The sequence below is a fragment of the Aromatoleum evansii genome, assembly GCF_045689615.1.
In the GTDB taxonomy this organism is placed as follows: Bacteria; Pseudomonadota; Gammaproteobacteria; order Burkholderiales; family Rhodocyclaceae; genus Aromatoleum; species Aromatoleum evansii.
Genome location: NZ_CP141259.1, coordinates 2,609,135 through 2,836,270, shown reverse-complemented (window position 1 = coordinate 2,836,270; position 227,136 = coordinate 2,609,135). Strand labels below are relative to the sequence as shown.

Below are 227,136 nucleotides of genomic sequence, written 5' to 3'. Positions count from 1 at the left end.
TCCATCGAGAACCGACATGTTGTCGGCAACACCGAGCATGTGGCCGCCATCCGACGGGAAGAAGCCGAGCATCGTGCTCAGACCGCCGTCCTGGCGCGAGTACTTGATGCCCATTGCGTAGGTGTCTTCGAACCCCGCGTAGTACGCCATCGACTCGAAGAAATTGTGCGATGCGTATTTCAAGGCGCCGAACGGCACAATGTCTTGGCCGACGTGGACCTCGCTCTTGTCTGCGAACCGGAATCCGGCCCATAGATACTCGTTCATCAGCATGCTGGTGCCTTCGCTGGCACCGGTCTGGCGAGTCGAGTAATGATAGTAGCGCTCGCGTCCGGAGGAGAGAAATTTGCCGTCGTCGTAGGTGTAGCCGAGGCGGATGGTGTCGAACTCGAACGTGCCCTTGCGGTCCGGGTTCCAGCTGAGGTGCTCGAGTCGGATTCGGGCTGCGCCGTCGAACTTGAGAGGAGAGTCAGCAACCTGTGCCAGTGCCCCAGCGGCGGATAACGAAAGACAGACGCCGGCGACGGTGGGCGTGACGGATGAAACGAGTTTCGAGAAATTCATTGACCTTCCTCCTTGGTTGACTGCCATAACTGGTCTGGTAATGGGCAAGCACGGGCAATGCACAGAGTCCAAACGAACCCTCGCACCTTCTTGTTGGGGTAGGGGGTGCCGGGTCGCATGACTCTGAGCCCTGCGGAGGTAGGCGACGTTTTCTATTTATTCCACTGATGAATTGCGTTAGAAAAACTGATCAAGTGGGTAATTTGCACTGAGATGACGGAAATGCGCAGTGGCGTACGATTAGCCGATAATGCTCAGGATCCGATCAAAGCCAGCTTCTTCCATGGCATCACCCACGATGCCGACCAAAAGGTGCTCGCGCGTAATCGGGTTGTATTGCAGTGCCGGTAGCAGGCGGAAGCTCTTGATCAGGCTGGTGGATTTGACGTGGGTTCGCACCCCGGTGCACGGGATGACGTCCTCGCCGATCCGGATGTGATCTTCATCGGCTGGCGAGATAGGAAGGTCTTGTGTGATGGTGTCACTAATCGCCTGCTCCAGGCGGGCGAGATCGATGTCTGGTGGATCGACAAAGCCGATGACGAAGCCGTGCTTGACGTCGGAGTGTCGTGTCGGAATCGGGCGGCCGTACTGTCGCGAGAGGATCAGGCTGGTGATGTCTTCCGCCGAGTGCGCCATCTTCCGGTAATGGACAGTGCGGTAGACGATGTCGCGAATGGATTTCGGGTCCGGGCCGAAGACGTTGGGGCGGGCGACCACCACCTCCTCGCCGATTCCGAGCAGGATCTGGGCGTTGAACTTGAGGTGCGGGAAGAGCAGATCAAAATGTTCTACAACGACGCGCCGCCCATGCTCGATGGCCGCGTTGACGACGTCCGCGATCTCCCACAGTTGATGGAAGGCCTGCTCGTAGCGGACGTCGATGTGGTACGTGTGCGGCCCGAATTTGTCGGCCTCGGCGAAGTCGAAAATCGGCGCGGTGCGAAGGTTGATCCCTTCGTCGTCGTTGGTGAGTTCGAGCCCGGGGAAGATCCCACGGATCAATGTCGACTTGCCCGCGCCTTCGGCCCCGATGATGCCCACCAGCAGGTCGGTGGGCAGCAGGTGGCGTTCGGCGATCTCGCGCCCGAGCCGGTACAGTCGCAGGCGACCGCGCGGCGCGTAATAGACCGCGTAGATCAGGGTCTCGTGCATGACGATCACGATGCATCCTCCCCGTGCTTGCTGCGGACTGCTACAGGTCGAATTCCAGGTCGAGCAGGGGAGCATGCTGCTGCGCCCCATAGACGTCCGAATCCCCCGGGGCGCCCGACACGATCTGGCGCGGCATGACGACCTTGACGGCGTTCGCCGGCTGGAACCAGACAATGCGCCGGATGTCTGCGAGCGGGACACCATAGGCGGCAGCGATGCGCTGGGGCGAAAACTGCCCGCTTTCGCGCAAGGCTTCGAAACAAGCGCGGTCCTTCAGCATCACGTCGAGCACGAGTTCAAAGGGCCCAGAGTTCTTCGAGCGGACGACGCGGGCGATCTCCAGCATCTTCTTCATTGCATGCCCTCCTGGCCGATCGACTCCATGTGGAAGGGAAAGAGCGTCGCCTCGTCGACCGCCATCAGGTGATAAAGCGAGAACTCGTAGACCGTGCCGGCGTGGACATCCGATGGCGAAAACGGGAAGGCGAGGTTGCCGGCCGTGGCGACGCGCCCCGGATAGCCGTAGTGCAGCAGCGTCGAGCGGGTGAGCGAGCAGACCGTATCGGCCTGCTCCTGCGTGTCCGCGACGACCTCGATGACGATGCCGAGTTCGTGGGCACGCGCGCCCTTCGCGGGTTCGAGATGCCTCATGACGCCATTCTTGCCGTAGAGATGGAAGAAGACCCGCGCCGGGCTGCCTTCGCCAAGGATCTTCGCGACACGCGCCTGTACCGCTTCGATGATCGAATCGATCGATCCGATCATGATCGGGTCACGTGTCCCTGCGATCGCGAGCGTCCGATACCCCACCGGGCGCGCGCCTTCGAGCTTGACCTGATAAGGCCGATCGACGTGCTTCGAGCCACGCACTTCGACCGTGCCGTCCGGGTGCTCGATGAATTCGCAGCCGGTGAGGTCGAGCGTGCCGCCGGGGCCGGGCAGGAAGTAGGGGTCGGACTTTTCGTAGAGCGTATGGGCCGCGGCCGATTCTGCGGTGAACTTGCGCTCGTCGGAGAGTGCCTTCAGGACGAACGAGTCCTCGCGGAGTATCCCGAGTGCGCAGTCGGAGCCCGAGCCGGGGCTCGCGGCGATCGCCGCGCATTCGAGGATCTTGCCGCAGTGCAGGGCGAGGCCCGCATCGTAGCCGCGCAGGATCGGCAAGGCGGCGAAGCAGGCCGGGTCGTAGGCGCGGCCGGCGAGCACCACCTGAGCGCCGGCCTCGAGGGCGCGCATGAAGGGCTCGACCCCGATTTGCGCGACGATGTGCGGGCTGGCATCGATCGCGTCATGGGTGAGCGGGGGGACGAGATCGAGCGCCTCGATGCGCCCGCCGTCGAGCGCCTCGTGGACGATGTCCCGGTCGACGTCCGTCGGGATCACGGCCATCCTGAAGCGGAGGCCTTCCTCACGCGCGATCTCGAGGACGATCTGCCGGCACCATTCGAGGTGCGGTGCCGCGCCCGAGCCGCCCGCCGTGCCGATCACCACCGGGATGCCGGCCTCGACGCCCGCGGTGAGCATGTAGCGCAGATCGCGCTTGACCCCGGCGCGGTCTGTAAAGGACTTGCCCGCGCCGAGGTAGTACGGCCCGGGATCGGTCGAGCCGCCGTCGACCGCGATGAGATCGGGCTTCTCGGCCATGCCGCGCCGGAAGCTCTCCTCGGGGAAGCCGTAGCCGAGGATCGCCGTCGGCGAGAGGATCTTGAATTCGGGTTTCATTTTCCGCCCTTCCTGGTGGCCAGAATGGCCAGGGTGCGCCGCATCTCGTTATTCACGATGTTCATGCCCTCGTCGAAGCCCATGCCCGGTTTCACGAGCATGCGCATCGGGCGGGCAGCCAGCGCCAGATGGACGCAGGTGCGCGCCGAGATGTCGGTCTCGTTGCAGGTGCCGCCCTGGTAGGCCTCCATGCCGTGCTCCCGGCAATGCAGCACCGATTCGACGATGTTGTGGATGCCGCCCAGGTCGGGCGTCTTGATCTGCACCATGTCGCAGCATTTGGCCGCAGTGAATTCGACGATGTCTTCAAGGGTGTTGCACCACTCGTCGGCGACCAGTTTGACGCGCGATCCGATCTGGCGCAGGCGGTCGGTGATGGCGCCGAGTTCGGCGATCTGCGCGTCTTTGCTGCCAGCGTCGACCGGTCCTTCGATATAGAGCTCCAGGCCACCGGTGAATTTCTCGAGGCCGGCGATGTAGTCCGCGACCTTGGTGGCGTCGTGATCGAAGATCAGCCCGATCGTCCCATACACGTCGATATGCAGCGTCGGGCGATAGGCGGGATCGGGGCGCAACTGCTCGACGCGACCGGAGAGCCAGCTGATGTAACTTTCGAGCTTCTCGCCCTTGTAGCCGAGTTTCTCCGGCACGTTGTTGATCAGCCCGTGCGGCAGGGCGTCGACGCGCTTGAGGAGCATCTTGTCGACCGCGCTGTAGCGGTCGTCGCCACTCTGACCGAAGAGCGGCACCGGCTCGCACACGAGCGGCAGGTTGTATTCATCGAGGATGACCTCGGCCTTGGTGATGCGGCGAGCGAGCGCCGTCGCGTCGAGCAGGGCCTGCGTCACGCCGTAGCGGATCGCGGTATGCAGCCGCTGTCCTTCGATCGCCAGCGTGTCGAAGAAGCGTGCATTGTCGAGGAAGCGCTCGACGGGGCGCCCCTCCAGCAAGGGCTTCAGGTGCTGTTCGAGGAAGGGAACGAAGGCGCCCGCCAGGAACAGCGGATCGCGGCCGCCGGCACCCGAATACTGGACCGCCGCACAGTCACCGACCGCGACCGCGCCATTGTCGAGCACCAGCACGACAGAGACGACCTCGCCGGCCTGACGGACGGCGCGGAAGCCGTTCGTCACGGGTTGTCCGAGATAGACGAAACCGTCCAGGCCGGCGCCATCCTTGATCGCCTTCTGGTCATCGAAGTAGAAGGAGGAATAGCCCGGTACAAAGTGAACTTGCTGGATATGGGCCTGGCCCTGGGTCTGCTTTTGGTTCATCGCGGTCTCCCGATCAGTCTGCTTTTGGAAATTGCATAAATGTCGTCCACTACCATCTGGGACGAGGCTTCTCGTTTCTCCGCCTTCGCGCGCTCGGCGACGCGATCGCGGTGGAAAGTCAGGACGTCGTCGGGTAGCGGCACCCGTCCGGCGTCAAAGATGCGCACGGCGCCGACGTTGTCGCGCACGGGCAGGAGCTTTCCTGCGTTGCACGTAGCCGGTGCGAAGGGCACGTCAAGCACGCCGGCAGCCACCGCGCGCACCGTGCCGATGGCGACGTCGCCTTCGCCGAGCTCGAAAACCTTGGCGAGGACGCAGCGGACTTCACGTTTGATCAGCTCGATTTCCTGGTCCAGCGTGGGGCTCATCGGGAAGATCTGCTCGCGCACCATGTTGAGCGTCTGGGTCGTCGCTTCGAGGCCCTGCTTATTGGCTTCCTTGGTCGGAACGCCGCTCGCCTCGTGCGGGGTCTTGACGATCACCTTCGTCGCCCCCGCCAGCGCCGCCGCGGCGGCGCCCGAGCAGATCACCGAGAAGGCCATCGCTTCGTTCTCGGGGAAGCCCCCCATCCATTGGTGGAAGACCGTGCTCAGCTGGTAGTCGGTGAACCCGGCGGCCTGGAAATACTCGTTGGCAAGTTCGCGCAGCGAGCGGATGGCGGCGATGTCCTGCACGAGGTTGCCGGCCTGTCCGTAGCCCAGCGTGATGCACTTGCAGCCTTGCTCCAGGGCCAGCAGTCCCTCGATGATCGCAACACAGTGAGAAACGAAAGGCGGCACCAGCGTTCCGGAGAGCGGTCCGAAGGGCTCGCGGTTGATGCGCACGCCGCGCTCCTCGTAAAAGCCCACCAGGCGATCGCAGTACTGCCAATGGCGCAGCGAGCGTTCGAGCGGCACCTTCTTCGCGTACGGGATGTTGTACGAGATGCCGCCGCCCTCGTAAGCGGTGAAGCCGGCAGCCAGCGTGATTTCGGCGAGCAGACGCGCGTCGGGCGTACCGTGGCGCACCTGCACGGGCTTCGTCAGCGATTCGACGACGCGACGGCACTCCTTGAGACCGTGGTTGACCGCCGGGAAGCCGTTGAGCAGTGAGGTGCCGGCAGCGGTGGAGCGCGCGATCCCTTCCGCGGCCTTCTCGTAGTGATTGAGTCGCGTGTAGGCGTCGATCGTCGAGGGCAGCAGATCGCACGCATCCTCAAGGAACTGCAGTAGCTTGATGTGCTCGTCGACCAGCGCGACACCCGCGCGCGGCTGGCGCAGCGTGCGCCCCTCGCGGTCGGCTGCAGCCAGTACGCTCGAGAAGCGCTTGCTCTCTGGCAATGAGTGCTGGTAGCGCACACCCTCCTCGAAGTCGACATCCTTCCCCGTCACCCAGGAGGCCACCACCTCAGTGCGCTCACTGAGGAAGGTGTCCATGTCCAGTTTCTTGTTACGCAATTGCATGTTCGTTCCTTGTTTCTTGGGCGATCAGGAAGTCAATGCCGGCGCGCGCTGCGGCGGCGGGAATATCGCGTGCCAGATTGGCCAGCAGGGGAAACAGGTAGTCCGCGTCGCGGTAGTAGGCAAAGTTCCGTGGTGCCAGCACCGTGCGGCCGCGCTGGTCGAAGCGGTGGCCGGCAAACCAGGCGGCGGGCGAAAAATCCTCGGCCTTGGCGAGCCATCCGCCGGAGCCGACGACCTTGGGCAGCGATGAAAGATCGCGCCCGGTCTGCACCATGACTTCGCCGTCTGGCGTATAGACGGGAGACGTGCGGCCCACATGACGTGCCACCGCGTGACCGACGCACAGCCCGGCGAGCAGCGTGTCCAGGTGGCGGTCCTCGGCGGCCGTGGGGATCGAATCGGGGCGTGCCGTGACACGGGCGGCATACCCGGCAAGCTCCGCCTTGCTGACGCCGCTCACGTCGAGGGCGGCGGCAAGCGCCGTGCCCCCGATCTCGCACACCGCTTGGGCCGACACGCGCATGCCGAGGTCGCCTTCGACGGTGCGCTTGACGTCCGGCTCAGGGAATCCGCGCCGGATGGTACCCGAGATGGGGGTTTCGCGATGCGCCGAATAGACGTCGGTCGTGGCTCCCCCCATGTCGAGCAGGAGAAACTCGCTCCAGCCAGGCACCAGGTCACGGATCGCCCGGGCGTATTCGAGGACGGCAAACGGCGTCGGGACGGGTTCGCTGCCGGTCGCGTCCATGATCGCGTCGAGACCCTTGCCCTTGACGATGGCGTCGAGAAAGATGGTCCGGATCGCGTCGCGCGCCGGGTCGGGGTTCGGCTCGTTGAAGTCGGGAAGCAGGTTGGGCACGACCTTGAGCCGCTTGCCGGCGAGAAGCGCGGCGACTTCGTCCGCAACCTCCCGATTGCCCGCGTAGATGATGTCGCAATCGAGACGCGAGTTGGCCAGCGTCGCAGCGTTGGCGAGCACGTAGTCGCTGTTCCCCCCGTCGGTGCCGCCGGCGAGGAGCACGATGTCCGGCTGCCGCTCTTCGAGTTGCGCGAGGTCGCGAGCGGTCAGGCGGTAGGCGAACACCTGCGACAGACGCGCGCCGGCCGATTGGGCCGCGAGCTTCCCGATTTCGAGCGTGACGTCGGGCACCAGACCGATCGCCGCGACGGCCAAGCCGCCCTTCGCCGAGGAGGAATAACGCAGTCGCAATTCGCCGCGGCGCAATTGGTCGAGCGGATCACCGGCGACAATCTCGCCCAGCACAGCGAAGAAGGCCTCGGAGAGGTTCACGACGGTGGTGGGGCGCGCCGCACGGCGTTCGAGTTGAACCCGGTCACCGACGAGGCGAAAGCTTGCACCCTTGGTCCACGTCGAACCGATGTCGATAGTCGCGTAGATCATTGGCGTGCCACGATATCTTGCCGCAGGGACTGGGCAACCGACTTGATATCGACGGTCGGGGGAAAGACACGGTCGTAGCCCATGTCCTTGAACATGGATTCGACTTCCGAAAATTCGCGCTTGCCGATGACCAGGTTGCCGCCGACGTACAGGACGATGTCCTCCAGGCCGCGCTCGATGCAACGGCCGCGGAACCCTGCACAGTCGATTTCCCCGTGGCCGTAAATCGACGAAACGAGGATCGCGCCCGCGCCGACTTCGATCGCCGCATCGATGAATTCGTCTTGGCTGACCATGACGCCGAGATTGGTGACGCGAAATCCCTCGCCGGTCAGGACAGTGTCGATGATCTTGTTGCCGACTGCGTGGCAGTCGGAGCCGATCACCCCCAGAATCACATTTGTCTCGCTCATGTCCTCGTTCGCTCCTTGGGTCCTTCGATTTTTGGTCAGATAGTTCACGGCAGCGTCTTGTTAGTGCGACATTTGCAACAAGTCGTCGCCTTGTGGCTGCTTCCTGATCTTGGATGGCAATTTATCCAAGGGTGCGAGGGGGTAACAAGCAATATATACTCAGCATGTTGTGCTGAAACGGAACCAACTCCATGCGCAGAAAGATTCCTCCGACCGAACTCCTGGTCGCCTTTGAAACGGCCGCTAGGCATCAGAGTTTCACGCGGGCGGCCGAGGAACTCTCGCTCACGCAGAGCGCCGTTTGCCGGCAGATCGGTGCGCTGGAGGATTTTCTCGGCGTGCAGTTGTTCAATCGGGTCAAGAAGCGGGTGTTGTTGTCCGAGGCCGGAACCACGTACGCGCTTAAGGTGCGCGACCTGCTCAAACTGCTGGAGGGGGAGACGCTATCCCTGATGGCACATCAAGGGGCGGGAGGGGTGCTGGAGCTCGCGGTGATCCCGACTTTCGCGACACGCTGGCTGATTCCGCGTTTGGCGGACTTTCATGCGAAACATCCCAGCATCATCCTGAACCTGACGACCCGCGCCGAGCCGTTCATGTTCACCGATACGCCGTTCGACGCCGCGATCCACTTCGGCGACCCGATCTGGCCGGGGGCGATGACGGAATACCTGTTTGGCGAGGAGATGGTCCCGGTTTGCACGCCGGCGTTGTTGGAGGGGGCGGCGGCGATTTCAGTCGACGACCTCGCGAAGAAGCCGCTTCTCCACCATGCCGGGCGCCCGGAGGCCTGGCGCGAGTGGTTCGACGTCGCGGGGCTGCCGAATGTGAGTGCGCTGCGGGGTCCTCGCTACGAGCTTTTCTCAATGCTGGTCGAGGCGGCGCGGGCAGGCCTCGGCGTAGCACTCGTTCCACACTTCTTCGTTCTTTCAGAGGTCGCTTCGGGAGAGCTGATCATCCCGCACCCCTGCTTGTTTCGCAGTAAGCGCGCGTATTACCTGGTCTATCCGGAGAACAAGGCGCAGTCGGCTTCACTGGAAGTGTTTCGCGCTTGGCTGCACGGACAGGCTGCTGCATACATTCGAGACATCTCAGGGGGCAGCTCGGCGTCGAAATAGACTGCATCGCGGCTATTTCGACGCCAGTCTCACGTCTTTCCGGAGGAACTGGCGTTGTTGTTGAGTTCGTGATCGAGACGGGCTGCTCCCCTATTGCCCGCACCGTCGAAGGCAAGATCGCTGCCGCGCCCGACGTTCCTTACTGACACTCTTGTCGTCGTACGACTCCCTCACGGTCGCACGGCGCGCACCAGTTTATGCCGCGGCGGTCACCATCATGGTGCCAATTAATCAGAATTGCTGATGCAATCCATAAGCTATCACCCCTGACAAAGGCAGCTCGCGATCCCGGGACTAGACTCCGAATCAAGGTATGGATTTCCCTTCGGGCTTCCGATACCGCTTGTGGCAAGAGTATGGGTTCCAGGTTGCGAATGCCTCGGCCCCGCTTGCGATCTGTGAAGGAGTGGCGACCGCGCATCGCAAAGAACGTCGCCTACTAGACAAAGTGAGGAGTCACCGTGAATTCAGTCCCGAAGTTTCCGTTCCCTTCCAACGAACCCGAGATGGATTTTGGCGCCGGTACGCAGGCGGCGCAACAACTCGCGGCTACTTTGTCGCAGCGCGAGATCGTCGATATCCCTGCGGTCATCGGCGGGAAGCGGATCTATTCGGACGTTGTGGACGAGGTCTGTGCTCCTCACGACCATCAGCGGGTCATCGCCCGCATCCACCGTCCGAGCGAGGCGCAGGTCGGCGAAGCCATCGCCAACTCGCTGAGCGTTGCGCGCGATTGGGCGAATCTTCCGTTTGCCAGTCGTGCCACTATCCTGCACCGGGCGGCCGACATCGTGGCCAGCCGTCTGCGCATCAAGATCAATGCAGCAACGATGCTCGGACAGAGCAAGACGATCGACCAGGCTGAGCCCGATAGCGCCTGCGAGCTGATCGACTTCCTGCGTTTCAACGCCTACAACGCGCAGCGCATCTACGCCGAGCAGCCCTTGTCCGTCCCGACCGCGGCGAACCGCGCCGACTGGCGTCCGCTGGAAGGGTTCGTCTACGCCGTGTCCCCCTTCAACTTCACGGCGATCGGTGCGAACCTGACGACGGCTCCGGCGCTGATGGGCAACGTCGTGCTGTGGAAGCCCTCCGAGAAGTCGGCGCTCGCCAATTTCATCTTCTACGAAGCGCTCGAGGAAGCCGGGCTTCCGGCTGGCGTGATCAATTTCGTTCCGGGCAACCCGGAAATCACCACGCGTGCCGCGCTCTCGTCGCCGCACATGGCGGGCATCCATTTCACCGGATCCTCGGCCGTGTTCCAGTCCCTGTGGAGACATGTCGGCACCCATATCGAGTCCTATCGTTCGATGCCGCGACTGGTCGGCGAGACCGGTGGCAAGGACTTCGTTCTGGCGCATCCCTCCGCGGATGTGGATGCCCTCTCTATCGCACTGATTCGTGGCGCCTTCGAATACCAGGGGCAGAAATGCAGCGCCGCTTCGCGCGCCTACATTCCGGCTAGCCTGTGGCCGCGCGTGAGGGCCCAGTTGCAGGAGCGGCTTAGCGTCCTCACGGTGGGTGATGTCGCCGACCCGAAGACCTTCATGGGCGCGGTCATCAGCAAGGCCTCCTTCGACAAGCTCGACCGTCGTCTGGCCGAGGCCCGTGAGGACAGCCAGGTGACCATCATCGCCGGCGGGAAGACGTGGAGCGAGCCCGGCTATTTCGTCGCGCCCACCGTCCTCGAAGTGTCCAATCCGCGTCACGCACTGATGCAGGACGAGCTGTTCGGCCCGGTGCTGACGATCTTCGTGTACGACGACAACGCCTGGACCGACACGCTGCGACTCATTGACGAGACCAGCCCGTACGCACTGACGGGTTCGATCTTCTGCAACGACCGCTTCGCCCTTCACGCAGCAGAAGACGCGCTGGCCAATGCCGCCGGCAATCTCTACATCAACGACAAACCGACGGGCGCAATGATCGGACAGCAACCGTTCGGCGGAATGCGCGGCAGCGGCACGAACGACAAGGCGGGTTCGTGGATGAACCTGATGCGTTGGACTTCGCCGCGAGTGATCAAGGAAACCTATCTGCCGACGCGCGACTGGCGATTTGGCGGCTGAAAGCGCGGGTAGTGAGGAGACTAATTCACCGGAGCGATATGCAAATGTCGACGATTGTTTCATTCAAGAATGTTCAAAAGACCTACGACGGCGAAACGCTGGTCGTCAAGAACCTGAACCTCGACATCAGGACGGGCGAATTCCTCACGATGCTCGGGCCATCGGGATCGGGGAAGACGACATGTCTCATGATGCTAGCGGGATTCGAGACGGCGACGCACGGTGAAATCCTGCTCAAGGACAAACCGATCAACCGCATCCCGCCCGAGCGTCGCAATATCGGCATGGTGTTCCAGAGCTATGCGCTATTCCCGCATATGTCGGTGAGCGAGAACCTTGCATTCCCCCTGAAGGTGCGCAAGGTTCCAAGCCCCGAGGCGGCGGAGCGGGTCAAGAAAGCGCTGGCGATGGTCAACATGCAGGCGTTTGCCAACCGCATGCCCGCGCAGCTTTCCGGCGGACAGCAGCAACGCATCGCGGTGGCCCGGGCGCTGGTCTTCGAGCCCGCCCTGGTGCTGATGGACGAGCCGCTCGGGGCGCTTGATAAGCAATTGCGCGAGCAGATGCAATACGAGATCAAGCGTATTCACGAGGAGAGCGGGCTCACCGTCGTGTACGTCACCCACGACCAGGGGGAAGCCATGACGATGTCCGATCGCATCGCCGTATTCAACAACGGGATCATCCAGCAGCTGGCGCCGCCCTCGGAGTTGTACGAACAGCCCGAGAACTCGTTCGTCGCCCGATTCATCGGCGAGAACAACGAACTCAAGGGCACCGTCTCGGAAATGAACGGCCGCGGGTGCGTCGTCGAGTTGCCGCACGGCGGCAGCATTCGCGCCTCCGCCGGTTCCGGCATTTCGGTCGGTTCGACCGCCGGCATATCGCTGCGCCCCGAACGCATCACGATCGGCGACAGCGCACGTCAATGCGACAACGTGTTCCATGGCGGCGTGAAGGACCTGATTTATTACGGCGATCACCTTCGCATCGTGATGGTGGTGTGTGGCCACGATGACTTCATCGTCAAAGTGCCGAACGACGGCGTGAACCGCAAGGTCCGCGTCGGCGATGGAATTGATGTTGGCTGGATGGCTGACGGGTGTCGCGCACTGCGTTAGTCCGCTTCTTCTGGAGTTGTTGTTCGTTTCATCAATTGGAGGAGAAACACAATGAAAAAAGCACAAATTTTCGGTCTCGCCGTTCTCGCAGGTTCTGCAATGGCGGCCAACGCCAATGAATTGACCTTCGTCTCGTGGGGCGGGTCGTATCAGGCGGCGCAGGAGCCGACCATCATCAAGCCGTTTGCCTCCAAGTCCGGGGTCAAGGTCAAGTCAGACAGCTACAACGGCGGTGTGGCGCAGGTCCGCAGCCAGGTACAGACCAACAACGTGACCTGGGACGTCATCGATATGCAGTTGTCGGATGCGATGCGCGCATGCGATGAAGGTCTGCTCGAAAAGATCGCTCCCACAGACATTGCTGCGGCAAAGGATGGCCGGTCAGCCAAGGACGACTACATTCCGGGCGCGCTCAACGAGTGCATGGCGGGCAACAACATGTGGGCAGACGTCATTGTCTACAACAAGGACAAGTTCAAAGGCGCGGCCCCGGCTAAGGTCGCCGACTTCTTCGACCTGAAGAAATTCCCCGGCAAGCGCGGCCTGCACAAGTCGCCGGAAGGTGCCCTCGAGTGGGCACTGATGGCTGACGGCGTGGCTCCCGCGCAGGTCTACCAGACGCTGGCGACCCCGGCGGGCGTCGAGCGCGCGTTCAAGAAGCTCGACACCATCAAGTCCTCGATCGTCTGGTGGGAAACCGGCGCACAAGCACCGCAACTGCTGGCTGACGGCGAAGTGTCGATGACCAGTGCCTACAACGGCCGGATTTTCGCTGCGATCTCGGCAGACAAGAAGCCGTTTGGTTACGTGTGGGATGGCCAACTGCGGCACATCGAGGGCTTCGTGATCGTCAAGGGAACCAAGAACCTGAAGGCGGCCAAGGAACTCGTGCGCCATGCGACGCAGCCGGAGGTTCTGGCTTCGATCGCCAACGTTACCTCCTACGGTCCTCTGCGCCAATCGTCGCTCGCTCACGTTGAACCCGCGGTGGTGAAGTTCCTGCCGACCGCACCCGACAACGCAAAGGGTGCGCTCGATTCCGACTCCGCTTTCTGGGCCGATCATGCGGACGATCTGAACCAGAAGTTCGCGGTCTGGCTGGCGCGCTAAGTAGCACGCTACTTGTCTGACATTCAGAGGGTGGGCTACACCACATGAACGCCATGAGTTCTGTATCTGAGGGCATTCCGATGGGCGACGCATACGTGACCGGAGGCCGGAGTCTCAAGTCGAAGCTTCGCCGGGCGGAGCGAATGGAACAGGTGAAGGCCTACCTTCTGATCTTGCCGCTGTTTGCTTTCTTGCTGATCTGTTTCCTGCTGCCGATCGGCGCGCTGCTGGTCAAGGGTTTCACCGATCCAACGCTGAATGACGAGCTGCCGCATGCGGCCAGTTTGCTGCGCGAGTGGGATCCGGCGAAAGGAGCCGTCCCGGACGAGGAAACCTTCGCGACCTTCGCCAAGGATCTGGCTGCCAGCCGGCCGAATGACGGTGCCAGCCGCGTCGCCAAGCGCCTGAACATCGATCAGCCGGGCATGCGCAGTCTGATCCTGAAGACGGCCAACAAGCTCGATACTGCCGAAGGTGCCACATGGCAGGAAAAGCTCGTCGCGATCGACAAGCGCTGGGGCGCGGTGGCTACCTGGTCGACGTTGAAATATGCGTCGAGCCCATGGACGATCGGCTACTACATCAAGGCACTCGACCTCACCCGCGATGAAAGCGGAGAGATCGTGCAGCAGCCGGAGGGCCAGCGCCTGTACAGGGATGTCTTCGTGCGCACCGCAGTCGTCAGTCTGTCAGTCAGCGTGATCTGCCTGTTGCTGGGCTACCCCGTTGCGTACTTCCTCGCGTCGCTGCCGGCACGCTACAGCAACCTGTTCATGATCATGGTGCTGCTGCCTTTCTGGACGTCGATTCTGGTCAGGACGACCGCCTGGGTGGTGGCCTTGCAAAGCAACGGCGTCGTCAACGCCCTGCTGATCAAGCTGGGCGTGACGGAAGACGGCTTTGCACTGATCTACAACCGGTTCGGCGTGCTGGTGGCGATGACGCACATTCTGCTGCCTTACGCGATCCTGTCCCTGTACAGCGTCATGAAGGGCGTGCCGGGCATCTATGTGAGAGCGGCGAGATCGTTGGGCGCCGGACCGATCCGGGCGTTCTTCCAGGCGTACTTCCCGCAGACCCTGCCGGGAGTTGCCGCCGCCGGGATGCTGACCTTCATCCTTGCTGTCGGCTACTACATCACCCCGGCTATCGTCGGCGGGCCCAACGATCAATTGGCCAGTTATTACATTGCCAACCACGTCAACACGACTTTGAACTGGGGGCTCGCCAGCGCCCTGGCTTCGATGCTGCTCGTGGGCGTTCTTCTGCTCTACGCAGTGTTTGTTCGACTGACCGGCGGCCGCGGCGCCAAATTGGGGTAATGCCATGTTCGAATTTCCTGCATATGTGTCGATCTGGGGCAAAGCGGGCCGTATTTCCTTCGTGGCCCTTTCGCTGGCGATCCTGCTATTCCTGCTGCTTCCGATTCTTGTCGTGATGCCGCTTTCGTTCAATGCCGAGCCTTACTTCACCTATCCGATGTCCGCCTGGAGTACTCGCTGGTACGAAGAGTTCTTCGGCAGCGAGGAATGGCGACTGGCGTTGGAGAACACGCTCATCGTCGGCTTCGCCTCGACCACCGTGGCGACCATCCTGGGCGTGCTGGCGTCCTTGGGGCTCATGAATCCGAAGCTTAAGGGGGGCGTATGGATCACTGGGGTGCTTGTGTCCCCAATGATCGTGCCGGTGATCATCACCGCCGTGGGCGTCTACTTCGCGTTCAGTCCCTTGGGTCTGACGAGCAGCCTGCTGGGCCTGACCCTGGCGCATGCCGCCCTCGGCGTTCCCTTCGTCGTGGTGACGGTGACGGCGACGCTGGCCGGATTCAACGAAACCCTAAGCCGGGCCGGCCGCAGCCTGGGTGCCTCGCCGATGCGGGTCTTCTGGCGCATCAAGCTCCCGATTATTTTCCCGGGGGTGGTGTCGGGTGCGCTCTTCGCGTTCGCGACCTCGTTCGACGAAGTGGTGGTGGCGCTCTTCCTGACCTCTGCCGATCAGCGCACCGTGCCGAGGCAGATGTGGTCGGGTGTGCGCGAGCAGCTGAGCCCGACGATCCTGGCGGTAGCCACGGTGTTGGTGGCGCTGTCGACCGTGCTGTTGGTGACCTTGGAGTTGCTGCGCCGCAGGACTGAGCGCCTGCGCGGCCACGCGTCCTAGTCCCCAGCCGTCGATAGAAACTAAAGAAATCGCCCCCGAGCGTTCACGAATTGGAGGAGCATCAAATGGCAGCCGAACTTTTCGAACGAGATGAGCAAATGACAAGAGCCGAGACCCGGAGCGATCTTCAGACGCTTCGTCAGCGGATCAGGGATGTATCCGAGCTCGCGGAAGAAGTCGTAGTCAATGGGCTGATGAAAGAGGCTCAGTTGAGCCCGGAGCAGCTGAAGAAGGCGCAGGCATTGGCAGGACAGCTCGCCGAAGGCGTGCGCAAGGCCCGCATCAATGCGGGGAGCATCGACTTGCTGACGCAGGAGTTTTCCCTGGACAGCCGGGAAGGGATCGCCTTGATGTGCCTCGCGGAGGCAATGCTGCGCATCCCCGACGTCGAAACGCGAAACAGGCTGATTCGCGACAAGATCGTCGACGGCGACTGGCGCTCGCATGTTGGAAAGTCGCCGTCCATGTTCGTGAACGCTACCGCATGGGGACTCTTGTTTACCGGCAAGGTGTTGAAACAGCCGGACGACTCGGTACTCCTGGAAGCCCTGTCGAGCGTACTGCGCAAGGGCGGCGAGGCCGTTGTCCGCGGTGGCGTGTCGTTCGCGATGCTGATGCTCGGCAAGCAGTTCGTGACGGGCGAAACAATCGAGGAAGCCATTCGCGTGGCGAAGGAGCGCGAAGCGCGCGGATATTGCTACTCGTACGACATGCTTGGAGAGGCAGCGCTAACGCAGGAGGATGCGCAGGCGTACTTCGACGCCTACTGGCACGCGATTGAAGAGATCGGAAAAAGCGCGAAGCACCAAGGCCCGATCATGGGACACGGCGTTTCGGTCAAGCTGACCGGGCTGCACCCCCGCTACGAAGTGGTGCAACGAGAGCGAGTGATTGCGGAGATGTACCCGAAATTGCTGCAACTCGCTTGTGCGGCAAAGAAATGGAATATCGGCTTCCATCTCGACCAGGAAGACGCCGCCCGATTCGATCTCACCATCGAAATGCTGGAGCGCCTGGCTTCCGCTCCGGAACTCAAGGGATGGGACGGGCTGGGTATTTCAGTGCAGGCCTACCAGAAATGTGGCACCGCCGTGGTGGACTGGGTGATCGGGCTGGCGCGTGCGAATCGGTGCAAGATCTTGGTCCGGTTGGTGAAGGGCGCGTATTGGGATACTGAAATCAAACGCTGCCAGACCGAAGGAACCGACGAGTTCCCGGTCTTCACCCGTAAAGTTCATTCCGACGTCAGTTATATCGCCTGCGCGAAGCATTTGCTGGATGCGCAGGACGCGGTTTTCCCGCAGTTCGCGACCCACAATGCCTTCTCGATCGCCGCGATTCATACGCTCGGCGGCAACAAGGAATACGAGTTCCAATGCCTGCACGGCATGGGGGAAACCGTCTACGATCAGGTCGTCGGCGACAATAATTTGGGCCGCCGCTGCAGGATCTATGCCCCGGTGGGGCCGCACGAAACACTGCTGGCCTATCTGGTGCGCCGGCTGCTGGAGAATGGGGCCAATAGTTCATTCGTGAGCCAGATCGTCAAGCCGGAAATCAGCATCTCCGAGATCGTCGAAGACCCGATTGCCCGTGCGGCCCGGACCGGGGGAAAGCCTCACCCGAAGATCATGCTGCCTCCTGCGCTGCTGCCAGGACGCAAGAATGCGGCTGCGTTGCAGCTTGCCGGGTCTGCCGATTTCGAAAAGGCTTTGGCCGAGTTGTCCGCGCATCGGATCAATGCGGAGCCCTTGCTTGGCGAGCCAACCGAGAGGAGGGGCGTTAGCCGCTGCATCTGCAGCCCGAGCGATGAGACCGTAGTCGTCGGCAGCGTTTCCGATAGCTCCTTGGAAACCGTGGATGCCGCTCTCGCGATTGCCGCTACCTCCGGTGCTTCCTGGGGGAAGAGTTCACTCGAAGAGCGCACCGAAAAGCTGCGCGCCGTCGGTGATGTGCTTGAGCGCGACGCCAATCGCCTGTGCGCGATCCTGGTCCGGGAGAGCGGGATGACATTGCAGGAAGCGGCGCAGGAAGTGCGGCAAGCCGTCGCGTTGTGCCGCCTCTACGCTCATCAGGCCGATGCGGATCGCAACCTGCGGCAGGCCCAGCCGCTCGGCGCGGTGGTCTCGATATCGCCGGCGAGCGCGCCCTTGTCCGCGCTTGTCGGCCAGGTGGCCGCCGCATTGATCACCGGAAATGCGGTGCTGGCAAAACCTTCCTCATCCGCGCCGCTGATCGCCTTCGAGGCGGTCCGATCGTTCCACAGGGCGGGAGTCCCGGCGGCGGCATTGCAATTGGTTCCCGGGGCAGGGAGCACGGTCGGGCATGCTTTGACCCGGGATGCCCGAGTGGCGGCGATCTTGTTCTCCGGATCACAGGATGTTGCCAGGGAAATCGGTGCCACGCTGGCAGCCGCCTCGCATGAACCCGTCTTTGTCGCGACGACCGGCGGCTTCAACTCGATGATCGTGGATAGCTCGGCACTGCCGGAACAGGTGATTTCCGATGCAATCAACTCGGCATTCGACTGCGCCGGCCAGCGCTCTTCGTCGCTGCGCCTTCTCTGCCTGCAGGACTCGACGGCGGAAAAGGTGTTGAAAATGCTGCGCAGCATGCTGCGCGAACGCGTCGTCGGACAGCCGTCTCACGCATCGACGGACATCGGTCCCGTTGCGACGAAAGAGCTCCAGAACGCTTTCGGCGAATACGTCCGAAGGATGGCCGACAAGGGCTTCGAGGTGGCGCGGGCGCCCGTCGGCGATGAATGTGCGAAGGGCCGTTTCGTTGCGCCAGCAATCATCGATCTGGGCGATTTGGATGCCATCGAGCAGATCGACCAGACCATCAGCGGGCCCGTATTGCATGTCGTGCGGTGGAAGTCGGGACAGCTGGAGCGCCTGCTGACGGTCCTGAACGAGCGCACGCGCGCCACGGCTCTGGGTTTGCATACGCGGATCAACGAAACCGCCGGAAAGGTGCTTTCCATGGCGCACGCTGACAACGTTTACATCAACCGTGCCGTCCATGCCGCTGCGGCAGGAATGCATCCCACCGGGGGCATGTGCGCCGGAGGGACCGGGCCGAAGGTGGATGGACCGATCACCCTGTATCGGCTGGTGAAGTCGCTGCCTGTCGCGTGGAGCGGCGACAAGGGCCCCTTTGCCCGCACTGCACAGTGGGCGAGCGACAAGTTCTACGAGATACCGGTCATCGAGGAAGGCAAGAAGCTGGTCGCTCGCAAAGTGTTCGAGCGCAATGCCATCGACGAACGAATGAGCTTGCTGAAAGCCGTTCGCGATGCCGCCCAGGGCTTTGGTGTGGGCGAGGAGGGCAAGAAACGGATTGCTCGGCATGTCGAAAAGCTCAGCAGCGTCCTCGTAGCGAATACGCCGTTCGGGCTGCCGGCTCCTGCGGGAGAGGAGAACACGCTGGAACTTCTTGCCGCCGGCCGTCTTCTTTGCGTTGCCCAATCCGACGAGAGCCTCGTAAAGCAGACGCTTGCCGCAATTGCCTTCGGCAATACCGCGTTGCTGCCCCGGTCGAAGCTTGCAGAGACATTGCAGGGAATCGTTGGTAACGGTCGATGCATCATCGTCGACAACGATATCGCCCGCAGCGCCGACAAGATCGCTGCCGCGCAGCCCCGGCTCGTCCTGACGGATCTGAGTGGTGAGAACCTCGCGTCCTTGCGCAAACGAGCCCAGTCGGCTTCTCGAAACGGGGTGTCCGTCGTCACTTCCGACAGCGATGGGAGCTATGACTGGTCGTACCTCGTACGGGAACGCACGACATCCATCAACGTGAGCGCGGCGGGTGGCAATACGCAACTCATGATGCTGACCGAAGAAGCTGCGTAGCCCCTCGGCTTTCTTCAGGCCGTGCTTCAGCAACTGTTCGCGACCCGCGTCCTGATGGATGCGGGTCGCGTGTTGTCATCGAGATGTCAGGTCTCGTTCTCAGCGCGTCGAATCGAAGCTATATTCGGACATTAAACATGCTCCCTTTACGAATTCGGACGCAAGCGATGACAACCTGTCCTCCACTCGACCTGATGCAGAGCTGGGTCGCCGTCGTTGAATTTGAGTCGGTATCGCGCGCGGCGGTGCACCTCGGTGTGTCTCAGGCCGCCGTCTCGCAACACGTCCAGGCGCTCGAAGAGTTCATTGGCATTTCGCTGCTGGACCGCACGTTTCGGCCGGCGCGTCCCACTCCTGCCGGCCTGCGCCTCTACGATGACGCCTGCCGTCTGCTGGAACAGGCCAATCAGATCGTCGTCAATGCACGTAACGTGGCACGGGCGAAAGGGACGACAGTCCGTATCGGATGCGTCGATTCATTTGCCGCGACGATTTGTCCGCAACTCGTGAAAGGTCTGTCAAGTTCGTCCTCGAAAATCACCCTGTGGTCAGGCATCACTCCGGTGCTGGACGAGCAGATGAACACCCGCCAGATCGACGTGGCGATTACGACGATGGGGGCGACGAAGCGCACCGGCATCAGCCGTCAGCGACTCTTTTCCGAAAACTACTTCGTCGTCTTGCCGCGCCGCTTTCCGAGGCAGGAGACCGAGGACGTCGGTCAGCTGGCCAAGCGGCTGCAGTTCATTCGCTATAGCCTGCGCTCCAAGATCGGAGAACAGATCCAGTCCTACTTCGACGGATTAGGTGTCGAACTCGAGCGCAGCTTCGAATTCGACGCGACCGACCCCCTGCTGAGCCTGGTCGCCGCGGGGCTCGGGTGGGCGTTGATCACGCCGCTTTGCCTTTGGCAGTCGCGCCACCATCTGCCCGATGTCACGGTGCTCCCGTTGAATACCTTGCATTACGGCAGGAAGATTTTTCCGCCATTGGAACGGACCTTCTACATGCTGTGGCGACGCGACGAATTGGGATCGATTCCCAATGACATTCGAAACATCGTCTCGGAAGTCGCGCAGCGTCAACTCGCGCCTGATATTGCGCGCATCATTGGAATTCCGGAGGAGGCCCTGTTCACGTTTCCCGCGACAGGGCCCGGGGCCTCGTCTCAATAGCCCTGGAGCTTCCGGACCAGTTCTTCATCGACCTCCATCCCGTTTGCGTTCGACGCACTCAACGCCTCTGCTTTTTCGTACCCCGGTACGAAGACCTTGTATTTGCCATGAAGGCGATCGAGCTGTGTGGACAGGCGCGATGTGAAATGGGCATCGAGGACGGTCGGATTGATGGCCACGACCAACATGCCGACACGGGGGCTTTGATTGCCTTCGAGGAACGACGGGGCGTCGAGGGACCAGTTGCCGCCGGACATCGTCGCGAGTATTTCCACCATCAGCGCGATGTTGCCGCCGCGGTTGCCTCCGAACGCGAGCAATGCGCCTGTCAGCGCGGCAGTCGCATCGGTGGTCGGTTCCCCCGTCTGATCCAGCGCCCATCCCTCGGGCAAAGGCTTCCCGGCCTCGGCCGCGGCGCGGATATTGACGAACGCGGTAGCGCTGGAAGCCTGGTCGACGAGTAGCGACGGGCCGTTTTCTTGCGGCGCTGCAAACGCCAGCGGATTGGTTCCGTAGATCGGTCGGTGAGCGCCGCCGGCAGCGAGGAGCGCGTTTGCATTTCCGGCGGCCAGTGCAACCAGCCCCCGCTGCGCCAGGCGCTCGGCGAAGTACCCGAGGGCGCCGCAGGTGTAGGCATTACGCTGGGTGAACAGCGAAAGCCCCAGGGTCTTCGCCGTCGTTACCAGATCTTCGAAGGCAAGGTCGAATCCGAGATGTGCAATGCCGCGATGCGCGTCGGACGCGATGATGGCCGGTGCCGGCCGGGTCAGGCTCGGGCGCGCCGCTCCGTCGAGACGCCCCTCCGCCATCGCATCGAGGTAGTCGAAGAAATGGCGAATGCCGACGGAGGCCTGGCCCCGCGCCTCGGCCGCAACGGTCGCCGTTGCAAGCGACGTGGCGACGTATTCGGACGCACCATGCGCCAGTGCCGCCCGCTTGCACAGGTCGAGTGCAGTTTCGATACTGATGTTAACCGTGGTGGGCATGTCGGCTCCGATATGAGAGATGCTTCATGTATCCCCAGGCAAGGCAAGAGGAAGGAATTACGCCCAGATATCGCCGATCGTGTAGCCGTTGGGAAAGGGATCGGTGGGGTCGAGAACATAGGTGTTGTAGCCGTAGATCCACGCCTGACCGCCGATGGTCGGGACAACGCCGCGGTACTTGCCGATTTGTACCTCTTCGACCAGATGGCCGGTGAAGGTCGTTCCCAGTATGCCTTCATGGCGGAACGCCTCGTTCAGCTTCAATTTTCCCTTGGCATGCAGAGTGGCCATCTTCGCGCAGGTTCCCGTTCCGCACGGGCAGCGGTCGAGCGCGCCGGTCCAGGTCGCCGGATTGTCGAACTCCACCGGGCCGCTCGCCACGGTCACGACGTTCTTCCAGTCGGCGTTGGGGCTATCGGTCGGACCGGAAAGCTGGGAGATGGTGATTCCCACGCCGGGGTAATCCGGATGCTCGACCGGCAGCTGGTCCTGGGCGGCTTTCAGGATCAGGGAAGAGATACGTGAAATCTCCCGACCGTGGTCGGGTTGCAGCTTGATCCAGTCGAATTGCCGCACGTCCGCAATGACATAGAACATGCCGCCCCAGCCCACATCGACGGTCACCTTTCCCAGTTCGGGAACGTCGATCACCGCATCGAGGTGCACCGCGAATGCCGGCACATTCTTGAACGTGACTTGAACGACCTTGCCGTCGCGGCACTCGGCCTTGATGCCGATGAGGCCCGCAGGCGCTTCCAGTTGAAACTCCGTGAACGGTTCCTGCATCGGGATCATGCCGGTTTCGAGCAGCACCGTCGCGACGGCGATGGTGTTTCCGCCGCTCATGACGGGATATTCCGTCTGTTCCATGATGATGTAGCCGGCGACCGCATCGGGGTGCTTAGGCGGAACGATGAGATTGCAGCACAGCGGGGGATAGCCGCGGGGTTCGCGCAGCATGAGCATGCGGACTTGGTCGTCGTTCTTTTCGAGCCATTTCATCTGCTCGTACACGCTGTTTCCGGGGATATGCGGCACTCCGCCGGTGATGACCCGCATGGGTTCCCCAGAATGCACTTCAACTGCGTGAAAGGTTCTCTTGAATCCCATCGCATGCTCCTTCTCTGCCGGTGTAGGCGGGCTTGTTCGAACATCAAGTTAGCGGGAGGAACTATTGCAAACTCCGCGCGCGCTTTACTTTAGATCAGCATTTCTAGGACTATTCATAAGAAGCACTGATAAACAAGGTGGCGTCTCTATTCTCACCTAGATTCCAAACAATCCCGACGGCAAGGAGGTGAGATGGCTGACGAATACCCGCATTTGTTCCAACCCCTGACCTTACGCCACAAGACGCTCCGCAACCGTATCGTGTTCGGTGCGCACACGGCCAACATGGCCGAGCAGGGTCTGCCTGGAGCCCGCCACCTGGGCTACTACCTCGAGCGAGCCAAGGGCGGGGCCGCGATGATCGTCGTCGAGCCGGTCCCCGTGCATGCAACGACCGTCCTCACCCGCGGCAACTTCCGCCACGCCGACGACGTCCTTGTTCCGGCCTTCCGGCCCATCACCGAAGCCTGCAAGTCCGAAGGGGCGGTGATGATCCAGCAGCTTTACCACGTCGGCGCGCACGGGGATTTCGACAACTCCTATCGGCCCGCCTGGTCGCCCTCCGGCATGCCCTCGTATCACGATGCGGACGGCAGTCATGCCATGAGCGAGGCCGAGATCGAGGAGATCATCGAAGGCTTTGCCGAGGCGGCACGCCGAGCGCAGGAAGCGGGCTTCGACGGCGTTGAGATCTTCGCTGCGTACAACGCCCTCATCGAGCAGTTCTGGCTCCCCTGGTCCAATCGCCGCGACGACCGCTGGGGAGGCAGCTTCGAGAACCGCATGCGGTTTTCGACCGAGCTGCTGTCACGGATTCGTGACCGGGTGGGGAATGATTTCATCATCGGCCTGGCTGTCAGCGTCGATGCCAGCGTCGAGGTGGCCATGCACATCGAGTCCCTGGCCAAAATCGTTGCCTGGCACGATGAGCGTCGGCTGATGGACTACGTCACCTGCGGCACGGGCAGCTATTTCAATTTCGGCGAACTGATTCCGACCTTCCAGTACCCAGACAAGCTGGGTGCCCCGCTGGCCGAGGCGCTCAAGCGGGTCGTGGGCCACGCACGCGTGCAGGCCGAGAGCCACATTCGCACCCCGGAGAGCGCGAACTACACCGTCGCCTCGGGGCAGGCCGACATGATCAGCATCGTGCGCGGACAGATCGCCGATCCGCATCTCGCCAACAAGACTCGCGCGGGCCGTGCCGAGGACGTTCGCGGCTGCATTTCGTGCAACCAGATGTGCTGGGGGCGGCGCTCCCGCGACTATTGGATCTCCTGCCTGATCAATCCTTCCGCCGGGCGCGAGTTCGAGTGGGGCGGCGACCGCTTCACGCGGACCGCTGCGGCGCGCCAAGTCTTGGTCGTGGGCGGCGGGCCGGCCGGGCTGGAAGCCGCGCGGGTCGCCGCCGAGCGCGGTCATCGCGTGATCCTTGCCGAGGCCGGCCCATACTTGGGTGGCGCCTTTCGGCTGGCCGGCATGCAGCCGCGTCGTTCACAGATCATTGAACTGATCGACTGGTACGACCGTCAGCTCGCGAAGCTTGGCGTGGAGGTGCGTCTCAACTGCCTGCTGGACGCCGACGAGGTTAGCGCCATTGGGGTTGACGCAATCGTGCTGGCCACCGGCTCGCAGCCGACGGGCACTGGGTTCCAGCGTCAACGTCCCGCCGCCGACCGGCTGGAAGGGGTAGAGCGTTCAAATGTCTGGTCGATCGAGGATGTGATGTCGCGAACGGCGCGGCTCGGCAAGCGCGTGCTGCTGCTCGACGACACGGGAGACTGGCGCGGCGGAGGTACTGCGTGGCATCTGGCCGAACGTGGACACGAAGTCGTGATCGTGACCGCCCAGCCGATGATCGGCTACTGGATCCAGCGCACCGCCGGAGATGGGACGCTGCGCGCGCGGCTGGCACAACTCGGCGCGTCCTGGCATACAGAGTCGGTGCTCACGGCCTGGCACGGCAACGGGGCGACGCTACGCAGTCTCCTCGACGGGCGAGAAAGCCGGATCGACGCCGACGCCTTGGTATTGGCGACGACCAACGTGTCCGACGCCTCACTCGCAGAGGAGCTGGCCGACTCGGGACTGGAATTGCATGTCGTCGGCGATGCGGTGGCGGCGCGACTTGCAGTTCACGCCATCTACGAGGGCCGGGTGGTCGGCATGCAGCTCTGAAACCTCGACATCATTAATCACGAGAGAACCCCAATGCGTCTTGGATTTATCGGTACTGGCGTCATCACAAAAGCCATTGTCACCGGCCTCGTTCGTTCCAGCTTGTCGTTCGACCGGATATTCTTGTCGCCGCGCAACGCTGCGACGGCAGCAGAACTTGCTGCGCTGGACGCGCGCATTCAGGTGTGTGTGAGCAATCAGGAAGTGCTCGACTCGTCGGACATCGTAAGTATTGCCGTCGTGCCGCAAATCGTGGCGGATGTATTGCGAGAGCTTCATTTCGACGAGCGGCACCGCATCATTTCTTTTGTTCCCGGGACGCCGATCGAGGAACTGGATCGGCTGCTTCGCCCTGCGCGCAACTTTGCTCGCGCGGTGCCCTTGCCGGCCGTCGCGGATGGCAAGGGCTGTACCGCGATCTATCCGCCTGACGAGGTCGCCAAATCTCTGTTCTCTGCGCTGGGCGAGGCGGTCGAGGTCGAGAGCGAACATCAGTTCGACGCGCTACATGCCGTAACGGCGACCATGGCCAGCTTCTACGCGGCGCTGGAAGCCCAGGCATCCTGGTTGACGCAGCAGGGGCTCCCGTACAAGTCGGCACGCGCTTTTCTGTCCGGTTACAGCGTGGGGCTGGCACACGAAACGACTCAAACCGAGCAGTCGTTCCCGGAGATGATCGACTATCTCATGACGCCTGGCGGTCTGAATGAACAGCTGCATTCGGAGCTTTCCTCCCGCGGCGCGTACGCTCACTATGGAATTGCGCTCGATCGTGTGCTCGCTCGCATTCAAGGTCGGCCATGGCAGCGCTAAGAGACTCCGGATCGCAGGATCATAGATGACGGCACGAGTGCATGATCAGCGCAACGGAGCGCTGCTGGTTTTGGGTTCGGCGGCAGTGTGGAGCTTCGGAGGCGTCATTGCGCGCTTCCTGAGTGCGACCGACAGCTGGGTCGTGGTGTTCTGGCGCTCGCTGTTTGCAACCATCTTTCTGCTTTGCTTCATGCTCGGGCGCGAAGGCCTGCACCGCACAAGAGACCGGTTCATTTCAATGGGCTGGGCGGGTGTCGGTGTCGGGATGTGCTTCGCCGTCTGCTCGTCGGCCTTTGTGGTGGCACTGGCCCACACCACGGTGGCAAACGTCATGCTGATTCAGGCGGGGGTCCCCCTCATCGCCGCGCTGATGACATTCCTACTATTCGGTGAACGGGTGGGGGCTTCCACCTGGGCGGCTATCGCTGCCGTGTTGGCCGGCGTCGGCATCATGGTCTCTGCGTCCCTGGGCGGTCAGGTGTCGCCCCTGGGTGACGGGCTCGCCCTGGTAATCGCCATTGCCATCGCCACTGCCCTTGTCATCACGCGCAGGCATTCCGAGGTGCAGATGATGCCTGCTGTCTGTTTGGGAACCCTGATTGCGGGCATCCTCGCCGCGGTCATGGCACCGGGCTACGAAGTGAATGTGCGCGATGGCCTGCTGCTCTTCATGTTCGGCGCGCTCAATCTGGGACTGGGGATGGTTCTCTTCGTGAGCGGAGCGCGACTCATCCCCTCCGCGCTGGCCGCCTTGATCGGGGTGGCCGAGCCGATCCTGGGGCCGATGTGGGTCTGGCTGATCCATAGCGAAGTGCCGGGGAGCCGAACGCTTGTCGGCGGCAGCGTGGTGTTCTTCGCACTGCTTGCGCACCTTGGCTGGCAGTTCAGGCAGAGGGGGCAGGGCGCGTATTGAAGACGCCGGGCTTGGCCCCGGCTCGCTCCAGCACTTGTTGATCGATGCCGCCGAGGCGCACGTACTCGAGCTCGCGGTAGTACCAACGGCAGCGTGGGAGGATGCGGTCGATGGATTCATCAGCCGTATTTCACATCCCGGGGTAGCAAGGCCCGCCGCTGCCTTCGGGCGTCACCCAGACGATATTCTGGGTCGGATCCTTGATGTCGCAGGTCTTGCAGTGCAGGCAGTTCTGCGCGTTGATCTGGAGTTGCTCGCGACCGTCATCGGCCCTGACGAACTCATAGACGCCGGCGGGGCAGTAGCGTTGCTCCGGACCGGCATACTTCGCCAGATTGACATCGACCGGCACGGTCCAGCTCTTCAAGGCCAGATGGACCGGCTGGTTCTCTTCGTGATTCGTGTTCGAGATGAACACCGACGACAGACGATCGAAAGTAAGCTTGCCGTCCGGTTTCGGATAGACGATCGGCGTACATGTGTTGGCGGGTTTCAGGCATTCATGGTCAGCGTGGCGGTGACGCAACGTCCACGGTGCCTTTCCGCGCAGGACGAGCTGGTCGATGCCGACCATCAGCGTCCCGATGCCGAGTCCCTTCGCCATCCAGGGCTTGAAGTTTCGTGCCCGGTGGAGCTCTTCGTGAAGCCACGATGCCTTGAAAGCCGCGGCATAAGCGGCGAGCTCGTCGCCTTGACGGTTCACGCGCAGGGCATCGAAGACGGCTTCGGCAGCCAGCATGCCGCTCTTGATCGCGGCATGGCTGCCTTTGATGCGCGAAGCGTTGAGGAAGCCCGCATCACAGCCGATCAGCGCGCCACCCGGGAAGACCAGCTTCGGCAGCGACTGCAGCCCTCCGGCCGCGATGGCTCGGGCACCGTAGGATAGGCGCCTGCCGCCTACGAAGAACTTGCGGATCTCCGGATGCGTCTTGTAGCGCTGGAATTCTTCGAACGGCGACAGATAGGGATTCTGATAGGCGAGCCCCACGACGTAGCCGACCGCCACCTGATTGTTGTCCAGGTGATAAAGAAAGGAGCCGCCGTAGGTATCGGAGTCAAGCGGCCAGCCGGCGGTATGGATCACCAGGCCGGGCTGATGCATCTTCGGATCGATTTCCCACAGTTCCTTGATGCCGATGGCGTAGGTCTGCGCATCACGATCCTTGGCCAGCTCGAACCGGTCGATGAGCTGCTTGCCCAGGTGGCCGCGGGCGCCTTCGGCGAAGAGCGTGTATTTCGCGTGCAGCTCCATCCCGGGCTGGAAATTGGCCGTGGCCTCGCCCTGCTTGTTGACACCCATGTTTCCGGTGGCGACGCCTTTGACCGAGCCGTCATCGTTGTACAGCACTTCGGCAGCAGGAAAGCCTGCGAAGATCTCGACGCCGAGCTCCTCGGCCTGCGTACCGAGCCAGCGCGCGACCTTGCCGAGCGACACGACATAATTGCCGTGATTCTGGAAGCACTCGGGCAATAGCCGATTGGGCGCCCTGTAGGCCTTCTTCTCGGTGAGAAAGAGGAAGCGATCTTCCGTCACGTCCACATTAAGTGGCGCCCCGCGGCTCTTCCAGTCCGGAAAAAGTTCAGTCATGGCGATCGGGTCCATGACTGCGCCGGACAGGATGTGCGCCCCAATTTCGCTTCCCTTTTCCAGCACGCAGACGGAAATCTCGGTCCCTTCCGACGCGGCCATCTGCTTCAGGCGAATGGCCGCCGATAAGCCGGCCGGGCCGCCGCCGACGATTACCACGTCGTACTCCATGGAGTCACGAAGGCCGAATTGCGGAAGGGTCTTGTCCATCATTGTCGATCAGAAATGCAGGGAAGAGGGGCGCACATCCGTGCGGAAGTGCCTGGAACTTAGAGTGCTGCCGTGAGCTGAGGCACGAGCTCGTTCAAGTCGCCAACAAGCCCATAGTCGGCGATCGAGAAAATCGGCGCGTCCGGATCCTTGTTGATCGCAACAATGACCTTGGAGTCCTTCATCCCGGCCAGATGCTGGATTGCGCCGGAAATGCCGATTGCGAAGTAGAGCTGCGGGGCGACGACCTTTCCGGTTTGGCCCACCTGGCAGTCGTTGGCGGCGTAACCGGCATCGACTGCCGCACGCGACGCTCCGACCGCGGCATGAAGCTTCGTCGCGAGCGGCGCAAGCTGCTGCTCGAAATTCTCCCGCGATGCCAGCCCGCGGCCGCCCGCCACGACAACTTTCGCGGCGGTCAGGTCGGGTCGATCGGTGGCGAGGCTTTCCTTCGACACGACGCGGGCACGCGTGCTGCTAACGGTGACCGGCGCGGTCGCCTCAATCGGTGCAGCAGCGGCGCCCTTGCTTTGTGCCGCGAAGGACGTTGCGCGAACGGTGATGACCTTGACCGGATCCTTGGAGCGCACGGTAGCGATCGCGCTGCCGGCGTAGATCGGACGTTCGAACGTGTCAGCCGAAACGACCTTCGTGATTTCGGAAACTTGCGACACATCGAGTTTGGCGGCGATGCGCGGCAGGATGTTTTTTCCGAAAGGCGTGGCCGGTGCGAGGATATGCGTATATCCGCCGCTGATCGCGAGGACTTGAGCTGCTATGCTTTCAGCGAGTCCGCCGGCGAACTGAGCTCCGTCGGCGAGCAGGACCTTACTGACGCCCTCGACCGTCGCCGCGTCCTGCGCGGCCGCTGCGCAGCCTTCTCCCACTACCAGGACGTGGACTTCGTTACTGCACGCGACGGCTGCCGCGATGACGTTGAGCATCGTCGGGCGCAGGGCCGAATCATTGTGTTCCGCAATTACAAGTGCAACCATGACATTCCCCTGGAGTCAGATGACGTTGACTTCGGATTTCAGCTTTTGAATCAGTGCATTCACGTCGGAGACCTTGACGCCGGGCTTGCGCGCGGGCGGTTCGCTGACCTTGAGGACTTCGAGATTGGTGGCGATATCGACGTCGAGCGAATTCGCCGCGATGACGTCGATCGGCTTCTTCTTCGCCTTGACGATGCTCGGGAGGGTGACGTAACGCGGTTCATTCAGACGGAGGTCTGTCGTGACGATCGCGGGCGGAACAAGCTCGAGCGTTTCGGAGCCGCCATCCACTTCCCGCGTCACGGTGAGCAGGTCGTTCTGGTACTCGATCTTCGAGGCGAACGTCGCTTGCGGCATATCGCACAGCGCAGCGAGTATCTGACCCGTTTGGCCACAGTCATCGTCGATCGCCTGCTTGCCTGCGATGATGAGCTGAGGCTGCTCCTTCTCGACGATCGCCTTGAGCAGCTTGGCGACGGCCAGCGGCTGCAACTCAGTCTCGCATTCGACCAGGACGCCGCGATCCGCGCCGATGGCGAGGGCCGTGCGAAGCGTTTCCTGGCTTTGCGAAGGTCCGCAGGAAACCGCGATGACCTCGCTTGCAATGCCTGCTTCCTTCAGGCGAACGGCTGCTTCGACGGCAATTTCGTCGAAGGGATTGATGCTCATCTTGACGTTGGCAGTCTCGACGCCGGACCCGTCCGCTTTGACACGGACCGTCACGTTGTGGTCGACAACGCGTTTTACGCTGACTAGGACTTTCATCAATGATTTTCCTTCTGATAATCCGGGCATCCGGCGGGGAGCTTTATTGGTGCAGTGAGGCCATCACACGGGTTGGGGTGGGGGTGCTAGGTTTTGAGTTGCGAGATGGTGGCGAGGACCGCGGCGTGGGCGGCGCCCGGTTTCGCAGGGATTACTACGCTCGCGACATCCCGCAGCAGGATTCCTTCGTATTTATTCAGTTTCTGGGGCGCCGACGATTCGGCCGTCTTGACTTCACAGCCGTCGTGCAGCGAAAGGAGCATGACGAGATCGGCGGCGGGTACGGCGTTCATGCCATCCAGTACCTTGAGCATTCCTGAGGCAATTCCCTTGCGGGTCATGACGTTGAGGCAACGTGTGGGGCTGCTGCCAATGACTGCATTCAAGGGCCATTCGCCGTTGTACCGAATGACCTCCATCGGGCCGGCCCTCAGCTGACGTTCTTCGCCATCTGTCAGTAACAGGCTGCTGCCTTCCAGAAGCAGCGATGATCGTTCAATACCCTTGAACGTCGAGAAGGGGCCGCTGGCCGAGATGTCGGCGAGACTCAAGCGGTAATCCCACTGTTCAAGGTTCCGGCTGAACGAACCCGATGCGAGGACCCGCGTGATGCCCCGGCCGTTGCGCCAGGGCTCGGTCGAGACTGCAGATAATTCGAACCGAAGAACGTTTGCGAGATCCACGATGCACCTGTTCTTCAGTTCCTTGCTCAGGAAACGGCGCCCATGCCGTACTTTCCGACCAGCAGCGCGCCGCTGGCGAATCGCTCGAAGGAGTAGGGCAGCAGCGAGACGTCGGTGGGCTTCCCGAGCGCGGCTTGCGCGAGAATTTTCCCGACTGCGGGCGACAACTTGAAGCCGTGTCCGGAGAAGCCGAAGCCGACGAACAGGCCCTCGACGCCGGGCAGAGGTCCGATGACCGGATTCCAATCGGGGGTCACGTCATACACCCCAGTCCAAGACGAGGCCAATCCGGCGGTTTCAAAGCTCGGGAAGCGCTCCGCGACCTGGGCGCCCACGTCCAGGATGTAGTCGAGGGGGATGTCGCCCTGTGTCGTGTCAGGGACGTTCAGCGCATCACCGACGACGCCTTCGCTGACCAGCATCTGGTTGCCGCCGTAACTGCGGCAGTACAGCATTCCCGGGGAACCGAGATCCTTGAAAACCGGCATCGAATAGGTGTAGGGCTTGGGGCCTTCAAGAGAAAGAACCGCATGGCGTTCGGGTTTCAGGGGAATGCTTACGCCGGTCCACCCTTGAATTTCGGACGCCCAAATGTTTTGAGTGGAGATGACTGTATTGCTCAAAAAGATGCCGGCGTCCGTTTCCACTCCCGTGACCTTGCCGCCCTCAATCAGCAAGCGGATCACATTCGTGTTTTCGCGCACGGTGACGCCGCGCCGCCTCGCAGCTTTGATAAAGCTCGTCGTCGTCATGTAGGCATCGGCGAAACCCGCTTCCGGCTCGAAGCCGGTCAGCGCGGCATCGTTGAATTGGGCGATCGGCAGGATTTCTTGAGCTTCCTTCTGATCTACCAATCGCACCTCGATTCCGAGCGACCGCTGGTGTTCGATGGATTCTCGCAATGGAGAGAGCCGGTCACCTTCGGGCGCGGTGATCATGTAGCCGCATTTCACCAGGCCACACGATGCTTCCTCGTCGCCAAGGTATTCGGCGAAATTGGTGAACACTGACCAGGACTTCAGAGCGAGATCAATATTCTCCGGCACCGAATAGTGCGTGCGCAAAATTCCCGACGACTGGGAAGTTGTTCCGTTTCCGATCATGCCACGGTCCAGCACGAGCACACTTGATGCCCCGAGAGCCGCCAGGTGATAGGCGGTGGACGCTCCGATAACACCTGCACCGATTACGATCGCATCAAATGATTGCATCATGATTCCTCCAAAGACGTGATTCGAGTATATGGAGGGGGGAGGGGAGCCTCATTTCCATAAGGAAACGTGATTGTTAGCAAAAGAGGCAGTTCAGGACCAACCTACGTTGTCGCTCGTTCTGGCGTACAGTGGAATCCGTGCAGGGGCAACAACGATGAAAGATGCTGTGGGCGTCCTTGCCTCAAACGTGGGCCCACAGACGCGTTTTGGAGAATCAAGGTGAAAGGGTATTGGATCATTCTCGGTTCGGACGTCACCGACCAGGCTGCACAGCAAGAATATGGTCGGCTCTGGGCGCCAATAGGGGAAAGATATGGTGCCAGGGTCAGGAGCCTGGACGCGGGGGTCTTAGTGGAGTCCCGCTCCAGCCGCCGAGTCCTTGCTGTCGAGTTTCCAAGCTATGAACAAGCGCAAGCCTGTTACAAGGATCCGGCCTATACGCAAGCGAAGGAATTTGCTCTTCGCGCTTCGCAGCGCGAGCTGATCATTATCGAAGGCGACTTGACCTAGGGGACGTCAGCGTGCCCCGTAGCGCTGCTTTCACCGCAGCGAAGAACGGCATGCTGACGTGGGTGTGCTGGTCGGCGGCGGAATGAATGAGGTGGTCACCGGAGCGCGGCACGGCTCAGTCACAGGGCTTGGAGGCGAGGGACCGGGCAACGGCAAAGTGCCCGGGAACCTGAGTCAGGTTGTGGGTCCGGCGCAGTCGGTCTGACCCTTTCCTGGCGTTGGTGAGTTTCGACACCGCGGTGCCGGACGGATCAGTCGGCGACTGCGGCAATCACACAGACTTCGATAAGCTTTCCTGGGGATGCTAGGCGGGCTTCCACCGTCGCCCGGGCGGGCGCGTGACCGGGGGCGACCCATTGGTCCCAGATTTCATTCATGGTCTGGAAGTGCCGCATGTCGGTGATGAAGATCTGGCAAGAGAGGATGTTCTCCTTGCTGCTGCCGTTCGCGTTCAGAACATTCTCGACCTTGCCCAGCACTTCCCGAGTTTGCTCGGAAAAGCTGGCATCTGCCTTGTCGGGCACTTGGCCTGCCAGATACAGCACGTTCTGGAAGCGTACGATGTTGGACATGCGATGGTTGCCACCGACGCGGGTGATTTCGGACATGGTGCAGGGCTCCTGGTTGAAGGGTGGGCGGGTAGGCCGTCTCGAATCAGCGTTCGATCCCGGCGCGGTACTTTTGGTAGTTAATGGCCGTGACTACGGCGAGCCGTCGGATGGGCTCGGGGGGGAGCCACGTCGGGCGCTCGAAGCCCAGGGCGTCGGCGAGCTGGGGTGACTGGGCGTCGCAGGCCATCTCCCCTAACAACTTGCCGAACATGGTCCCTTTGACCATCCCGGCGCCATTGCAGCCGAGGGAGATATAGAGGCCATCCTCGACCCGGCCGAAGTAGACTGCCCCGTTACGCGTGAGCGCCGTCACGCCGCCCCATACGTGCTCGAATTCAAAGGAACGCATGTTCGGATAGCGCCTGCGATAGCAGTCTTCGAGCAGGGAACGCACTCGGTCGTTGCTCTGTTCGGACTCGTAAGAGTAGGCGCTACGCACCATGAAGCGTCCGGAACCGGTTCGGCGCAAGGTGGAGCCGAGACGATTGGCCGGGATGACTCCCCATTCGGGGCCGACGCCGAGCTTGGCCAGTTCCTCGTCCGGAAGTTCGGGTGTCAGTGCAGCGTAAGTGTAGATCGTGAATACGCGATCGCGTGCGAAGCCCAGCTTGCTGGCGAAGCCGTTGTTGGCGATGACCACCCGGTCGGCCGAAAGCGTCCTCGAGCGTGTCCGGATGCGAAAGGGTTTGCGCCTCGAGAGCGACTGGACCGGCTCGTTCTCCCACAGCGTGACATTCGAGGGGAGGTTGTCGGCCAGGCCGCGGACGAGGGCGGCAGGCTGGACAAAAATGTTGTTGTCGGAATGGTAGCCGTAGCGGTAATAGCGCGTACCGAGGGCGGACTCCAGCTCGTGCTGGTCGAGCTCCCTGTAAGGTACGCCCCATTCCCGGTAATGACTCAGGGCCTCATGAAGTCGCCTTTCGCCGTCTGCCGTTGCGGCGGCGTGGTACTTGCCGGCCGGATTCCAGCCGCACTCGATGGCATATCTGTCGACGAGCGACTTGAGCCAGTCGGCGCCCTCGTTGTAGAGCCCGATCTGCTTGCGCGCGATTTCGACGGGGCTGCCGTGGCCGGACATGCCCGTGTTGTGGGGCAGGTTGATCAGAAAACCCGAGTTACGCCCGGACGATCCTTCGCCGATGGTGCTGGAGTCGATGACCAGAACTCGTGCCCTGGGCTCGAGTTCGGCGATACGCCGAGCGGCCGCGAGACCGGTCACTCCGGCGCCGATCACGACGGCCTCGAAATGCCTCTCGTGGGGCGCTTGGGTGCGGGGCTGCCTTGGCGGCAACAGCGCGTTCCACCCGGACGAAGCCTGATAGCTGGGGTATGTGGCACGTTCCGTCATCTTTTCGATCTCTCAGTTCGCAGTCGCCTGGCTGTGCATCAGCGGAAGGACTGCGGCTGATTCTATGGAGCGGACGCGCTGGAGCGACTACGTTAAGTAGCGCTGATAGAAACGATAAGACCGATTGCAGCGGGTCCGTTGAGGGACGAAGGTTTCGTTCGCGGGCTTAGGTGCAATGCGGGGAAGTGGGGACGGACGATGCAAACGCTACACGAACGCCGGCGGCGCCAGCGGGTAGCGGGCCGGCGTTCTTGGACTTCGCCACGCCGGCCTGATGGCGGATGTGCCGATATGTGCCAGCGATGTGCAACACCTCGGGCTCTTGGATCGGTGCCAGCTTGATCGAGACTTCGTGCAATGCCCGAAGCCGTTTCCTATCCTTGTAACGCGGGGAGCGAAGAGGTCGGTTGCCGAAGGACCATTCGGGAGGGGACACAATGAAAAGGCCGAACATCAAGATGTATCGCCTGGCGGCGCTGTTCATCCTGGGGGTGCTGCTGTTCAACCATCCGCTGCTAGGCCTGTTCAATCGCCCGGTGCTGATCGGCGATGTCCCAATTCTTTACGTATATACCTTTGTGGCCTGGGCATTGCTGATTGCCCTCCTGGTGCTGGTGATCGAGCGGACGTAGCGGCTAACGGCGAGCGCGGTCCCGCTCGGCCGCCGCTCGGAGCCTGCATCTTGTCGACATGGATCATCGCGGCGGCGGTTGCCGGATATCTCGGCCTGCTCTTCGTCATCGCCTACCTGGGCGAGCGCGCCGCCGACGCCGGACGCAGCCTGATCGCCAATCCCTACGTCTACGCGCTTTCGCTCTGCGTCTGGCAGACCGCGTGGGGTTTCTATGGCGACGTCGGGCTCGCCGCCACCGCAGGCATCGGCTTTGTGCCGCCGAACGTCGGATCGTGCGTGATAGCGGCCCTGTGGTGGATGGTGCTGCGAAAGATCATCCGTATCGCCAAGGACAATCGGCTCACCTCGCTGGCCGACTTCATCTCCTCGCGCTACGGCAAGAGCCCGCTGCTGGCGGGGCTGGTGACGGTGATCGCGCTGGTCGGCGTCACGCCCTACGTCTCGCTGCAGCTCAAGGCCATCTCGATGAGCTTCGACGTCCTGCGTGACGAGGCGGACGTCCTGGCGGTCTCGTCGCAGACCGAAAGCATGTGGCACGACACGGAGTTCTACGTGACCGTGCTGCTGGCGGCCTTCACGGTGGTGTTCGGCACCCGCAAGCTCGACCTGGCCGAGCGGCACGAAGGCATGGTCGCGGCGATCGCCTTCGACTCGGTGGTCAAGCTCCTCGCCTTTATCGCCGTCGGCACGTTCGTCACATGGGGTATGTACGACGGCCCCGGCGACATCTTCAGGCGCGCGGCCGAGGTACCGCAGATGGCCGCGCTGTTCACGGTGGGCAGTGTCGAAGGCGGCGCCCACTACAGCTGGGGCTCACTTTTCTCGATCGGCTTCGTCGCCATGCTCGCAGTGATGTTCCTGCCCCGGCAGTTCCAGGTGGCGGTGATCGAGAACGTCGACGAGACGCACGTCAACCGCGCGATCTGGCTGTTTCCGCTCTACTTCTTCCTGTTCGACCTCTTCGTCCTGCCCATCGCCTTCGCTGGCCTGCTGCAGTTCGGCGTCGACAGCGCGGTGAGTCCCGACACCTTTGTCCTCCGCCTCCCCATATCCGGCGGGCAGCAGGCGCTCACCCTGCTCGTCTTCCTCGGCGGCTTCGCCGCGGGCACCGGCATGGTCATCGTCGAAACCATTGCGCTGTCGACGATGGTGTGTAACGACCTTGTGATGCCCGTCCTGCTGCGCATCAAGGCGCTACGATTGACGGAGCGAACCGATCTCTCGGGCTTGGTCCTCGCGATTCGCCGCGCCACGATCGTGGTCGGCATGCTGCTCGCCTATGTGTATTACCGGGTGGCCGCCGAAGCCTCTGCGTTGGCCTCGATTGGACTGATTTCGCTTGCCGCAGTGGCGCAGTTCGGGCCCGCGCTGCTCGGTGGCCTGTACTGGAAGGGCGGCACAAAGGCCGGTGCCATGGCGGGCCTCGCCGGCGGTTTCCTGGTCTGGGGCTACACGCTGGTGGTGCCCGCGTTCGCTCGCGGGGGTTTCCTGCCCGCGTCGCTGCTCGAACAGGGTCCGTTTGGTGTCGCGCTGCTGCACCCGCTCGCGCTGTTCGGCCTCAACGGCCTCAACGAGATGAGCCACGCGGTTTTTTGGAGCATGTTCGCCAACATCGGCGCCTACGTGGCTGTGTCGGTCCTCAGCGATCAGAGCAGCGTGGAACGGACCCAGGCAGCCTTGTTCGTCGACGCATCGACGCACGATCGCGACACCAAACGCGTTTGGGGCGCACGGGGCTCGCTGCTTGACCTGTACGCGCTCATGCAGCGCTTCCTGGGTCCCGAGAATGCCCGTCAATCCTTGACCTCCTATGCGATGCGACGCGGCCTCGACTGGCCCCGGGAGGTGGATGCCGACCTGGCGCGCTACTGCGAGGCGCAATTGTCCGGCATCATCGGCGCCGCTTCCGCGCGTCTCGTGCTCGGCTCAGTGGTCGAGGAAGAATTGTTGCGTGACGGCCTGACCGGTCTGCCGAACCGCGCATTACTGCTGACGCGTCTCGGCGACGCCCTCGACCGCCACCGGCTTGGCAAAGCGCACGGGTTTGCCCTGCTTTTCATCAGCCTGGACCGCCTCCGCCTGATCGGCGACAGCCTGGGCGCGACCGTCGCCGACGAGTTCCTGATCGCGGTCGCGCACTACCTCGGCTCCAGGCTTCGCCCCGGTGACACGGCGGCGAGGCTAGGCGGCAAAAATTTCGCGATCCTGCTCGACGAGACCAGCGATGCGGCAGAGGCGATACGCTTTGCGGAGCGGCTGCAGAACGAGCTGGCAGCCGGCTTCAACGTGGACGGGCACCCGCTCTTCTCGTCGGCGAGCGTGGGGGTTGCCTTGAGCCGGCCGGACTACGCCGATCCGGCCGACATTCTTCGTGATGCCGAGACAGCCGCGCACAACGCTGCGCGGCGGGGAGGCGCGTGCCAGGAAGTCTTTGCCGCAGACATGCGCGAGCGCGTGGTCGCCCTGCTCGACATGGAGACACAGTTGCGTCAGGCGGTGACTCGCGGCGACGAGTTCCGCGTCTACTACCAGCCCATCGTCGCCCTACCCACCGGCGAACTGGCCGGCTTCGAAGCGCTGGTGCGAATGCTCCGGACCGACGGCACGCTGGTGCCCCCGGGCGAGTTCATTCCGCTCACCGAGGAGACGGGTCTCATCGTGTCGATCGGCCGCTGGGTGCTGTCCGAGGCCTGCCGGCAAATGCAGGACTGGCATCAGCGCTTTCCGGAGTGTGCGGCGGGGAAGATCAGCGTAAACCTCGCCGGTCGCCAGTTCGCGCAGCCGGACCTGCTTGAGCAGATCCGGGCGGTGCTGGCCGAAACCGGTCTCGACGCCGGAAGCCTCAAGCTGGAGGTGACCGAGACGGTGCTGATGGAGCACGCCGAAGCAGCGGCCGCCGTGCTGGCGAAGCTGCGCGCGCTTGGAATCGAGCTCCTGATGGACGACTTCGGCACCGGTTATTCGTCGCTGTCATACCTTCACCGCTTCCCGCTCGACACCTTGAAGGTCGACGCCTCCTTCGTGCGCCGTATGGACGCGGACCGCACGGCCGACGACATCGTGCAGACCATCGTCACGCTGGCCCGCACGCTCGACATGAGCGTGATCGCCGAAGGTGTCGAGAACGCGGCCCAGCTGGCGCGGCTGCGGGCCCTGGGGGTCGACTATGGCCAAGGCTACTACTTCGGTCAGCCGCTCGACGCCGAGTCAGCCGAGCAGATGATCCGCAGTGCCCCCAGGTGGTAATCCGCGGCCCAAGGGGGATCCGAATGGAGCTGCGTGGATCTGTCCTGCGGCGGCACGGGGCCCTGGGCGGCAGATCCACGCTGCGATGCTGCCGGTCGTTCGTAAGCGTCCGCCGCCCCCACCTGTAATTTCCTGCCTGGTTTGCTGACACTCCTGGTTTTCACCAGGAGATCGTAATGAGTGAGCAATCCGAGCGCGCTGCGCGCTGGCGCGAGCACGTAGAGCGGTGGCGCCGCAGCGGTCAGACCCAATCAGCGTATTGTGCCGAGCACGGCGTGAGCAAAAAGTCGCTGGGTTACTGGATTCGCCAGTGGCGGCAGGGGGCAGCGCAGCGCTCGGATCGGGCGCTGACCTTCGTGCTGGTCTTCCTGGTGAAGGACATGGAGCAATACACGATTCTGACCCGGGAGCTGTTCTTCGAGAACAATAACGTCAAGCGCTTCAGAACTCTGGTGTCGATGAGTAACGTCAAGCTTGGGTTCGAGGTGCCCTCGGAAGGAGGTACCCGTAGAGGGCGCAGTTGCTGACATAGCAGGGAGTGCAACTCAGGCCCAACTGCTCGCACAGGCCATGCAGCAGCTTTGCCTCAGAGCTGAAGTTCGAGACAGCAGCGAATCTTGCCCAGACGTTGCTCGGAGTGATTCAAGTCACGCTGGGGCACGGATACTGCGGTTCGCCCCTGAACGTGCGAGTGTGAGAGTTGCCAGCGCGAGAGGAACGAACGACAGCCAAAGCACGGTGTTCCATCCGTATGCGGTCAGCACGCTGCCGGACAGCAGCGAGCCGAAGGCCACCGTCCCGAATACGACGAAGTCATTGAACGACTGGACGCGGGTCTTTTCCTCCGGGCGATGACACTCCAGCACGAGCGCCGATGCGCCCACGAAGCCAAAATTCCAACCCATGCCGAGCAGGATAAGCGTGAGCCAGAAATGCGCGACATCGGCGCCCAACAGGCCCACGGCGGCCGAGAGCGCGGTCAGCGCCAGGCCCGCTGCGACCACCCGGTGCGCGCCGAAGTGTGTGATCAGCCGGCCGGTGAAGAAGCTCGGGGCGTACATCGCGATCACGTGCCACTGCACACCGAGGTTCGCCGATTCCTGTGACAGGCCGCACAGCCGCATGGCGAGCGGCGCGGCAGTCATGAGGAAGTTCATCAGGAGATACGAGACGACCCCGCAGGTTACGGCCGTGATGAATTCGGGCTGGCGGGCGATGACGCCGATCGGACGGCCGCCGGCAAGCTCTTCCGCCGTCGGCGCGGGCAGACGGACGCCAAGCAGGACGATTGCCGACAAGGCAGCTACGGCTGCCTGAGCCAGAAAGGTCCCCGCGAAGGTGTATGGCGTCCATAGATCCATGGTGTAGGTCACGAGTTGCGGCCCGATCACCCCGGCAACGACCCCGCCCGCCATGACGAAGGACAGCGCCCGAGGGCGCCGCGTCGGCGGCACGCAGTCTGCGGCCGCGAAGCGGAACGAAAGGACCACGGCGGCATAGGCGCCGCCGAACAACGTTGCCGCACAGAATAGCCAGAAGAGGCCCAGCACCACCGCCAAAGCAGCGAGCAAGCCGACCAGCACGCCGCAGCCCGTGCCGACCAGGAAGGCGGCGCGGCGACCGTGGCGTCGGGCGATGACGCCGGCCGGTAAGGAGCAGGCCGCCATCCCCAGCACGAAGATCGTGATCGGCAGCGTTGCCAGCGCCGGACTGGGCGCCAGCATGTTTCCGACGATGGCACCAGTTGCATAGACGACCACAGCGTTCGCTCCCGAGAGCGCCTGCGCGACCGTCAGCCTTACGATATTGCTCCTGCCGCAAGCGTAGTGGGCCGGTGAAGCCTGCTCAGTTTCGCCGTTATTGTCCATCGCGCGTCTTCTTCATCGTCAACACCATTCGAAATTTCACGTCGCCAGACTTCATCCTTTGATAGGCTTCGAACGCCCTTTCCAGCGGCATGGTCTCAACCCGGGGGCGCACGCCGGCCAGGACGCTGAAGTCGAGCGCCTTCTCGTTCTCGTAGGGCGTGCCCGTGATTGATCCGAGTACGCTGCGCTCACCGACCACAAGAGGGCCCACTGACACGGGCAACGGGTCCTTACCCGCGCCGAGCAGTACCAGCCTGCCGCGTGGTGCCAGGCCGGGCATCAGGGAGGAAACCGCTTCCACGTTGCCAATGGTCGTGACGATTGCGGTTGCCCCGCCCAGTGACTTGAGCCGGGTTGCGGCATCCTCGGTTCGGGTATCGATATAGACGTGTGCGCCGAGCGCCAGGGCCGTCTCGGCAATCTCCCGCCCGCGTCCGATGGCGGCGACCTTGTAGCCCATCCTGCGGGCATACTGCAGCGCCATGTGTCCGAGGCCGCCGATACCCTGGATCGCGACGAGATCGCCCGCTTCTGCGCCCGATTTCTTGAGCGCGTTGAAGGTGGCGATCCCGGCGCAGAGGATCGGCGCGGCCTCTTCGGCGGCGAGTTCACCGGGAATCGACACCAGCCCGGAACTCCGCGCCAGCATCATCTCAGCATAGCCGCCGTCGCAGGATGCGCCAACGAAGGGCTGGTTCTCGCAAAGTTGGAACTGGCCCTGACGGCACTGGGCGCATTCATGGCAATGGCCGCCGAGGCGGCCGACGCCGACGCGTTGCCCGAGCTTCCAGATCGACGGGACGTACTCGCCGATGGCGAGGATGCGGCCGACGACCTCATGGCCCGGTACGCGTGGCGGCTGTAACGCCGGATCCGCTCCCTCAATGTCGGATGCATCGGCGCCGCAGATACCGCAGGCTTCGACTTCAATCAGCACCTCGCCTTTTCCAGGCGTGGGCGTATAGCGTTCGACGAGTTCCAGCGAACCAGGCTTCGTCACCTGCATGGCGCGATAGGTCGCCTTCATGAGGCCGCCTCCAATTCGTTCATGATCTGCATGACTGCGTACTCGGCCGCTTCGATGGCCCCGGCGAGATAGCCCGCGTCCCGGCGCCCGGCTTCGCTACCGGCCAGCAAGATGCGGTTCTGCCATTCCCCCGGCACGGATGCGAGGCCAACTGAAATCGGATGACGATCCGTGCGCCTGTCGTCATCGGTCGCAGTCAGCGGATCAACGGCCCAATCCTTGAACAAGGTGGCGCGGGGGGTGCCGGCCTCCGGCCCGAACAATTGGGCGAGTTGTCGGATGGACGCCTGGACGATTACATCGCGCCCAAGCTTTGCACGCTGTTGGGCAGAAACACCGACAAAGCCAAACAAGGCCGCCTTCCCCGAAGCGGTCGTCGCATCGTGGATCTCCACCAGCGGGCCGACTGTGCTTTGCGCCGTGCCGGAGAGACCCGCCTCTCGCCAAAATGGCCGGTCGTAGAGTGCGAAAAACTTTGCGTGTGGCGCCATCCAGGTTGGCGTGTCACGCCAGTTCCGGGCTGTTACCGCATCGAGGGCGGGCGAGAACGCGACCGTGGCCTCGAGCAGGCGCGGGGGCAACGCGAAAAGGACGTGCATCGCCCGCATGGTCTGGGTGGTGCCCTTCGCATCGACAAGACGAACCTCGACTTCCGGTTCATTGAGCGTGACATGCGTCACCCGCGCACCCAGCCGGATTTCGGTCTTCGGCAGCCCCTCGGCGAGAGCGGCGACGATGGCTCCGGTGCCCCCGATCAGCCGCATCGACTCCGGCTCCTGACGCATGCCTTGAAAGCGTCGCGGAGCTTCACCGTGCATCCGCTGAAAGAGCATGTCGCCCTCGCTGTTCTGCGGAAAGGCGGACAATCCAAGGTCAGCCACGAGGTAACTCATCGCCGACTGCATGCCGGGCCAGAACCATGAGGGGCCGAGATCGAAGCCGTCATCCGACGCCAGGCCCGCGGCGTCAGTCGACAGAATCCGCCCTCCCAACCGGTCTCGGGCCTCGAGAAGCTGAAAGCCGATACCGGCTCGATGGAGGTGACGGGCTGCGGTCAGACCGGCGAGACCACCTCCGACGACGAGGACGGGAGTCTTCATGGCGATGACTGTCGGGATGACGATGCGAGGGGCTGCGGACTTGCCACATTAGGGGATCAGGCGACCTGGTAGATGCGCACCTCGGGCACGGCATCCAGCAGCGGTTTGAGAGCGCCGACCACGTCAGCGCTGAACAGCGCGCTTTGCAGGTAGGCGCTCGCATTTTCCATGTTGTCGAAGCCATGCAGCACCTGCACGTCTTCCTTGCGCACGAGCAGTGTCTTCGATTTTGCACCGGTGATGGTGTCGAGGAACGGCGCCTTGTACTTCTGGTAGATCTCGGAGGCGGCGGCCCGGTTGGCGTTGGCGATGTTGAGGGTGATTTGCAGATAGACCATTTCGTTTCTCCCGGTTAAGAGCGTTGTTGAGCTGAGGGGGGCGGTCAAAAGGGCTGCTTTTTGCCCGAGCCACATCAGTTGCGACCGGCCATCACGCCACCATCGACGTCCCAGACCGCGCCGGTGACCCAACTCGCCTTGTCCGACAGCAGGAAGGTGATCGCTTCGGCGACATCCTGCGGCGTGCCGACACGGCCGATCGGGTGGAAGCCGTTGAAGCCCTGCAGGGCGCTGTGCACCTCGGCCTTCGGGATGAAGCCTTCGTAGATCGGGGTCTCCACCACCGCCGGCGACACCGCGTTGACGCGGATATTCTTCGGTGCCAGCTCCATGGCCAGATGCTGGGTCAGCGCATGCAGACCAGCCTTGGCCATGGAGTAGGCCGACGACGGTGTCGCCGCGATGGCCTGCTTGGCCCACATCGAACCGATATTGACGATTGCGCCCGGGTGGCCCTTTGCGACCAGGTTGGCGGCGACCTGCTGGGTGATGAAGAAGAACGCCTTGTTCAGCTTCATGTACTGATCGTAGTCGGCGTCACTGTGTTCCAGGAAGGGCTTGGGGAAGAACACGCCGGCCGCATTCACGAGCAGCTCGATATCCGAATGCTGCTCTTCGATCGCCTTGCGCAAGGCGGTCAGACCTTCGTTGCTCGACAGATCGGCCGTCAGTGCCGCGACTTGGCCCAGGGTGGCCAGTTCCTTGCGGGCCGCCTCGGTCTTCTCCGGGCGATGGCCGACGATCACTGCGCTGCCGCCTTCGGTCAGCACCATTCGCGCAGTCTCGAACCCCATCCCGCTGCTGCCGCCGACAACCAGCAGCTTCTTGCCCTTAAATTGACCGCTCATCCCGATGCCTCTGTTTCGTGGTAGAAAAACTATTTGCCCTTGCCGGCATGTGTAGTGCTGCACCCGATTGCGTACTTGCCGCTGACGTCTTGGTGGATTGGGTTGAATTCTTCGCCGATTTGCCTCCCCGGACAAATCAGATAAAGTATTCCTACCGCAAAGAAAAAATTTCTCATCGTGAAGCTGCCTGTCCATCTGCATGCATTGCGTGCATTCGAGGTCAGCGCCCGCCATCGGAGCTTTTCCGCGGCAGCGACTGAACTCCATGTCACCCCGGCTGCCGTCGGGCAACTCGTGCGCGCGCTGGAGGACTGGCTGGGGACGCCGCTGTTCCTTCGCAGTGCCAGCGGACGGGCGCGACTCGTCGCAACCGAGGCGGCCGAACGTGCCTTGCCGGACATCCGGGCAGGTTTCGACAGACTGGCGATCGGCCTGGAACGGCTCAAGGAGGGCTCCGCCGGGGGAGTGCTCACCGTAACCGTCAGCCCGGCCTTTGCCGCCAAGTGGCTGCTGCCACGCATCGACCGCTTCCAGTCCGCTTGGCCCGACACGGACGTGCGCCTGGAAACAAGCCTCAAGGCGGTGGATTTCGTTGCCCAGCGTGTCGATATCGGGGTGCGTTATGGCTTGGGAAACTGGCCCGGACTTACGGCAGACAAGCTCATGGACGAGGAGGTTTTTCCGGTATGCTCACCCAAGCTGCTACACGCGCCCGGACGCTTGCAGAATCCGAATGAGTTGGCGCGGGAGACCCTGATCCACGACTTGTCGATGGACAGCCATGCTGCCTTTCCCTCATGGGACGCATGGCTACAGAGAGCGGGGGTGACCGATGTTGCTACTGCACGCGGCATGAAAATCAACAACTCAGCGGCTGTCTTGCAAGCCGCGGCCGAAGGGCAGGGGATCGCACTCGCCCGCAGCGTTATGGTGCATGACGATCTGGCCGCCGGACGCTTGGTTCGGCTTTTTCCGGAAATAACGTTCCCTTCGCGTCTCGCCTATTACGTTGTTTATCGTGCCGAGCTTTCCGATAAGCCGGACCTCGTTGCCTTCCGGGATTGGTTGATCAAGGAAGCAACGGCTTAGTTAGCAGGTCCAATTTAATTGTTGTACGGTTCTGCACTGGATTTGCAGCGCTGCAATTGGCCGAGGCTGTAAAGACGGCTGCGGATGCGCAACAGTGAGTCTCTTCGGCGCGCTTCGTGGCAGTCAGCGTTATTCAATGGCAACGAGGTGGCTTTGTTGAGGGCGTAAAAAGGCCTCCTTCAGGCCCGCATCGCCGCCATCAGCGCCTCGTTTCCCATCAGATTCATCACTCGCTTCAGGTTGTACGCACAGAACGTGCAGACTCATCTCCGTTCGGACGCGTTCGAGGCCTTTGGTCAGTAAGTGAGTCGCGCCCATCCACGCCTTGAGGGTACCGAAGGGGTGTTCGACCGTCCGACGTCGAATACGCTGCTGTCGGGCGCTTCATCGAGCCGCGCCTGCATGACCTTCAGCTCTTCCTCATGGACCCAGCGACTGACACGCCAATAGGCACAGTGCGTGCACTGGTCCTTGATGGCACATCGCGGGCAGGATGAGCTCCAGTAGCGATTCATCGTCAGCCCCGCCTCGACTCGCGCCAAGCGCCAGATCAGGCGCTCGCCCGCCGGACATACGTACTCGTAGTTGTCACGGTCGTACACGAAGTCTGCCCGGTCGAACCGTCCCTCTGCTTTCGCGTTGGAAGTCGTGCCTTTCGGAACGAGCGGCACGATGCCGGCTTTGTGGCAGGCGAGGATCTCTTCGCTCTTGAAATAGCCCCGATCGGCGATTGCCGTGAGGTACTCCACCCGCATCGCCTTGCGGGCCTCCCGACTTCGCCGAGCGCGAGATCTTCTGCTGCGGACCGGAGCCTTACATGGCAGCCGTCCGGGCCTTGCTGGCCGGGGGTGGCTTTGACATGAAGCACTATCACGAGGAAAGCTTCAGCTTCGCCGACACGCCAAACGATCAGGAATGCGAGGACGCCGGTGAGGCAAACGATACAAGCGCTGCCGACGCAGTCGGTTTCACCGTCGAGTTCGCGAAAAGCGGCCGTACAGTGGTTTGCGCGCCTGGACAGAAGCTGCTCGACGCGGCGCGCGTGGCGGGCCTGGGGCTGCCATCGTCCTGCGCCAAGGGCGTGTGCGGCACCTGCAAGTCGCGCCTCGTTTCCGGCGAGGTGGACATGGTCCATGGCGAGGGCATCCGCCAACGCGAGTCGATCAGGGCTTGATCCTTCCCTGCTGCAGCACGCCGCGGAGCGACCTCGTCATCGAGCGATGACGTCGGCGCGGGAAAGCCGGCACCGGTAGCGATCAGCCGCGACGGTGCCTCGCGCTGACCTGGGACGGCGGCACGCCGAAGAACTCGCGATAGCAGCGGCTGAAGTGGGGCGTGCTGCTGAAGCCGCAAGCGATTGCGATGCTGGTGATCGGTTCATTGGTCTGCTGGAGCAGGCGGCGCGCGCGGGTGAGACGGGCTTCCAGGTAATAGCGTGATGGGGTCGTACTGAGGTGGCGCTGGAAAAGGCGATCGAGCTGGCGCTGGGAAACCCGCGCCCGCAGGGCGAGCTCCTCTATGCTCAACGGTTCCTCGATATTGTTCTTCATCAGTTGCAGGACGGCCTGGAGCACTTCAGGGAAGGTGGGATCGTCCACCAGTGTCGGCATCGGACTGTCGGGCAGGTCGTCCAGAGTCCGGTCGCAGGCGAGGATCTCCTCGATGCCGCGAACCGTCTCGTCACCATGGTGATGGCGGATCACCGCGAGCATCATGCCCAACGCACTGTTGGCCCCCGCCGACGAAATGCGGTCCCGGTCAATGACAAAGGAATTGGGCAGGAGCCGGACCTGGGGGCGCAACTCCTCGAGTCCGGCGCGGCTGTCCGGATGCACGGTGCAGCTGTAACCATCCAGCAGGCCGGCGTGCGCGAGCAGGTAGCTGCCGTTCCACAGGCTGCCCAAAATCACCCGGCGCCGCGCTGCCTCGCGCAGCTTTTCGACAACCGGACGCCGCGGTTCGAGATTCGAGCGGAAGCCGCCGCAGATGATCAGGAGGTCGAGATCCTTCGTGTCCAGCCCGACCAACTCGCCGTCGACCGAAATGTTGATGCCCAGGTCGCTGCGCACCGTCGCCCCTTCGAGGCTGTATATCTCGAAGCGGTAGAGCGGCTTGCGACTGATCAGGTTGGCGGTGACGATCGCGTCGACGGCGCCGGTAAAGGCCATCATCGAGAAGTGTTCGAGCAGCACGAAACCGATCCGGCGGCAGATCGGAGGATGTACGTCGCGGGACGGCTGGCCCTGCAGATAGGCCTTGTTGCTGTGCCGCATGCGGCTGTCGAAGCTGCGCGGCGGTTGCCGCAGTTTGTCCCCCATTCATTGCCTCCACGTGTCCGGAACCGCCGTGAGCCGAGCCGAATATACAGCAGATTCCGTCACGGGCCGCGGCAGCAGGCCCGGCGCGACGGGGCGCGACAATCCGGTGTGACGCGCAGCCCGCGTGTCGCTCCGGGGCGCGACCGCTTCGCAGCCGTGCGCGCAATGCGGATAGGAACCTCCCCTTCGGCGGCATGCATTCGATCGTCGTGCCGATGACCGGCGCCCCATTCCTGGCAAATTCACACGCCGCAAGCGGGGCGCAGATGAAATTGCCCGGATCCCTGCGGGGCCCGGGGCAATTTCGAGGGTCGAACCGGCGCGCGTGTCGCCCGACAGACCCCAAGATCAGAAGTAGTAGCCGATGTTCGCGTAGAAGGCCTTCTTCCACTTGTCCTCGCCGCCGGCGGCGGCGCCGCTCACGTAGTCACCGGTGTACGGGTCGTTCCTGCCCCAGCGCATCTCGGTGTAGATGAACAGGGGGCCGGCGCTGAAGTGGGCGCCCGCGATGATGCGCTGTGAGTCCTTGTAGCCAGACTTGTCCTTGGTGACGACGCTGTAGTTGAGGTAGGGCGTGATGCCGCTGACCGGGCCGTAAGTGCCGGGGAGGGCGTAGCTCACTTCGGCCGAGTAGAACTTCGATTTCGACGCCACGTTGAAGGAGCCGTCGTAGGCGCCGAAGGTCACCGTGTCGTTGCCCGTGACCGCAGGGTTCTTCGGCGACATGTTCTGGCGGCCGACCTCGGCGAGCACGCCCAGTGCGCCGAACTTGCCGCCGTAGTGCAGCGCATAGGCCTTGCGGCTGCCGTCGTCGTCGGTGTCCTCGTTGCGCAGGGTGGATCGCAGCGCGGAGACGCCCAGCTCCGAGCTCGCCTCCTTGCCATGCTCGAACTTGTAAGCCACTCGACCGACGAACAGGTCGCGCTCCTTGTTGTCGCTGCCGCCCGTCACATAGCTGTCGGCTTTCACGACGTTGACCGAGTAGCGGTTGCCGTCACGCGAAGTGCCGGTCCAGTCGCCGCCGTCCTTCGGGTAGTAACCGACCTGCACGTCGAGCGGGCCGAATTTGTGTTGGACCTTGGCGCCGAGGTTGTGGACGTCTTCCAGACCGACGACGTTGACGAGGCTTTGGTAGAAGGTGCTGCTGACATAAGGCAGCAGGCCGAAGGGCACCTGGTTGATACCCGCCACGACGCGGGTGTCCTGGCCGAATTTGTAACCCAGCCACGCCCAGGACGGGAAGTTGATACGGCCGATCTCCCTCGTATAGTCGTACGGGTAGGCGCTGCCATAGAAGCGGTATTGAGCCGAGCCGAAGACGGTCGAGGAGTCGTAATTGACGTCGATACGGAAGGTGTCGAAGCTCAGCTTGCTGACTTTGTCGCCGTAATCGCGGTAGTCGTAGCGCGCGCGCAGCGCACCGCCGATCTTGAGTTCGCCGTCTTCGGCGGCGTGGGCGGGAAGGCCGCCCAACGCGACCATGATTCCGGCAAGGACGGCGGGCAGGGCCGAAATGCGGGCGGGTGAGCGCTTCATCGTTATCTCCTCGTTCATTGTGGTCTCCCTTGGGAGTGGCGGTGGCGGCGCGGACGTTGCGTGTCGCGCTTGATCCGCTCTTCAGGCGGATTGCCCAGATCGCATGTTAGGGAAGGGGGTGGCGAAGGGCTGCTCTGGGTTGGACGCAAAATCTTCCATCCCGGACGTGTTGCACATCACGCGCCGTCCGCGGTCAGCGACTGCTTTCTCGATCGGCGCGGGAGTGCTCGGGACGTTGGGGCGCGTGACCACTTTTCGCCCGGTGGGCTGGTCGAGGCGCCGGACTCGAAGGGCATTCAAGAGAACGAACGTGCTCAGTTCCAGGCACGGCATCCGGGTGCCCTCGCGCGGGCGCGCGAAATATGATGCCTGCGAGACCGGCGGGTAGATGCGTGCCGAGGGTGCAGGCAGCGCCGGTGTTGATCAGTTCCGCCGTGCGCCGCCGACTTGCGAGGGCAAAACGCAGAAGAATTCGCGATAGCAGCGGCTGAAATGGGAGGCATTGCTGAAGCCGCAGGCGACGGCAATGCTCGTGATCGACTCGTTCGTTTGTTGCAACAGACGGCGTGCTCGGGTGAGGCGTGTCTCGAGGTAGTACCGCGAAGGCGAGGCGTTCATGTAGCGCTTGAACAGACGATCCATCTGACGGCGCGAGATGCTCGCGTGCTGCGCGAGATCGCCGATCTCCAGCGGTTCCTCGATGTTGTTTTCCATCAACTGAAGAACGGTCCGGAGCGCTGAAGGCAGGCAAGGATCCTCGCCTACACCGCGCAGCCGGTACTCCGCCTGGTCCTCGATGGGGCGGTCACAGGCGAGGATGTCCTCCACCCCGCGCACGACCTCTTCCCCATGATGGTGGCGTAGTACGGCCAGCATCATGCTGAGAGCACTGCTTGCGCCCGCAGACGAGATGCGGTCGCGGTCGATTACGACAGGATGGGGTTGCAGTCTGACCCGAGGGTAGGTTTCTTCGAGTCCCGCGCGGCTGTCGGGATGCACCGTGCATGCGTAGCCGTCGAGGAGCCCCGCGTGCGCGAGCAGGTAGCTGCCGTTCCAGAGGCTGCCAAGGGTCGCCCGGTGATGAGCCACTTCGCGAAGTTTCGCGACCACGGGCGGCCGAGGTTGCAGGCCGGCCCGGTAGCCGCCACACACGATGAGAATGTCTATGTTCTTCGCATCGAGCGCGGTCAGTTGGCCGTCGACGGAGATTCCGATCCCGAGGTCGCTATGTACCGTCGATTCGCCGAGGCTATAGGTTTCGAAGCGGTACAGCGTCTCGCGCGCGACGAGGTTCGCGGTGACGATCGCGTCGACGGCGCCGGTGAATGCCATGACTGAAAAGCGTTCGAGGAGCACGAACACGACACGCCGGCAGGTCGCCGGCGCCTCGATCTCCGGGGAGCGTCTCTCCACGTATGCGAGATTGCCGTGGCGCAAGCGGCTCTCGAAGCAACGCTGGCTTTGATGGATATTTCCGTCCATGTCTGTCCCCATGTTTCAACCCCATGGCGTGGCGGATCTCATGGGGAAGGTCTCGGGCCTTTTGTTCATGCCTTTCTATTCGAGACATCGGGGAGCGTACGGTCGCCCCGACCATGGCGGCAATCGAGGATTTTCAGGGCTCGCGCAAAAGGCGCGGCTTATGCCGCGAGGGGTGCCGCCGGCCGCGCGGACAGGCCGTCAGTTCTCGTGCGCGCCGTCAGGGACGCGGCAAGTGACCCTGTTCCACTTGGGCGAGATCCGAAAGGATGAACTCGATGAATTCCTGCACGGCCGGCTTGTCGCGCGAGGACTTGTTCACTTTGAGGTAGCTGCCCCGATCGACACGCAGCGGAGCGTCGAAGAGCGCGCAGAGTCTGCCCTGCGCGACCAAGGGGCGGACGAAATGGTGCCAGCCGAGGACGAAACCGTGGCCTGCTAGCGCGGCGTCGACGAGGATCGGATAGTTGTTGCTGACGATGGGCGGATGGCGGCTCGGCGCTTCGATGCCGTGGGCGGAGAACCAGTCGTTCCAGGTAATCGGGAACCAACCTATCGCCTCCGACGACCAGTGCTTCGGGTGCAGGGTGAGCAATTCGGCACCGGCGAGGCTGGCAGGATCGGGAAACGGTCCGCAGCGGCGCAGGTACTCGGGACTGCACACCGGCTCGACGATCTCGGGAAAAAGGTAATGCAGGGTCTCGCCGACATCACAGCGTTCATTTCCGCAGATTAGCGAGATGTCGACTTCGTCGAAATTCCGGAGCGTGTCGTCTTCGTCCGATGCGAGCAGGACGAACTGGACTTCGGGGTGCATGCAACGGAACCGGTCCATGTAGGGCTTGAACCAGTACGTAACCGCCGCGTTGGTGCCCGAACATGTGATGACCGGCGTTTCTTCCGGATGATGGAGGCTCTCGATCGCTTCGCAGAGCCGGTCAAGGCCGCTGCTCACCGCGGCGAGGATGGTCTGGCCGGCAGTCGTCAGTTCGAGACTGTTGTGCTTGCGGACAAACAGTACCGTCCCGAGCGCCTTTTCCAATCCGCGGATCTGCTGGCTGATGGCGGCCTGCGTGACGTTCAGTTCGTTACCGGCAAGCGTAAAGCTCAGATGCTTCGCGGCGACCTCGAAGGTTGCGAAAGCCCCGAGAGAGGGAAGGTAGCGCCGTTTGTAGACCATGGGCCGATTTAACCAGCGCCCTATTCCCAGCACAATAGGCGCTGTTTGCGGCGGCGTATCCATCGTCCTTTACTCCTTCCGCGCCAGCCACTCCTTCCAGCGAATTACAGCGTTTGCTCCGATGGCGGCAATGGGCTCGGGCGGCAAGCGCGTGGGTTCGGGCTCCCTGGCGAAGAAGGTCGTGACGGGGGAAGATACGCCGCTGGCGAGTTCGGCCGCGCAGATCCCCGTCAGCGTGCCGCGCATGGCGCCCAGGCCGTTCTGGCAGCAGGCGGCGAAGATGCCGTCGTCGATCTCGCCGGTTACCGAAACGCTGTTCTTCGACAGGCACAGGTGGCCGGACCACACATAGGCCATCTTCACCTCGGAGAGATTCGGAAAGCGCGCGTCGAATTTGCCGCGCATGACCTCGGTCGCGCGGCGCATGCCATGTTCGGTGGATTCCATGTCCGGACGGAACTCCGCGCAGGTCCGCGTGATGATGCGGTTGCCGCCCTGGCCGGTGTCGATCCGGCGCATCGTCGTGCCCATAGGGTCTGAAGGCGTGACGCCCCAACGGCTGCGTCCGCCGAGTTTGGCGAGTGCCTTCGGGCCAAGCTCTTCGGTCATGCACGCGAAGAGCATGATGTGCATCAGGCGGCCGCGCTTGAAGCCGAAACTTTCGATATGTCCGTTGTTGGCCAGGATGATCTTGCTGGCGGAGATCCTGCCGCGCGGGGTGCTGATGTGCCATGCGGACCCTTCGCGCCGGAAACCCGTCACCGGCGTGTTCTCGTAGATGTCCACCAGCGGCGCGAGGCCGCGCGCGAGCCCGCGAACGTATCCTGCCGGTTGCAGCATGACCGTACCCGGCGTGTACAGGCCCGAGCGATAGTAGTGGCTGCCCGTGAGCTCGAACATGCCCTTCTCGTCAAGTAACTCGTAGGGCTCGCCCAGGCTCTCGAGGTGCTTCGCATAGCTCAGGTTCTGCGCGTGGCTGGCCTCGGCGGCCGCGCCGTTGACCTTGCCGACGGGGTCGAAATAGTTCGGGTCTATCCCGTACTCCACGACCGCTTCGCGGGCGTATCCGATCCCCCAGCGGTTGAGTGCGATCAGGCTGCTGTCCGAGCCTTCGTCGGTCCCGGCGTAATTGGACGAGGTCAGCTCGTGGGGCAGGTCGATCATGAAGCCCGAGTTGCGTCCGGCCGAACCCTTGCCGATGCAGCCGGCGTCGAGCAGGACGATGCGCGCGCCGGGGTTGAGCTGTGCGAGGCGGCGTGCCGCGTAAAGGCCGGCAAAACCGGCACCGACGATGGCGAAATCGCAGCTCCGGTCCCCGTCGAGCGCGGGATTCGGCGTGCGGGGTCCGAGGATCTCATCCCATGCCGCCGGTCCTGCAAGTTTGGGCAGGCGTTTTGCAGAATACTCTTTGGTCATTTCCGTGCTCATCCGAGGGTGGAGGACAGTCCGGGAAGGGCAGGGGCGACATGCGCCGCCCCGGTTTCCCGATTGCCGCCGGGTCCGGTGGGTGATCAGTTCTTCCCGGCGTCCGAGGCGACGTTCAGGTCGAGCCAGATCGTCTTGAGCTGGGTGTACTGGTCGTGGGCGTGGATCGAGTTGTCGCGCCCGCCGAATCCGGACTGCTTGTAGCCGCCGAAGGGCGTCGCGATGTCGCCTTCGCCGAAACTGTTGACCGTCACGGTGCCTGCGCGGATGGCGCGGGCGCCGCGGATCGCACGCTTGGTGTTGGCGGTGAAGAGGGAGGCGGCCAGGCCGTATTCGGTATCGTTCGCGACCGCGATCGCCTCATCGAAGTTCGATACCGTGATGACGGACAGCACGGGCCCGAAGATCTCCTCGCGCGCGAGGAGCGAATCGTTGCTGCCGACATCGACGATCGTGGGCTCAACGAATACGCCGTCGATCGCCCGGCCACCCATCAGGATCTCGCCCTGCTTCGTCGCGGCGAGGTAGGTGCAGACCTTGTCGAAATGCGCCTTCGATACCAGCGCGCCGACGCGCACGGTCGGGTCGAGCGGATCGCCGACCTTCCATTCGGCGGCGAGCGTCATGACCTTCTCCAGCAATGCGTCCTTGATGTCCTTGTGCACAATCAGCCGGGAGGCGGCCGAGCAGTTCTCGCCCATGTTCCAGAAAGCCCCGTTCACCACATGCGCGGCGACGACGTCGAGCTCCTCGGCATCGTCCATGACGACGCAGGGGTTCTTGCCGCCCATCTCCAGCACGACTTCCTTGAGGTTGGAGTCGGCCGAGTAGTGCAGGAAACGCCGCCCCGTGACCGTGGAGCCGGTGAAGGAGACCATGTCCACATCCGGATGCCGGCCGAGCGGTTCGCCCACCGCGCTGCCGCTGCCGGGAACGACGTTGAGGACACCCGCGGGTACGCCGGCTTCGTGCGCGAGCTGCGCGACGCGCAGCGCCGTGAGGGAGGTCTCCGCAGCGGGCTTGAGGACCACGGAGCATCCGGCCGCCAGCGCGGGGCCGATTTTCCACGCCAGCATCAGCAGCGGGAAGTTCCACGGCAGGACCAGGCCCACTACGCCGACGGGCTCGCGCACCACCATCGCGATGTGATTGTCCGACGCGGGTGCGACCTGATCGTAGATCTTGTCGATCAGCTCCGCATGCCAGCGCAGGCAATGGATCGTCTCGGGCACGTCGATCGTCGTGCAGTCGAAGATGGTCTTGCCGCTGTCGAGGCTCTCCATCACGGCAAGCTCGGTGGCGTCGCGCGCCATCAGCTCGCACAGCCGCAACAGGACTTCCTTGCGCTCGCCCGGGCGGAGCCTGGACCAGCGGCCGTCATCGAAGGCGGTGCGGGCGCTCGCCACGGCGAGATCGACGTCCTCGGCGGCGCACGCGGCGATCTCGGTCAGCACGGCACCCGTTGCAGGGTTGGTCGTGCGGAAGGTCTTGCCCGAGATCGCGGGACGGAAGGCGCCGTCGATGAAGGCCTCGTTCGGCAGCGCCAGGTTGCGGGCGATGTTCTCGTATTCTTCGCGGGTCAGCAGCGTGCTCATGGTTCAGCCCTCCGCCTTGATGGCTGCGATGGTGGGCTTGAGGGTGGCGAGGACGGCCTCGAGCGCGGCCCTCTCCTCGTCGTTCAGACCCTGCAGGGGTGGGCGCACGGGGCCTGCGCGCAGGCCCGCGACCTCGGTGCCGTGCTTGACGCACTGGATGAACTTGCCGCCCTGCTCGAGCACGCGCATCAGCGGCATCATTGCCGCCATGATGCGGCGGCCCTTGGCGAAGTCGCCCTTGAGCACGCAGGTCTCGTAGAGGAACACATGCTCCTCGGGCAGGAAGTTCGAGCCCGCGCAGATCCAGCTGCGCGCGCCCCACGCGAAGAACTCCAGCGCCTGGTCGTCCATGCCGCAGGACATCTGGATTTGCGGGTAATCGAGCGCGAGCAGGTGCAGGCGGTTGATGTCGCCCGAGCTTTCCTTGATGCCGACGATGTTGCCCGAAACGCACACCTGGTCGAGGAAGGTCGTGCCCATCTCGACGCCCATGCGCGCCGGGTAGTTGTAGAGGATGACCGGGAGGCCCGCGGCGCGGTCGATCGCCAGCGCGTTGATCGCGTTTTCCGCTTCGGTCGGCACGGAATAGGGCGGCGTGCCGAGCAGGATCGCATCCGCGCCCATGTCGCGGGCGCCGGTGGCAAGGGCGATGCTGTCGGGCGTGCGCATCGCGCCGGTGCCGACGATCAGCGGCAGGCGGCCCTTGAGGCGCTCCTTGATGAAGCGCGCGAGTTCGAGGCGCTCCTCGACCGTCTCGGCGTAGTTCTCGGCGGTCGAGCCGCCCGAGATGATGCCATGCACGCCTTCATCGACGAGGTGCTCGACCAGATTGGCCAAGGCGTCGAGATCGAACGAGCCGTCCGCCTGCATCGGCGTGACGACCGGCGTGTAGATGCCTTCGAGCTTGAAGCTGGAATTCATGTCGGTTCCATCCTGTTTAGGACGCACGGGGGGCCTCAATGGGCCCGCGGCGTCATGGTTGTGGAAGTTGCTGGGGGTGGGGGACTACAGGCGGCTACTGGACGAAGCCGAACATTCGCGGCAGGTAGAGCGCGAGCGGTGACCAGTAGGTGGTGACCAGCATCACCGGAAACGCGCCGAAGGCCATCAAGTAGAGGGCAGGGCGCGTCACACCGGCCATCCCCACGTTGCCGACGCGGCACGACATGAAGAGGATGGGCGCCATCGGCGGGCTGTTCGCGCCGATCACCACGCTCGTGCCGATGATCGCGGCGAAGTGCACCGGGTCGACCCCGATCTCGGCCATTACCGGCACCATCAGCGGGCTCACGATCGCGATCACGCTGACGTCATCCATGATCATGCCGATCAGGATCAGGAAGATGTTGACCATCAGCAGGATGATGACGGGATCGGAGAAGTTCTCCAGCAGCAGATCGGTGAGCTGCTGGGGCACGCCTTCGAGCGTGAAGATGCGGCTCGCGACGAAGGAGAAGACCAGGATGATCATGATCACGCCGGTGGTCTTGGCGGCCTCGACGACCGCCTGGGCGACCTTGCGCAGGTCGAGCTCGCGATACACGAACAGGCCCACGGGGATCGCATAGACCACGGCGACGGCGGCGGCTTCGGTCGGCGTGAACACCCCGCCGTAGATGCCGCCGAGGATGATCACCGGCAGCATCAGCGCGGGGATCGCCTTCCAGCCGGTGCTGGCTGTCTCGGAGAGGCGCTGGCGCCACGGCGTCTTGGCGTCGTTGCCGCCGAGATGCCGCTTCACATGGATGGCATTGAGGATCGACAGCAGGATCATCAGCAGGATGCCGGGACCGACGGTCGCGAGGAAGCAGGCGGCGACCGACTGGCGGGTGACGACCGCGTACAGGATCATCGTGATCGACGGCGGAATCAGCAGTCCGAGCAGCGACGAAAGCGCGAGGAGGGCGCTGGCGTAACCGCGGGAATAGCGATGGCGCTCCATGGGGTCGATCATGATCGAGCCGATGGAGGCGACGGCCGCCGAGGCCGTGCCCGAGATCGCGCCGAAGATGCCGCAGGCGACGACCATCGAGGTGCCCATGCCGGTGCGCGAGCGACCGACCATGGCTTCGACGAAATCGACAAGGCGCTTGGCGATGCCGCCCGTCTGCATCAGGTAGCCGGTCATCACGAACAGCGGCAGCGCCACGAGGATGACGGAGTTGATCGACCAGAATCCGGTCGTCATCAGGGAGGAAATGTCGACGTCGTACAGCAGCGACAGAATCAGCGTCATCCCCGCGAAGGAGAAGACGACGGGCACGCCGATCATCATCATCACGACGACGGCAACAATGGCAATGAGAGCTTCCATGTCAGATCACTCCATCGGGGACGACGGATCGCCCGGCGAAATGTTGGCGCCCGACAACTCGAGGATCAGGTCGCGAATCAGGTAAATCACGAATGCGATGGATGCAACAAAGAGGCTGACTTGCGCGGTCCACCAGGGGATGCCGAACACGGCCGTGGTCTGTCCGCGCTCGAGACCAAAGGCGAACAGATTCCATGCCCAGGTCGCGAACATGACGGCCACCCCGAGCGAGATCACCGTTGAGACCAGCGACGCGGCGCGGTGAATCTTGGGGTTGCTGGTCAGCACCTGAACGAAATCGGCGGACAGGTGCGAGCGCTCCCGCGAGGCCAGTGCGGCGCCGAGCATGTAGAACCACATCGCCGAGAGCAGCATGAGTTCTTCCAGACCGAAAACCGGCTTGCCGAGAACAGCGCGGCTGAAAATGCCGATGGCCAGCAACAGGGCCACGGCGAGCCCGATAAGGACGAGGATCGGGTTGACGATGCGCACAACGAGCGCATCGAGGCATCTAAGGATATTCATGACGCATTCCTTCCCCGAAGGGACGTGAGGCACGGCAGGCGGGGCTGCGGAGGGCGCAGCCCCGCCGTCAGGAGGGATGCCTTATTTAGGCGTCGAGGCGTTGGCGCGGACCTGGGTCATGATCTCGGGGCTCAGTTCCTTCTCGATCTGCGGCCACACGGTCTTGCGCACGCGCTCGACCCAGGCCCCCTTTTCCTGAGCGTTCGGCACGATGTACTTGATGCCGGCCTTCTGCGCCGCCGCGACCCACTTGTCGTCTTCGGCCTTGGCGTTTTTGAATTGCTGCTCGATCACCGCCTGTGCCGCCGATTCGATGATGCCGCGGTCTTCGGCGTCCATCTTTTCCCAGGTTGCGCCGTTCATGAGCAGCGAGTAGGACGCGAAGTTGTGCGAGGACTGCACGAAGTAGTTGAGCTGGTCGCGGAAATACTCGTAATCCCAATAGATCACGTTGGACGAATCGCCATCCACGACGCCCGTCTGGATCGACGTGTAGACTTCGGCCCAGTCGATCGGCACTGCCTCGAATCCCATGGCTTGCACGGTCTGCGGCAGCGGGAAGATCGGCTGCGAGCGCACCTTGATGCCCTTTGCCTTCTCGAAGCTGGTCGCGTAACGCCCCTTGGTGCCGATCCCGCCGAACCCTTCGGGGAAGGGCCCGAAATACTTCAGGCCGATATCCTTGTAGACCGGATCCATGAGCTTGCGCAGCCATCCGTCCTGGCCGTAGGACTTGATGGCGTCATCCCAGTCCAGGACCAGGTAGGGGATGTAGTTGACGACGATGCGCTTGTCGTAGGAGGTCTGCGGCCAGGTCAGCATCATGTGGATGTTGCCCTTGACCAGTTGATCGAACATCTCCTGCTGGCCGCCGAGTTCGCCCTGGTAGAAGACGTTGACCTTCATGCGGCCTTTCGATTTCTCCTTGATCATCGAGGCCCAGCTCGCGACGGCCTTGCCGTTCACGGAGTTGCGGTCGCCCGATTCGGCGGCCAGCACTAGCTTGTAGCTCTTGTCGCTTGCCTGCGCCGAAATGGGAAGCAGCATTGCAATTGCGGTCGCGACGGCGGCGATGCCTTTCAGCTTGAACATGAGTCTCCTCCTGGATGGATTCGTATTGAGAGGGTCGGGCCGCTCTCTTGTTGGTGCTGCATGGGCTGCAGATTACGTTTCGCCCATCCGGGGCGGCAAGCGAGGTCTTTCAGGAGTTGGGGATAAGGTAAACCTTATGACCCCATGCAAAAGATCAGTGCGAAGAAATCTGGCAGTCGAGGGCGGCTGAGCGCAACGCCCGCAGCGTCATGGTCCTGTACGGGGCGGTATTGAAGCATCGGACGAAAGCCCGACGTGATGGAATGCCGGGGGGGCGCGAAAGTGATTGATCGGCCAACAGAAACGGGATGCCCCTGGGCCGCGAATCGGCGACACGAGCAAGGGTAATCCCCCGGAGCTCACTGAACGTCCTGGGGGAATGTCGCAATGGCCGGCACCGCCTTCAGGAGAGTTGGTCGAGTGCGCGCAGTGGGGAGAAAGTCGAGGACCAGCCTGCAAGCCGACCGCAGCGCGGCGCCCGGCTCGGGTGCAGGCCCGCTCCTTACGGTGTCAGGGATACGGGGGCCACCTTGGCCTTGTCCGAGGCATACTGCCGGGTCTGGTACGGCATCAACTCGCCCAGGCGGCTGGTGAGATCCATGGAGGCGCCCCATGCCACAGCCAGCGGATCCTTGCGACCGGTTACGTCGGCCGCGGGCGTCGGGGAGGCTGGCTGGTACTGACGGACAGCCGAGAGTACCTGCAGCTTCCGCTCCTTTGGCAGAACGTTGAAGCGGGCCAACCTGTCGACCAAGTAGCCGGCGTCGGGTCGGAGATTGGCGGGCACCTTCGCCAGGTTGGGGACTTCGCCCGCGTACCAGAGACGTTCAGCGACTTCGCGCAGCAGCTCGGGCGCGACATGCGCGACCCCTTGGCGAGCCACGTCGCCGAGCATCCGCTCTAGTGCCATCCGTCGAACCTGTCGCTTCACGAAGACCTCCTCTCCTCTAATTTTCTTCTAACATGGGCCAAATTTGGGGTCAAGTCAGGCCCCACGTAATATTGATTCGCTTCCAGCGCCAATTGTTCAAACTTCTGCCAGGAGGCTCCCGGTAAGGAGAGGAGGGTCAGGATGTCCTCCAAGTCCACGTCTCCCAGTCGGCCGAGCTTGGAAAGGGCGATGTCTTCGATGCTCGGCAGCATGACGATGACGGTTGACTTACCGGTGCCCTCAAGGGGCACTGCGCGGTCCTGGTAGTCCATATGGAGCGGACCCAGGGTCGAGTTGAAGGTCGGGTCATAGACCAGCTGCGAAGGACCTTCCTCGGGATCGTCGTAATCCACGGGGGGCAGCTCAGCCAGGATGAGCATCAGCTCCTGCTTCAGTGGCGGCGGATATGCGAACTCGGCATCGACGTCAGTGCTGGCCCGGGACTGGGCGTGGAGATGCACCGCGCAGCCCCCGAAAATGTATGCGTGGACCGCACCGGGCGGCACTTGGCGCCGAGCGAGTTCCTCGCCCAGGTTGCCGAAGAGCCGCAGGATCGCGTCGGTCATTGGAGTGTTCATGGTGACTCCAGAAGCATTGCGTGAAATTGTATAGGGTTAGCAGGGAACGGAAGCGAAGTGAGGGAAGGGCAGGGCAGGGCAGCGTACGCTGGACTGGCGATCGCCGCCTGTGCATCGAGAACTGGCGAGGGGCGAGTGCAACCCGAAATGCTGTCGCTGACCAGCAATCCTCGCGTGACTGTTACGCGTCTGCGTCGAGCCCAACACGGCATTGGGAAGCAGCTTGCGCAATGAGCGTCAAGATAAGTATTGCCCCGTGCCGGTCATTGATGTGGGCTCGTGCATGGAGTGCAGGATCGCTTCGGGGGAATGAATGTGTCATAGAAGCCTGCGTGAGATTTGCGTGACTTCATGGAGCCTCATGCTGCCGACACCATGCATCTGCAACGGGCGCGTGGTGTGGACGACCAATAAAAACAGTCACTTGGAAGTGACGACCGAGTTGTGGCTCCAGTTGTCACCTTAGTTCGCCAAGGTTTTCCGTTCCGCGCGGCATCCAGTGGAGCTCGATTCGGGCTTTCTGTAATCAGGAATCGCAACGACAGTGCCGGCGAGCCGCCTTCTTACCCTTGGGGGGGTAATGTCAGGTTGTTGACGCGTGACCGCCACGACGAGCAAAGTAGGGGACGCCACTCAAGCGACAACCCAAGGATACCCGATCCGCGGCCGGTGATCGCACTGCTCTTCTTACACTGACCTTGTACTATCCGCGGCGATGAAAACACCCCAGCGCCCGCCCGGCCAGAAAGCCGACCACGAGCGGCGCGCAAGGCAACAGCAACGGATGCAGGGTCACCGGCAGCACGAAACCGATGACCGTCGCGCAGAGCGACACGATCCCCAGGCTCGCATACAGCGCGAACATCTCTGGATCGTGCAGCAGGAATTCCTTGGCCTTGACGAGCCGCACGAACCCTCCGTCAGCGAGTGAGGCCAGAACGAACACCGCCAACTCGGGCAGCCATTCGAGCAGCGTGGCGAGACGGTAGCTGGCGAGCAGGAGCAGGGCGTCGACGGCGCGGAAGTAGGTGTTATTGAAGAGGCGCTGATTGACTGACCACATTTCCCGGGACACGGCGCCATTCACGCCCGCTGGCGAAGGCGCATCCGTAGCAGCCGGAATCGGGGTGAGCTCGGCCGTCGTCTCCTGCATCCGCAGCGCGCGATTCAGCATCTGGGTAGCCGGCCCGCTGCCCCAGTACGCAGTCGCCGCCTCATGCTCGGTGCGCAGTTGGGCCAGAATGCGCTCCGGCGGATGCGCTGCCGGCACATACAAGACCAGCACCAGCAGGATGAGCAGCGATACCACGGCGACGGCGCGGATCACGGCGCGTTCCCCGGCGTGCGGCGCGGCGTCGCATCGGGATCGAGGATCGGAAAGCGGCCCTTGACGATCCGGCCGCCCGACACCGAGGCGAAGTACTGCAGGTTGGGCAGCTTCCCCAGCACGTCGGCCGGCACCATCTCCTCAAAGCTCTCGGTGAGCTGGGTGGAATAGCTCGACGAGAAGTCGCCGAGGTGGGCGTCCGAGCCGTGGCTCAAGCCCACGCGCACGGTGTGGATCGCCGTCTTGCCGAAGGTCTCGACGACAAAGTCCTGGGTCGGCCGGTCCTTGGTGCGCAGGGCGATCAGGTTGTTGAGGTTGCCCAGCGCCATGCGCGCGGCGTCCTCACTGCCCAAACGCTTTGCGAGATCGGCCAAGGTCTGCATCGCGCAGGTGGTGAAGATGCCGCCCTCGGCGCCCTTGTTGAGGATCTCGATCAGTGGCTGGTTGATGACGTTCGAGACCTCATCGACGAAGAGCGCGATGCGACGGTAACTGCCCAGGTTGTAGCGCATGCCGGCGCGCGCCGCCTGGTCGGCCAGCGCCAGAGCGCCGATGGCCGAGGCAACGGACGGGTCGGGCAGCGAGTCCAGGCACATGTAGAGCACGTGGCCGGCCCGCTCGATCTTCTCGAAATTCATGATGGGCCGCCGGTCGTCCGCATCGAAGGGGTCGGGCGAGAGGCTCTTTCCCAGATCGCCCGAGGTCAGCATCGACAGGATGGGCAGCAGGTTGGCGGTGATCTTCTGGTAGTGCTCCCGGTTGTGGCGGAAGGTGCGCACCTGGGCGTCGATCACCTTGTTGCGCTGGTTCTGCGCGATGTGGTGCTCGTAGTAGGCGACGAAGGCCATCAGGTCAGCGCTGGCCGCCTCCGACGGGCGCTTCAGGTTGCCGCGGTGGGCGTCGTGCAGCAGCTTCTTCATCTCGGGCAGTTCCCGCCAACCGGCGCCCAGGGTCTGGTCGTAGTAGCGGCGCAGCGAGCTTTCCAGGACCGGCTCGATGCCGCCCTCGATGTACTTGGTGAGCTTCACCAGATTCGGCCGCTCCTCGATCTCGACCAGGCCCTGCACCACGACGTTGACCGCATCCCAGCCGAAGGCCGAGAACGCGCCGGCGGTGTCCGGCGGCATGATGGCCTGGATACGCGAGGCGATTTCGGTGGGCTTCTGCCAGTTGAAGGTGAAGTCCAGGCGCACGCCCCGTTCCGGAAAGGCTGGGTGGAACTCCAGGAATGTGTCCGGCTCGCGGTAGTCGGCGCAGGCGCGCTCCACGACGCGTTTGAGCCGCCGGCTGTTCTTCGGGTCGATGACGATCACCACGTCGCCGCGCCGGATCGCCTGGGTGATCAGGTTGGCGAGCGCTACACCCTTGCCGGATTGGGTGGTGCCGACCAGCAGCGTGCCGCCCTCGAAGTTCTGCAGCGGCCGGTGCAGGGGGCCTTCCTTCGGTTCGACGCCGTGGATGTAGGGCAGACCGATCTCGGCGTCCGGCTGGGGCTTGGCCTTGTAGCCGAGCAGCCGCAGCAGGCGCGGTGACACCGCGAATTCCCGGTAGTCGATCTTGGCGAGCTCGTAGAGCCTTTGCGAATGCACCGGCCGCCATTCGAAGCCGAAGCCTAGGAACACCGAGGCCGGATCCTTGCACCAGCGGGCCAGGTCGTCGGTGCCGATGACCTCGATACCGCGCCCACCCAGTGACGCCCGCAGGACCAGCATACGCAGCGCCTGGGCCACCCGCAGCAAGCCCATGGCGAAGCAGACGAGCGCCAGCGGCAGGGCCAATTGCCGGGGGAGGGCGCCGGACACGCCGATGCCGACGAAATAGACCAGCGCCAGCCACCAGGTGATGCCGGCATAGACCTCGTAGGCCCGGCGCCAGGGCATCTCGTAGCGGCGGACCAGCATCTCAGCCTGCCTCCGCCGGTGGCGCGGCAAAGCCCGCCAGATCGAGGCCGCGCACGCAGCGCGGGTCGAGCACGATGCCGACGGCGGGATGGCCGTTGAAATCGCGCGACTGGGTCGGCGGGCCGTCCCGATTTGGCCTGACCAACAGCTTGGTTTCGGCGAGCGCTCGCATTGCGTGCGACGGCTGGATGCCGCGCCGCTCGAATTCGGCCAGGGGTACGAACACCCCTTGGGCGATCGTGCACACGGCGGGCGGCCCCATGCCATCGTTGAGCGTGCGAATGGCCTCGGCCAGGGCGTCGCGCACGACCGGATTCAGACGCATCGGGGCTTGCAGTGCGAAGGTGGCGGGGGGCGGCTCCGAGACCGGCTCCGTCGGGGATGGGTCGGGGGCCTTTTCCTCCGCGGCAGCGGCTTTGCTGCTGGCGGGCGCCTCGGGCGGCGGTATCAGCGATAGCTGGGTGCCGGTCTTGACGGGGATCACCGACGCGGGCTTGGGCCCGGGCGCTTGCGGCGCAGGTGGGGCGGGCGCACGCTCCGGTTTGAATTCCAGCGCCTGAGGTAGGGCTACCGGTGGCGGATCGATTCCCGCGAGCAGAATCGCCGGGGCCGAGAGCTTGACGGCTTCGAGGGGGGCCTTGGCACCGGGCGGCTGGATCGACCAGGTCGAGCGGCCTGCCGTCGCCGCCTCGAACACACCCGCGGCCAGCAGCAGTTCCAGCACGGTCTCGGGCGCCTTGGGAATGCCGGCCAGTTGGTCGGCCTCGAGCAACTGGTGGATATCCTCGGCGCCGCTGGGCCAAATCAGGAAGAGGCCATCCTGCCCGAACCACAGACGCGATTTATCGTGGTTGGGCAGCCAGGCGGAGTTGCCGCGGGTGAGCCGCCGCAGGGCATCGACCAGGTAGCGTTCGAGGTGGGAGCCATATTGCGGCGAACCGTAGCGGTCGGCGCTGGCGATCAGATTGCGGTCGATGACGAGCGCCAGCGAGCGGCGCACGAGCTCGTCGAGGATGTTGTGGTCGCGATAGACCGGGATGCCGCCGATGCTGGCCAGCAGATGGGGCACGATGACCGCATTGCCCTCAGCGAGGTCGGCCATCACCGCGGGCGGTACCACGTGGGGCAGGGCGAAGAGTCCCAGGCCGCGCGCTTCGACGGCCTGGGGCCGCCAGCGCAGGAAATAGCGTTCGCTGCCGCGCGAGGCCAACCAGTCCGTCAGCGGTTGCAGGAAGGCCGGCCAGGTCTCGCCGCCGGCATCGGTGACGATGACATGGCTCATCAGGCGGTGCAGTTCGCTGCACAGGCCGGCGATAAAGGTTGCGTGGCGCCAGCGCGGCTCGAGTTGCCGGCGTGCCGAGATGCTCATCCGCCCCGAGAAGATGTGCGCGTCGGTGCCTTGCAGGCTGAAGAAGGCCGTCTCCAGGCCAAGTCGGAAGAGCCCGCCGGGGGTGCTGAAGTAGTTGTCGGCGGTCGCCGGGAGTAGGTGCACGCAGGCGGCGTAGCTGCGCACCAGCGCCAAGATGTCGCGCTCGAAGCCGTCCCGGTCGGCGCCATAGCAGAGCTTGATGCGCGCGATCAGGTCCGCTTCGCCGGCCAGCAACTCGTCGACGGGCACGGCAGCAAAACCGGGGTCGGAGGCGGGGTACGCAGTGGCGGGCGTTGGTGTGGCAGGCATGGCGGCACCGCGATGCCGGAAGGAGTTGGGATGTGACCATTCTCGTGGCATCTACGCGGCCTGTCGCGGCGAAACGGGGCCTATTCGGCGGGGGTATCGCTCCCGGGAGTCAGCAGGTGAAAGAGCGCCAGCATGCCCAGTTGGCGCTCCGTCATGTCGCGGGTGGCGCGGGCCGGGTAGGAGGCCTGGATGCGAGGGTCCAGGTGAAAGCGCTCCAGGAGCTTGCAGAAGGGGCAAGCGTCGTCGGGCTGTGCCACGGTGCCAACCGCGGCAATGAACTCGCAGCCGCAGCTCGGGCAGGGGAGCACGGACAGCGTGGGGGCGGTGGCGAGCCAGATCCCGTCAATGTAGGAGACGAGGTTGAAGGCGCGATCCAGGCTGATGCGGTGAGGCGGCTGCGTGGTGGCCTGGTAGGCGCGGTAGGCGAGGACCAGGGCGTCGCCGGCGGTGAGCCCTTGGACGCGCAACTGACGATACTTGGCGCCGATAAGGCAGGCGTCTGTGCGCAGAATGAGGTTGGCGCCGTGGTACCACTCGGCCGAATTGGGGGCGCGTCCACGTGGGATGCTTCGGGGATCGGGGAAGAAGAGAGCCTGCACCTGACGCGGCGGGATGCCGGTGATGAGGTGGATAGTCTTCAGCCGTGCGCCGAGCGCCGCCAACTGCTTCGCCAGTTGGATGGCGCGCAGGTGCCGGTCGCCGCGCGTCGGCATGGGTCTCGGTTCCTACCGCCGGCCTTCGATGGGCTTGGGTGGGTGGACGAGTGCCATGGGGCCTGCCAGCGGCCGGGGAGCACTCAATAGCGTTACCAGGTCGGCGCGCGGCGGGAACAGGGTCGTGTCGCCAACGTGAATCACCAGAGACCACAGATCATCAAGGCTCAAGCTCCGAAGGTAGTTGGCTTGTTCGATGTCGAGCCCGTACCGGCAGCAGGTTGAAGCCATGTCATGCTGGAGACCGGCGCGTATGACAACGAGCACGTTCAGGTTGATCCATTCGGCATCGGTAAGGGTCACGTGACTCATGGGCCTGGTCTCCGGTTCGCCCTGGTGCGACAGATGCCCACGACGTCGACGTTGGAAACCTTCGTGAGCGATTGGGCGCGATGGGGTGTAGTGAGGGCAGATCTGGATCAGAATAGATACCGCGAACGCTGTATGGCAATAGCATTGTCCGGGTGGCGAGGGGCTCCGCTATCCTTGCCACACGCAAGGTCCGATCGATGCCGTCGCTTGGGGAAATCGCGCCGTCGTAAACCGGCTGCGAACGACCACGCCGAACGGAATGCCTATGTCTGTGGCATGGACATGGCGGGGGAGGGCAGAAGGCCGGGCCGGGGCGTATACCCCGGCCGGCTTTCAGCGGTCTTCAGGATTAGGCAGCTTCCGCCAGCCCTTTCCACTCATGGGCCGGCAGGTCGATGAGGCGGCCGCCCAGCGCTTCGAACTCCGTCGAGCGGTCGTAGTCCTCGACCTCTTGGCTGTAATGCGTGACCGCATTGACCAACCCATAGCCCGAGAGCTGACCTTCGGCGATCAGGTGTCGCAGCACGCCGGCGCGCTCGGTGTCGTTCAAGGTGTAGCGCTGCGCCAGTACCTCGACCGTCTTCACCGGATCGCCCACCAGCGGGATGGCGAGCGTCTTCTGCAGCTTCTGCGCCGTGTGGCGGAAGGTCGCTTCCGACACTGCCGCCTGCACGACATCGCGCACCTTCAGGAAGAAGGCCTTGTCGTCGGCGCGCAAGGTGTCGTCCTGATACACCGTGATGCCCTCATCCTCGGCGCTGAGCGCGCGGCCCACGTGGGTCTTGCGCAGCGAGCGGTCGGCGGCGATGAGGCCGTTGCTGCACACGAGCCGGAACAGTAGGGGCTGCACCGATAACGTTCCGTGGCCGACCTCCGAGTTCGAGATCACCACCCCGGCCTGCACCACGTCGCCGGGCGCCATCTCGTACTTCAGGCGCGGCGTGATGCACTTCAGGTACATGCGCGTCTCGGTCAACTCGACCGACTCGAAGCGTACCTCCGGCAATTGCTGCAGGATGGGCAGCACGCTCTCGGCCAGGTCAAAGTTGTCCAGGCGCCGGTAGCGATCCGAGAGCACAGCACGCACCTGGCCATCGAGGGTACGCAGCATGCGCCGCTCTTCCTCGCTTTGCAGCCACGTGTTCACGTTGCGGTCCAGCAGGGCTGGCTGGTCTTCACGCATGCGCTCGAAGTAGGCATACGGAATCTTCAGCTTGTCCGCCAGCTGCCGGCGCGCGAGCGGGGTGACACCGTAACGCACCGGGCCGCCGCTCTCCTCGACGACGAGGCGGGTCTCGCCCCGGTCGTCGGTGGCATGGCGCACCAGCGTCGAGGGCACGATCAAGTCCTTCTTCGAATGCAGCTGGCGCTCCAGTTCCTGTGCCAGGCTCACGAGAGAACGTCCGCTTTTCATGGCAATCTCCTTGTCGGAAAAGAAAAGCGGGGACGGCATCACCCACTGGCGGGGATGCGCATCCCCGCGAGGGTCGATGGCGGATCGGCGATAGGCCGGTCCGAAAAAAGGCGCGACGTGAATCGCGCGAGAACTCCAGGGCTGTCTTCGCGACGCCGCGGGGCGCCGCCTGGTGTGACAACTACCAGTGGGGCAAACGAAAGAACCTTTTCACTGGAACCGCCGGATACAGTCCCGTTGAAAAGGCGGGTGCGGCGCCATCACAAGATGGACCGCACCCTCATCAAACGCTCATGCCGCGCGGGGCGCCTGGGCTTCCAGGCGCTGGCGCCAGACGTCGGCCCAGTCGGTACCGGCATGCCTGGGCAGAAATACCCGCACTTCCCGCCGACCGGTGGTTTTCTCCTCGCGCTTCAACCGGCGCGCCAGTGCAAAGGCGAAGGCTTGGCCGGCGAAGTCGCCATCGGCATCGTTGTCCGCATAGATGCAGACTTTGCGCACCGTGTCGGGCAGCCACAGCTTCTCCAGGTTGCCGGCGTTGAGCCCGGCCCAGACCGGCTTGCCGGTCGCCAGATGCAGGGCGAGGCCGGTTTCGATGCCTTCGCTGATCGCCAGTTCCTCGGTCGGCTCGAAGAGACGCACCGCGGCGCCGTTGATCCCGGCCGAGAGCACCTTCTTCGCATCCAGGGCCGCGAGCTTGCCGCCGTTCTGCAGGTAGGTCCGATGCAGCGTCACGGCATGGTCATCCGCCCCCTGGATGCAGGCCAGCATCGCCGGGTACTCGGCGATCTTGCGCGACTTTCCGGCGGCATCCTTCTGGTAGTAGCCGAGGGCCGGATGAAAGCGCAGCACCTTCGGGTACACCGGCAGCGCCAGGCCCCGGCTGCTCAGGTAGCGATCCACCTCGTCGCCCACCGTCACCGGCCGGGCTTCGCTCCAGATGCGCTGAGCCAGCTTCTTCATGCGCTCGGCCGAGGGTTCGCCCGCCCGAGACTGCGCTGCCGCCGGCAGCATCCCGAGGCAGCGCTCGACGTCGCGCAGGGCCGTGTTGAAATCCACCCCCAGCACCGCCTGCAGCAGCTTGAAGCCGCCGCCCGCGCCGCACTGGCGGCAGTGGTAGTTCCCCTCGCCGAACTTGTCGGTGTACTGGAAGCGGTCGGTGCCGCCGCACAGCGGGCAGGGCAGGTTGCGGCGCTTCAAGATGCGCTCGTCCACGCCCAGACTGGCCAGAATCTCGGTCCAGTGGCCATGTGCACGCTGCTTGACCGCTTCGATGCGGGCCGCGTATTCACGATCCCGCATGGCGGCCTCCCATTCCGGGCGCTTCGGCGAGCAAGGCCACCGAATGGCCGGGCGCCGAGCCCACCCCCACGGAGACCTGGAAGGCTTTGCCGTGGAGCAGGGGATACTTCCCCAGCCGCAGTTCCTGCAACAGCGAGTCGAGCGTCTGTACCGGATCGACCGAACGCAGACGACGGATGAGGTCCGCCAATGCGTCGCGGTCGGCGTCCAGGTCCGACCCCTGAAACTGGTCGTTTTCGTCCATGAAGGACGAGACCTGACGCACCGGCTCTCCAGACGTTTCGCCGGCTGGGATGTACAAGACATCGTCGTGGCAGACGCCATGGTCGGCGATCTCGACGACGTCGTGGCCGACGCGGATGCGCACGGCCTCGCACAGGATCACGGTGGGCCACACCCACCGCCCTTCCAACTGCACGCGCAGCTGTTCGGCCACCGGCTCGACCCGTACCGCTTCTTCCTCCAGAAAGCGCACATGGCGCTGGGCCCAGTGGTCGAGATGCAGGCCGATCCAGTCGAAGACCAGATAGCCCTTGGCCCGGGCCAGCATCCACCGCGCCGCGTTGTCGTCGCCCGTCCAGTTGAGCGAAACCAGTTGCACCGCACCGCTTTCGATGGCTTGGCGGGTGGGGGCCACGGCCACTTGCCGGACATAGTCGCGGTTGTCGTCCTGGATCGGGTAGCCGACGATGTCGTCAAACAACTCGGCCGGCAGCACGTCGAGGTCGTTCAACAGATCCACTTGCCCCGAGCCCCGCATCGCTGCGTAGTAGATCTCGACGAAGCGGTCGGGCGGCAACTGCATCTTGGCCACCTCCAGGGTCCGGCGCCAGCAGGCTTTCAACTCGGCATCGATGCGTTTGCGCTGCACGTCCTCGTCGATCAGCTTGTCGCGATCCGGCAGGCGCGCGGTGAACTGGCGCGAATCCAGGTGCACGACATTGACCTTGTCGAGCAGGCAGTAGGTCGGCTTCATGACGCAGAAACCCTGCAGGAACACCATCGTTTCGTAGCTGTGCTTGCCGTCGCGCGTCCCGGCGAGGTGGACTGCGCCCATCGGGCTCGGCATCGTCGCGAGATTCGCCAGCGCAAAACGGCGTACGAGCGGCTTGCCGTTGAACAGCACCGGCACCGGAAAACCCAGGCACAAGGTTTCGATGCGGTTGCCCAGGTCAGGCAGGTCGACGCCGTGCAACTCGAGCCGCGTGCCGGCTACCGTCTCCGCGATGGTTTCCACCTCGATCGACGCCTTGGCCAGTGCCGCAGCGGTGTCGATATCGACCCGCTGGTGGTTCGAGGCGACGATGCAGCGCGTGGCGGCATAGAGGCACTTCGAGAATCCGACCCCGAACGGGCGCTCCTCGGCGGCGGTGACCGCATCCCAGCCCGACTCGTGGAAGCTCAGGAGCTTCTGGAAGTCGTCCAGGCCGCAGCCATCGTCCTGCACCCGCAGCACCTGGGCAGCGGCGTCGTAATCGATCTCGATACGTGTCGCACCGGCGCGGCGGGCGTTCTGCAACAGCTCTGAGACGAGCGTGAAGCGGTCGGTGAAAGCGTAGCGCTGGTTGCGCAGCGCGCCATCCTCATTGATTCGAACCTGTATCTGCATGATGTGCTCCATGAGTGCAGGCGAAACCCGCCCTCGGCGGGACGGGCCCGCCAAGGGGGAAGAACACCTGGTCAGCCGACGTGGCCAACCGGTGGGGTGAATAACTGGCCGGCGGCCAGGGCCTCGATCAGGCTGTGCCCGAGGAACTCCCAGGGCAGCAGGTGCTGGGTGCTGAGAACCCGGCCCTCGACATCGAGCCGCTCGACCTTCAGGCCGATCGGATGCCAGTGCACCTGGTAGGCCAGCCAGTCGGCACCGGCGATGACGAAGGTGCGGCCGGCCTGGCCGGTGAGGACTTCGCTTTCCTTGACCAGGAACTCGATGTCTTCCGCCGCCTGAACGGTCAGCAAGCTCGGGCTGCCGGAGGTGATGCGTGCTTGGTCTTGCATGGGGACCTCCTCACATCGAGCGCGGCCAGCAACGGCTGCCGCCCGGCCGGTTGCGGTTCTCACCTTCGTTTGGTGGATCGGAGGACGGATTGCTGATCGGTTTCGCAGGTTCGCGGACCGGCGGCATCGCTGTTAGGCATTCGGCATGCTGTCGTTCCTGCGTAATCTGTTCCAGCCGTACCGCATCCTCATAGTCCAGGCGTCCCACGATGCCGTAGGCGATGAAGATCGCCAGCAGGCAGAGGACATCCTTGAAAGCGGTCATGACGACTCCTTGAACGGGGCGGGCCTTTCGCATTGGCGAAGCAGGCCTGCAAGGGGAAAACGGGTCAGGCGAACAGGTCGCCCTGCACGGACATCCGCTTGACCTGCTCGTTGATCCATTGGGGATTCCTGGCCAGCCGCGCCTCGACCCATTCGGGATTACGTACGACGGCATCGCGCACCCAAACGGGATAGCGCGCCAGGGTGGCTTCGAGCCAGGCCTTCAGCTCATGACGGATGCGGTCGCGTACTTCCTCCGCGTCGATCCGACCGCAATAGGCGATCGGCGACAGCGGGCTGCAGCCGACGACGCGCAGGCAACTCACGAACGAGAACGGCAGGCCGTCCTTCTCGCGCTCGGCGAAAACCCAGCGCAGGGTGTCGAACTTCTCTTCCAGCGGTGTCGCGGGATCGGCCAGTTGGCTGACCTCCTGCAGCAGGCGCCAATGGAGGAAGACGATGTCCTCTTCGCTCCATTCGACGGGTGCATCCTCGTCCTCGAGCAGGCTGTCCAGGGCTGCGCGATCGGGGATCGCCGCCGGACGGTGGCTCGACGCGGCCGGGCAGGGTGGTAACGCAGGTCCCACGGGTGCGGGGCGGGCGGCTCGGGAAGAGAACGCGGATCGGTTCGGGTTCAGCATCGTTGTCTCCAAGGAAGAGCAGGAGGCAACGCGCACCACGGCTGGAGGCGTAAGCCCCCAGGGGGTGATGAACGGCCGGCCCAGAAGGGGCCGGGTCGGTGCTACGGGAAAAGACTCCAGGGCTGGCGGGAACGGACGGGATGAGCCGCCGGGATCGGTGTGCCAGCTACCGATCGAGGAAGGCTTTCGGGGGAAGGGCGTCCGGGAAACGCACGAAACGACGCCTCGCCCCTGCCTCGAAAGCTCGCCTCGATGGCATGGACGCGACTGGCACCGCAAGCAGTGCCGACAAGATCGGCGCACGCGGCACCGGACAAGACCGGTGGCCTACGCGAAAGACGGGAAACTCCAGGGCTTGCCTTGTTTGAATGCAGGGCCAGCTGCTGCATGACGTAAAGGTAGTGGCGCCGGAGGGCCGGGTCAATACCGAAATGCCGCCCGAAAGGGGGCCGATGCCGAAAGCCCCCTCAGGCGACGGCCATTCCCGGTGGCGAATGCAGATACCGGCGTGGATGATTGCCCGAACGCTGTACTTGGAGGAGCACGGCATGTCGGAGATCCAGATCGTCAAGGTGGACCAGGGGGGCGTCAATGCCCGCATCCTCGCGAAAGAGGCCAAGGCCGACTTCCGGCGCGTCGAGGCGGCCAGCCTGAAGATCGCGACCCGCTTCACCAGTGCCGAGGGCAAGCGCTTCTTCGCGCGGCTCTTCAACACGCTGCAGCTCAACACCCACTTCATCTCGGTGATTGCCCGCACGCGCCTCGACCACGCGGACGTCGCCAAGGTCGAGGACACCATCCGCGCCCAGATGGATGCGGTGACCGCCAATCTCAACCAGGCTATCGACGGCGCCGAGGCACTATTCAAGACGCATGGCATCACGAGCTCCGCGACCTACGACACCGTGCCGCTGGATGTGGACGTCCATGTGCTGTCGTCGATCGGTCGACGCTTCCTGGAGGTGCTGGGCAAGCTCGACCAGCTGATGCCCTTGCTGCAGACGCTGGAGATCCACGAGGTGATCACCACCCAGGCGGTGGATATCCAGCGCGCCAGTCTCAAGCGCCAGGTGCGCGACGTGGCCAATGGCGCGCGCAACTTCGCGATGGGGCTGCGGCGACGGATGAATGCCATGGACGCGCGCAGCGGCGAGGGCCGTAGCGAGGGAAGCCGACCAGAGGCCGTGACCGTGGGCGTTGCGGATGGCACGGACGACTCGGGCGCGGAGCGCAAGGCGACGCTCGATTCGATCGATGCGAGCGCCGATGCACCGCCGGAAGCCCCGGAAAGCATCTCGCCTTCGGCGGGCCACTGAACTCCGGTTACCGCAGCCCGACCCGCGCCGATTTGTCACTTCCCAGCTCGGGGATCAACAAAGATGACGATAAGAAAAACCACATAAGAACCCCTGTTTCGATAGTCCAGTGACCGTCATTCTTGTTGAGTGAAAGGACAACATGATGGCGGTGAAGAAGAAAGAGTCCGCCCGTCTGGCGAAGCGACTTGGGGGCAACCTCTCCGAGCGGCGCAAACAGCTGGGATGGACACAGGAGATGGTTGCGGAGCGGGTCGGCGTCGACGCCGAAACCATCTCGCGCATCGAGCGCGGCGCCCATCTGCCGTCCCTGCCGACGCTGGACCGGCTTGCGGGGGCGCTCCAATGTTCGGCTGGCGACCTGTTATCGACGGAAGGGCCCGAAGAGGTCAGCGAAGCGGCGACCTTTGGCGCATGGATTTCCGAACTTGCGGCTGACGACCGGGCATTCGTCATGTCGGTCGTGCGGAGCTGCTGTGAATACCTGGGCAGCCGCTCGAGATAGGAAATTGTCCCTCTCGCGGACGGGGAAACGGGCCGCCAGGCCAAGTTTCGCGCGCGAAACCCTTACGGCGCTCTCCCCGCGGTGCGGCTTCCAATCGGACTTCAAGACGCCGTACGAGAGCAGGAGGGAATCATGGCCCTATCCACCACGGCGGGCTTGAGTCGGATCGGCTTCGCCCGCGATCCTATGTCTGGGCCACAACCTTGATTCCGGCGTGCCGGTATGGCTTCGGCATCGGTGCCAGCTCCAATCCCCGGCGTGTGCGGTCCCTTTCGGCTGGCACATCCCGGCGAGTCTTGTGTCGGCCCACGGACCCCAATATCGTACCAACAGGCTCCACCTCGGGCTGACCCGACGCCGTGGGAGCTCGCACCGCTCTCGTGGCGGCGTCGCAGTCGTTACCTGCCTGTTGCCCGACGATCCGCTGTCGCGCGTGCTGCGCGGTACAGATGCGGCTCGCTTGATCTTCCCCGACCCGTACGCCCTTGGCCGTCCGGCGGCGGGATTCCCCTTCTGGCTCATTCTTCCATGCCGCGCGACCGGGGCGCCCGTGGCATGCCGTCGAGTTCTGCGTTCCCTATCGGCCCGCGCCATTCTGACCTAGCGGGGTCGCAACCGAGCAGGTCATACCCCTTACCGGCACCCGCCGTGACGAGGTCCGATCATGCCCTCCATCCGTTCCCGCATCGCCGCGATGGCTGCGACTCCCATTGCTCCTCCGGCCACGCCCGCCGCTCGGGTTCCGACCCTGGCGCTGCCCGAGACCGGCTTCCTGCGGCAGCCGCAGGTGCTGGCCTTCGTGCCCATCTCCAAATCGACCCTGTGGCGGCGCATCCAGGCGCGCACCTTCCCCGCGCCGGTCAAGCTCTCGGAGCGGGTGACCGTCTGGCGCGCCGAAGACATCCGCCGCTGGATCGCGCAACAAGGCTAGCCCGGCTGACGGGCAAGGTCCGCTGCGGGGATCCGTCCGGTGTGGACTGGCGGCACTGCTTGCGGATCGATCAGGCCGGCACCGGCCCGCCGCACGCATGGCGCGTGCTGTTTTCCAGGTCCGGCCGGCTCGTGCTTCAGCGAAGGCGCTGCCGTTGGCCTGATGACGAAATCCCGCGCCCTTCCCGGCGATTTCGCCTGGCGAAAGACGGTGTCGGCGCCCGAACATTCGGGCTATGACGGTCGAGCAATGATGGGAGAGGCAAGTCATGCAAGACAATCAGGAGGTCAGCAAACACCACGAGAACGCGTTGCCATCGGTCGAGATGCTCCGCGCCGTCGTCGGCGGTGAAACCTACGAGGCGGTGGCCGCGCGCTTCGGCGTCTCACGCACGGCGGTCGAGCGACGCATCAAGTCTGTCGCGGTCCAGCTCACCCAGGTCGTGGGCGTTGACGGCCTCAAGGAAGAAGGGGCCGCCTTCGTGCGGCGACTGCGCCTGCACCGGGAGGCAATCCTGGTCGCGCTGGAAGGGTTCGAGCCCCAGCCACCGGCCGGCGCCCGTCCGGCGCGGGTATTGTCGGCGGCGGAAGTGACCCAGGGGGCCGTGCGCATCAAGGGCCGAACCAACCGTACCTGGCACGACCTGGCCCTGTACTACATGCTGTTCGCTACCGGCTTGCGCCCCCTCGAGATCGCCCGGCTCGAAGTACGGGACTATCTGCTCATCGACGGCAGTGTGTGCTGGGAATCCGAGTTGCGCGCGGAAGTCGCTATCAACGGCAAACCGAGGCCGCTTTACTTCGGCAGCACTCGACTCGACGACGCACTGGCCGCCTACTTCCGCGAACGGCTCCACAGCGGCCATGGGTTGGGCGAGCCCGACTGCTACCGCGGCCTCGATCCCGAAAGCCGGCTGTTCCTTTCCCCGGGCGGCGAGCCCTACAGGATCGCGCCCAACAATGGCGCACCGGGGCAGAACCGCTATGTCTGCCGGGCACTGCTCGAGATCTACCGCAAGTTGTTCCGCTACGCCGAGCTCAAGGGTCTGAGCGCCCAGTCGGCGCGTCTCACCGTGATTTCCCGGATGTATGAGCGCGGGGCCGACGAGGATCAGGTGGGCACCATCCTGGGGATCGGCGAGCGCAGTGCAGTGCGGGAGCTGCTGCCGCGGCCCAAGCCGACGCTGGCGGAACTGCTCGACGAGCTGGTCTGAGCCGGCAATGGAAAACCAGCGCTTTACCATCAAGGGACGGGTCATCGCCGCCGACGATCCGCAACTGCAGGACGCGCTCTCCCAGGTCTACGACACGCCCGAGCGGCCGCGCTGCCTATGCGTGCCTGGTGGCGTGGAGATGTACGTCGCATTGCACCGCCAGTTCGTGGTCAAGCGCATGCCGGATAGCGGCAGCACCCACCATCCGGGGTGTCCCTCCTACGAGCCTGAGCTCCAGCAATCAGGGCTCGGCGAGCTGGTCGGGGAGGCTGTGCTGGAATCGGAACCGGGCCGCGTCGAGCTGCGCGTGGATTTCCCCTGGACGCGCGTGATCGGGCGCGGCGTGCCGCGCGGCGAACTGCAAGACGTGTCGGAGGTCGGCGTGCCGGGGCGGCGCATGACCTTGCGGGCGCTGATGCACTTCCTTTTCGAGCGTGCCGGCTTCAACCGATGGAGCCCGGCGATGGCGGGCAAACGCAACCAGGGCGTGGTGCGCAAGTACCTGCTGGAGGCGGCCGAGGAGATCATGGTCAAGGGCGTGCCGCTGGCCGAACGCCTGTACGTGCCCGAACCCTTCAACGAGAGCGCCAAGGCCGAGGCCGCCCAGCGCCGACGCGAGAAACTGGCGGTGCTGCGCCCCAAGGATGGGCAAACGCCCCTGGCCATCGTGATCGGCGAGTTCAAGGCGAGCGAGGCGACGAGCCAGGGGCGCCGGGTCTGGATCCGACACATGCCGGATGCGCCGCTGCTGATCGTCGGCAAGAGCTGGGAGCGCATCGAGCGGGTCTTCGCTCCGCTGTTCGAGGCTCGTGACGCCGACACCGGCCGCCCGGTCCGCCTGATCCTGGCGGCACTCATCCGCGCTCGCCGCGAATACACCTATGAGATCGACGCGGCCAGCCTGATGCTGGCGAGCGAGCACTGGATTCCGATCGAGGGCGTGCATGAATTGCCGCTGATCGATGCCCTGGTGGCCCAGCACCGCCGCTTCGTCAAGCCGCTGCGCTACGACGCTTGGAGCGGGGCTGCCTTTCCGAATGCCTTGCTGCTGGATACTGGAGCGCGACCCGTTCCCTTACACGTGTCCAGCGCTTTCATGGACCCCAAGGAGCGGGCGGCAAAGGAAAAAGCTATCGCATCGGGGAAATCGGACGTCTGGGTATGGTGGACCGATCAGCCGATGCCCGCTTTCCCTGCAGGGGCTCGGGAGACCTGACGGGGTATCGCCCGGCAAGGCGATACCCTTCGCACCTTAGCGGTCTCGCATGGTTTCGAACCGACGAGCGGCTTCTCGCCGCGCGACGGTGTGCTGCTCCGCGCTGATGTCCGGAACATCGATGCCGCCGACCGCGAAGATGTTGCCCGGAATGTCGTCGTCCGCAGGCGACCCGTCTTCGTAAACCGCTTCCATCCTGGTTAGGTCGGTGCCGCACAGTTCTGCCAGGTGGACCCAGGTCCATGCCTCGACGGGGTCCGGTTCGAAGTCTTCGGCCAGGCGGCGCATGGCTTCGACATCGCCCACGAGGGCGGCCTGTCTCAGCAGTGGAAGGACGGTGGCACTGGTTCCCAATTGGTCAGCCAGGTCGAGCAGGCGGGTCGCGTCTTCCGGCGCCGCCAAGGATTGGGCGTGTCGGAAGTCCGCTTCTTCGCCGGTGAGCTCTGCCCACGCCAGCGCGGCATCCGATCGCCCGAGCCGGGCCGCGGCGGCCAGGTGCTGGCGGTATTGGTCGAACTGCGCGAGGGCGGCGGCGTAATCGTCAGCCCATTCCTTCTCGGGGCCGTCGAGTCCGCGACCAGCGAGTTGCTGCCGGTACCAGTGGCCGTCCCGCTCTTCCGGCGGTTCGCATTGCAGCAGCAGGGCTAGGGCATAGTGCGCATCGGCATGGTCCTTGGCCGCCAACTGTTTCAGCGTGTCGATCAGCAGGGGCGAGTCGAGATCGAGGTCTGGCGCGTCTTGCCAAGGGAAGGCTTGGTCGATGCCAACGTCGCCAGACATCTCTTCGTCGTCGACATCCCACCCGTCTGCATCGCCGGCGACCAGCTTCACCAGATATTTGACGTCGACAGCGACCAAGCGGTAGGTCTCGGCCAGCGCGGTGATGGCCTCGACGATGCGTTGGCTCTCCGCGGAGGGATAGCCCAAGGCTAGGCAGCGCTTGGACAGTCGGGTCAGGTCATCGTTGTGGAACCTCCTCGCCTGTCGTACCTGACCGATGACGGCGTCGGTCGCGAGCGCCGCATGGGAGTTGAAGCCCAGCAGTGCGGCGAGTAGTTCGTAGAGGTGGGCGCGACGGACAGCGATTCCGTGCTGGTCGCGAAGCTGGCTATGTGCGTCGAAGCACAGTTGTTTGATGCTCATGACAGTTGCTCCTCAAGTGAACCGAGGCTGGTCGGACTATGCGCACACGTTTAATGCCGACGCACCCGGTGTCGAGGTGTCGCTGAACATGAGGATCGGTAAGGAAGGCCTTCTTTTGCTCGTGTGCAAGCAAGGCGGGCGCCGGTCCCCATTGTATCTATCAAGCATGGTGCGCGTAAACGCCTGCGATTCGCCTGCGATTCGGCGCGGGGTTGAAGCGAGAGAAAGTCGCGAGAGCATGAATCATCGGAATGTCCCGATATTCATGGAGGAGCCCAGTCATGGCCCATCCCAACGCACACCCCGTCATCGCCGTGCAGGGCGGCGGTGCTCCGGCTGCGCCGACCCTGCTGGGGCAAGGCCCCGCCCGCATCCCCACCGGCGGCAAGATTCGCGCCGGCATCAAGGTGCTCACGAAGAAGGCTGCCGGCGAGCCCAAGGCCCAGGCGATCTACGAGCAGGGCGTGGCCGCGGGCCACTCCTTCGAGCAGATCGAGCGCGCCATCACCGAGGCCCTACCCGATCTCAAGACGCCGCTGGTGCCGCGCAATGTGCCGTGGTTCACCGTGCGGGCGCAGGATTTCCCCAATCCCGAGATTGCCCGGGAGATTCTGGACGCCTATGGGGAGGATCGGGGCGATGGCCGGCGCCTGTACCGCTTCCCGGTGGTGTTCCCCTCCGACTACTGGCAGGCCGTGATGCCGCACGAACTGGCGGCCTGGGGGGCACACGAAAAGCACTACTGGTCGCAATACTCGGCCGATGGCCGAGTGCGCCATTGCATGTGCCATGCCCCGGTGCCGGTAGACGAGACGGGCCGGCGCACGATCCGCCTCTTCGGTGGGCGCAAGACCATGGTCCGAGAGGACAACGGCGGCGGCCTGTGCGAGCCCGAGAGCTGCCGCGAGTACCAGCAACGCCAGTGCAACCTGACGGGACGCTTCCTGTTCTTCATCCCCGGCATCCGTTCGATCAGCGCCTTCGAACTGCATACCAACAGTTTCTATGCAATGAACGCGGCGATCCAGAAATTCGAGACGGTGGGCTTCCTGCGCGGTGGGCGCATCTCGGGCTTCCTCGACCGGCAGCGCACGCCGTTCTACCTCACCAAGAAACTGATGGAGGTGGCCCACATCGACGAGCAGGGGAGGGCGTTGCGCGTGCCGCAGTGGATCATCGACCTGGAGGCGCCGGTGGATGTGACGGCCTTGCTGCGCGAGAACGAAGACACCGAGACGGCCCTGATCCAGGCCCAACTGGCGACGCAGGTGCTTCAGGGGAGCTCGGTGGCGGCGAGCGCCGAGCCGCTACAGCCGGAGGCGGCCGAGAGCCAGGCGGTGATGGCGACCGAGGTTGCATCCGTCGAGGCGCCACCGCTACGTGAGGGGCGTCCCAGCCTTGAGCAACTGATGGCGCGCGCGCAGGCCTACGGGATCGCGCCGGAACGCTACCAGGCGTATGCCGATCGGCGGTGGGGACGGGGCTGGAAGATCAACCCGCATGGCCGTGCCCGGGCCTGGGACGAACTGGAGCGCTACGGCAACGACCCACAGGGTTATCTCGACAAGATCGAGAGCGAACTGCACCTGGCCTCCCGCGGGAGGGCATCATGATCCGCATCGCCCATTTCTCCGATCTGCACTACGGTACCAAGAACCTGATCGAAGCCGATCGTTGCTTCGGCGCCGCCGTCGATCGAGCCATCACGCTGGGCGTGGAGGCCGTGGTGCTCTCGGGCGATGCCACCGACCATGGCCTCGACTTGCACGCGCCGGCCGCCGAACGGCTGTTTGCCCAGGTCCGGCGGCTCGCCGACCATTGCCCGGTGCTGATGCTGCAAGGGACTTTCTCGCACGAGCCGCCGGGCACCTTGGCGATCTTCCGGCTGCTGGGCGGGCGGCATCCGGTGCATGTGGCCGACCGGATCGAGCAGGTCGCCCTCACGGCCCAGGGCAAATGGCTCGCTTCAACGGACTGGTGCTTCGACCGGCTGCCGGCCGGTGCTCGCGCGCTGTTTTCCTGCGCACCCACGGTGAACAAGGCCGCGGTCGCGGCGGCGGTCGGTGCGGCGGACGCCGCCCAGGCCGTCGCTGAAAACCTCGCCGACTTGCTGCGTGGTTACGCGCCGACCCATCGCGCGGCCCGCCGGCAGGGGGTGCCCGCCATCGGTGTTTCCCACGGCACGGTGTTCGGCTGCGTGAGCGAGCACGGCGTGCCGATGGCCGGCTTCGATCACGAGTTCACCACCGGCGCGCTGTTCGCCGCCGAGGCACAGGCTTTCATGCTGGGGCACATCCACCGCCATCAGTCGTGGACTGCGGAAGGCGCGGCCGGCGGGCAGTGCATCGCCTATGCCGGCTCCATTGGCCGCTTCCACTACGGCGAGGCGGGCGAGAAGGGGTTCCTGCTGTGGGAGGTCGACGTCGACCAGGCGCGCTTCACCCTGGAGCCCACGCCCGCGCGCCGGACTATCGATATCGTGTTCGACGGCAAGCCCGACCTCGAGGCCCTGCGGGCCACCGTCGCGCAGCAGGACGTCGCCGGCGCGTTCGTGCGCGTCCGCTGGACCGTCGCCGACGAAGATCGCCACGAAGTCGACCGCGTGGCGATCGAGCGGCTGCTGGCCGGGGCGGCACAGACCAAGCTGGAAGGGCGGATCGTCCCCGTGGTGCGCACGCGGGCGGCCGGGATTTCGCAACTGGCGAATCTGGCGGACAAGGTTCGGGTCTGGGCGCAGGTGACCGAGGCGCGGGCCGAGCCGTTGCTCACGTGCCTTGAGGCGCTCGCAACGCAGACCCCAGAGCAGATTGCGGACGGCTTGCTTCGTAGGGCCGGAGATACGATGCCAAGGCTAGCATGCGATGGAGATGCAAATCTGCAGAGTCTTCGGCCTCTGGAACGGAATGGCCAAGGACGAGCGCGAGCCGGCACCCCTGGATTGTTCTGAACCAGCGGTAGAGTGCTGCGTGCGTCTAGGCTTATGTTGTCGACGTCGCGTAGCCCAGAAACTCCTCGACGGGCGATCGGGCTGCATCCCAGCGACGCACGGCCGCCCGTGGTCTTTCGCGGTATCCAGCAACGGTCAAATATAGCCGTCGCTTTGCGCGGGAGATTCCCACGAAGAACGCTGACCGCTCATCGGTGCGCTTGCCAAAGAACGCTTGTTCCTCAATACCCAGCAGGATGACGCTATCGAATTCTAGGCCTTTGCTCTTGTGGATTGTCATGATCCGCACGGCGCGGTCCTCGGAGAACCGTGACAAAGCACCCACCGCATCCGAATGGAGGGCAAGGAGTTCGGTGATACGGTCCAGAGTCTGCGCGATGATTTCGTTCAGCCGGCCGCCGCGTTCGTAGTCAGCTGAGAGCGCTGCGATAGCTTCCCGGCCCAGCAGGCCGAGGAACTCCTTTGCGAGCTTGCTCAGGGCGGCGGAGTCGTACATGGCGGAGCCCCCTCGGCGCACCTGAGCGCGGGTGCAATCGATATGGCGGTTCCACCTGGAGCGCTGCTCGTAGGCAGCATCGTCGTCCAGCCCCGTCGCCAAAAGCGCATCCATCAGCCGACCATAGGCATCCGGCTCCCGTTCGCTCACTACCACGGCAAGAAAATCGACGATGAGACGTGCCGCCGGTTCGACAGACAGATCCTGCAGGTTCTGCTCGTCGCGGAACGGGACATTGCGGCGGCTCAGCTCCGCCATCAAGCGATCAGCATAGAGGTTCGGTTGCTTGGATACCAACACGGCGATCTCCGAGGGCGGCAGGCCCTCGTCATCGATCCATCCCTGAATCATCTCGGCCAGAGCTTCCGCTTCTTCTTGACTGTCCTGGAATTCGAGGATGTCAACGAAACCGCCTGGCCCTGCCAGTTCTGCGTCGGCTACTGCGGCATTAAGGTCCATGACTTTGACCATGGCGTTCTGCATGCGGCGCAGGCGTGGCAGCGAACGAAAGTTCTGGTAAAGGTTGAGGGGAAGGGCATTGAAATCTTCGGCAAAGGTCTGGAATACCCCCTCCAGCGCGCCGGCCCAGCCCATGATTCGTTGCTTGGTGTCGCCGACTGCGGTCAGCGGAATGCCGGTGCCAAAGAATGCAGTCCGGATGAGCTGGTATTGCGTATCGGTACAGTCCTGGAATTCGTCGAGGAAAACGTGGCTGTAAGTCTGTCGTACAGCGTTGCGTGCCACGGCACTAGTCTGCAGGATCTGGACGGCTAGGGGCACCATGTCTTCGAACTCGATCTGGCGTCGCTGGACCCTCGGCGAGCCGACCGAGTAGTCGGCATCGAGTGCGTCCCTACCGGCCAGTACCGGACGAAAGCGGTCGATCAGACGCTTAGCGAAGGCGTGAAAAGTGTGGCTGTCCAGCCGTGCCGCGAGTGCCGAGCCACAACGCCGGCGCACTCGATCCTTGAGGTTGCGGGCAGCGTCGACTTTGAAGGAGATCGCGAGGATGCGCTGCGGGTAGCGGCAAGTTCCGGTGCGCAGCAGGAAATCAGCGCGCTGTGCGAGCATCTCGGTTTTGCCGGCACCGGGCCCGGCCGTCAACGCCAGACTGCGCTCGGTTTCACGGGCGGCGGCGAGCGCGTTGGGTTCCAACTTCAGGCCGTCGGACGGATGCCAGCGGTCGGGCTTGATCATTCCGGCAGTTCCGCCAGTTTGGCCGTGACCATATCCAACAGGCGATCGATCGATTCCGGCATGTCGACGTTCAATACTGCATCATCCAGTGCTGCCAGTGCTTCAAGATGAGCGGCCGGTTTGCTGCTCAGTTTGAAGCGGTGATGGTAGGCGTCGAAGTAACGCTGCTCTTCTTCGCTGTATTGGCCGGCGTCCCCGTGGCTCTTGCCGAGCACTGCAACAATGGTCTCGTCATCCGGATTGTCCAGGTCTTGCTCGTCAACTTCGTATGCGGTTGAGAATTGCCGCAGCATTGCGAAGTCGAGGTCGAGCGGCGAGGAGAAGAAGACACCGCGGCCTTCGAGCCACTCCAGCCATTCCTTTCCAAATTTCGATGTCATTACGTGATCCTCGCCATTCCATTTGGGCAAGGCCTTAATCGTTGTGTCCGTGAGTCCCTTTATGGGCTTACCGAGGGCCAGAATCTGCTTGGCGGCATACCGCACACGTCCCCATCCGCCCTGGGAACGTCCCAGGTCGAGATCCAGCAGAGTCACATAGGGAATGCCCAGGCCATCAAGGAGTCGCCAGAAATGGTTGACGTGGCGTCCCCCCAGCGGGGCCACGGAGATCGAAGCGTCGTCTTCGGCGAGCCCTTTGGCCTGCAGCAGACGCGGCAGGACGATCTCTTCGCTGTCCCCTTCCCCGAGGATGACCAACCGGGAAAAGTACAGCTCTGGGAAAGCCTGGACCGCTTCGCGCACGAACTTGTGAGCATCATCGGTGGCGTCCGGCAGGATGATCGACTTGACTACGGTCTGCCGGTCCCCATTGAGGCGCAGGTAGCGGATGTTCTCCGGCGGCACGCGTTTTAGCAGCGACGGCGCGTGGGTGGCGACGAGGGCCTGCGCGTCGTGGTGGCCCGCGAAGGCGGTCAATGCCTTGATCACGCGGCCGAGGTAATGGGGCGACAGACTGTTCTCGGGCTCTTCCATCGCCACCAGGGTGAAGACGGCGGGCCTGAGCTTATCGACGTCGAATGCATCGAGCTTGCCGTCCAGTACTTGGCGGCCGATTTCCTGGATGGACAGCACCAGCGAGACATAGAGCAAGGATTGCTGACCGTCGCTCAGGCGCGAAAAGTCGACCATCGGCTCGCCATGTCCCGGCGTGAATCCGACCGTCAGATGGCGCAGCAGGTTGTCGATCTCGTTGCGCTCGAACGAAACGCACGGGCTCGCGTAATAGCTTCCCTTGTGCAGGACTTGCCATTGGGCGGACAGCTGCTCTCCGAGGCCGCCGACCGCCGCATTTCCGGCCAATGCCTCGCTGATGTCCTGCGTGAGACCGGCGATTTCATCTCGTTCGGCCTGCCAGTTGGCAGCGCGCAAAGCACGGCCCAATAGCGAGTTGGCCGCGTAGGAGATATGGTCGGTTGGATCTCGTCGGGCGGGAAGGTAATGCACCTGGATTGCATTGCGGTCATGCTTCTGCACCGCTACCGTTTTGGTCGGAACGCCGTCGTCGTCGACCTGAAGCACATAGTGCATGGTCTCTTCGATATCTCCTTCCTCGTCCATCTCGGCGGCTAGGCGGAACCTTATCCGGGGAACCCCATCGGCGGACTCCAGTTGCATGTGCGCGAAATGGCCGGGTATGGTGGCATGTTTGCCCTTTGGCGCCATGAGTTCGGGAAACTCGAATTGCGCTTCGATCCACAGCGTCAGTAATCCGAGGTTGCCATCAGCAAGGTCGGCCGAGGTGACGTGAAAATCGCTTCGCCGTATCCGCCGCAACGCTGGATCTAAACCGAAGAGACGGGCGAGTGCCTGCAGTACAGCCGTCTTGCCGGCCCCATTGGGACCGAGCAGAAAGCTCATGGCTGCCAAGTCGATAACGGTTGGCGTCGGGCCGAAGGATTGGAAATTGCAGATCCGCAGTTGTGTGAGCTTCACGCTGTCCCCGAGCTGATCAAATATTTTGATTGCATTGTAATCAGCGATTTCACCAGGACCAAAGTAGTCCTTGCGGGGGCAGGGGCCGCCGGAGCCGGTTGAAGCGGGGCAGGGCGGGAGGAGACTAGGTTGTCGTCATCTCCCCGTGGAGTAACACCATGCAACCTCTTTCGCTCACCCTTAAAGGCTTTCGCGGCATCCGCGATGGCCTGGGACGCGATGTCCTGACCCTGGATTTCGAGCGACTGGCCGACGGCGCCGACCTGGTCGCCATCGTCGGCGCCAACGGGCGCGGCAAGACCACCGTGATGGACAACATGCACCCGTATCTCACGATGCCCTCACGGGCCGGCGCGGCGGGTCCGGGCGGGTTCTCCTATTACGACCACGTCTGTCTGCCCGAGAACGAGAAAGACCTGATCTGGGCGCACGACGGCCGTAGTTACCGCTCGCAGGTCGTGGTCCGCCTCAACGGCCGGCGCAAGACCGAAGCCTTCCTGTTCGTGCTCGCCTGCAATGGTGCGTGGAAACCCATGGCGCTCGACGACGGCACCGTGTCCGACGGCAAGGTGGAGACCTACACCCGCTGCGTCGAGAGCATTTGCGGCAGCGCCGACACCTTCTTCACCTCGGTGTTCTCGGCACAGGGCAAGCGGCAGTTGAGTACCTACCGCAATGCCGAGATCAAGACCCTGCTGGCCGATCTGCTCGGGCAGGAGGAGATCCGGGCCCTCGGCCAGAAAGCGGCCGAGACGGCGCGTCTGCTCAAAACGGGTCTCGCGGCGATCCGGCAGGAACAGGCCTCGCTGGACGAGGAAGCGCAGCGGATCGAGGGCGAACGGCGCCGCCTCGACGGCGCCCAGGCTTGCGTCGCGCAAAGCCTGTCGACCCGACAGGCGGCCCACGCCGAGCAGGAGTCGGCGCGAACCCAGCATGCCCAGTTGATCGCCGAGCGAGAGCAGGCGCAAGGCGTGGAAGCGCGCCGGCGACAACTTCAGGGCGAATGCCAGGCGGTGATCCAGGCCGGCAAAGAAGCCATCGAAGCCCTGCTGGCACAGGATCGGGGCGAGCAACAGCGACTGGAACGGCTGGAGCAGCGTATCGCCCAGCGTGTCGGTCAGGAGCGCAACCGCCGGCATGTCTTGCAGAACCAGCGCCGGCAGTGCCTCACCTTGCTGGCAGGTGCGCAAGCCGTGCGGCGTGGGGAGCGCCGTCTGCCTCTGGCAGAGCGAGTCTTGTCGCTACGATCGGCACAGGTCGGAACGTGGCGGGAGCACGTTCAACGCCTGACCCAGTGCCAGGCTGCGGAGCGGATGGCCCAGCAGAAATTGTCCGGGATCGAGCGCGAGGCCGGGCAGGTGGCGCTCAAGGCCGAGGAGTTGGGGCGGCGCTTCGGGCTGACCGGCGAGGTGCCGTGCGCGGGTACCGATCTGCAGGGGCAATGCAAGCTCCTGAACGATGCGCGGGAAGCGCAGGCCCTGATTCCCAGTGCTGAGGGGACGATTCAGCGCCTGGGGCGCCAGAAGTCGACGGTACAGAAGGAACTGGACGCCTTGCGCGAACAGCATGAAGCTCTCTCTGCCGCGCCGCAGGCATTGGCTCGGGCCGAGCACCGGGCCGAGTGTGCCCGGGCGCGTGCCTCGCAGTTTGCGCTGCTGGCCGCCCAGGCCGGGGAAATGGCGCGGGCCGGGACTACGCTGGCCGAGATCGACCAGGAGTTGACGGAACTGGGGACGGGGCTCGGCGCCGATGTCGCGGCTGATCAGCCGGTGGAGATGCCGGAGGAGGCGGCCGAGCGGCAGCAGATCGGCGCGACACGGCAGGCGATCGCCTACCAGCACGAACAGCAGGCCAAACACTATCGCGCTACGCTGGACCGGCTCAAGCAGGCACTGGTGGCCTTGCCTGCACCTTATGACGAGCAGCGCCTGATCGATGCACAGACGAGGATGGAACAGGCGGCACAGTCCGTCACCGCCGCCGAGCAGGCGCACCTGAACGCGGTGCGGGATGCCGAAACCCTGGGTGTCCTGATGCAGCAGGCAACGGCCCTGGTCGGCCGCCAGGCACGGGTGGCCAGTCGCATTGCTCATGTCGAAACCGAGTTGGGCAACTGGAACCTGTTCGCCAAGTGCATGAGCAACGATGGGCTGATCGCGCTCGCCATCGATGATGCCGGTCCGGCCTTGTCGGCGCTCGCGAATGACCTCCTGCTCGCCTGCTACGGTCCCCGCTTCACGGTGTCGATCGAGACGCTGGTGGAGACGGGAAAGGGCGAGCAGAAGGAGGGCTTCGACATCCTGGTGCATGACGGCGAGTCGGGCGAGAGCAAGAGCGTCGGCCTCATGAGCGGCGGCGAACGGGTCTGGATCAACGAGTGCCTGATCCGGGCGGTGGCGCTATACCTCGCCCAGCATACCGGGCGACGCTATGGTGCGCTGTTCTCGGACGAGGCCGATGGGCCGCTGGACCCCGAGCGCAAGCGTATGTTCATGGCAATGAAGCGGGAGGTGCTGCGGCTGGGCGGTTATCAGCGGGAATTCTTCGTGTCCCAGACGCCGGAACTGACCGCCATGGCGGATGCGGTGATCGATATGGATCTACACAGGGAGCCGCACGAAGTCTCGACCGGAGCGTAGTTGGATACTGAATGCCGGCGGTCGCTGGTGCTGCCGCTTGCCACATGCGAGCGGCCCCGAAGGCGGCCGAGCAGCTATGGTGGCGGGCTTCGCTTGAGCGACCTTCGACATGAGGGAGCTATCCGCCGTTTGGCCGCCGTCGATTGCCGTGGCTTGTCGGGCACACCGCCGCTAAAATCCCTGCATGTCGAAAATTCCCGAATCCACGCCTGCATTGAACAGGCTGCGCGCGGCAGCCGGCTTGATCCCCCTTATTGAGGATGGCCTTCGCCAGTCGAAAATCACCGGCGAAAAGGCTTCTTTGATGGCGGAGTTTTGCAGCTGGGCGGCCCAGCAAGCAACGGAAGGCGGCCCCCCGGAGGCCTTACGCCTTGCCGATGACATCAAGTCGGGCTTGGAACGGCTTAAAGCGCTGCTGGCATAGCGGTGGCCGGACTTGTCCGGCCACCGCCACTATCGTGTGGCCCGATTGTGAGCGCTGGATTGCCGACTCATGCCTCGGGCTCCTGCAAGTCAAAGACCGGCAGACCGTCGATCACGGCCGCTTCGCTGTCGAACTTCAGCCAGGCAATGCCGGCTTGCTCGGCGACCGTGAAGATCGCGGCCAAATCGGCTTCCGCCGGGATCCGGTAACAGGGGGCACCGACGTAAATGACGCCACCGCAGTCGGTCGGGTAAGCGTTGACCGACAGCTCGTCATCGGCCAGTTTCAGGCGGGTGCTTGGACTCAGGTGCGAGATCGATAACGAGGCCAGCGATTCAGCCTGCGCTCGCAAGCTTGCCACGGCGGGCGTTTCCATGCGGTTCTCCTTCCTCTTGATGAGACGTCGACTTGGTCTTGGGACGCGTGCCAGTCTGACGACTGAAGTTCATGCCGCAGTCGCGACAACGGAACCAGCGCAGGCGCCCCAGCGTACCCAACAGCACGCCGTCGCCTGCGCAGAGGGGGCAATGTGAAAGGGTTTTCACGGGCATGATGGCCCCTTCACGTGGCAGAGGAAGCAGCCCGCCACTGTGGAGGCGAGCGTGCTGCTCAGGGTCGGACACGGAGCGGTATGCGGGCGGCGCATGGCGCTATATCAACCCACGTTCCGCGAACGAGATCACGCGGTCCCCGGCCACGACAAAATGGTCGATGACCCGCACATCCACCAGGTTCAGTGCCGACTTCAACGTCTGGGTCAGCATTTCATCGGCCCGTGACGGCTCAGCTTCCCCCGAGGGGTGATTGTGGGCGACGGCGAGTGCCGCGGCGTTACGGGCGAGCGCTCCCTTGACCACTTCCCTGGGATAAACGGTGGTCTGGGTCAGGGTACCGCGGAACAGCTCCTCGGCCTCGATCAGGCGATGTTGGGCGTCCAGGTAGAGGACCAGGAACACTTCGTTTTCCAGCTTCGCGCAGTACAGGCGCAGCCAGTCGCGCAGGATTTGCGGCGAGGTCATCAGCGGGCCGCTGCGCATCTGCTCACGCAACTCGCGCAGCAGCAGTTCTCGGGCGACGTTCAGGCGATGGGCCAAGACGGTGTCGGCAGTGCCGAGCATGCCCATTGGGGCCACGGCATCGCTGACATGCAAGGGGGGGGCGCCCGATGCGCATACCAGGGGCGAGAGCAATTCGCTGACCAGATCGGCGCGGGACAAAGCAGAGAGTTTCATGGCGTTCTCCACGAAAGAAAAGCGGAAACGCCGATCCCGAGGGGGACGAGGTCCCCGCTTGGGATGAATGTGCGGACGAATGGATGACATTGGCCGGCACGATGAATGAGGCAGGTATCGACTGCGACGCCGGCCAGGGGCCGGATTCCATCCGACGATGGAATGCATGATTGCCCGATCAGTTTCCGGCATCGGGCGGATGGGCTCAAGGGAGAGGCGGGGATGCCATGTTCAACCGGCTGGAATCCGGTGGGCTTGCGCATGGCGCTTGGGTGGTGGACTGCGACCGCTCACCGAGAGCGTGCGGCGAGACGGGACGCGAAAAAGCGCCGGATCGCACTCCAGTGCGACTGGAATGTCAGCCCACTGGCGCCAGACAAATTTCTTGCGTCCCTGGCGCAAAACCCGCGACAAGCATGGACGATTTGGTCAAGATGAGGACTCAAGCCTTCTTGCAGAACGACCATGATCCGCCTCGGCTCGCAGATTCGACTGACTCGCCGGGAGATCGAGCGCTTCCGGAAGATCACCGACATCGAGCCGGTGGACATCCGCACGCTCGACGACCTGGATGCCTACATTGCCCGGTGCAAGGCGCACTACTGGGGCGTCTCCCAGGAAACCCGGTTCCTGCACTGGCTCATCGACCGCGAATACGCGCAGTGCCGCCAGGCGGCGTAGGGTGCTTTCGGCGGGCCATCGTCTCCCCGATTGTGCAGCAGGGGAGACGGTGCCCAGTCGACAAGCGTCGTCGACATCACTGGAAGAGACGCGGCTCGATCGTGCCACCGCGCATAAAAGCGAGGTAGGCGCCGGCCTTGCCGATGTCGCCGAAACTCGCGACGACCTCATCGCGCCGCAGCACATCCCAGGGCCGTTCAGCATCGTCCGAAGGCCGGATGCTCAAATCGGCTTCCCGGTACGCGGCGTGACGGTAGAGGAAATCGCCCGATCCCCAGTCGATGATGGCGAGGAGGCAGGCGCACAGGATGGCGGTGCCGCCGCATTCGCCGGCCTCAATCAGCAAGGGGACCTTCAGGCTCCCGGTTGAGCGGCCGATCTGGCCGACGACATCATGCTCTTCGAGCCAGGGTTCGCCGGTGCGGGTGTCGCCGAGGATCAGGCGCACCTTGCGCTCACGGGTGCGGCAGGACTCCAGGACCCGGGCGGCCATCGCATCGGTGCCGGGATCGAAGTAGGTCGTGCGCGTCAGTGGAGATTGGCTCCAGGCCTGGACGGCATTGCAGTACTTTTCGTAGCCGGCGAGGGTGGCATAGTCGCCCTCTGCGAACGCCAGGTCGGACCGGCCCAGCTTGTGGGCGATCTGGTTGGCGTGATCGCGGGCATTGGCGAAGCCGAAGCAGCTGTAGCCGTCGCCGCATTCGATCACGTAGCGCTGCTGCTCGGCATCGATGCGCGCCTTGTTCATGTCGGGTTCCTTTCGATATGGCGTGGAACCCGGCACCCGCGGGGTGTGGGCCCCACGGGATTGGGTGGTTCGCCGCGGTGAAGGGCGGCTGGAGTAACGCGGCGCGGTGATTCAGGCCGCCTGCATTGCCGGCTGGAAGCCTGGCTCAACGACTACGTCATCTGGGACGACGATCTGGTCGGAGATCAGGCGGTCCAATTTCAGCTGCAAGGCGTCCGCGTGCTCTTGGTCATCCGGGCACAGGGACGGGCGCAGTTGCATGACCTCCTTCTTGATGCAGCGCAGCTCTGGGACGATGGCGCACTCGGCGTGCGCTTCGATGGCGTTCAGGATGGCGGTGACGGTAATCATCAATGGCTTCCTTTCATTGCGGAGAATGAGTTGGCATGCCGGTGCCGATCGGCGGGTGCCGATCGACCGGGCGGATGTCTGGGTCGCGCGACGTCGCCTTGCGAAGGCTCGTCGGCATGGACGGGTGGGGGGGGCGGGGGCGAACACCGCACGCACCGCTGGGTGAACAGCGGGCGTGGTCGTTCGTCGATCTGGATGCGGCGAAGGGGCCGCATCACCGGTCAGGCCGGCGACGGCCCAGCGCTTCTCAAGTCAGGCGGCGCGTGCGGCCTTGGTTTCGGCAAGCGCCGTTGCCTGGTCGGGCGCCGGCCCGGTGGCCTGATGCTCGAATGTCGCGTGTGCCGTCGCGAACTCGCCGTCTTCGGCCAGGCGGTGCACCTGGGCCACGGCCGGCTCCTTGGTCACTTCGGGCAAGCATTCGACAGCGACGTCACGACCGTGCCGCAGACCCGTCTGCAGACTGCGCCAGGGCTGCACGAATAAGCCGCGGCACAGTCGACGGACGAACTGACCGATCCGCTGGTGGCGTCCCTGGCGGGCCTTGTGCCGGCGCAGGGATTCCTTGCAGCACAGGTACAACGCCAGGTGGGTGCGCTTCATTTCGGGATCGGACTCGAGCTGGGCCATGACTTCGGTCGCGATGGCCGGATCACGGCCGACGCGCCGGTAGAAGCCGACCCAGGCACGTTCTTCCTCGGTTTCGATGCTGGAGCGCCGGGAGCGAGGACGGGGCTTCTCAAGGGACATGGTGTTTTCTCCAACGACGAGTAGAGGGAACACCTGTCCCCGTTCGGGGAGGCGGTGGACTCCCCGATGGTTGCAAGGACATGCGGCGCTGCTAAGCTGAACGCTCACATCCCATGAGGGCCCACACAGATGCTTCGTGCAGGCGACGCGCTACGGTTCACGCCCGACGAAATCGATGCCTACCGGAAACTCGGTCTCGACTTCGACGGGGCGCGAACACGGGATGACATCGAACAGGCATTGACCCGGTGGACCGATACGCTGAACGATGAACGTCCCGATCTATTGGAGAAGATCGCCGTGGCTATGGCGAAAGCCAGGGGCATCAAGCTACCCGCGCGCTTGACGCGGATGCGCTGACGCGGCCTTGCAGCCATTTACCTCGGCAATTCTCATCCAACGGTCGGCGATCCGATCCAGGTAGACCAGATCATCGGCTTCGATCTCACCCGACTCTCGCAAGCGGGCGATCACCTCCTTGACCAGGGACGGATCGTCCTTGGCCAGTTGGATCACGGTGGCGGCAATGCGCCGACGGTAGAGGCTGATCGACATGATCAGCCGCCTGCCGCGCGCGATTCGGAAGCCCGGCCGGACCGCCCGGGGGCGGCGGGCCGCGGCCTCAGCAACGCCGGCAGGACCGATGGGCGCGGGGCAGGGCGGGCATGGCCCGAACCGCCCAGCAACGCGGCGACCGGGCGCGACTCTCTGGTGATGGGGATTGCGAACATGGTGTTCTCCTTCGGAAATGAAAGGGAACACCCTTCCCTGGCGGGGAACTCGGAGTTCCCCGTTCGGGATGCTCGGCCGTGGACGGCAGAGCGGCTCGGCGACGTGCCAGGCGGCACGCACAGGATGAAGGCCCACGGTTCTTGCGAACGGGGCCTTCGCTCGATGCCGGGCGGCCCGAAGGTCGCGCGGCGGGACACAGCGTTCAGCCAGACGGCTGAACCGGACACTCGGCCAAAGACATGGCCGGACCCGACCGAAGCCGGGGATCCACTAGGCAGGTAACGACTGCGACGCCAGCAAAGCTGGACTTCAGGGTGGCCGAAGCCACCGATGAAGGCTGTGCAGACGCGATGTCCACAGAAAGCTCCTGCAGTATCGCGGCAGGATCAATGAGACTCAAGTCCGCGACACGGGTTGCCACCCGCAAGCGCCGGGACTTCAGAGACGTTGCGTTGCCGAGGTGGCGTGCCTTCTATGTCTGCTCGGTCAGGCGGCCGTAACCCCGGCCAATACCCTCGGCCATCTTGGGGAAGAGGGCGCTGAGCAGTGCGTCGAAAGTGGCTGGGCGCAGGTAGGCCTCGTCGCCAGCGTCGATGCGGTCGATGAGCGTCTGACGCCACGCCTTGTATTTGCTGGCTTGCTCTCCGGTGAAGTGTGTTTCGAGTTCATAGGCCTTCACGGCGATGGCGTATAGCGAGTCCCAGCGCTTGTTGTGTTTCCCGCTTTGCATGATGGCATTGAGCACCTGGTAGCCGGTGCGTACGTCGTACCCGACGCCTTTATTGTGCTGAATCGACAGAAGGCGAGCGATCAGGCCGGACTCGTCCAGCAGGACGGGATCGTCGGCTCCCGGCAGGCCATGAGCCGACAACGCCGATGCGGCTTCCATGATCTGCGCCCATTCATCGCTGTGCACGCCAAGGAGCGTCGGTTGCGGACCGTCGCCATGGTGTCGCCGTCGGGCATTCCTGATCCGCACGTTGGCATCGTGGAATGTGGTCACGGCCTCCAGGTAGCTGACCGTCCAGTCGGACACGGGCAGGGCGAGCCAACGGGGACACATCAATTCAAACAGGCGTTCCCTATAGCGGAGCGTCACGGGATGCGCATCGAGCGCTGCGTCGAGTCGCTGTCGCTTGATCGAAAAGATCGGGTGATGCACCCAACGTTTGCCGAGCGTCTGATTGACTACGAGATCGCTCAATGCTTCCCGGTTCAGCCGCCCGCCGAGTTTGCCCAAGTCGATTTCCAGCGTGGCGATGTTGAGTTGGCGAATGCGCTGCAACTTCTCGTCGTCGATGCCATGGGTGACCGTGACCTCCACAAGCACGGTGGATGGCCAGGGCGAGCTGAACGTGTCCTCGATCTCTTCCTCGAAATCATCGTTCACCCAAGTGTCGGTGATGCCTACCGTGGAGATCTTGCTTCCGTCCAACGTGGCGATGACATCCGGAACGATTCGGCCCCGACGTTGCTCGAGTTGCACATCGGTGAGTTCCAGCTTTTTCGGCGGGGAAAACCAGGTCATGCGAAGCGTGTCGGTCTCCCATTCGCCGAGGAACTCGTCGGGAGGTTCGCGCCGGGCGGAAACCTCGAGTCCGGGTGTCGCGATCCGGCGCGCGCGCTCCAGGATGGCCTTGACCTCCCGATGCAGCAGCGTTTCGCGTCGCCAGCGCTGTGCCGTCGCGTCGTCGATGTCGGATGTCAGGCGGAACCGGAAATCGGCCTCGTCGGTCGCATCCCAGTCATCCAGGGCGTCGTGCGCTGCCCGGGCCGCTTCTTCATCGCCCCGGGCGGCCAGTGTTCGATCCTGCCAATGGGAGCACCAACGGATGTCGGGCAGGATTCGCAAGCGGGCACGGATGTCCTCGGGACTGAGCATGGCAAGATCCGGGTCCGAAAGCGAAATCGTGACCATGGCCCGCCCGTCGGGTCCGTCGGCGGCATCCCGTCTGCCGGTGAGGTCGATGAGCAGGGTACGGCCGTCGTCCAATGTGAGTTCCGCCGTTGCGTGGTCTAGCAGCCGCGCACTCCCGATCATTCCACGTTCGGCCGGCGCTTCGACCCAAACTTCGTAACCCCGGCCGCTGAATCCCGTCGCGGTCCGCGACATGGTTCGCCGTGGGAGATCGATGAATCCCTGTTCGTGGAGAAGATGGGTCGCGGCCAAGCGCGCAGCGACGATGGTGCAGGCATCCTTCTGGGCTCCTGGCGGGTGTCGGAAATGCGCCGTGGGGCGGACGCGCATTGGTTGCCCGGGCATGACCGGCGTCAAGTTCAACTGGCAGGCAGGACAGACGCAGGTGCATCTGTGCTCGACGACCTCGTCGTCGTGGATATAGCGCGGCTCGCCGGTCCGGGCATCGTGCGCCCACTTCAGCGGTACCTCGGAAGCGTCGGGCCCCGCCTGTTCAGGCGAGGCACCGAGCCTGTCGATCTGCCAAGCAGTCACCTGATTCTCCTGCATCACCTGAAGCAATGGCCAATCTCGCATATTCCCACACAGGTAAGCGTCATAGGTACATCGCCGCCTGCACCAAACAAAAAACCCCACAGCCGTTCGGCCATGGGGGTGAGTTCGACTTACGCCGCTTGCCGCACCTCTTCGGCATCGACGCTGGCGCTGCCCGCTTCGTCCTTGTCCAGGTCGAGTTGCCTGAGCAACTCGCGCTGCCGGACCAGCAGGTCGGTCAGGCGGCCTTCGTGCTCGAAGGGCCGGGCCAGTTCCAGCCGCAGGTCCTCCAGCCGTTTGCGGCGGGTCGCCAGCTGCGCTATGGCATCGGTGTGATGCTTGCCCACCGATTCCAGCCCGGCCAACAGGGCGGCCACCAGCGCCGGACCCGTTTGATAGGGCTCGGCGTTGTACAGGCAGTGCCCTGCCAGATAGAGGTTGGGCGTCTCCTCGCCGCGGGCCGCGAGGATGCCGAGGTCGAAGCCGCCAAACCGGCCGACGATCCGTTCGATCATCCGGCTGGCCGTGCGCACTTCCTCCTTGGCGGCCTTCACCAACCCGCGTAGCGCTTCGCCCACCGCATCGGGGCCCACGATCCTGCGTCCCGCCAGCTCCATGGCGATGCCTTGCATGGTCTGCGGCTCGATCCGGGCCGCATCCTGCGCGTACAGCGCGATCTTCTTCTCCAGCGCTTCGATCGTCATCGGCAGCCGGCCCACTTCGCTTTCGTTGGCGTAGCGCTGGTTGCGCCACACCGAGAACAGCGTCGAGAGCTTGGCCACCTCCGCGTCCACGCCGGCCTTCTCGATCACCAGCGGATTGCCCGACGCCAACGCCTTCACCTCGGCATAGGACAGCGCCGCCAGTTCCACATCCTCCAGCGACCGGATGCCTTGGTCGCCCTTCATCACCTGGGCGATGAAGCGCGCCTTGGTCTCCAGCGTTTGCCACATGTAGCTGTCGAAACTGCCTTCCGTCACATACCGGAAAATCTCCACCTCCTCGCACTCGTTGCCCTGGCGCAGGATGCGCCCCTCGCGCTGTTCGACGTCGCACGGACGCCACGGCGCATCGAGGTGATGCAGGGCCACCAGGCGCGTCTGCACGTTGGTGCCGACGCCCATCTTGGCGGTGGAGCCCAGCAGGATCCGCACCCGGCCCTCGCGCACTGCCTTGAACAGCGCCGCCTTCTGGGCATCCGTCTCGGCGTCATGGACGAAGGCGATCTCCTTGTCGGGGATTCCGGCCGCGATGAGCCGCGCCCGCAGGTCGTCATAGACGCTGAACCCCTTGACGCCCTTGGGGGACGACAGGTCGCAGAACACCAGCTGGCTGCCGCGGAAGTCCGCCGTGCGTTGCCAGATGGCGTAAACCTCCCGCACGCAGGCGGCCACCTTGCCGTTTTCGTCGAAGCGCGCCAGCGGCGCCACCAACCGGAAATCCAGCGCGGCCTTGCGGCCGTCCGTGGTGATCGCCAGCATGTTGTCGTCCTTCGGGTCGACCTCGCCGTTGCGGATGGCTTCCGCCCGCAACACCAGAGTCTGCACGAAGGCCTTCAGCGCGGGGCTCGCGGGACAGGCGACGGTGCGCGGCTTGCCGCCACGCAGCTTTGGCACCGGCAGGCCCAACATCTCTGCTGTGCGGATGTCGGCCACTTCGCCGAACACCGCCATCAGCTCGGGCACGTTGATGAAGCGCGCGAAGCGGGTGTGCATGCGGTAGCCACTGCCGTCCGGCGCGATCTCCAGCGCCGTGACGCTCTCGCCGAAGGTGGCGGCCCAGGCGTCGAACTGCTGCAGCCCGAGCGCCTCCAGCCGATTGGGCTGCAGGTACCGCATCATGGTGTGGATCTCGGCCATCGTATTGGCCACCGGCGTCGCCGTCGCGAACACCACCCCGCGCTGCGCGTGCCCATGGAGCTGCATCGTGTAGCGCGTCTTCAGGAACAAATCGAAGGCGCGCTCCGAACTCGTCAGCGGCAGACCCGCCACCCGCGTCATCTTGGTGAACCGGTAGAGGTTCTTGTGCAGGTGGGCTTCGTCCACGAACAGGGCGTCGATGCCCAGCTGTTCCCAACTGAGCAGCTCGTCCTTCTTCTGGTCGGCCAGCAGCTTCTCCAGCCGCGCCGCCCAGCTCTTCTTCATCGCCTCGAGTTGCTTGACGATCCGGTTGGACCGGTCGTTGCTCTTCTCGGCGCGTACCGCCATCTCTATTTCATGGATGATCTCCTTGATGAATCGCTCGCTGAATTGCGGTGACATCCGGATGCGCTCGAAGCTCGAGTGCGTGATGACTACCGCGTCCCAACCGCCCGTGGCGATGCGCGACACCAGCTCGCGCCGGCGGTCGCCTTCCAGGTCTTCCTTGCTCGCCATCAGCACCGACGCGTTCGGATAGAGCCGGACGAACTCCGCCGTGTACTGGGCCAGCATGTGGTTGGGGACCACATGGCAGGGCTTGTTGACGAAACCCAGCCGGCGCAGCTCCATGCCGGCGATGACGCACACCGCCGTCTTGCCGGCGCCGACCACGTGGAAAAGCCCGGTGTTGCCGGACTGCACGATGCGCCACACGGAATCCAACTGGTGCGGATGCAGCTCGAAGCAGCGGGAGAATCCTGGCAGCTTCAGGTGCGAGCCGTCGAAGCGGCGCGGCCGCGTGGCATTGAACAGGTCGTTGTAGATGCGGCACAGCTTCTCGCGGCGCCCGGTGTCCTCGAAGGCCCAGACGGCGAACCGCTCCTTGATCAGGCCCAGCTTCTCCCTGGCCGCCAGCGTCTCGTCGGGATTGACGAAGTACTTGTCGGTCAGGGGATCGCGGTCCCGGACGGTGGGCACCTGGACGTTGAGCGCGCACTGAACCAGTTCGATCGCGTTCATGCGTGAGGTGCCGAATTCCTGCGTTACCTTCACGTTCTGCCGCGCTTCCCACTCGCCGTACTTCACCGACCAGGCGCCGGCCTCGGCCGAATACGCCACATGGCAGTCCTTGAGTTCCAGGACCTGCTGGATGAATGCCTCGACATCGAGGGCCGGAATCCACACCGCGCCCAGACGCGGCTCGATGGCTGCCGGTTCCAGGTCCGCGGGCTGCACCTGTTCCAGCGCGGCGCTGTTGCGCCGGTAGGCTTCTCCTGAGAGTACCGCCTGCTTGAGCTTCGCTTTCACGTTGCCTGACAGGTAGTCGTCGGCGGTCTTCCAGTGCCCGTCGGCGGGGTCGAGGAAAATGTGGCCGGCCTCGGCCAAGGCCGCCAGCACCGCCGCTTCGGGGGCGGCCAGCAGCCCGGCCATATAGGCCGGATCGACCCGGCCGCGCCACTGGACGGACGCGGCCAGCGCTTCGGCCGGTTCGCCCGCCGTACTGGGCTCCACCACCCGGGTGAGCGTGCGCCGCGAAAACAGCGCCGCCTTGCGGGCCGTCTCGGACTCCTCGTCGTAATGCTCCAGCGACAGGAGCAGCGGATAGTCGGGGTCGCGCCGGAATGCCAGCGCGTTGGCGCGGGTGGACAGGCAACCGTATTTCGCGACGTAGCGGTCGTAGGACCCGTTGAGCATAGCCCGCAGGTGGCCCAGCCGGCCGTCGCTCTCGTCCGCCAGTTGCGCGTCGAGCAGCGCCCGGGCGTGGTCGCGAATGGCGCACATCCCGGTGATGCGGGCGCGCTGCGTGGCGTTGAGCCGGTCATGGATATCGACCATCTCGCCGGCTTCGACCTGATGCACCCGCCCCTGGTGGAGACGGTAGCTGCCGGGCCGGGCGCCGGCTTCGGCCGAGACCACCACCCGCAAGGGCGCAGCCTGATGGACGATCGGGTGGTAGACGCCGGCCGGCAGCAAGGCGATGCGCTCTTGCAGAGCCGCTTCCAGGTTCCCCTCGAACACGGCGACCGGCACTTCCTCATAGCCGTTGCTCTCGCGACGGATACGGCCGATGCAAAACTGCGGACGCTCGGCGTACCAGGCGTTGATCGGCAGGTAGCGCTCGTAGCACTGAGGATGCCGGAGACTATCGGGCACCGCCCCCAGCTTCAGCCAGTCCGCATCGACAGCCTCGGCCCGCTGCCGCTTGCGCAGGAACAGGATGTCGGTCTGCACATCGGTGGCGGCGATCCCGGCGAAGGTGCCCTTGGGGAGCCGGATGGCGCCCAGCAGGTGAGCCTGGGCAGCAATGTACTCGCGCACCGCGTCGTACTGGGCATCCAGCGTGTGGCTGCTGGTGATGAAGCACACCAGCCCGCCGGGGCGCACCAGGTCGAGGGCGCGGCCGAAGAAATAGTTGTGGATGCTGAAACGGGCATAGGCCCGGTTGCTCACGTCGGCGACTTTGTACTTGCCGAAGGGGACGTTGCCGATCACCAGGTCGAACCAGTGGTCGGGGAGGGCGGTTTTCTCGAAAGGGGCAATCCGCACGTCCACGCCGCCGGGCGCGTAGAGCGCCTGGAGGATGCGGCCGGAAACCCGGTCGATCTCAACGGCCGTGACGCTGCTGCGCGCGGCCATATCCCGCGGCATGGCGCCGATGAAATGGCCGATGCCGGCGGCGGGCTCCAGAATGCGTCCGCCGGTGAAGCCGAAGCGTGCCACCGCCTGCCAGATGGCCTCGATCACGTGGATCTCGGTGTAGTGGCTGTTGTTGACGGAGGCGCGCGCCGATTCGTAGTCCTCGGCACCGACCATCGCCTGCAGGCGACGGGCGCGTCCGGCCCAGGCGAGATCCTCGGTTTCGAGGTTGAAGCTGGCAGGCAGGCCGCCCCAGCCGGTGTAGCGCAGCAGGACTTGGCGCTCCTCTGCGCTGGCTGGGCGGTTCTCGGCTTCGATCTGCCGCAACTGGTCGATTGCCGCCAGATTGGCTTCGAATTTCGCTACGGCGCCGCCCAGATCATCGAGGTCGGCACGACCCAGGGTGGGCCAGACCACACGCGATGCCGTCGCTACGCTGCCGACGACGCGCCAGCTTGCCCTGGGGGCGATGGGCGCCGGCGACGTTTCGCTCGTCCCTGGATCGGACGGAGCAACGTCCTCATCGGCGGAGCAAGAGAGCCGGCCTATGGGAAAGGAAAAGGTCGGCCTTGCCACGGGAGGCAGGCCGGGAAGCACAGGACCGTCCGGGTCGAAGCCGGGCAGCCACAGGGAAGGCGCGGTAGGACGTGCCATCGGTGTGTTCTCCATGGAATGCGGGAACACACCCCCCACCCGGGGAGACATGCTCCCCAGGTGGGAATGACAAGCGGATCGCGATGGATCCGCTACGGCGACGCGAGGCGGTTCAGCCTGATGCTGGACTCGCGGCGGCAAGTCGTTGCTGCCGGTACTCTGAAGGCGGGTGACGACCGCAACGCCGAATGGATCGGAGCGCTCGAAGGCGCGCGTTGGCCGAAGCCAGATGCACGGTCAGTGTGCCGCGCGGCGCGCCGTTTTGCGCACGGGACCGCCATTTGCCTGCGAAAAGCCGAGCGGAGCGGGGAGCTTGTGGATGGCGATGGATGGGCCAGCGCTGCGCGAACGCCGAGGGCGAGCCCTGATGCACCTCCAACTATCAGGCTGGCCCCGACCATGGCTACGAGGGGGCGCCGACTACATCAGCATCTGGTGGGTCGCGCGGCCGAAGACCCCAATCTCAATCGCCTTCCCGGGTATCGGCGTTGGTTGGAGTGCATGCTGAAGTGATTTGTTGACCGCACGCATTCGCAGTTGCCCTGTCCACCGACCGAGCGGGCCGAACGCCCAGAATGACCGTCGCCTTGCCCTGCCGCTTCGCATCGAGCAAGGCGGCGTCGGCGCGCTCCAAGGCCTGCGCCAGCGATTCGTCGGCATGGCGCTCGGCAATGCCCGCGGAGAACCGCAGGAAGACGGTGCTGCCAGAGGCCGGGAGCGGCGTAACGGCGAGCGCATCCCGCAGACGTTCCAGCATCTTTCGTGCGTCGCTCCCACTGCAGTTCGAGAGGATCAAGGCGAACTCGTCGCCGCCCAACCGGGCGATGGTGTCGGTCGGGCGCATATGGCGGCGCAGCGTGGCGGCGAAATGAATCAGCGCGGCATCGCCCACCGGATGGCCATGCCGGTCGTTGATTGCCTTGAAGCCGTCCAAATCGACCATCACGCAGCAGGCCGACGCGTCCTTCACACCGCCGCCGGCCCATTGGTCGCAGGCGCGCCGGAATCCGCGACGGTTCAAAAGTGGGGTGAGGTCGTCCTGGTGGAGCAGGTGCTGTGCTTGTTGCAGCGCCTGTTCCAGGGCAACGATCTGTTGCCTAGCGGCCAACCGGCGATGTCGTCGCTGGGAACTGGAGCGCATGAAGGACCTGTGCCGCGTTAAAGGGAGGACCACAGCATAGGGAGCGGCGTCGGAGATACCCAGCGGGAACGGGCGGATTGTCGGCGCCATTTCGAGATCACGCGCGACGGGCCCTTCGATTCAAGACGCGAGGACGGAAGGCTTGAAGGGCAGGGGGCGGGTGAGATTCTGAACCTATGGACATGCCCATCGGCGTGCCCCTTTCAACCGTTCAGGAGCCCTCGTGAAACTCTCCAAAGCCGAAGTCGACGCGATCATCGCGGCGTCGCCCCGTACCTTCGTTCCCTTCAACAAGCTGGTCCTCTCGGAGGACTATCAGGCGCGCACCGGCGGCAGCACGCCGAAGCTGAGCATCGCCGAACTCGCGTCCTCGATCAAGGAAAGCGGAGTACTGCAAAACCTCGTGGTCGTGGAAGGCGCACGCGGCCGCTACGAAGTCTGCGCCGGTGGCCGTCGCCTCGAAGCGCTGGCCCTACTCGTGAGCAGGAACGACATCGCGGACAACTACCCCGTCCCGGTGCTGATCGTCCCCGCCGACAAGGCGCTGATCGCCAGTCTCGCCGAGAACTGGACATGACGAAGTGGTGGAGAGCCACTGGGCCGACCTACTTCAACCATGTCTGGAAGGCGCGCATCCTGGAGGTCGTGACCGAAGCGGCAGGGGCCAATGCGGCCAGCCCGCTGCAAGCGCTCAAGAAGGAAGCGGCCGTGTCCGGAGCCGAACAGGCGCTGGCTGGCGTGGCGTGGTTACCGGGAGTGTTGCGGAATCGGGAGCCGGCTCATGCCGACGCGGCATCGGATGAGACAGGACCCGGCGCCATACCTATGGCTGGTGATGATGTACCGGCCGCGGCAGAAGCCGTCGAGGTGGCATAGACGAGCTGCCTATTCCAGAGATATTGACCGAGCAGCCCGCCGACGTGACCACGCGGGACGGATGATCGTGATCACTGGTTGCCGGGCCAGTAGCGGCCATCGAGTTGCCACCCGGCATGACAGCTCCAGACTGATTGCGGACATTCTGCCGTTGTACCCTGCTTGGTGCAGTGATCACTGATCAGACATTGCGTACGCCCACACACGACATCAAACACGCGCAACCGCACTCCACCACCACTATTCGATGACTACATAGAACGGCTCGCTTTTTCCAAGAAGGACGTCGTCGGTTTTGCGAATCAGGAAGGCCTCCACCATGTGAACCCCGCGGTATGACAACTGCTCCCAGCGTACCCCCGGACCATCCGATCGGTAGTAGTCGCCTCGAAGGGCATTGGCACGACGTGCGACTTCGTCCGTGTTCGTCACACGCCATTCGACCTTGTAGGTATCCGGGAACGGAAGCCCCTGATTGTTGATGGCGTTGAAACGCACCCAATACCCAGGCGTCGAAGGATCCAGGCTGCGAAGCGTATGGAGGTGCTGTCCGTAGCGCGCCGTCCACAACTGCGCGCCGACATTCACGGTCAGGCGAGTACCAGGTACGTTGCGCCATCGGGGGCGGCGCATGTGCGGCAGCCGATCAAAGCCGCTGGGCAACGCCGCCCGGCCGATCTTTTTCACCAGCGCGACTAGGTCGCCAACGCCCTCCAACAACGGCGTTCCCCTGACCACTGCCAGCGCCGCTTCGCTGACCTTGCTCGCCCTTTCCTCAGCTTCTCGAACCGCAAAGTCGTCACCAAAGACACGCTGCCACTTGCCGATGCTCTCCTCCTTGTTCGGCTCGTCATATGCGTCATCGATCCAGCCGCGGTACAGGTTGACCTTCGCTCGGAAGTTGCTGTATTTCGTGTCGTCCCAGGCGTTGCTCTGAATTTCTTCGAAGAGTACGGGGTTGCGTACCGTCGGCTTGCCTGGGTTCGCCTGCAGCCAGTCGTCAAGACGGTCGATCAGCGTTTTCAGTGTCGTGGGGACATCGGCAAAACCAGGAGTCCCCTTGTCCGATGCATAGACCTGCATTCCTAACAGCGTCGTCAGCAGAAAGGACGGGCAAGTGAAGTTCGTCTTGATGTCCCGCAGATATTTCAGCAGGCGGGTCGCCTTGCGAAAATTGTTGCTCCCGCTGATGGCATTGCGTTCGATCAGCCAGTCCGTGTAATCCAGCGGGTTGGACTTCTCGAAAGAGTTGGTGTTGCGGTTACACACCTCCCAGACGCCCGTCTGAAGACGCTCCTTCACGCAGGGCGCCACGTCGATCTTGCGCTCGCCGGCGTACTCGATGGTGATGCAGTGCGAGTACCGACGGATCTTGTCCTTGTACAAACCGAGCTTTCCCATCTCGGCATACAGTTCGTTGATGTAGTCTTTCGCTTCCCAGCCTGTGACGGGCTTCACGTATACCAGTAGGTCTGCATCGAACGGATCCCCGGACAGAGGTTTGATGATGGTCTTGTGCGCCCACGACCCTTGTGCCGCGAATCCGACGATCGTGGGCTTCCAGTCCAGCCCTCTCACCGCGGTCTTGATGGCCTCAATGCTGTTTTCGAGCTGGCCAAACCGTGTGCTGTTGAGGTTGACCGTGTCGACCAAGAAGGTGTTGAAGTCCTGGATCAGCTTCATTTTTCATCCCCTTTTGCAGCCATGGCCATTGGCGCCGGTGCCATTCGCAGTTGGTCGGCGAGTTCCTGAGCGCCAGCATTCATGCGCTCCTCCATCCGGCTGCGCAGTCGGTTGTAGATCCAGTCGAAGATCAGCGGGCTGGAAACGCGATGGTTGTAGATGGCATCCTGCAACTCACGCGACCGCATGCTGATTTCTTGCTCCGTTGCCCCTGCGCGTGACTTGTCGAAGAGCTTTTTCACATCCTCGTTCAAGCGGTCCAGCAATTCGCAAGTCGCCGCGTGCCGATTGCGCTCTCGCAGTGCCCAGATCATCACGGGTGTCATCGGGGCCAACGTCGACAGGACGAACGAGGTCATGGTGGTGTCGATCCACAGGGAGCCCACTCCGACAAAAAACATGAGCGCAACGGCACCGAACAGCAAAACCATTCGGTAGCGCTTTCTCAACGCGCTGTCGTACCAGATATTGGTGCGCTGGCACACGAGTCTGGCCAGGTGAAGCGGCAGGGCATTGACGGTCAGTGGGTACCAATCCAGCAGACGTTTCTCGTCTTTCGCGCTGAGTGTTCTACAGGCATCCTCGAACACTTGTTCAGGGTCGACCCGACTGCCGGCCAGAAATGCGTTCCAGTCCATTCCCAGCAACGTGCAATCGAAGTCCTCCTGCAGCTTGGCAGCAGTCTTGAGTTGCGTTCTGAGCCAGGGGTCGAAGAACAGCACTTCCGAGTAGCTGAAGGTCAAGGCAAAGAGCGCGATGAACGGCTTCGACGCTGGAAACAGCGCCGCTGCTGCGAGCCCCACGAACGGCAGCCCCAGCGAGATCACCAGCCCGATAGCCTGGTAGTTCTTGGCGCGCCGGTAGATCAGCGTCCGGGCGCGCAACAGGTTCAGCATTCTCGGCTGAACCTGCTTCTTGTCGATTTCATTCATCTCATTTCCCTGTTATGTTGTCGCGGTCTCCTTAGCCACCGACATTCCTCATGCCCAGCGCTTCACGCGCATGCGAGGATGTTCACCCCCGCCAGACCAGGCGCCTGTTGCGAGCCAGTCCTCGAAGTACCCCAGCCATTCCGAAGTCCAGGGTATGTAGGTCTCCGACAGCTTCATCTGCGGCAGCCATTCGCGCTGCTTGGGCCACCACAGACACAGCTTGGTGCCTGACCCCTTGCTGGGATAGATATGAGGCAGTGCTTCTTCGTCCGCCAGGGTCTTCAAGTCGGGATCCAGCACGAACATCTCCGGTGGCCGGGCGTCTGGCGTCAAACGAAGTTCGCACGTATAGATCCGGCCGAACTCGCTGGGCGCCAGGCGAAACCGGTAGTGCAAGGCGCGGCCCGAGAAAAACACAAGTCGCGCACCGTCGAGAGGCAACGCGCGTAGCTCCCATGCCCGCTGGGCCAAGGTAGGGGTCGGAGTAGTGGGATAGCGCGTCATCAACGCCCGAAATAGGTGTGCGAACGCGCCGGGACGCTGATCGGCGCAGCGGCCACCGAAGAAATCAACGTCACCCGGCCGGCAGCGCGGCTGACGCTTTGGCGCTCTGCTTGGGCCTGCTGAATGGCTCCGGCGCTGCGGGGCCCGAAAGCGGCTTCCAGGGCCTTGAGCAGCACGTCCATACCTTCATGGTGTTCGATCGCATGCAAGATGCGCTTCAGGTCGCTGATCAGCCGTCGGTGCCAGAAAAAGAATGCCTCCTGCCGCGCTGGCGAATTCATGCTCGCTGCGAGGTTGTCCTTCGGCGCCGACGGGTTGGGCAAGACCCATTGTTCGGAGCCATCGGGCCGCGAGATGCGCTCGAAATGCAGCGGCATGCGCTCGACGATATCGAGCAGCAGTTCCAGGGGACTTTCATGCGGTTGTGGCGCCTCCACCGCGTAGGCCATGGCAGCCAGCGTTGTCAGGAAGACTGACGTCGGCGCCATGTCCTGGCCGACCTGCACGACGCCAAATCCCACATTGCGATGCAGCTTCAACAGCTGAACCAAGCGGCACAGGAGCCGGTCGAACACCTCCTGTGCGTCCGGCAAAGGGGTGACGTCCGCACGCGTCACGGAGTCCATCGCCTCCGAGAACCTCAGAGCAGCCGTGAAATTCGGAGAGATGGCGGCCGCCAGATCGAAGTGCTTCGCGTAGCCACGCGGGTTCGTCGAGTCGAAACGCCGAAGTTCGCGATCGGGGATGAGCCCATGCGTGTCTCCGAACGGCGCCGCGAGCAGCGGCGCATCGATAACAGGCGCGATGTCGGCGCACATGCCTTCTGCATACTCAAGCGTCGCGCAACGTTCCCAGCGATGCAACTGCAGCCCGTGCGCCTCGGCGTAGCGAGACAGCGCCCCGTGTAAACGATCGAGCAGCAAGGCCGGACCGCGGTCGCCTTCGTATTTGCGGCGAGCCTCTGGCGTGAGCCGGGCGATCAAGTCGATGTCGAAGCCCTCCCGTGAGCCATCCCGTGGCCGCACGATGGTGCCCAGCTGGCGAGAGCCGTGCGCATGGATCTGGATCAGATCGCCATGGAACTCGGAGCAGGCCGAAAGAAATTCGCCGGTGCTGTTATATGAGCGTTCCAGCGCCGCCAACTGGGTCGGCGTTGGCTCGTGGGCCCGGGCGATGGCATCCACCAAGTGGAAGAAACGGGCGGACGACCGCGTCGAGATGCGGGGTCGTTGGGGAAGAGTCACAGGTTCGCGGATCACGGGGTTCCTTAAGGTTGTTGTCCTTCTTTGTTGCCGCTACACCTGGACTCGTCACAGCTCAGCGCTTGTGCTTGGTGGGATCCACCAGCGTGTAGCCTTGACCCGGCCTCGGCGTGGGGGGCAAGGGCTTGCCCTTCACCCCGGTCACTTCATTCCCCGTACCCGGGTTCTTGTACTGACCGGACCTCGGTGCCGGCGTGCCGGGCTTCAATATCTTGCTCATGGTCATCCCCTTTCAGGATTGGTTGGTTGCGACATTCCGCCCAGTGGCCTCTCCCCGGCAGGCTGTGTTACCAAATCGAGGTTGCGCATTAAGTTCGGAAGAACCACAATAAAAAGTGTGGACTCCCGAACTTCCGGAGTCAAGTACTTTTTTTATCGGAAATCCGAACTAGATGCCAACATTGGGTGAAAAGGTCCGCGCACTGCGGAAGAAGGCAGGCCTGACTCTGGAGCAGTTCGCCGAGCAGATCGGCGCGTCCAAGTCATCGGTGTGGGAACTGGAAAACAAGGAAAAGGCCCGCCCCTCCGCAGACCGGATCCACGAGGTGGCGAAGGTCCTAGGCGTGACGCCCGAGTTCCTGATGAACGATGACGTCGCCGAACCCTCGATCGACGTGGCCGACGAGGCCTTTTTCCGCAAATACCAGTCGCTGGACAACGGGGTGAAGCAGCAACTGCAGGAGATCCTCAACGTCCTCGACAAGAAGGCCGGATCTTGATCGAGCCTCTCTCTCCCGCGCGCGAGGCGATCAAGCTGGCGCAGCTATGGCGCGCCGTCCATGGCCTCACGTTTCCGATCAATGCCGGAGCGCTGGCACAGGAGTGGTCCAGAAACGTAGCGCCGGAGGCTCCCATCGGGGAGTTGCACGCCGAAGAGCTGAAAGGCTTCGAGGGCGGACTGTTCTGGCTGAAGGAGAGAAAAGTCTGGGCGCTGCTGTACCACCCGCACCCGGACGTGCCTGGCCGCTCCAATTTCACGGTGGCGCATGAGTTCGGGCACTACGTTCTGCACCGCAAGTTGAAGGAAGCGTTCCAGTGCTCCCAAAACGCCACCCTGGGAATTACGGGCGCGAGGATCGAACGCGAAGCGGATCAGTTCGCCTCGTATCTGCTCATGCCCATCGACGACTACACCCATCAGGTGCGGGGGCGTCGAATCACTCTCGATCTTCTGGGCGAGTGCGCTGACCGCTACGGAGTCTCGCTCACCGCTGCGATCCTCAAGTGGTTGGAGTTTACCGACCAAGCAGCGGTCGCGGTCATGGGGCGCGAGGGAATGCTGCACTGGTGGAAGGCCAGTGGCAGCGCGAAGAAATACGCGTTCGGCATGCTCCAAGAGGGCATGGAGCTTCCTTCCGACTCTCTTGCCGTGAATCCCGGCATAGCGGTTTCAATGGCCGACTACCGCTCGGGTGTCGAACAGCCCGAAGGCGTCTGGCCCATGAAGCTGCCAGTGCGCGAGATGGCGGTCCTCTCCGATCGATATGACATGTCTATCTCCCTGCTGATCCTCGATACGCCAGGAGCGGAGCATCCAGACGCGCCGGACGAAGACATGACGACTACGCCGCCCACGTTCTGAGATCCGACCCAAGCGGAAGCCAAGAGCCTCTGCTGTAGCAGGTATTCGTCGCTACGCCTGATCTTCGCATTTCGCGGTTGACACCAGGCGGTCAATAGAGGAAAGGGCTGCTTTCCCCGCTAAGCTCTCATCGGAATGAATCAGCCGAACTTCCGCTTCGGTCTAGAGTTGTTCGACGCCTGCCCCTCCCGCGCAACGATCGATGGCCTGCCCCGGGCCGGACGGGCAGGCGTTGGACAAAGCTTCAGGGAGGAAACCGCGAAACGAGGCGAGACCGCTCAGGCGGGGCGAGGCGCTATGGGCTTGAGCACCGCCCGTCGCGCAGGTACGCCATATGCATTGCGCTCCATGGTCTTGTGGCGGGTGCGCCCTTTGGCGCGGTAGTCCTTCCGGCGGAAGGAGACGCTGCCGGCGTCGAGCGACACCAGGCGACTGTTCGAGATCGCTACCCGATGGGGGTAGCGCGACAGATAGGTGAGCAGCACCTCGGGGCCGGTGAAGGGCCGCTTGGCATGCACGACCTACTCGCAGGTGCGCAGCGGTGCGAGCCAGCGGAGGAACGCGGCGGGCAAGGGAGGCGAACTCGCCGAAGAAGCACAGTGATGCGCCTTCGCCAGCTCTTCCAGGAGGCGCCGCCGGAACAGGCGCGAGAGCACTCTGACCGGCAAGAAGAAGCCCCGCCGGCAGGCATCCAGCGCTGACCGTCGGCCGCCAGGTAGCGCCCGGGAACGATGTTGTGCACGCGCGGGTGGTGCAAAATTGCCGAGCCCCACGTGTGCAGCACGAGCGTGGCGCCAACCGTCGCGCCGAGGTGTTTCGGATCGGCCGCGATCGTGAGCAGCGTCTCGGCGGCAACCTCGAACAGAAGCCGATGGACGAGCGCCTTGCTACTGTAGGCCAGTGCGACCCCCAGTGCGGGGCGTACCACGATGCGCCTACACTGGCTGCAGCGTCTCCAGCGGACTGACGACTTCGTGCAGCAGGTCGGTGGCGACCTGGGTGTAGATCACCGTGGTGTCGAGCTTCTTGTAACCGAGCAGTGCCTGGATGATGCGGATGTCAACCTTCTGTTCGAGCAGGTGTGTCGCTACACCAAGAGCAGGCACTTGCTGCAAAGTCGCGTCTCTCTGGAGATCATCCGCGACTTCCTCGGGCACGTGGACGTGAAGATCACGCAGATCTACGCCCGGGCCAACCTTGAGATGAAGCGCAGGGCCCTCGAGAAGGTGGCCGACGACACCCCGTTGCCCAGCTTGCCGTCGTGGCAGCAGAACAGACGCTGCTGGACTGCCTGCACTCCCTGTAGCCCCTTGAAGAGGCTGAGGCCGAATCGTGGCCTGGGGCCACTCGAAAATCATGCCGAGCCTGAGCCGCCAGACTCCACTCCGGGTGGCCTCTTCTGCGGTTTGCTGCGCATAACTGCTGACGAACCTAAATATGCGCCAGAGGCCCTGATCCTCCCGTGGCCTGCCATTTCGGCGACGGCCTGACGCGCAGCGTGGTCCAGGTCGGTGGGGAGGGGGCCTCCGCCGCGCACCGGCGGAGCCTCGCCATCGGTTTCATCGCCAAAGCGCCGGATCAGCGCTTCGTGGCGCAGCCCATGGGCGGTGATTCCGCGCTCGCTCGACGTGATGCCGAATTTTTCCATCACATAGTCGAAACGGCGCAGGTTGCGCTTCAAGTCATGCCGAGGGTCGCCAAGGTGCGCGTCCTCGCCTTCCGCCACGGCACGGGCGTAGTCAAGGGCGGCCATGCCGGCTGCGCTGTCCAGCGCCACAAACCGTAGCCGTCCGCCCTTACTGCCCTCCTTGATCCGCAGGTAGTGGTCCGCCCGCCGCTCGTCAGGCGACAGGCCGGTGGCCTCAAAGGGCACGACACACCGGTGCGGCCGGATCATCACCGATTCCTTGCGCCGCAGCCCGAAGGCCTGGATCAGGCGCAGCGAGGCGCCGACATAGCGGTCGTAGGCGCAAACCTGCTCGATTAGCGCGTCGATATCGACACCCTGGCCCGACCAGCTCTTGTCGCGCTGCGCATATTCGTGCCGCTGGTACTCCTCGGTACTCAGCCCGTAATCGGCCGGTTTGCGGATGAAGCCGGGCTTGCCCAACCACATCGCCAGGCCGCGCAGGAAGCTGAGGTAGGTCTGGATGGTGGCCGGCGCGAGCTTCTCCTCCTGCCAGATCTTCACCATTGCCTGGATGTGCCGTTCGCCAAGGTTGCGTGGGTCGGGCAGGGTCTTGAAGCCGGCCTTCGTTTTGAGGTCGCGGAAGAAGCGGCGCAGGAAGTCGGCGCGCTCCTGCCGGGTCTTGTGCGAGACCGTCTTGTCGAGCGAGGTGTGCAGGCTATTGAAGAGTCCGAGCAGCACCTCGAGCACCTTCATGGGGTCGGCCTTGCCGGGTTTGTAGCGGACGAGGATGGCCGCAGGCGGCAGATTGGCCTGGGCATGATCGCGGGTGGGCTGCAGCGGGGCGGCACGGCCCAGCCCGGCAGTGCCTTGAACGCGGCGGCGGGTGGATGACGTGGGATTGGCAGTGGACATGGCTTTCCTTCGAATGAACGCCGTGCGGCCGTCCCGGCGGCGCACAGCACAGCAATGGATGGAATCCCCGCATGGCGGGCGAGACGGATTCCGGAGTCTGGCCCGACCGTGGTTGCGGCAGTTCAGCGCAGCACGTAACCACGGACGTTGCTGCACCTACCCAAGGATTTGCCGATGGCCTACGTGCAAGCGCAGGTATCGGCTCGGTCGGTCGTAAAAATGAAACGGTGATCCGTCCCACTCACGCATTTCTGCGCTCGCGAGCTTGGGGATGCCGCCGCGCCTCTGGGGCATGGCACGACATCGGCACGCCGGTCGAGCCGGGTGCTACCGGTGGATCAGTCCTCGATTCGTATCGTCAGCCACCTGCATGGGTCCGCCCCTGACCGAAAGTCCAGGGCGGTGCCAGGTTGACGAGCGAAGACACACGGGGAGCCCATCAGGGGCAAGCACGACCGTGTGCGGCGCAGGATGCGCATGCTCGAAGGATGACGGGAACAGCGGGACGGCATCGGGTGCCGTCCGGACCATTTGCTCAAGGCATCGGCGCGTCCTCGAGGGAACGCCCAGCGGACAACGCTGGCAAGCCGGTGCAGGCATTACGAAATGAAAGTCCTCGGGGGCGAGGCCTTGAAGGCCACACCCGCCCCGACTCGACAGGTCGGGGCGCTTGAAGGGCGGGTAACGACCGCAACGCCTTTTGCTCCGCGATGGAGCTGGCCAGGAGGCCACGGGAGCCCACAGTTGACTCCTCCCCATCGATGGCGTCAACGGCCGACGACCGCACGCCCATGGAATTCCGTGGGCTTGCGGGTGGCACTTGAAATCGGGGTCTGAGGCTCGCTTATTTTTCGGCGGAAGACGACAACCAAGCGCGGCCTGCCCTTGACGAGCAAATCTTTGGCCTCTGGGGCCGACCGGGACCTGTCCGGTGCTGGCGTGCACCCGCCGCCAGTTCGGCATACGGGGTTGATACCAGCGGTTTGAATGAGAGCGTAGTGACACACACGCAGTCCCCTTGAGGGATGACGTTTTTAGGTGTCACTGGATTGTCTGTACGGCGCTGGTTTGCTGACAGCGAGTCGGACCAGATCCCGAAATCGGGCGCAAAGAGTGGGGATTCCGTGTGGCGGGATCAGATCGTCCTGTCAATGCTGATCGATCTCAACTCTACCTCGGAGCCTTGCTATGGAATTGATCGTCAGAGCGGTGGATGTCGGATCCGGCAACACCAAGTTCGTCACCGCCTCAGCCGGTACCGACATCCGCTGCGCCAGCTTCCCCTCCGTCGCCTATCCGTCGAGCGACGACTCGCCGTCGTGGCCGTCCAGCGAGCGCAAGAAGACGGTGTGCATCCCCATTGGCCCGCTGTTCTACGAGGTCGGGCCGGACGTGAGCCTCGCGGCCGATACCTTCCGTGCCAAGCAGTTGCACGACGAATACACCGAGACGCCCGAGTACCTGGCGCTGCTGCGGGGGGCGCTCTCCATGATGAAGGTGAGCCGCATCGACTTGTTAGTGGTCGGCCTGCCGGTGGCGCTCTTCGCGGTCAAGAAGGCGGCGCTGGAGAAGGCCATGACCGGTCGCCACGACATTGGTGGCGGCAAGGCGGTGACGGTCGGCAAGGCCCTGGCCGTGGCCCAGCCGCAGGGCGCACTGGTGCACTACGCCTCCGAGCACCAGAAGATGGCGGAGATCGGCCACGAGCAGAGCCTGATCATCGATCCGGGCTCGCGTACGTTCGACTGGCTGGTGGCGCGGGGCATGCGGCTCGTGCAGAAGCAGAGCTATTCGTTCAACCGCGGCATGTCCGACGTGCTGCGGCTGCTGGCGGCCGAGATCACGAAAGACATCGGCTCGCCGTACCGGGACTACGACGCCATCGACCTGGCGCTTCGCACCGGCAAGCAGCCGGTGATCTTCCAGAAGCCCTACGACATGAAGCGCCTGCTGCCTCTGGCCGAGACGGTCGCCGAGCAGGCGGTCTCGACTATGAAGCAGTGGATCGAGGCACCACACAGCTTGCAAAACATCATCCTGGTCGGCGGCGGGGCCTTCCTGTTCCGCAAGGCGGTGAAGGCAGCGTTCCCGAAGCACCGCATCCATGAAGTGAAGGAGCCGATGTTCGCCAATGTGCGGGGCTTCCAGCTGGCGGGGCAGAACCACGCGCGCAGCGTGATGGCCGCCACCGGGAAGGAGCGGGGCCACGACGCCTCGGGAGAAATCGAATGAGCGCCGAGACCACGCAGGATCCCAAGCCCATACGTCTCGTCTTCGAACTGGCGCGCGCCGATCATCCGCGCCTGTACGACGACCTGATCCGCTTCCACAAGGGCACCAAGCGGGTCAACCGCCTGCGCGTGCTGGCCTACGACGGCTTGCTGGCGCAGAGCGGCGTGATCGCCGGGATGGGGCGGGGCTTGCCCCATCAACCTTCCGGAAGTGGGGCGCAGGAGGGCAGTGGCGATGTCACCAACGACATCTTCGCGCCAGCGATCGACGGGTGAGGCGGCCATGGGAAAGCGGTCGCGCCAGTCGGCGAACGATCGGATGGTCAGTGCTTCGGAACTGGCCCAGATGGGCCGCTGCGAACGGCTGGTCATGTTCGAACATCGGCATGGCAGCCGCCGCACCGCCGGGCAGGAGCGAGCCCGGGAGCGCGGGCTGGTCGAGCATGAGCGCTTCTATCGAGAAGGCCTGGCAGCTTCTGCACAGGCCACGCGGAAGGGGCGCTGCTTCATCGCCACCTGCGTGTTCGGCGAGTCTTGGCAGACCCAGGTGCTGCGCCAATTCCGGGACATTGCGCTACGTCGGAACGTTTGGGGACGCCGCGTCATCTGGTCCTACTACCGGTTGGCGCCCGGCATCTGCAAATGCCTGCGCCGATGGCCTGCCTTGCAGGCTCCGGTACGCGTGGTCTTGGGTGCGATAGCGGCGTGTCTTCGATGGTGGCCAGGTTTGCGCGGAGGCAGGCAATGTCGGCGCTAGGATGTAGCGTCCTTGGCGCTATTGTCGTCGTATGCCTCGCGCTGGCCATAGCGCGTCGGCAGTCGGCAGAGACCAATGCCGCACTCGCCGAGCGAGCCTCACGGCCGGACGCGCTGCGGGATGCCGAACTGGTCGATATGGAGAGACTGTTCTGGGCTTCCAACCCCGTTGGGGTGGTGGGGAAGATTGACCGCGCATACCGCCTGCCTTCTGGCCTGCTCGTGTTGGTGGAGCTCAAGACCCGCTGGATCAACCGGCCCTTCCTTTCGGACGTGATCCAGTTGTCGGCGCAGCGGATGGCAGTGATAGGTCAGACGGGGCAGTCGGTGGCGTCGTACGGGTATGTACTGGTGAAGGCACCGACGGGGCGCGCCTTGCCGATCCCGCATCGTGTCCAATTGATGACTGACGAGCACGTGGTGGCCCTAGTCAGGAGGCGGGAAGATATTCTCGCAGGTCGTGTCCTGCCGCGCCGGCCCCAGTCTCTGAGGACGTGTCTTTCGTGCGCATTCCGCGGGCAATGCGACCGTCTGTTTCCCTGAGCGAAATCGGTGCATCGCTCGATCAGTTTCGCCGGAATCCTGCGGCCACTTTGCGCTACAAGGGGACGAGGGCAAGATGCTTGGCCGGCACATGACGCTGCGCCAACTCAACCATATGACGTAACAAGTTACCCATTGTAAAATGATATAGGAATCAGTCGAGGACGAACTGAATGGCGACATCGAAGGGCGGCGGATCCTCCCGCTCCAAGAATCGAAGAACCGAGGTGCCGGGCCAGGCATTGGGCTATGGTCTCCAGTACACGCGGATGACGCAACTCCTCCTGGAGGCGCCCGCCGGGAGCTTTTGCAGTATGGAGTACCTCGACGATGTGGCGCAGCAGCACGCAGACAAGGGTACGCGCCTGATCCAGAGCAAGAGTGCGCTGACGGCCAATCCAGTCGCCGATCGCGCCAAGTCGCTGTGGAAGACGCTGTCCAATTGGACGACGTTAGGGGCAGATTCCGATTACGACCTGGAGAAGACGGTCTTCGAGATCTATGTCTCCCGTCCGGTCGGCGGCCAACTCGTCGAGGCATTCGCCAATGCCCGTACGCTGGAGGAGGCGCGGGCGGCCATTGCGCTAGCGCGCGACGCCTTGTGGGGAAAGTCGCCGGACTTCGCGTTGAAAAGCACCGTGGCTGACGAGATCGCCCCCTACTTGGAACGCGTATTCAATGCAGATCAGACCTGCCTGGAGCGGATCATCTGCAATTTTCAGCTGACCCTTGGCAGCGGAAGTCCCCAGGCTGACATCGAGGCTGTGATCCGCACCCATCCGGTTTCCGCGACCAAGGTGGCCGATATCGCCGACCACATGTGCGGCGTCGTGAAGCGTCGGGTGGACGAACTGCTGGAGGCCGGGCGGCCGGCCGTCATCGCACGTGACACGTTCTATGGCTGGTACGCTGCCTACCTGCGCAAGGTCGATCGGGACACCGTATTACCGAGCCGCGCCAAGGCGCCGAGCGAGGAGGAGTCGCGCGGTCAATTGCCGAAGATATTTGTTCAGCAATTGGACCTCATCGGGATGCCCTTCGAGGACAAGCTGGAGGCCGCGAGCGACTATCTGATGGCCGCCGCCGACCGCACGGCTTGGGCCGTCAGCGGCGAAGTTGATGAGTCGTCGTTCGATGACCTGGACGCCGCGCTGAAGCGCAGTTGGAAAAACAAGCGACGTACTTGTGGCATCGAGCATGGCAGCAAGCCTGGTGAGATCCAGGGACAGGCGCTTTACTCCGATTGCATGGACTTCACCACCCCCCTCCAGGCCATGCAGCCGCCGGACCACTTCATTCCGGGGTGTTTTCACCGGCTGGCCGATGACTTGTCGATCGGATGGCACCCGGACTACGAGCAGCAGCTCAAGGTCAAGAAGGCTGCGTGACGATGCTGGCACGTGAAGCACAGAACATCCAGAACCCAGCGCTCGGCGCCGCCGCTCTTTGGCGCTTTTGCTGCGGCTATGTCGAAGCCCATCCCGTCGGTGACCCTCCGCGCCTGCCGATGCTGTTCCTGGTGCTGCCCATCGTGCTGCACCAGGCGACCACCGAACTGCTACGGCGTACCCGGCCCAGTTCTGGGCTACGGGCCTTCGCCGCGAAATTCGGGGACTCCCAAATCTCCAAACAGGACCTGCTTCTCCAGGTTCACGAGCGCGCAGTCCGCTGGCGCACGCTCAGCCTCCAGTCGATCGAGCTGGCCGCGGCCGGGCACCTGATCCAGTTGCTCGAGGGTGGAGAGGTAATCCCCTTGTCGCGCACCAAGGCTCGCGGTCTACCCGACGAGGTGAAGCAACTGTTGGCCGATGCAGAAAAGCTCGGCGCGTGGTGCGGCCAATTGACGCTGCACGAGGTGACGACAACGCTGAAGGTAAAGATCTGATGTATCTGCAGATTCGCGAAATTGTGCTCTGGCCGCGCAACCCGAACTTCGAGCCGCGTCGGCTCCAGTTTCAACTGGGGGAGGTGAACGTCATCAGCGGTGCGTCGAGAACCGGCAAGTCCGCCGTCATTCCCATCATCGACTACTGCCTGGGCGCGGGGACATGCTCGATCCCGGTCAAGACCATCCGTAAGTACTGCGAGTGGTTCGGTATCGTGGTGGCGACCGCGCAGGGCGACAAGCTGCTGGCCCGGCGGGAGCCCGGTGCGCAGCGCAGTACCGATGACATGTACCTGCTGGAAGCGGAGCGGATCACGGATATCCCCCATCGCATTGCCAAGAACATCAATGCGGACGCAGTGAAGCGGTTGCTCGACGAACTCGCGGGTCTGTCCAAGCTCGACTTCTCGGGCGGCGGCGAATCGATGGGCTTCGACGGTCGCCCCAGCTTCCGCGATCTGGCGGCGTTCACGTTCCAGCCGCAGAACGTCGTCGCCAATCCGGATGTGCTGTTCTTCAAGGCCAATACTTACGAACACCGGGAGAAGCTTCGGAAGATCTTCCCATATGTGCTCGGGGCCGTGACGCCGACGCTGATGGCGAAGCAGTTCGAGCTCGGGCGTGCCCGGCAGGAACTGCGTCGCAAGGAGCGGGAGCTCAAGGACGCCCAGGAGGTGTCTGCGCGCTGGCTGGCCGACTTGAGGGCGAAGTTCAGCGAGGCCCAAGAGCTGGGGCTGGCCGCCAAGCCGGAGCAGGAGCTCTCGCGTGGCCAGATGATCGAGCGACTGGAAGAAGTCGTCGCGCGCACGGACCTCACGCTGTCGGTGAGCACGTCGACCATCTCGGATGCATTGCGCGAACTCAGCGGCCTCGAGGTCGAGGAGCGCGAGGTGTCGCGTGAGCTGACAACCTTGCGCCATCGGCTCAGTGAGATGAACCGCATGCGCGTCGGCGTCGACCAATACCAGGATGCCCTCGCGCTGCAGCAGGGACGCCTGCAGCTATCGAACTGGTTGGTGTCTCACACCGACGACGAGGCGGACTGCCCGATGTGCGGCAGCCATACGGACTCGGCTAAGCGCAAGTTGGCCGTGCTGTCGGAGCGCCTGCGGGAAGTCGAGGCAGAAGCCGGCGTCGACAAGGAGGTGCCGGCCGCCTTTGACCGCGAGTTGCAGCGCGTGACCGAGGAGGTCGGACAGGCGACGGAGCGGCTGCGCTCGGTCCAGATCCGCAAGCGGGCCTTGTCGGGGCGTTCGGACGAAGCGCGCCAACGGCAGTTTGCCGCGCAACGGGCCGAGCGGTTCGTTGGCAACCTTGAATCCGCCCTCGACCTGCATCGCCGGCTGGGCAGTGACAGCGAACTCGTCAACGAGGTTGTGCGCCTGAAGGAACTGGTGCGGCAGTTGGAGGCCGAGTTGCGCGAGCAGGATGTCGAAGCACGCAAGCGTCGGGCCCTCCATGCCATCAGCAACAACGCTGGCCGGCTCCTGCCGCACCTCGATGTCGAGAGCCCGAACGATCCAATCTCCCTGGAGATCAACGATCTGACGATCAAGGTGCGTGGCCCGGAACGTGACGACTACCTGTCCGAGATTGGCAGTGGCTCCAACTGGCTCTCTTATCACCTGGCAGTGCTGCTGGCGCTCCATCAGTTCTTCCTGTCGCAGCGCAGGGGGCCCGTCCCTGCATTCCTCGTGCTTGACCAGCCGAGCCAAGTGTACTTTCCGAAGCGCATCGTGGCGCGGCCGGAGGACGAGGAAGACGAGGAGGCCGAGGAGCCCCAACTGCGGGACGAAGACGTGGACGCCGTTCGACAGGCGTTCGAGGTGATGGGGCGTGTGGCTCTGGATACCAAAGGCGGTTTGCAGCTCATCGTACTTGACCATGCCTCGCGCGACGTGTGGGGCGACATCGACGGGGTTGTCGGCTTGCCCGAGTGGCGCAACGGCGTCAAGCTCGTGCCTATGGCGTGGTTGGATGACGCCTGACCTCCGAAGTCCGCGGTGATCGGGCCAAGGCGGGCCCCGCCAACACGGTGAGGACTTCTCACGCTGCTTCGGGAGCCAGTGCCGAGGCTTGGGCAGCACGGTGGGCGGCCGATCCGTGAAGTGTTCGATCACTCGATTGCTCGCGTGAAGTACAGGTCGAGGAAGATGCCCTCGAACAGGCTGTCGGGCGCGTCGATGTCGAGGTAAGCGAACTGTTCGGTTCGCGAAGCGTGTTCGGGTTGGCGTCCTTCGTGCCGCGTAAGTGGGCTTTCGTGGTGCTCTATGGCACGACTTGACACTGACTTGACGGTATCAGACACGGGTGTCCGGGATGCTTCAGCCGCTGATACCGTCAAAGTACGGGGGTGATTCGGCTCTGATACCGTTAGCCCCGCAGAAGACGCTGTCGCTGATACCGTCAGACGAGGGGCGAAAGCCGCATCTGATACCATTAGCCCTCAGCATTCGAGTGGGGCTCCCCGTTGGAAAGGGCTCGACCACCCCTCAGTAGGGCAGTTTTGAGGGAGCCGAGGGCGATGCCGGTACGATGGGACAACATGAACTGGATGGAGCTAGCCAGGTGACCCCGCTGAGACGCGGCAATTTGTCGGTATCGCTGTCGGTATCAAGCCACCCGCATCAGGCCGAAAGCCTTGCTACACAATGGTTTCCACGATGCTATTGACAATCGAGTGGGAGTGAAGAGCCCCGGCGTTTGCAAAGCGCCAACAACTCTCAACGGTGGTCCGCGAAAACCCTCTGCAAGTGCAGGGGGTTTTTCTTTTCAGATCCACGTTCCATGCCGCCTGATGCGAACCGAATTGTGAGTGGTTGATTCATCGCGACGAAATTGCCGATCGGGCATTGCGCGCGATCACTGACATCCCTGACCAGATTCCGACGAACGGCTGCAAAACCTTGCAACGCCCGACGGCCGGGGCTCCTTTCCTTTTCTGTTAGGTTCGGAACGAGGAAGGGCGTGAAGCGGTTGAATCCGGCGTGGTCCGGATCGCGAGTTCGCGCCCGCAGGCTGGAGCCAAGGGATGAAAAGACTGGAACTGCTCGACTATGGGCGCTTCGGCGGCGGACTGGCCGTCGTTGCCTACCACTACTTCTTCAACGGAATCAGTAACGGCAAGGTCACGTCGATCAGCCACATACCCGAACTGGTCGCCTTCGCGAAGTATGGATTTCTCGGTGTCGAGTTCTTCTTCATGATCAGCGGTTTCGTGATCTTCTTTTCGGCGAAGAACAAGACAGCCGGGCAATTCCTGAGCGTCCGGGCGGTACGCCTGTTCCCGGCCTTCTGGGTTGCTGTGCTCTTCACGACCGCTTTCGCGGCGTACTGGGGCGGCGAGAAGATGTCGGTGACGTGGCCGCAAGTCCTGGTAAATCTGACCATGCTTCCGAAGCTGTTCGGGCAGCCTTTCGTCGACGGCGTGTATTGGACCTTGCAGTACGAATGGGGCTTCTATTTTGCCGTGTTCCTGATGCTGGCCGCGGGCGTTCAGTCGAAGCTCCACCATGCTCTGGTGCTGTGGCCCTTCTATATCCTGCTCATGCGTGCCATTGGCATGGAGAGCTTGCCGTATGCGTCGGCCTATTACGCCTATTTTGCCGCCGGGGCTTTGTTCGCACTGCGGATGGAGGAGAAGGGCCGATTTTCGCTCGCAGCCTTGCTGGTCAGTCTGGTGCTGTGTGTCTCCTTTTCGGCTGGCAAGGCAGCAGGGTTGACCGCTAACAAAGGCATCGAATTCTCGGCGCTGACGATCGCTGCGGTCGTGCTCGGCCAGTTTCTCTTCTTCGTGTTCCTGACCTCGAGGAAGGGGCTCGCGCTCAGGCTTCCCGCGTCGAGGCTCGCAGGTGGCCTCACCTACCCGATATACCTGATTCACGCGCATTTCGGCTACATGCTGCTATCGCGCTTCGCGAACGACGGGAACCGTGCGATCGCGTATTCACTGATCGCAATGGCGGTGTTGCTTGTGGCGTATGCGATCCACGTGCTGGTCGAGCGCCGGCTGGCGAGTTTCTGGAATGCGTTCTTCGCGCGCTCGGTCGGGAGCTGCGGCGATGCGGTGCAGTACTGGTTGTCCGCCCGGCTGCGATCCGTGTACGCGGCGTCGGTCGGGCGCAGCCAGTGAAAGGTGACCGGGTCGGGCGGTGAGGGTGCTTCGTCAGTTACGCACGTAGTGAATGTAAAGCGCGGTATCACGGCGCGAGGGGACGACTCCGTGTCCCGCGCCGCGCTGGACGGCAAAGTCTTGTCCCGTGAGCGACTTCACCAGGCGCGCCAGTTGGCGGGCCACCTGCTGTGAGGACGCCGCTTAGATCACCGCTGGCACCGCGCAAGGCGGCTGGCGTTGTTTCAGTTCTGCGTCGCCGCGAGTTTGGCCCCGAATCCCAGGAGGAGCATCCCGGTGACGCCATCCATGATCCGGCTTACGCGAGGGCGCTCGAGGAGGCTGCGGGCACGGTTTACCGTCAGGGCCAGCAGTCCCTGCCAGAGCATTGCGATCGTGAAGTGGATCGCGGCCATCGCGAGCGACTGGATGAGCGCCGAGTGGGCGGGATCGATGAACTGCGGCAGGAAGGCCATGTAAAAGATGATCGGTTTCGGGTTCAGCACATTCGACAAAAGCCCCTCGCGCAGGGAGGTTGTCGCCGGAACGACCCTCGCACCTTGCACCGTGATCCGCATGCCCTGCGCGTGCCACGCGGAGCGCAGGCTCTGGATTCCCAACCAGACAAGGTAGGCCGCGCCGGCGATCTTCATTGTCGCAAACAGCGTCGCCGAGCCGAGCAGAATGACGGACAGTCCGAGGGCGGAGACGGTGGCGTGGGCGAACAGTCCGAGGCAGATGCCGAAGCTGGTGAGCAGTCCGTCGCGCATTCCGCCGCGGGCCGCATTACGCATGACCAGCAGTGAATCGAGCCCCGGTGACATGGTCAGAGCGGTGATGGCGAAGAGAAACGGCAGCCAGTGGAAATGTTCGAACATGATCGGTGCGCTAGGGTATCAAGGTCGTCGATGCGGCAAGTCTTGGCGATGTACCAAGATTTCTCCTGACGGTCGCCTGCTGCCGACGGTCATCGGTGCAGCCGGCGACCCGGTCCGAACAGTAAAGAATATCCCAGAATCTACGCGAGCGCGCGTGTCAGCACACCGATGGTCGGCGCCCAGTCCTCGCCCGGTTTCTTCTTGCGCGTGACCAGCGTCAGCTGGGCCGGGGCGAAGACGTTGGCATTGTGGGTGACCGGCGTGGTGATCAGGTATTGGGCGCGCGTGGCGCGGAGGAAGGTGCCGACGCGGTCGATGTTGGCGACGTCGAGGTGGGCGAAAGGCTCGTCGATGAAGACGAAGCCGCCGGGGCGGGCGTCGTCCATCAGCAGCGCGATCAACAGGATCAGGGACTTCATGACCTGCTGGCCGCCCGAGGCTTCGCCGTCGTTGAGGCCGACCGCGCCCTTGCGGTCGAAGTCAAAGCGAACTTCAAGCCCGGCCTGCCCGAGCGAGAGGTCGTCGTCGCCCAGGGCTGGCGTGGGGCAGTCCACCCCGACGCCAGCAAGTTCGCCGAGCGCCTTGAGGTTCTTGCCGTACTGGCGCACGGTGGCACGCAGCTTGGCGATGTACGCGGAGCGTGCCTCTTCGGTGAGCCGGCGCGCAGTCGCGCAGTAGCCCTGGCGTTCGAGGTAGTCGCGTTCGCGCTGGGCGACGTCCGCCTTGAGCCGATCCGACAGGGTGATGACGGTCGGGTCCTTGACCCAGTCCCCCTCGTCGAGGCGCGCACGCAGGCGATCCCGCTCGCGCCTCGCGGCGGCGGCGTTTTCGTAGCGCTCGGCCAGCAGCGCGATCTCGGCGGGGTCGCGCCAGTGTGCCGGCATGCCGCGTCGCACGGATCGCAGGCGCTGGATGCGCTGCGCCTGGGTGTGGCGGCGCGGTGCAGCACCGGTTTCGAGTTCGGTGATGCGGCCGTCGATGGCGCGCAGTTCGCGGTTGCGGCGGTCGATTTCGATCACGACGCCGTTGATGCGACCGGCGAGTTCGTCCAGCGCCCCCTGCGTGTCGGTGCATCGCGCAATGGCGGCCGTTAACGCCGCGCGGGCGGACGGGAGCGCGGCTTCGGCCTCGGCGTAGCTTTCGGCCTTGGCGGCGAGCAGTTGTGCGGATTGCAGGCCGAGCAGGCGCTGGCGCAGGGTGGTGAGTTCGTCGGCGGCGCTGGCAACCCGGGGGCGCAGGTGCTGGAGTTGGCGATCGAGTCCGGCGATGTCGTCCGCGAGTTGTGCGATGCGCGCCTGGCGGGCGAGTTCGCCGAAATGGAACTCGGCGGGGCGGCCCAGGTGGCGGGCGCCGCGGCGTTCGCGGTGGTAGCCGTCGCGGGTAATCCATTCGATTTCGCGCGGCAGGTCGCGGGCGGCTTCGACGCTGTCGACGCGTCGAATGCGGTTGAGCAGATCCGCAAGCCAGCGCGGGACAGGGGCCGAGAAGCGCACGACCTCGGCGAGGCTGCGGGAAACCGCTGGCGGGGCCTCCTCGCGCTCCGGGACGACGAAATGGCGGAAGCGCTCGCGTTCGCCGAGCGCCCAGGCGGCATGGCGGTCGGACTCGCGCTCGAGCAGGATCACGTGGCGGTAGGGACGCAACACGGCTTCGAGCGCGGCCTGCCATGCGGCGTCGGTGACTTCGACGATCTCGGCCAGCCCGCTGTGGCGGATCCCTTCGGCGTCGAGCAGCGTGCGGAAACGGGCAACCTCGGGATCGGACGGCGGCCCCGAGCGGCTCCTGGCGTTACGCAGTGAAGTGGTCTTGTCCTCGAACTCCGCGACGAGGGTGCGTTCCCGTGCTTTCAGCTCGCGCAGCGCGGCTTCGGCTGCCTCGTGCTGCGCCTCGAGCGCGACGGCGTCCGCGCCGTGCTCCGCGGCGAGCTGGGCGCGCAGGTTGTCGCGCTCGGTGACGAGCTTCTCGAAGTCGCGCACCGTGTCGTGCGCCAGCAGGTGTGCCGCTGCCGCCGCGTCATGCTCGGCGCGAAGGCTGCTGCGGCGGCCCTCCGCCTCGGTCTTTTCGGCCTGGACCTCGTCCAGGCGCTGGCGCGCGGCGCGGCGCTCGGCTTGCTTGAGCGCGTATTCGCCACGCTGGCGACCGAGTTCATTACGTTCCGCGGCAACCTCGCGCGCAAGCTCGGCCGCTTCCAGGCGCGGGACGATCTCCGCTTCGAGCGCGTGTGTCTCGTCCGCGAGCTGCTTCCACTGCAGGTAGTTGTCTGCCTCGAGGCGCCGTCCCTCGGCCTGGGCGCGCAGACGGTCGAGGTCCAGGCCGAGGTCAGCGAGCTCGCGCTCGGCGCTCTTCTGTTCCTCGCGTGCGGCCTGGTAGTTGTCGAGCACTTCCTTGTCGCCGAAGACGTCGAACACGAGTTCGAGCAGCGCGCGCGGGGAGTACTCGCACAGCTTGTCGGTGTCACCCTGCTCGAGGGCGAGGACTTTGGCGATTGCAGGCGTGAGCCCGCCCCAGGCGAGGCGATTCTGGTAGTCGCGCAGTCCGACCCAGTCTTCGGTCTGCTCCAGGACCTCGATCGGCTGGTCGCCGTCGATGATGGCGTAATCGCGTGTCCATTCGCCGCCGGCGCGACGGATGCGGCAGGCGAGGGTGACTTCGTCGTGCAGGCAGGGGAAGAACGGCCGGCGGCCGGTCGCGCCCGGCTTGTTGGCGACGACGGCGCGGATCCATGCGAAGCTGCGTTCGGCACGGCGCACGTAGCGGCGGAAGTCCCGCTTGCCGGAACAGCGCAGCGCGAACAGGGTGCGCAGGGCGTCGAGCAGCGTCGTCTTGCCCGAGCCGTTGGGGCCGACGATGGTGATGATCTGTGCGTCCAGCGGCAGCGTGAATCGGCGCCAGTAGTCCCAGTGGACAACTTCCAGTTGCTTGATGTGGAACATCAGGCGTTTTCCTCTTCTTCGTCGTCCTCGTCGATGTCGGGCAGGACTTCGGCCGCTTCGAAGGCGTTGGCTTCGGGGACCGGGTGTCCAGCGTTCTTGAGCACATCGGCGAGCGTGCCGTGGATGATGCGGTCGGCAAGCACGCGGTAGTCGAGCGCGACGTCGAGCAGTGGGCCTTCGTAGAGCACGCCGTTGCGCCGCTCGATGAAGCCCAGGCGGGCGAGTTTGCCGAGCATGAAGTTCTTGACCTTGGTCTTGCCGCCGAGCAACTGGCCGAAGTCGGTGATGAGGGAGGCTTCCGAGAGTCCGCTGGAAACCGTTTCACCGTGGACCACGGGCTTGTCGGCGCCGAACATGTCGCCCTGGCCGTCGTCGGCGAGCTCGCGCCGGGTGACCTGGCGCTCGCGCTTGGGCAGGATAATGAGCGACCAGATCACGACGAGCAGTGCGATCTCGTCGCGCGTGAGGCCCACGTTGCTTGCCGCGTACTCGCGCCGGGCGCCGAACACCGGTTCGAACATCTCTGGGGTCAGCACGGCGGCGACGTGCGCGGCGTAAGGGTTGTCCTGGAGCTGCAAGCCGACGGCTGCGAGGCGGTGGTCGAGTTCGACGCGGAAGGTCTCGTCGACCAGCGCGCGGCGCACCAGCCGGTCGTTGCGCGGCAGCCAGCGATGCGCGAGCAGGCGCGCGGTGAGGGTCTTGAGTTCGTGTTCCATCAGGCGTCCATGAGGGGGCGCGCGTTCGCGGGCTCCGCTGCTGCGGAGGCGGTCGGGCGTGGGATCACCCTGCCTTCGGAGATGGCGGCGATTTCGTCCTCGCCGACCGGAACGAGCGTATCGCCGAAGTGGATGTCCACGGGGAGGCGCATGAATTCGCCGATCGGGCCGTCGGCAGGCCCGGCGGACTCGCCGTCTGCGAGCAGGGCCAGCAGCGACAGGCGATAGGAGGCGGGCGCAAAGCCGCCGCCGGCCACCACGGAGTGCAATGGGGCGGAATCGGGCAGGGTGTCGAGGCGCCGGGCAAAATGCTCGAGCAGCGCGAGATCGTCCTGCTCGGGGGCAGTGTTCACCGCGGCGGCGTCTGGGGGCGGCAGCGCGGTGTCGGTTTCGCGGGCACGGATCTCGTCGGAGAGCACGCCTTCGGCGCGGTCGATCAGCTCGTGGCCGCCGGCGAGCAGGGGCTGCTCGGGTACGACGAGGAGCGCTCCCTCCGCGAAAGCGGCGAAGGCTGATGCGTCGAGCCCGCGCAGCCACGCAACCACGTCGGACGAGGAAATCCCCGATGCGCCAAGCGTGACGCGCTGCGCCTCGATCTTGTTGAGCGCGCGCTGGAAGCTCGCGTCGGTGCGTGCGAGCCGGGACTGGGCAAGACCGATGCGCTGTGCGATGCGTGCGATCTCGAAATCGACTTCGGGATCAGCCAGCAGGCCTTTGAGGATCTCCGTGCCGCGCGCGAGCCAGCGCTCGTTGGCGGAAAGTCGGCGGCGCGCACCGAGGATCTGGAATTCCGAACCGGAGGCGATCGCCTCCTCGAAGTGCCAGGTGAGATCGTTGAGCTTGGACAGCAGGTGGCCGAGCGCTTCGGGCGTAATGCTGCCCACGGCCTGCAGGCCGGCGAGCTGGGCGGTGAGGAAGCCCAACTCCGCGTCCTCTTCGGCCGAGAAGCGCAGCAGCATGGCGATGGCCGCCACGGCGTTGCGGCCGAGGTCCGAGAGGTGGTAATTGCCGTCGTCGGCGTAGGCGAGAAGCTGGTTGTCGCGCAGGCGCTTCAGGACGGTTTCGAGCTTTACCGGGTCGAGGTAGGTGAAGCGTGAGCGCAGGGCGTCGGGCGACCAGCGCGGCGATTCCGCTTCCTGACCGATCTCGCGCAGCACCAGCAGGCGCAGCATGACCTCCGCCTCGGAGCCACGGAACAGCGTGATGAAGGCGTCGATCAGCGGTCGCGCCGCGGCGAGCGGCGCGAGTTCGGGCACGTCGTCCGCGGCAACGCCGGGGGCGAGGAAATCGGCGAGCTCGGGCGTCATGCGTGCGCGCGGGCGGGGCGCTCAGACACCCTGCTTGAGGCTCGCCGCGATGAAGTCGTCCAGGTCGCCGTCCAGCACGGCCTGGGTGTTGCCGACTTCGTAGTTGGTGCGCAGGTCCTTGATACGGGACTGATCGAGCACGTAGGAGCGGATCTGGTGGCCCCAGCCGATGTCGCTCTTGGAGTCCTCCAGCTTCTGCTGTTCGGACTGGCGCTTGCGCAGTTCCAGCTCGTACAGGCGGGCCTTCAGCATGGACATCGCTTCGGCCTTGTTTTTGTGCTGCGATCGGTCGTTCTGGCACTGCACGACGACGCCGGTCGGCTCGTGCGTGATGCGCACCGCGGAGTCGGTCTTGTTGATGTGCTGGCCACCGGCGCCGGACGCGCGGTAGGTGTCGATGCGCAGATCGGCCGGATTGATCTCGATCTCGATCGAGTCGTCGACCTCCGGATACACGAACACCGACGAGAAGCTGGTGTGGCGGCGTGCGTTTGAGTCGAACGGGCTCTTGCGCACGAGGCGGTGGATTCCCGTCTCGGTACGCAGGAAGCCGTAGGCGTATTCACCGCTGACCTTGATCGTGGCGCCCTTGATGCCCGCGACTTCGCCTTCGGATTCCTCCATCAGCTCGACATTGAAGCCCTTGCGCTCGCAGTAGCGAAGGTACATGCGTTCGAGCATGCCAGCCCAGTCCTGCGCCTCGGTTCCGCCGGCGCCGGCCTGGATTTCAATGAAGCAGGGATTCGGGTCCATCGGATTCGAGAACATCCGGCGGAATTCGAGCGCATGCACCTTCCCCTCGAGCGGGGAGAGATCGGCTTCAACCGCGGTCAGGGTGTCCTCGTCGTCCTCGGCCTGAGCGAGTTCGAACAGGTCCTTGAGGTCGATGGAGGATTGCTCGATGTCGCGCAGGTTGACGACGACATCCTCGAGCTGACGCTTTTCCTTGCCGAGCTCCTGAGCCTTCTCGGCATTATTCCAGACCGCCGGATCTTCCAGCGCACGGGTTACTTCTTCGAGCTTCGACGCCTTTTCGTCGTAGTCAAAGATACCTCCGAAGTTCGCGACCGCGGGCCTGCAGGTCGTCGAGTTTCTGGGAGATGGCGTTGATGCGTTCGGCTTCCATGGCGAGGCTCCGGGCGATTCTGGGAAACTGACAAGTATACCTCGATCGGATCGCGCCGCGCGCATGGCCGCGCGAGACAACGCCTGCGCGATCCCGAAATGCAAACGGCGGCCCGCAGGCCGCCGTTGTCGGCGCCGGGCGTTACCGGAATCAGAACTTGTAGCCGACGCCGACCATGTACACCCACGGATCGATCTCGACACTAACCTTGACCTTGCCGAGCACAGGATGCCGCGCGGTGGCATGGCTGTCGATACCGATACGCCAAACAGCCGCGTTCAACACGACTTTGTCCGTGAGCATGTAGTCGATGCCGGCTTGCAGGGCGAGACCCCAGGAATCCTCGCGATCGAGATGGGAAAATCCTTGAGCCTTGCGGGCATCCGTCAGATCTTCATTGAAGAAGGCCGTGTAATTGATGCCGGCACCCACGTACGGCTGCCATTTCGAGCTGGAGTCCATCGGAAAGTATTGCAGCGTAACGGTCGGCGGCAGTTGCTCGATGGTGGCGAGCTTGCCGTTGAGACCTGCGGGCAGCCCCTTGACGCTGACGCTGTGCTTGAAGGGCGTGGCAGCGAGCAGTTCAACGCCTACGTGGTCGGTCAGCATGTAACCGAACGTCAGGCCGAGCTGCGTGTTGTCGCTCACCGTGGCATTCGAGCCGGCGATCTTCCCGGTGGCACTCGATGAGACATCGGAGCCCCCCATTTCCGGACTTACTGTCGCCGCACCTGCACGGACAACGAAGTCGCCCGCCTTGTAGGCGTGCGCGAACGGACTTGCGGCGCCCAGGGCGAGCAGGGATGCGATGACGAGCGATTTTTTCATGAGCTACTCCTCTTGCATGACGCGAATGAACTGTGGGGCATAGTACCCACTCTTCAGTGCCGGTTATGTGCGTCGCACAAAAATTTCGCTTACATTTGACGAATGTCAAAAAAACCATACCTATAGCAAGGTTTATCCCCGCATATCGCCGTAAGCGGGCGGGCAAGCCAGTTTCAGAGGGAACTCGAAAACCGATATCAATCGCCAGGCATCCAGTCGGTTGTGTCCCCCTGAAATCGCATTGGGTACCCGCACCCGCATTTGCTGCACTGCTACATAGACCACTGGCGCGCAGACATCACCTCGGCGCCATTCGCAGGGCGAGGCTCGACGATCGAGGTATGATGTCGCTCCCTGACCCGAACGTCCCGGAATATCGACGTGCCCATCGAAGTCATTCGTGCCGACTATCACAACCCCGTCCATGCTCATGCGATCACTGAGTTGCTCGACGCCTACGCGCGAGACCCAATGGGCGGAGGCGAGGCATTGCCCGCAGAGGTCAAGGAAAGGGTCGTGGGGGCGCTTGCCCGCCAGCCACACGCGTTCAGCCTGATCGCCTTAGCGGACGGCGTCGCAGTGGGATTGGCGAATTGCTTCGAGACCCTCTCGACCTTCGCCGCCAGGCCGCTGATCAACATCCACGATTTCGTCGTCCTCGCGGAGTGCCGCGGACGCGGAGTGAGCCAGCTGCTGCTGGCGGCGGTCGAGGCGGCCGCGAGGGAGCGCGGATGCTGCAAGATCACCCTGGAGGTGCTCAGCGGCAACGACGCCGCACGGGCGGCGTATGCGAAATTCGGATTCAGCGATTACACGCTGGATGCGAGCGTCGGGACTGCGCTGTTCTGGCAGAAACCAATCGAAAATCCCCCGCCCGGCGCTGCCTGAGCGGAGCTTGCGCCGAACTGGCGCACGCTCAAAGCCCGTTCGGCGCCAGCCGTGAGATGTGCCGAAGCGATGGCAGCGCGAAGGCCAGCCCGACCGCGATGCCGGCAATGAGGTCGAGCACTACATGCTGGCGGGTGGCGATCGTCGACCACAGGATTGCCACGCAGAGCAGGGCATTTCCCCAGCGCAGCAGCGTCGGCGCCTCCACCGCGCGCGCGATCCGCTCCAGCCATAACGCGGTGAATACCGAGGATGCAACATGCAGCGAGGGACAGGCGTTGCCGGCTGCGTCCACATTCTTGATGAATGCGAGCTGCGGATAGTCGGACCAGTCGATGCCAGCCGGTGGCACCGCGGTGGGAAGCACCCAGTAAATACCGAGGCAGAACCCGCACAGGGCGGAGATCCACACGCCGAACCAGAGCAGCGGCCGCAGGCTGCCGATGAAGGCGGGCGGCAGCGACACGTACACCCACAGGCTTGCGTAAATCGGAAATGCGGCCGCGGAAAAGGGGATCCATGCATCCGCGGCAACGCGCGGCATCATCGTCGGTGCAGTGAGCGGATCGCGCAAAACCGTAAAATACCCCCAGAAGAACAACACCATGAAGATCATGGTTCCCGCTGCCTTGAGCGGCCAGAGTGTCGCGAAACGGCTAGCCAGCTGGCGAAACCAGGCGGAGCGGGGTGCCGCATCCAGCGGCGTGGCGGAGAGGGTCGTCATGGCCGGCGGATAGTACCAAACATCCGCCAGCGCGCCGGGATCGACCGTGCCATCTATGGTGAAACATTTGATTTCATATAGAATTCGCGCCCTATGAATTCAATTGCACTTATTCGCGAATTTCTCGACGAGCGCCTGGGCGTGGCGTCCGAGAAGGTTGTTCCGGATGCGCTGTTGGTGGACCTCGGTGTCGACTCGCTGATGATGCTCGAGCTGATGTTCGCCTTCGAAGACCGCTTCGGAATCAAGGTCCCGAGCGATCTCGAGAACCCGAAAAGCGTCGGCGACATGGTGACAGCCATGGACGGCCTGATCGCAGCCGGCGGCGTGCACTGAGCCATGGTCGGGCGTCGGGTTGCGATCACGGGACTGGGACTGGTCAGCCCGTACGGCGGCGATCTGGCGAATTTCTTCAAGCGGCTGTGCGCCGGGGAAACGGCGATCCGCCATCTTCTAACCGACGATCAGCCGCGCCCGCTTTCGATTCCCTTTGTCGCATGTCCGGCGTTCGATGCCGATGCCGTGCTCGGCAAGCCGCTGGCCGCGATGATGGACCGCTTCGCACAACTCGGCATGGCGGCAGCCTTCGACGCGTGGGACTCCGCCGGCCTGCCGCGCAGCGCCGGTGAGGAATCGCGCGACGACTGGGGCGTATCCTGGGGCACCGCGCTCGGCGGCACGCTCGCCTATGAAAAGGGCTATCGCGAGCTGTGGCAGCGGGGGCGCGAACGCCTGTCGCCGCTCTCCGTGCTGCTCGGCATGAACAACGCCGCCAATGCCCATATCTCGATCCAGCTCGGATTGGGGGGCGCAAGCACGAGCCACACCGTCGCCTGCGCATCGTCGGCCGTTGCCATCGGCGAAGCCTTCCGGCGCGTGCGCTCGGGAGAAGCGACGGTCATGGTCACCGGTGGCTCAGACGTGCCGCAAGCCTATGGCGTCGCGCGCGCATGGGAAGCCCTGCGTGTCATGGCGCCCGGCAACGCAGAAACCTCACCCTCCGCCTGCCGTCCCTTCGCCGGCGATCGCCGCGGCCTGGTTCTCGGCGAAGGCGGAGCGGCGCTGGTTCTCGAGGACTGGGATCACGCGCTGGACCGCGGTGCAAACATACACGGGGAAATCGTCGGCTACGGGGCAAGCTGCGACCACAGCCACCTCGTGCGTCCCGAAGTGGCCGGTCAGGTCCGTGCCATGCAGGCCGCGCTTGCCGATGCTCGTTTGGCCGCCGGCGATGTCGACTACGTCAATGCCCATGGCACGGCTACCGCCGAGGGCGATCCGGTCGAGATCGCTGCGCTCAAGTCCGTGTTCGGGAAGCGGGCGGAAACGCTGCCGGTGAGCGCGACCAAGTCCATGCACGGCCACCTGCTCGGCGCAGCGGGCGCCATCGAGGTGATCGCCTCGGTACTCGCGCTGCGCGACGACGCTCTGCCGCCCACCATCAACCTTGCCGGCAATCTCGACCCAGCCTGCACCGGAGTCGAACACCTGACGGCCGCCCGCCACGGAGCCGCGCCGCGAGCGGCACTCTCCAATTCATTCGCCTTCGGCGGCAGCAACGCCGTGCTCGTTTTCCGCGCCGTCCGCCAATAAGGCCGGAAGAGCCGTCGTCACGCGGAAACGCCGATGAGCCTGCCGATCTCCAATCTGCCGCTGCTGCTGACCGGCACCGCCGGCCTGCTGTGGCTGTCGCGCAAGCCGCTGCGCAATCCCGGCAGCCACGGCTTCTACCGCTTCTTCGCGTGGGAGACCATCCTCGCGCTGACGTTACTCAATCGCGAGCCGGCAGGTGATCAACTGCTGTCCGAAACCCTCCTGCAGTTAAGCCTGCTCCCGCTGGTCTTCGGCTTCATCGCGCTGCGTCGCGAGGGCAAGCGCGACCCGACCCGGCGCGACGACGGCTCGCTCTACAGCTGGGAAAAGACTTCCGAGCTGGTCACGCAGGGCATCTTCGGCCTCATCCGCCACCCGATGTACAGCGCGCTGCTCGCGCTGGACTGGGGCATGTTCTTCCGCGCCCCCAGTTGGCCCGCCTTCGCGCTCGCCCTTTTCGGTAGCGCCTGCGTGCTGCTGACCGCGCTGGCCGATGAAAGGGAATGCATCGCCTATTTCGGCCAGGCCTACATCGACTACATGCAGGGCACGCGCCGCTTCATTCCGTGGCTGTTCTGACCGGCGGGAGCCGCGCGGAAGAGGGCGCGCGTGCCCTTGCGCTCAAAGTGCCTGTGCGGGCATCGCTGCGCCGGCCTCGATCGCCGGATAGTCCCCACACCCATCCGGCCAAGGGGTAAGGATCTCGAATCCCTCTGCGGTAACCGCGACCATGTGTTCCCACTGTGCCGACAGCGAATGATCCTTGGTCACCACGGTCCACCCGTCACCCAGTTCGCGGGTTTCCGGGCGCCCCGCGTTGATCATCGGCTCGATTGTGAACACCATGCCGGGCTCCAGCGTCAGACCGGCTCCGGGGCGGCCGTAGTGGAGGACTTGCGGTTCGTCGTGATAGACGTCGCCGATGCCGTGCCCGCAATATTCGCGAACGACGGTAAAGCCTTCGCGATGGGCGACGCTCTGGATGGCGTATCCGATATCACCGAGCGTCGCACCGGGACGGACGGCGAGGATGCCCGCGCGCATGGCTTCGTAGGTGGTCCGCACGAGTCGCCGGGCGAGGACGCCGGGCTTGCCGACAAAGTACATGCGGCTGCTGTCGCCGTACCAGCCATCCTTCACCACGGCCACATCGATGTTGAGGATGTCTCCGCTGGTCAGGCGCTTCGCGGACGGGATGCCGTGGCACACGACGTGGTTCGCCGAGGCGCAGATCGTCTTCGGGTAGCCGTGATAGCCGATGTTCGCCGGAATGGCCCGCTGGACGTTGACGATGTAGTCGTGGCAGATGCGGTCAAGCTCGTCGGTGGTCACGCCCGGCCGGACGTGCTCTCCGATCATGTGGAGGACGTCGGCGGCCAGCGCGCCGGCTCGGCGCGCCATTTCGATCTCCGCCTGCGAGCGGATCGGGACCTGCTGCTTCTTTGCCATCAGGCCGCCCTGCCAAGGTTCGTCAGCGGGGAGGGCGCTCCGTGTGCCTCGTGCGCCTCTTCTTCCTGAATCAGCAGCTGGCAGATTTCGCGGTAGCTCAACGTGGGATTGAGCTCCGCGAGCATTCCGACGCGCAGCCAATGCTCCGCCTGGCTGTTGATGGAGCGACTGAGCGCGCCGCTGGTCCGGCGCAGGGCCTCATGCATCTGCTCGGAGATCTTGACGATTCCCACGGGGCGCCCTCATGTACGTTGTAGCGGGTGGACACAAAAGCGCGCATCAGACTCGAACGGAAAACTTTCATCTGCGGGGTCTTCTCCATAAGTTTGCGGAAATTTGCGTCAAAAATTTGAGACGGAATAACCCGAATTTTCGAATAAGGACAGATTTTTACTTACTATCCTGATGCCGCATCACAATGGACCCAATGTCCCGAAAGCGGATGCAACGTGCCGAACCGAAGAGTGGTCCTGAGACACTCCACGTGTCACTGATGCGGTGTCGGTGCAAAGAAATGCCGTCGATCCCAGGTGAACAGGGGATTCTGAATTATCGAGTGTTGCTACGCATTGAAAATTGACCCCCTTTCGCGGGTTATGCGCGCTGAAAATTGACCCCGGTGATTAACCTGCCTGCTCGATGTTTGAGCAGGGTTCGAGGAGATGATCACCATGAACATGCTGGGCAAGATTCGGCGGTTGCACTTTCGCGACGGGCTGTCGATCAAGGAGATCTGCCGGCGCACGGGGCTGTCGCGCAACACGGTGCGGCAATGGCTGAGGGCGGGCGAAGGGGCCGAACCGAAGTACCGGCGAACGGCGCGGGAGACGGTGCTGGCGCCCTTCGAGACGCGCCTCGTTCAGTGGCTCGAGGCGGACGCCCGCCGGGCGAAGCGGGAGCGGCGCACGGCGCTGGTGCTGTTTCGGCAGTTGCAGGAGTTGGGCTTCACGGGCAGCTACTCGCGGGTGAGCGAGTACGTGCGACGCTGGCGCGAGGCCGGTGGGAAGCCGGCGAAATCGAGCTTCATCCCGCTCAAATTCGAATTCGGCGAGGCCTTCCAGTTTGACTGGAGCGAGGAGTCGCTGGTGATCGGCGGCTTCCATCGCAAGGTGCTGCTCGCGCACACGAAGCTCTGTGCGAGCCGCGCCTTCATGCTCGCGGCCTACCCGACGCAGAGCCATGAGATGCTGTTCGATGCGCACACGCGTGCGTTCCGGGTGTTCGGCGGCATTCCCCGACGCGGCATCTACGACAACATGAAGACCGCCGTCGATAAGGTTGGCGTGGGCAAGCGGCGCATCGTCAATACGCGGTTCGCGGCGATGGCGTCGCACTACCTGTTCGATCCGGACTTCTGCAACGTCGCCAGCGGCTGGGAGAAAGGGGTCGTCGAGAAGAACGTGCAGGACAGCCGGCGGCGCCTGTGGCAGGAGGCGCTGCAACGGCGCTTCGGCAGCTTCACCGAACTGAACGCCTGGCTCGAGGTGCGCTGCCAGGCGCTGTGGTCGGAACTGGCGTACCCGGACGCCGAGCACCTCACCATCGCCGACGCCCTCACGCTTGAGCGCGATGCCTTGATGCCAATGGTGCCGAGCTTCGATGGCTACGTGGAGGCGATCGTGCCGGTGTCCAGTACCAGTCTCGTGACGAACGAGCGCAATCGCTACTCGGTCCCGTGCGCCTTCGCCAACCAGAAGGTGAGCCTGCGGCTGTACCCCGAGCGGATCGAGATCCATGCCGAGGACGGCCTGGTCGCCACCCATGCGCGCAGCTTCGAGCGCGGCCAGGTCATCTACGACTGGCAGCACTACCTGCCGCTGCTCGAACGCAAGCCGGGTGCCTTGCGTAACGGTGCGCCCTTCGAGGGCTTGCCGGCGCCGCTACAGCGACTGCGGGCGCTGCTCGTCAAACGCCCGGGCGGCGATCGGCTGATGGCCGACATTCTGGCGCACGTCCCCCGACACGGCCTGGAGAACGTGCTGGTGGCGGTCGAACTGATCCTCGAATCCGGCACGCCCAGCGCGGAGCACGTCAAGAATGTGCTCGCCCGCCTGCGCCAGGCGCCCCCACCGACACCACTCGACACGGTACTCGCGGTGACCGAGGCACCGCTTGCCGACGCCGGCCGCTATGACCGTCTGCACGCGGAGAACGATCATGCGTGAGATTGTCGCCGAACTGAAATCGCTGCGTCTGCACGGCATGGCCCAGCGTTACGATGAATTGCTCGCGGAAGGCGGGGTCGGCATCCAGAGCGCCGGCTGGCTCATTCAGTGTCTGCTCGAGGCCGAGGTCACCGACCGGCATGTGCGTTCAATCCGCTATCAGATGGGGGCGGCGCGTTTCCCCATGCACCGCGATCTGTCCGGCTTCGACTTCGGCAAGTCGAAAGTCGATGCGAAGTTGATCGATGAACTCGCCACCGCCGCCTTCACCGATGCCGCCGCCAACGTCGTGTTCATCGGCGGCACCGGGACCGGCAAGACTCATCTGGCGACCGCACTGGGCGTCAAGGCGATCACTGAGCACGGCAAGCGGGTACGCTTCTTCTCCACCGTCGAGCTCGCCAACAGTCTGGAACTGGAGAAGGCCGCAGGCAAACAGGGGCGGCTCGCGCACGCGCTGATGCACGTCGATCTCGTGATCCTCGACGAACTGGGCTATCTACCCTTCAGCCAGGCCGGGGGAGCCTTGCTCTTCCACCTGATCTCCAAGCTCTACGAGCGCACCAGCGTGATCATCACGACGAACCTGACCTTTGCCGAATGGCCCGCCGTGTTCGGCGACGCGAAGATGACCACTGCGCTGCTCGACCGTCTCACGCACCACTGCCACATCGTGGAAACGGGCAACGAATCCTTCCGTTTCCAGCAAAGCAGTCAGACGGCCAAGGCGCGCGTCCGGGCGCGCGAGGTGAGCCGAGCGGCGCGGCCCGTCGAGTCCCTGGATGTGACCGCGGAGCCGGACGCGCCATTCTGAGCCCCGAGGGGGAGGAAGCGGCTGCGGGCTACGCCCTTCGCCGCTTCCTCCCCCTCGGTCGATACGACTACACTTCACTCCAGCCAATCAATGATGAACGGCTAAACCCCCGGGGTCAGAATTCGGTGCACACGGGGGGTCAAAATTCAACGCGCGCGGACAGTTTGTGTCTCGAATTGTCGGGTTTCCGGGGCACCAAGGATCGCATTCTGTGCCGTGGTAAAACCGATCTCGGCTGCGGCGTGGGCGATGGTGCCCTCCGACAACCGCGGCAGGGAGGCCGCGAGAACGCCTGCGCCGACGTGTTTGAGCGCGAGGCCGGCAACGTCGACAATCGTTGGCACATCCGGTGGAACGGGGGATGGTTGCGGTGCCGGAACCGTCACCCGGCCAATAAAGGTCGTCTCACCTGATGTCACGTAGGCATCAGGAATCTGGCGAAGTTTGATCGACTTGGCTTCGGCCCTCTTGCGGACCTCACGTTCGAGATAGGACTTAAGCATATTGTTGGGCACCACTCGCATGCCGTTCACGATGCGCACCATCGTGTCGTCGGGACGTTCGAATGCGCCGAGGAAGCTCGCGGTATAAATGCCCTCGTAGGCGGCGACACTCTCCTGGAGTGCGACCTCGAAGGCGGGGTCACCCGGCAGGGCCGCAAGAAACTGGTCCACCTCCGCACGCACGTTGCGAGCGACGCCACGATTCGGGAAAATCAGGCTGCCACGCACGCGTCCGGTGCCGAGACTATCGGGCGTGGAACGGCAAGCATCCGAGATGAAGACCACATTCGGGATCGCCGACTCCCTCGCGAGTTCGACGCTTTCGCGCAGGCTGACGGCTTCATTCGGGTTGTCGGGGGCTTTCGAAAGCAGCCAGTGTTCGGAATAGCCGCTGAGAAAGCCGTGGCCGGAGAAGTAGATCACCAACTGGTCGAGCGTACCGCGGCCGACGAACTCCTCGATGACATCGAAGATCTCGCTTGCTCTGACGGGCTTGCTATCGTCGACGAGGCATCGCACCTCGAAGCCTTCGGCTTCGAGCCAGTTCGCGACGCTGCGGGTTCCGGACGTCACCCCTTTGAGCACCGGCAGCTTGCCTGCCTTCTTGACTCCAATCACGACCGCCGCCCGCCGTTTGTGGCCGCCAGTCTGTGCGAGAACAGGCCAGGCCGCGAGCATTCCGGCCGTGGTGACGCCCATAGCAAGAAAATCGCGCCGTTTCATTTCGTTCCCTTGATGATCGTCACGTCCGTCCTTGGGGGCCCACTACGACCGGGTCACGTCCCGTTCGACGCGTTTGCAGCCGGCGAACGTTCACGGATCCGTGAGGAACCACCGACGGGCGGAGGAACTATTTGCTCTGGTTAATCGTAGGACCCCGCACGCCGTTCGTCGAGTTCGCACAAGCGAATGCAGGCCTAGCCCCCGGCCTCGCGCGCGATCAGATAGCCGGTGATGGGATGTACACAGATATGACGCCACTCGTGCTCGCAAATCCGACGGCGCGGATCGAGGAGCGCCGGGTCCGTATGCAACTCCCCCACATCGTGAAGCAGGGCGGCCGCAAGCAAACGGGTCGGTGCCGATGCGCAGACGGAGAGTAGTAAGGGCTCTCGCGAGTTCGACCGACGCGGGGGACACCAACTGGCGACAACAACTTGCTGAGCCAAGGCGCACAACAACCAAGGGATGTGGAGACGGATCGGTGAGGATTGCCTCGCAGAATGAAATTCATAGAAATGATCAACACTCCTTGAATTTCATTGCTCACAACGATGATGGGGCGAAAATTTCAACAATCGTTTATTTTTTTGCGGGGTGATGCTACCCCGAGACGTTGGAATTTCCTCGGTTGCCGAACTCGGCAAAATTGTTCGGGCCGTTCACAAGGCGTCGGGGCTGACCCAACGCGATGCCGCGGCGCTGTGCAACGTCGGACCGCCCTTTCTGAACGGCCTGGAGCAAGCCAAGGCTACGGCTCAGCGTTCTCGCCCTGCATCGACTGCGCGCTCAACTGCTGAAATTCAGGATCATGCAAAGCAACGCCCTGCGCGGATTGCTCTACGAATTCGGGGAAGTTCTTCCCGAGGGCTACGTGGCACTGTCCAAGGCTTTGCCGCCCGCATTGGCGACACTGGATGCGCGCCTTCCCGGTGTTCTAATCGATAGCCTGCGCGAGCAGTGGGCAAGAGTACAACGCCTCGACGCCGAGATCGCCACGATCGAACGACGCCTGGCGAGCATCCTGAAAGAGACGCCGCAGTGCCAATCGGTGGCAGCCATTCCCGGCGTCGGGTTGCTGACTGCGACGGCCGCGGTCGCGAGCATCGGCGACGCACGAACCTTTAAGTCGGGACGGGAGTTTGCCACCTGGTTGGGATTGGTGCCCAAGCAGCGAGGGACCGGAGGATGGGTTCGACAACTTGGCTTGTCCAAACGAGGCGACGTCTACCTGGGAACATTGCTGATGCACGGTGCACGGGCGGTGATCGTGCGTGACAGTGACAAGCCATGGCTGGCGGGGTTGCTCCAACGGCGCCCCTACAACGTGGCGGTGGCTGCCGTCGCCAACAAGTTGGCACGCACCATCTGGGCCGTGCTGGCCAAAGGTACGCCCTTCGACGCGAGTCAGTTCGCTACCGCGGCGTGAGGTGCGATGCCAAACTTCCACTGAATACTCATTCAACAACTTCTCCAAGGAGCGCAAGCGATTCATTGTTGATGGCAGACAGGTCGGACCGGGACGGGGTAAGCCTGATAGGGAACGTGAACTTCGAGTTCGTCAATCAGATGAGGCCCCCGCCAGCGGATTCCATCAGGGCCAGCAGGCTTACCGCCTGCGCATACAGGCCGGATATAAGACTGCATCCTCACCTTGAATGCCAGACGCGAAAATCACTTGTCACTCCGAGAGGCGTCCATATAAGGGGTCCCCTAAAGGGGCGGAGTCGTCGATCGGCAGTGATGAGCGGAGACGGGTGTTCGTCGAACATGATTTGGGTGTGGGCGGCAGCGCGTGGTCTTCGACTTCCCGGATTGTCCATCGGAAGGCGGGTAGAGTAATCAGCGCAGCAACCACACCGCCTTACCGGACCACTTCAAGTGTCTTCCGCGCAGGCAATGCACCAGAGCTTGGCAACCGAAACCAGGTCGGGAAGCAAAGGCGACTGTTACTTTTCCACGGGATCTTTCATCCAATGGCGAGCATCGGATGAATGAATTGCGTGAGGCGTACATGAAACTTCAGATCGTATCGGACGTCCATCTCGGGCTTGCACCCTGCGAAATCCCCGACACCGGCGCAGACCTGTTGATCCTGGCGGGAGATATCCACCGTCCGCGGGAAGCGCTGTCTTGGGCTACTGCATTGAAACGACCCGCGATCTATGTGGCCGGCAACCACGAGTATTACGGCTCGAGCATTCCCGCGACGAATCGATTGCTACGCGAACTCAGTCGCGACAGCCTGGTGACGGTGCTGAACTGCGAAGAGAAACGGATGGGCGATGTGCGCATACTTGGTGCGACGCTGTGGAGCGACTTCCGCATCGCCGGCGAAGGTCCGCTGCGGGATCAGGCCATGGACGACGCCGTTCGCTTCACCCGCGATTTCAGCCGCATCGCGGCAGACGAAGGGCAGAGCGAGCTATTCACGCCGTGGCACTGCGCCGCCCTGTTTGAGGGACACGCAAACTGGCTCAAGGCGCGGCTCGCGGATCGGTTCGACGGCATCACCGTCGTTGTGACCCATTTCGCGCCGTCGCCACGCAGCATCGCCCCGCGATTCGCCGGATCGCCGCTCAATGCGTGCTTCGTCTCGGACCTCGAGGTCTTGGTCGCTGACAGCGGCGCGGCGGTTTGGATACACGGCCACACTCACGACAGCTTCGACTACCAGCTTGGCGGCACGCGCGTGCTGGCCAATCCGCGTGGTTACGTGCTCAAGGGCAGCGCGGAAAACTCCGTGTTCGACCCGGGATTCACCGTGGAGGTGGGCTGAAGGCGCAGCGCCGATTCGCCCCCGACTGAGGCGACGCCGTCGAGCATGCCCCTGTCACTCGGGCGTCTGCGTCCCCGCGTCGGCTTGTTGTTCTTCCAGCTTCCTGATGCGCTGCTGAAGCCTTCTTTCGTCGTCGCGACGTTGCGTCGCGTCACGCGCGACGGCAACCGAACCCATTACCTCTCCGCATCCGCCGTCTGCTCGACGAGCAGGCGGGGAATGTCGATGGCGTCCGTGCTCATGTGCGTTTCTCCAGTACGCGGGGGCGGGGGCGGGGAATGTAGGGCGCGATCTCCGCGGCGTTGCCGAGGATGTCGGCTAGGGTCAGGCCGTCGAGGACCTTGAAAAAGGCCTCGAGCGCCTCGCGAAACCCTGCCTGTAATCGGCACACCGGCGAGAGTACGCAGCGGTTGTTCGAACGGTTGAAGCATTCGACGAGAGCGAAATCCTGCTCGGACGCGCGCACCACCGCACCGATGCTAATGTCCTCCGGGGCCTTGCGCAGCCCCACGCCGCCGCTGCGACCCCGGATGGTTTCGATCAGACCGTCCTGGCCAAGACGGTGGATGATCTTCATCAGGTGGTTCCTGGATATGTCGTAGCTCTCCGCAATCTGTTGAATCGTCACCAGTTCGCCGCGGTGCAGGCCGAGGAAGATCAGCGTTCGGAGGGTGTAGTCGGTGTATTCGGTGAGCTTCATCCGCGCGACTCGCAACTAAAGATGTATTGACGATATTGCTTTTATAGGGCGAGCACAATAAGATGTATTTGCGGCATAGCAATTTGCGGCAATAGTTATTCTCTCTCGGCGCGTGCTCGTCATGGACATTCCTTCGCTGTTGCTATCGTCGTTCATCATTGCGGTGACCGGGTTGTTTTTCTTCATCTGGTCCCTGCGCAAGGGCCTGCTCGATCCGGATCCGGCCGCCGCCAAGGTCATCTTTTCGCGTGGCGAGATCGGGCGCGTCGAAGAGCCGGCAGTGCCGGGCGGCACGGAGCGTGACCTGCAGCGTACGATGGCCGTCTTGGTTGGTGAGCCGGACGCGAAGGAATTGCAGACGCGGATCGCCGCAGATGCTTCGTCGGCGCGCCCAGCCTTCGTACTGCTCGGATTCGCCGTGTTCTGGCTGCTGGTTGCGTCGCTCGCGGGGCTTACCAGTTCGATCAAGCTTCACGAGCCGGATTGGCTGACGCAGTACGCGTGGCTGAGCTTCGGGCGCATCCGAACCATCCATCTCAATGCGGTCGCCTACGGCTGGGCGCCGATGGCGGCCCTCGGGATCGCGTTGTGGATGCTGCCGCGCCTGCTCAAGACCACGCTCGAGGGCGCACGCGTTGCGATAGGTGGCGCCATCCTGTGGAACATCGGGTTGGCGATCGGCATCGGCGGCATCGCAGCGGGCATCACCGACGGCATGGAGTGGCTGGAAATACCCGGGCAGGTGGGTGTCCTGTTCGCGCTCGGCGGGGCAATGATCGGACTGCCGCTGGTATTCACCTTGCGCAGGCGCAAGGTCGAGCACCTCTACGTGTCGGTCTGGTACATGGGGGCGGCGCTCTTCTGGTTCCCCGTCCTGTACATCGTCGCCAAACTGCCAAACCTGCACTTCGGTGTCGAGCAGGCGACAATGAACTGGTGGTTCGGCCACAACGTGCTCGGGCTTTTCTACACACCGCTGTCGCTCGCCGCTGTCTATTACTTCCTGCCCAAGGTCATCGGCCGGCCAATCCAGTCCTACAACCTGTCGCTGATCGGGTTCTGGTGCCTCGCGTTCTTCTACGGGCAGGTGGGCGGCCACCATCTGGTAGGCGGACCCGTCCCGGAATGGCTGATCACCTTGTCGATCGTGCAGAGCATCATGATGATCGTGCCCGTCGTGGCGTTCTCGCTCAACCAGCACCTGACGATGCGGGGGCATTTTGCGGCCCTGCGCCATTCACCGACGCTGCGCTTCGTGGTGCTCGGCGGAATGATGTACACGCTGAGCTCGATCCAGGGGTCGTTCGAGGCCCTGCGCAGCGTCAATACCGTCACCCACTTCACCCATTTCACCGTCGCGCATGCCCACCTAGGGTTGTACGGCTTCGTCACCCTGGTGATGTTCGGCGCGATCTACTTCGCGATGCCGCGCATCGTGTCCCGGGAGTGGCCCTTCCCGACGCTGATCGGGGTGCATTTCTGGCTGGTCACGATCGGCTTCGCGATCTACTTCGTGTCGCTCACCACGGCCGGCGTGCTGCAGGGCATGAGCATGCTCGATGCGGGCAAACCGTTCATGGAGTCCGTGCGCGTCACGGTGCCCTGGCTGGAGGGACGCTCGGTCGGCGGCGCGCTGATGACGCTCGGCCATCTCGCCTTCGCCGCACATTTCCTGCTGATGGCGCTGGGGCGCGGTCCCCGGCGCAGCGGCGCCGCCTATCTCCGTCCTCTCGTCCCGACTGCCTGAGCCATGGAAAACGAAGTCAAACTGATTTCCGGCGCAATGGTGACCCTGGCCATTGCGACCGCCTCACTGGTCGTGCTGCCCTACCTGCAGTTGCGCCACGAGCCACCGACGCCAGGGTTGAAACCCTATACCGATGCGCAGCTGCGCGGCCGGCAGGTATACATCCGGGAAGGGTGTGTGTACTGCCATTCGCAGCAGCCGCGCGATCCCTCCCAGGCGCCGGACGACAAGCGCGGCTGGGGCCGCCCCTCCGTCGCCGGCGACTACTACTACGACAGTCCGCATCTCCTCGGCACGATGCGCACCGGCCCGGACCTGTTCAACATCGGCGCGCGCCAGCCGAGCGCCGACTGGCAATTCGGCCACCTCTACCAACCGCGCGCCTACACGCCCGGCAGCATCATGCCCGCTTACCCCTACCTGTTCGAGATCAGGAAGCAGGCTGAAACGGGCGACAAGGTGGTTGCCTTGCCGCCGCAGTTCGTCCCGGTGGGCGGCGTGGTCGTGGCCACCCAAGCGGCGCAGGATCTCGTGAGCTATCTCCTCGCCCTCGACCGGACCTTCCCCGCGTTGGCGCCAGTCGCCGTCGCCGGCCCGGCCTCCAACTGATCCGCAGCCGTACCGTCCGAAATGTCTGACATATCCCGCAACGACCGCGCCCAGCGGCGCGAGAACCGCGATCCGCAAGAATCCTTCAATCCCGTGCCCCGCCTGATGCTTGGACTGATCGGGGTGCTGTTCGGTTGGGCGCTCTTCTACATCTACACCGCACGGCCCGCGACCTTTCCCTCGCTCGGAGATCGCCGCAGCGCCGAAGTGCTCGCAGCCGTTCCCGCCAGGGCCGTGGACGGTGAGCAGATATTCGGCGCCAACTGCGTCGCGTGCCACCAGGCGTCCGGCGCCGGTATCCCGCTGGTGTTCCCACCACTTGCAGGCTCGGCTTGGGTCGATGGCAGCGAGCACGTCCTGATCCAGATTTTGCTGCACGGGATCAAAGGCAGTATCGAAGTCGCAGGCAGCACCTTCAATGGCGAGATGCCGGCCTTCGGCGAGAAGCTGGGCGATGCCGAGATCGCCGCGGTCGCCAGCTATATCCGCAGCCAGTGGGGCAACCAGGCAGGGCCGGTGACAGCTGAAACGGTGCAAGATCAGCGCAAGCTCACCGGGGGCCGCAGCACCCCTTGGAACGGGGGCGCCGAACTCGCGACGCTGAAATAACGCGCCCCGAAACCCATGCGGACTGTCATCGCTTGCGTGCTCATCCTGTTGCTGGGGCTTGCGGCGTTCTCGCAGGTCAGCGCCGGCTTTCGGGTCGTCACCAGCGAGGCCGCACGCCGACTCGCCGTGCGCGAACATCCGCCGCTGATGCCGGACGTCGGCCTCGTCGACGCCCGCTTTACCCGTGACTCGCTGCGCGCCGATCTGGTCGCGGATGGGCGCATCGCCCTCGTCGACTTCATCTACACGCGTTGCGAGTCGGTGTGCCGCGTGCTCGGCAACGAATTCCAGCAATTGCAGCAGGCGATCCTCGAGCAGGGGCTGCAGGAGCGCCTGCGCCTGATCAGCATCAGCTTCGACCCGACGCACGACAACCCGGACGCTCTGGCGCGCTACGCGAGTCAGATGCAGGCGGCCCCCGCCGTGTGGCGCATCGCGACGGTCGCCGATGTGCGGGAACTGCGCCCACTGCTCGAGGCCTTCGGGGTCGTCGTCGTGCCGGACGGCACGGGCGGCTTCGTGCATAACGCGGCGATCCATACCCTGCGGGCGGATGGCCGGCTGACCCGCATCGACGATCTCGGTGCCGTCGGGAGCGCGCTTCGCGCAGCCGCGGCGCGCTCCGGCGAGCGGGCGCAATGAGTTCGCGAGGGCGCGCGCTCGTCGGTCTGACGCTTGTTGCGGCATGCACTGGGCCATGGGCGCGCGCCTGGCTGGAGGCGGACATGGCCCGTCACATGCTCCTGCAGTTTCCGTTGCTGGTCCTTGCCGGCGTGGCGCTCGCTTCGTCCTTGCCTCCGCGGGCGCGTACATCTATCGCAGCATTTAATGCGCACGGCCTCGCTGGCCTGTTGCTATGCCTGCTGGTATCGGGATTCTGGATGATCCCGCGCGCCCTCGATCAGGCGCTGCTGTCGCCGCACATGGAGCTCGCCAAGTTCGCCACACTGCTCGCTGCCGGGGGCGCCCTGCAGCTGTCATGGCGGCTCGCGGGGACGATAATCCAGACCTTTTTCATCGGGAACTGGGCGTGGATGACGGCAGTGGCCGGGCTCCTCTACCAAGACGTTTCGGCTCGCCTGTGCAATGCCTATCTGCTCGATGAGCAGGTCTTCGCGGGAAGGGGGTTGGTGGTTCTGGCGGTTGTCGTGCCGTCCGTGTTGATTGGCGGGCTCATGTTACGGGGAAGTCTTGCAGCGAGTCCGGATGTTCCGGTGAACGCGGACTGACGTGCTCACCGCTTGGTCAAGCGAGGCAGAGCGGGGCGGTCCGCGAATACACGCAGCCCGCATGACAGGGCCGCGACCACCTGTGCGGGGCGGATGTGCCGCGGTTGTGGGCGACTGCCTGTCAACGAGCCGGATCTCCATGAACGGAAATCGATGAATACCTCCTGGTCCGAATCGCTCGCCTGCGGCGAAGCGCCGACCGATTCCGGGGCGGGTATAAAGATGCATTGACGTTGACTCTTTCGTAACTCCCTCTATATTGGATTGGAACGGACGATGCTCATTCGCGCGCAGGTCTGCCGTGCGCACCGACCTCGCGCGGCGGGATCGAGGCGCGGCGCGACCGGCGAAGGGCCATGGAGGTGATCCGGATCGCCGCGGGAATACCTGCCGTCGTCGTGGCTTTGAAACGGCCTGGGAGGCCACTATGCGAGCAGGGTCGGCCGGTGCGCAGAAATTTCTGAATCTGTCGCAGATCCGCTTTCCAATCGGTGCGATCGCGTCGATCGGACACCGGATTTCGGGCGTGCTGCTGTTGGTGAGCCTGCCACTTCTCGCGCTCGCGCTCGACCGCTCGCTTCGCAGCGAGCCGGAGTTCGCGGCTGTGCGCGACCTGATATCCGAGCCCTGGCGGGTGCTGCTCCTCGTCATTCTCGTTTGGGCCGCCGCGCATCACGTACTCGCCGGTGTGCGCCACCTGCTGATGGACATCGGCGTCGGGAGCCGCCTTGCGCAGGCACGCACCAGCGCCTGGGCCGCGATCCTCGCGGCGGGGATCGTCGCGCTTGCGGCCGCGTTGAGGTGGCTGTCGTGAGGCTCTTTCACGGGCAGCGGGCCTGGGTGCTGCAGCGCGTGACGGCGCTCGTGCTGCTGGTCCTGATTGCGTTGGGGGCAGCCACGCTGCTGACGGGACCGTCGCTCAGCTATGAAAGCTGGCACGCGCTGGCGACGAGCACGCATGGCGCGGTGCTAATCGTCGTGTTCTTCGCCGCACTGTGTCTGCACGGCTGGATCGGCGCGCGCGACATTGTCCTCGACTACATCCACGCGCCCGCGTTTCGGCTGCCGGTGCTTGCGCTGATCGCGGTGATCCTGTTTGCGATCTTCATCCGCGTCGTGCTGACGATGGCGGCGCACTTTGCCAGCGGTGCTTAAGAGCGGCGGAGGAGAGAACATGCGAGTCAGCATCTACCGCTTCAACCCCGAAACCGACGCGAAGCCGCGCATGCAGGATTACGACGTCGCGCTCGAGGCGAGCGACAAGAAGCTGCTCGACGTGCTGATGCGACTCAAGACGATGGACGACAGCTTTTCGTTCCGCCGTTCCTGTCGCGAAGGCGTGTGCGGGTCGGATGCGATGAACATCAACGGCCGCAACGGACTAGCGTGCCTGACGTCGCTGCCGGGCCTGAGGGAGCCGGTTGTCCTTCGGCCGCTGCCCGGTTTTCCCGTGATCCGCGACCTCATCGTCGACATGACGCAATTCTTCGCGCATTACCACTCGATCAAGCCTTACCTGATCAATAACGAGGAGCCGCCCGAGCGCGAGCGCATGCAGTCGCCCGCGGAGCGCGAGAAGTTGAACGGACTGTACGAATGCATCCTGTGTGCGTGCTGCAGCGCCTTCTGTCCCTCCTTCTGGTGGAATCCGGACAAGTTCATCGGTCCGGCGGGTTTGCTGCAGGCTTACCGCTTCATCTCCGACTCCCGCGACACGGCGACCGCGGAGCGGCTTGCCTATCTGGACGACGTGTATCGCCTGTACCGCTGCCGCACGATCATGAACTGCACCGAGGTTTGCCCCAAGGGGCTGAGTCCGTCGCATGCGATCGAACGTATCCGGCTCGCGCTCGTGCGTGAGTCTTCGTAGCGGGTGCGCCTGCCAGACAGCCACGGGAACATCATGGGTCATTCGCCTCCATTGTCGATGTTGCATCCGGTCAGTGCCTCGGTCGAAGGGCGGCGGACCGTTGATGCCGACGTGCAGGCCAGGCGGCTCGGCGCGCACGAACTGTTCTCGAGACTGGACTCCGGGGATCTCGCCCGCCTGACTCGGGGCGCGCGACTTCGCCGCCTGGATCCCGGGGAAGCGCTGTGGTTTGCCGGCGAGCGCGCAAGCCACTTTGCGATGATCGAATCGGGCATCGTCCAGATCCGGCAGATGACGCCGACCCGGCGAAGGGATCGTCGTCGGCCTGTTCCGGTCGGGCGAGGCGATCGGGCTTGCCGCTGCGCTCGAGCACGAGGTCTTCCCGGCGGACACCATCGCGATCTGCGGACCGGTCGACGTCCTGTCTATCCGCGCAGACGCGCTGCGCGAATCCCTGGGCAACTCCCTCGCCGTCGGCCTCGCCGTGAACCGTGCACTGCTGCGGCACACCGCCGCGCTACGCGCGAAGATCGACATCGTCAGCTCCGTGCCGCGGCGCCTCGCGGTGCTGATGGCGATTTGGCCGGCCGACCGACGCGGGTACAGTTGTCGTCGACGTGCACCTCGGCCGCGATGAAATCAGCCAACTCGTGAGCGCGTGGGTCGAGACCGTGATCCGCATCCTGAGCTGGTGGCAGAGGGCCGGCTGGCTCGCTACTCGGCCCGGCGGGATCGAGATCATGGGCACCGACATGCTGCAGCGGATCGTCGACACCTGAGCTGGGCGGCTGCGCGACGGCTGCGCCATCAACGTTCGAGCAGCTTGAGCTTGTCCTTCACCGCCGCCCAGAGCCCAGCATCCGGTGGAGCCAGCTTGACCTCGACGATCGGTATCCACACCTTTGCCAGCTCCTCGTTGAGCGGGATGAATCGCCGCTGGTCGGCGGGCACGTCGTCCTCGGCGAAGATCGCGTCGACGGGGCATTCGGCCACGCACAGCGTGCAGTCGATGCAGTCCCGCTTGGCCGAACTGAAGTGGGTGTTGCCAGACACGGGAGAGGCAAGCAATGTCTGCCCGCCGGACCCGTCGAATCGCGCCTCGGCCGATCAGGCGGGATGCAGTGTACTCGCGGTCTTCGGATCAACTGTCAAAGGGGCGCCTCTTGCGGTTCGCGGGTACTGGTCCTCACTCCGCTGGCGACTTACATGAATTCCTCGACCTCACGCGAGGAGCTCCGCGTCGCACCACTCGGTGCGGTCGCCGTACCGGCTGCCCCCGACGGCCGATTGCCGCGGCCAACTGCAAGTTTGAGCTTGTCACTGTGGTGAAATACCACCACGCGGCGCGCGCTGATGAGCGCGGTTTCGCCCGTTTTCGGATTTCGTCATGGACGTGCGCGCTTTTCACGCACCTGAAAGCTGCCAAAGCCCGACAACTTGACCTTCTGCCCGCCGATGAGTGCGCCGGCAATCTCCTCGAAGAACGCTTCGACCATTTCGGCGGCTTCTCGCTTGTTGAGACCGATGGCGGCGGCGATGTCTCGGATGAGATCGGCTTTGGTGAGGGTCATGGTGAGGCGACTCGCGCGACGTGGAGGGATGTGGCTGAGAGCGCAGTAATCGATGCCTTCGGCCGCTGCAGCAAGCACTGCCTTGCCGACGGCGAGAAGGTTGGGGCGACGGGAGGCGGCGCGGCGTACCGGGACGTGCCGCGGCCCGTGTGGCCGAGGATTGCAGGGCGACGTGTAGCCGTCGAGATCGCCCTCGACGCGTTCGTGGCACAACGGGTGAGTCAGGTGAGTCAGTCGCTATTGCGCCCGGTTACGGCCGAGCGGCGGGGGGCTTTGCCGCGGATGGGTAGGGCAGGGAAGCAAGGTGCGCCCGTATGAATCCTTGCGCGGTAATGGCAAACGAATTAGGGCAGGGGAGCCGCTCCAACTTCTGGTCGTCGGCCTTATGCAAAGCTAATGAAATGGACTCCCCCTCCGTCTAGCGGGAAACTGACCCGGTCGCGGCCATGACGGCCGCGCGCCAGCCAAGGAGGTGTGCCATGAACGTTGTTCGCATCGGTCTCGACATCGCCAAGTCTGTCTTCCAAGTGCACGGCGTTGACCCACACGGCAAACCCGTTATCAGGAAGACATTGAGCCGCTCCCAAGTGTGCGAGTTTTTCGCCCAGCTGCCGCGTTGCCTAGTCGGGCTTGAAGCGTGCGCCGGATCGCACTACTGGGCTCGGGAACTGGGCAAGCTCGGCCATGACGCACGGTTGATGGCCGGCCAGTTCGTGAGCCCATACCGCAAGAGTGGAAAGAACGATGCGAACGATGCCGAAGCGATCTGCGAAGCGGTTGGGCGGCCGAACATGCGGTTTGTACCCGTGAAGTCGGAGGAGGCCCAGGCGGTTCTGACGGTGCATCGAGCGCGTGCATTAACGGTATCCGAACGTACTGCGCTGGTAAACCAAGTCCGCGGCCTGCTCGGTGAATTTGGCATTGTTGCTGCAACAGGGGTTTCGCACGTGCGCAAGTTACTGGCCGAGATCGGCGCCGGCGGCAAGCAATTGCCAATTCTTGCCCGCGAGACGATGGGTGAGCTCCACGACCGGTTGCGCGCGCTCGACGAGCGCATCTTGGCCTACGATCGGAAGATCGAGGCGCTGGCGCGCCAGAGCGAGCCCGCGCGGCGACTGATGGCGATCGAAGGCATCGGTCCCATCACCGCCTCTGCCCTCGTTGCCAGTGTCGGCAATGCCAGGACCTTCACCAACGGCCGCCAGTTTGCAGCCTGGCTGGGTCTGACGCCACGGCAGAACTCTAGCGGCGGCAAGGCGAAACTCGGAGCGATCAGCAAGCGGGGTGATGTCGTGCTGCGAACCTTGCTGATCCACGGTACACGCTCGGTGCTGCGTCTTACCGCTCAAAAGCACGACCAGAAGAGTGTGTGGGCCGAAGCGCTCAAGGCGAGAAGCTGCGCCAATGTCGCGGCCGTCGCATTGGCTGCAAAGCATGCGCGCATCATCTGGGCGATGTTGGCCCGCGGCACTGATTATCGGAGTGCAGCCGTGCCCGCTTGAATCCGCTGCATTGACTAGCCAGAAAGATCCCTGCCTGAAGATTGCGAGCGAAGCGTGTTGATGGGATGACGGTGCAAACCGACGCGGCAAGAGCCTGCTTATGGGAATGGTCGAAGCCAGACCGCGAAGCTAATGAGGTGGCCGCGGAACGTATGTCATCAGGGCTGGCGCCGACGGGCGTCACAGTAGGCCGGATAGATTCCTGCAGGTTTGCTTACAGAAGCCCAAGACCGTCACTTGCAATTCCGGGGGAGTCCATAGATTCCATAAGGCCGATTATGCAAAGTTGTCGATTATGGAAAGTCGTAAGTGGCGGATTCCTGGGAAACCTTGCTGAGAGCGGTTCCGCTGGTGGCTGACGTTGCCGACGACTCTGCATAATTTCGACGGTCATCCGAGCCAACAATCGATGCACAGCCGACAGTCCCGAGTTGCGCTACGGATCGTCGGACCATGCTCGGCCCGGATTTGCTTGGATTTTCCACTGACGGTCTTCGCCTTGGCGCTCCGAGGGTCATCGTTAGCGTCTATCTCGTGCACCAGTGGCTCCGGCTATCGCTCGTTGATTATGGAAAGTGCGATCCGCGGCCTTGCCGCGTCGTCGCTGTCTTCGCGGCACATTTCACCGGGCGGGTTTCGATAATCGACGACTTTGCATAATCGGCCAATGCTGACGGCCACCTTGCCCCGATTGAGCCGCGGAAGTGTTTCGGAAAGCGGCCGCACGGCGCTCAACGCCGTTGAACGGCAGGTCCCCGGTTCATCGATTTGGTGGTATCGACCCACAAAAGACATTCATCGTTGAGGAAGTTTAGTGGCAGGTTCTTGTGTGGAGCAGTTGTACAATGTGTGCGGGGGCTGGTTGAGAACCAATCGGTCGGAGCTGCGGCCAGCTGCCGCCGAGCGCGCAGCCGCAGTGCAGTTGCATATCCACCGGACAACGTTCTCGCGGATGTCCAACAGGTTTTAGTTACGTCGGCACGTGGCATGCTTCGGGGAGAAAACAATGCTCAATTCACGAGAACTGCTTCTCTTCTTCGCATTTTCCGGTAGCGTCATTCCTTGAATCCATGAAAGCCTGGAGCGGCAAGGGATTCCGATCGTTTCGCATTGACATCACAAACGAATAGCTTCTTAGCATAGGCCTTGCCAGCTCCTTCAGAGGCGCTTCCTGCAGCGATATTTCCGTCGGTCGTAACGCTCGGCTGGCGAACGGCGCACGTAGCATTAGCACTGTCTCCGTCTATGTTAATGAACCATCCTCCAGCGGGAGGACGTCACCATTTTCAATAGAGGACTGCTTATCCGTCTTTCAGAATCTGGACGTTTGGCAGTAAGTGCCGAACCTGGACGTCATTAATCCGCTTGATAGCGGTTTTCGGAGCGAGTTGGCGTGACCGACCGGCTGTCGGTGAGTGACTGCGCCGAGCGACTCGTACGCTCCTAATTCCCATTTACGACGTAGCACGCCAGGTGCGGTTCCGGCACCCAGTCCTGCACCGATGGCGGCAGCTAGATATTCGGTCGCACGGTCGATCGGTGGAAAACGGCCGCTGTTCCAGCCCTGTGTCGAGACCGCCCTTTCTGTCATTCGTCGGCGCTGCCTGCACGACGCTCGACACTCTTCTTCTCAGAACTTCTAGGCCCCGCAGCGACGTGCCGCAGTCCCGCGAGCGCCGGCGTCACGATCTTCGGATCAGCGCTGTCGGAGTAGACGGCGTAAGCGGGATACGGGAACTCTGGAGCGCCGGGCACACGGTGCAGACGTCCGCTCTTCAGATGACGTTGGACTGCCTTCAGCCGGAAGTATCCGGATCCGCCAGCCTGAAGCAGGTACTCCAATCCCAAGGGACCGAAGCCGACGAACGTGCCGACGTTGGAGAGCTCCGGGAACGCCAGGTTGTGATGCGCCGCGAACTCGCGCCCCCAATCCACGAAGACATACTCGGTCGCGTTCTGCGTCTGATCGCGGCGCGAGGTCGTCACCAGGACGAGCTTTTCCTCGATCAGCAGCTCAATATTCAGACCCGGCCTCTGCTGGGGAGCGTACACGACCGCGATGTCGAGAATGCCCTCCGTCACCTCGTCGATCAGGCTGCCCGGCATTCCGACTTCGGCGCGTAGCGCGACTTGCGGCACCGCATGCCGCATCCACAGCAGCCAGTCGACCAGCAGCGGCTCCCAGAGGCTGAGCTCGCACCCCACCATGACGACCCCGCGCCGGCCAGGCGGGACCGCGACCTGATGGCGCGCCCGCTCCCACACCTGGACGAGCGTCTGCGCGTAGCGCAAGAAGCGCTCCCCGGCCGGCGTCAGCGATGCGCCCGACTTGTTGCGCACGAAAAGCTTTCGCCCGAGCAGCTCCTCGAGCGCTCGCACGCGCGCGCTGACGGCCGTCTGCGTGATGTGGAGGCGATCCGCCGCCCGCAGGAAATTGCCCGTCGCGACGATCTCCAGAAAGGTGCGGGCGTGGTTGATGTCCATCGCGTTCTCCGTACTTCTACAGGGTGGCCTGTTCTATGAAAAGTTTTGCTTAAAAACACCATTATTATTCATTGTACTTTTATTCGTGAACGCAGGACCATGAGCTCCAACGCATCAGTTAAGGGAACCCGCCCATGGCAGCCACACGACCCCGCGCGCGCATTCAGCCCCGCGGCGCGCGCTGCGCAGTCGGCCTGAAGCGCGCCTACGAGCACCCGTCCCCCGGAGATGGCATGCGGGTCCTCGTCGACCGGATCTGGCCGCGCGGTCTGAGCAAGGAGGACCTCGAGGTCGATCTGTGGCTCAAGGACGTCGCGCCGAGCGATGCGCTGCGCCGCTGGTACGGGCATACACCAAGCCGCTGGGAGTCGTTTGCGGCGCAGTACCGCGCGGAACTCGAGCAGCGCGCCGATCTGCTTCACCTGCTGGACGAGCTGCGACGGCGCGGCCACATCACGCTGCTCTACGGCGCGCGCGACACCGACCGCAACAACGCAGTCGTGCTGCGCGATGTCCTCGAAGAGCGACGATGCGCACGGCGCACTCGGAAGGAAACGGGCAAGGACACGATGGGCCAGTGACGGCCTCGCCGTCGCTAGCAAATCCGATACGTCGGTTCGGATGATCGCTGTTGAGATACCGACAAGGAGATTGTGATGAAGACCTTGGTTACAAAACGCCGTGCGTTCACCGCTTCCATGTTCGCGGCATTGTTGTTTCCGGCCGTCCCGCTGTGGGCACAGCATACCGAGCAGCACGCGGCCGCCAACAAGGTCGCAGCAAGCAACGGCGTGATGCGCGACCTGTGGTTGGCCCACATTTTCTGGATCCGCAACGTGGTCGTCGACACCTTCGCGGGGAACAAAAAGGCGGCGGCGGTGGCGGAGCAGCAAGTCGTCGCGAACGCGAAGCAGATCGCGGCAACGATCGAGCCGTACTACGGCAAGGCGGCTTCCGACGAGCTGCTCCGGCTGCTCGCCGGGCACTACGACGCGGTAAAGCACTATGTCGTCGCGACCGCCGCAGGCAGCAAAGACAAGCAGGCAGCCGCGGCCGACGGCCTGACCGGCAATGCAAGCGCGATCGCCAAGTTCCTCAGCGGCGCCAACCCGAACCTGCCGTTCGACACGGTCAACGGTTTGCTGGTGGCCCACGGCGGGCATCACATGAAGCAGACGCAGCAGCTGCGGGCCGAGCAGTATGCGGAGGAGGCGCAGACCTGGGAGGCGATGACGCAGCACATGTATGTCATCGCCGACGCGCTGGCCGGGGCGATCGAAAAGCAGTTCCCAAACAGGTTCGGTTGAGGCCGCCTCGAAGGGCAGGCCCGGCCCGGGCGGATCCAGGCGGGCTACCCGAGACTTACAGTAGGAGGGCACGCAAATGGACATCGGATCGACGATCGCGCAGCAGGCGCGGGAGCAGCATTCTGCGGGCGCCATACCGACGCGGACCGCCTCCACGCTGGAAGGCAAGAATGCCCTGGTGACCGGGTCTACCTCCGGCATCGGACTCGGCATCGCGACGCGCCTGGCCGCGTCGGGCGCCAACGTGGTGCTCAACGGATTCGGTGACCCGGCGGAGATCGAGCGCCTGCGTGCGCGCCTGACGGCCGAGCACCGGGTGAGCGTGACCTACGAAGACGCAGACATGACCAGACCCGAGGCGATCGCCGCGATGGTGGCCCGGATGATCGACCGGTTCGGCTCGGTCGACGTCCTCGTCAACAATGCCGGCATTCAGCATGTCGCCCCGGTCGACGAGTTCCCTCCCGACCGGTGGGACGCCATTATCGCGATCAATCTGTCGTCGTCGTTCCATACGGTGCGGGCGGCGCTGCCGGCGATGAAGGCGCGGCGCTGGGGCAGGATCATCAATATCGCCTCGGCGCACGCGCTGGTGGCGAGCCCGTTCAAGTCGGCCTATGTCGCGGCGAAGCACGGCCTTGCGGGTTTGACGAAAAGCGTCGCGCTCGAAGTCGCGGAGCACGGGATCACGGTCAATGCAGTGTGCCCCGGATACGTGCTCACGCCGCTCGTCGCCAAGCAGATCCCCGACACCGCCAAAGCGCGCGGCATCTCGGAAGAGGCCGTGAAGCGCGACGTGCTGCTCGCGGCGCAGCCGATGAAGAAGTTCGTCACCGTCGAGGAGGTCGCTGCACTCACGGCGTTCCTCTGCTCACAGGAGGCGGCGTCGATCACCGGTGCGCTCCTGGCGGTGGATGGCGGCTGGACGGCGCAGTGATGACCGCGTTTCAGGCAAGGGTCCCGGGCCAGATCGTCCTGGTGCTGCAGGGCGGCGGCGCACTGGGCGCCTACCAGCTCGGTGTGTACCAGGCGCTCCACGAAGCCGGCCTCGAACCCGATTGGGTGATCGGCACATCGATCGGGGCGATCAATGGCGCGATCATCGCCGGCAACAGGCTCGAGGACCGAATAGTACGGCTGCGCGAGCTCTGGCAGCGCGTCGGACAGGCGCCGAGCTTCCGGGGTTGGCAGTATTGGCCCGGCATGCGCGAGGCATTCGCCGAGTTACTGACTCTCGTGCAGGGAATTGCGGGATTTTGCTCGCCGCGGGCGTCGTTGTGGGGCGGCGTGCAGGCGAAAGTGGGGCTCGAGCGCGCCTCCTTCTACAGCAGCGAGCCGCTGCGCGCGACGCTCTGTGAGCTGGTCGATTTCCGCGCACTCAACGCCGGGCGCCCGCGGCTTACCGTCGGCGCCGTCCACGTGGAGAGTGGCGCCATGTGCTACTTCGACAGCAGACGCGCCCCCCTCGACGTCGAGCACGTGATGGCATCGGGCGCCCTGCCGCCGGGCTTGCCGGCGGTGCGGGTCAAGGGCGAGCCCTACTGGGACGGCGGACTGTACTCGAACACCCCGCTCGAGGCCGTGCTCGACGACAACCCGCGGCGCGACTCGCTGATCTTCAGCGTCAATGTGTGGCAGCAGACCGGCCACGAGCCGGCGTCGATCTGGCAGGCGGTGGCGCGGCAGAAAGACATCCAGTACGCGAGTCGCGCCGACAGCCACATCGCGCGCCAGAAGCAGATCCACCACCTGCGCCACGTCATCCGCGAGCTGGCCCGGCGCGTGCCGGAGGGCGAGCGCAACAGCGCAGAAGGGCGCGAGCTGGCCTCGTGGGGCTGCCACACGACGATGCACGTGGTTCAGCTGCTTGCCCCGCAGCTCGACGGCGAGGACTACCTGAAAGATCTCGACTTCAGCGAAACGGGCATCCGCTGCCGTCGCGAAGCCGGGTTCGCGGACGCGCGCCGCATCATCGAGCGCGCGCCCTGGGAAGCACCCGTGGATCCGATGGAAGGCGTCATCGTCCACGAACTGTCTGCCCGCACGGGCGGGTAGCCATTTGCACTCGAAAGGAGATCGTCATGTCACGCATCGTTAAGCGCACTCATTCCGAGCCGTACCGGCTCGCCATCGGCGGCGAGGAGAAATATCTCTGCCGCTGCGGGCTGTCGAAGACCCAACCCTTCTGCGACGGCTCGCACCAGCTTACCCGGGGCGAGGACAGCGGCAAGCTTTACTGGTACGACGATGCGGGACATCGCCACGAATCGACGGAGGGCTTTCCTGAAATGCGCACGTTCTGAGCGGCGATGGAGCCTGCAACATGGCAATCGTCGAATCACGATTGATGCAGTGCGAGCGCGTGGCAGAAGGCACGATGGCGTTCCATTTCTCCAAGCCGGCGGGGTTCCGGCATGAGGCGGGACAGTCGGTCGTGCTGACCCTCGTCGATCCACCGGAAACCGATGGCGAAGGCGACAGCCGCGCCTTCACCATCGCCAGCGCACCGCACGAGCCAGAGCTGATGATCGCTACGCGCATGCGCGACACGGCGTTCAAGCGGATCTTGAAGACGGCGCAGATCGGAACGGCAGTCCGCCTGGACGGCCCCAACGGCGCGATGGTGCTGCATGACGACGTGGCGCGTCCGGCGGTGTTTCTTGCTGGCGGAATCGGCATCACGCCGTTCCTGGCGATCGTCCGGCATGTGGTGCAGCAGCAGATTGCGCATCGTATCCATCTCTTCTACGCGAACCGGCGGCCGGAGGACGCCGCTTTCCTGTCCGAGCTCCAGGAGATGGAGCAGCTCGCGCCTGGCTATCGCCTCATCGCGGTCATGAGCCAACCAGAGCGGTCCGCCCTGCGCTGGTCGGGCGAAACCGGCCATATCCGGCGCGAGCTGCTGGTTCGCCATCTCACCGACCTGAGGAGCCCGATGTACTACTTCGCTGGGCCGCCTGCGATGACGATGGCGATGCGCGGCATCCTGCAGGAGATCGGCGTGGGCGAGCGGGCCATGCGATACGAGGAGTTCTACGGCTATTGAAAGGACCCAGGGTCATGGAAGATCTGAACGAGATGAAGGCGGCGTTCGATGCGAAGCGTTCGCCCGTGCTGCATCGGAAGGAAAGCGGCTACAGCTCTCCGCCCTGCTATGCCCACGAGATCGCGCCGGATTACTTCGGGGAGCCGCCAATCATGTCGGCGGAGGAGATCGTCAGATTCCTCAACACGCTGCTCGAGGCGGAGCGCGCAGGCGCGAAGCTTGTCGCGGCCCTTCTGAGCGAGCACGAGCCGCACACTCCCGCATGGAAGCGACTTGCCGACGTGCAGCGCGATGAGGCGAAAAACTGCGCGATCCTCATCGATCTCATCGAACGCATGAGCGACACAGCGAGCCCGGCGACCAGCGATTTTCTCCGCAAGGCCCTCGCCGTACAGGGCAAGGCGGCGCGGCTGCAGCTCCTCAACTGCGCGCAGAGCTGGGTCGCGCGCATGATCAACGAAGCATTGCCCTACATGGAGCAGGGCTTCGTGCGCGGCCCGCTCTTCGCCATGCAGGAGTCGCACCTGCTCAATATCGAAGCATGCGAGGAACTGGCCAAAACGCTCGAGGCCGGATGGCAGCGGGACCCCCGGTGAGGAGCCAAGCGCCGATTATCCGCGCCGCGAAGCCGCCTGTCGCGCGCCGCCGCCGTGCCGAGGCAATCAACCTTTGACACAGCTGCGGCGGGCGCCAACGGCGTTCCCGGATCAGATCGACAGCAGGAATTGGATGAGATTCCTTTTCTCCGCGTCGCTGAGCGCGAGGCGGAACAGTCCGTCGTAGTGGTCGATGATCTCGACGGGACAATTCCACCGTTGCCCTTCGCTCCGAGTATCCGGCCAGAAGTCGGTAGCGAATACCGACCTTTGATCGCTTTTTCAACAAATGGTGAAATGTTGAAAACATGACGACCGCTTTCGGCCGGCATGCGGCCGCAAGCGGATTGAAGCGGACGTTCGAGTGGCAGGTTCCTAGACGTCGCGAGCGACGGCTCCTGGCCGTTATGATTAGCTGATCATAACGGCCACAACTGGTCGGCCACCTATTCTCCAGACCTGACACCCGAGGGGCCGTTCCGCTCAGAAACACGCCCCCCGACAACGGAAACGACGAAGCCTTAAGTCCCGACCGAGAAGCTAATCTTCGTCAGGCACGACTGGATAAACGACGCGCCCCCGGCTGTAGTCCCCGACTGCGGTATGCGCCGGCTACGGGACTGGCACCGGTGGGCCACAGGTGGCGTATCAGTGGATACGGTATCGGTTCGCGGCCGACGGATCGATCGGTGCCGGGGTAAGTCTTGCAGCCGGTTAGGAGATCAGCCGGTGGGGGGATGGGGTGTTTGCAGGGCTGGTCGTTCAAGCCAATGCATGGACGGTAAGCACAGGTCTGCGTACGTCGATAACCCAAGGCGCCCCTGAGCGTGTGATGTACCGGCACTCACTCATCCTGATCGTCGCCGGATACTTGAGCCTCGGTGGTGTCGCGCGCCGCCAGTGCGGCACCACCGGTGCCTGGGTCACGGTATATCGCCGCACGCATGATCATCATCGAGACGACCGGCGCGGTCATCAGTACGAATGCGCCGATCAGGATCTCGTGGATCACCGGTAGGGATTGGATTACGCTGAAATACACCATCGAGGCGATCAGGATGCAGCCGGTCCCTAGGGTAATCGTGATTGCCGGACCGTGAATGCGCTGGTAAAAGGTCTTGAGCCGCAGCAACCCCACGGTGCCGAGGAGGGTGATCACGCCGCCGAGCATGAGGAGGAACGTGACCGTCACGCCAGCCCACCACGGCAGTGCATCGATGGCGTTCATTCGATCACCTCGCCGCGCATCAGGAACTTGGCCAACGCGATGGTCGAGACGAAGCCGAGCAGGGCGATCACCAAGGCGGCTTCGAAGTAAATCTGGCTACCGTAGCGGATGCCGAGCATCAGGGCGAGCAGCATCGTGCACATCCATAACGTATCGAGTGCAAGCACGCGATCCTGCGCCGACGGCCCGATGACCAGACGTACGGCGCACAGCATCATGGCCAGCACGACGCAGACGAGCGCAAAACTGATCCCAAGGTGCAGCAGGGTGCCAACGGTCACGCTTTTCCTCCTTGTCCAGGGGCCGGCGGCGCTTCGAACAGTTCGATGATCGGCCGCTCGTAACGTGTCTTGATGGTTTCGACCCACCAACGCTCGTCGTGCAGGTCGAAGACGTGCAATAGCAGTTCGTGACGTTCGGGCAGCAGATCGACCCACACCGTGCCCGGCGTCATGTTGATCAGGCAGGACAACAGGGCCAGACCGTGCGGGCTGTGCAAGTCGAGCGGTATCCGGATGAATTGCGAATTCACGCCGTCCGCCCTGCGGAAGAGGATGATCTGGCTGACGTTGAAGCACGAGCGCATGATCTCGATCGCCGACATCCCCAGCAGGCGGAACAGGGCCAACGGCCGCGTGATGCGCGCATAGCCGTGCGGCTGCAAGGGGCGCGCCAAAACGGGGGCCACGATCGCCAGCACCCCACCCAGCAGCCAGTGCCCCAGTGCGAGGCTCTGGTTCAGCATCAGCCATATCAGCAGCAGTCCGATCGACAATATCGGCGACGGTAACCAGCGTCTCATCGCGATCCCCCCGCGCCCGCCGCGCGAATAACCGGAGACTGGCCCAGCACGCGTTCGCTGTAATCGCCGACGCGCTTGAGGCCATCCACCGTCCGGTTCATGTAGGCGAAAGCCGTGCCGGCATGAATCGTTAGAACCAGGCACAGTGCGACCAGGGCCGTCACCGGCGCCACCTCGGATGCGAGCAGGCTGGGCGGAGTCACGGTCCCCGAGGCCCAGAACGTGCGCACGCCGAGCCGCATCAGCGCGATGATCGACGCCAGGCCTGCAAGCACGACAAGTGCGATCAGCACCCAGGTCGTCGGCGTCACGCCGCCCGGTCCGGGCGGTGAGGCGTCGAGCAAAGCGTGAAACAGGCTGAACTTGGCAACGAAGCCCGAGAGCGGCGGCATGCCGCTAATGACCAGCGCACATCCAACGAAGCTCAGGCCGAGAATTGCGAGGGTGCCGGGAATGACGACGCCCACCGGATCCTCCGGCTTGTCGTCGATCGCAAACGCTTCCATCGTCACGGCCAGCAGGGAGGCGCCCGGTGGGCGTATGCGTTCCGTGAGTTCGAGCAGGAGCATGAAGGCGGACATCGCCAGCGTCGCACCCACCAGGTAATACAGCCCTGCTGCAAGCACGGCGCCGCCGGACTGCCCGATCACGGCCAGCAGCGTGCCCGAGGAGATGATCGCGCCGTACCCGGCCATGCGCGCGCCGTCCTGACTGGCGAGCATGCCGATGGTGCCGAACACGAGCGTGGCCATACCGCCAACGGTGAGCGCCGCCAAGCCGAAACCGGCAAGCGCGCCGGCCGAATCGCCGAACACGGCCAGCCACACCCGCAGCACTGCATACACGCCGACCTTGGTCATCACCACCAGTAGCGCCGCAACCGGCGGACAGGCCGACGCGTAGGTGCTTGGCAGCCAGAAGCCGAGCGGCCACATTGCTCCCTTGGTCAGGAAGGCCAGCGCGAGCACGCTCGCGCCGACGCTCAGCAGATACGAATCCTCCGGTCGCAGCATGGGCACCCGGATAGCCAAGTCGGGGATGTTGAGCGTACCGGTCGCAGCGTAGATCAGTGCCACGCCGATCAGGAACATGAAGGAGGCCACGAGGTTCACGGCGATGTACTGCATGCCGGCGCGGATGCGGTTCAGGTTATAGCCATGCAGCACCAGGCCGTAAGAGGCGGCGAGCATCACTTCGAAGAAGACGAACAAGTTGAACAGATCGTTGGTCAGAAACGCGCCGTTGAGCCCCATCAGCAGGAAGAGGAACAGTGAATGGAAATGCACCCCGACCCGTCCCCAACGCTGCGCGGAGAAGACCAGCACGGCCAGCGCAATGGTCGCCGTCAGCACCAGCATCAGCGCGGCGAGCCGGTCGACCATCAGCGCAATCCCGAACGGAGCGGCCCAGTTGGCGGCCAGATAGACGCCGATCCCCTTCGGCCAGTGCTCGCCATCGACCAGCAGCATCAGCGCCACCGCCAACACCCACGACAGTATGCTGACCACGGCGGTGCAGCCGAACTTGAGCTGATGATGCTTCTGATTGACCGGGATCAGCAGCGCCCCTGCGACCAAGGGCAGCAGGACGGGCAGCACGATCAGATGGTCCCACCACGACAACGGACTCATTCGCGCGGTTCCTCGCCATCGACGTGGTCACTGCCGGTGAGGCCGCGCGCACCGATCATCATCACCAGGTACAGCGCGGTGGTCGCAAAGCCGATCACGATCGCCGTCAGCACCAGTCCTTGCGGCAGCGGGTCGGCAAACTGTGCGGGATCGATCGGCGCGTGCGGCGTGATCGGCGGCCGATCCACCCACAAGCGCCCCATGCCGAAAATGAACAGATTGACCGCATACGACATTAGCAACAACCCCGTGATGAGCTGGAACGTCCGCGGTCGCAGGATCAACCAGATGCCGGCGCCGAAGGTCACGCCCACGGCGGTGGCGAACACGATTTCCATCAGACGTTCCTCCCGTCCGTGTTCCCGTCGTTCTGCAGGCCATCGCCCGGCAGACGGTGCGCGCGCAGCGACTGGTGGGCCAGCGCGACCAGCATCAGCATCGTCGTGCCGACGACGACCGCGAACACGCCCAGATCGAACACGAAGGCGCTGGGCAGGTGCAGCTCGCCCAGCAGCGGCCAATCGACATGCGCTGTATGGGTCGTGAGAAATGGGTAACCAAACGCCCATGCACCCAGGCCCGTCGCGCATGCTAGTAGCAGCCCAAACGCCAGCCAGCGGTGCGGCCGCAATTGCAGGTGACTCTCCACCCACACTGTACCGGCCAGCATGTACTGGACCAGAATCGCCACGGCAAAGATTAGGCCGGCTACGAAACCGCCGCCGGGCAGGTTGTGTCCGCGCATGAAGAAGTACGCCGCAGTCACGCCGATGAACGGCAACAGCATGCGCAAGTAGATTCCGGCTACCTGCAGGTAACCACTGTCGGCCTGTTCGGCCGGGGTCTGCCGGCTCGCGGGATCGGCCGCGTTTTTCTGTGGTGCGGGCACGCTCGCGCTGTCCGCTGCGGGGCGGAAGCGTCTCAGCAGGGCGTAGACCGTGAGCGCGACAACCGACAGCACCGTCACTTCGCCCAGCGTGTCGAAGCTACGGAAATCGACCAGCAGAACGTTCACGACGTTGCTCCCGCCGCCTTCGCTCAATGCGCGCTGCAGGAAGAAATCTGCGATCGTGTCGGGGGCCGGGTGCACCAGTACCGCATAGGTCAGCAGCGCCATTGCGAGGCCGCCGACGACCGCGACCAACATGTCGCGCGATCGCCGTATCCAGACACTACGCGGGATCGTGAGATGGAGCGCCTTGGGCTCGATGCGCGGCGGCAGCCAGCGCAGGCCGAGCAGGATCAGTACGGTGGTGACCGTTTCCACCATCAGCTGCGTGAGCGCCAGGTCGGGCGCCGAGAGCCACAGGAACGTCGCCGCCGTCACGATGCCCGTGCCGCCGACAAGGATGAGGGCTGCGAGGCGGTGATATTTCGCCATCCATGCCCCCGCGACCGCACAGGCGCAGCCGATGGCCCAGATGGCCGCGAACAGCGGGTCGGGTTCGTGGAGCGTAATTTCCGTCCAGGCTCGCGGCGTACCGACGAGCAGAGGCGGAATCACCAGCATCGCCAACAGCATCATCAACAGCTGTGGTTGCAGGCGCGCAGTGCCAAGACGCTGCAGCAGCCATTGTGCTGAACGCGTCAGGACCATCATCGAGCTCTCGTAGGCCTGCGCCCCGTTGAAGCGGTAGATGAGCGGAACCTGTTCGCGCTGCCGCAGATTGAAGTAGCGGCGCAGCACGACGTAGAGCACCACCCCGCCGCTGAGGGCAATCACACTCATTAGCAGCGGCAGGTTGAGCCCGTGCCAGGGTGTGAGGTCGTATTCCGGCGTTCTCGCACCCAATGTCGCAGTGACCGCCAGATGCAGAATGGGCCCAATACTCACGCTCGGCATGACGCCGACCACCAGGCACACAATTACCAGCAGCTCCACCGGGAAGCGCATCGAGCGCGGCGGCTCGTGAGGTTCGCGGGGGAATGCGACCGAGGGGATGCCGAAGAAGATCGAGATAAAGCGCAGCGAATACGCGACGCTGAACATGCCCATTGCCACGGCCGCGACGGACATCCACCAGTTCTCGTCGCCGCCCACCAGCGCCGTTTCGGCGAAGAACATTTCCTTGGACAGGAAGCCGTTCATCAAGGGCACTCCCGCCATGGCGGCGCTGGAGACAATAGCCAGTGCCGCGGTGACCGGCAGCTGACGACGCAGTCCGCGCAGGACGCGCAGATCGCGGGTCCCGGTTTCGTGGTCGATGATGCCGCTGGTCATGAATAGCGAAGCCTTGAAGGTTGCGTGGTTGAGGATGTGGAAGATGGCCGCGACGATGGCCAGGGGCGTGCCGATGCCGATCAGCACCGTGATCAGCCCGAGGTGGCTGATCGTCGAATAGGCGAGCAGGCCCTTGAGATCGTGCTGGAAGATCGCGATGAAAGCGCCGATCAGCATCGTGCACACCCCGGCGCCACCGATGATCCAGTTCCACTCCGAAGTCCCGGCGAGTGCCGGCCACAGCCGCACGAGCAGGAATACGCCCGCCTTCACCATCGTGGCCGAATGCAGATAGGACGACACGGGCGTGGGGGCGGCCATCGCGTGCGGCAGCCAGAAATGGAAGGGGAACTGGGCGCTCTTGGTCAGTGCGCCAAGCGCAACCAGCACCAGCGCCACCCGGTACAACCCGTGCGAACGGATCTGCGACCCCGCGGCGAGCACTTCGTCCAGGTCGTAGCTGCCGACGATGTGTCCGAGCACGAGCACGCCGGCAAGCAGGCACAATCCACCGGTGGCGGTCACGGTAAACGCCATCCGCGCCCCCCGCCTGGCGTCGGCGCGGTGATGCCAGTAGCCGATCAGCAGGAAGGAAGTCAGGCTGGTGAGCTCCCAGAACACCACCAGTTGCACCAGGTTGCCGGACAGGACCACCCCCAGCATCGACCCCATGAACGCCAGCAGGAAGGAGAAGAAGCGCGGGACCGGGTCTTTCGGCGACATGTAGTAGCGCGCGTACAGCACCACCAGGAGGCCGATGACGAGAACCAGCATGGTGAAGACCCAGGCCAGACCATCCACGCGCAGCACGAGATTCAGGCCGTACGACGGCAGCCACGCAAACTCTTCACGTAGCACCCTGCCGGCTGATACGGCAGGGTAGAGCAGACCGGCGATGAGCAGTCCGCTAGCCGCGACGGCGAACGCCAGCCATGCCTCGCGGTTGCGGGCATTCTCCGGCATAAGCGCCGCCAGCAGACTGCCGGCGAACGGAACAAGGATCAGTGAAGCAAGCAGCATCAGGTATGGTCAGGGCGTGGTGGTAGCCAGTCTGCGCGGGGCGGCGGGTTGGCGCTACCGGTCCTCCATCCGCATTGTGTGCAGGACCGGCGCAATCTACACAGCGGAGCGACGCGATTGCACCAACAGGGTGTCGCAGGGCAGGCGCTCGAGCAACTTCTCGGCGGTGCTACCCAATAGGAAGCTCATGATGCCGCCATGGGCATGGCCGCCAATCACCACGAGATCGACGTCATTTTCGCGTACGTGACGCGCCAACGTCATCGCGATCGTGCCGCATTCGACAACAGGATGCATGAGGGTGCCCTCGGGAAGTCGAGTTCCGTGAATGAAGGTTGCGCACTCCGCGTGCGCGATCTGCGGGACAACTCCTGCATTCGGCGGAGTCATGCTCAGGCCGGACATGGGAGGGGAGTACGCGTGAAATAGCGTCAGATCACGACCGGGAAAGAACGCAACGGCAGTGAGCAGGGCGTGGCGGGACGCTTCGGAATAGTCCGTCGTCACCACGATCCGCCGGTAAGGGCCCCGCGGCCGACCATGCACGACCAGCAAGGGTTGCCCGAGAGAGTGGGCCAGGCGCTCGTTGGTCGACCCCAGCAGGGCACGCCCAAAGGTCTCCTGACGGGCGATCGCGGTGATGACGAGGTCGACGCCCGTGGCGATGACCATATCCCGGATAGCCCTTTCGGGCTCTTGGTCACGCGCAATCCGGACCTGTACCGGCATCTTCATCCCGGCGAGGTCGCGGACAAGTTGCCGTTGGGCAACGTTCATCAGTTGTTCGTCAGTGGCTCCGCTTATCCAGGCAAGCGTCTGATCTGCACACACCGACGGATCGAGGACGTTCAAGGCAATGACCTCCGCCTGCCACTCGCTGGCCAGCTGGCCAGTCCGGTCCAGAGCCCGGTCACAGCGCGCACCGAGGTCGGTCGCCAGCAGCAAACGAGTGGGCGGGCGGTCCGGGGGATGAATCGCGCTTGCATGTGTCACTTCGGTTCTCCTTGGGTTGATGCCCGCTCACGCGTCACTCAGACGGGCCGCAAGGCCGGTACGGCGGATGACAAACTTTTCCAGTTCCGCGACGCCAAACACCAGCAGGCCGGCCGCTGTTACCTTGCCCCATTCCAATAGCGTGAGATCGGTCGAATCAAAAATGCCATGCATAAATCCGGCATGTGTATAGGCGATCTGCAAGGGGATGCAGGCGGCGATAGCGACGATCACATAACGATTGCCGATCAGTCCTTCCCGGTTCGTGACCGGCGCGAGGATGTAGCGGCTGTTGACCAGGTAGAACATTTCGGCCACGACGACCGCATTGACCGCCATCGTGCGCGCTGTTTCCAGACTCGTGCCGAGGGCCAGTTCCCACAGGAAGAGGCCCAGCGCGCCGGTCATCATCAGCACGGAGACCATCAACACCCGCCAGATGAAGAAGCCGGACAGCAGCGCTTGGCGCGGCGGCCGCGGGCGGCGTTTCATGATGTCGCCCTCGGCCGGCTCGAAGGCCAGGGCCAGCCCCAGCGTCGAGGAGGTGACCATGTTGATCCACAGCACCTGTGCCGGTGTCAGCGGCAGCGCCAGCTCGAACAGGATAGCCGCAATCACGACGAGCGCCTCGCCGCCGTTGGTGGGCAGCATGAACAGGATGAATTTCTTCAGGTTGTCATAAACCGCACGGCCTTCCCGAACTGCCGTCGCGATCGTGGCGAAGTTGTCATCGGCGAGCACCATGTCGGACGCCTCCTTGGCCGCCTCGGTGCCTTTGAGGCCCATCGCTACACCGACATCGGCCCGCTTTAGCGCCGGGGCGTCGTTGACTCCGTCCCCGGTCATTGCGACCACCTGTCCGTCGTCCTGCAAGGCTTGCACCAGACGGAGCTTGTGTTCCGGGCTGGCCCGCGCGAACACATCGACCTCCATCGCCACTCGACGCAACGCGGCGTCATCCATCATGGCAACCTCCGCCCCGGTGACGAACGGCTTTCCGACGCCAATGGCCAGTTGGGCGCCGATCGCACGCGCCGTCTCACCGTGGTCGCCCGTGATCATCTTGACGCGGATGCCCGCGCGGTGGCACTCGGTCACCGCTTTGATGGCTTCGTCGCGCGGGGGATCGATGATGCCGACCAGTGCGAGCAGCATGAATCCCCGCTCGACGTCGGCAAATTCCAGGCTTTCGGTTATCGGTGCAACGCGCTTGCATGCGACAGCGAGGAGCCGCAAACCCTGCGCTGCCGTGTCGGTCGCCATCCGGCGCCAATAGTCGATATCCAGCGACCGCTCTCCGTCATGGTTCAGTTGGAATTCGCACATGTCGAGAATGCGCTCGGGCGCCCCCTTGACGAAGAGCCACGAGTCTCCGTCCGGATCGCGATGCCAGGTCGCCATGAAGCGATGCTGTGATTCGAAAGGGATGGAATCCATCCGCGGCCAGGCCGTATCCCCGGCATGCTGGGAAAATCCCGCCTTGCGTCCGGCTACGAGCAGTGCGCCTTCGGTCGGGTCGCCTTCCACCCGCCACACATCATCGTCTTCGCGCAGGCGTGCATCGTTGCATAGCACACCTGCACGGATCGCCATCGACAGCGGAGGGTAGTGGGCGACATCGACGATGCGGCCGTCGATGCTGAAATCCCCCACCGGGGCGTAACCGACGCCGCCGACGTCGAACACGTGGCCCGCACACACGAAACGTTGCACGGTCATCTCGTTGCGCGTCAGCGTGCCGGTCTTGTCTGAGCAGATCACCGTCACCGAGCCCAGCGTTTCCACGGCCGGAAGGTGGCGAATGATGGCCTTGCGCCGAGCCATGCGCTGCACCCCAAGCGCCAGGGTCACGGTCATGATCGCCGGCAAGCCTTCGGGAATTGCCGAGGCCGCGAGCGCGACGACCATCATGAACATTTCGGCAGGCGCGTGATCACGCCACAGCGTGCCGAGCACAAAGGTCGCCGCCGACACGCCGATAATGGCCAATGCCAGCACGCGGCCGAAATGGTCGATCTGGCGCAGCAGCGGGGTCGACATCCTCTGGATGTCGGCGAGCATCTGATTGATCCGTCCCAGTTCGGTCGTGCCGCCCGTGGCCACAACGATGCCGGTCGCCTGGCCGTAAACCGCGAAGGTGCCCGAATAGGCCATGCCGTAACGATCGCCGAGCGGGGCGTCGGCATTTACGGCTTCCGTTCCCTTCTCGATCGGCAAGGATTCGCCCGTCAGCGCGGCCTCCTCGATCCGCAACTCCCGCACGGAAACCAGCCGCAGATCCGCGGGAATACGGTCGCCGGAGGCCAGGATCACCAAGTCGCCGGGAACCAGATCGGCAGCGTCGAACTCGTGCCGATGGCCGCCACGTATCACCGTCGCATGCGGAGACAACATCGCGCGGATCGCGTCAAGCGCGGCCTCTGCCTTACCTTCCTGGATGAAGCCGATGAGCGCATTGATCACCACCGCAGCGAGCAACACCCCGGTATCGACCCAATGACCGAGCACCGCCGTGATGATCGCCGCGCCGAGCATCACGTACAGCAGGATGTTGTGGAACTGCATGACCAGCCGCAGGAGGGGGCCGCGTCGCGCCGGAGGAGTGAGCCGATTCGAGCCGTATTGCACGAGTCGACGGCGTGCTTCATCCTCCGTCAGGCCATCCGGCCCGGTCTGCAGGAGCTGTTCCACCTCGCCCTTGGACAGCGCATGCCAGCTTGGGGGGCGGGTATGATCCACGTGGCGGTCGCTCATCGATGTGTTGCCTCCAGGTATTCCCCTGTACTGCCTGCTTGCCGGGGATAGACGTGAAAGCGGAGAACTTCTGTAGCAATATTGTACCGAAGCGTGCATAGACCTCCTAACCACGCGGGATACGCACCCGGTAGGACCGATGCCGCCGTGCCGACGCGAACAGCATTCGAATGGAAAGGAAAACGACCATGTTGAAACTGAACCGCTTGCTTGCCGCTACCGATCTTTCCGCACCAGCTCGCCATGCCGTCGAACGCGCAGCGCTCGTGAGTCGGGATACGGGGACTCCGCTGGACGTGCTGCATGTGACCGATCTTGCCCCCCTCGACAAACTCCGCCACCTCATGGGTAACTCGACGGACGAGTTGAAACAGCAGGTGCTCAAGAGCGCACAGGAAAAGTTGCATGATCTTGTCGTCATTCTCCAAGAGCACTACGGCGTGTCCGCCGGTGCGCATGTTGCGTTTGGCTCCTTGCTTGCGGAGCTGGACAAGGCCGTGGGTGCGTCGGCCGCAGGTCTGATCGTTTGTGGTGCTCGCGGCGAGAGCTTCCTGCGGCATATCCTGTTGGGCTCGACCGCGGAACGGATGCTCAGTCGGGCGAAATGTCCGATGCTGGTGGTCAAGCAGGCCGCGCATGAACCCTATCGAACGGTGCTCGTGCCGGTGGATTTTTCGTCTTCGTCGTTGCGGGCGGTCATGAATGCGCGGCTTGTCGCGCCACAGGCAGAAATCGTCTTGCTGCATGCATTCGACGTGCCGTTCGAGGGCCATTTGCGATACGCCGGTGTAGAGGAAGAAGTTATCAGGGGCTATCGCACGCTTGCCCGGCAGGAGGCGATCCAGAATCTGAATGCCTTGAGCGCGCAAGCCGGATTGCCGCCCTACGAGGCACGGCTTGTCGTGCAGCAGGGCCTTCCGTCAACGCACATCATCGAGCAGGAGCAGGAAGTGGACTGCGACCTGATCGTGATGGGCAAACACGGCGAGAGCATGCTCGACGAATTGTTCCTCGGCAGCGTCACCAAGCATGTCCTGGCCGAATCCCAGTGCGACGTGCTCGTGTCCGTGTGAGCAGTCCTCGCCCGCAGCTCAAAGCACGCGCGGGAACGGGGCGCGCCGGGTTGGCCTGCGTCGCCACAGGCTGGCCAGACAAACCATCAACCGGAGGACGCGCGAAGAAGGCCCTGTGCGCCCGGCGACGCTTTCCTGTTTGGCGGGAAACGCCTGTCGGTCAGTGATGGCATGCAGGTGCCGATCGCACCCGGCAATTCCGGTTGCAGCATCGTCAGTGACTTTCAATGCCGGCGATCTGCACCCGCTTGGCTGGTGTTGCCGGACTGATCGACCGCGATGACCGTCAAGCGGCGCTCGGTGCCGTCGGGAAAGTCCCAGTCGATCGCCTGACCCACGCTGAGGCCGATCAAGGCTGCGCCGACCGGCGCCAGGACGGACACCTTCCCCTGCGCAATGTCGGCCTCGTCCGGAAACACGATTTGCACCTCACGGTCGAGACCGGTTTTCTCGTCGCGATAGTGAACCCGCGCGTTCATCGTGACGACGTTCGTCTGGATTGATTCCACGGGAAGTACAATTGCCCGTTCGAGTTCTGCACGCAGGGGCGGTGACGGTTGAATCGCCATCAGGCGCACAAAATCGACCTCGCTAACGATGATGTTAGTTTCTTGCAGCATTTCACTCGACTCCAGGGGACACAGCGGCGCCTTCCGCCGATGGTGAGACCATGATATGGGCCGCGTCGAGGCTTGATAAGCCGATCCGCAGGCACGATATTGTTTCCAACATGGAAACAGTTGGAAATTCTCGTACGACGTCACCGACACACGTCGTGTTCACCCAGATGCACAAGGCGAAAGGCTTTTCCGACTCGCCGAAGCGCTTGGGGCTCGAAATCGCTGGTGAGCAAATTGTTCAGTCGTGTCGAAGCCAGGCCGGGCGTGCGTCTGCCCTACCTGAAGCACACGCCGCCAAAGCCTGAACGAGGCAGGAGGATGCGTATAAGGGCTCGGGGACGAGATCGTCAGCCAGGACCGGCGACCCCAGTGGTGCGGACGCCACCGCGTCAAGCCGCGTCGGCCGGGACGCCCTCCGGTGTTGTGCGCCTTTCGGGCGGCGGCGTTGGGACGAGGGCCCGCGGGTCGCGCCCTGGGTACAGAACCATCAGACTGCCGATGCCCCCGAGCCGGTGAAAGCGCGCACTCGGCCGCACCGCGACCAGCACAAGGCGACTGTCGTCCTCTGGGGGGCGATCCTGATTCTGCTTTCTCATCGACGTTCTCCTTCAGTCCCTTGCCGTCGTCATCGGATCAGGCCGTCATCGGCCGCTTTACCCACACTCCGGGCGGCCGGCGCAGCAGCGTCGCCGGCTTGTCCGTGGAGTCGGGCTCGACGTTCCGGTCAGGATCCGGTCCGCGCGGGCCTTCCAGGAGTACCCCGCTCGGCTCGCCGCGACGGGCTGCCGTATCAGACTCGACCGCCAGTTGCTCCTTTGCCTCGTGTGCGGTATCGATGAATGCCGCGCGCGCGATGTCAGCCGATTTCGTTGTCATGTCGCCCTCCTTTGCCCTTGCGTCGTCTTCGGCGGGGCCCGCAACCCTTCATCGGGTCATTCCTATCGTAGCCGCCGGGAGCCGGAGTGATAAGTCGGCGCCGCGGAACGTCGCTGTTGTCATCCGCTCTACAATGAGGCGCTCCAAACCGTCATCCAACAGGCCGATGTGCCGCAATTGTTTCCTGTATGGATACAAGACGATGCCTCGCCGGTGCCTTATCGGCCCATTTCGAATGGCATAGGATCTCATCAGGCGAGCAATGCGCAGCCCTGCCGACTATGGGGCCGCTTCGGCCAGTCACGGGACTGTCGTATTGCTGGAATCGATCGAGCAACAGCTTGAAGGAACCTTGTTTCAGTCGATAGGCGGCGATATGGACGTAACAACCGATTTCGTGAACTGGGAAATGGTCGAGCGGGATCAGTTCGGGCGCGTGGTGGGCTTGGCGGCGCATGTCGGGGAAGAGACGCACCGCCTTCCGGTCCATCGTGTCCTTGCTCCGGTCGACGGATCCCCCGCCTCGTTGGCGGCTCTGCGCGTCGCCGCCGGCATGACCGGCCACTCGGCGGGATCCGCTCTCCACGTGTTGAACGTGCAGACCATTATTGGCAACACGAGTGACGACAATACGCTGATGCACGCAGGACTCGCCGATACGGAGGATGCGCGCCGTATTCTCGACGAGACAGACGGGCGCTATCACTTGCAGCTCACGTCAGGCAATCCCGCCGATGCGATCCTCGCCTATGCCCGCCGGCAGCGCATCACGGAAATCGTCATGGGCGCGGATGGGGCCGGCAGTGTGGCGAGTGCACTGCTCGGTTCGGTTGCGCTCGATGTGCTGGAGAACACGGACATTGCGGTGACGTTGGTCAAGTCGCGATTCAGTGCGAGGCAATGCGCCGCGGGCGCGGGTGATCTGCTGGTTGTATGCGACGGTTCTGCCGGGTCCCTGCGGGCGCTGCATCACACCCTCGAACATTCGGGCAGGCTGACTGATGGGCCGCGAATCCATCTACTCAATGTGCACAGGACCGATGACGGACCGTTCCGGGGCCGACCGCCAGCAAGGGATCCGGACACTCGCTCCGGCGACCGTGAGCGGGCGCTTCTGGCTAGTGATGCCGCGCTGCACACACACGACGTAGCCCCTGCCAACTATGAAATCCATGTCGCACACGGAGAGCCCGTGGAGGAGATTCTCGAGCTTGCAACGCGCATCGACTGCGGCCGCATTGTCATGGCCTCGCAAGGTATCGGCTGGTTCGCGGGCCTCATGAGCAGCTCGATTTCGTGGAGCGTGTTGTACCGCACGGCCATCCCGATCACGCTGGTCAAGTAGCGATTGCAAGCCTCCCCCCGCCGCCCAAAGTATCTGCCGGCACAGCCGATGCCGTGAGGACAAGGAATTCAGCATGGATCTGACCCGAGACTTCGTTCGCGCCAAGAGCCCCTGTGCCAATGGTTTCCGCTGGTTCCTGCGCCACTATGCGGACGGTGGAAATTACCAGGAACTGCTCGACAAACTGGTTGCCGACAATCGTGCGGCTGACGCGTGCTGGCTGATTGAGCAGTTCGGTCCGACGGATGCGGTGCTGGTCGTCGACAGCATAGATGCCAGCGCCCTGGTGTATCCAGGCACGATCGAGGTGCGCGGCAATATCGACGTGGACGACGTACTCCGTGTCGGGCGCTCCCTCCGGGTGGGAGGGAGCATCCGTGTCGGGCGGGCAATTGATGTCGGAGGCGACCTGCGTGTCGCCGGACATCTTCGCGCCGACGGCCGCGTCGGGGTCGGAGGCGACATGCGCGTAAGCTGGGGTGTCGATGCGGGTGGAGACATCGCCTGCGGCGGTGACCTTCGGGTGGGCCGGGATCTGCACTGCCGCGGCGCGCTGGATTTTGGGGGGAATGCGGGTAGCGGCGGAGACCTCGTCGCGCGGGGAACGATCTCGTGCGCCAAGAACCTGCGCGCTGGGTGCGACATTGCCGGAGATGAATACATCCGGGCAGGACACGGCATCGAAGCGGGAGCCACCATTCGCTGCGGCCTGCATCTCGAAGCGGGCTGGGGAATCCGCGCGGGCGCGAGGATCCTCGCCGATGGCGCGATCCGGGCAGGAGAAAGCATCCTTGCCGAGGGGGAAATCCGCGCCGGCAGCGGCTACGGTATCTTCGCCGGCCTGAGTGTTCCCAAGGATGCTTGGGAAAGCTGCGCGAAAGTGCAGGCGAGCATAGCGCCCACGAGCCTCATGAGCGGCTGGTGGGAGGGCGCCGCTCGAGCGAACCTCTGATTCTCATTAGGTGCGAACGTACTCACGACGCGCAGCTGCCGAGTGTTTCCGTCCGGGAAGACGTTCCAGTTGATCGACGTCCCTGCCTGCAGATCACGCAGTTCGGCGCCAGCGGTGGCGAGCACCGACGCCTGGTAGGCGGCCACATCGGCCGCTTCCGGGAACGTCAGCTCGACCTCGCGACCCTCGTTCAAACTTTCGATTTGACAGGAGACGCGAGAGCGGAGCCTGACGACGTTCGACTGCATTCGTTCCAGCGGAACGACAGTCGCGCGACCAAATTCCTTCGCATGGGCTCCGTTGCGCGCCGGGGAGGCAAGTCGCACATCATCCCGATCCGCGATTATCGGTTCGGTGCTTCCCATCTTTGAGCACTCAGCCTCGGAAAAGAAGAGTCCCCCCGTGCAAAGGAGGGATCCGGATTGATTATGCGGGCTCCCGGAGGAGGCCATAAGCCTTAGACGCTGAACATGATTATTTCCTCTGCGGATACAATTCAGACATGAAAGATCTGAATTTGATGGCGATCTACGCGCACGTAGTGGCGAGCGGAAGCTTCTCCGCAGCGGCACTCCGCCTCGGCACGTCACGCTCGGCGGTGAGCAAGGCGGTGGCAAAGCTCGAACATTCGCTCGGCGTGCGTTTGCTCCACCGCAGCACTCGTCATCTGAGCGTCACCGAGGTCGGTGCCGTCTTTGTCGAGCACTGCAACCGCATCGTCGACGAGATGGTGCAGGCCGAGCAGGTGGCGAGCAGCTTGCATGCACAGCCGCGCGGCACCCTTCGTGTCGCCGCGTCGGTAGCCTTCGGGACGCTGCATGTTGCGCCAGCCCTTGCGGACTTCCTCGGTCGTTACCCTGATCTGGACGTCGACATGACCATATCCGACCGCAGCATAGATATCGCTGAAGAAGGATATGACGTCATCGTTCGCGTGGCGAGCGAGCTGCCACTGTCCGTTGTCGCACGCCAGCTCGCCCCGGTACGGCGCAAGCTCTGCGCGACGCCGGAGTACTTTGCGCGGCACGGCCTGCCACGCATTCCGCAGGATTTATCCCGCCATAACTGTCTGGACTATACACACTCCGGTGAGCGGGGCCTCTGGCGCTTCACCGGTCCGGAGGGCGAGATCGCGGTACCCGTGGCCGGCCGCTTGCGCATCAATGATGACGAGGCGCTCTCCCAGGCCGTACTCGGGGGGCTCGGGCTTGCGTTGCTGCCGACCTTCATCATCGGAAGAGATCTGCAGGCCGGTCGCCTGTGCGCCGCGCTGTCCGAGTACATCCCCGTCGAACGCCATGTCTACGCCCTCTATTTGCCGACTCGGCATCTGCCGGCCAAGGTCCGTACATTCATAGACTTCCTGCTCGAGCATATCGGTCCAGAACCCTATTGGGACGTGGAGTGAATCGCCGGATTGCCCGAGGCGAGGCCCCTAAGGAATCGCTGAACAAATCGGTTTCGATGGCTGACGGAGCGGTCACGAGTGTGGATTAGCGGAGAACTTTTCAGCTCTTTCGCATTTTTCGCCCGAGGGGATGCGGTTCGGCGGTATTTCGCCCCGCTTTTCGCGCCCTGGCACCTCTTCAGCACGCACCTAGGGCGTGAGGCGCCAGCAGCGGTCGGCGCGCGAGCACCAGATTGGCCAGACCGAAGAGCGAGAACAGCTGCACCTCGTTCTTCGTCAGCGCGGTAGCTGGTCTCTCGGTGCGTGACGAGGTTCTTCACGACATGGAACGGGTGCTCCACCCTATAACGAATCAGGGAGTCTCTGATTGGTCGACCGACCGCTAGCTTGGTAATGTCAACTTGTCGATGACTGCGTGTAAGCCTAGTGCTTGGAGTACGGGTTCAATCTGTGTTGATTCGATCAAATGTATTGGTAATCCGTGACACCGCCGCGATTATCGCCCGCGGTTGCGCCGATTAAGGTGTTCCAGTGCGGTATGGATGTCCCACGCTGTCCCGGGGGGGTGGGGTTGAGGTTGGGGTTGGCGTTGGCGCTGCTGCCGACCTTCATCGTCGGGAAGGAGCTCCAGGCGGGGCGGCTCGTCGAAGTCCTGCCCGGTTACGTGCCGGTCGAGCATTTTCTCCATGCAGTCCATCTACCCGACCGGCATCTGCCGCTGAAGGTCCGCGCTTTCGTTGATTTTCTGGGCGCCCGATTCGGCTCCGAGCCTTACTGGGACCGGCAGGAAGGTGCTGCGTAGCAGGTCTGGCACGCCGCGCGACAGCTCGACGACCGCCGGCCGACCTTTTCCCCCTTCAAGTCATCCCGCCGACCATAATATCGGCAAGGCGCTGTGGAGAACCGACTGCAACGCCCAGTCCGGACAGGGTTGGCCTGCCGCAGGGATACGCCCCCACTCGCGCGGCGAGATCGGCCAGTTCGGGGGGAAAGTACAGCACTAGCTCGCAGTGCAGGCGCCCAAGGTTCTCATGCCGCATCAGCACCGCCGTCGTGGGGCTCCGGTTGCCTTGCAGCTCGAATAGCGCACACACGTGGTCCAGCTCGTCGCCGGCCAGCATCGCGTCGCCCAGATTTGCCATGAACCATTGATCCATTCGATGTTTCTTGCCTTGCTGAGGGCACAGCGCCGATTCGCCCCCGGCCGAGGCGGCGCCGTCCAACATGCCCTTGTCACTCGGGCGCCTGAGTTCCTGTGGCGGATTGTTGTTCTTCCAACTGCCTTATGCGCTGCTGAAGCCTTCTTTCGTCGTCCCGCCGTTGCGTCGCGTCCCGCGCGACGGCAACCGAACCCAGAACCTCTCCGTGTTCGTCACTCACCAGCGCGAAGCTCATTTCCACGTAAATCGTCGCACCGGCCGCGTTGACCGAGCGGGTGATCACGGCGCGGCCGCCGAGGCGCGTCTGACCAGTTGCAACCGCGCGATGAAAACCTTCCCAGTGCGCCGCGCGCAGCCGATCCGGAATGATCAGGTCAAGGCTCTGGCCGATCACCTGGGCTCGCGAGAAGCCGAACAACGCTTCGGCTGCTGCATTCCAGATGCGGATGTTTCCGTCGCGGTCGGCAAAGATGACCGCGTCCGCAGCCTGCTCGACGAGCCGGCGGGGAATGTCGATGGCGTCCGTGCTCACGTGCGCTTCTCCAGCAAGCGGGGTTCGGGTAGGGGGATGTAGGGCGCGATCTCCGCGGCATTGCCTAGGATGTCGGCCAATGTCAGGCCGTCGAGGACCTTGAAAAAGGCCTCGAGCGCCTCGCGAAAGCCTGCCTGCAGCCGGCACACCGGCGAGAGCACGCAGCGGTTGTTCGCACGGCTGAAGCATTCGACGAGCGCGAAATCCTGCTCCGACGCGCGCACCACCGCACCAATGCTGATGTCTTCAGGGGCTTTCCGCAGAACCACACCGCCACTGCGGCCCCGGACGGTCTCGACCAGGCCGTCCTGGCCAAGACGGTGGATGATCTTCATCAAATGATTCTTGGATATGTCGTAGCTGTCGGCGATCTGCTGAATCGTCACCAGCTCGCCGCGGTGCAGGCCGAGGAAGATCAGCGTTCGCAGGGTGTAGTCGGTGTATTCGGTGAGCTTCATCCGGACGACTCGCAGTTAAAGATGTAGCAACGATATTGCTTTCACGGGGAAGTCGCAATAACATGTATTCGCACCATATCATTTTGCCAGAATACTTCTACTCTCTCGGCCCCAGTTCGTCATGGACATTCCTTCGCTGTTGCTATCGTCGTTCATCATTGCGGTAACCGGGCTCTTCTTTTTTATCTGGTCCCTGCGCAAGGGCCTGCTGGACCCGGACCCGGCCGCCGCAAAAGAAATTTTTTCGCGCGGCGAGATCGGACGGGTCGAAGAGCCTGCAGTGGCGGGCGCCACACAGCGTGACCTGCAGCGAACGATGGCCGTCGTGGCCGGCGAACCGGACGCGAAGGAGTTGCAGGCGCGCATCGCCGCTGATGCTTCGTCGGCGCGCCCGGCCTTCGTGCTGCTCGGCTTCGCCGTGTTCTGGCTGCTGGTGGCGTCGCTCGCGGGTCTCACCAGCTCGATCAAGCTGCACGAGCCCGACTGGCTGACGCAGTATGCGTGGCTGAGCTTCGGGCGCATCCGCACGATCCATCTCAATGCGGTCGCTTACGGCTGGGCGCCGATGGCGGCGCTCGGGATCGCGTTGTGGATGCTGCCGCGCCTGCTCAAGACCACGTTCGAGGGCGCACGCGTTGCGATCGGCGGCGCCGTCCTGTGGAACATCGGGCTGGCGATCGGCATCGGCTGCATCGCCGCGGGCATCACCGACGGCATGGAGTGGCTGGAAATACCCGGGCAGGTGGGTGTCCTGTTCGCGTTCGGCGGGGCAATGATCGGACTGCCGCTCGTATTCACCTTGCGCAGGCGCAAGGTCGAGCACCTCTATGTGTCGGTCTGGTACATGGGGGCCGCGCTCTTCTGGTTCCCCGTCCTGTACATCGTCGCCAAACTGCCGAACCTGCACTTCGGCGTCGAGCAGGCGACGATGAACTGGTGGTTCGGCCACAACGTGCTCGGGCTCTTCTATACGCCGCTGTCGCTCGCTGCCGTCTATTACTTCCTGCCCAAGGTCATCGGCCGGCCAATCCAGTCCTACAACCTGTCGCTGATCGGCTTCTGGTGCCTCGCGTTCTTCTACGGCCAGGTGGGTGGCCACCACCTCGTCGGCGGCCCCGTGCCGGAATGGCTGATCACGCTGTCGATCGTGCAGAGCATCATGATGATCGTGCCGGTCGTGGCGTTCTCGCTCAACCAGCACCTGACGATGAGGGGGCATTTCGCCGCCCTGCGCCATTCACCGACGCTGCGCTTCGTGGTGCTGGGCGGAATGATGTACACGCTGAGCTCGATCCAGGGCTCGTTCGAAGCCCTGCGTAGCGTCAATACCGTCACCCACTTCACCCACTTCACCGTCGCGCACGCCCACCTCGGGCTGTACGGCTTCGTCACGCTGGTGATGTTCGGCGCGATCTACTTCGCGATGCCGCGCATCGTGTCGCGGGAATGGCCCTATCCGACGCTGATCGGGGTGCATTTCTGGCTGGTCACGATCGGCTTCGCGATCTACTTCGTATCGCTCACTACCGCAGGCGTGTTGCAGGGCCTGAACATGGTCGACGCCAGCAAGCCGTTCATGGACTCGGTGCGCGTCACGCTGCCCTGGCTGGCGGGGCGCTCGGTCGGCGGCGCGCTGATGACGCTCGGCCATCTCGCCTTCGCCGGTCATTTCCTGCTGATGGCGCTGGGGCGCGGTCCCCGGCGTAGCGGCGCCGCCCTTCTACGTCCTCTTGCTCCGACCGCCTGAACCATGGAAAACGAAGTCAAGCTGATTTCCGGCGCAATGGTGACCTTGGCCATCGCGACCGCCTCACTGGTCGTGCTGCCCTACCTGCAATTGCGCCACGAGCCACCGACGCCGGGCCTGAAGCCCTATACCGATGCGCAGCTGCGCGGCCGGCAGGTGTACATCCGGGAAGGGTGTGTCTACTGCCACTCGCAGCAGCCGCGCGATCCCTCCCAGGCGCCGGACGACAAGCGCGGCTGGGGCCGGCCCTCCGTCGCCGGTGACTACTACTACGACAGCCCGCATCTCCTCGGCACGATGCGCACTGGACCGGACCTGTTCAACATCGGTGCACGCCAGCCGAGCGCTGACTGGCAACTCGGCCACCTCTACCAACCGCGCGCCTACACACCCGACAGCATCATGCCCGCCTACCCGTACCTGTTCGAGGTCAGGAAGCAGGCCGAACCGGGGGATAAGGTGGTCGCCTTGCCGCCGCGGTTCGCCCCGGCGGGCGGCGTGGTCGTGGCTACGCAGGCGGCGCAGGATCTCGTGAGCTATCTCCTCGCCCTCGACCGGACCTTCCCCGTGCTGGCGCCACTCGCCGACGCCAGTCCGGCCTCTAACTGACCCGCAGCCGCACCGTCCGAAATGCCCGACACATCCCGCAACGATCACGCCCAGCGCCGCGAGAACCGCGATCCGAACGAATCCTTCAACCCCGTGCCCCGCCTGATGCTCGGACTGATCGCAGTGCTGCTCGCATGGGCGCTCTACTACATCTACGCCGCACGGCCCGCGACCCTTCCCGCGCTCGGAGATCGCCGCAGCGCCGAAGTGCTCGCAGCCATACCCGCCAGGGCCGTGGATGGCGAGCAGATCTTCGGCGCCAACTGTGCCGCGTGCCATCAGGCGGCAGGCACCGGCATTCCGCAGGTGTTCCCGCCACTTGCCGGTTCGGCCTGGGTCAATGGCAGCGAACAGGTCCTGATTCAGATCCTGCTGCACGGGGTCAACGGCAGTATCGAAGTCGCGGGCAACACCTTCAACGGCGAGATGCCGGCCTTCGGCGACAAGCTGGGCGACGCCGAGATTGCCGCGGTCGCAAGCTACATCCGCAACCAGTGGGGCAACCAGGCCGGGGCGGTGACGGCCGAAGCGGTCCAGGCGCAGCGCACGCGCACCGCTGGCCGCAGCACACCGTGGAACGGGGGCGCCGAACTGGCGACGCTGAAGTAGGGGAGGGAGCTGTCAGACGCCATGCGGACGGTCATCACGTGCATGCTCATGCTGGTGCTGGGCGTGGCGGCATTCTCGCAGGTCAGCGCCGGCTTCCGGGTTGTCACCAGCGAGGCCGCACGCCGCCTCGCCGTGCGCGAACAGCCGCCGCTGATGCCGGACGTCGGCCTCGTCGACGCCCGCTCGACGGGGGACTCGCTGCGCGCCGATCTGGCCGCGGATGGCCGCATCGCCCTCGTCGACTTCATCTACACGCGTTGCGAGTCGGTGTGCCGCGTGCTCGGCAATGAATTCCAGCAACTGCAGCAGGCAATCCTCGAGCAGGGGCTACAGGAGCGTGTGCGCCTGATCAGCATCAGCTTCGATCCGACGCACGACACCCCGGACGCACTGGCACGCTATGCCAGACAGATGCAGGCCGACTCCGCCGTGTGGCGCATGGCGACGGTAGCCGAGGCGCGGGAACTGCGTCGACTGCTCGATGCCTTCGGGGTCGTCGTCGTGCCGGACGGCATGGGCGGCTTCGTGCATAACGCGGCGATCCATACGCTGGGGGCGGACGGCCGATTGACCCGCATCGACGATCTCGGTGCCATCGGGAGCGCGCTTCGCGCAGCCGCGGCGCGCTCCGGCGGACGGGCGCAATGAATCCGCGACAGCGTGCGCTCATCGGACTGACGCTTGTTGCAGCAGGCACTGCGCCATGGTTGCGCTCGTGGCTTGAGGCGGACATGGCGCGTCACATGCTCCTGCAGTTTCCGCTGCTGGTCCTTGCCGGCACGGTGCTCGCTTCGTCCTTGCCGCCGCGGGTGCGCGCTGCTTGCGCGACGATCAACGCTCACGGCCTTGCGGGCCTGTTGCTGTGCCTGTTGGTATCGGGTTTCTGGATGATTCCGCGCGCCCTCGATCAGGCCCTGCTGTCGCCGCAAATGGAGCTCGCCAAGTTCGCCACACTGCTCGCCGCCGGGGGCGCACTGCAACTGTCGTGGCGTGGCGCGGGGACGATGATCCAGACCTTTTTCATCGGTAACTGGGCCTGGATGACGGCGGTGGCCGGGCTCCTCTACCAGGACGTTTCGGCTCGTCTGTGCAATGCCTATCTACTCGATGAACAGGTTGTCGCGGGAAGGGGGTTGGTGGTGCTGGCGGTCATCATGCCGACCGTATTGGTTGGCTTGCTCATGATGCGGGGAGGTCTTGCAGCGAATCCGGATGCTCCGATGACTGCGGACTGACGTGCTCACCGCAAGCAGGAAAGTCGCCGACCGGCGGCAAGCCCATCGGCGCGAGGCCGGCTACGGACAGCAGCGAAATCAGGCCCGACACCGAGAACGGCAAAGCTTCCGCAGTGCCCCAGGCAGAGCGGGGCGGTCCGCGAATACACGCAGCCCGCGTGACAGGGCCGCGATCACCTGTGCGGGGCCGATGTGCCGCGGTTGCGGGCGACTGCCTGTCATTGAGCCGGATCTCCATGAACGGAAATCGATGAATACATCCTAGTCCGAATTCATCGCCTGCGGCGAAGCGCTCGGCAATTCGGGGGCTGGATTTTAAGATGTATTTAATTTGACGCTTTTGCGGCTCCCGCTATATTGAAACGGACGGCGCTCATCCGCGCGCAGCTCTGCCATGTCCATCGAGCCGGCGCGGCGGCATCGAGGCGCAGCGCGACGGGGTAGGGTCTATTGAGGTGTTCCGGATCGCCGCGGAGATATTTGTCGTCTCTTGGCATTGAATCGGCCTGGGAGGCCAACATGCGAGCACGCTCGGCTAGTGCGCCGAAATTTATGAATCTGTCGCAGATCCGCTTCCCAGTCGGTGCGATCGCATCGATCGGACACCGGGTTTCGGGCGTACTGCTCCTGGTGAGCCTGCCGCTTCTCGCGCTCGCCCTCGACCGCTCGCTTCGCAGTGAGTCGGAGTTCGAGGCTCTGCGCGACCTGGTATCCGAGCCCTGGCGGGCACTGCTCCTCGTCATTCTCGTTTGGGCCGCCGCGCATCACGTACTCGCCGGTGTGCGCCACCTGTTGATGGATATCGGCGTCGGGAGCCGTCTCTCACCGGCACGCACCAGCGCCTGGGCTGCGATCGTCGCGGCGGGGATCATTGCAGTTGCGGCCGCGGTGAGGTGGCTGTCGTGAGGCTCTTTCTCGGGCAACGGGCCTGGGTACTGCAGCGCGTGACGGCGCTGGTGCTGCTGATCCTGCTTGCTCTGGGGGCTGCGACGCTGCTGACGGGGCCGTCGCGCAGCTATGAAAGCTGGCACGCGCTGGCGACGAGCACGCATGGCGCAGTACTGATCGTCGTGTTCTTCGCCGCGCTGTGCCTGCACGGCTGGATCGGCGTGCGTGACATCGTCCTCGACTACATCCACGCGCCGGCGCTGCGGCTGCCCTTGCTTGCGCTGATCGCGGTGATCCTGTTTGCGATTTTCATTCGCGTCGTGCTGACGATGGCGGCGCACTTTGCCGGCGGTGCTTAAGAGTGGCGGAGGAGAGAACAGTGCGAGTCAGCATCTACCGCTTCAATCCCGAAACCGACGCGAAGCCGCGCATGCAGGATTACGACGTCGCGCCCGAGGCGGGCGACAAGAAGCTGCTCGACGTGCTGATGCGGCTCAAGACGATGGACGACAGCCTTTCGTTCCGCCGTTCCTGTCGCGAAGGCGTGTGCGGATCGGATGCGATGAACATCAACGGCCGCAACGGACTGGCGTGCCTCACGTCGCTGCCGGGCCTGAAGGAGCCGGTCGTGTTGCGGCCGTTGCCGGGTTTCCCCGTGATCCGCGACCTCATCGTCGACATGACGCAATTCTTCGCGCATTACCACTCGATCAAGCCCTACCTCATCAATAACGAGGTCCCTCCCGAGCGCGAACGCCTGCAGTCGCCCGCGGAGCGCGAGAAGTTGAACGGACTGTACGAATGCATCCTGTGCGCGTGCTGCAGCGCCTTCTGTCCCTCCTTCTGGTGGAATCCGGACAAGTTCATCGGTCCGGCGGGCCTGCTACAGGCGTACCGCTTCATCGCCGACTCGCGTGACACGGCGACCGCGGCGCGGCTCGCCTACCTGGACGACGTGTATCGCCTGTATCGCTGCCGCACGATCATGAACTGCACCGAGGTTTGCCCCAAGGGGCTGAGCCCGTCACATGCGATCGAACGCATCCGGCTCGCGCTCGTGCGTGAGTCTTCGTAGTGGGTGCGCCTACCAGGTAGCCACGGGTACGTCATGGGTCATTCGCCTCCATTGTCGATGTTGCATCCGGCCAGCCCCTCGGTCGAAGGGCGGTGGAGCGTTGTTGCCGACGCGCCGGCCAGGCGGCTCGGCGCGCACGAACTGTTCTCGAGACTGGACTGCGGGGATCTCGCCCGCCTGACTCGGGGCGCGCGACTTCGCCGCCTGGATCCTGGGGAAGCGCTGTGGTTTACCGGCGAGCGCGCAAGCCACTTTGCGGTGATCGAATCGGGCATTGTCCAGATCCGGCAAATGACGCCGACCGGCGAAGGCATTGTCGTCGGCCTGTTCCGCCCGGGCGAGGCGATCGGGCTTGCCGCAGCGCTCGAGCACGAGGTCTTCCCGGCGGACGCCATCGCGATCGGCGGACCGGTCGACGTCCTGTCTATCCGCGCAGAAGCGCTGTATGAATCCCTGGAAAGCTCCGTCGCCGTCGCGCTGGCGGTGAACCGTGCGCTGCTGCGGCACACCGCCGCGCTGCGCGCGAAGATCGATATCGTCAGCGCCGGTTCGGTGCCGCGCCGGCTCGCAGCGCTGATGCGTTATCTGATCGAGCGATTCGGCCGGCCGACCGATGCGGGTACGGTCGTCGTTGACGTGCACCTCGGCCGCGATGAAATCGGCCAGCTCGTGAGCGCGCGGGTCGAGACCGTGATCCGCATCCTGAGCCGGTGGCAGAAGGCCGGCTGGCTTGCCGCACGGCCCGGCGGGATCGAGATTGTACGTGCGGACATGCTGCAGCGGATCGTCGCCCCCTGAGCCGGGTGGCTGCGCGACGGCCGTCGCGGTCAGCGTTCGAGCAGCTTGAGCTTGTCCTTCACCGTCGCCCACAGCCCGGCATCCGGTGGAGCCGGCTTGACCTCGACGATAGGTATCCACACCTTCGCCAGTTCCTCGTTGAGCGGGATGAATTGTCGCTGGTCAGCCGGCACGTCGTCCTCGGAGAAGATCGCGTCGACGGGGCATTCAGCCACGCAAAGCGTGCAGTCGATGCATTCCCGTGGGTCGATCACGAGGAAATTGGGGCCTTCGCGGAAGGCGTCGACGGGACAGACATCGACGCAATCGGTGTGTTTGCACTTGATGCAGGCTTCGGTGACTACGTATGTCATGGCTCATCTCTCTTCGGGTGTGCGGTTCGGTCCGCAGTGCGAGAGGAATTTAGGCCATGCGTGCCGGCCCCTGAATGACAAAAATCAGTTCCAGCGCCTGGGGGACTCCCTAGGATGAAGTCGCGCAGAAAAGACCGGTGCCGGCAGCCGCGGCATGCGGGATGTCGGTATCGCCCCTAACGAACGCTGGAGATCGTCATGTCCGGACACACGCAGAAATGGCAAGCCGAGCACGCCAATTACCACAAGCTGCTCGATCTGCTCCAATCCCAGACGGAACTCTTCGTCCACGGCGAGCAGCCGGATTACGAGCTCATGTCGGACATCGTGTACTACATGACGCAGTATCCCGACCGCTTCCATCATCCGCGCGAGGACGTCGCATTCCGGCAATTGCTTGCCCGCGAGCCGACGATGGAAAGCTTTGTCTCGGAACTCGCTGGCCAGCATCGGCGGATTTCGGAGAGCGGCGTAATCCTTGCTGCGGACCTCAACGCAGCCGCCGCCGGAGCGATGATGTCGCGTGCGACGCTCGAAGCCGATGTCCGAAAATACGTTGCCTTCCTGAAAGATCACATGAACATCGAGGAGCGCGAGATATTCCCGCGCCTCGCCGAGTTGTTGGCGGAGACTGACTGGTTCCTCGTCGATTCCGCAATCCACTTCGCCGCCGATCCGATCTTCGGCGACAGCGTCCAGGAGCGCTTCAGGACGATCCACCGCCAGATCGCGAACCAGGCCGGTTGCGGTTGCAAGGAACCGGCCGAGCGGGTGTGCTGAGTGGAATGAGGCTGCGTCCGTCGGCCCAGACGTCCCCCGCCCGGGCTCATGGTGCAAGTAGGGGCGCAACTCGGCGCCCCCAGAACTGGCATGTCATATCATCGGAGGCATCCGGCCGGCATTCGCGGCTCATAGCGACTTGAGGAATTCGACGAGATCGAATTTTTCCGCGGGGCTCAAACCCAGGGCGAAGTGGGCATCGTAGTGATTGACGACGTCTAGCAGGGTCGCCGCGCTGCCGTCGTGAAAATACGGCGGATGCTGCCAAAGGCCTCGCAAGGGGGTCGTCCGGTACTTCTGCGTGGCGCTGCGCTGCGCGTAGACAGGCTCCATTCCCGTCGCCGCCGGCTGATGCAGTAAGGGGGTGTCGGCGTTCGGGCCGTTTTGCACATCAGTGTAGGTGGGCGAGATGTGGCACGTGCCGCAGCGGGCCGCCCCATCGAATAGGGCCTGGCCTCGTTGGGCCGCCGTCGGGTTCACCGCGTCCGCTGGCGGCGGCGGGACCGGAAGACTCAGCTGGTAGGCGAGGAGGGCTGGCAGTTTCGGCGCTACGAGGTCCGGCGTCTGAACGATGTTGATGCCCAGACGGGGGTCGGAAAAACTTCCGTGCCCGCCCATCTGCGTGACCGCGACATAATTGTTCCAATAGGAAATCTTCCCGTCGCCGGTGAAGGTCTCAAAAGGCACGTCCCGCAGCCCATATACCGGCGGAATGACGACCGGCCGGTTGATGCCGTCGATATTGAAGCGCGGGTCGTAGCGGCCGGGCCCCCAGGAGTTGTATGCCGCTTTCTGCGACTCCGTGAGTGCGGGCGAAAGTGCGATGATCGCCCCTGGATTGAGATCGAGATTCGGCCAGCCGTCGAGGCGCTCCCCGATACCCGGGGCGACCGAATTGTTTACCGTCGAATGGCAGATCGCGCAGGTGGTGCCGAGCGACGTGAGTCGCCCATCTTCGACCTTTCCCACGAGACCGACCACGGCGTTGCGCCGGATCAACTCGACGGTGGTTGCCGGATCGTCGAGGTTGTTCTTGGTCAGGAAATTCGGCGGAAGGGCCGTCGCATCCACCTTCAGACCAACCGAAAGAGCGGTTCGCGGGCTGACGGACGACTGGATGATCTCGTGGAGGCGCAGCGTGTCGGTCCATAGGGCCTCGTCGCCAAAGGTGTCGAAACGGAAGATGAACTGTCCGGAGTGCTTGTTTCCCCCCGGCTGTCCGGCCGAAACCGCCGGGAGGCTGGATAGAGCCACTGCAATCATGACAACCGAGAGGGCGGTGAAGATTGTGAGAGTTTTCTTGATGCGGATGTGTGCGATGCGTTGCAGCATGATCGTTCTCCGGTAGAAGTTCGGACGACTTCGTCGCCCTTGGAGTTCAGCCCACCTGTACCGTCAAAGCGGGCTCGAAATGCCGGTTTTCAGGTGTGCCATCGAGCACATAGCCGCGTGGATTGGCCACCACGCGCGTGCCGCCAAGCCGGTAGTCGAAGCTGTCGTGGGTGTGGCCGTGTATCCACAGCACTGCGCCGCTGCCCGCGACCAGCGCTTCGAGGTCGGAGACGAAGCAGGCGTTGAGCGGCGACCCGGCGAAGCGCGGCGCGATGCTCTCAGGCGACGGAGCAAAATGGGTCACCACCACGGTGATACCTTCGAACGGTTGCGCGAGCCGCGCTTCGAGCCAACCTGCATGCCGTTCGAAAAGGGCTGCGCAGTGATGCGGCGTGAAGAGCTCTTTCTGGCCTTCGTCTATGGTGATACGGCTGAAATCGCGGCTGAAGCGGACAGCGTCGTTCATCGCCTGCTCGCGGGCCGCCTCGTCTCCTGCAATACGGAAATCCGTCCACAGTGCTGCGCCGAGAATGCGCACATTGCCGATGCGCTTTTCGGCACAGTCGAGCACCGTCACCATGCTGTCGCGACTGAGTTCGCGTAGCAGTCGGTTCGTCGTGGGGATGCTCGAGCCGTAATACTCGTGGTTGCCCGGCACATAGATAGCCGGTCTCCCCAGCGCCCTGGCCCACTGGAGCGCTTCTCGCGGACGGTGGATATCTCCCGCCAGGATCAACAGCTCCGCGCCGGTGTCAGGAATCTCACAGGGTGCTAGTCCGAGGTGAAGATCCGAGACGATCTGGAGTTTCATATATGCCTCACGGCGGACATTCGATGGGCGACGCGCTTGCCTGTCGCAGCCACGCGATCAGGTCCGCCCGTTCCTGCCGATCGGCAATGCCTGCATAGCCCATGGCCGTGCCCGGCATCATGCCGGTCGGGTTGGCGAGAAAACGGTCCAGCGTATTCGCGTCCCAGACGACATCGGCTTGTGCCATGGCCGGCGAATAGCGGAAGCCCGGCACGCCGCCGGCACGGCGTCCGAACAGGCCGCAATGTTTCGGCCCGGTACGGTCGTAGCCGAGTGCGTGGCAGGCCTGGCAGCGGGCGTAGATGGCCTCGCCGCGGACCGGATCGCCCGGCGCGATGGCGCTGGCGGGCAGCGAGACCAATGCCGCCAGCACCAGCACGGCGGTGGCGGCGCGATGTTTCATGACATGAAGGCCGTGGGCACCGGGTCCTGGCCCAGCGCTTGGCGCAGGATGGCCCAGTGCATGGCCTCGTCGCCCAGGATGCTGGCCGCAGCGCTCGCCAGTTCGCGTCCGCGGAACAGCGGTACTGCGCCCAGGTAGGCGCTCACCGCGCCGCGCTCGAGCCCGGCCGCGAAGCCCAGCACATCATTCTGGGTCTTGAGCCCGTCGGTGGGAAACTGGTAATGCTCGCGCGCTTCAACCGGTGTGCCGCCCAGTTTGCGGATTGTCTTCGCGAGGACCGCGGCATGCTCCTTGTGGTGCCCCTGGAACTGCACCGCCAGATCCAGGACGGGTTTCTGCAGCAGGCCGCTGCCGGCGCCCATTGCATAGGCAGCGATGGCCTCCAGTTCGGCGCCGAGCGCGGTGTTGAGAATGCGCACGTCCGTCTCCAGATCGTCATGCTTGCTGCCCTGGCCGGCGGCCAGCGCCGGACGTCCTGCCATCAGGGCGACCGCCGCGGCGGACAGCGTCGCGCCCGTGCCGGCCAGGAAGCGGCGCCGGCCTAGGTCTTGGAGTGCGAAAAAGGGATTGATGCGGACAATCATGATGAACTCCTCGGGGTGGTGGGTGAAAGCCGAGTGCCGGGACCAGAAACGGCTACGGTCGGAAGCCCAAGGCGGGCGCAAACTCGCGACACGATGCGGTCGCAGCGCTGGCCGTCGAACGCGAAGACGTTCTCCAGCAGCGGACCGAGGCGCTGCCCCAGGGACTCGCGCAGGCGGGCCCTGGCGCGCAACAGGCGGACCTTGGTATTCGCCTCGGATATTCCCAGCGAGGCGGCGGTCTCTTCGACGCTCAAGCCCTCCACGGCACGCAGGATGAAGACGCTGCGGTATGCCTCGGGCAAGTCGTCGATCGAGTGTTCGATAAGGCGCCGCAGGTCATTGCGCATCGCGAGGGTCTCGGGCGTTTCCGGTACGCCCTCCACGCCGATTTCGATGACAGCTTCGCCCTCGGCTTGCGCGTCGGACGCGTTGTGGAACCGCTGCCTGCGCTCGAGGGCCTGGTTGACGATGATCCGCGTCAGCCAGGTCGATAGACGTGCATCGCCCCGGAAGCCGGCCATCGCGCGATGGGCCTTGATGTAGCCTTCCTGCAGGGCATCCTCGGCCTCGGCATCGTCTCGCAGGATGCTGCGTGCAACCCTGAACAGGCGACGATTGTGTTGGCGCATCAACCGTTCGAAGGCCCCCGCCTCGCCGGTCACGATGCTGTGTGCAAGCGCAGCGTCTGAAACCGGCACGCGGACTTCTGCTGCTTCGCCGGATATGCTCATGACTGTCTCCTGTTGTTGCCCATTGGATGGGAACCGCGGGGGAAAGGTTACAGTCGGTGAGAAACCAGGTCTGGCTTGACTGGACAGCCGGTCGGAAGGGCGGCGTGAATGCGCGGCGGGGCACGACAGTCGTCTTGGCTGCTCTGCTCCAACGACAACTATTGTGGCTGGGGACTCTATCGGGCCAAGGTGCTGCGGAACGCGGTCTGGCCACGAAGGCACTGCAGGGTCCCGCGGCCACGCCGTTGCAGTACCTGGCGCCGCTGGGCTGGGAGCGCATCGACCTGATGGGCGATTACGTCTGGCCCAGCAGCGCCAAGTTGGCGCGGTGAGGTTCAGGCCGCTACGGCCGCTGCAACCGGCTTCGCGTTGGCTAGAGCTGGAGTTCGACCCGTTCGACTTCGATCACCAAGGCGCCGCGCGCCCACGGAAAAGCGGTCTTGACGCGATCGGCCAGCTCGCCCTCGCTGACCAAGGCACCGGCGCCATGCAGCAGACAGCCCTGACCCGGGCCGTGGCTGCCCTGCACCACGCGCGAAGCTGCGAGCACCTGCACGCGGGCGTTGCGTTGCAGGTTTTCCTCGGTCTTGCGGTAGTAGCCCGCGGGAAGAACGATCCTGTCCCCGTCGAGGCCCAGGCGCCGCAGATAGTCGCCCCAATTGCCGACCACGTGTGGCCCGTCGGCCCCTTCCGTGACGATCGTCAGGAATTCGGTCTTTTCCAAGAGATCCCGGGTCACCCCTTCGATCACGCTCATCGTTCACACTCCGTTGTGGTTAGGCCCGCCGGTTGTCAGCGGACATGGAAGAATTTCAGCGCAAGGCCGTTGGTGAGCAGCGCGAGCACCACGAGCGTCGCACCGATCAGCTCCGCCGCAACGAAATGCCGCCCCTGATAGAGGCCGATCAGGAAGGCCGTGATCGGCACCACGTTGATGAAAAGCATCCCGCTCAACGGGTCGAGCGAGCGAATGCCCGCATTCCACGCAAGCACGGCGACGATCGATGCAAGCAGGACCAGATACAGCAACTGCGGCCCTGCCGGATAAAGGCTCTGAGGGGACGGGGCACTCGCCAGACCGGCAATCGTTGCGAGGACCGTGGCGACTACAATCGCCGCCTCACCCATCAGACAGGTCAGCGCCGTATACCGCAGCGGCGACCAGTCCCGGAAACTCCCCGCCGCCAGTGTGTAGACGACCCAGCTAACCGCACCCAGCACGATCACCAAGTCGCCCCAGCCGGCCCCTGTAAAAAGGTTGTCGAGCTGCCCGCGCGCCACGACGAGGAACACGCCGGCGAAGGCGGCCGCAATGCAGATCAGCGTGATGCGCGGCGGGCGATGCCCCTGCCACAGCCAGCGGACCAGCGCCCCGATCATGGGCTGCATCGCCATGATGATCGCAGCGTGCGCCGCCTGCGTGTGAGCGAGGCCAACGAAGGCGAACAGGCTGAACCCAGCGAAGCCGATCGCGCCGAAAAGGCCGGTGCACGGGAACGTTCCGTCGAAACTCAGCGCCTTGCGACCTTCGGTCAGCCACAGCACGAGGATGAAAGCCGCCGCAGTGACCCCGTAGCGCAACGTGTTGAGATAGAACGTGTCGACGACGTGAAGCGCATCCTTCGCCACCGGAAACATCCCGCCCCACAGGATCGTGGCGGTCAGCAGCAGCCCCCCCCTTCAATGCAGTGTCGCGGCGAGCCACGTCTTTCCTTCCAATCGGCTTGTACCAATCCAATATGCAGCCTTTCCGCTGCGCCGTATTTGATCGTACTCAAGGCGCAAGGGACACGGCCCCGGGGCGCGCGCGACACCGTTCAGGCGGCGATGCCATCCCGCCTCGCGGAAACCGGCCGGCTCGATCGGGCGGCCCACGGCTTTCAGTCCTTGCGCAGCCCGGCGCACACGAGGTCGGCCACGCTTTCATCGAACGTGTGGCCCACTTCGGGCAGCAGATTCAGATCGACGTGAGCGCCCATCAACGAGAGGCGGTCGGCGGCGGCGATGCTATGGCGTGGGTCGACCACCGCGTCTTCCTTGCCGTGGATGAGATGCAGCACCGTCGCGAGGGGGCGGACCTTGGGCGGCTGCGCGAAGCGTCCCGCGATCGAGATCACCTGCGCGGCGATCGCGTCGGCCAACTGCGTCGACTCGAGCGCCATGATCGCGCCCTGTGAAAAACCGACGAGCGTCGTCGCCTCGACACCGACCCCGGATGCCTTCTGCCACTGGCGCACCGTCTGGACGAAGCCAGGCATCGCCGCGGCGATGCGGCCGATGCGATTCTCCTCGGTGATGCCGCGCACCGGGAACCACTGCCAGCCGATACCGAAATCCGAAGGATCGGGCGAGCGCACGCTCACGACCCACGCGGCCGGATTGGCCGCCGCGAGCGCCTCGGCCAGCGGCGACAGATTCTGCGGCGAGGCGCCGTGGAAGGAATCTTCTTCGTGGTCTTCTTCCTTCCCCTCTTTCTTTTCCGGCTTGTGCGACGGAAAGAGAACGCAAGACTAGCGGCTTCAAGAGCCGCCTACTGGTTCATTGAGGCTCTCGGTCTGGCAGCGTAGGCGGACGTCAAGCAGGGCAAATTCCGGCCGCTACGGGTGTCCGGCGGGGCTTAGCGTACGATTTTTTTCCGTTTCGTGAGCTGACCCCTACACGCTCGACACCAACCACGTGCGCTTCGCGCTGCCGCAGGGCTACTCGCACGACGACGAGTTCTTCGAATACCTGCGCGACGCGTTCGACGTGATGGATGCCGAAGGCGACGAGCGTCCGGCGATGATGTCGGTCGGCATGCACTGCCGCCTGCTCGGCCGCCCGGGGCGCTTCCGCGCGCTGCAGCGCGTCCTCAACCACATCGAGAAGCACGATCGCGTGTGGGTGTGCCGGCGCGTCGATATCGCAGGCACTGGCGCGAACAGCATCCGTACAGCCCGACTGCTTGATGGACGGGGAGAGAATCTCGCCTCGTCATGCGCAGGAGGACGCATCGCGCGCTGTGCCGGGGCCGCCGTGGAAGAACTGGAAGTTGCTGCGCCCGCGCTGTTTGGCGGCGTACATGGCGACGTCGGCATGCCTGATCAGTTCGTCTACGTCCTCGCCGTCCTGCGGGAAGATGCTGATGCCGATGCTCGGTGACACCTGCACTTCGACGCCGTTGACGCTGTAGGGGCTCGCGAGGCGGTCGAGAAGGTTGCCTGCGATCCCGGACACGTCCTCCCTGTCGTGGATGTGCGCCACCACGGCGACGAATTCGTCCCCCCCAAGGCGGCCGACGATGTCCTCGCCGCGCAGGCCTTCGGTCAGGCGCCTGGCCACATCCCGGAGCACGGCGTCGCCAACATCGTGCCCGTAAGTGTCGTTGATGGGCTTGAACCGATCGAGATCGATGAACAGGAAGGCGGCGAGATGATGCCCGCGGCGCATGGCCGGCAGCAGATGGCAGGCCGTCTCGTAGAGCAGGGCGCGATTGGGCAGGCCGGTCAGCGGGTCGTGGCGCGCTTCGCGGCGCAGCATGTCTTCAATGAGCTTGCGGTCGGTGATGTCGATGTTCACGCCCAGCATGCGTAGTGGCCGATGCGCGTCGTCATGATGGATCACCGCGCGCCCGGCGAGCCAGTGTTCCGACCCGTCGGGCCACAGGACACGCCATTCGGCCTCGACGCTGCCGGTCTGCAGTGCTTCCTGCACCCGCTGTTCGAGTGTCGCGCGATCTTCAGGATGGATCGATTCGCGCCATCCGGCATACGGGCCCTCGAACGCCTTTGCCGGGAAGCCATACAGGGCCGCGATTTCCGCCGACCAGTGCACTGTGTCGGCGGGGATGTCCCATTCGAACGTGCCGGTGCGTCCGACCCGCTGCGAAAGTCGCAGTTTCTGCTCGTCGCTGCTCAGCGGCATCGCGTTCGCATCGTGCTCCCCGGTGCGTTGGAACAGTTCTCGCTCGAGTGCCGCGATGCGCGCTTCGAGTGCATCGCGGTCGCCGGCGTCTTCCAGACAATGCACAATGTAGCCGGGCCGGTCGTCTTCGCCCGGTATCGGGGCGTTGATCGCGCGCCAGTGGCATTCGACGACGCCCCCGCCTGCCGCGGCAGGGCGGCGGAAGAAATGGTGCTGCGTCGGCATCGCGTCCGGCACGCAATTCGCGCATGCGCGTTCGAGGGACTGACGCAGCAGCGATGTCACCGCCGCGGGGTCTTCGGCCGTGGCCGAAAGGATGTCGAAGATCGGGCGGCCGAGGATGTCGGACGGATGAGCCGCGGTATTCCGCAGGTAGGCGTCGTTGGCCGCGACGATTTTGCAATCCGGATCGAGGACCAGACATGGCACCGGAATGGCCATAAAGATGCGGCCCAGATCTTCGGCCGGAATCAATGAAGCGGGAGCGCGGTCGATCGATCCCTGCGTGACGGTCCCCTTCGCCCGGATGGACATAACGCATCCTCCTCACCCTTGGCGACTGAACATTAGGCAAGAAGCGGGGCATGCCGTTCCCGCCCGGCAACGCAACCGCGGGCGTTCATGCGGGTCAAACGTACCAGGCCAAGGAAGCGGAGTGCCTTGCCATGAATCTGGACGATCTGGGGGTGCGCATCGGCAGCGGCATCGACGGGCTGGATGAAGTGCTGTGCGGCGGTTTCATCAAGGACCGTGCCTATCTCGTGCGCGGCGGTCCCGGAACGGGGAAGACGATGCTGGGGCTGCATTTCCTCGCCGCGGGGGCGAGGCAAGGGGAGCGCAGCCTCTTCATCACGCTCGCCGAGCCGGAGAAGCAGTTGCGGCAAAACGGATCGGCGCTGGGCCTCGAGCTCGAGCGGGTGAGCTTCCTCGATCTGTCGCCGACACCGGAGTTTTTCGCCGAGTCCGGCTCGTACGACATCTTTTCGCCGGCAGAGGTCGATCTGGAGCCGATCACCCGCCGCATCGTCGGCGAGATCGAAGCCTTGCGACCGCAGCGCGTCTTTCTTGACGCGATGACGCAGTTCCGCTACCTGGCGGCGGAGCCGTTCCACTTCTTCAAGCAGGTATTGTCCTTCCTGCGCTTTCTTGTGGGGCAGGGCGCGACGGTTCTGTTCACTTCCGAAGGCAGTCCGACCGCCCCGGACGAGGATCTGCAGTTCATGGCCGACGGGGTGATCACCCTCGCCGTGACGCCGCAGGGGCGCAGCCTGAATGTCGCGAAATTCCGCGGTTCGGGTTTTCGCGATGGCTGGCATGCGCTGCGCTTGGGCGACACCGGCATGACGATCTTCCCGCGGCTCGTTCCGGACCAGCCGCGGGACGAGATTGCCGGCGAGATTCAGTCCCTGGGTGTGCCCGGCCTCGACGAACTGCTGCACGGCGGCATCGAGCGCGGCACCGTGACCATCATCAGCGGCCCGTCGGGCGTGGGCAAGACGACCCTGTGCTTGCAGTTGCTCAAGGAGGTTGCGGCGCGCCGCGGACACGGCATCGTGTATACGTTCGACGAAAGCGTGGAGATGATCCTGCGCCGTTGCGACGCCATCAGCCTGCCCGTGCGGTCGCTGGTGGGGCAGGGTACGTTGCGGCTGCAACAGATCGAGCCGTTGCGCTTTTCGCCGGCGGAGTTCTACCGGCAGGTCGTGCGCGACATCGAAAACCAGGGCGCGCGCACCGCGGTGATCGACAGCATCGCGGGATTCCGGCTCTCGCTAAGCGGAGACGATCTGGTCAGCGACCTTCATGCCCTGTGCCGTGATCTGCGCAACCGCGGCATGACCGTGCTGCTGGTGGACGAAGTCGAGTCGATCACGGGTGACTTCCAGGCCACAGAGACCGGCCTGGGGTATCTGGCCGACAACATCGTGTTTCTGCGCTATCTCGAGGTTCGCGGTGAGCTGCGCAAGGCGATAGGCGTTCTGAAGAAGCGCCTCGGCGACTTCGAGAAGACCTTGCGCGAGATCGAGATCACCGCCGACGGCATCAAGGTCGGCAAGCCCCTCACCGACCTGCGCGGCATTCTGACCGGTACCCCGGAGTGGCGCCACGAGTCTGGAGTCACGCCCCAATGAACAGTGTGCCACCGCGGGCGGTCCTCGTTGTCGACCGCAATCCGCGCAATCTCGCCCTCCTGCTGCAATGCCTGTCGGGCAACGGCTTCGAGACGCTGTGCGCGGCCGATCTGGCGCAGTTCGACGCGGTGCTCGCGCAGTCCGGCGCGATCGCGCTTGCGCTGGTGGATGTCGACGGATTCGACATTGCCGTGTGGGACCGCTGCCGCCGGCTGCGCGAGCGCCAGGTCGAGGTGCTGGTGCTGGTCGGGCGGCGCGCGAAACCCTTCATGCAACTGCACGGCGCACGCTGCGGGGCGCGGGCGGTACTACCCAAACCGCTCTCGCCGAAGCTGCTCGCGCAGATGGTGCGCGGCCTGCTGGAGGAGCCGGCGTGACGCGCGTTCTGCTGCTGCTCGCTCATCGCCGCAACCGCCGCCTGCTGGCGGAGTGGCTCGCCCCGCACTATCAGGTCGTGGTCGGCGAGAGTGCAGGGTCGCTCGGGCAGCCCTTCGACCTCGGCATCGTCGACGGCCCGGCGCTGGAGCGGCTGCGCGATGCGATCGCTGCGCGCAAGGAACGCGAGCAGCCGATCCTGCTGCCCTTCCTGTTTGTGACCGCGCGGCGCGGCGCCGGCCTCGGCACGCAACAGCTGTGGCAAACCGTCGACGAGGTGATCGCGACGCCGATCGAGAAGGCCGAGTTGCAGGTGCGCCTGCAGGTGCTGGCGCGCATGCGCAAGTTGTCGCTCGATCTCCGGACGACCCACGAGGCGCAGTTGCGCCACATGGCCCTGCACGATCCGCTCACCGATCTTCCGAACCGGTATCTGTTTTCGGAACGCCTCGGGGCGGCGGTCGCCCGCGCGCGCGCGGACCGCCGTTCGCTGGCCGTGCTGCTGCTCGATCTGGATCGTTTCAACGCGATCAACGAGTCCTTCGGACATGCCTACGGCGACCTGCTGCTGCAGGCGGTCGCCGCGCGCCTCGCCGCCTGTCTGCCGCGCGACACGCTGGCCCACTTCGGCGGCGACAGCTTTGCCGCGTTCCTGCCCGAGTTCCAGCATTTGCGCGAACCGGTGCTCGTGGCGGAGCGGCTGCTCGCGGCGTTGTCGTCGCAGCCCTTCGAGTTGGTCGGTCATACCGTGTATGCAACGGCGAGCGTCGGCATCACGCTTTTTCCGGAGGATGCAGGGCATGCGGCGGCCCTGCTCGAGAACGCCGATACCGCCCTGTATCGTGCCAAGGGCGAGGGCGGCGGCACCTACCAGTTCTATACGCCGCAGATGAAGACCCAGGTGCTCGACCGCCTCAACCTCGAGACCCGCCTGCGTGGAGCGGTGGAGCGTGGCGAACTGGTGCTCGAATACCAGCCCCAGGTCGATATCGCCAGCGGAGACATCGTCGGTTTCGAGGCCCTCGCGCGCTGGGACGAGCCCGAACTCGGGCGGGTGGCGCCGACCCGCTTCATCCCGATTGCGGAGGAGACCGGCCTCGTCGAGTCGATCGGCGAATGGGCACTCGCCGCGGCTTGCCGGCAGAACAAGGCGTGGCAGCAGGCGGGGTTGCCGCCGTTGCGCGCGGCCGTCAACGTGTCGGCGCGCCAGTTCCGCCACGGTGTCGAGAAGATCGTCGCGCGCGTGCTCGCCGAGACGGGGCTGGATCCGTGCTACCTCGAGCTGGAGATCACCGAGAGCAGTCTGATGGAGTGCGCGCCCGAATCGATGGAGGTATTGCGCAAGCTGCGGGGGCTGGGGGTGCAGCTGTCGATCGACGATTTCGGCACTGGCTATTCGGCGATGAGCTACCTAAAGCGGTTGCCGGTTGCGACGCTGAAGATCGACCGCTCGTTCGTCAGCGACATCGCGCACGACGCCGACAGCGTCGCGATCGTGCGCGCGATCGTCGCGGTCGCGCACAGCCTGAAGCTCAAGGTCATCGCGGAGGGGGTTGAGACGGTCGAGCAACTGGAGAACCTGCGTGCCCACGGCTGCGACGAAGTCCAAGGCTTCGTGGTCGGACGGCCGGTGCCGGCGGCCGATTTCGCCCAACCCCTGCGCCGGCGTCGCGCGGAGGCGTGGGATGGGAACCGGCATTCGTCGCCGCGGTCAACAGCAGCGTGAAGGTACCCGGATGACCCCAAGGCGAGACGGCGGGTCGGTCGAGCGCACCGGATCGCGGTAGTCAGTCGAGCGAATTGCCCGGTGACGACCATCCGCAGTCTCCCCTCGCGGTCGGACGGTGATCTGCATTCGTCGTGTGCGGAGGGAAGATCATGTCAGCAACAGTCAAACACTGGCAAGACCCGGTGAATCTCATCTTGGGCGTGTGGCTCGCGGTATCGCCGTGGGCGTTTTCCTACGCGATGGAGACGACGCCGACCTGGAATGCGGTGATTGCCGGAGCGCTCGTCGCAGCACTCGCGTTGTTCGAACTCTTCAAGGTCGCGGCTTGGGAAGAGTGGTCAAGCGTGGCAATCGGCGCATGGCTCGTGGCCTCGCCGTGGATCCTCGGCTTTGCGGGAGTCACGGCGGCCGTGTGGAATGCAGTGCTCGTCGGTCTGGTGGTCGCCGTACTCGCGCTCTGGGCGCTGGGTACGGACAAGAGCATCGGCGGGTGGTGGACGCCGGCGACGTAATCAAGCGCTAGACGGAGGAAACGTATCAGGCTTCCGGAAAGGACGTGGGGGTCATGTTGGGCAGTTGGATGAGCAGTTTCGACAAGAGCATCTTCGACGATTTCGCGCCGTTCGAAGAGGAAATGGACAGGATGTTCGACACGCTGAATCGGACGACCGGGATCCGGGCCGTTCGCAGAGGCTCATTCCCGCAGGTCAACATCGGCGCAAGTCCGGAGAGGGTGGACGTTTACCTCTTCGGGGCCGGACTCGATCCGAAGACGGTCGACATCTCGATCGAGAAGAGTCTGCTGGCAGTGTCGGGCAGCCGCGAGGTGCCGACCCGGGAAGGGGGCGCCTACTACCGGCGCGAGCGTTTCGGCGGCGATTTCCGTCGGGTCGTTTCGTTGCCCGAGGATGTGGATCCCGAACACGCGGATGCGAACTACCGGGATGGCGTCCTGCATATCACCGTCCCGCGCCGCGAATCGGTGCGCCCGCGGCAGATCGAAGTACGGTGAACGTGATGGAGGTGCATCATGGAAACCACATCGGAAGTTGCAAGGACGCAAGACGCCGGCACAAGCGCAGTGCAGGTGAAAACGGGTGAGGAGGTGCGCACGCTGATGCCGCTGGTTGATATCTTCGAGGACAGCGAAGGGATCACGGTGGAGGCGGACCTCCCCGGTGTCGCGAAGGACCGTCTCAACGTTCAGGCCGATCGTCATCGCTTGACCATAGAGGGTGACGTGGTGATCGACATGCCGGAGGGGATGGAAGCGCTGTACGCGGACGTGCAGGCCACGCGCTATGCGCGCAGCTTTGCGCTGAGCGGCGAGCTGGACGCGGAGCGAACCGAAGCGAGCCTGAAGGATGGCGTGCTGACGGTGCACATCCCGAAACGCTCGGAATTCCGTCCCCGCAAGATCGAAGTCCGCGTGAGCTGAGCCGTCGCGTGGCGCGAGTCTAGGCGGCGTCCGGGAGACCAGGCGCCGCCTGTCTTGTGTACCCGGCACGGACGCATTGCCGCGGGTTCAACTCCCGCCGTAAGTTGACCACGGGGAACGAAGCGCGATTGCGCGAGGGCGCCCCGCGTCCGTGCGGAGGCGCCGTCGGTCTGCGCACCACCGCCGATGGGATGCGGCCCGAGGCCGGCCGCTAAATTCGACTCGGTTTGGTAGGGGATCCGTGCGGGGTGCCAGGATCTTTCGTCCGATGTGTGTACATCCACGTATTTACAAAATAGCTCGCCCGGCCTAATGTACACACATCGTACATCCGCCATAGGGGCTTGCCATGCACACCACGCGTGCCTTCAAGAACGGCAATTCACAGGCCGTGCGTATCCCATCGGACCTGGCTTATGAACGCACCGACATCGAGCTGGAAATCGAACGCGTGGGCGACGAGTTGCGCATTCGTCCCGCGCGTCGGTCTCTCGCTGGTGTAATGGCCAAGTTCGCGAGGTTCTCCCCGGACTTCATGGCTGAAGGTCGCGGCGATCAGGAGCAAGCCGAAAGGGATGCCCTGTGATGGCGCGCTACATGCTCGACACCAACATGTGCATCTATCTGATGAAGAACCATCCCGAGGAGGTCGCTCGACGCTTTGCCGAGTGCTATGTGGGTGATGTCGTAATGTCAGCAATCACCTTTGCCGAACTTCAATACGGGGTAGCGGTGTCGGCCGATCCGGAGCGCGAGCGCGCCAATCTTGACGACCTCATCCAGGATATTCCTGTGATGCCGTTCGATGCCGAAGCGGCAATTGCGTATGGCCCGATCCGACTGGCCTCTCGCGAGAGCAAGAAGGATCACCTCGACAAGTTGATTGCAGCCCATGCTGTGGCGCTCGGCGTTGCGGTCGTCACCAACAACATGAAGGACTTCGCACGGTACCCCGAAGTGATCACGGAGAACTGGCTGACGCCAATTGAACCGGAGCATTGAGCCGAGCGCTTCAACGTAAGTGTCATTTCGAGGCCGCTTTCGCAGCCAAGGCTCGATGAGCCTGCATGGCGCCCGAATGTCCTCATGCCCACCCGGCACTCTGTTCAGAGGCCGGGACCGGATCGAGGACGTGAAGGACTCGGCGCCTCCTGCTGCGCGAGTTCAGCCTTCACCAGCGCTTCTATGAACTCGAAGGCTTCGGCGGGCACCCTTTCGATCAACTGCTTGCGCCGTTTCTTCGAGATCGCGCCCCCGTTTTGCAGCGCCCATCCGATCAACAGGTGCTGGTCGTTCGACCGCAAATCGAATTCCTCGTTCACGGCCCTGCTGATGCGGTCGAAGCTCGCGAGAAACTCGGTCTCGTGCCGTAGATCGACGTTGAGGGCTTCTTCAGCCATCCGGAAGCCGAACTCGACGCAAGGCGTGGCATCCCAGTAGCGATAGATCGAAGGCTGCCCCTTGAAGTCGAACGCGAACTGATCCTCGTCGATCCACGTCACATCCCACAGCTTGCGGGCCGGCTTCGAAAAGGACTGCAGGGCCAGCAGATACTGCTCCTCGTGGCGCTTCATTGCGATCGACACGGGCAGCAGCAGGCCCGGTTCCAGTTGGCCGGACTGACACAAGGCGTGATGAAACTGGAAACGTGACAGGCGGCCGTTGCCATCCATGTAGGGGTGCAGGAACACGAAACCGAAGGACTCGACGGATGCCGCAACGATCGGGTCGATCTGTTTGGACAGGCCGTTCGCCATTGCCATGAAGGCAGGCATCAGGCTCGTCAGCAGATCGGGGGCCGGCGGCACATAGGTGACGCTGCTTGCCCCGCGCAGCCAGTTCTGCTCGTGACGAAAGCAGGCTGCCCGATCGTATGGGTTCGAGAGCGTCGAGGACTGTAGATCGGACAGATACTGTTCCGTCAGCTCAATGTTCTCGTGCGCTTGCTGCAACAAGGCCACGAAAGCTTCGGCTTTGCGGATAACTCGCGCCCGGTGAACGACTCCCACAGATAGCACGCTTGCCGGATGTAGGGCCCGGAGGGCGTCGCGCGCAAGCGCTGTACCAGATCCTCGGCGGGGATGTGCGGCATTGCTTCGGCGAGCACCTGCAGATTGATCCCTTCGTGGCGAAGCGAGAAGAGCACATGATCGAGCGGATGGTCGGACTCGGGCGCAACGGTGCGCGGCACCTGCACGCCGTCGTTCGGCAGATGCATAATGCGCTGGACCGGCGCCACCCGCGCCGGATGGGCCAGCGGGAAGGCGCTCAGGTTGAGCCTGCGCCGAAGGAATTCGTAGCCAACCAAGTCCATGAAGCGTCGCCCTCGTGCCCGGATTTTTCGAAGCGCTACAGGATTTTTTTGATTGTTGGCCGTTTGGACAAGTATTTTATACCCATAGGTATCCGGTGCTCACATCCCGGTCCCTCTTGCGCCATGACCGGCTGAAAATCTCGCTGTAGCGCATCGCCCGCTGCAACTCGTCCGATTCCCGGTAGGTCTCGGTCAGCTTTTCTGGCCGACTGGGGCCACTATCCCGGCGTTGCGCCCGCCGATTCATCGGCTGCATTTCTTGTCCAGCTGTTCAAGCGCTATTCTCGCTTCCGCTTCAAGTCGGCAGACAATATTGTTTAAAGGTTCGACCTGATCGGCAAAGGCAACAGATTGCCCAAGCGATAGGATGCCGTGCCGGGTGTTACCCGACTCGTATGCTTGCCGACCTATCCGGCCTGCGATGTGTGGCATCAGTGTTTCAAGGTCGCCCCCAGCTTCGATTTCGATCTTCCGGACAGTATCGGTAGTGTCATTACGAAGCGCGCGTACCGTGTTCTTGAGCGACTCCATGACGAGTGCGGTGTCGGTTTCTTGCGCCGCTATAAGCCGGGCTTTGTAATCTGGATGCGCCCAGATTTCCTCCGCGACGAGGAATCGTGTGCCGATTGCGACGCCGTCGGCGCCGAGCGCCAGCGCGGCGACGAGTTGGGCGCCGGTCGCGATACCCCCCGCGGCGATGAGCGGGACGGTGAGGTCGCGCGCGGCAAGGGCGACCTGAACCATCGTACCGATCAGTTCAGTGCCGGGATGGCCGCCGCATTCGGCGCCGACCACCGTGATCGCGTCGACGCCCGCGGCCTGCGCCGAGCGCGCGTGGCGCACGGTCGGCACCTTGTGCAGCACCTTGATGCCCGCCGCGTGCAGACGCGGCAGGTAGGGCTCGGGATTGCGGCCGGCGGTCTCGACGAAGCGTACGCCTTCATCGCAGACGAGGTCGACGACGGCATCGACACGGTCGCCCTTGGCGAGCTTCGGTAGCATCGAGATGTTGACGCCGAAGGGCTTGCCATCCGCGAGCTCGCGGCAGCGGCGGATCTCGCGGCGCAGATCGTCGAGTTCGGCGAAGCTTGCCGCGGTGATGAAACCGATTATGCCGGCGTGTGCGGCCGCGGCGACGTAATCCGCGTTCGACAACCACTGCAGACCGCTCGCGACGATCGGCAGGCGCGTGTCGAAGAGTTCGGTGATGCGGGTGCGGAAGGTCGGGGGCTGGTCGGCCGGGTTCATTTCGCGGGTGGTCGACTCCGTTGCGTTCAACTCGGGCATCTTCACATCGTGCTCCGGCTGAAATCGGGCGCACGCTTCGCGCAGAAGGCTTCGACGCCTTCGGCCGCTTCGGGGCCGAACAGACTGTCGAGGAAGTGGTCCCGTTCGAAGGCGAGTTGCATCTCGAGCGGGGTCGTAGGCGCGGCGTCGAGCAACGCCTTGATGCGGGCTTGGGCGTGGCGCGGCCCGCGCGCGAGCCCTTGTGCGAGCGCGAGCCCCTCGGCGAGCGCGGTGCCGTCGGCGACGACGCGATTGACGACGCCGAGCGCCTGCAGGCGCCGGCTGTCGATCGGGGCGCCCGTGAGCAGCAGTTCGGCGGCGAGCTGGCGCGGCAGCGCGCGGCCGGCGAAGGCCGAGCCGCCACCGTCGGGGCTCAGGCCGATCTTGACGTAGGCCATGCCGAACTTCGCGCTCTCGGCGGCGACGATGAGGTCGCAGGCGAGCGCGAGCGAGAATCCCGCGCCGGCGGCGCTGCCTTCGACCGCGGCGACGATGGGCAGCGGGCAGCGGCGCAGCGCCAGTACCCAGCGGTGGAAGCACTCGATGCCGTCGCGCTGGATTTCGGGCGGGCGCTGGCGGTTCGCGGCGAGCCGCTTGACGTTGCCGCCGGCGCAGAAGTGCGCACCGTCGCCGGTCAGGACGATCGCACCGAGCGTCGGGTCGGCGGCGGCGTCGGTGACGGCGGTGAGGCCGGCGGCGTAGATGTCGGGGTGCAGGGCGTTGCGCAGCGCCGGATTGCTGAGGGTGAGCTGCAGCACCGGGCCGTGGCGTTCGACGATCAGGCGCGCGCCGGTTGCGTCGTCGAGGGGCGTCGTCGTCATCAGATCACCCCGCGCGCGTGCAGGGCCTCGATCTCGGCACTAGTGCGGCCGAGGCGGTTGGCGAGGATCTCCCGCGTGTGTTCGCCAAGCAGCGGCGGCGGCCGATCGTAGCGGACCGGCGTCGTGGAGAGCTTGAACGGGCTCGCGACGAGCGGCACCGTGCCGGCCTGCGGGTGGGGCAGCTCGATGCGCATGCCGCGATGGCGCACCTGCGGGTGGTCGAGCGCCTGGGCGATATCGTTGATCGGCCCGCTCGGGACGCCGGCCGCGCCGAGCGCGTCGATCCAGTGCTGCGCGGGGCGCTCGCGGAAGAGCGCCTCGAGCAGCGGGATCAGCTCCTCGCGATGGCGCACGCGGCCGGCGTTGGTCGCGAAGCGCGGGTCGACGGCGAGTTCCGGGCGGCCGACGACCGCGGCGAGTTTCGCGAACTGTCCGTCGTTGCCGGCGGCGACCACGAAGGGCAGGTCCTGTGCGGGGAAGACCTGGTAGGGCACGATGTTCGCGTGGGCGTTGCCGTGGCGTCCCGGCACGCGGCCCGAGGTGAGGTAGTTGAGGTTCATGTTGGACATGCTCGCGACCTGCACGTCGAGCAACGCCATGTCGATGTACTGGCCGGTGCCGCTGACGTCGCGGTGCGCGAGCGCGGCGAGGATCGCGACGGTCGCATACATGCCGGTCATCAGGTCGGCGAAGGCGATGCCGAGTTTCTGCGGGCCACCGCCGGGCAGTTCGTCGCGTTCGCCGGTGATGCTCATCATGCCGCCCATCGCCTGGATGATGAAGTCGTAGCCGGGAATCTCGGCGAGCGGCCCGTTCTGTCCGAAGCCGGTGATCGAGCAGTAGATGAGGCGCGAATTGAGCTTGCGGATGTCCTCGTAGCCGAGGCCGTAGCGCGCGAGCGCGCCGACCTTGTAGTTCTCGATCAGGATGTCGCTCTCGGCGGCCAGCTCGCGCACCAGTGCCTGGCCCTCGGGGCGCGTGATGTCGATCGTCACCGAGCGCTTGCCGCGGTTCGCGGCGAGGTAGTAGGCCGCTTCGCGGGTGTCCTCGCCGTCGCGGTCCTTGAGGTAGGGCGGGCCCCAGCCGCGGGTGTCGTCGCCGCTGCCGGGGCGTTCGACCTTGATGACGTCGGCGCCCAGGTCGGCGAGCGTCTGGCCGGCCCAGGGGCCGGCGAGCACGCGCGACAGGTCGAGCACGCGGAGGTGGGACAGGGCGCCTTCGGTCATCTTCGTCTCCTGTCCCGTTCTCAGACGCGCTCGATGATGATCGCCAGCCCCTGGCCGACGCCGATGCACAGGCTGATCGCGGCGTAGCGGCCGTTGGTACGCTGCAGCTGTCGCGCGACGGTCAGCGCGAGGCGTGCGCCGGAGGCGCCCAGCGGGTGGCCGATCGCGATGGCGCCGCCGTTGGGATTGACGCGCGGATCGTCGAAGGCGACGTTCATCAGCTTCAGGCAGCCCAGCACCTGCGACGCGAAAGCCTCGTTGATCTCGATGATGTCCATGTCGGCGAGCGTGAGGCCGGCGCGTTCGAGCGCCTTCGGGATCGCGTAGGCCGGGCCGACGCCCATGATGCGCGGCTCGACGCCGGCCGCGGCGCCCGCTAGGATGCGCGCGATCGGTTTCGCGCCGGCGCGTTCGCCGACCGCGGCGTTGCCGATCAGCAGCGCCGCGGCGCCGTCATTGAGACCGGAGGCGTTGCCGGCGGTGACGACGCCGCCTTCGAAGAGGGGTTTCAGTTTCGCAAGGGTGTCGTAGGTCGTGTCGGGGCGGGGGTGCTCGTCTTCGCTGACGGTCAGCGGCGGGGTCTTGCGCCCCGTAGGCACGCTGATGGACAGGATCTCGCCGGCGAAGAAGCCGGCTTCCTTCGCCGCCGCGTATTTCGCCTGTGACGCGGCGGCGAAGCGGTCGGCCTGGTCGCGCGTGATGCCGAACTCGGCCGCGACGTTGTCGCCGGTCTCGGGCATCGAGTCGCCGCCGTACTGCTCGACGACCTTGGGGTTCGGGAAGCGGGCGCCGATCGTCGAATCGTAGACCTTGAAGTCGCGGCTGTAGGCGGCTTCCGCCTTCGCGACGACGAAGGGGGCGCGGCTCATGCTCTCGACACCGCCGGCGAGATAGAGCTCGCCTTCGCCGGTCGTGATTGCGCGGGCGCTGTCGAGCACCGCGGCGAGGCCGCTCGCGCACAGGCGGTTGACGGTCTGGCCGGGCACCGTGGGCGGCAGGCCTGCCGCGAGCAACGCATTGCGCGCGACGTTGCGGCTGTCCTCGCCGGCTTGCGAGGTGCAGCCGAGGATCACGTCCTCGATCTGTTCAGGGCGGAAGGGCGAACGGGCGACGAGTTCACGCATCACGGTCGCGACGAGGTCGTCGGGGCGCACAGGGGCGAGCTTGCCGGCATGGCGGCCGAACGGCGAGCGCAAGCCGTCGTAGATGTAAGCGTCGAGCATGGGGATTCCTTATGTGTAATGGGTCAGTCTTCGGGGGTCAGCAAGGAGACGTTCAGCCGCGCGCGGCGCACGAGCCACGGGCTCGGCCGGTAGCGCGGATCACGGTAGATCGCGTGCATCGCGTCGAGGATCGCGAGCACGGTCGCGGCGCCGAGCGCGTCGCCCAGCGCGAGCGGACCCTTCGGATAGCCGAGGCCCAACGTCACCGCGCGGTCGATGTCCTCGGGGGTGGCGATGCGCTGCTGGGCGATGTCGCAGCCGATGTTGACGATCGTCGCGAGCACGCGCTGCGCGACGAAGCCGGGGCTGTCGTTGATCACCGTGACCGGTGTGCCGTCGGCGGCGAGGAGGCCGCGCGCGGCCTCCGCGAGGTCGCGGCGCGTGAGCGGCGTGCGCATCAGTGTGCGGCGGCCGTCGAGAGTCAGGGGGTCGAGCGCGAGCGTGCGCGCGGGGTCCAGCCCTTCGGCGAGCGCCGCGGCGGTCGCGTCCTCGCCGAGCGGCAGGACGAGGCACAGCGCGTCGGCGCTCGGGCGCGCGCCAGTCTCGAGCGGCGCGCCGAGCTTGCTGAGGAGCGCCGCGACGCGTTCGGCCGCGGCGGCGTTGCGCCGACTCAGCCACACCGGGGTGTCGGTGCGGGGCGGCGGCGCGTCCTCGGCCGGCACCTCGGCCTTGCCGTCGCGATAGACGTAGAAGCCGCGCCCGCTCTTGCGGCCCAGCAGGCCCGCGGCGAGGCGCTGGCGCGTGATCGGCGACGGGCGGTAGCGCGGCTCCTGGTAGTACTGGTCGTAAATCGATTCCATCACCGGATGCGAGACGTCGAGCCCCGTGAGGTCGAGGAGCTCGAACGGCCCCATGCGGAAACCGGCGGCTTCGCGCAGAATGCGGTCGATGTCGGCGACGCCGGCGATGCCTTCGCCGAGGATGCGTAGCGCCTCGGTGCCGAAGGCGCGGCCGGCGTGATTGACGATGAACCCCGGCGTGTCCTGCGCGCGCACAGGCTGGTGGCCCATGCGCCGCGCGAGCGCGGTGAGCGCGTCGCCGACCCACGCTTCGGTCATCGCGCCGTCGATGACCTCGACGATCTTCATCAGCGGCACCGGGCTGAAGAAGTGGAAGCCGCCGACGCGCCCGGGCACGCGGCAGCCGGCGGCGATGGCGGTCACCGACAGCGAAGAGGTGTTGGTCGCGAGCACGCACGCGTCGCCGACGATGCCTTCGAGGCGGGCGAAGAGTTCACGCTTCGCGTCGAGCCGTTCGACGATCGCCTCGACGACGACGTGGCAGTCGGCCAGCGCGTCGAGCGAGTCGGCGATACCGAGGCGCGCAGTGGCGGCGGCCGCGTCGTCGGCAGAAATCCTGCCCTTTCCGGCGAGCGTCGCAAGGGTTTGCGCGATCGCCTCGCGCGCTTCGGCGGCAGCTTCCGGGCGGGCGTCGTGCAACAGCACGCGCACGCCGCCTTGGGCGGCGATCTGGGCAATGCCGCGGCCCATCAGGCCGGTGCCGACGACGCCGAGCAGGAGGTCGTTGCGGGTGGAATCGAGCATGGTTCAGCGTCCTTGGTATTCGGGTTGGCGCTTGTCGAGGAAGGCGCGCATGCCTTCCTTCTGGTCCTCGCTCGCGAAGAGGAGCTGGAAGGCCTTGCGTTCGAGCGCGAGCGCGGCATCGAGCGAGGCGTCCTGGCCGGCGAGCACGACCTCCTTGATCTGCATCACCGCGAGCGGCGGCAGCGCGGCGATCTCGGCGGCGAGTGCGAGCGCGCGCGAAAACACTTCGGCATCGGCGACGACCTCGCTCGCGAGGCCCATCTCGAGCGCCTCACGCGCGGCGACCGGCTGGCCGGTGAGCACCATCTTCATCGCGCGGAACTTGCCGATCGCGCGCGTCAGCCGCTGCGTGCCGCCGGCGCCGGGCATGATGCCCACGCGCACCTCGGGCTGGCCGAAGGCCGCACCTTCGCCCGCGACAATGATGTCGGCGTGCATCGCGAGCTCGCAGCCGCCGCCGAGTGCGAGACCGTTGACCGCCGCGATGACCGGTTTCGGGCAGGCGGCGATGGCTTGCCACAGGCGATGGGTGTTACGCAGCATCATGTCGACCGCGCTGCGTTCGGCGAGATCGCGGAGATCGGCGCCGGCTGCGAAAATCCGCTCGGAGCCGGTCAGCACGATGCAGCGCACCTCGGGATCGTTGCCCAGTACCGTGAAGTTATCCGCCAGCGCGACGCGCACCGACTGGTTCAGCGCATTGCGGGCTTCGGTGCGATTGATCCGAATCACGGCAACGCCCGGGGCGGGGCGTTCGACCAGGACTTCTGTGCTCATCACTGCTCCTGTGTGGTTTGCTTTTGAATCGTTCGCACAGCGAAACAGTGGTTCGCAAAACGATCTGTGCGAAACGTTACAGCGGAATTCGAACGATGTAAACGGTCGATTCCGTTTCAGGGTGTGTGGATCGGTGGCCATAAAGTCGTTTAGGAATAGGGGCTTGAAGGAATTTTGAGGAAATAAGACGATGGGTAGCTGAATTTCGCTGTGCGAACGCGTGTTTCGCAAAAATGTTGACGCACGGCTTTCACGTGTGCAACGATGGCGTCGCCTTCACCGGCGACCGATGAAGAACCGATGAAGTGGAGGCATGAGGAAATGGTTATGGACAGTGAAATCCGGGTGTTCGGCGATGACGAGGAAAGCAAGGATCGTCAGTTCGTCAATGCGCTGGCGCGGGGGCTGGAAATCCTGCGCTGCTTCCGGCCGGGCGAGGCCTACCTCGCCAACGCCGAGCTGGCGGCGCGCACCGGGATTCCGAAGCCGACGGTGTCGCGGCTGACGCACACGCTGACGAAGCTGGGCTATCTCGCGTACTCGGAGAGCCAGGGGCAGTACCGCCTGGCCTCGGGCGTGCTGGCGCTGGGCTATTCGATGCTCGCGAACCTGGACGTGCGCGACATCGCGCGGCCGGCGATGCAGGAGCTCGCGGAGTACTCGCGTGCCTCGGTTTCGCTTGGCGTGCGCGACCGCCTGAGCATGGTGTACGTCGAAAGCTGCCGCAGCAGCGCGCGTGTGACGCTGCAACTCACCGTGGGTTCGCGCATCCCGATCGCGACGACCGCGATGGGCAAGGCGCTGCTGTGCAGTCTGCCCGAGCGCGAATTCGATTACCTGATGGACCACATCCGCCTCGCCGACGAAGAGAACTGGCCGCGCATCAAGCTCGGCATCGAGCAGGCGCAGCGCGACTACGCAGAGCGCGGGTTCTGCATGTCGGTCGGCGAGTGGCACCAGGACATCCACTCCGTCGGCGTGCCGCTGCTCGGCATCGAGCGCGAAAAGTCGATGGCCTTCAACTGCGGCGGCCCCGGTTTCCTGCTGCCGCGCGAAAAGCTCGAGAACGATCTCGGCCCCCGTCTGGTTCAGCTTGTGCGCAAGGTGGAAACAGACATGGGCCGGGTGTGAACAACCCCCCACTCCGATTGAGGAAGACATGATTCGAGATCCCGAAACCCTGAACCTGTTGCTGGACGGCGTTTCGCGCTTCGTGCGCGAGCGTCTCGTGCCGAACGAGGCGCTCGTCGCCGAAACCGACGAGATCCCCGCGGACATCGTCGCCGAGATGCGCGAGCTGGGCCTGTTCGGGCTCTCGATTCCCGAGCAGTACGGCGGCCTGAACCTGACGATGGAAGAGGAGGTGCGCGTCGCCTTCGAGATCGCGAAGACGTCGCCGGCCTTCCGCTCGCTGATCGGCACCAATAACGGCATCGGCTCCCAGGGCATCGTCATCGACGGCACCGAGGAGCAGAAGCAGCGCTATCTGCCCCGGCTCGCCGCGGGCGAGATCATCGGATCCTTTGCGCTGACCGAGCCGGGCTCGGGTTCGGACGCAGCCTCGCTGAAAACCACGGCCGTGCGCGACGGCGACTTCTATGTGCTGAACGGCACCAAACGCTTCATCACGAATGCGCCGGAGGCGAGCATCTTCACCGTGATGGCGCGCACCGACCCTCAGAAGAAAGGTGCCGACGCGATCTCCGCCTTCATCGTCGAGGCCGGCACGCCGGGGCTGTCGCTCGGCAAGATCGACAAGAAGATGGGGCAGAAGGGCGCGCACACCTGCGACGTGATCTTCGAGAACTGCCGGGTGCCGGCCGCGAATGTCATCGGCGGCCTCGAAGGTGTCGGCTTCAAGACCGCGATGAAGGTGCTCGACAAGGGGCGGTTGCACATCGCCGCGGTGTGTGTCGGCGCGGCCGAGCGCATGCTCGACGACGCGCTGCGCTATGCCATGGAGCGCGTGCAGTTCGGCAAGCCGATCGCCGAGTTCCAGCTGATCCAGGCGATGCTCGCCGACAGCAAGGCCGAAATCTACGCCGCGCGCTCGATGGTGCTCGACGCCGCGCGCCGTCGCGACGCGGGCGAGGATGTGTCGACCGAGGCCTCGTGCTGCAAGCTTTTTGCGTCCGAGATGTGCGGGCGCGTCGCCGACCGCAGCGTGCAGATCCACGGCGGCGCGGGCTACATCGCGGAGTACGCGGCCGAGCGTTTCTACCGTGACGTGCGCCTGTTCCGCATCTACGAGGGCACGAGCCAGATCCAGCAGCTCGTGATCGCGCGCAACATGATCAGGGCGGCCGCGTGATGGGTGCGCAGGACGACGCGCTGTTGGCCGAATTGCCGCAGCGTCTGAACGAGATCCCACGCCGCTGGGCGGCGGCCACGCCGGATGCGGTGGCCGTGTCGGAAGGCGGAGTCACGTGGACTTGGCATGAACTCGCCGCGACGGTCGACGAAGGCGCCGCGCTGTTGCGCCGGCTCGACGTGCGCCCGGGAGACCGCGTGATGATCGTCGGCGAAAACTGCACCGCGCAGATCGCGCTGATCTTCGCGCTCGCGCAGTGCGACGCCTGGGTGGTGAACGTCAACGCCCGTCTGTCGCCGCGCGAGATCGACGTGATCCGCGAGCACAGCGGCGCGCGCCGAGTCATCTACACCGTCGCCGTGTCGCCGGACGCCGCCGCGCACGCGGCGCGCCACGAGGCGGCGCGGACGACGTTGGCACGCTTCGGTGAAATCGCGATCGGCGCGCTCAACGAAAGCTGCACGCCCGAGCCGGTCGAGCCGGACGGCGCCAGCCAGGTGGCGGCGCTGATCTACACGACCGGCACGACCGGCCATCCGAAGGGTGTAATGCTGACGCATCGCAACCTGCTGTTCATCGCCGCGGTGTCGAGCCGGCTGCGCCAGCTCCGGCCGCAGGACTGCGTGTATGGCGTGCTGCCGATCTCGCACGTGTATGGTCTCGCGTCGGTGATGCTCGGCACGCTCTACGCCGGCGCCGCGCTGCATGTCGTGCCGCGCTACTCGCCGCAGGCGCTGATCGATGCGCTCCAGGACGACGGCATCACCGTGCTGCAGGGCGTGCCGGCGATGTATGCGCGCCTGCTCGAATTCGCGCGCGGCAAGTGGACGCCCGAAAAAACGCGGCTGCGCTTCATTTACGCCGGCGGCTCGCCGCTCGATCCGACGCTGAAGGATGAAGTCGAGCAGTTCTTCGGGCAGACGCTGCACAACGGTTACGGCATGACCGAAAGCTCGCCGACGATCAGCCAGACCCGTATCGACGCCCCCCGCCGTGACACCTCGGTCGGGCAAGTAATCCCCGGCATCGAGATCCGCGTCGTCGATAAGGACGGTGCCGACGTCCCCGGCGGCGAGCCCGGCGAGCTCTGGGTGCGCGGGCCGAACGTGATGAAGGGCTACTACCACGAGCCCGAGCTTACCGCCGACACGATGCGGCCCGGCGGCTGGCTCAATACCGGCGACGTGGTCCGGCGCGATGCCGGCGGGGCGCTGTTCGTCGTCGGCCGCACCAAGGAGCTGATCATCCGCTCCGGCTTCAACGTCTACCCGGTCGAGGTCGAGGCCGCGCTGAACTCGCATCCGGCGGTCACGCAGTCGGCGGTGGTCGGGCGCGAGGTCGGAGAGGGCAACGAGGAGGTCGTCGCCTTCGTCGAGTTGGACCCGACGCGCAGTGTGAGCATCGAGGATCTGCAGGGTTACCTCGCCGGGCAACTGTCGCCCTACAAGTGCCCGTCCGAAATCGTCGTGATGCAGGCGATGCCGGCGGCGGCGACCGGAAAGATCCTGAAGGGGCAGCTCAAGCAGCAAGCGCAGGACATGTATCGCGCAAGGGCACAGGACAAGACTGTCAAGGATGGAAGACCGCGCTGAGGTGCAGCGGTTTTCGCGGGAAGACGGGGGCCCGGTGCGGACCCCGATCAATGAATGGAGGAGGACGAAAATGGACTGGAACTGCATCATTCGGAGCAAACTCAAGCTGGCCGCGTTGGCCTTGTCGCTGACCGCGGGCGTCGCGTCCGCCGAGGAGCTCCTCGTCGGCGCGGAGATCCCGCTGACCGGCTCGCTGGCGCGCGTGGGTTCGGGCATGAACGAGGGCATCTCGGTCGCGGTCGAGGTGTTCAACAAGACCAACGGCAAGCACACCATCAAGGTCATCACCGCCGACGACGAATCGGCCCCCGCCAAGGCCATCGCCGCAGTCGAGAAGCTTGCCGGGCAGGGCGTCGTCGCGATCACCGGCGGCTACGGGTCGAACAACATCGGCCCGGCCTCCGACGCCGCGAACAAGCTTGGCCTGCCCTACATCACCTCGGGTGGCGTCGACGACAGCCTGACCGAGCGCGGAATCAAGACCTTCTTCCGCATCAACAACACCGCCGGTTACCGCAAGGCGATGGTAGGCCTGCTGGCCGACATGAAGGTCAAGTCGGCGTCAGTCATCTACTCGACCAAGGAGGCGACCGCTGACCTCGCGAAGGACGTGCAGAAGGAACTCACGGCAACGGGCATGACCGTCGGCATGCATGCGTTCGACCCGGCGATCACCGACTTCAAGCCGATCATCAACAAGATCCGGCTGCAGGACAAGTCCGAAGTGATCCTGATGGCCGGCTATGAGAACGACTACGTCGGCATCCTGCGCGCCGCCAAGGTGCTCAAGCCCGACGTCAAGGCGATGATCGGCGTGTGGTCGCTGGCGACGCCCAAGATGGTCGCGGACTTCCCCGACCTGATGCCCTCGGTGTATGGCACGGCGCTGCTGCCCTTCCCGGCGGAGTTCAAGAGCGCTGACGGCAAGCTTTTCGCCGACGCCTACAAGAAGCTCTACAACAAGGAACCCGACTACCTCGGCCAGTTCGGCTACGTGCAGTCGATGATCCTGTTCGAGGCGATCGCGCGCGCCGCCGACAAGGGCACGCTGAAGAAGGGCGGCGTCGCCGAGGAGCTCGCGAAGACCGACCGCGAGACGCTGATCGGGCGCGTGCGCTTCAACGACAAGGGCGACAACATCAACTTCGTGCATCGCATGGGGCAGCACCAGAACGGCAAGATCGCGATCGTCTGGCCCAGCGACGCGGCGACGGGGAAGATGAATTTCCCCGGCGTTCCCTGGTAAGCACGCGCGTTTCCTGCCGCAGGCGACGGACGCAGCGGCGCCCCCCGTGGCCTGCGCCCGTCGCATCACTCGGAGCAATTCCTACATGTCGGAACTCATCCTGCAGGCGCTCTACTCCGGGGTGCTTCAGGGCGGCTCTTACGCCCTGATCGCCCTCGGTCTGGCGCTGGTCTTCGGGACCATGAAGGTGATCAACCTCGCCCACGGCGAACTCGTGCTGCTCGCCGCCTACATGGCCTACATGGTCGAGTCGAAGCTCGGCCTCAGCCCCCTGTTCGCCATCCCGCTGGCGCTGGTGCTGGTGTGCACCTGCGCGGTGCTGGTGTATTTCCTCGTGAGCCTGATCCGCAAAGACCGCGAGCTCAATTCGCTGATCCTCACCTATGGCATCGGCATCATCCTGACGAACGCGGTGCTGCTGATCTGGTCGGCGGACGTGCGTTCGACCTCTTCCGCGTGGTTTCAGGATGCGGTGGTCGTCGGGCCGTTCTACAGCATGCGCAGTGAACTGCTGTTCTTCGTCGTCGCCTCGGTGCTGATGGCCGGGCTGTGGTGGTGGCTGTCGCGCAGCTGGTACGGGCGCGCGGTGCGCGCGGTGTCGAGCAACCGCGATGCGGCCAAGCTCATGGGCATCAATCCGCGCACGACCGAGATCGTCTCCTTCGTCGTTGCCGGCATCCTCGCCTCCTTCGCCGGGGTCGCAATCTTCAGCTACGGCGTGATCCAGCCCGCGTTCGGTCACGCGCTCACCGTCAAGGCCTTCATCATCACCGTGCTGGCCGGTATCGGCTCGATCCCGGGCGTGATGGTCGGCGGACTGCTGCTGGGCATCGCCGAGGCGCTGACCGTGACGCTCGCGAGTTCCGCGCTGCAGGAGCTGGTCGGCATGGCGCTGTTCCTGCTGGTGCTGTTCCTGATGCCGAACGGTCTTTTCGGCGCCAAGGCGAGGAGGGGATGAGCATGTACGTTTCGAAAACCGGACTCGCGGTGATCGCCGCCGCGTACGTCGCCGTGCCACTGCTGCTCGGCAGTAACAACTACGTCATGAGCCTGATCGTCGCGGCGATGATCATCGGCGGCATCGCGCTCGCGTGGGCGCTGCTGGGCAACCTCGGTGGCATGGTGAGTTTCGGCCATTCGGCGTTCTTCGGTGTCGGCGCGTATGTCTCGGCGCTGCTGACGATGAAGGCCGGCATGCCGATATTCGCGGCGATGCTGCTCGGCGGCGTCGGCGCGGTTGTCGCGTCGCTCGTGATGCTGCCGGTGCTGCGTCTGAAGGGGCCGTACTTCGCGCTCGCGATTCTCGCCTATGCGCACATCTTCAAGATCATCGCGACCGAGTGGAGTTCGGTGACCGGCGGTTCGGCGGGCCTCGCGAGCGTGCCGCGCTTTCCCGAACTGATGGGCTTCGACCTCAGCGGCAAGACCGGCAGCTACCTGATCATCCTGACCGTGCTGCTGGCGTTCGTCGCCGCGTACCGGGCGATCCGTGCGAGCCACTACGGCATCGCGCTGCGCGCGATGCACGACAGCGAGGACGCGACGCGCGTCGTCGGCGTCAACAGCACCCTGCTCAAGGCGCTGATGCTCTTCGTGTCGGCCTTCATGACGGGCGTAGTCGGTGCGTTCAACGTGCATTACATCAACTTCCTCGAGCCCGACTACGCGTTCAGCGGGCTGTGGGTGACGCTGCCGATCGTCGCGGCGATCTTCGGCGGCTATCGCACGATCCTCGGGCCGCTTGTCGGCGCGGTGACGGTCTATCTGGTCGACCAACTGATCTTCAAGAGCCTGATCCCGTCGGGGCACCAGCTCGTGCTCGGTGCGCTGCTGGTGGCGATGATCATTTTCAGTCCGGGCGGCCTGATGCCGCTGCTGCGCAAGGACTCACGGAGGAAACATGCTGCGGCTTGAAGATCTCTCGGTCCGCTTCGGCGGCCTGACGGCGGTCAATACCGTCTCCCTGTCGGTCGGCTCGCATGAAGTGGTCGGCCTGGTCGGGCCCAACGGCGCCGGCAAGACGACGCTGTTCAATGCGGTGTCGGGGCTGGTCAAGCCGTCGAGCGGGCGCATCCTGTTCGACTCGGTGGACATGCTGCGCACCCCGCTGCACCGGCGCGCACGCATGGGCATCGGCCGCACCTTCCAGGTCCCGCAGCCGATGCACGAGCTGACGGTGCGCGAGAACCTGATCGTCGCGCAGCGCTTCGGTACCGGTGCGGTCGATGCGCGCAAGATCGACGAGGTACTCGACTTCACCAACCTCACTGACAAGGCCGAGCGCCACGCGGCGACCGAGCTGGCGCTGACCGAGCTGAAGGCGCTCGAGGTCGCGAAGGCGCTCGCGACGAACCCGAAGCTGCTGATGCTCGACGAGGTGCTGGCGGGTCTCGAAACCAACGGCAAGCGCCGCTTCATGGGCATGCTCAAGGAACTGCATGAGAAGTTTGCCGTCGGCATCCTGATCATCGAGCATGACATCGAGACCATCAGCAATCTGTGCCATCGCGTCGCGGTGCTCAACTTCGGCGAACTGATCGCCGACGGCACGCCCGACGAGGTCTTCCGCGATCCGGAAGTAATGAAGAGCTACACGGGGGCGAGCGATGCTTGAGATTGCCAACGTCCGCGCCGGCTACGGCGCGATCAACATTCTGTGGGACCTCTCCATCTCGGTGCCGACTGGGCAACTGACGACCATCATCGGCCCCAACGGCGCCGGCAAGACCACGCTGCTGCGCGCGATCATGGGCCTCGTCCCGCTCAGCCAGGGCAGCATCCGGCTGAACGGCCAGCCGCTCGATGGCAGCTCGACCTGGCACATGCTCGAACGCGGGGTGGCGATGATTCCCGAAGGCCGCATGATCTTCAAGGACATGACGATCGAGGAGAACCTGATGCTCGGCGCCTTCCCCAAGGCGCACCGGGCCGCCTCGCAGGCCAACTGCGACAAGGCCTATGCGATGTTCCCGCGCCTGCACGAACGGCGCACGCAGCTCGCCGGCACGCTCTCGGGCGGCGAAGCGCAGATGCTGGCGATGGCGCGCGGGCTGATGTCGGATCCGAAGCTGCTGATCATCGACGAACCATCGCTCGGCCTCGCGCCGGTCGTCGTCAACGAACTCTTCGAGATCCTCGCGCGGCTGAAGGAGGAGGGCCGCACGATCGTGCTCGTCGAGCAGAACACGCACAAGGCGGTTGGTGTCGCGGACCAGGTCTACCTGATGCAGAGCGGAAAGGTCGTGCTCTCGCAGCCTGCCGCCGAGGTGAGCCTGGAGGCGCTGCATGAGCTGTACTTCGCGCGCTGAGGCCGAAGCGGCCGCCGCGATCAATGACAGCGCGATCGGTGAGGGTTTCGCGCGCGCGCTCGGGTGCCGGGTCGTCGAGTGGGCGCCGGGCCGCGTCGAAGTCGAGTTGGCGCTCGGCCCCCAACACCTGAATCGTGCGGGTTCCGTGCATGGCGGCGTGCTCGCGACGCTGATCGACGTCGCCTGCACGCTCGCCGGCCTGTATTCGGGCTCGCCGGAGCGCGTGCGCAAGGCCGTGACACTGTCGCTGAACACGAGCTTCACCGGCCAGGTTGCGACCGGCACGCTGCGGGCACGCGGCCGGGTGCGTGTCGGCGGCCGCAGCATTTTTTTCGCGACTACCGAGGTGACCGACGCCGCGGGCCACGCGATCGCACACGGCGAGACGGTCAACCGCTACCGGCGCGGCAGCGAGGAGGCGGATGGCGCGTCACCCGAAGAACCAACAGATGAGGTGAATGCATGAAGATCCTGGTACCCGTCAAACGCGTAGTCGATTACAACGTCAAGGTGCGAGTGAAGGCTGACGGCACCGGCGTCGATATCGCGAATGTGAAGATGTCGATGAACCCCTTCGACGAGATCGCAGTGGAAGAGGCGGTGCGCCTGAAGGAAGCGGGCGTGGCGACCGAGGTCGTCGCGGTGAGCTGCGGTGTCGCGGCCTGTCAGGAGACGATCCGTGCCGCGATGGCGATCGGTGCCGACCGCGGCATCCTGGTTGAATCTGACGCCGACCTGCAGCCGCTCGCCGTGGCGAAGCTGCTGAAGGCGCTGTGCGACAAGGAGCAGCCGACGGTGGTGATCTGCGGCAAGCAGGCGATCGACGACGACTCGAACCAGACCGGCCAGATGCTGGCGGCGCTGATGGGCTGGCCGCAGGCCACCTTCGCGTCCAAGGTTCAGCTGGGCGAGGGCGTCGCCACGGTCATGCGCGAGATCGACGGCGGTTTGGAAACCGTCGAGATCAAGCTGCCGGCGGTCGTCACCACCGACCTGCGCCTGAACGAGCCGCGCTACGCGACGCTGCCGAACATCATGAAGGCGAAGAAGAAGCCGCTCGACACGGTGAAGCCGGCCGACCTCGGCGTCGATGTCGCCCCGCGCCTGGCGACGCTGAAAGTGGCCGAGCCGCCGAAGCGCAGCGCCGGCGTGCGCGTCGCGGACGTCGCGCAACTCGTCGACAAGCTCAAGAACGAAGCGAAGGTGATCTGAACATGGCGATCCTGGTTATTGCAGAACACGACAACGCGAGCCTGAAGGCCGCGACCCTCAACACCGTCTCGGCCGCGGCCCAGCTCGGCAGCGAGGTGCATGTGCTGGTCGCCGGTGCCAACTGCGCCGCCGCCGCCGCGGAGGCGGCGAAGGTCGCGGGTGTCGCGAAGGTGCGCGTCGCCGATGCTGCCCACTACGACTCGCAGACCGCCGAGAACGTGGCCGCCCTCGTCGTGGCAGTGGTGGCAAATGAGGCCGCCGGCTACACCCACATCCTCGCCCCCAGCACCGCCAACGGCAAGAACGTCGCGCCGCGCGTCGCCGCGCTGCTCGACGTCGCACAGATCTCCGACATCGTCGCCGTGGAGTCGGCCGACACCTTCGTGCGCCCGATCTACGCCGGCAACGCGATGGCCACCGTGAAGTCGGACGACGCCGTGAAGGTGATGACCGTGCGCACCACCGCCTTCGAGGCGGCCGCGATGGTGGCAAATGAGGGCGGCGCGGCGGCAGTGGAAGCGCTTGGCGCCGCGGCCGATCTGGGCCTGACCAGCGTCAAGGGCCGCGACCTCACGAAGAGCGAGCGCCCGGAACTCGGCGCGGCGAAGATCATCGTTTCGGGCGGCCGCGGCCTCGGCAGCGGCGAGAACTACCACAAGCTGCTCGAGCCGCTCGCCGACGCGCTGGGCGCGGCGCTGGGCGCCTCGCGTGCCGCGGTCGACGCGGGCTATGTGCCGAACGACTACCAGGTCGGCCAGACCGGCAAGATCGTCGCGCCGCAGCTCTACATCGCGGTGGGCATCTCGGGTGCGATCCAGCACCTGGCCGGCATGAAGGACTCCAAGGTGATCGTCGCGATCAACAAGGATCCGGAAGCGCCGATCTTCCAGGTCGCCGATTACGGCCTGGTTGGCGACCTGTTCGAGGTTGTCCCGGAGCTCTCGCAGGCGGTCGGTTGACTCGCACGCCGGACGGAGCCGTGCGGCGGGGCGTCGCACTGACGGTCATGCTGGGCACGACCGCGGTGGTGCTCGCAACGACCATCGTCAATGTCGTGCTGCACGACGTAATGCGCGACTTTGGGGTCGGACAGGGACGCGTGCAGTGGCTTGCGACTGGTTTTCTCGCAGCGATGGCCGCGACGATGCTGACGACAGCTTGGTGGGTGCGGGCTTACGGAGTGCGCCGGACCTACACGGTTGCCTTGTTCATATTCGTAGCGGTATCGCTGGCCGGCGGATTCGCGACCTCGATCGATGAGTTGATCCTGTCTCGTATTGTGCAGGGGGCGATCGCGGGCGTGATCCAGCCGCTCGCGATGATCGCATTGTTCGAGGTCTATCCGCCTGAAGAGCGCGGCAGTGCGATGGCCGCGTACGGTCTCGGTGTCGTGCTATCACCGGCGATCGGTCCGGCACTTGGGGGACTGCTTGGGCAGCTGTTCGGCTGGCGCGCGGTGTTTTTCGTCACACTGCCACTGTGTCTCGCAGGGCTTGTGCTCGCGCCGTCGCGGCTCGCTTGTTTCGAGGGGGGCGCGGCGCGGCGGCCCACCTTCGACAGCATGGGCTTATTGCTGCTGTGTGCCTTCCTCCTGTTTGTCTTGGGCGGACTCGCGCAGGCGCAGCGACAGGACTTGTCGCAGTTGGGCTTCGCGCTCGTAGTCACCGGTACCTTGGCATGCGGCGCCGCCTTTGTGGCTTGGGAGCTCCGCCGCAGCCACCCGATGTTTGATCCGCGTGTATTCCGTGACCCGGTCTTCGCTGCGGCTGCGGCGGTCGGCTTTGCTTACGGCGTGGGGTTGTACGGCTCGACCTTCCTCGTGCCGTTATTTGTGCAGACGATTTCGGGTTTTTCGGTGATGAAGGCGGGGATCCTGCTGTTGCCAGGCGGGCTGCTGCTAGCCCTGTGCATTCCGCTAGCAGGCCGGCTTACCAACCGGCATTCGCCGCACTATATCGTCTGTGCCGGACTTGCCTGTTTCGCACTGTCGTTCTTGCTGTTCGCCGGCGCTTCGGCGCGCACGGACTTCTGGTTGCTTGCAGTATGGATCGCCCTCGGCCGTCTTGGGCTCGCGATGATGATTCCCGCCCTCAATGCAGGGGCGGTGCAGGGCTTGCCGCTCGGGCAGATCGCACAGGGCGCCGGCGCACTGAACTTCGTTCGTCAACTCGGCGGGGCGTTCGGTACGAGCCTGTTGTCTCTGGTGCTCCAGTGGCGCATGGCATCGCACCAGGGCGAGCTGGCAGCCTCCGTCGATACTGCCGCATCGGCGCTCGACGCGGCGACGCGGGCTTTCGATGATTGTTTCATAGTGGTCGGACTGGTTTTTCTGTCCGCGCTTTGGCCCGGCTGGCGAATACGGCGTGTCGCCGCAACGACCCAATGAATGGAAGAATGGGAAACGACAATGCAACGCGAATCGATGGAATTCGACGTCCTGATCGTCGGTGGCGGCCCCGCGGGGCTGGCCGCGGCGATCCGGCTGAAGCAACTGGCAGCCGAGAAAGGCGCCGACATCTCCGTGTGCCTGATCGAGAAGGCGGCCGAGATCGGCGCCCACATCCTCTCCGGCGCCGTGATGGATCCCCGCGCGCTGAACGAGCTGATCCCGGACTGGAAGGAACTGGGGGCGCCGGTGACCACCGCCGTCACCGAAGATCGCGTGATCTTCCTCAACGAAACCGGCGGGCGCAAGGTGCCCACCGGCCTGCTGCCGGACTGTTTTCTGAACCACGGCAACTACATTGTGCGCCTGGGAAACGTCGCCAAGTGGCTCGGCGAGCAGGCCGAAGCCCTGGGCGTCGAGGTCTATCCGGGCTTCGCCGGCGCCGAGATCCTGTATGACGAGAGTGGCGCCGTGAAGGGTGTCGCGACCGGCGACATGGGCGTGACGCGCGAAGGCGAACAGGGCCCCGCCTACCAGCCGGGCATGGAACTGCACGCGAAATACACGCTGTTTGCCGAAGGCTGCCGCGGGCATCTGGGCAAGCAGCTCGAGGCGAAGTTCAACCTTCGGAATGGCGTCGATCCGCAGACCTACGGCATCGGCCTGAAGGAGCTGTGGGAAGTCCCCGCCGAGCGTCATGAGCCGGGCGTGGTTGTACACACGACCGGCTGGCCCCTGCCCTCGGACACCTACGGCGGCGGCTTCGTCTATCACCTCGAGGACAAGCTCGTCGCGATCGGCTACGTCGTGGGTCTCAACTACACCAACCCGCACCTCTCGCCGTTCGAGGAGTTCCAGCGCTACAAGACACACCCCGAGATCCGCAAGTATCTCGAAGGCGGCAAGCGCCTGGCCTACGGCGCGCGCGCAATCGCCGCGGGTGGCCTGCAGAGCCAGCCGAAGCTGGTGTTCCCGGGTGGCGCGCTGATCGGCGACGACGCGGGTTTCCTCAACGCCGCGCGCATCAAGGGCAGCCACGCCGCGATCAAGAGCGGTGCGCTCGCCGCCGAAGCCGCTTTCGAGGCCGTGACGGCCGAACGCAGCCGTGACGAACTCGGCGCCTTCCCTGAGGCCTTCAAGTCGAGCTGGCTGTACGACGAGCTGCACAAGACGCGCAACTTCAAGCCCTACATGAAGAAGGGCCTGTGGATGGGCTCGCTGCTCTTCGGCTTCGACCAGAAGGTGTTCGGCGGCAAGGCGCCGTGGACGCTGCACAACAGCTCCGACCACGACAAGCTCAAGCCCGCGACCGAGTGCGCGAAGATCGACTACCCGAAGCCCGACGGCGTGCTGACCTTCGACCGCCTCTCCTCGGTGTTCCTGTCGAACACCAACCACGAGGAAGATCAGCCCTGCCACCTGCAGTTGAAGGATGCGTCGGTGCCGATCGCGGTGAACCTCGCGAAGTACGACGCCCCCGAGCAGCGCTACTGCCCGGCCGGCGTGTACGAGATCGTGCGCGACGAGTCGGGGCAGAACCCGCGCCTGCAGATCAATGCGCAGAACTGCGTGCACTGCAAGACCTGCGACATCAAGGACCCGACGCAGAACATCAACTGGGTCGTGCCGCAGGGTGGCGAAGGGCCGATCTATCAGGGGATGTGAGCGGGCACCGATTCTGTCCGAGGGTGTCGCAACAAACGCTTTGGGGTTCCTACGCACTCCTTCTCTCGCTCTTGCGTGACACCTTCCCTCTTTATTCAGGGCGGCGCCGCCAAATGTGCGCCAGCAACGGACTGGCGCTGGAAAACCGCTTGCCAAGGGCTGAGTGAACCGGTGGACACGTTGCGGCACTATCGTGCTTCTTTAGGACGGCGAAGCTACCAGCGCGACAGCAAGGTCCATCGTCGCTCGTTTGATCCTACTGAGTTGTCTAGCGCGGATTCGTCGCAGCGATAATGTCAACGAGGGTGAAGCGCTCGTCGACAGGATCTCAAAGTCGTAAGCGTTTCCTCAAAATATCCAGTTGTTACTCCTTTCTACCCAGTCCACACTAGTACGGCGCGTACGTCTTGTCGTTCAGTGGAACGCGTCGATTCAACAGATTGGAACGGGGAACGAAGTAGGGGGAGGGGTGCAATCTTTCTGTCTCCGGGCACGAACGTTGGTTGCGAATGCTCCGAGACTCGATGAACGACAGCTATCGGCAAGTGATTCTCAATAGCAGCATCCGGCCAGAAGCGACCAATGGCAGTTACATTTGAACCCAGTACAATTTCGCTTCCTCAGTTGCACACCCCCTGCTGCCGCAATGGCAAAACTCATTCTTCTGACCTGTAGCCTCTGTCTCTCCTTCTTTGTGCGTGCCGAAGATTCGGCAATCGAACATCTGTTTCGCAGTGCGGGTATCGACGGAACCATCGTGATCGAATCTGTCAGCACGGGACAGCGTTTCGTCCATAACGATCCTCGCTCAAAACAACCCTTCGCGGCCGCTTCGACGTTCAAGGTGCTCAACACCTTGATTGCGCTTGAGGAGGGAGTCATTTCTGGGGCAGACGCCATCTTTCAATGGGATGGAACCCGATACGAGATTTCCAACTGGAACAATGATCAGACGCTGGAAAGTGCTTTCAAGGCGAGTTGTGTTTGGTGCTACCAGCAACTCGCTCGGCGAGTGGGGGCAATGAAGTATCCGTCCTATATCCAAAAATCGGACTATGGTCAGTTGCGTCAGCCGTTCAATGAAACAGAGTTCTGGCTGGATGGCTCTTTGACGATCAGCGCGGAACAGCAGGTCGCATTTCTCCGGCAGATCGTCGAACGTAAATTGCCGTTCGAGGCGAGCAGTTATGACACGTTGAAAAAGATCATGCTCACTGATGTAACTGAGCGGTATCGTCTTTATGCAAAAACGGGTTGGGCGACCCGCAACGCTTCTCCTGTGGGTTGGTATGTTGGGTTTGTGGAAACACCGGACGACATCTGGATTTTCGCTCTGAACCTTGCCACCCGCGATGCCAAGGATCTCCCGCTGCGCATCCAGATAGCCAAAGATGCGTTGAAGGAAAAGGGCGCGTTGCCGCCAAGCTAACGTCTCCTTTCGGAAAAGTTCAACTCCCGCTTCGGGTCGCTATGGATAGATTTGCATAGTGAAGCTTTGGCTACCACGAGAACCCGGGGCGATTCAAAGTCATAGGGCGCCGTGGCACAATTTGAATCGCCCCGGGTTTGATGGAGGCTCTAACTCTTGAGAAGATAGAGCCATGAAGAAGTCCGTGAAGTTCTCCCCCGAAGTCCGTGAGCGTGCGGTGCGCATGGTTGCCGAGTGTCGCGGCGATCATCCGTCGCAGTGGGCAGCCGTTGAATCCATCGCCGCCAAGATTAGTTGCACGCCGCAGACGTTGCTGACCTGGGTGCGTCAGCACGAACGGGATAGCGGACAGCGCGAGGGACCTACCACGGCCGATCAGAAACGCGTCAAGGAACTGGAGCGCGAGGTCCGTGAGTTGCGCAAAGCCAATGAGATTCTGAAGCTTGCCAGCGCGTTTTTCGCCCAGGCGGAGCTCGACCGCCGATTCAAGTCCTGAGAGCCTTCGTCGACGCGCATCGCGATGCCTTCGGGGTCGAGCCGATCTGCAGGCAATTGCAGATCGCCCCATCCGGCTACCGGCGCCATGTCGCGCTGCTGCGCAATCCTGAACGACGCAGTCAGAGAGTGCAGCGCGACGAGATGTTGATGCCCGAGATCGAGCGCGTCTGGCAAGCCAACCTGCAGGTTTATGGTGCCGACAAGGTCTGGCGGCAACTGAACCGGGAAGGTGTCGCGGTAGCCCGCTGCACGGTCGAGCGACTTATGCGCCGTCATGGGCTGCGTGGTGTCGTACGAGGCAAGGTCGTGCGCACCACGATCAGCGACAGCAAGGCGGCGTGTCCGCTGGATCGGGTCAATCGGCAGTTCAAGGCCGACCGCCCCAACCAGTTGTGGGTCTCGGACTTCACTTATGTCTCGACCTGGCAAGGCTGGCTGTATGTGGCCTTCGTCATCGATGTCTTTGCCCGACGCATCGTGGGCTGGCGTGTGAGCAGTTCCATGCACACGGACTTCGTGCTCGATGCCCTGGAGCAGGCGCTGTACGCCCGCCAGCCAAGTCCCGAAGAAGCCCTGATCCACCACTCCGACAGAGGCTCGCAGTACGTCTCGATCCGCTACAGCGAGCGCCTGGCCGAAGCAGGTATAGAGCCGTCCGTCGGCAGCAAGGGCGACAGCTATGACAATGCTCTGGCAGAGACGATCAATGGTTTGTACAAGGCAGAGATGATCCACCGGCGAGCACCCTGGAAAACCAAGGAATCCGTGGAGCTGGCAACGCTGGAATGGGTGTCCTGGTTTAACCACCACCGGCTGCTCGAACCCATCGGGTATATCCCGCCCGCAGAAGCTGAGGCAAACTACTACAGGCAACTCGCCCGTCAGACCGCCATCGCGGCCTGACTTAAACCAACCGGCCTCCACGGAACCCGGGGCGATTCAGGTGGAGGCCATATTATTGAGCCGAGGATGCCGCTTCCGGGGATTGGGTGGTATGCAACGTGCGCAGAGCCTGGCGGACTTCGGTTTGGAATTATTCAAGTTGATCAAGATGCTGCCTAAGGTTATTGCCGAACAATTCTCTGCTGGCCGCCGTCCTCGACAGGCCATGATCGGCGCTCAAACGTCTAGCATCTGCTTCTGACAGCGGCGAATTTCGGCTTCGGGTCGTTACAGTGAGTTCGCATAATCGTCGATCCTGCCATTCAACAGCGCAGGGGCGGACGTAGCAGGGTGCTCAATCTTTGCCACCGGTCTTTGTGGTCGTGCTGGAGGGCAAATGAGGAAAAAGGGAGCAAAGAGCGCGAACCTGTACGCAACATTGCGAGTGCTGCGATGTTCGGGGGGTAATGTCGCCGAAGTAGGGCAGGGGACTTCCCCGGGTTTCCGGTTTCCGGTTTTCGGCCCGAAGCTGCCGGCCAGCCTGCGTCGATTGAGCGGCTGAAGTAGTGCGGACAGCTGCCGCACGGCGCTCAGCGCCGCCGGAATGCGGTTGCCCAGGGGATATGGCGAGACGGACACGCAGTCTTGCCAAATTTTGCCAAGCCGACTAATCTGAGGCCATGAGCACGATGAACATTTCCTTGCCCGATAGCCTGAAGTCCTTCGTGGACGAGCAGGTCAGCGAGCGCGGCTTCGGTAGTAGCAGCGAGTACCTGCGCGAACTGATCCGCAAGGATCAGGGGCGTCAGCGCTTGCGTGGCTTGTTGCTGGCGGGCGCAGCCTCTGCACAGGGATCGCCAGCCAATGCCGCTTACTTCGAAGGTCTGCGTGACCGGGTACGCAAGGCTGCAAAGTCTGTTTCTCGCGGGTGAGGGTCAAGCCGGTAGTTCCGCGTGAGCAGGCCAACCTAGACGTCGACAACGTGGTCGCCTACTACCTGGACGAGGGGGCCGCGTCGATCGCACTCGATTTCATCGACGCGTTGGAACAGGTTTATACCCACATAGGTCGCCATCCCGCCACAGGTTCGCCTCGTTACGGGCATGAATTGGACCTTCCCGGTCTACGCTCTTGGTCGCTGTCTCGCTACCCTTACCTCGTCTTCTACGTCGAACGGCCAGACCACATTGATGTCTGGCGTGTGCTGCATGGCCAGCGCGATATTCCCACTTGGATGCAAGACCCCGACGCCTTAGCCTGACGCCACCGCCCGGCATTTCCGCGAGCCAGTCATTGCTGTCCGCTTACGAAAGCCACCCTTCAACCTTGCAAACTAGAGCAGCCAGCCAGGGCACGAAACGCCGAAAGTCCATCACCAAATGCCTGGATCACTCTGAAAGCTGTCGCACAGCCTTTTCAGGTCAGCGGCTGTGCCCGACCCGCTCCGGGCTGACGACCTTTCTTAAACCGGACGCTCGCATCTGCAAACGGTGGTACAGCAGGATCAGGTGATCAGCCACAGCAGCCGTGCTTCTTTCGATCTTCCTGTACGGGTGGGCACGGCACCGTCCCGTAGGAGCAGAACACGCAGCAGTCGCCGGCGTTCGGGCGCAGCAGTGCGTGACAGGCCTGGCACTCGTAGAACCATTGGCAGGCATCCGCAGGCATCTGTTCGGTCTTGGTGTGCCCGCATTTCGGACAGGTCAGCGTGGATTCTAGAATCACGGCGCTCTCCGGCATGGGTTTCATGCGGGCGTGGCCGCAGCCGCATGGGCGGCGATTTCTCCGCGTGCCTGCCGCACGACGCTCCGGCCCGCCAAGAGTGCCAGGCCAGCGATCACCACCGCTACCAGCAGATCCGGCCAAGCGGTGCCGGTGCCCAGGACGCCCACGGCCGCCAGCCCCACCGCCACATTCACGATGGCGTCGTTGCGGCTGCACAGCCAGACCGAGCGCATGTTCGCGTCGCCGTCGCGAAACGCGTGGAGCATCGCCGCGACGCTGCCATTGGCCAGCAAGGCGAGCACGGCGATGGCGCCCATGGTGACGGGTTCCGGCGGGATGCCGGACATCGCCGTCCAGGCGGTCTTGCCGAGGACGAAGAGACCATAGACGCCCATGGTCAGCCCTTTGACCAAAGCGGCGCGGGCGCGCCACAACAAGCCCATGGACAGCACCGCCAGCGACAAGCCGTAGTTGGCGGCATCACCGGCAAAATCGATCGCGTCTGCGAGCAGGGACACCGAACCGGCGTGCAGCCCGCCGACGGTTTCGACCAGGAACATCAGGGCATTGATTGCGAGCGCCACCCACAGCGCCTTGCGGAAACGCGGACTGACGACGGCCCTTGCTGACGAACATTCTCCGGAGCAGCAAGTGGACATGGTCTTTCCTTCGCAATTCGATTGCCGCCATTGGAAACCATGGAGTCACTCCAGGGTCAAGCATTTATAGTGATCGGTCTGACGGGAGGTAAACATGCGCATCGGGGAACTCGCTCAAACGACCGGCGTGGGCGTCGAGACGATCCGGTACTACGAGAAGGCGGGTCTGCTGCCGACACCGCCCCGGCAGTCGAACGGGTACCGGGATTACGGCGAGCACCATGGCGAGCGCCTGGCCTTCATCCGTCATTGCCGCGCGCTCGACATGCCGTTGGCCGAGATCGGGCGCCTGCTCGATTTCGTCACGCACCCGGAAGCCGACTGCGGTGACATCAACCGGCTGATCGACGAGCAACTGGCTCGCGTACGGGCGCGGCTGTACTCGCTACATGCTTTGGAGAAACAGCTCACGGCGCTACGTGCGCGCTGCAAAATCGGACAGGTCCCTGCCGACTGCGGCATCCTGCACGAGTTGGTGGCGGCCGCTCACGGCGAAGCCTGCGCCTGCCACGCCGCCAATCCCGGGGAAGTGCGATGATGCAGTTGATCAAGACCACGGGCCTGTTCGCGATCACCGCGGTCGCGGAGATCCTTGGCTGCTATCTGCCGTGGCTCGTGTTGAAGCAGGGACGTCCGCCGTGGCTGCTTTTGCCCGCCGCCGTCTCGCTCGCCCTATTCGCCTGGCTGCTGACCTTGCATCCGTTCGCCGCGGGGCGCACGTATGCGGCCTACGGCGGTGTCTATGTGGCCGTGGCGCTGGGCTGGCTTTGGGCCGTGGATGGCGTCGCGCCGACACGCTGGGACGCGATCGGCGCGGGCGTGGCGCTGGTCGGTATGGCGATCATTGCGCTGCAGCCGAGGAGCATCTAATCGGACCGGGCGCTACGCCGCGCCGCACCGTCTCTTGATCTGGAGCGACGGAGCATCGAGCGGCGCTCGGTCACCTTCATTACCTGCTCGAAGGCCACACGCGATCTATACATCTAAATGACATATTCGAACATCCGCAATCGGCCCGAACTCGGAGTGGCCGGAAATGGCCGTTATGGACAGCTGTTCATAACGCCCAAGTGCGGCTATAGACAACAACGAAGATCCGAAATCGTAACGGCTGTTTGTTCCTGGCGTAGCGGACATCCCACCTAAAAGATCTGTCATCCTTGGGCTTTGCAAGGATGCGTAGCGCGAGATAAGCCTTATCGGCTGAGTTGGATTCGTTTTTTGCGCGTGACGCTCAGGTGTTTGAAGTACGCAATGCGGCTCTGGGGCGCCACTCCCGCGCCCTCGCCCTCAAGTTCTGCCGGCAAGAGCGGTTTATCAGGGCGTGGAAAGAAGCATCAGGGCGTGGAAAGAAGCGCTGAACTCATGACGGCGATTCTTCACCAGCCCTAATGAAAGGCAGATATTAGCGAAATGCAACAAGGAGAGCACTTGAACGTTCGCGAACTGATCGAGATCCTTGCGAGCCTGCCGCCCGTCGCGCGAGTAGTGGTCGACGACGTCGAAGGCGTGTTTGATGACGTGGGGTTTGCTAAAGCAGTAGCGATCCGCGGGAACGCAAATCAAGACGCACACTACTACGGCCCGCACCTGGCGGACGATCTCCAGCCGTGGGAAACGGCGGCGTGCATCGGCGCGGCGCGTACGAGAGGTGCACGGCTCACGGTTGCAGACATGGAAGCCGATAAAGCGCGGGGGATTTGGTGATGAAGCTCTGCATTGCGTCCGATGTCCATCTCGAATTTGGCGAGCCGTGGGAGCCGGCCGATCTCGACTATGACGTGCTCGTGCTGGCCGGCGATATCGACGTCGGCACCAAGGGCTTCAAGCGGTTTCGCGGGTGGCGCGATCGGTGGATGATCTACGTCGCAGGCAATCACGAGTTCTACGGCCAGAACATGCCCGCGACGGTGCGCCAGTTGCACGGACTACGCGCTGAAGCCGAGCGTGCAGGCAGCTTCTTCCTCGAAAAGTCCTCGACCGTGATCGAGGGCGTGCGCTTTCTCGGAACGACGCTCTGGACCGACTTCCAGCTGTTCGGTGCCCATCGCCGCAGCGAAGCAATGAACGCGGCCGAAGAGCAGATGACCGATTACCGGAAGATCGTCGCGCTGAAAGACGGGCCGACGAAGGTCATGCTGTCGGCTGTCGACACCCTGCGCATCCACGAATACGCCCGCGACTGGCTTGCTCACGAGCTCGCGCAGCCGCACGACGGTCCGACGGTGGTCGTGACACATCATGCACCGTCGATCCAGTCGATCGCGCCACGCTTCCGGGGTGATCTGGTGACTGCAGCGTATGCCTCGAACCTCGAAGGGCTGATCCTGGAGCATCAGCCGACGCTGTGGATTCACGGCCATTCGCACGTCGCCTGCGACTACCGCATCGGCGCGACACGGGTTGTCGCGAACCCGAAGGGCTATCCAGGCGAAACGTTTGTTGGGTTCCAGCC

The 227,136-nt window shown here is 64.1% G+C and carries 219 protein-coding genes, 7 pseudogenes and 1 other annotated feature (2 of these 227 only partly in view); of the genes and pseudogenes, 110 read left to right on the top strand and 116 right to left on the bottom strand.

Features of this window, described 5'->3' with window-relative positions:
• The 8 genes from U5817_RS13340 to glmS form a co-directional block, all read right to left on the bottom strand.
• Positions 1–564 carry the 5' end (the start) of a hypothetical protein gene (locus U5817_RS13340; RefSeq protein ID WP_407277639.1) on the bottom strand. It extends 660 nt beyond the left edge of the window, so only the first 564 of its 1,224 coding nucleotides appear in the window; the start codon lies at positions 562–564; the stop codon falls past the left edge of the window.
• 240 nt (positions 565–804) lie between these two features.
• The gene (locus U5817_RS13335; protein WP_407277638.1) at positions 805–1,728 is read right to left on the bottom strand and encodes a hypothetical protein; all 924 of its coding nucleotides are present in this window, start codon (positions 1,726–1,728) and stop codon (positions 805–807) included.
• A 31-nt stretch (positions 1,729–1,759) separates the two neighbouring features.
• Positions 1,760–2,074: a DUF4387 domain-containing protein gene (locus tag U5817_RS13330; protein WP_407277637.1), complete on the bottom strand. Its 315-nt coding sequence runs from the start codon at positions 2,072–2,074 to the stop codon at positions 1,760–1,762.
• Positions 2,071–3,438, bottom strand: coding sequence for an acyclic terpene utilization AtuA family protein (locus U5817_RS13325; protein WP_407277636.1), 1,368 nt, complete (start codon positions 3,436–3,438; stop codon positions 2,071–2,073). Before U5817_RS13325 ends, U5817_RS13330 begins: the two co-directional genes overlap by 4 nt.
• Positions 3,435–4,712, bottom strand: coding sequence for a methylaspartate ammonia-lyase (locus U5817_RS13320; protein ID WP_407277635.1), 1,278 nt, complete (start codon positions 4,710–4,712; stop codon positions 3,435–3,437). The genes U5817_RS13325 and U5817_RS13320 overlap by 4 nt, the downstream gene beginning before the upstream one ends.
• Positions 4,709–6,154 carry a methylaspartate mutase subunit E gene (locus U5817_RS13315; protein WP_407277634.1) on the bottom strand — a complete coding sequence of 482 codons (1,446 nt, stop codon included), beginning with the start codon at positions 6,152–6,154 and terminating at the stop codon, positions 4,709–4,711. Before U5817_RS13315 ends, U5817_RS13320 begins: the two co-directional genes overlap by 4 nt.
• Positions 6,141–7,556, bottom strand: coding sequence for a glutamate mutase L (locus tag U5817_RS13310; RefSeq protein ID WP_407277633.1), 1,416 nt, complete (start codon positions 7,554–7,556; stop codon positions 6,141–6,143). The genes U5817_RS13315 and U5817_RS13310 overlap by 14 nt, the downstream gene beginning before the upstream one ends.
• Positions 7,553–8,017 carry a methylaspartate mutase subunit S gene (glmS, locus tag U5817_RS13305; protein ID WP_407277632.1) on the bottom strand — a complete coding sequence of 155 codons (465 nt, stop codon included), beginning with the start codon at positions 8,015–8,017 and terminating at the stop codon, positions 7,553–7,555. The genes U5817_RS13310 and glmS overlap by 4 nt, the downstream gene beginning before the upstream one ends.
• Before the next feature lie 143 nt (positions 8,018–8,160).
• Here glmS and U5817_RS13300 point away from each other — a divergent pair, with 143 nt between their 5' ends.
• The 8 genes from U5817_RS13300 to U5817_RS13265 all read left to right on the top strand — a co-directional run bounded on the left by U5817_RS13300 (position 8,161) and on the right by U5817_RS13265 (position 20,579).
• Complete coding sequence (locus U5817_RS13300) at positions 8,161–9,087, top strand: LysR family transcriptional regulator (RefSeq protein WP_407277631.1); 927 nt, start codon at positions 8,161–8,163, stop codon at positions 9,085–9,087.
• A 461-nt stretch (positions 9,088–9,548) separates the two neighbouring features.
• On the top strand, positions 9,549–11,159 hold the full coding sequence (gene pruA / locus U5817_RS13295; protein ID WP_407277630.1) for an L-glutamate gamma-semialdehyde dehydrogenase: 1,611 nt from the start codon (positions 9,549–9,551) through the stop codon (positions 11,157–11,159).
• Positions 11,160–11,203: 44 nt separating this feature from the next.
• Entirely contained in the window at positions 11,204–12,280 is a 1,077-nt protein-coding gene (locus tag U5817_RS13290; RefSeq protein ID WP_407277629.1) for an ABC transporter ATP-binding protein, read from the top strand.
• 51 nt (positions 12,281–12,331) lie between these two features.
• The gene (locus U5817_RS13285; protein ID WP_407277628.1) at positions 12,332–13,390 is read left to right on the top strand and encodes an ABC transporter substrate-binding protein; all 1,059 of its coding nucleotides are present in this window, start codon (positions 12,332–12,334) and stop codon (positions 13,388–13,390) included.
• 143 nt (positions 13,391–13,533) lie between these two features.
• Positions 13,534–14,712 carry an ABC transporter permease gene (locus U5817_RS13280; RefSeq protein ID WP_407277626.1) on the top strand — a complete coding sequence of 393 codons (1,179 nt, stop codon included), beginning with the start codon at positions 13,534–13,536 and terminating at the stop codon, positions 14,710–14,712.
• A 4-nt stretch (positions 14,713–14,716) separates the two neighbouring features.
• Positions 14,717–15,547, top strand: coding sequence for an ABC transporter permease (locus U5817_RS13275; RefSeq protein ID WP_407277625.1), 831 nt, complete (start codon positions 14,717–14,719; stop codon positions 15,545–15,547).
• A gap of 65 nt (positions 15,548–15,612) precedes the next feature.
• A complete protein-coding gene (putA, locus tag U5817_RS13270) occupies positions 15,613–19,404 on the top strand; it encodes a bifunctional proline dehydrogenase/L-glutamate gamma-semialdehyde dehydrogenase PutA (RefSeq protein WP_407277624.1) in 3,792 nt (1,263 codons plus the stop codon).
• A 167-nt stretch (positions 19,405–19,571) separates the two neighbouring features.
• Entirely contained in the window at positions 19,572–20,579 is a 1,008-nt protein-coding gene (locus tag U5817_RS13265) for a LysR family transcriptional regulator (RefSeq protein ID WP_407277623.1), read from the top strand.
• On the opposite strand, the gene U5817_RS13260 is transcribed toward U5817_RS13265, so the two are convergent.
• Positions 20,573–21,565, bottom strand: coding sequence for an Ldh family oxidoreductase (locus U5817_RS13260; protein WP_407277622.1), 993 nt, complete (start codon positions 21,563–21,565; stop codon positions 20,573–20,575). The two genes, U5817_RS13265 and U5817_RS13260, sit on opposite strands and share 7 nt — an antisense overlap.
• 57 nt (positions 21,566–21,622) lie before the next feature.
• Complete coding sequence (locus tag U5817_RS13255; RefSeq protein WP_407277621.1) at positions 21,623–22,675, bottom strand: proline racemase family protein; 1,053 nt, start codon at positions 22,673–22,675, stop codon at positions 21,623–21,625.
• A 192-nt stretch (positions 22,676–22,867) separates the two neighbouring features.
• Here U5817_RS13255 and U5817_RS13250 point away from each other — a divergent pair, with 192 nt between their 5' ends.
• The 3 genes from U5817_RS13250 to U5817_RS13240 are packed head-to-tail and all read left to right on the top strand — an operon-like array spanning position 22,868 to position 26,579.
• Positions 22,868–24,853, top strand: a complete 1,986-nt coding sequence (locus U5817_RS13250) for an FAD-dependent oxidoreductase (RefSeq protein WP_407277620.1) — start codon at positions 22,868–22,870, stop codon at positions 24,851–24,853.
• A gap of 33 nt (positions 24,854–24,886) precedes the next feature.
• Positions 24,887–25,666, top strand: a complete 780-nt coding sequence (locus U5817_RS13245; RefSeq protein ID WP_407277619.1) for a pyrroline-5-carboxylate reductase — start codon at positions 24,887–24,889, stop codon at positions 25,664–25,666.
• A gap of 25 nt (positions 25,667–25,691) precedes the next feature.
• Entirely contained in the window at positions 25,692–26,579 is an 888-nt protein-coding gene (locus U5817_RS13240; protein WP_407277618.1) for a DMT family transporter, read from the top strand.
• 130 nt (positions 26,580–26,709) lie between these two features.
• Here the strand turns inward: U5817_RS13240 and U5817_RS13235 are convergent, their stop codons facing one another.
• The 5 genes from U5817_RS13235 to U5817_RS13215 form a co-directional block, all read right to left on the bottom strand.
• Positions 26,710–28,380 (bottom strand): electron transfer flavoprotein-ubiquinone oxidoreductase, encoded by a 1,671-nt coding sequence (locus tag U5817_RS13235; protein ID WP_407277617.1) that lies wholly within the window; start codon positions 28,378–28,380, stop codon positions 26,710–26,712.
• A 56-nt stretch (positions 28,381–28,436) separates the two neighbouring features.
• Positions 28,437–29,372 (bottom strand): electron transfer flavoprotein subunit alpha/FixB family protein, encoded by a 936-nt coding sequence (locus tag U5817_RS13230; protein WP_407277616.1) that lies wholly within the window; start codon positions 29,370–29,372, stop codon positions 28,437–28,439.
• A gap of 15 nt (positions 29,373–29,387) precedes the next feature.
• Complete coding sequence (locus U5817_RS13225; RefSeq protein ID WP_407277615.1) at positions 29,388–30,137, bottom strand: electron transfer flavoprotein subunit beta/FixA family protein; 750 nt, start codon at positions 30,135–30,137, stop codon at positions 29,388–29,390.
• 86 nt (positions 30,138–30,223) lie between these two features.
• Positions 30,224–30,820 (bottom strand): HutD family protein, encoded by a 597-nt coding sequence (locus U5817_RS13220; RefSeq protein WP_407277614.1) that lies wholly within the window; start codon positions 30,818–30,820, stop codon positions 30,224–30,226.
• A gap of 26 nt (positions 30,821–30,846) precedes the next feature.
• Positions 30,847–32,034 (bottom strand): NAD(P)/FAD-dependent oxidoreductase, encoded by a 1,188-nt coding sequence (locus U5817_RS13215; RefSeq protein ID WP_407277613.1) that lies wholly within the window; start codon positions 32,032–32,034, stop codon positions 30,847–30,849.
• A gap of 66 nt (positions 32,035–32,100) precedes the next feature.
• On the opposite strand from U5817_RS13215, the gene U5817_RS13210 reads away from it, so the two are divergent.
• The gene (locus tag U5817_RS13210; RefSeq protein WP_407277612.1) at positions 32,101–32,544 is read left to right on the top strand and encodes a DUF1330 domain-containing protein; all 444 of its coding nucleotides are present in this window, start codon (positions 32,101–32,103) and stop codon (positions 32,542–32,544) included.
• Positions 32,545–32,795: 251 nt separating this feature from the next.
• On the opposite strand, the gene U5817_RS13205 is transcribed toward U5817_RS13210, so the two are convergent.
• Both U5817_RS13205 and U5817_RS13200 read right to left on the bottom strand, forming a co-directional pair.
• The gene (locus U5817_RS13205; protein WP_407277611.1) at positions 32,796–33,152 is read right to left on the bottom strand and encodes a RidA family protein; all 357 of its coding nucleotides are present in this window, start codon (positions 33,150–33,152) and stop codon (positions 32,796–32,798) included.
• Positions 33,153–33,198: 46 nt separating this feature from the next.
• Positions 33,199–34,503, bottom strand: a complete 1,305-nt coding sequence (locus U5817_RS13200) for an NAD(P)/FAD-dependent oxidoreductase (protein ID WP_407277610.1) — start codon at positions 34,501–34,503, stop codon at positions 33,199–33,201.
• Positions 34,504–34,940: 437 nt separating this feature from the next.
• On the opposite strand from U5817_RS13200, the gene U5817_RS13195 reads away from it, so the two are divergent.
• From U5817_RS13195 to tnpA, 3 genes are all read left to right on the top strand, one after another.
• Positions 34,941–35,135 carry a hypothetical protein gene (locus U5817_RS13195; RefSeq protein ID WP_407277609.1) on the top strand — a complete coding sequence of 65 codons (195 nt, stop codon included), beginning with the start codon at positions 34,941–34,943 and terminating at the stop codon, positions 35,133–35,135.
• Between the two features lie 50 nt (positions 35,136–35,185).
• Positions 35,186–38,383 (top strand): sodium:solute symporter family transporter, encoded by a 3,198-nt coding sequence (locus U5817_RS13190; protein WP_407277608.1) that lies wholly within the window; start codon positions 35,186–35,188, stop codon positions 38,381–38,383.
• A 176-nt stretch (positions 38,384–38,559) separates the two neighbouring features.
• Positions 38,560–38,910 carry an IS66 family insertion sequence element accessory protein TnpA gene (gene tnpA, locus U5817_RS13185; protein WP_407277607.1) on the top strand — a complete coding sequence of 117 codons (351 nt, stop codon included), beginning with the start codon at positions 38,560–38,562 and terminating at the stop codon, positions 38,908–38,910.
• A gap of 120 nt (positions 38,911–39,030) precedes the next feature.
• Here tnpA and U5817_RS13180 read toward each other — a convergent pair whose 3' ends face one another.
• From U5817_RS13180 to U5817_RS13160, 5 genes are all read right to left on the bottom strand, one after another.
• The gene (locus tag U5817_RS13180; protein ID WP_407277606.1) at positions 39,031–40,251 is read right to left on the bottom strand and encodes an MFS transporter; all 1,221 of its coding nucleotides are present in this window, start codon (positions 40,249–40,251) and stop codon (positions 39,031–39,033) included.
• Positions 40,241–41,278 (bottom strand): alcohol dehydrogenase, encoded by a 1,038-nt coding sequence (locus U5817_RS13175; protein ID WP_407277605.1) that lies wholly within the window; start codon positions 41,276–41,278, stop codon positions 40,241–40,243. Before U5817_RS13175 ends, U5817_RS13180 begins: the two co-directional genes overlap by 11 nt.
• On the bottom strand, positions 41,275–42,378 hold the full coding sequence (locus tag U5817_RS13170) for a flavin monoamine oxidase family protein (protein ID WP_407277604.1): 1,104 nt from the start codon (positions 42,376–42,378) through the stop codon (positions 41,275–41,277). Before U5817_RS13170 ends, U5817_RS13175 begins: the two co-directional genes overlap by 4 nt.
• 56 nt (positions 42,379–42,434) lie before the next feature.
• Positions 42,435–42,716 (bottom strand): hypothetical protein, encoded by a 282-nt coding sequence (locus U5817_RS13165; RefSeq protein WP_407277603.1) that lies wholly within the window; start codon positions 42,714–42,716, stop codon positions 42,435–42,437.
• A gap of 74 nt (positions 42,717–42,790) precedes the next feature.
• Positions 42,791–43,564, bottom strand: a complete 774-nt coding sequence (locus U5817_RS13160) for an SDR family NAD(P)-dependent oxidoreductase (RefSeq protein WP_407277602.1) — start codon at positions 43,562–43,564, stop codon at positions 42,791–42,793.
• A gap of 177 nt (positions 43,565–43,741) precedes the next feature.
• Here U5817_RS13160 and gcvA point away from each other — a divergent pair, with 177 nt between their 5' ends.
• Entirely contained in the window at positions 43,742–44,653 is a 912-nt protein-coding gene (gene gcvA, locus U5817_RS13155) for a transcriptional regulator GcvA (protein WP_407277601.1), read from the top strand.
• A 179-nt stretch (positions 44,654–44,832) separates the two neighbouring features.
• On the opposite strand, the pseudogene U5817_RS13150 reads toward gcvA, so the two are convergent.
• A pseudogene (locus tag U5817_RS13150) lies at positions 44,833–45,429 on the bottom strand (transposase); the annotation flags it as partial.
• Positions 45,430–45,470: 41 nt separating this feature from the next.
• Between U5817_RS13150 and U5817_RS13145 the strand changes: the two are divergent.
• Complete coding sequence (locus U5817_RS13145; protein ID WP_407277600.1) at positions 45,471–45,827, top strand: flavin reductase family protein; 357 nt, start codon at positions 45,471–45,473, stop codon at positions 45,825–45,827.
• Positions 45,828–45,909: 82 nt separating this feature from the next.
• On the opposite strand, the gene U5817_RS13140 is transcribed toward U5817_RS13145, so the two are convergent.
• From U5817_RS13140 to U5817_RS13030, 23 genes are all read right to left on the bottom strand, one after another.
• A complete protein-coding gene (locus tag U5817_RS13140) occupies positions 45,910–46,971 on the bottom strand; it encodes a GlxA family transcriptional regulator (RefSeq protein WP_407277599.1) in 1,062 nt (353 codons plus the stop codon).
• 348 nt (positions 46,972–47,319) lie between these two features.
• Positions 47,320–48,507, bottom strand: a complete 1,188-nt coding sequence (locus U5817_RS13135) for a hypothetical protein (RefSeq protein ID WP_407277598.1) — start codon at positions 48,505–48,507, stop codon at positions 47,320–47,322.
• A 423-nt stretch (positions 48,508–48,930) separates the two neighbouring features.
• Positions 48,931–49,869 (bottom strand): GlxA family transcriptional regulator, encoded by a 939-nt coding sequence (locus U5817_RS13130; RefSeq protein ID WP_407277597.1) that lies wholly within the window; start codon positions 49,867–49,869, stop codon positions 48,931–48,933.
• A 337-nt stretch (positions 49,870–50,206) separates the two neighbouring features.
• Positions 50,207–51,229 carry a LysR substrate-binding domain-containing protein gene (locus U5817_RS13125; RefSeq protein ID WP_407277596.1) on the bottom strand — a complete coding sequence of 341 codons (1,023 nt, stop codon included), beginning with the start codon at positions 51,227–51,229 and terminating at the stop codon, positions 50,207–50,209.
• A gap of 6 nt (positions 51,230–51,235) precedes the next feature.
• Complete coding sequence (locus tag U5817_RS13120; protein ID WP_407277595.1) at positions 51,236–52,582, bottom strand: NAD(P)/FAD-dependent oxidoreductase; 1,347 nt, start codon at positions 52,580–52,582, stop codon at positions 51,236–51,238.
• Between the two features lie 95 nt (positions 52,583–52,677).
• The gene (locus U5817_RS13115) at positions 52,678–54,186 is read right to left on the bottom strand and encodes an aldehyde dehydrogenase (protein ID WP_407277594.1); all 1,509 of its coding nucleotides are present in this window, start codon (positions 54,184–54,186) and stop codon (positions 52,678–52,680) included.
• Positions 54,187–54,189: 3 nt separating this feature from the next.
• On the bottom strand, positions 54,190–55,107 hold the full coding sequence (locus tag U5817_RS13110; protein WP_407277593.1) for a dihydrodipicolinate synthase family protein: 918 nt from the start codon (positions 55,105–55,107) through the stop codon (positions 54,190–54,192).
• Positions 55,108–55,201: 94 nt separating this feature from the next.
• Positions 55,202–56,500: a TRAP transporter large permease gene (locus tag U5817_RS13105; RefSeq protein WP_407277592.1), complete on the bottom strand. Its 1,299-nt coding sequence runs from the start codon at positions 56,498–56,500 to the stop codon at positions 55,202–55,204.
• Positions 56,501–56,506: 6 nt separating this feature from the next.
• Entirely contained in the window at positions 56,507–57,025 is a 519-nt protein-coding gene (locus U5817_RS13100) for a TRAP transporter small permease (protein ID WP_407277591.1), read from the bottom strand.
• Positions 57,026–57,106: 81 nt separating this feature from the next.
• Positions 57,107–58,117 carry a TRAP transporter substrate-binding protein DctP gene (dctP, locus tag U5817_RS13095; RefSeq protein ID WP_407277590.1) on the bottom strand — a complete coding sequence of 337 codons (1,011 nt, stop codon included), beginning with the start codon at positions 58,115–58,117 and terminating at the stop codon, positions 57,107–57,109.
• A 502-nt stretch (positions 58,118–58,619) separates the two neighbouring features.
• A complete protein-coding gene (locus U5817_RS13090) occupies positions 58,620–59,048 on the bottom strand; it encodes a hypothetical protein (RefSeq protein WP_407277589.1) in 429 nt (142 codons plus the stop codon).
• Complete coding sequence (locus U5817_RS13085; RefSeq protein ID WP_407277588.1) at positions 59,045–59,614, bottom strand: DUF6036 family nucleotidyltransferase; 570 nt, start codon at positions 59,612–59,614, stop codon at positions 59,045–59,047. The genes U5817_RS13090 and U5817_RS13085 overlap by 4 nt, the downstream gene beginning before the upstream one ends.
• Before the next feature lie 715 nt (positions 59,615–60,329).
• On the bottom strand, positions 60,330–60,953 hold the full coding sequence (locus U5817_RS13080; protein WP_407277587.1) for a DUF4400 domain-containing protein: 624 nt from the start codon (positions 60,951–60,953) through the stop codon (positions 60,330–60,332).
• Positions 60,950–62,854 carry a conjugative transfer system coupling protein TraD gene (traD, locus tag U5817_RS13075; protein ID WP_407277586.1) on the bottom strand — a complete coding sequence of 635 codons (1,905 nt, stop codon included), beginning with the start codon at positions 62,852–62,854 and terminating at the stop codon, positions 60,950–60,952. The genes U5817_RS13080 and traD overlap by 4 nt, the downstream gene beginning before the upstream one ends.
• A 1-nt stretch (position 62,855) precedes the next feature.
• On the bottom strand, positions 62,856–64,472 hold the full coding sequence (gene mobH / locus U5817_RS13070) for a MobH family relaxase (RefSeq protein WP_407277585.1): 1,617 nt from the start codon (positions 64,470–64,472) through the stop codon (positions 62,856–62,858).
• A gap of 140 nt (positions 64,473–64,612) precedes the next feature.
• A complete protein-coding gene (locus tag U5817_RS13065) occupies positions 64,613–65,245 on the bottom strand; it encodes a FlhC family transcriptional regulator (RefSeq protein WP_407277584.1) in 633 nt (210 codons plus the stop codon).
• 12 nt (positions 65,246–65,257) lie between these two features.
• A complete protein-coding gene (locus tag U5817_RS13060) occupies positions 65,258–65,557 on the bottom strand; it encodes a hypothetical protein (protein ID WP_407277583.1) in 300 nt (99 codons plus the stop codon).
• 349 nt (positions 65,558–65,906) lie between these two features.
• Complete coding sequence (locus tag U5817_RS13055; RefSeq protein WP_407277582.1) at positions 65,907–66,971, bottom strand: DUF932 domain-containing protein; 1,065 nt, start codon at positions 66,969–66,971, stop codon at positions 65,907–65,909.
• 291 nt (positions 66,972–67,262) lie between these two features.
• Complete coding sequence (locus U5817_RS13050) at positions 67,263–68,273, bottom strand: toprim domain-containing protein (RefSeq protein ID WP_407277581.1); 1,011 nt, start codon at positions 68,271–68,273, stop codon at positions 67,263–67,265.
• Positions 68,260–69,882, bottom strand: a complete 1,623-nt coding sequence (locus U5817_RS13045) for an ATP-binding protein (RefSeq protein WP_407277580.1) — start codon at positions 69,880–69,882, stop codon at positions 68,260–68,262. The genes U5817_RS13050 and U5817_RS13045 overlap by 14 nt, the downstream gene beginning before the upstream one ends.
• A 71-nt stretch (positions 69,883–69,953) precedes the next feature.
• The gene (locus U5817_RS13040; RefSeq protein WP_407277579.1) at positions 69,954–70,271 is read right to left on the bottom strand and encodes a hypothetical protein; all 318 of its coding nucleotides are present in this window, start codon (positions 70,269–70,271) and stop codon (positions 69,954–69,956) included.
• 10 nt (positions 70,272–70,281) lie between these two features.
• Positions 70,282–70,536, bottom strand: a complete 255-nt coding sequence (locus U5817_RS13035; protein WP_407277578.1) for a hypothetical protein — start codon at positions 70,534–70,536, stop codon at positions 70,282–70,284.
• Positions 70,537–70,600: 64 nt separating this feature from the next.
• Positions 70,601–71,176 (bottom strand): hypothetical protein, encoded by a 576-nt coding sequence (locus tag U5817_RS13030; RefSeq protein ID WP_407277577.1) that lies wholly within the window; start codon positions 71,174–71,176, stop codon positions 70,601–70,603.
• 548 nt (positions 71,177–71,724) lie between these two features.
• Here U5817_RS13030 and U5817_RS13025 point away from each other — a divergent pair.
• The 5 genes from U5817_RS13025 (at position 71,725) to U5817_RS13005 (ending at position 76,357) form a co-directional block, all read left to right on the top strand.
• Positions 71,725–72,492, top strand: coding sequence for a DUF1845 domain-containing protein (locus U5817_RS13025; protein ID WP_407277576.1), 768 nt, complete (start codon positions 71,725–71,727; stop codon positions 72,490–72,492).
• A 145-nt stretch (positions 72,493–72,637) separates the two neighbouring features.
• Positions 72,638–72,997: a helix-turn-helix domain-containing protein gene (locus tag U5817_RS13020; RefSeq protein ID WP_407277575.1), complete on the top strand. Its 360-nt coding sequence runs from the start codon at positions 72,638–72,640 to the stop codon at positions 72,995–72,997.
• Positions 72,998–73,661: 664 nt separating this feature from the next.
• Entirely contained in the window at positions 73,662–73,928 is a 267-nt protein-coding gene (locus U5817_RS13015) for a helix-turn-helix transcriptional regulator (RefSeq protein ID WP_407277574.1), read from the top strand.
• Between the two features lie 268 nt (positions 73,929–74,196).
• Positions 74,197–75,141 carry a site-specific integrase gene (locus tag U5817_RS13010; RefSeq protein WP_407277573.1) on the top strand — a complete coding sequence of 315 codons (945 nt, stop codon included), beginning with the start codon at positions 74,197–74,199 and terminating at the stop codon, positions 75,139–75,141.
• Between the two features lie 7 nt (positions 75,142–75,148).
• Complete coding sequence (locus U5817_RS13005) at positions 75,149–76,357, top strand: DUF1173 family protein (protein ID WP_407277572.1); 1,209 nt, start codon at positions 75,149–75,151, stop codon at positions 76,355–76,357.
• A 36-nt stretch (positions 76,358–76,393) separates the two neighbouring features.
• Here U5817_RS13005 and U5817_RS13000 read toward each other — a convergent pair whose 3' ends face one another.
• Entirely contained in the window at positions 76,394–77,500 is a 1,107-nt protein-coding gene (locus U5817_RS13000) for a hypothetical protein (RefSeq protein ID WP_407277571.1), read from the bottom strand.
• A 281-nt stretch (positions 77,501–77,781) separates the two neighbouring features.
• Here U5817_RS13000 and U5817_RS12995 point away from each other — a divergent pair, with 281 nt between their 5' ends.
• A complete protein-coding gene (locus U5817_RS12995) occupies positions 77,782–79,113 on the top strand; it encodes a hypothetical protein (RefSeq protein ID WP_407277570.1) in 1,332 nt (443 codons plus the stop codon).
• Positions 79,110–80,447, top strand: coding sequence for an exonuclease SbcCD subunit D (locus U5817_RS12990; RefSeq protein ID WP_407277569.1), 1,338 nt, complete (start codon positions 79,110–79,112; stop codon positions 80,445–80,447). Before U5817_RS12995 ends, U5817_RS12990 begins: the two co-directional genes overlap by 4 nt.
• Positions 80,448–80,478: 31 nt before the next feature.
• Here U5817_RS12990 and U5817_RS12985 read toward each other — a convergent pair whose 3' ends face one another.
• Together U5817_RS12985 and U5817_RS12980 are read right to left on the bottom strand one after the other, a co-directional pair.
• A complete protein-coding gene (locus tag U5817_RS12985) occupies positions 80,479–82,140 on the bottom strand; it encodes a UvrD-helicase domain-containing protein (RefSeq protein WP_407277568.1) in 1,662 nt (553 codons plus the stop codon).
• Positions 82,137–84,074, bottom strand: coding sequence for an ATP-dependent nuclease (locus tag U5817_RS12980; protein WP_407277567.1), 1,938 nt, complete (start codon positions 84,072–84,074; stop codon positions 82,137–82,139). The genes U5817_RS12985 and U5817_RS12980 overlap by 4 nt, the downstream gene beginning before the upstream one ends.
• A gap of 158 nt (positions 84,075–84,232) precedes the next feature.
• Here U5817_RS12980 and U5817_RS12975 point away from each other — a divergent pair, with 158 nt between their 5' ends.
• Both U5817_RS12975 and U5817_RS12970 read left to right on the top strand, forming a co-directional pair.
• The gene (locus tag U5817_RS12975) at positions 84,233–86,713 is read left to right on the top strand and encodes a DNA repair protein (protein ID WP_407277566.1); all 2,481 of its coding nucleotides are present in this window, start codon (positions 84,233–84,235) and stop codon (positions 86,711–86,713) included.
• 184 nt (positions 86,714–86,897) lie between these two features.
• Complete coding sequence (locus U5817_RS12970) at positions 86,898–87,137, top strand: hypothetical protein (RefSeq protein ID WP_407277565.1); 240 nt, start codon at positions 86,898–86,900, stop codon at positions 87,135–87,137.
• A gap of 67 nt (positions 87,138–87,204) precedes the next feature.
• Here U5817_RS12970 and U5817_RS12965 read toward each other — a convergent pair whose 3' ends face one another.
• Both U5817_RS12965 and radC read right to left on the bottom strand, forming a co-directional pair.
• A complete protein-coding gene (locus U5817_RS12965; RefSeq protein WP_407277564.1) occupies positions 87,205–87,513 on the bottom strand; it encodes a hypothetical protein in 309 nt (102 codons plus the stop codon).
• A 274-nt stretch (positions 87,514–87,787) separates the two neighbouring features.
• On the bottom strand, positions 87,788–88,369 hold the full coding sequence (gene radC, locus U5817_RS12960; protein ID WP_407277563.1) for a DNA repair protein RadC: 582 nt from the start codon (positions 88,367–88,369) through the stop codon (positions 87,788–87,790).
• Between the two features lie 465 nt (positions 88,370–88,834).
• On the opposite strand from radC, the gene U5817_RS12955 reads away from it, so the two are divergent.
• Positions 88,835–89,050 (top strand): hypothetical protein, encoded by a 216-nt coding sequence (locus U5817_RS12955; RefSeq protein WP_407277562.1) that lies wholly within the window; start codon positions 88,835–88,837, stop codon positions 89,048–89,050.
• 76 nt (positions 89,051–89,126) lie between these two features.
• On the opposite strand, the gene U5817_RS12950 is transcribed toward U5817_RS12955, so the two are convergent.
• From U5817_RS12950 to U5817_RS12940, 3 genes are all read right to left on the bottom strand, one after another.
• The gene (locus U5817_RS12950; RefSeq protein ID WP_407277561.1) at positions 89,127–89,798 is read right to left on the bottom strand and encodes a hypothetical protein; all 672 of its coding nucleotides are present in this window, start codon (positions 89,796–89,798) and stop codon (positions 89,127–89,129) included.
• A gap of 111 nt (positions 89,799–89,909) precedes the next feature.
• Entirely contained in the window at positions 89,910–90,149 is a 240-nt protein-coding gene (locus U5817_RS12945; protein ID WP_407277560.1) for a hypothetical protein, read from the bottom strand.
• A gap of 252 nt (positions 90,150–90,401) precedes the next feature.
• Positions 90,402–90,896, bottom strand: coding sequence for a hypothetical protein (locus tag U5817_RS12940; RefSeq protein WP_407277558.1), 495 nt, complete (start codon positions 90,894–90,896; stop codon positions 90,402–90,404).
• Positions 90,897–91,025: 129 nt separating this feature from the next.
• On the opposite strand from U5817_RS12940, the gene U5817_RS12935 reads away from it, so the two are divergent.
• Positions 91,026–91,256 (top strand): hypothetical protein, encoded by a 231-nt coding sequence (locus tag U5817_RS12935; RefSeq protein ID WP_407277557.1) that lies wholly within the window; start codon positions 91,026–91,028, stop codon positions 91,254–91,256.
• On the opposite strand, the gene U5817_RS12930 is transcribed toward U5817_RS12935, so the two are convergent.
• From U5817_RS12930 to U5817_RS12915, 4 genes are all read right to left on the bottom strand, one after another.
• Positions 91,227–91,451 (bottom strand): hypothetical protein, encoded by a 225-nt coding sequence (locus tag U5817_RS12930; protein WP_407277556.1) that lies wholly within the window; start codon positions 91,449–91,451, stop codon positions 91,227–91,229. The two genes, U5817_RS12935 and U5817_RS12930, sit on opposite strands and share 30 nt — an antisense overlap.
• A 649-nt stretch (positions 91,452–92,100) precedes the next feature.
• Positions 92,101–94,080: a hypothetical protein gene (locus U5817_RS12925; protein WP_407277555.1), complete on the bottom strand. Its 1,980-nt coding sequence runs from the start codon at positions 94,078–94,080 to the stop codon at positions 92,101–92,103.
• 131 nt (positions 94,081–94,211) lie between these two features.
• Positions 94,212–98,993, bottom strand: coding sequence for an Eco57I restriction-modification methylase domain-containing protein (locus U5817_RS12920; RefSeq protein ID WP_407277554.1), 4,782 nt, complete (start codon positions 98,991–98,993; stop codon positions 94,212–94,214).
• Between the two features lie 700 nt (positions 98,994–99,693).
• Positions 99,694–100,371, bottom strand: coding sequence for a GGDEF domain-containing protein (locus tag U5817_RS12915; RefSeq protein WP_407277553.1), 678 nt, complete (start codon positions 100,369–100,371; stop codon positions 99,694–99,696).
• 223 nt (positions 100,372–100,594) lie between these two features.
• Here U5817_RS12915 and U5817_RS12910 point away from each other — a divergent pair, with 223 nt between their 5' ends.
• A complete protein-coding gene (locus U5817_RS12910; RefSeq protein WP_407277552.1) occupies positions 100,595–100,948 on the top strand; it encodes a ParB/Srx family N-terminal domain-containing protein in 354 nt (117 codons plus the stop codon).
• The gene (locus tag U5817_RS12905; RefSeq protein ID WP_407277551.1) at positions 100,945–101,247 is read left to right on the top strand and encodes a hypothetical protein; all 303 of its coding nucleotides are present in this window, start codon (positions 100,945–100,947) and stop codon (positions 101,245–101,247) included. The genes U5817_RS12910 and U5817_RS12905 overlap by 4 nt, the downstream gene beginning before the upstream one ends.
• 240 nt (positions 101,248–101,487) lie before the next feature.
• Here the strand turns inward: U5817_RS12905 and U5817_RS12900 are convergent, their stop codons facing one another.
• From U5817_RS12900 to U5817_RS12880, 5 genes are all read right to left on the bottom strand, one after another.
• The gene (locus U5817_RS12900; RefSeq protein WP_407277550.1) at positions 101,488–102,930 is read right to left on the bottom strand and encodes an SMODS domain-containing nucleotidyltransferase; all 1,443 of its coding nucleotides are present in this window, start codon (positions 102,928–102,930) and stop codon (positions 101,488–101,490) included.
• Positions 102,927–103,862, bottom strand: coding sequence for an S-4TM family putative pore-forming effector (locus U5817_RS12895; RefSeq protein ID WP_407277549.1), 936 nt, complete (start codon positions 103,860–103,862; stop codon positions 102,927–102,929). Before U5817_RS12895 ends, U5817_RS12900 begins: the two co-directional genes overlap by 4 nt.
• A gap of 48 nt (positions 103,863–103,910) precedes the next feature.
• A complete protein-coding gene (locus tag U5817_RS12890) occupies positions 103,911–104,162 on the bottom strand; it encodes a hypothetical protein (RefSeq protein WP_407277548.1) in 252 nt (83 codons plus the stop codon).
• A 203-nt stretch (positions 104,163–104,365) separates the two neighbouring features.
• Positions 104,366–105,625, bottom strand: coding sequence for a nucleotidyltransferase (locus U5817_RS12885; protein ID WP_407277547.1), 1,260 nt, complete (start codon positions 105,623–105,625; stop codon positions 104,366–104,368).
• Positions 105,626–105,683: 58 nt separating this feature from the next.
• Positions 105,684–105,848: a hypothetical protein gene (locus U5817_RS12880; RefSeq protein WP_012806116.1), complete on the bottom strand. Its 165-nt coding sequence runs from the start codon at positions 105,846–105,848 to the stop codon at positions 105,684–105,686.
• Positions 105,849–106,020: 172 nt separating this feature from the next.
• On the opposite strand from U5817_RS12880, the gene U5817_RS12875 reads away from it, so the two are divergent.
• Positions 106,021–106,347, top strand: a complete 327-nt coding sequence (locus U5817_RS12875) for a helix-turn-helix domain-containing protein (RefSeq protein WP_407277546.1) — start codon at positions 106,021–106,023, stop codon at positions 106,345–106,347.
• Positions 106,344–107,210 (top strand): ImmA/IrrE family metallo-endopeptidase, encoded by an 867-nt coding sequence (locus tag U5817_RS12870; RefSeq protein ID WP_407277545.1) that lies wholly within the window; start codon positions 106,344–106,346, stop codon positions 107,208–107,210. Before U5817_RS12875 ends, U5817_RS12870 begins: the two co-directional genes overlap by 4 nt.
• A gap of 347 nt (positions 107,211–107,557) precedes the next feature.
• Here the strand turns inward: U5817_RS12870 and U5817_RS12865 are convergent.
• From U5817_RS12865 to U5817_RS12855, 3 genes and pseudogenes are all read right to left on the bottom strand, one after another.
• Positions 107,558–108,129 (bottom strand): annotated as a pseudogene (locus U5817_RS12865) (transposase); the annotation flags it as partial.
• Between the two features lie 16 nt (positions 108,130–108,145).
• Complete coding sequence (locus U5817_RS12860; protein ID WP_407277544.1) at positions 108,146–108,316, bottom strand: tyrosine-type recombinase/integrase; 171 nt, start codon at positions 108,314–108,316, stop codon at positions 108,146–108,148.
• Positions 108,317–108,564: 248 nt separating this feature from the next.
• Complete coding sequence (locus U5817_RS12855; RefSeq protein ID WP_407277543.1) at positions 108,565–109,752, bottom strand: integrase domain-containing protein; 1,188 nt, start codon at positions 109,750–109,752, stop codon at positions 108,565–108,567.
• A 1,188-nt stretch (positions 109,753–110,940) separates the two neighbouring features.
• On the opposite strand from U5817_RS12855, the gene U5817_RS12850 reads away from it, so the two are divergent.
• From U5817_RS12850 to U5817_RS12820, 7 genes are all read left to right on the top strand, one after another.
• Positions 110,941–111,984: a PRTRC system protein D gene (locus U5817_RS12850; RefSeq protein WP_068635370.1), complete on the top strand. Its 1,044-nt coding sequence runs from the start codon at positions 110,941–110,943 to the stop codon at positions 111,982–111,984.
• A complete protein-coding gene (locus U5817_RS12845) occupies positions 111,981–112,259 on the top strand; it encodes a hypothetical protein (protein WP_068635369.1) in 279 nt (92 codons plus the stop codon). Before U5817_RS12850 ends, U5817_RS12845 begins: the two co-directional genes overlap by 4 nt.
• 7 nt (positions 112,260–112,266) lie before the next feature.
• Positions 112,267–112,740, top strand: a complete 474-nt coding sequence (locus U5817_RS12840) for a CFI-box-CTERM domain-containing protein (protein WP_407277542.1) — start codon at positions 112,267–112,269, stop codon at positions 112,738–112,740.
• Positions 112,728–113,282: a PD-(D/E)XK nuclease family protein gene (locus U5817_RS12835; RefSeq protein WP_407277541.1), complete on the top strand. Its 555-nt coding sequence runs from the start codon at positions 112,728–112,730 to the stop codon at positions 113,280–113,282. The genes U5817_RS12840 and U5817_RS12835 overlap by 13 nt, the downstream gene beginning before the upstream one ends.
• Positions 113,283–113,455: 173 nt before the next feature.
• Positions 113,456–114,670, top strand: coding sequence for an ABC-three component system protein (locus tag U5817_RS12830; RefSeq protein ID WP_407277540.1), 1,215 nt, complete (start codon positions 113,456–113,458; stop codon positions 114,668–114,670).
• 2 nt (positions 114,671–114,672) lie between these two features.
• Positions 114,673–115,167: a three component ABC system middle component gene (locus U5817_RS12825; RefSeq protein WP_407281069.1), complete on the top strand. Its 495-nt coding sequence runs from the start codon at positions 114,673–114,675 to the stop codon at positions 115,165–115,167.
• Complete coding sequence (locus U5817_RS12820; protein ID WP_407277538.1) at positions 115,167–117,155, top strand: DUF3732 domain-containing protein; 1,989 nt, start codon at positions 115,167–115,169, stop codon at positions 117,153–117,155. The genes U5817_RS12825 and U5817_RS12820 overlap by 1 nt, the downstream gene beginning before the upstream one ends.
• Positions 117,156–117,283: 128 nt before the next feature.
• On the opposite strand, the gene U5817_RS12815 is transcribed toward U5817_RS12820, so the two are convergent.
• Entirely contained in the window at positions 117,284–117,454 is a 171-nt protein-coding gene (locus U5817_RS12815) for a hypothetical protein (RefSeq protein ID WP_407277537.1), read from the bottom strand.
• A 744-nt stretch (positions 117,455–118,198) separates the two neighbouring features.
• Here U5817_RS12815 and U5817_RS12810 point away from each other — a divergent pair.
• On the top strand, positions 118,199–119,299 hold the full coding sequence (locus U5817_RS12810) for an acyltransferase family protein (RefSeq protein WP_407277536.1): 1,101 nt from the start codon (positions 118,199–118,201) through the stop codon (positions 119,297–119,299).
• 224 nt (positions 119,300–119,523) lie between these two features.
• On the opposite strand, the gene U5817_RS12805 is transcribed toward U5817_RS12810, so the two are convergent.
• The 6 genes from U5817_RS12805 to U5817_RS12780 form a co-directional block, all read right to left on the bottom strand.
• The gene (locus U5817_RS12805) at positions 119,524–120,156 is read right to left on the bottom strand and encodes a LysE family translocator (protein ID WP_407277535.1); all 633 of its coding nucleotides are present in this window, start codon (positions 120,154–120,156) and stop codon (positions 119,524–119,526) included.
• Positions 120,157–120,296: 140 nt separating this feature from the next.
• Positions 120,297–123,089: an AAA family ATPase gene (locus U5817_RS12800; protein WP_407277534.1), complete on the bottom strand. Its 2,793-nt coding sequence runs from the start codon at positions 123,087–123,089 to the stop codon at positions 120,297–120,299.
• The gene (locus U5817_RS12795; protein WP_407277533.1) at positions 123,089–123,805 is read right to left on the bottom strand and encodes a hypothetical protein; all 717 of its coding nucleotides are present in this window, start codon (positions 123,803–123,805) and stop codon (positions 123,089–123,091) included. Before U5817_RS12795 ends, U5817_RS12800 begins: the two co-directional genes overlap by 1 nt.
• Complete coding sequence (locus tag U5817_RS12790) at positions 123,805–125,112, bottom strand: hypothetical protein (RefSeq protein WP_407277532.1); 1,308 nt, start codon at positions 125,110–125,112, stop codon at positions 123,805–123,807. Before U5817_RS12790 ends, U5817_RS12795 begins: the two co-directional genes overlap by 1 nt.
• Before the next feature lie 21 nt (positions 125,113–125,133).
• Positions 125,134–126,238 (bottom strand): peptide chain release factor 2 gene (gene prfB, locus U5817_RS12785; RefSeq protein WP_169127482.1). Its coding sequence is split into 2 segments (ribosomal slippage): positions 125,134–126,156 and positions 126,158–126,238, totalling 1,104 coding nucleotides; the frame shifts between segments, so codons are not numbered across the junction.
• 150 nt (positions 126,239–126,388) lie between these two features.
• The gene (locus U5817_RS12780) at positions 126,389–127,066 is read right to left on the bottom strand and encodes an OmpW family protein (protein WP_169127480.1); all 678 of its coding nucleotides are present in this window, start codon (positions 127,064–127,066) and stop codon (positions 126,389–126,391) included.
• A gap of 381 nt (positions 127,067–127,447) precedes the next feature.
• Between U5817_RS12780 and U5817_RS12775 the strand changes: the two genes are divergently transcribed.
• Positions 127,448–127,954 (top strand): GNAT family N-acetyltransferase, encoded by a 507-nt coding sequence (locus U5817_RS12775; RefSeq protein ID WP_339379997.1) that lies wholly within the window; start codon positions 127,448–127,450, stop codon positions 127,952–127,954.
• A 28-nt stretch (positions 127,955–127,982) separates the two neighbouring features.
• Here U5817_RS12775 and U5817_RS12770 read toward each other — a convergent pair whose 3' ends face one another.
• On the bottom strand, positions 127,983–128,570 hold the full coding sequence (locus U5817_RS12770) for a phosphatase PAP2 family protein (protein ID WP_407277531.1): 588 nt from the start codon (positions 128,568–128,570) through the stop codon (positions 127,983–127,985).
• 201 nt (positions 128,571–128,771) lie between these two features.
• Between U5817_RS12770 and U5817_RS12765 the strand changes: the two genes are divergently transcribed.
• From U5817_RS12765 to U5817_RS12755, 3 genes are read left to right on the top strand one after another with little or no spacing between them, the layout of a single operon-like run.
• Complete coding sequence (locus U5817_RS12765; protein ID WP_169127478.1) at positions 128,772–129,014, top strand: acyl carrier protein; 243 nt, start codon at positions 128,772–128,774, stop codon at positions 129,012–129,014.
• Positions 129,015–129,017: 3 nt separating this feature from the next.
• Positions 129,018–130,271 (top strand): beta-ketoacyl-[acyl-carrier-protein] synthase family protein, encoded by a 1,254-nt coding sequence (locus U5817_RS12760; protein ID WP_407277530.1) that lies wholly within the window; start codon positions 129,018–129,020, stop codon positions 130,269–130,271.
• 33 nt (positions 130,272–130,304) lie between these two features.
• A complete protein-coding gene (locus U5817_RS12755) occupies positions 130,305–130,850 on the top strand; it encodes a methyltransferase family protein (RefSeq protein WP_407277528.1) in 546 nt (181 codons plus the stop codon).
• Positions 130,851–130,892: 42 nt separating this feature from the next.
• On the opposite strand, the gene map is transcribed toward U5817_RS12755, so the two are convergent.
• Both map and U5817_RS12745 read right to left on the bottom strand, forming a co-directional pair.
• A complete protein-coding gene (gene map, locus U5817_RS12750) occupies positions 130,893–131,720 on the bottom strand; it encodes a type I methionyl aminopeptidase (protein ID WP_407277527.1) in 828 nt (275 codons plus the stop codon).
• Positions 131,720–131,953: a ParD-like family protein gene (locus tag U5817_RS12745; RefSeq protein ID WP_407277526.1), complete on the bottom strand. Its 234-nt coding sequence runs from the start codon at positions 131,951–131,953 to the stop codon at positions 131,720–131,722. The genes map and U5817_RS12745 overlap by 1 nt, the downstream gene beginning before the upstream one ends.
• Before the next feature lie 438 nt (positions 131,954–132,391).
• Between U5817_RS12745 and istA the strand changes: the two genes are divergently transcribed.
• Together istA and istB are read left to right on the top strand one after the other, a co-directional pair.
• Positions 132,392–133,885 carry an IS21 family transposase gene (istA, locus tag U5817_RS12740; protein ID WP_407278191.1) on the top strand — a complete coding sequence of 498 codons (1,494 nt, stop codon included), beginning with the start codon at positions 132,392–132,394 and terminating at the stop codon, positions 133,883–133,885.
• Positions 133,875–134,699: an IS21-like element helper ATPase IstB gene (gene istB, locus U5817_RS12735; protein ID WP_407281012.1), complete on the top strand. Its 825-nt coding sequence runs from the start codon at positions 133,875–133,877 to the stop codon at positions 134,697–134,699. The genes istA and istB overlap by 11 nt, the downstream gene beginning before the upstream one ends.
• A 146-nt stretch (positions 134,700–134,845) precedes the next feature.
• Here istB and U5817_RS12730 read toward each other — a convergent pair whose 3' ends face one another.
• On the bottom strand, positions 134,846–135,925 hold the full coding sequence (locus U5817_RS12730; protein ID WP_407281006.1) for a caspase family protein: 1,080 nt from the start codon (positions 135,923–135,925) through the stop codon (positions 134,846–134,848).
• A gap of 757 nt (positions 135,926–136,682) precedes the next feature.
• On the opposite strand from U5817_RS12730, the pseudogene U5817_RS12725 reads away from it, so the two are divergent.
• Both U5817_RS12725 and U5817_RS12720 read left to right on the top strand, forming a co-directional pair.
• Positions 136,683–137,351: pseudogene (locus U5817_RS12725) on the top strand (IS110 family transposase); the annotation flags it as partial.
• Positions 137,352–137,936: 585 nt separating this feature from the next.
• Positions 137,937–138,701 (top strand): metallophosphoesterase family protein, encoded by a 765-nt coding sequence (locus U5817_RS12720; protein ID WP_407281005.1) that lies wholly within the window; start codon positions 137,937–137,939, stop codon positions 138,699–138,701.
• 54 nt (positions 138,702–138,755) lie between these two features.
• On the opposite strand, the gene U5817_RS12715 is transcribed toward U5817_RS12720, so the two are convergent.
• The gene (locus tag U5817_RS12715) at positions 138,756–138,878 is read right to left on the bottom strand and encodes a hypothetical protein (RefSeq protein WP_407281003.1); all 123 of its coding nucleotides are present in this window, start codon (positions 138,876–138,878) and stop codon (positions 138,756–138,758) included.
• Positions 138,879–138,939: 61 nt separating this feature from the next.
• Positions 138,940–139,401 (bottom strand): RrF2 family transcriptional regulator, encoded by a 462-nt coding sequence (locus U5817_RS12710; protein ID WP_407281001.1) that lies wholly within the window; start codon positions 139,399–139,401, stop codon positions 138,940–138,942.
• A gap of 121 nt (positions 139,402–139,522) precedes the next feature.
• Between U5817_RS12710 and U5817_RS12705 the strand changes: the two genes are divergently transcribed.
• The 9 genes from U5817_RS12705 to U5817_RS12665 all read left to right on the top strand — a co-directional run bounded on the left by U5817_RS12705 (position 139,523) and on the right by U5817_RS12665 (position 146,244).
• Complete coding sequence (locus U5817_RS12705) at positions 139,523–141,148, top strand: cbb3-type cytochrome c oxidase subunit I (protein WP_407280999.1); 1,626 nt, start codon at positions 139,523–139,525, stop codon at positions 141,146–141,148.
• A 3-nt stretch (positions 141,149–141,151) separates the two neighbouring features.
• Positions 141,152–141,757, top strand: a complete 606-nt coding sequence (locus U5817_RS12700; protein WP_407280998.1) for a cbb3-type cytochrome c oxidase subunit II — start codon at positions 141,152–141,154, stop codon at positions 141,755–141,757.
• A gap of 21 nt (positions 141,758–141,778) precedes the next feature.
• Positions 141,779–142,366, top strand: coding sequence for a c-type cytochrome (locus tag U5817_RS12695; RefSeq protein ID WP_407280996.1), 588 nt, complete (start codon positions 141,779–141,781; stop codon positions 142,364–142,366).
• Positions 142,367–142,381: 15 nt separating this feature from the next.
• Positions 142,382–143,008 (top strand): SCO family protein, encoded by a 627-nt coding sequence (locus tag U5817_RS12690; RefSeq protein ID WP_407280995.1) that lies wholly within the window; start codon positions 142,382–142,384, stop codon positions 143,006–143,008.
• A gap of 83 nt (positions 143,009–143,091) precedes the next feature.
• Positions 143,092–143,595: a hypothetical protein gene (locus U5817_RS12685; protein ID WP_407280993.1), complete on the top strand. Its 504-nt coding sequence runs from the start codon at positions 143,092–143,094 to the stop codon at positions 143,593–143,595.
• 301 nt (positions 143,596–143,896) lie between these two features.
• The gene (gene sdhC / locus U5817_RS12680) at positions 143,897–144,409 is read left to right on the top strand and encodes a succinate dehydrogenase, cytochrome b556 subunit (RefSeq protein WP_407280991.1); all 513 of its coding nucleotides are present in this window, start codon (positions 143,897–143,899) and stop codon (positions 144,407–144,409) included.
• Positions 144,406–144,750 carry a succinate dehydrogenase, hydrophobic membrane anchor protein gene (sdhD, locus tag U5817_RS12675; protein WP_407280990.1) on the top strand — a complete coding sequence of 115 codons (345 nt, stop codon included), beginning with the start codon at positions 144,406–144,408 and terminating at the stop codon, positions 144,748–144,750. The genes sdhC (U5817_RS12680) and sdhD (U5817_RS12675) overlap by 4 nt, the downstream gene beginning before the upstream one ends.
• Before the next feature lie 19 nt (positions 144,751–144,769).
• Positions 144,770–145,465, top strand: coding sequence for a succinate dehydrogenase iron-sulfur subunit (locus tag U5817_RS12670; protein ID WP_407280989.1), 696 nt, complete (start codon positions 144,770–144,772; stop codon positions 145,463–145,465).
• A gap of 650 nt (positions 145,466–146,115) precedes the next feature.
• Positions 146,116–146,244, top strand: coding sequence for a hypothetical protein (locus tag U5817_RS12665; RefSeq protein WP_407280987.1), 129 nt, complete (start codon positions 146,116–146,118; stop codon positions 146,242–146,244).
• Positions 146,245–146,272: 28 nt separating this feature from the next.
• On the opposite strand, the pseudogene U5817_RS12660 reads toward U5817_RS12665, so the two are convergent.
• Both U5817_RS12660 and U5817_RS12655 read right to left on the bottom strand, forming a co-directional pair.
• Positions 146,273–146,482: pseudogene (locus U5817_RS12660) on the bottom strand (ferredoxin family protein); the annotation flags it as partial.
• A gap of 185 nt (positions 146,483–146,667) precedes the next feature.
• A pseudogene (locus tag U5817_RS12655) lies at positions 146,668–147,036 on the bottom strand (integration host factor subunit alpha).
• 479 nt (positions 147,037–147,515) lie between these two features.
• Between U5817_RS12655 and U5817_RS12650 the strand changes: the two are divergent.
• Entirely contained in the window at positions 147,516–148,538 is a 1,023-nt protein-coding gene (locus tag U5817_RS12650) for an IS110 family transposase (protein ID WP_407280986.1), read from the top strand.
• A gap of 1,587 nt (positions 148,539–150,125) precedes the next feature.
• Here the strand turns inward: U5817_RS12650 and U5817_RS12645 are convergent.
• Positions 150,126–151,022: a LysR family transcriptional regulator gene (locus tag U5817_RS12645; RefSeq protein WP_407280984.1), complete on the bottom strand. Its 897-nt coding sequence runs from the start codon at positions 151,020–151,022 to the stop codon at positions 150,126–150,128.
• Positions 151,023–151,156: 134 nt separating this feature from the next.
• Here U5817_RS12645 and U5817_RS12640 point away from each other — a divergent pair, with 134 nt between their 5' ends.
• The 7 genes from U5817_RS12640 to U5817_RS12610 all read left to right on the top strand — a co-directional run bounded on the left by U5817_RS12640 (position 151,157) and on the right by U5817_RS12610 (position 155,971).
• Complete coding sequence (locus U5817_RS12640; protein WP_407280983.1) at positions 151,157–151,603, top strand: DUF488 domain-containing protein; 447 nt, start codon at positions 151,157–151,159, stop codon at positions 151,601–151,603.
• A gap of 75 nt (positions 151,604–151,678) precedes the next feature.
• On the top strand, positions 151,679–152,329 hold the full coding sequence (locus U5817_RS12635; protein ID WP_407280982.1) for a hypothetical protein: 651 nt from the start codon (positions 151,679–151,681) through the stop codon (positions 152,327–152,329).
• A gap of 76 nt (positions 152,330–152,405) precedes the next feature.
• Positions 152,406–153,266: a 3-hydroxybutyrate dehydrogenase gene (locus U5817_RS12630; RefSeq protein ID WP_407280980.1), complete on the top strand. Its 861-nt coding sequence runs from the start codon at positions 152,406–152,408 to the stop codon at positions 153,264–153,266.
• Positions 153,266–154,384, top strand: coding sequence for a patatin-like phospholipase family protein (locus U5817_RS12625; RefSeq protein WP_407280979.1), 1,119 nt, complete (start codon positions 153,266–153,268; stop codon positions 154,382–154,384). The genes U5817_RS12630 and U5817_RS12625 overlap by 1 nt, the downstream gene beginning before the upstream one ends.
• Positions 154,385–154,410: 26 nt before the next feature.
• A complete protein-coding gene (locus U5817_RS12620; protein WP_407280978.1) occupies positions 154,411–154,632 on the top strand; it encodes a CDGSH iron-sulfur domain-containing protein in 222 nt (73 codons plus the stop codon).
• Between the two features lie 20 nt (positions 154,633–154,652).
• Entirely contained in the window at positions 154,653–155,375 is a 723-nt protein-coding gene (locus U5817_RS12615; RefSeq protein ID WP_407280977.1) for a ferredoxin--NADP reductase, read from the top strand.
• 32 nt (positions 155,376–155,407) lie between these two features.
• Complete coding sequence (locus tag U5817_RS12610) at positions 155,408–155,971, top strand: DUF6306 domain-containing protein (protein ID WP_407280976.1); 564 nt, start codon at positions 155,408–155,410, stop codon at positions 155,969–155,971.
• 844 nt (positions 155,972–156,815) lie between these two features.
• Here U5817_RS12610 and mnhG read toward each other — a convergent pair.
• The 8 genes from mnhG to U5817_RS12570 form a co-directional block, all read right to left on the bottom strand.
• On the bottom strand, positions 156,816–157,199 hold the full coding sequence (gene mnhG, locus U5817_RS12605; protein WP_407280975.1) for a monovalent cation/H(+) antiporter subunit G: 384 nt from the start codon (positions 157,197–157,199) through the stop codon (positions 156,816–156,818).
• Positions 157,196–157,480: a K+/H+ antiporter subunit F gene (locus tag U5817_RS12600; RefSeq protein WP_407280973.1), complete on the bottom strand. Its 285-nt coding sequence runs from the start codon at positions 157,478–157,480 to the stop codon at positions 157,196–157,198. Before U5817_RS12600 ends, mnhG begins: the two co-directional genes overlap by 4 nt.
• Positions 157,477–158,001: a Na+/H+ antiporter subunit E gene (locus U5817_RS12595; RefSeq protein WP_407280972.1), complete on the bottom strand. Its 525-nt coding sequence runs from the start codon at positions 157,999–158,001 to the stop codon at positions 157,477–157,479. The genes U5817_RS12600 and U5817_RS12595 overlap by 4 nt, the downstream gene beginning before the upstream one ends.
• Entirely contained in the window at positions 157,998–159,632 is a 1,635-nt protein-coding gene (locus tag U5817_RS12590) for a monovalent cation/H+ antiporter subunit D (protein ID WP_407280971.1), read from the bottom strand. The genes U5817_RS12595 and U5817_RS12590 overlap by 4 nt, the downstream gene beginning before the upstream one ends.
• Positions 159,629–159,970: a Na+/H+ antiporter subunit C gene (locus U5817_RS12585; RefSeq protein ID WP_407280970.1), complete on the bottom strand. Its 342-nt coding sequence runs from the start codon at positions 159,968–159,970 to the stop codon at positions 159,629–159,631. Before U5817_RS12585 ends, U5817_RS12590 begins: the two co-directional genes overlap by 4 nt.
• The gene (locus tag U5817_RS12580) at positions 159,970–162,873 is read right to left on the bottom strand and encodes a monovalent cation/H+ antiporter subunit A (RefSeq protein WP_407280969.1); all 2,904 of its coding nucleotides are present in this window, start codon (positions 162,871–162,873) and stop codon (positions 159,970–159,972) included. The genes U5817_RS12585 and U5817_RS12580 overlap by 1 nt, the downstream gene beginning before the upstream one ends.
• 96 nt (positions 162,874–162,969) lie before the next feature.
• Entirely contained in the window at positions 162,970–163,866 is an 897-nt protein-coding gene (locus U5817_RS12575) for a universal stress protein (protein ID WP_407280968.1), read from the bottom strand.
• Between the two features lie 27 nt (positions 163,867–163,893).
• A complete protein-coding gene (locus U5817_RS12570) occupies positions 163,894–166,620 on the bottom strand; it encodes a cation-transporting P-type ATPase (protein ID WP_407280967.1) in 2,727 nt (908 codons plus the stop codon).
• Between the two features lie 188 nt (positions 166,621–166,808).
• Here U5817_RS12570 and U5817_RS12565 point away from each other — a divergent pair, with 188 nt between their 5' ends.
• On the top strand, positions 166,809–167,693 hold the full coding sequence (locus U5817_RS12565) for a universal stress protein (RefSeq protein WP_407280966.1): 885 nt from the start codon (positions 166,809–166,811) through the stop codon (positions 167,691–167,693).
• A gap of 224 nt (positions 167,694–167,917) precedes the next feature.
• On the opposite strand, the gene rnk is transcribed toward U5817_RS12565, so the two are convergent.
• The gene (gene rnk, locus U5817_RS12560; RefSeq protein WP_407280965.1) at positions 167,918–168,313 is read right to left on the bottom strand and encodes a nucleoside diphosphate kinase regulator; all 396 of its coding nucleotides are present in this window, start codon (positions 168,311–168,313) and stop codon (positions 167,918–167,920) included.
• A gap of 633 nt (positions 168,314–168,946) precedes the next feature.
• Complete coding sequence (locus U5817_RS12555) at positions 168,947–169,189, bottom strand: hypothetical protein (RefSeq protein ID WP_407280964.1); 243 nt, start codon at positions 169,187–169,189, stop codon at positions 168,947–168,949.
• Positions 169,190–169,505: 316 nt separating this feature from the next.
• Between U5817_RS12555 and U5817_RS12550 the strand changes: the two genes are divergently transcribed.
• The 3 genes from U5817_RS12550 to U5817_RS12540 all read left to right on the top strand — a co-directional run bounded on the left by U5817_RS12550 (position 169,506) and on the right by U5817_RS12540 (position 172,894).
• Positions 169,506–170,534: a universal stress protein gene (locus U5817_RS12550; RefSeq protein WP_407280963.1), complete on the top strand. Its 1,029-nt coding sequence runs from the start codon at positions 169,506–169,508 to the stop codon at positions 170,532–170,534.
• Positions 170,535–170,607: 73 nt separating this feature from the next.
• The gene (locus tag U5817_RS12545; RefSeq protein ID WP_407280961.1) at positions 170,608–171,486 is read left to right on the top strand and encodes a hypothetical protein; all 879 of its coding nucleotides are present in this window, start codon (positions 170,608–170,610) and stop codon (positions 171,484–171,486) included.
• Positions 171,487–171,988: 502 nt separating this feature from the next.
• A complete protein-coding gene (locus U5817_RS12540; RefSeq protein ID WP_407280960.1) occupies positions 171,989–172,894 on the top strand; it encodes a LysR family transcriptional regulator in 906 nt (301 codons plus the stop codon).
• Between the two features lie 178 nt (positions 172,895–173,072).
• Here the strand turns inward: U5817_RS12540 and U5817_RS12535 are convergent.
• Positions 173,073–173,247 (bottom strand): annotated as a pseudogene (locus tag U5817_RS12535) (transposase); the annotation flags it as partial.
• A gap of 236 nt (positions 173,248–173,483) precedes the next feature.
• Between U5817_RS12535 and U5817_RS12530 the strand changes: the two are divergent.
• Positions 173,484–173,696, top strand: a complete 213-nt coding sequence (locus tag U5817_RS12530) for a LysR substrate-binding domain-containing protein (protein ID WP_407280959.1) — start codon at positions 173,484–173,486, stop codon at positions 173,694–173,696.
• Positions 173,697–173,751: 55 nt separating this feature from the next.
• On the opposite strand, the gene U5817_RS12525 is transcribed toward U5817_RS12530, so the two are convergent.
• The 3 genes from U5817_RS12525 to U5817_RS12515 all read right to left on the bottom strand — a co-directional run bounded on the left by U5817_RS12525 (position 173,752) and on the right by U5817_RS12515 (position 175,044).
• On the bottom strand, positions 173,752–174,051 hold the full coding sequence (locus U5817_RS12525; protein WP_407280957.1) for a hypothetical protein: 300 nt from the start codon (positions 174,049–174,051) through the stop codon (positions 173,752–173,754).
• A 76-nt stretch (positions 174,052–174,127) separates the two neighbouring features.
• Complete coding sequence (locus tag U5817_RS12520) at positions 174,128–174,586, bottom strand: PAS domain S-box protein (RefSeq protein ID WP_407280955.1); 459 nt, start codon at positions 174,584–174,586, stop codon at positions 174,128–174,130.
• Positions 174,583–175,044, bottom strand: a complete 462-nt coding sequence (locus tag U5817_RS12515) for an RrF2 family transcriptional regulator (protein WP_407280954.1) — start codon at positions 175,042–175,044, stop codon at positions 174,583–174,585. Before U5817_RS12515 ends, U5817_RS12520 begins: the two co-directional genes overlap by 4 nt.
• Positions 175,045–175,165: 121 nt before the next feature.
• Between U5817_RS12515 and U5817_RS12510 the strand changes: the two genes are divergently transcribed.
• The 9 genes from U5817_RS12510 (at position 175,166) to U5817_RS12470 (ending at position 182,005) form a co-directional block, all read left to right on the top strand.
• Positions 175,166–176,791 (top strand): cbb3-type cytochrome c oxidase subunit I, encoded by a 1,626-nt coding sequence (locus U5817_RS12510; RefSeq protein ID WP_407280952.1) that lies wholly within the window; start codon positions 175,166–175,168, stop codon positions 176,789–176,791.
• A 3-nt stretch (positions 176,792–176,794) separates the two neighbouring features.
• Positions 176,795–177,400, top strand: a complete 606-nt coding sequence (locus tag U5817_RS12505; RefSeq protein WP_407280951.1) for a cbb3-type cytochrome c oxidase subunit II — start codon at positions 176,795–176,797, stop codon at positions 177,398–177,400.
• 21 nt (positions 177,401–177,421) lie between these two features.
• Positions 177,422–178,009, top strand: coding sequence for a c-type cytochrome (locus U5817_RS12500; protein ID WP_407280950.1), 588 nt, complete (start codon positions 177,422–177,424; stop codon positions 178,007–178,009).
• Positions 178,010–178,030: 21 nt separating this feature from the next.
• Complete coding sequence (locus tag U5817_RS12495) at positions 178,031–178,657, top strand: SCO family protein (RefSeq protein ID WP_407280949.1); 627 nt, start codon at positions 178,031–178,033, stop codon at positions 178,655–178,657.
• Between the two features lie 95 nt (positions 178,658–178,752).
• Positions 178,753–179,244, top strand: coding sequence for a hypothetical protein (locus U5817_RS12490; protein WP_407280948.1), 492 nt, complete (start codon positions 178,753–178,755; stop codon positions 179,242–179,244).
• A gap of 552 nt (positions 179,245–179,796) precedes the next feature.
• Positions 179,797–180,150 carry a succinate dehydrogenase, cytochrome b556 subunit gene (sdhC, locus tag U5817_RS12485; RefSeq protein WP_407280947.1) on the top strand — a complete coding sequence of 118 codons (354 nt, stop codon included), beginning with the start codon at positions 179,797–179,799 and terminating at the stop codon, positions 180,148–180,150.
• Positions 180,147–180,491 carry a succinate dehydrogenase, hydrophobic membrane anchor protein gene (gene sdhD / locus U5817_RS12480; protein WP_407280946.1) on the top strand — a complete coding sequence of 115 codons (345 nt, stop codon included), beginning with the start codon at positions 180,147–180,149 and terminating at the stop codon, positions 180,489–180,491. Before sdhC (U5817_RS12485) ends, sdhD (U5817_RS12480) begins: the two co-directional genes overlap by 4 nt.
• A 20-nt stretch (positions 180,492–180,511) precedes the next feature.
• Positions 180,512–181,207: a succinate dehydrogenase iron-sulfur subunit gene (locus U5817_RS12475; protein ID WP_191659520.1), complete on the top strand. Its 696-nt coding sequence runs from the start codon at positions 180,512–180,514 to the stop codon at positions 181,205–181,207.
• A 33-nt stretch (positions 181,208–181,240) separates the two neighbouring features.
• Positions 181,241–182,005 (top strand): Crp/Fnr family transcriptional regulator, encoded by a 765-nt coding sequence (locus U5817_RS12470; protein ID WP_232429001.1) that lies wholly within the window; start codon positions 181,241–181,243, stop codon positions 182,003–182,005.
• 29 nt (positions 182,006–182,034) lie between these two features.
• Here the strand turns inward: U5817_RS12470 and fdxA are convergent, their stop codons facing one another.
• Positions 182,035–182,358, bottom strand: coding sequence for a ferredoxin FdxA (fdxA, locus tag U5817_RS12465; RefSeq protein WP_018991727.1), 324 nt, complete (start codon positions 182,356–182,358; stop codon positions 182,035–182,037).
• A gap of 198 nt (positions 182,359–182,556) precedes the next feature.
• On the opposite strand from fdxA, the gene U5817_RS12460 reads away from it, so the two are divergent.
• Positions 182,557–183,138: a hemerythrin domain-containing protein gene (locus U5817_RS12460; RefSeq protein ID WP_407280943.1), complete on the top strand. Its 582-nt coding sequence runs from the start codon at positions 182,557–182,559 to the stop codon at positions 183,136–183,138.
• 129 nt (positions 183,139–183,267) lie between these two features.
• Here the strand turns inward: U5817_RS12460 and U5817_RS12455 are convergent, their stop codons facing one another.
• From U5817_RS12455 to U5817_RS12420, 8 genes are all read right to left on the bottom strand, one after another.
• Entirely contained in the window at positions 183,268–184,470 is a 1,203-nt protein-coding gene (locus U5817_RS12455; RefSeq protein WP_407280941.1) for a hypothetical protein, read from the bottom strand.
• Positions 184,471–184,516: 46 nt separating this feature from the next.
• Positions 184,517–185,281, bottom strand: coding sequence for a metallophosphoesterase family protein (locus tag U5817_RS12450; protein WP_407280940.1), 765 nt, complete (start codon positions 185,279–185,281; stop codon positions 184,517–184,519).
• A 7-nt stretch (positions 185,282–185,288) separates the two neighbouring features.
• Positions 185,289–185,684 carry a cytochrome c family protein gene (locus U5817_RS12445; protein ID WP_191659524.1) on the bottom strand — a complete coding sequence of 132 codons (396 nt, stop codon included), beginning with the start codon at positions 185,682–185,684 and terminating at the stop codon, positions 185,289–185,291.
• Positions 185,681–186,268: a ferritin-like domain-containing protein gene (locus tag U5817_RS12440; RefSeq protein ID WP_191659525.1), complete on the bottom strand. Its 588-nt coding sequence runs from the start codon at positions 186,266–186,268 to the stop codon at positions 185,681–185,683. Before U5817_RS12440 ends, U5817_RS12445 begins: the two co-directional genes overlap by 4 nt.
• On the bottom strand, positions 186,265–186,999 hold the full coding sequence (locus tag U5817_RS12435; RefSeq protein WP_191659526.1) for an RNA polymerase sigma factor: 735 nt from the start codon (positions 186,997–186,999) through the stop codon (positions 186,265–186,267). Before U5817_RS12435 ends, U5817_RS12440 begins: the two co-directional genes overlap by 4 nt.
• 373 nt (positions 187,000–187,372) lie before the next feature.
• The gene (locus tag U5817_RS12430; RefSeq protein WP_191659527.1) at positions 187,373–187,756 is read right to left on the bottom strand and encodes a pyridoxamine 5'-phosphate oxidase family protein; all 384 of its coding nucleotides are present in this window, start codon (positions 187,754–187,756) and stop codon (positions 187,373–187,375) included.
• Between the two features lie 35 nt (positions 187,757–187,791).
• On the bottom strand, positions 187,792–188,628 hold the full coding sequence (locus tag U5817_RS12425) for a DMT family transporter (RefSeq protein WP_407280937.1): 837 nt from the start codon (positions 188,626–188,628) through the stop codon (positions 187,792–187,794).
• A 251-nt stretch (positions 188,629–188,879) separates the two neighbouring features.
• Complete coding sequence (locus U5817_RS12420) at positions 188,880–189,404, bottom strand: dienelactone hydrolase family protein (protein WP_407281067.1); 525 nt, start codon at positions 189,402–189,404, stop codon at positions 188,880–188,882.
• Between the two features lie 247 nt (positions 189,405–189,651).
• On the opposite strand from U5817_RS12420, the pseudogene U5817_RS12415 reads away from it, so the two are divergent.
• Positions 189,652–189,947: pseudogene (locus tag U5817_RS12415) on the top strand (allantoinase); the annotation flags it as partial.
• A 25-nt stretch (positions 189,948–189,972) separates the two neighbouring features.
• Here the strand turns inward: U5817_RS12415 and U5817_RS12410 are convergent.
• Positions 189,973–191,436 (bottom strand): diguanylate cyclase domain-containing protein, encoded by a 1,464-nt coding sequence (locus U5817_RS12410; protein WP_191659530.1) that lies wholly within the window; start codon positions 191,434–191,436, stop codon positions 189,973–189,975.
• A gap of 131 nt (positions 191,437–191,567) precedes the next feature.
• Between U5817_RS12410 and U5817_RS12405 the strand changes: the two genes are divergently transcribed.
• The 8 genes from U5817_RS12405 (at position 191,568) to U5817_RS12370 (ending at position 197,578) form a co-directional block, all read left to right on the top strand.
• The gene (locus U5817_RS12405; protein ID WP_191659531.1) at positions 191,568–193,034 is read left to right on the top strand and encodes an ATPase domain-containing protein; all 1,467 of its coding nucleotides are present in this window, start codon (positions 191,568–191,570) and stop codon (positions 193,032–193,034) included.
• A complete protein-coding gene (locus U5817_RS12400) occupies positions 193,031–193,411 on the top strand; it encodes a two-component system response regulator (RefSeq protein ID WP_018991758.1) in 381 nt (126 codons plus the stop codon). The genes U5817_RS12405 and U5817_RS12400 overlap by 4 nt, the downstream gene beginning before the upstream one ends.
• Positions 193,408–195,135 (top strand): EAL domain-containing protein, encoded by a 1,728-nt coding sequence (locus tag U5817_RS12395; protein WP_191659532.1) that lies wholly within the window; start codon positions 193,408–193,410, stop codon positions 195,133–195,135. Before U5817_RS12400 ends, U5817_RS12395 begins: the two co-directional genes overlap by 4 nt.
• Before the next feature lie 152 nt (positions 195,136–195,287).
• A complete protein-coding gene (locus tag U5817_RS12390; RefSeq protein ID WP_026296189.1) occupies positions 195,288–195,650 on the top strand; it encodes an SPW repeat protein in 363 nt (120 codons plus the stop codon).
• 131 nt (positions 195,651–195,781) lie between these two features.
• The gene (locus U5817_RS12385; RefSeq protein WP_224792856.1) at positions 195,782–196,150 is read left to right on the top strand and encodes an Hsp20/alpha crystallin family protein; all 369 of its coding nucleotides are present in this window, start codon (positions 195,782–195,784) and stop codon (positions 196,148–196,150) included.
• Between the two features lie 18 nt (positions 196,151–196,168).
• On the top strand, positions 196,169–196,576 hold the full coding sequence (locus tag U5817_RS12380) for an Hsp20/alpha crystallin family protein (protein WP_191659533.1): 408 nt from the start codon (positions 196,169–196,171) through the stop codon (positions 196,574–196,576).
• 349 nt (positions 196,577–196,925) lie between these two features.
• On the top strand, positions 196,926–197,162 hold the full coding sequence (gene vapB, locus U5817_RS12375; RefSeq protein ID WP_169138600.1) for a type II toxin-antitoxin system VapB family antitoxin: 237 nt from the start codon (positions 196,926–196,928) through the stop codon (positions 197,160–197,162).
• Positions 197,162–197,578, top strand: coding sequence for a type II toxin-antitoxin system VapC family toxin (locus tag U5817_RS12370; RefSeq protein ID WP_191659534.1), 417 nt, complete (start codon positions 197,162–197,164; stop codon positions 197,576–197,578). Before vapB ends, U5817_RS12370 begins: the two co-directional genes overlap by 1 nt.
• 104 nt (positions 197,579–197,682) lie before the next feature.
• Here the strand turns inward: U5817_RS12370 and U5817_RS12365 are convergent, their stop codons facing one another.
• The 8 genes from U5817_RS12365 to U5817_RS12330 form a co-directional block, all read right to left on the bottom strand.
• A complete protein-coding gene (locus U5817_RS12365; RefSeq protein WP_051092328.1) occupies positions 197,683–198,537 on the bottom strand; it encodes a Fic family protein in 855 nt (284 codons plus the stop codon).
• Positions 198,498–198,890 carry a hypothetical protein gene (locus U5817_RS12360; RefSeq protein ID WP_051092329.1) on the bottom strand — a complete coding sequence of 131 codons (393 nt, stop codon included), beginning with the start codon at positions 198,888–198,890 and terminating at the stop codon, positions 198,498–198,500. Before U5817_RS12360 ends, U5817_RS12365 begins: the two co-directional genes overlap by 40 nt.
• Before the next feature lie 243 nt (positions 198,891–199,133).
• Complete coding sequence (locus U5817_RS12355) at positions 199,134–200,177, bottom strand: nitronate monooxygenase family protein (RefSeq protein ID WP_224792865.1); 1,044 nt, start codon at positions 200,175–200,177, stop codon at positions 199,134–199,136.
• 2 nt (positions 200,178–200,179) lie between these two features.
• Positions 200,180–200,998 carry an oxepin-CoA hydrolase, alternative type gene (locus U5817_RS12350; protein WP_018991767.1) on the bottom strand — a complete coding sequence of 273 codons (819 nt, stop codon included), beginning with the start codon at positions 200,996–200,998 and terminating at the stop codon, positions 200,180–200,182.
• Positions 200,998–202,224 carry a CaiB/BaiF CoA-transferase family protein gene (locus U5817_RS12345; protein WP_018991768.1) on the bottom strand — a complete coding sequence of 409 codons (1,227 nt, stop codon included), beginning with the start codon at positions 202,222–202,224 and terminating at the stop codon, positions 200,998–201,000. The genes U5817_RS12350 and U5817_RS12345 overlap by 1 nt, the downstream gene beginning before the upstream one ends.
• A 20-nt stretch (positions 202,225–202,244) precedes the next feature.
• Entirely contained in the window at positions 202,245–203,447 is a 1,203-nt protein-coding gene (locus tag U5817_RS12340) for a 3-oxoadipyl-CoA thiolase (protein WP_018991769.1), read from the bottom strand.
• A 23-nt stretch (positions 203,448–203,470) separates the two neighbouring features.
• Positions 203,471–204,991 (bottom strand): 3-hydroxyacyl-CoA dehydrogenase, encoded by a 1,521-nt coding sequence (locus tag U5817_RS12335; protein ID WP_018991770.1) that lies wholly within the window; start codon positions 204,989–204,991, stop codon positions 203,471–203,473.
• 3 nt (positions 204,992–204,994) lie between these two features.
• On the bottom strand, positions 204,995–205,768 hold the full coding sequence (locus tag U5817_RS12330; RefSeq protein WP_191659535.1) for an enoyl-CoA hydratase: 774 nt from the start codon (positions 205,766–205,768) through the stop codon (positions 204,995–204,997).
• 327 nt (positions 205,769–206,095) lie between these two features.
• Between U5817_RS12330 and U5817_RS12325 the strand changes: the two genes are divergently transcribed.
• From U5817_RS12325 to U5817_RS12245, 17 genes are all read left to right on the top strand, one after another.
• Complete coding sequence (locus tag U5817_RS12325; RefSeq protein WP_018991772.1) at positions 206,096–206,899, top strand: IclR family transcriptional regulator; 804 nt, start codon at positions 206,096–206,098, stop codon at positions 206,897–206,899.
• Between the two features lie 28 nt (positions 206,900–206,927).
• Positions 206,928–208,079 (top strand): acyl-CoA dehydrogenase family protein, encoded by a 1,152-nt coding sequence (locus U5817_RS12320; RefSeq protein ID WP_018991773.1) that lies wholly within the window; start codon positions 206,928–206,930, stop codon positions 208,077–208,079.
• Positions 208,079–209,671: a class I adenylate-forming enzyme family protein gene (locus tag U5817_RS12315; RefSeq protein WP_018991774.1), complete on the top strand. Its 1,593-nt coding sequence runs from the start codon at positions 208,079–208,081 to the stop codon at positions 209,669–209,671. Before U5817_RS12320 ends, U5817_RS12315 begins: the two co-directional genes overlap by 1 nt.
• Before the next feature lie 70 nt (positions 209,672–209,741).
• On the top strand, positions 209,742–210,917 hold the full coding sequence (locus U5817_RS12310) for an ABC transporter substrate-binding protein (RefSeq protein ID WP_191659536.1): 1,176 nt from the start codon (positions 209,742–209,744) through the stop codon (positions 210,915–210,917).
• Between the two features lie 85 nt (positions 210,918–211,002).
• Positions 211,003–211,875 (top strand): branched-chain amino acid ABC transporter permease, encoded by an 873-nt coding sequence (locus U5817_RS12305; RefSeq protein WP_018991776.1) that lies wholly within the window; start codon positions 211,003–211,005, stop codon positions 211,873–211,875.
• 2 nt (positions 211,876–211,877) lie between these two features.
• Positions 211,878–212,831 (top strand): branched-chain amino acid ABC transporter permease, encoded by a 954-nt coding sequence (locus U5817_RS12300; protein WP_224792857.1) that lies wholly within the window; start codon positions 211,878–211,880, stop codon positions 212,829–212,831.
• Complete coding sequence (locus U5817_RS12295) at positions 212,818–213,531, top strand: ABC transporter ATP-binding protein (protein ID WP_191659538.1); 714 nt, start codon at positions 212,818–212,820, stop codon at positions 213,529–213,531. Before U5817_RS12300 ends, U5817_RS12295 begins: the two co-directional genes overlap by 14 nt.
• Complete coding sequence (locus tag U5817_RS12290; protein WP_018991779.1) at positions 213,524–214,225, top strand: ABC transporter ATP-binding protein; 702 nt, start codon at positions 213,524–213,526, stop codon at positions 214,223–214,225. Before U5817_RS12295 ends, U5817_RS12290 begins: the two co-directional genes overlap by 8 nt.
• A complete protein-coding gene (locus tag U5817_RS12285; protein WP_018991780.1) occupies positions 214,203–214,691 on the top strand; it encodes a PaaI family thioesterase in 489 nt (162 codons plus the stop codon). The genes U5817_RS12290 and U5817_RS12285 overlap by 23 nt, the downstream gene beginning before the upstream one ends.
• On the top strand, positions 214,688–215,437 hold the full coding sequence (locus tag U5817_RS12280; protein ID WP_018991781.1) for an electron transfer flavoprotein subunit beta/FixA family protein: 750 nt from the start codon (positions 214,688–214,690) through the stop codon (positions 215,435–215,437). Before U5817_RS12285 ends, U5817_RS12280 begins: the two co-directional genes overlap by 4 nt.
• 2 nt (positions 215,438–215,439) lie before the next feature.
• Positions 215,440–216,396, top strand: coding sequence for an electron transfer flavoprotein subunit alpha/FixB family protein (locus U5817_RS12275; RefSeq protein ID WP_018991782.1), 957 nt, complete (start codon positions 215,440–215,442; stop codon positions 216,394–216,396).
• A gap of 47 nt (positions 216,397–216,443) precedes the next feature.
• Entirely contained in the window at positions 216,444–217,823 is a 1,380-nt protein-coding gene (locus tag U5817_RS12270) for a DHA2 family efflux MFS transporter permease subunit (protein WP_191659539.1), read from the top strand.
• A 21-nt stretch (positions 217,824–217,844) separates the two neighbouring features.
• Complete coding sequence (locus tag U5817_RS12265) at positions 217,845–219,488, top strand: electron transfer flavoprotein-ubiquinone oxidoreductase (RefSeq protein WP_026296193.1); 1,644 nt, start codon at positions 217,845–217,847, stop codon at positions 219,486–219,488.
• Between the two features lie 646 nt (positions 219,489–220,134).
• Positions 220,135–220,917: a class D beta-lactamase gene (gene blaOXA / locus U5817_RS12260; RefSeq protein WP_191659540.1), complete on the top strand. Its 783-nt coding sequence runs from the start codon at positions 220,135–220,137 to the stop codon at positions 220,915–220,917.
• Between the two features lie 172 nt (positions 220,918–221,089).
• Positions 221,090–222,318 (top strand): IS3 family transposase gene (locus tag U5817_RS12255; protein WP_407280852.1). Its coding sequence is split into 2 segments (ribosomal slippage): positions 221,090–221,378 and positions 221,378–222,318, totalling 1,230 coding nucleotides; the frame shifts between segments, so codons are not numbered across the junction.
• Positions 221,368–221,484 (top strand) — a sequence feature (AL1L pseudoknot). (Overlaps the previous gene by 117 nt.)
• A gap of 659 nt (positions 222,319–222,977) precedes the next feature.
• Entirely contained in the window at positions 222,978–223,229 is a 252-nt protein-coding gene (locus tag U5817_RS12250) for a hypothetical protein (protein ID WP_018992634.1), read from the top strand.
• 50 nt (positions 223,230–223,279) lie between these two features.
• Positions 223,280–223,558 (top strand): type II toxin-antitoxin system RelE/ParE family toxin, encoded by a 279-nt coding sequence (locus tag U5817_RS12245; protein ID WP_232429033.1) that lies wholly within the window; start codon positions 223,280–223,282, stop codon positions 223,556–223,558.
• 251 nt (positions 223,559–223,809) lie between these two features.
• Here U5817_RS12245 and U5817_RS12240 read toward each other — a convergent pair whose 3' ends face one another.
• Positions 223,810–224,037: a GDCCVxC domain-containing (seleno)protein gene (locus tag U5817_RS12240; RefSeq protein ID WP_084600597.1), complete on the bottom strand. Its 228-nt coding sequence runs from the start codon at positions 224,035–224,037 to the stop codon at positions 223,810–223,812.
• A 5-nt stretch (positions 224,038–224,042) separates the two neighbouring features.
• The gene (locus tag U5817_RS12235; protein ID WP_018992636.1) at positions 224,043–224,606 is read right to left on the bottom strand and encodes a cation transporter; all 564 of its coding nucleotides are present in this window, start codon (positions 224,604–224,606) and stop codon (positions 224,043–224,045) included.
• 169 nt (positions 224,607–224,775) lie between these two features.
• Between U5817_RS12235 and cadR the strand changes: the two genes are divergently transcribed.
• The 4 genes from cadR to U5817_RS12215 form a co-directional block, all read left to right on the top strand.
• On the top strand, positions 224,776–225,219 hold the full coding sequence (gene cadR, locus U5817_RS12230; protein ID WP_018992637.1) for a Cd(II)/Pb(II)-responsive transcriptional regulator: 444 nt from the start codon (positions 224,776–224,778) through the stop codon (positions 225,217–225,219).
• Positions 225,216–225,551 carry a YnfA family protein gene (locus U5817_RS12225; RefSeq protein WP_018992638.1) on the top strand — a complete coding sequence of 112 codons (336 nt, stop codon included), beginning with the start codon at positions 225,216–225,218 and terminating at the stop codon, positions 225,549–225,551. Before cadR ends, U5817_RS12225 begins: the two co-directional genes overlap by 4 nt.
• 561 nt (positions 225,552–226,112) lie before the next feature.
• Entirely contained in the window at positions 226,113–226,388 is a 276-nt protein-coding gene (locus U5817_RS12220; RefSeq protein WP_157354167.1) for a hypothetical protein, read from the top strand.
• Positions 226,388–227,136: the 5' portion of a metallophosphoesterase gene (locus U5817_RS12215; RefSeq protein ID WP_018992640.1), read on the top strand. The gene runs 22 nt beyond the window's last position; the window shows 749 of its 771 coding nt (coding positions 1–749); its start codon is at positions 226,388–226,390; its stop codon lies off the right edge, out of view. Before U5817_RS12220 ends, U5817_RS12215 begins: the two co-directional genes overlap by 1 nt.

Bases quoted from the DNA above. Each gene is read 5' to 3' on its own strand.
- U5817_RS12990 (WP_407277569.1), top strand. From the start codon at position 79,110: ATGATCCGCATCGCCCATTTCTCCGATCTGCACTACGGTACCAAGAAC.
- U5817_RS12685 (WP_407280993.1), top strand. From the start codon at position 143,092: ATGGCCCGTCACATGCTCCTGCAGTTTCCGTTGCTGGTCCTTGCCGGC.
- U5817_RS12895 (WP_407277549.1), bottom strand. From the start codon at position 103,862: ATGAATGAAATCGACAAGAAGCAGGTTCAGCCGAGAATGCTGAACCTG.
- U5817_RS13025 (WP_407277576.1), top strand. From the start codon at position 71,725: ATGTCGGAGATCCAGATCGTCAAGGTGGACCAGGGGGGCGTCAATGCC.
- U5817_RS12630 (WP_407280980.1), top strand. From the start codon at position 152,406: ATGGACATCGGATCGACGATCGCGCAGCAGGCGCGGGAGCAGCATTCT.
- U5817_RS13315 (WP_407277634.1), bottom strand. From the start codon at position 6,154: ATGCAATTGCGTAACAAGAAACTGGACATGGACACCTTCCTCAGTGAG.
- U5817_RS12460 (WP_407280943.1), top strand. From the start codon at position 182,557: ATGTCCGGACACACGCAGAAATGGCAAGCCGAGCACGCCAATTACCAC.
- U5817_RS13240 (WP_407277618.1), top strand. From the start codon at position 25,692: ATGACGGCACGAGTGCATGATCAGCGCAACGGAGCGCTGCTGGTTTTG.
- U5817_RS12845 (WP_068635369.1), top strand. From the start codon at position 111,981: ATGAGCGCCGAGACCACGCAGGATCCCAAGCCCATACGTCTCGTCTTC.
- U5817_RS13110 (WP_407277593.1), bottom strand. From the start codon at position 55,107: ATGAATTCCAGCTTCAAGCTCGAAGGCATCTACACGCCGGTCGTCACG.
- U5817_RS13230 (WP_407277616.1), bottom strand. From the start codon at position 29,372: ATGGTTGCACTTGTAATTGCGGAACACAATGATTCGGCCCTGCGCCCG.
- U5817_RS12810 (WP_407277536.1), top strand. From the start codon at position 118,199: ATGAAAAGACTGGAACTGCTCGACTATGGGCGCTTCGGCGGCGGACTG.
- U5817_RS12435 (WP_191659526.1), bottom strand. From the start codon at position 186,999: ATGAGCATATCCGGCGAAGCAGCAGAAGTCCGCGTGCCGGTTTCAGAC.
- radC (WP_407277563.1), bottom strand. From the start codon at position 88,369: ATGAAACTCTCTGCTTTGTCCCGCGCCGATCTGGTCAGCGAATTGCTC.
- U5817_RS12340 (WP_018991769.1), bottom strand. From the start codon at position 203,447: ATGCTCGACGCTTACATCTACGACGGCTTGCGCTCGCCGTTCGGCCGC.
- U5817_RS13245 (WP_407277619.1), top strand. From the start codon at position 24,887: ATGCGTCTTGGATTTATCGGTACTGGCGTCATCACAAAAGCCATTGTC.
- U5817_RS12490 (WP_407280948.1), top strand. From the start codon at position 178,753: ATGCTCCTGCAGTTTCCGCTGCTGGTCCTTGCCGGCACGGTGCTCGCT.
- U5817_RS12835 (WP_407277541.1), top strand. From the start codon at position 112,728: ATGTCGGCGCTAGGATGTAGCGTCCTTGGCGCTATTGTCGTCGTATGC.
- U5817_RS12900 (WP_407277550.1), bottom strand. From the start codon at position 102,930: ATGAAGCTGATCCAGGACTTCAACACCTTCTTGGTCGACACGGTCAAC.
- U5817_RS12935 (WP_407277557.1), top strand. From the start codon at position 91,026: ATGCTTCGTGCAGGCGACGCGCTACGGTTCACGCCCGACGAAATCGAT.
- U5817_RS13140 (WP_407277599.1), bottom strand. From the start codon at position 46,971: ATGGGGGACAAACTGCGGCAACCGCCGCGCAGCTTCGACAGCCGCATG.
- U5817_RS12275 (WP_018991782.1), top strand. From the start codon at position 215,440: ATGGCGATCCTGGTTATTGCAGAACACGACAACGCGAGCCTGAAGGCC.
- U5817_RS12690 (WP_407280995.1), top strand. From the start codon at position 142,382: ATGCGGACTGTCATCGCTTGCGTGCTCATCCTGTTGCTGGGGCTTGCG.
- U5817_RS13225 (WP_407277615.1), bottom strand. From the start codon at position 30,137: ATGAAAGTCCTAGTCAGCGTAAAACGCGTTGTCGACCACAACGTGACG.
- U5817_RS13040 (WP_407277579.1), bottom strand. From the start codon at position 70,271: ATGCAAGACCAAGCACGCATCACCTCCGGCAGCCCGAGCTTGCTGACC.
- U5817_RS12610 (WP_407280976.1), top strand. From the start codon at position 155,408: ATGAAGGCGGCGTTCGATGCGAAGCGTTCGCCCGTGCTGCATCGGAAG.
- U5817_RS12510 (WP_407280952.1), top strand. From the start codon at position 175,166: ATGGACATTCCTTCGCTGTTGCTATCGTCGTTCATCATTGCGGTAACC.
- U5817_RS12270 (WP_191659539.1), top strand. From the start codon at position 216,444: ATGCTGGGCACGACCGCGGTGGTGCTCGCAACGACCATCGTCAATGTC.
- U5817_RS12385 (WP_224792856.1), top strand. From the start codon at position 195,782: ATGTTCGACACGCTGAATCGGACGACCGGGATCCGGGCCGTTCGCAGA.
- U5817_RS12625 (WP_407280979.1), top strand. From the start codon at position 153,266: ATGACCGCGTTTCAGGCAAGGGTCCCGGGCCAGATCGTCCTGGTGCTG.
- U5817_RS13105 (WP_407277592.1), bottom strand. From the start codon at position 56,500: ATGGAAGCTCTCATTGCCATTGTTGCCGTCGTCGTGATGATGATGATC.
- U5817_RS12280 (WP_018991781.1), top strand. From the start codon at position 214,688: ATGAAGATCCTGGTACCCGTCAAACGCGTAGTCGATTACAACGTCAAG.
- U5817_RS12345 (WP_018991768.1), bottom strand. From the start codon at position 202,224: ATGACCGAAGGCGCCCTGTCCCACCTCCGCGTGCTCGACCTGTCGCGC.
- U5817_RS12915 (WP_407277553.1), bottom strand. From the start codon at position 100,371: ATGCGCTCCAGTTCCCAGCGACGACATCGCCGGTTGGCCGCTAGGCAA.
- U5817_RS13055 (WP_407277582.1), bottom strand. From the start codon at position 66,971: ATGAAAAGCGGACGTTCTCTCGTGAGCCTGGCACAGGAACTGGAGCGC.
- U5817_RS13330 (WP_407277637.1), bottom strand. From the start codon at position 2,074: ATGAAGAAGATGCTGGAGATCGCCCGCGTCGTCCGCTCGAAGAACTCT.
- U5817_RS12820 (WP_407277538.1), top strand. From the start codon at position 115,167: ATGTATCTGCAGATTCGCGAAATTGTGCTCTGGCCGCGCAACCCGAAC.
- U5817_RS12565 (WP_407280966.1), top strand. From the start codon at position 166,809: ATGTTGAAACTGAACCGCTTGCTTGCCGCTACCGATCTTTCCGCACCA.
- U5817_RS13175 (WP_407277605.1), bottom strand. From the start codon at position 41,278: ATGAAGGCGACCTATCGCGCCATGCAGGTGACGAAGCCTGGTTCGCTG.
- U5817_RS13065 (WP_407277584.1), bottom strand. From the start codon at position 65,245: ATGCCGACGCGCGGCGACCGGCACCTGCGCGCCATCCAACTGGCGAAG.
- U5817_RS12645 (WP_407280984.1), bottom strand. From the start codon at position 151,022: ATGGACATCAACCACGCCCGCACCTTTCTGGAGATCGTCGCGACGGGC.
- U5817_RS12400 (WP_018991758.1), top strand. From the start codon at position 193,031: ATGAACAGTGTGCCACCGCGGGCGGTCCTCGTTGTCGACCGCAATCCG.
- istA (WP_407278191.1), top strand. From the start codon at position 132,392: ATGAACATGCTGGGCAAGATTCGGCGGTTGCACTTTCGCGACGGGCTG.
- U5817_RS13125 (WP_407277596.1), bottom strand. From the start codon at position 51,229: ATGGATACGCCGCCGCAAACAGCGCCTATTGTGCTGGGAATAGGGCGC.
- U5817_RS13265 (WP_407277623.1), top strand. From the start codon at position 19,572: ATGACAACCTGTCCTCCACTCGACCTGATGCAGAGCTGGGTCGCCGTC.
- U5817_RS12570 (WP_407280967.1), bottom strand. From the start codon at position 166,620: ATGAGCGACCGCCACGTGGATCATACCCGCCCCCCAAGCTGGCATGCG.
- U5817_RS12350 (WP_018991767.1), bottom strand. From the start codon at position 200,998: ATGACGACGACGCCCCTCGACGACGCAACCGGCGCGCGCCTGATCGTC.
- U5817_RS12670 (WP_407280989.1), top strand. From the start codon at position 144,770: ATGCGAGTCAGCATCTACCGCTTCAACCCCGAAACCGACGCGAAGCCG.
- U5817_RS13260 (WP_407277622.1), bottom strand. From the start codon at position 21,565: ATGCCCACCACGGTTAACATCAGTATCGAAACTGCACTCGACCTGTGC.
- U5817_RS12760 (WP_407277530.1), top strand. From the start codon at position 129,018: ATGGTCGGGCGTCGGGTTGCGATCACGGGACTGGGACTGGTCAGCCCG.
- fdxA (WP_018991727.1), bottom strand. From the start codon at position 182,358: ATGACATACGTAGTCACCGAAGCCTGCATCAAGTGCAAACACACCGAT.
- vapB (WP_169138600.1), top strand. From the start codon at position 196,926: ATGCACACCACGCGTGCCTTCAAGAACGGCAATTCACAGGCCGTGCGT.
- U5817_RS13285 (WP_407277628.1), top strand. From the start codon at position 12,332: ATGAAAAAAGCACAAATTTTCGGTCTCGCCGTTCTCGCAGGTTCTGCA.
- U5817_RS12955 (WP_407277562.1), top strand. From the start codon at position 88,835: ATGATCCGCCTCGGCTCGCAGATTCGACTGACTCGCCGGGAGATCGAG.
- U5817_RS12325 (WP_018991772.1), top strand. From the start codon at position 206,096: ATGGACAGTGAAATCCGGGTGTTCGGCGATGACGAGGAAAGCAAGGAT.
- U5817_RS12755 (WP_407277528.1), top strand. From the start codon at position 130,305: ATGAGCCTGCCGATCTCCAATCTGCCGCTGCTGCTGACCGGCACCGCC.
- U5817_RS13300 (WP_407277631.1), top strand. From the start codon at position 8,161: ATGCGCAGAAAGATTCCTCCGACCGAACTCCTGGTCGCCTTTGAAACG.
- U5817_RS13250 (WP_407277620.1), top strand. From the start codon at position 22,868: ATGGCTGACGAATACCCGCATTTGTTCCAACCCCTGACCTTACGCCAC.
- U5817_RS12620 (WP_407280978.1), top strand. From the start codon at position 154,411: ATGTCACGCATCGTTAAGCGCACTCATTCCGAGCCGTACCGGCTCGCC.
- U5817_RS12715 (WP_407281003.1), bottom strand. From the start codon at position 138,878: ATGGGTTCGGTTGCCGTCGCGCGTGACGCGACGCAACGTCGCGACGAC.
- U5817_RS12515 (WP_407280954.1), bottom strand. From the start codon at position 175,044: ATGAAGCTCACCGAATACACCGACTACACCCTGCGAACGCTGATCTTC.
- U5817_RS12840 (WP_407277542.1), top strand. From the start codon at position 112,267: ATGGGAAAGCGGTCGCGCCAGTCGGCGAACGATCGGATGGTCAGTGCT.
- U5817_RS12950 (WP_407277561.1), bottom strand. From the start codon at position 89,798: ATGAACAAGGCGCGCATCGATGCCGAGCAGCAGCGCTACGTGATCGAA.
- U5817_RS12805 (WP_407277535.1), bottom strand. From the start codon at position 120,156: ATGTTCGAACATTTCCACTGGCTGCCGTTTCTCTTCGCCATCACCGCT.
- U5817_RS13215 (WP_407277613.1), bottom strand. From the start codon at position 32,034: ATGATGCAATCATTTGATGCGATCGTAATCGGTGCAGGTGTTATCGGA.
- U5817_RS13195 (WP_407277609.1), top strand. From the start codon at position 34,941: ATGAAAAGGCCGAACATCAAGATGTATCGCCTGGCGGCGCTGTTCATC.
- U5817_RS12595 (WP_407280972.1), bottom strand. From the start codon at position 158,001: ATGAGACGCTGGTTACCGTCGCCGATATTGTCGATCGGACTGCTGCTG.
- U5817_RS13010 (WP_407277573.1), top strand. From the start codon at position 74,197: ATGCAAGACAATCAGGAGGTCAGCAAACACCACGAGAACGCGTTGCCA.
- U5817_RS13120 (WP_407277595.1), bottom strand. From the start codon at position 52,582: ATGACCAAAGAGTATTCTGCAAAACGCCTGCCCAAACTTGCAGGACCG.
- U5817_RS13310 (WP_407277633.1), bottom strand. From the start codon at position 7,556: ATGATCTACGCGACTATCGACATCGGTTCGACGTGGACCAAGGGTGCA.
- rnk (WP_407280965.1), bottom strand. From the start codon at position 168,313: ATGCTGCAAGAAACTAACATCATCGTTAGCGAGGTCGATTTTGTGCGC.
- U5817_RS12285 (WP_018991780.1), top strand. From the start codon at position 214,203: ATGAGCTGTACTTCGCGCGCTGAGGCCGAAGCGGCCGCCGCGATCAAT.
- U5817_RS12615 (WP_407280977.1), top strand. From the start codon at position 154,653: ATGGCAATCGTCGAATCACGATTGATGCAGTGCGAGCGCGTGGCAGAA.
- blaOXA (WP_191659540.1), top strand. From the start codon at position 220,135: ATGGCAAAACTCATTCTTCTGACCTGTAGCCTCTGTCTCTCCTTCTTT.
- U5817_RS12720 (WP_407281005.1), top strand. From the start codon at position 137,937: ATGAAACTTCAGATCGTATCGGACGTCCATCTCGGGCTTGCACCCTGC.
- U5817_RS12945 (WP_407277560.1), bottom strand. From the start codon at position 90,149: ATGATTACCGTCACCGCCATCCTGAACGCCATCGAAGCGCACGCCGAG.
- U5817_RS12450 (WP_407280940.1), bottom strand. From the start codon at position 185,281: ATGAAACTCCAGATCGTCTCGGATCTTCACCTCGGACTAGCACCCTGT.
- U5817_RS12940 (WP_407277558.1), bottom strand. From the start codon at position 90,896: ATGTCCCTTGAGAAGCCCCGTCCTCGCTCCCGGCGCTCCAGCATCGAA.
- U5817_RS12995 (WP_407277570.1), top strand. From the start codon at position 77,782: ATGGCCCATCCCAACGCACACCCCGTCATCGCCGTGCAGGGCGGCGGT.
- U5817_RS12525 (WP_407280957.1), bottom strand. From the start codon at position 174,051: ATGGATCAATGGTTCATGGCAAATCTGGGCGACGCGATGCTGGCCGGC.
- U5817_RS12635 (WP_407280982.1), top strand. From the start codon at position 151,679: ATGAAGACCTTGGTTACAAAACGCCGTGCGTTCACCGCTTCCATGTTC.
- U5817_RS13180 (WP_407277606.1), bottom strand. From the start codon at position 40,251: ATGGACAATAACGGCGAAACTGAGCAGGCTTCACCGGCCCACTACGCT.
- U5817_RS12830 (WP_407277540.1), top strand. From the start codon at position 113,456: ATGGCGACATCGAAGGGCGGCGGATCCTCCCGCTCCAAGAATCGAAGA.
- U5817_RS13160 (WP_407277602.1), bottom strand. From the start codon at position 43,564: ATGAGCGGTCAATTTAAGGGCAAGAAGCTGCTGGTTGTCGGCGGCAGC.
- U5817_RS12495 (WP_407280949.1), top strand. From the start codon at position 178,031: ATGCGGACGGTCATCACGTGCATGCTCATGCTGGTGCTGGGCGTGGCG.
- U5817_RS12765 (WP_169127478.1), top strand. From the start codon at position 128,772: ATGAATTCAATTGCACTTATTCGCGAATTTCTCGACGAGCGCCTGGGC.
- cadR (WP_018992637.1), top strand. From the start codon at position 224,776: ATGCGCATCGGGGAACTCGCTCAAACGACCGGCGTGGGCGTCGAGACG.
- U5817_RS12780 (WP_169127480.1), bottom strand. From the start codon at position 127,066: ATGAAAAAATCGCTCGTCATCGCATCCCTGCTCGCCCTGGGCGCCGCA.
- tnpA (WP_407277607.1), top strand. From the start codon at position 38,560: ATGAGTGAGCAATCCGAGCGCGCTGCGCGCTGGCGCGAGCACGTAGAG.
- traD (WP_407277586.1), bottom strand. From the start codon at position 62,854: ATGCTGGTCCGCCGCTACGAGATGCCCTGGCGCCGGGCCTACGAGGTC.
- U5817_RS12240 (WP_084600597.1), bottom strand. From the start codon at position 224,037: ATGCCGGAGAGCGCCGTGATTCTAGAATCCACGCTGACCTGTCCGAAA.
- U5817_RS12580 (WP_407280969.1), bottom strand. From the start codon at position 162,873: ATGCTGCTTGCTTCACTGATCCTTGTTCCGTTCGCCGGCAGTCTGCTG.
- U5817_RS13275 (WP_407277625.1), top strand. From the start codon at position 14,717: ATGTTCGAATTTCCTGCATATGTGTCGATCTGGGGCAAAGCGGGCCGT.
- U5817_RS13015 (WP_407277574.1), top strand. From the start codon at position 73,662: ATGCCCTCCATCCGTTCCCGCATCGCCGCGATGGCTGCGACTCCCATT.
- U5817_RS12590 (WP_407280971.1), bottom strand. From the start codon at position 159,632: ATGAGTCCGTTGTCGTGGTGGGACCATCTGATCGTGCTGCCCGTCCTG.
- U5817_RS12700 (WP_407280998.1), top strand. From the start codon at position 141,152: ATGGAAAACGAAGTCAAACTGATTTCCGGCGCAATGGTGACCCTGGCC.
- U5817_RS13060 (WP_407277583.1), bottom strand. From the start codon at position 65,557: ATGAGTCACGTGACCCTTACCGATGCCGAATGGATCAACCTGAACGTG.
- U5817_RS13145 (WP_407277600.1), top strand. From the start codon at position 45,471: ATGGCAGCCGTCCGGGCCTTGCTGGCCGGGGGTGGCTTTGACATGAAG.
- U5817_RS13170 (WP_407277604.1), bottom strand. From the start codon at position 42,378: ATGAAGACTCCCGTCCTCGTCGTCGGAGGTGGTCTCGCCGGTCTGACC.
- U5817_RS12305 (WP_018991776.1), top strand. From the start codon at position 211,003: ATGTCGGAACTCATCCTGCAGGCGCTCTACTCCGGGGTGCTTCAGGGC.
- U5817_RS12695 (WP_407280996.1), top strand. From the start codon at position 141,779: ATGTCTGACATATCCCGCAACGACCGCGCCCAGCGGCGCGAGAACCGC.
- U5817_RS12930 (WP_407277556.1), bottom strand. From the start codon at position 91,451: ATGTCGATCAGCCTCTACCGTCGGCGCATTGCCGCCACCGTGATCCAA.
- U5817_RS12770 (WP_407277531.1), bottom strand. From the start codon at position 128,570: ATGATCTTCATGGTGTTGTTCTTCTGGGGGTATTTTACGGTTTTGCGC.
- U5817_RS12540 (WP_407280960.1), top strand. From the start codon at position 171,989: ATGAAAGATCTGAATTTGATGGCGATCTACGCGCACGTAGTGGCGAGC.
- U5817_RS13045 (WP_407277580.1), bottom strand. From the start codon at position 69,882: ATGCAGATACAGGTTCGAATCAATGAGGATGGCGCGCTGCGCAACCAG.
- U5817_RS12405 (WP_191659531.1), top strand. From the start codon at position 191,568: ATGAATCTGGACGATCTGGGGGTGCGCATCGGCAGCGGCATCGACGGG.
- U5817_RS12905 (WP_407277551.1), top strand. From the start codon at position 100,945: ATGACGAAGTGGTGGAGAGCCACTGGGCCGACCTACTTCAACCATGTC.
- U5817_RS12545 (WP_407280961.1), top strand. From the start codon at position 170,608: ATGGATCTGACCCGAGACTTCGTTCGCGCCAAGAGCCCCTGTGCCAAT.
- U5817_RS12355 (WP_224792865.1), bottom strand. From the start codon at position 200,177: ATGCCCGAGTTGAACGCAACGGAGTCGACCACCCGCGAAATGAACCCG.
- map (WP_407277527.1), bottom strand. From the start codon at position 131,720: ATGGCAAAGAAGCAGCAGGTCCCGATCCGCTCGCAGGCGGAGATCGAA.
- U5817_RS12875 (WP_407277546.1), top strand. From the start codon at position 106,021: ATGCCAACATTGGGTGAAAAGGTCCGCGCACTGCGGAAGAAGGCAGGC.
- U5817_RS13030 (WP_407277577.1), bottom strand. From the start codon at position 71,176: ATGCTGAACCCGAACCGATCCGCGTTCTCTTCCCGAGCCGCCCGCCCC.
- U5817_RS12265 (WP_026296193.1), top strand. From the start codon at position 217,845: ATGCAACGCGAATCGATGGAATTCGACGTCCTGATCGTCGGTGGCGGC.
- U5817_RS13205 (WP_407277611.1), bottom strand. From the start codon at position 33,152: ATGTCCGAAATCACCCGCGTCGGTGGCAACCATCGCATGTCCAACATC.
- U5817_RS12965 (WP_407277564.1), bottom strand. From the start codon at position 87,513: ATGGAAACGCCCGCCGTGGCAAGCTTGCGAGCGCAGGCTGAATCGCTG.
- U5817_RS12555 (WP_407280964.1), bottom strand. From the start codon at position 169,189: ATGACAACGAAATCGGCTGACATCGCGCGCGCGGCATTCATCGATACC.
- U5817_RS13115 (WP_407277594.1), bottom strand. From the start codon at position 54,186: ATGAGCACGCTGCTGACCCGCGAAGAATACGAGAACATCGCCCGCAAC.
- U5817_RS12330 (WP_191659535.1), bottom strand. From the start codon at position 205,768: ATGAGCACAGAAGTCCTGGTCGAACGCCCCGCCCCGGGCGTTGCCGTG.
- U5817_RS12585 (WP_407280970.1), bottom strand. From the start codon at position 159,970: ATGGAAATCGTGTTCGCCACCGCCGTGGGCGTGACCTTCGGCGCCGGC.
- U5817_RS12730 (WP_407281006.1), bottom strand. From the start codon at position 135,925: ATGAAACGGCGCGATTTTCTTGCTATGGGCGTCACCACGGCCGGAATG.
- U5817_RS12250 (WP_018992634.1), top strand. From the start codon at position 222,978: ATGAGCACGATGAACATTTCCTTGCCCGATAGCCTGAAGTCCTTCGTG.
- putA (WP_407277624.1), top strand. From the start codon at position 15,613: ATGGCAGCCGAACTTTTCGAACGAGATGAGCAAATGACAAGAGCCGAG.
- U5817_RS12380 (WP_191659533.1), top strand. From the start codon at position 196,169: ATGGAAACCACATCGGAAGTTGCAAGGACGCAAGACGCCGGCACAAGC.
- U5817_RS12225 (WP_018992638.1), top strand. From the start codon at position 225,216: ATGATGCAGTTGATCAAGACCACGGGCCTGTTCGCGATCACCGCGGTC.
- U5817_RS13165 (WP_407277603.1), bottom strand. From the start codon at position 42,716: ATGGTCTATCTGCAAATCACCCTCAACATCGCCAACGCCAACCGGGCC.
- U5817_RS12650 (WP_407280986.1), top strand. From the start codon at position 147,516: ATGAACGTTGTTCGCATCGGTCTCGACATCGCCAAGTCTGTCTTCCAA.
- U5817_RS12430 (WP_191659527.1), bottom strand. From the start codon at position 187,756: ATGAGCGTGATCGAAGGGGTGACCCGGGATCTCTTGGAAAAGACCGAA.
- mnhG (WP_407280975.1), bottom strand. From the start codon at position 157,199: ATGAACGCCATCGATGCACTGCCGTGGTGGGCTGGCGTGACGGTCACG.
- U5817_RS12440 (WP_191659525.1), bottom strand. From the start codon at position 186,268: ATGATTGTCCGCATCAATCCCTTTTTCGCACTCCAAGACCTAGGCCGG.
- U5817_RS12880 (WP_012806116.1), bottom strand. From the start codon at position 105,848: ATGAGCAAGATATTGAAGCCCGGCACGCCGGCACCGAGGTCCGGTCAG.
- U5817_RS13000 (WP_407277571.1), bottom strand. From the start codon at position 77,500: ATGAGCATCAAACAACTGTGCTTCGACGCACATAGCCAGCTTCGCGAC.
- U5817_RS13100 (WP_407277591.1), bottom strand. From the start codon at position 57,025: ATGAATATCCTTAGATGCCTCGATGCGCTCGTTGTGCGCATCGTCAAC.
- U5817_RS12290 (WP_018991779.1), top strand. From the start codon at position 213,524: ATGCTTGAGATTGCCAACGTCCGCGCCGGCTACGGCGCGATCAACATT.
- U5817_RS13200 (WP_407277610.1), bottom strand. From the start codon at position 34,503: ATGACGGAACGTGCCACATACCCCAGCTATCAGGCTTCGTCCGGGTGG.
- U5817_RS13235 (WP_407277617.1), bottom strand. From the start codon at position 28,380: ATGATGGACAAGACCCTTCCGCAATTCGGCCTTCGTGACTCCATGGAG.
- U5817_RS12640 (WP_407280983.1), top strand. From the start codon at position 151,157: ATGGCAGCCACACGACCCCGCGCGCGCATTCAGCCCCGCGGCGCGCGC.
- U5817_RS12985 (WP_407277568.1), bottom strand. From the start codon at position 82,140: ATGATCAAGCCCGACCGCTGGCATCCGTCCGACGGCCTGAAGTTGGAA.
- U5817_RS12825 (WP_407281069.1), top strand. From the start codon at position 114,673: ATGCTGGCACGTGAAGCACAGAACATCCAGAACCCAGCGCTCGGCGCC.
- U5817_RS12335 (WP_018991770.1), bottom strand. From the start codon at position 204,991: ATGCTCGATTCCACCCGCAACGACCTCCTGCTCGGCGTCGTCGGCACC.
- U5817_RS12795 (WP_407277533.1), bottom strand. From the start codon at position 123,805: ATGGAACACGAACTCAAGACCCTCACCGCGCGCCTGCTCGCGCATCGC.
- U5817_RS12320 (WP_018991773.1), top strand. From the start codon at position 206,928: ATGATTCGAGATCCCGAAACCCTGAACCTGTTGCTGGACGGCGTTTCG.
- U5817_RS12710 (WP_407281001.1), bottom strand. From the start codon at position 139,401: ATGAAGCTCACCGAATACACCGACTACACCCTCCGAACGCTGATCTTC.
- U5817_RS12455 (WP_407280941.1), bottom strand. From the start codon at position 184,470: ATGCTGCAACGCATCGCACACATCCGCATCAAGAAAACTCTCACAATC.
- U5817_RS12850 (WP_068635370.1), top strand. From the start codon at position 110,941: ATGGAATTGATCGTCAGAGCGGTGGATGTCGGATCCGGCAACACCAAG.
- U5817_RS12855 (WP_407277543.1), bottom strand. From the start codon at position 109,752: ATGTCCACTGCCAATCCCACGTCATCCACCCGCCGCCGCGTTCAAGGC.
- U5817_RS12975 (WP_407277566.1), top strand. From the start codon at position 84,233: ATGCAACCTCTTTCGCTCACCCTTAAAGGCTTTCGCGGCATCCGCGAT.
- U5817_RS12500 (WP_407280950.1), top strand. From the start codon at position 177,422: ATGCCCGACACATCCCGCAACGATCACGCCCAGCGCCGCGAGAACCGC.
- U5817_RS12310 (WP_191659536.1), top strand. From the start codon at position 209,742: ATGGACTGGAACTGCATCATTCGGAGCAAACTCAAGCTGGCCGCGTTG.
- U5817_RS13020 (WP_407277575.1), top strand. From the start codon at position 72,638: ATGGCGGTGAAGAAGAAAGAGTCCGCCCGTCTGGCGAAGCGACTTGGG.
- U5817_RS12315 (WP_018991774.1), top strand. From the start codon at position 208,079: ATGGGTGCGCAGGACGACGCGCTGTTGGCCGAATTGCCGCAGCGTCTG.
- U5817_RS13035 (WP_407277578.1), bottom strand. From the start codon at position 70,536: ATGACCGCTTTCAAGGATGTCCTCTGCCTGCTGGCGATCTTCATCGCC.
- sdhC (WP_407280947.1), top strand. From the start codon at position 179,797: ATGAATCTGTCGCAGATCCGCTTCCCAGTCGGTGCGATCGCATCGATC.
- U5817_RS12300 (WP_224792857.1), top strand. From the start codon at position 211,878: ATGTACGTTTCGAAAACCGGACTCGCGGTGATCGCCGCCGCGTACGTC.
- U5817_RS13280 (WP_407277626.1), top strand. From the start codon at position 13,534: ATGGAACAGGTGAAGGCCTACCTTCTGATCTTGCCGCTGTTTGCTTTC.
- U5817_RS12390 (WP_026296189.1), top strand. From the start codon at position 195,288: ATGTCAGCAACAGTCAAACACTGGCAAGACCCGGTGAATCTCATCTTG.
- U5817_RS12705 (WP_407280999.1), top strand. From the start codon at position 139,523: ATGGACATTCCTTCGCTGTTGCTATCGTCGTTCATCATTGCGGTGACC.
- U5817_RS12295 (WP_191659538.1), top strand. From the start codon at position 212,818: ATGCTGCGGCTTGAAGATCTCTCGGTCCGCTTCGGCGGCCTGACGGCG.
- U5817_RS13085 (WP_407277588.1), bottom strand. From the start codon at position 59,614: ATGACCGACGCGATCCTGCGGCTCTTCGGCAACCTGGGCGAGGAACTC.
- U5817_RS13050 (WP_407277581.1), bottom strand. From the start codon at position 68,273: ATGCGGGATCGTGAATACGCGGCCCGCATCGAAGCGGTCAAGCAGCGT.
- U5817_RS12800 (WP_407277534.1), bottom strand. From the start codon at position 123,089: ATGTTCCACATCAAGCAACTGGAAGTTGTCCACTGGGACTACTGGCGC.
- U5817_RS12505 (WP_407280951.1), top strand. From the start codon at position 176,795: ATGGAAAACGAAGTCAAGCTGATTTCCGGCGCAATGGTGACCTTGGCC.
- U5817_RS12470 (WP_232429001.1), top strand. From the start codon at position 181,241: ATGGGTCATTCGCCTCCATTGTCGATGTTGCATCCGGCCAGCCCCTCG.
- U5817_RS12370 (WP_191659534.1), top strand. From the start codon at position 197,162: ATGGCGCGCTACATGCTCGACACCAACATGTGCATCTATCTGATGAAG.
- U5817_RS13255 (WP_407277621.1), bottom strand. From the start codon at position 22,675: ATGGGATTCAAGAGAACCTTTCACGCAGTTGAAGTGCATTCTGGGGAA.
- U5817_RS12970 (WP_407277565.1), top strand. From the start codon at position 86,898: ATGTCGAAAATTCCCGAATCCACGCCTGCATTGAACAGGCTGCGCGCG.
- U5817_RS12360 (WP_051092329.1), bottom strand. From the start codon at position 198,890: ATGGACTTGGTTGGCTACGAATTCCTTCGGCGCAGGCTCAACCTGAGC.
- U5817_RS12410 (WP_191659530.1), bottom strand. From the start codon at position 191,436: ATGTCCATCCGGGCGAAGGGGACCGTCACGCAGGGATCGATCGACCGC.
- U5817_RS13005 (WP_407277572.1), top strand. From the start codon at position 75,149: ATGGAAAACCAGCGCTTTACCATCAAGGGACGGGTCATCGCCGCCGAC.
- U5817_RS13320 (WP_407277635.1), bottom strand. From the start codon at position 4,712: ATGAACCAAAAGCAGACCCAGGGCCAGGCCCATATCCAGCAAGTTCAC.
- dctP (WP_407277590.1), bottom strand. From the start codon at position 58,117: ATGTTCAAGCTGAAAGGCATCGCCGCCGTCGCGACCGCAATTGCAATG.
- U5817_RS13290 (WP_407277629.1), top strand. From the start codon at position 11,204: ATGTCGACGATTGTTTCATTCAAGAATGTTCAAAAGACCTACGACGGC.
- U5817_RS13325 (WP_407277636.1), bottom strand. From the start codon at position 3,438: ATGAAACCCGAATTCAAGATCCTCTCGCCGACGGCGATCCTCGGCTAC.
- U5817_RS12445 (WP_191659524.1), bottom strand. From the start codon at position 185,684: ATGAAACATCGCGCCGCCACCGCCGTGCTGGTGCTGGCGGCATTGGTC.
- U5817_RS12790 (WP_407277532.1), bottom strand. From the start codon at position 125,112: ATGACGCCCGAGCTCGCCGATTTCCTCGCCCCCGGCGTTGCCGCGGAC.
- U5817_RS13135 (WP_407277598.1), bottom strand. From the start codon at position 48,507: ATGAAGCGCTCACCCGCCCGCATTTCGGCCCTGCCCGCCGTCCTTGCC.